This window comes from Butyrivibrio sp. AE2032 (genome assembly GCF_000702965.1).
In genome coordinates, this window is sequence record NZ_JNLF01000003.1 from 2,082,843 (window position 1) to 2,313,528 (window position 230,686).

Annotated in this window: 183 protein-coding genes and 1 tRNA gene (2 of these 184 only partly in view); 154 read left to right on the forward strand and 30 right to left on the reverse strand. The window is 44.5% G+C overall.

What is annotated here, in order from left to right; all coding sequences use genetic code 11:
• The 8 genes from BO18_RS11205 to BO18_RS11240 form a co-directional block, all read left to right on the forward strand.
• On the forward strand, positions 1–725 hold the 3' portion of the coding sequence (locus tag BO18_RS11205; RefSeq protein ID WP_034446276.1) for an MFS transporter. It extends 436 nt beyond the left edge of the window; only the last 725 of its 1,161 coding nucleotides appear in the window; its start codon lies off the left edge, out of view; its stop codon occupies positions 723–725.
• 179 nt (positions 726–904) lie between these two features.
• The gene (locus BO18_RS11210) at positions 905–1,312 is read left to right on the forward strand and encodes a LysM peptidoglycan-binding domain-containing protein (RefSeq protein ID WP_185752404.1); all 408 of its coding nucleotides are present in this window, start codon (positions 905–907) and stop codon (positions 1,310–1,312) included.
• Positions 1,313–1,433: 121 nt separating this feature from the next.
• Positions 1,434–2,405 carry a leucine-rich repeat protein gene (locus BO18_RS11215; RefSeq protein WP_185752405.1) on the forward strand — a complete coding sequence of 324 codons (972 nt, stop codon included), beginning with the start codon at positions 1,434–1,436 and terminating at the stop codon, positions 2,403–2,405.
• A 114-nt stretch (positions 2,406–2,519) separates the two neighbouring features.
• Positions 2,520–3,884, forward strand: coding sequence for a sodium-dependent transporter (locus BO18_RS11220; protein WP_034446281.1), 1,365 nt, complete (start codon positions 2,520–2,522; stop codon positions 3,882–3,884).
• Positions 3,881–5,311 carry a vWA domain-containing protein gene (locus tag BO18_RS11225; protein WP_034447286.1) on the forward strand — a complete coding sequence of 477 codons (1,431 nt, stop codon included), beginning with the start codon at positions 3,881–3,883 and terminating at the stop codon, positions 5,309–5,311. Before BO18_RS11220 ends, BO18_RS11225 begins: the two co-directional genes overlap by 4 nt.
• Positions 5,312–5,379: 68 nt before the next feature.
• Positions 5,380–6,921 (forward strand): ATP-binding protein, encoded by a 1,542-nt coding sequence (locus BO18_RS11230; RefSeq protein ID WP_034446283.1) that lies wholly within the window; start codon positions 5,380–5,382, stop codon positions 6,919–6,921.
• Between the two features lie 182 nt (positions 6,922–7,103).
• Positions 7,104–10,478 carry a hypothetical protein gene (locus tag BO18_RS32700; protein WP_051688663.1) on the forward strand — a complete coding sequence of 1,125 codons (3,375 nt, stop codon included), beginning with the start codon at positions 7,104–7,106 and terminating at the stop codon, positions 10,476–10,478.
• A 143-nt stretch (positions 10,479–10,621) separates the two neighbouring features.
• Positions 10,622–11,254: a L,D-transpeptidase gene (locus tag BO18_RS11240; RefSeq protein ID WP_051688664.1), complete on the forward strand. Its 633-nt coding sequence runs from the start codon at positions 10,622–10,624 to the stop codon at positions 11,252–11,254.
• Positions 11,255–11,451: 197 nt separating this feature from the next.
• Here the strand turns inward: BO18_RS11240 and BO18_RS11245 are convergent, their stop codons facing one another.
• A complete protein-coding gene (locus BO18_RS11245) occupies positions 11,452–13,446 on the reverse strand; it encodes a 2-isopropylmalate synthase (protein WP_034446284.1) in 1,995 nt (664 codons plus the stop codon).
• A 281-nt stretch (positions 13,447–13,727) separates the two neighbouring features.
• Between BO18_RS11245 and BO18_RS11250 the strand changes: the two genes are divergently transcribed.
• The 10 genes from BO18_RS11250 to BO18_RS11295 all read left to right on the forward strand — a co-directional run bounded on the left by BO18_RS11250 (position 13,728) and on the right by BO18_RS11295 (position 23,371).
• Positions 13,728–15,131 (forward strand): NAD(P)/FAD-dependent oxidoreductase, encoded by a 1,404-nt coding sequence (locus BO18_RS11250; RefSeq protein ID WP_034446286.1) that lies wholly within the window; start codon positions 13,728–13,730, stop codon positions 15,129–15,131.
• Complete coding sequence (locus tag BO18_RS11255; protein ID WP_034447289.1) at positions 15,131–16,123, forward strand: peptidylprolyl isomerase; 993 nt, start codon at positions 15,131–15,133, stop codon at positions 16,121–16,123. Before BO18_RS11250 ends, BO18_RS11255 begins: the two co-directional genes overlap by 1 nt.
• Before the next feature lie 188 nt (positions 16,124–16,311).
• Complete coding sequence (locus BO18_RS11260) at positions 16,312–16,851, forward strand: hypothetical protein (protein ID WP_034446287.1); 540 nt, start codon at positions 16,312–16,314, stop codon at positions 16,849–16,851.
• 175 nt (positions 16,852–17,026) lie between these two features.
• Positions 17,027–18,391, forward strand: coding sequence for an ABC transporter substrate-binding protein (locus BO18_RS11265; RefSeq protein ID WP_185752406.1), 1,365 nt, complete (start codon positions 17,027–17,029; stop codon positions 18,389–18,391).
• 64 nt (positions 18,392–18,455) lie between these two features.
• Positions 18,456–19,343, forward strand: a complete 888-nt coding sequence (locus BO18_RS11270) for a carbohydrate ABC transporter permease (protein WP_034446290.1) — start codon at positions 18,456–18,458, stop codon at positions 19,341–19,343.
• 1 nt (position 19,344) lies between these two features.
• Complete coding sequence (locus tag BO18_RS11275; RefSeq protein WP_330379515.1) at positions 19,345–20,202, forward strand: carbohydrate ABC transporter permease; 858 nt, start codon at positions 19,345–19,347, stop codon at positions 20,200–20,202.
• Between the two features lie 101 nt (positions 20,203–20,303).
• The gene (locus tag BO18_RS11280; RefSeq protein WP_081860991.1) at positions 20,304–22,118 is read left to right on the forward strand and encodes a sensor histidine kinase; all 1,815 of its coding nucleotides are present in this window, start codon (positions 20,304–20,306) and stop codon (positions 22,116–22,118) included.
• Positions 22,119–22,154: 36 nt separating this feature from the next.
• Entirely contained in the window at positions 22,155–22,922 is a 768-nt protein-coding gene (locus BO18_RS11285) for a response regulator transcription factor (RefSeq protein ID WP_034446293.1), read from the forward strand.
• Positions 22,909–23,106: a type II toxin-antitoxin system RelE/ParE family toxin gene (locus BO18_RS11290; RefSeq protein WP_051688665.1), complete on the forward strand. Its 198-nt coding sequence runs from the start codon at positions 22,909–22,911 to the stop codon at positions 23,104–23,106. Before BO18_RS11285 ends, BO18_RS11290 begins: the two co-directional genes overlap by 14 nt.
• Positions 23,099–23,371, forward strand: coding sequence for a helix-turn-helix domain-containing protein (locus tag BO18_RS11295; protein ID WP_034446294.1), 273 nt, complete (start codon positions 23,099–23,101; stop codon positions 23,369–23,371). The genes BO18_RS11290 and BO18_RS11295 overlap by 8 nt, the downstream gene beginning before the upstream one ends.
• A 72-nt stretch (positions 23,372–23,443) precedes the next feature.
• On the opposite strand, the gene BO18_RS11300 is transcribed toward BO18_RS11295, so the two are convergent.
• Positions 23,444–24,229, reverse strand: coding sequence for a histidine phosphatase family protein (locus tag BO18_RS11300; protein ID WP_034446295.1), 786 nt, complete (start codon positions 24,227–24,229; stop codon positions 23,444–23,446).
• A gap of 253 nt (positions 24,230–24,482) precedes the next feature.
• Here BO18_RS11300 and BO18_RS11305 point away from each other — a divergent pair, with 253 nt between their 5' ends.
• The 10 genes from BO18_RS11305 (at position 24,483) to BO18_RS32715 (ending at position 37,935) form a co-directional block, all read left to right on the forward strand.
• Positions 24,483–26,309 carry a hypothetical protein gene (locus tag BO18_RS11305; RefSeq protein ID WP_034446296.1) on the forward strand — a complete coding sequence of 609 codons (1,827 nt, stop codon included), beginning with the start codon at positions 24,483–24,485 and terminating at the stop codon, positions 26,307–26,309.
• A gap of 158 nt (positions 26,310–26,467) precedes the next feature.
• Complete coding sequence (htpG, locus tag BO18_RS11310) at positions 26,468–28,558, forward strand: molecular chaperone HtpG (protein ID WP_034446298.1); 2,091 nt, start codon at positions 26,468–26,470, stop codon at positions 28,556–28,558.
• A 9-nt stretch (positions 28,559–28,567) separates the two neighbouring features.
• A complete protein-coding gene (locus BO18_RS11315) occupies positions 28,568–29,221 on the forward strand; it encodes a flavin reductase family protein (RefSeq protein WP_034446299.1) in 654 nt (217 codons plus the stop codon).
• Between the two features lie 146 nt (positions 29,222–29,367).
• Entirely contained in the window at positions 29,368–29,886 is a 519-nt protein-coding gene (locus BO18_RS32705) for a LytTR family DNA-binding domain-containing protein (protein WP_051688666.1), read from the forward strand.
• Entirely contained in the window at positions 29,877–30,287 is a 411-nt protein-coding gene (locus BO18_RS11325) for a DUF3021 domain-containing protein (RefSeq protein ID WP_034446300.1), read from the forward strand. The genes BO18_RS32705 and BO18_RS11325 overlap by 10 nt, the downstream gene beginning before the upstream one ends.
• Positions 30,288–30,290: 3 nt before the next feature.
• Positions 30,291–31,100, forward strand: coding sequence for a response regulator (locus BO18_RS33970; RefSeq protein ID WP_066738236.1), 810 nt, complete (start codon positions 30,291–30,293; stop codon positions 31,098–31,100).
• 5 nt (positions 31,101–31,105) lie between these two features.
• Positions 31,106–31,708 carry an Hpt domain-containing protein gene (locus tag BO18_RS11335; RefSeq protein WP_034446301.1) on the forward strand — a complete coding sequence of 201 codons (603 nt, stop codon included), beginning with the start codon at positions 31,106–31,108 and terminating at the stop codon, positions 31,706–31,708.
• A gap of 17 nt (positions 31,709–31,725) precedes the next feature.
• Positions 31,726–34,218, forward strand: a complete 2,493-nt coding sequence (locus BO18_RS32710) for an ATP-binding protein (RefSeq protein ID WP_185752407.1) — start codon at positions 31,726–31,728, stop codon at positions 34,216–34,218.
• A 15-nt stretch (positions 34,219–34,233) separates the two neighbouring features.
• Positions 34,234–35,520: a DUF3798 domain-containing protein gene (locus BO18_RS11345; protein WP_034446303.1), complete on the forward strand. Its 1,287-nt coding sequence runs from the start codon at positions 34,234–34,236 to the stop codon at positions 35,518–35,520.
• 9 nt (positions 35,521–35,529) lie between these two features.
• Complete coding sequence (locus BO18_RS32715) at positions 35,530–37,935, forward strand: hybrid sensor histidine kinase/response regulator (protein WP_051688668.1); 2,406 nt, start codon at positions 35,530–35,532, stop codon at positions 37,933–37,935.
• 1 nt (position 37,936) lies between these two features.
• Here the strand turns inward: BO18_RS32715 and BO18_RS11355 are convergent, their stop codons facing one another.
• Complete coding sequence (locus BO18_RS11355; protein ID WP_034446305.1) at positions 37,937–38,119, reverse strand: DUF4250 domain-containing protein; 183 nt, start codon at positions 38,117–38,119, stop codon at positions 37,937–37,939.
• 155 nt (positions 38,120–38,274) lie between these two features.
• Between BO18_RS11355 and BO18_RS11360 the strand changes: the two genes are divergently transcribed.
• The 7 genes from BO18_RS11360 to BO18_RS11390 all read left to right on the forward strand — a co-directional run bounded on the left by BO18_RS11360 (position 38,275) and on the right by BO18_RS11390 (position 43,727).
• Positions 38,275–39,000 (forward strand): CpsB/CapC family capsule biosynthesis tyrosine phosphatase, encoded by a 726-nt coding sequence (locus BO18_RS11360; RefSeq protein ID WP_185752408.1) that lies wholly within the window; start codon positions 38,275–38,277, stop codon positions 38,998–39,000.
• Positions 39,001–39,054: 54 nt separating this feature from the next.
• Positions 39,055–39,786, forward strand: coding sequence for a YveK family protein (locus BO18_RS11365; protein WP_034446307.1), 732 nt, complete (start codon positions 39,055–39,057; stop codon positions 39,784–39,786).
• A 14-nt stretch (positions 39,787–39,800) separates the two neighbouring features.
• Positions 39,801–40,634, forward strand: a complete 834-nt coding sequence (locus BO18_RS11370) for a polysaccharide biosynthesis tyrosine autokinase (protein ID WP_034446308.1) — start codon at positions 39,801–39,803, stop codon at positions 40,632–40,634.
• Positions 40,635–40,652: 18 nt separating this feature from the next.
• Entirely contained in the window at positions 40,653–41,126 is a 474-nt protein-coding gene (locus BO18_RS11375) for a hypothetical protein (RefSeq protein WP_034446309.1), read from the forward strand.
• Between the two features lie 10 nt (positions 41,127–41,136).
• A complete protein-coding gene (locus BO18_RS11380) occupies positions 41,137–42,198 on the forward strand; it encodes an LCP family protein (protein ID WP_034446310.1) in 1,062 nt (353 codons plus the stop codon).
• A 46-nt stretch (positions 42,199–42,244) separates the two neighbouring features.
• On the forward strand, positions 42,245–42,988 hold the full coding sequence (locus BO18_RS11385; RefSeq protein ID WP_185752409.1) for a class B sortase: 744 nt from the start codon (positions 42,245–42,247) through the stop codon (positions 42,986–42,988).
• An 82-nt stretch (positions 42,989–43,070) separates the two neighbouring features.
• Positions 43,071–43,727 (forward strand): hypothetical protein, encoded by a 657-nt coding sequence (locus BO18_RS11390; protein ID WP_034446312.1) that lies wholly within the window; start codon positions 43,071–43,073, stop codon positions 43,725–43,727.
• 152 nt (positions 43,728–43,879) lie between these two features.
• Here the strand turns inward: BO18_RS11390 and BO18_RS11395 are convergent, their stop codons facing one another.
• The 4 genes from BO18_RS11395 to BO18_RS11410 all read right to left on the reverse strand — a co-directional run bounded on the left by BO18_RS11395 (position 43,880) and on the right by BO18_RS11410 (position 48,664).
• The gene (locus BO18_RS11395; protein ID WP_034446314.1) at positions 43,880–44,749 is read right to left on the reverse strand and encodes a carbohydrate ABC transporter permease; all 870 of its coding nucleotides are present in this window, start codon (positions 44,747–44,749) and stop codon (positions 43,880–43,882) included.
• On the reverse strand, positions 44,749–45,846 hold the full coding sequence (locus BO18_RS11400; protein WP_034446315.1) for a carbohydrate ABC transporter permease: 1,098 nt from the start codon (positions 45,844–45,846) through the stop codon (positions 44,749–44,751). The genes BO18_RS11395 and BO18_RS11400 overlap by 1 nt, the downstream gene beginning before the upstream one ends.
• A gap of 98 nt (positions 45,847–45,944) precedes the next feature.
• Positions 45,945–47,300: an ABC transporter substrate-binding protein gene (locus tag BO18_RS11405; protein ID WP_034446316.1), complete on the reverse strand. Its 1,356-nt coding sequence runs from the start codon at positions 47,298–47,300 to the stop codon at positions 45,945–45,947.
• A gap of 344 nt (positions 47,301–47,644) precedes the next feature.
• Complete coding sequence (locus BO18_RS11410) at positions 47,645–48,664, reverse strand: LacI family DNA-binding transcriptional regulator (RefSeq protein ID WP_034446318.1); 1,020 nt, start codon at positions 48,662–48,664, stop codon at positions 47,645–47,647.
• 129 nt (positions 48,665–48,793) lie between these two features.
• Between BO18_RS11410 and BO18_RS11415 the strand changes: the two genes are divergently transcribed.
• Both BO18_RS11415 and BO18_RS11420 read left to right on the forward strand, forming a co-directional pair.
• Positions 48,794–49,771 (forward strand): adenylylsulfate kinase, encoded by a 978-nt coding sequence (locus BO18_RS11415; RefSeq protein WP_081860993.1) that lies wholly within the window; start codon positions 48,794–48,796, stop codon positions 49,769–49,771.
• Between the two features lie 44 nt (positions 49,772–49,815).
• A complete protein-coding gene (locus tag BO18_RS11420; protein ID WP_034446319.1) occupies positions 49,816–51,474 on the forward strand; it encodes a glycosidase in 1,659 nt (552 codons plus the stop codon).
• Between the two features lie 87 nt (positions 51,475–51,561).
• On the opposite strand, the gene BO18_RS11425 is transcribed toward BO18_RS11420, so the two are convergent.
• Complete coding sequence (locus tag BO18_RS11425; protein ID WP_034446320.1) at positions 51,562–52,344, reverse strand: formate/nitrite transporter family protein; 783 nt, start codon at positions 52,342–52,344, stop codon at positions 51,562–51,564.
• A gap of 155 nt (positions 52,345–52,499) precedes the next feature.
• Between BO18_RS11425 and BO18_RS11430 the strand changes: the two genes are divergently transcribed.
• The 15 genes from BO18_RS11430 to ltrA all read left to right on the forward strand — a co-directional run bounded on the left by BO18_RS11430 (position 52,500) and on the right by ltrA (position 76,016).
• Positions 52,500–54,662: an NHLP family bacteriocin export ABC transporter peptidase/permease/ATPase subunit gene (locus tag BO18_RS11430; protein ID WP_255350926.1), complete on the forward strand. Its 2,163-nt coding sequence runs from the start codon at positions 52,500–52,502 to the stop codon at positions 54,660–54,662.
• Positions 54,663–54,676: 14 nt separating this feature from the next.
• Positions 54,677–56,848, forward strand: coding sequence for an ATP-binding cassette domain-containing protein (locus tag BO18_RS11435; RefSeq protein WP_034446321.1), 2,172 nt, complete (start codon positions 54,677–54,679; stop codon positions 56,846–56,848).
• A 185-nt stretch (positions 56,849–57,033) separates the two neighbouring features.
• Positions 57,034–57,798, forward strand: coding sequence for a DUF975 family protein (locus BO18_RS11440; protein WP_051688670.1), 765 nt, complete (start codon positions 57,034–57,036; stop codon positions 57,796–57,798).
• Positions 57,799–57,867: 69 nt separating this feature from the next.
• Positions 57,868–58,572: an ABC transporter ATP-binding protein gene (locus BO18_RS11445; protein ID WP_034446322.1), complete on the forward strand. Its 705-nt coding sequence runs from the start codon at positions 57,868–57,870 to the stop codon at positions 58,570–58,572.
• Between the two features lie 14 nt (positions 58,573–58,586).
• Complete coding sequence (locus BO18_RS11450) at positions 58,587–60,200, forward strand: efflux RND transporter periplasmic adaptor subunit (protein ID WP_034446324.1); 1,614 nt, start codon at positions 58,587–58,589, stop codon at positions 60,198–60,200.
• A gap of 4 nt (positions 60,201–60,204) precedes the next feature.
• Positions 60,205–61,413, forward strand: a complete 1,209-nt coding sequence (locus BO18_RS11455; RefSeq protein WP_034446325.1) for an ABC transporter permease — start codon at positions 60,205–60,207, stop codon at positions 61,411–61,413.
• Between the two features lie 11 nt (positions 61,414–61,424).
• On the forward strand, positions 61,425–62,639 hold the full coding sequence (locus BO18_RS11460) for an ABC transporter permease (protein WP_034446326.1): 1,215 nt from the start codon (positions 61,425–61,427) through the stop codon (positions 62,637–62,639).
• 78 nt (positions 62,640–62,717) lie between these two features.
• The gene (locus tag BO18_RS11465) at positions 62,718–66,308 is read left to right on the forward strand and encodes a DUF5717 family protein (RefSeq protein WP_034446327.1); all 3,591 of its coding nucleotides are present in this window, start codon (positions 62,718–62,720) and stop codon (positions 66,306–66,308) included.
• Positions 66,308–67,609: a DUF5716 family protein gene (locus tag BO18_RS11470; RefSeq protein ID WP_034446329.1), complete on the forward strand. Its 1,302-nt coding sequence runs from the start codon at positions 66,308–66,310 to the stop codon at positions 67,607–67,609. Before BO18_RS11465 ends, BO18_RS11470 begins: the two co-directional genes overlap by 1 nt.
• 6 nt (positions 67,610–67,615) lie before the next feature.
• Complete coding sequence (locus BO18_RS11475) at positions 67,616–68,458, forward strand: hypothetical protein (protein WP_034446331.1); 843 nt, start codon at positions 67,616–67,618, stop codon at positions 68,456–68,458.
• The gene (locus BO18_RS11480) at positions 68,458–69,636 is read left to right on the forward strand and encodes a hypothetical protein (protein WP_034446333.1); all 1,179 of its coding nucleotides are present in this window, start codon (positions 68,458–68,460) and stop codon (positions 69,634–69,636) included. Before BO18_RS11475 ends, BO18_RS11480 begins: the two co-directional genes overlap by 1 nt.
• A gap of 905 nt (positions 69,637–70,541) precedes the next feature.
• Positions 70,542–73,232, forward strand: a complete 2,691-nt coding sequence (locus BO18_RS11485; protein ID WP_034446334.1) for a hypothetical protein — start codon at positions 70,542–70,544, stop codon at positions 73,230–73,232.
• Positions 73,233–73,317: 85 nt separating this feature from the next.
• Entirely contained in the window at positions 73,318–74,097 is a 780-nt protein-coding gene (locus tag BO18_RS11490) for an alpha/beta hydrolase family protein (RefSeq protein WP_051688671.1), read from the forward strand.
• A 166-nt stretch (positions 74,098–74,263) separates the two neighbouring features.
• A complete protein-coding gene (locus BO18_RS35610; protein WP_242856514.1) occupies positions 74,264–74,638 on the forward strand; it encodes a hypothetical protein in 375 nt (124 codons plus the stop codon).
• A complete protein-coding gene (gene ltrA, locus BO18_RS11500) occupies positions 74,622–76,016 on the forward strand; it encodes a group II intron reverse transcriptase/maturase (RefSeq protein WP_034443583.1) in 1,395 nt (464 codons plus the stop codon). The genes BO18_RS35610 and ltrA overlap by 17 nt, the downstream gene beginning before the upstream one ends.
• Before the next feature lie 78 nt (positions 76,017–76,094).
• Here ltrA and BO18_RS11505 read toward each other — a convergent pair whose 3' ends face one another.
• Positions 76,095–77,603: a FecR domain-containing protein gene (locus BO18_RS11505; RefSeq protein WP_034446335.1), complete on the reverse strand. Its 1,509-nt coding sequence runs from the start codon at positions 77,601–77,603 to the stop codon at positions 76,095–76,097.
• A gap of 194 nt (positions 77,604–77,797) precedes the next feature.
• Positions 77,798–79,243: an amidophosphoribosyltransferase gene (gene purF, locus BO18_RS11510; protein ID WP_034446337.1), complete on the reverse strand. Its 1,446-nt coding sequence runs from the start codon at positions 79,241–79,243 to the stop codon at positions 77,798–77,800.
• Positions 79,244–79,454: 211 nt separating this feature from the next.
• Here purF and purB point away from each other — a divergent pair, with 211 nt between their 5' ends.
• The 25 genes from purB to BO18_RS11635 all read left to right on the forward strand — a co-directional run bounded on the left by purB (position 79,455) and on the right by BO18_RS11635 (position 115,375).
• Positions 79,455–80,888, forward strand: coding sequence for an adenylosuccinate lyase (gene purB, locus BO18_RS11515; RefSeq protein WP_034446338.1), 1,434 nt, complete (start codon positions 79,455–79,457; stop codon positions 80,886–80,888).
• Between the two features lie 182 nt (positions 80,889–81,070).
• Positions 81,071–81,937, forward strand: a complete 867-nt coding sequence (metF, locus tag BO18_RS11520; protein WP_034446340.1) for a methylenetetrahydrofolate reductase [NAD(P)H] — start codon at positions 81,071–81,073, stop codon at positions 81,935–81,937.
• Between the two features lie 21 nt (positions 81,938–81,958).
• Entirely contained in the window at positions 81,959–82,972 is a 1,014-nt protein-coding gene (locus BO18_RS11525; RefSeq protein WP_051688672.1) for an AAA family ATPase, read from the forward strand.
• Complete coding sequence (locus BO18_RS11530) at positions 82,972–83,853, forward strand: DUF58 domain-containing protein (RefSeq protein ID WP_034446341.1); 882 nt, start codon at positions 82,972–82,974, stop codon at positions 83,851–83,853. Before BO18_RS11525 ends, BO18_RS11530 begins: the two co-directional genes overlap by 1 nt.
• Entirely contained in the window at positions 83,837–84,334 is a 498-nt protein-coding gene (locus BO18_RS11535) for a hypothetical protein (protein WP_034446342.1), read from the forward strand. The genes BO18_RS11530 and BO18_RS11535 overlap by 17 nt, the downstream gene beginning before the upstream one ends.
• Positions 84,325–85,434, forward strand: coding sequence for a hypothetical protein (locus BO18_RS11540; RefSeq protein WP_034446344.1), 1,110 nt, complete (start codon positions 84,325–84,327; stop codon positions 85,432–85,434). The genes BO18_RS11535 and BO18_RS11540 overlap by 10 nt, the downstream gene beginning before the upstream one ends.
• Positions 85,431–86,402, forward strand: a complete 972-nt coding sequence (locus BO18_RS11545; protein ID WP_034446345.1) for a vWA domain-containing protein — start codon at positions 85,431–85,433, stop codon at positions 86,400–86,402. Before BO18_RS11540 ends, BO18_RS11545 begins: the two co-directional genes overlap by 4 nt.
• A gap of 1 nt (position 86,403) precedes the next feature.
• On the forward strand, positions 86,404–87,177 hold the full coding sequence (locus tag BO18_RS11550; RefSeq protein ID WP_034446347.1) for a tetratricopeptide repeat protein: 774 nt from the start codon (positions 86,404–86,406) through the stop codon (positions 87,175–87,177).
• Positions 87,178–87,281: 104 nt separating this feature from the next.
• Positions 87,282–88,325 (forward strand): hypothetical protein, encoded by a 1,044-nt coding sequence (locus tag BO18_RS11555; protein ID WP_051688673.1) that lies wholly within the window; start codon positions 87,282–87,284, stop codon positions 88,323–88,325.
• An 18-nt stretch (positions 88,326–88,343) separates the two neighbouring features.
• On the forward strand, positions 88,344–88,865 hold the full coding sequence (locus BO18_RS11560; protein WP_034446349.1) for a peptidylprolyl isomerase: 522 nt from the start codon (positions 88,344–88,346) through the stop codon (positions 88,863–88,865).
• Between the two features lie 145 nt (positions 88,866–89,010).
• Entirely contained in the window at positions 89,011–91,641 is a 2,631-nt protein-coding gene (locus BO18_RS11565) for an amino acid permease (RefSeq protein ID WP_034446350.1), read from the forward strand.
• 111 nt (positions 91,642–91,752) lie between these two features.
• Entirely contained in the window at positions 91,753–94,020 is a 2,268-nt protein-coding gene (locus BO18_RS11570; RefSeq protein ID WP_034446351.1) for a hypothetical protein, read from the forward strand.
• A 203-nt stretch (positions 94,021–94,223) separates the two neighbouring features.
• Positions 94,224–95,516 carry an NAD(P)-dependent oxidoreductase gene (locus BO18_RS11575; protein WP_034446353.1) on the forward strand — a complete coding sequence of 431 codons (1,293 nt, stop codon included), beginning with the start codon at positions 94,224–94,226 and terminating at the stop codon, positions 95,514–95,516.
• A gap of 175 nt (positions 95,517–95,691) precedes the next feature.
• Positions 95,692–96,258 (forward strand): TetR/AcrR family transcriptional regulator, encoded by a 567-nt coding sequence (locus BO18_RS11580; protein WP_034446355.1) that lies wholly within the window; start codon positions 95,692–95,694, stop codon positions 96,256–96,258.
• Positions 96,259–96,374: 116 nt separating this feature from the next.
• Entirely contained in the window at positions 96,375–97,523 is a 1,149-nt protein-coding gene (fucO, locus tag BO18_RS11585; protein ID WP_034446356.1) for a lactaldehyde reductase, read from the forward strand.
• Positions 97,524–97,697: 174 nt separating this feature from the next.
• Entirely contained in the window at positions 97,698–98,687 is a 990-nt protein-coding gene (locus tag BO18_RS11590; protein ID WP_034446357.1) for a LacI family DNA-binding transcriptional regulator, read from the forward strand.
• Between the two features lie 123 nt (positions 98,688–98,810).
• Entirely contained in the window at positions 98,811–101,123 is a 2,313-nt protein-coding gene (locus tag BO18_RS11595; RefSeq protein WP_081860997.1) for a glycogen/starch/alpha-glucan phosphorylase, read from the forward strand.
• 120 nt (positions 101,124–101,243) lie between these two features.
• Positions 101,244–102,977, forward strand: coding sequence for a sensor domain-containing phosphodiesterase (locus tag BO18_RS11600; RefSeq protein WP_051688674.1), 1,734 nt, complete (start codon positions 101,244–101,246; stop codon positions 102,975–102,977).
• 128 nt (positions 102,978–103,105) lie between these two features.
• Complete coding sequence (locus tag BO18_RS11605; RefSeq protein ID WP_034446358.1) at positions 103,106–103,447, forward strand: hypothetical protein; 342 nt, start codon at positions 103,106–103,108, stop codon at positions 103,445–103,447.
• 38 nt (positions 103,448–103,485) lie between these two features.
• The gene (locus tag BO18_RS32720; RefSeq protein WP_051688675.1) at positions 103,486–107,610 is read left to right on the forward strand and encodes a hypothetical protein; all 4,125 of its coding nucleotides are present in this window, start codon (positions 103,486–103,488) and stop codon (positions 107,608–107,610) included.
• 133 nt (positions 107,611–107,743) lie between these two features.
• Positions 107,744–109,114, forward strand: coding sequence for a TrpB-like pyridoxal phosphate-dependent enzyme (locus BO18_RS11615; RefSeq protein WP_034446360.1), 1,371 nt, complete (start codon positions 107,744–107,746; stop codon positions 109,112–109,114).
• A gap of 405 nt (positions 109,115–109,519) precedes the next feature.
• A complete protein-coding gene (locus BO18_RS11620) occupies positions 109,520–112,084 on the forward strand; it encodes a hypothetical protein (RefSeq protein WP_034446361.1) in 2,565 nt (854 codons plus the stop codon).
• A gap of 88 nt (positions 112,085–112,172) precedes the next feature.
• Complete coding sequence (locus BO18_RS11625) at positions 112,173–113,351, forward strand: GTP-binding protein (protein WP_034446362.1); 1,179 nt, start codon at positions 112,173–112,175, stop codon at positions 113,349–113,351.
• A gap of 23 nt (positions 113,352–113,374) precedes the next feature.
• Positions 113,375–114,316: a TIGR03943 family putative permease subunit gene (locus BO18_RS11630; protein WP_034446363.1), complete on the forward strand. Its 942-nt coding sequence runs from the start codon at positions 113,375–113,377 to the stop codon at positions 114,314–114,316.
• A gap of 24 nt (positions 114,317–114,340) precedes the next feature.
• Entirely contained in the window at positions 114,341–115,375 is a 1,035-nt protein-coding gene (locus BO18_RS11635) for a putative ABC transporter permease (protein ID WP_034446364.1), read from the forward strand.
• A gap of 127 nt (positions 115,376–115,502) precedes the next feature.
• On the opposite strand, the gene rpsT is transcribed toward BO18_RS11635, so the two are convergent.
• The gene (rpsT, locus tag BO18_RS11640) at positions 115,503–115,763 is read right to left on the reverse strand and encodes a 30S ribosomal protein S20 (protein ID WP_034446366.1); all 261 of its coding nucleotides are present in this window, start codon (positions 115,761–115,763) and stop codon (positions 115,503–115,505) included.
• Positions 115,764–115,948: 185 nt separating this feature from the next.
• Between rpsT and lepA the strand changes: the two genes are divergently transcribed.
• From lepA to BO18_RS11700, 12 genes are all read left to right on the forward strand, one after another.
• Positions 115,949–117,757 carry a translation elongation factor 4 gene (gene lepA, locus BO18_RS11645; RefSeq protein WP_034446367.1) on the forward strand — a complete coding sequence of 603 codons (1,809 nt, stop codon included), beginning with the start codon at positions 115,949–115,951 and terminating at the stop codon, positions 117,755–117,757.
• 17 nt (positions 117,758–117,774) lie between these two features.
• Entirely contained in the window at positions 117,775–118,932 is a 1,158-nt protein-coding gene (gene hemW / locus BO18_RS11650) for a radical SAM family heme chaperone HemW (RefSeq protein WP_034446369.1), read from the forward strand.
• A 102-nt stretch (positions 118,933–119,034) separates the two neighbouring features.
• The gene (gene larB, locus BO18_RS11655) at positions 119,035–119,880 is read left to right on the forward strand and encodes a nickel pincer cofactor biosynthesis protein LarB (protein ID WP_034446371.1); all 846 of its coding nucleotides are present in this window, start codon (positions 119,035–119,037) and stop codon (positions 119,878–119,880) included.
• A gap of 24 nt (positions 119,881–119,904) precedes the next feature.
• The gene (locus tag BO18_RS11660; RefSeq protein WP_034446373.1) at positions 119,905–120,915 is read left to right on the forward strand and encodes an ABC transporter substrate-binding protein; all 1,011 of its coding nucleotides are present in this window, start codon (positions 119,905–119,907) and stop codon (positions 120,913–120,915) included.
• A gap of 5 nt (positions 120,916–120,920) precedes the next feature.
• The gene (locus tag BO18_RS11665) at positions 120,921–121,649 is read left to right on the forward strand and encodes an ABC transporter permease (protein ID WP_185752410.1); all 729 of its coding nucleotides are present in this window, start codon (positions 120,921–120,923) and stop codon (positions 121,647–121,649) included.
• The gene (locus tag BO18_RS11670) at positions 121,646–122,245 is read left to right on the forward strand and encodes an ABC transporter ATP-binding protein (protein ID WP_034446376.1); all 600 of its coding nucleotides are present in this window, start codon (positions 121,646–121,648) and stop codon (positions 122,243–122,245) included. Before BO18_RS11665 ends, BO18_RS11670 begins: the two co-directional genes overlap by 4 nt.
• 1 nt (position 122,246) lies before the next feature.
• Entirely contained in the window at positions 122,247–123,719 is a 1,473-nt protein-coding gene (locus BO18_RS11675; RefSeq protein WP_034446377.1) for a 4Fe-4S dicluster domain-containing protein, read from the forward strand.
• 33 nt (positions 123,720–123,752) lie between these two features.
• Positions 123,753–126,797 carry a response regulator gene (locus tag BO18_RS11680; protein WP_051688677.1) on the forward strand — a complete coding sequence of 1,015 codons (3,045 nt, stop codon included), beginning with the start codon at positions 123,753–123,755 and terminating at the stop codon, positions 126,795–126,797.
• Between the two features lie 27 nt (positions 126,798–126,824).
• Complete coding sequence (locus tag BO18_RS11685) at positions 126,825–127,583, forward strand: response regulator (protein WP_034446378.1); 759 nt, start codon at positions 126,825–126,827, stop codon at positions 127,581–127,583.
• Between the two features lie 24 nt (positions 127,584–127,607).
• Positions 127,608–128,531: an orotidine-5'-phosphate decarboxylase gene (pyrF, locus tag BO18_RS11690; protein WP_034446379.1), complete on the forward strand. Its 924-nt coding sequence runs from the start codon at positions 127,608–127,610 to the stop codon at positions 128,529–128,531.
• A gap of 78 nt (positions 128,532–128,609) precedes the next feature.
• The gene (locus BO18_RS11695; protein ID WP_034446380.1) at positions 128,610–129,818 is read left to right on the forward strand and encodes a hypothetical protein; all 1,209 of its coding nucleotides are present in this window, start codon (positions 128,610–128,612) and stop codon (positions 129,816–129,818) included.
• A gap of 20 nt (positions 129,819–129,838) precedes the next feature.
• Positions 129,839–130,135 carry an STAS domain-containing protein gene (locus BO18_RS11700; RefSeq protein WP_034446381.1) on the forward strand — a complete coding sequence of 99 codons (297 nt, stop codon included), beginning with the start codon at positions 129,839–129,841 and terminating at the stop codon, positions 130,133–130,135.
• 46 nt (positions 130,136–130,181) lie between these two features.
• On the opposite strand, the gene BO18_RS11705 is transcribed toward BO18_RS11700, so the two are convergent.
• The gene (locus BO18_RS11705; protein WP_034446382.1) at positions 130,182–130,946 is read right to left on the reverse strand and encodes a hypothetical protein; all 765 of its coding nucleotides are present in this window, start codon (positions 130,944–130,946) and stop codon (positions 130,182–130,184) included.
• 179 nt (positions 130,947–131,125) lie between these two features.
• Here BO18_RS11705 and BO18_RS11710 point away from each other — a divergent pair, with 179 nt between their 5' ends.
• The 39 genes from BO18_RS11710 to BO18_RS11900 all read left to right on the forward strand — a co-directional run bounded on the left by BO18_RS11710 (position 131,126) and on the right by BO18_RS11900 (position 174,636).
• Positions 131,126–133,840 (forward strand): InlB B-repeat-containing protein, encoded by a 2,715-nt coding sequence (locus BO18_RS11710; protein ID WP_034446383.1) that lies wholly within the window; start codon positions 131,126–131,128, stop codon positions 133,838–133,840.
• A 61-nt stretch (positions 133,841–133,901) separates the two neighbouring features.
• Positions 133,902–134,867, forward strand: coding sequence for a cyclic nucleotide-binding domain-containing protein (locus tag BO18_RS11715; protein WP_034446384.1), 966 nt, complete (start codon positions 133,902–133,904; stop codon positions 134,865–134,867).
• Between the two features lie 74 nt (positions 134,868–134,941).
• Positions 134,942–136,339, forward strand: a complete 1,398-nt coding sequence (locus tag BO18_RS11720; RefSeq protein WP_051688678.1) for an adenylate/guanylate cyclase domain-containing protein — start codon at positions 134,942–134,944, stop codon at positions 136,337–136,339.
• Positions 136,336–136,809 carry a hypothetical protein gene (locus BO18_RS11725; protein WP_034446386.1) on the forward strand — a complete coding sequence of 158 codons (474 nt, stop codon included), beginning with the start codon at positions 136,336–136,338 and terminating at the stop codon, positions 136,807–136,809. The genes BO18_RS11720 and BO18_RS11725 overlap by 4 nt, the downstream gene beginning before the upstream one ends.
• Before the next feature lie 2 nt (positions 136,810–136,811).
• The gene (locus BO18_RS11730) at positions 136,812–137,207 is read left to right on the forward strand and encodes a ParB N-terminal domain-containing protein (protein ID WP_051688679.1); all 396 of its coding nucleotides are present in this window, start codon (positions 136,812–136,814) and stop codon (positions 137,205–137,207) included.
• A 30-nt stretch (positions 137,208–137,237) separates the two neighbouring features.
• The gene (locus BO18_RS11735) at positions 137,238–137,597 is read left to right on the forward strand and encodes a hypothetical protein (protein ID WP_034446388.1); all 360 of its coding nucleotides are present in this window, start codon (positions 137,238–137,240) and stop codon (positions 137,595–137,597) included.
• Between the two features lie 47 nt (positions 137,598–137,644).
• The gene (gene pyrE / locus BO18_RS11740; protein ID WP_034446389.1) at positions 137,645–138,322 is read left to right on the forward strand and encodes an orotate phosphoribosyltransferase; all 678 of its coding nucleotides are present in this window, start codon (positions 137,645–137,647) and stop codon (positions 138,320–138,322) included.
• A gap of 21 nt (positions 138,323–138,343) precedes the next feature.
• Positions 138,344–138,496 carry a hypothetical protein gene (locus BO18_RS34845; RefSeq protein WP_034446391.1) on the forward strand — a complete coding sequence of 51 codons (153 nt, stop codon included), beginning with the start codon at positions 138,344–138,346 and terminating at the stop codon, positions 138,494–138,496.
• Entirely contained in the window at positions 138,496–138,852 is a 357-nt protein-coding gene (locus BO18_RS11750; protein ID WP_034446393.1) for a DUF6142 family protein, read from the forward strand. The genes BO18_RS34845 and BO18_RS11750 overlap by 1 nt, the downstream gene beginning before the upstream one ends.
• A 230-nt stretch (positions 138,853–139,082) precedes the next feature.
• The gene (purE, locus tag BO18_RS11755) at positions 139,083–139,583 is read left to right on the forward strand and encodes a 5-(carboxyamino)imidazole ribonucleotide mutase (RefSeq protein ID WP_034446394.1); all 501 of its coding nucleotides are present in this window, start codon (positions 139,083–139,085) and stop codon (positions 139,581–139,583) included.
• An 18-nt stretch (positions 139,584–139,601) separates the two neighbouring features.
• On the forward strand, positions 139,602–140,627 hold the full coding sequence (purM, locus tag BO18_RS11760; protein ID WP_034447308.1) for a phosphoribosylformylglycinamidine cyclo-ligase: 1,026 nt from the start codon (positions 139,602–139,604) through the stop codon (positions 140,625–140,627).
• Positions 140,624–141,274 (forward strand): phosphoribosylglycinamide formyltransferase, encoded by a 651-nt coding sequence (gene purN, locus BO18_RS11765; RefSeq protein WP_034446395.1) that lies wholly within the window; start codon positions 140,624–140,626, stop codon positions 141,272–141,274. Before purM ends, purN begins: the two co-directional genes overlap by 4 nt.
• Positions 141,275–141,292: 18 nt before the next feature.
• On the forward strand, positions 141,293–142,570 hold the full coding sequence (gene purD / locus BO18_RS11770; protein ID WP_034446396.1) for a phosphoribosylamine--glycine ligase: 1,278 nt from the start codon (positions 141,293–141,295) through the stop codon (positions 142,568–142,570).
• Between the two features lie 3 nt (positions 142,571–142,573).
• Positions 142,574–144,031 carry an SH3 domain-containing protein gene (locus tag BO18_RS11775; RefSeq protein WP_034446398.1) on the forward strand — a complete coding sequence of 486 codons (1,458 nt, stop codon included), beginning with the start codon at positions 142,574–142,576 and terminating at the stop codon, positions 144,029–144,031.
• 55 nt (positions 144,032–144,086) lie between these two features.
• Positions 144,087–145,820: an ABC transporter ATP-binding protein gene (locus BO18_RS11780; protein ID WP_034446399.1), complete on the forward strand. Its 1,734-nt coding sequence runs from the start codon at positions 144,087–144,089 to the stop codon at positions 145,818–145,820.
• Positions 145,783–147,714 carry an alpha-amylase family glycosyl hydrolase gene (locus BO18_RS11785; protein ID WP_051688680.1) on the forward strand — a complete coding sequence of 644 codons (1,932 nt, stop codon included), beginning with the start codon at positions 145,783–145,785 and terminating at the stop codon, positions 147,712–147,714. Before BO18_RS11780 ends, BO18_RS11785 begins: the two co-directional genes overlap by 38 nt.
• A 708-nt stretch (positions 147,715–148,422) precedes the next feature.
• Entirely contained in the window at positions 148,423–149,298 is an 876-nt protein-coding gene (locus tag BO18_RS11790; RefSeq protein ID WP_185752412.1) for an HAD family hydrolase, read from the forward strand.
• On the forward strand, positions 149,295–149,834 hold the full coding sequence (locus tag BO18_RS11795) for a VanZ family protein (protein ID WP_051688681.1): 540 nt from the start codon (positions 149,295–149,297) through the stop codon (positions 149,832–149,834). The genes BO18_RS11790 and BO18_RS11795 overlap by 4 nt, the downstream gene beginning before the upstream one ends.
• Before the next feature lie 16 nt (positions 149,835–149,850).
• A complete protein-coding gene (locus BO18_RS11800) occupies positions 149,851–151,056 on the forward strand; it encodes a response regulator (RefSeq protein WP_034446401.1) in 1,206 nt (401 codons plus the stop codon).
• The gene (locus BO18_RS11805) at positions 151,053–152,387 is read left to right on the forward strand and encodes a sensor histidine kinase (protein ID WP_034446403.1); all 1,335 of its coding nucleotides are present in this window, start codon (positions 151,053–151,055) and stop codon (positions 152,385–152,387) included. Before BO18_RS11800 ends, BO18_RS11805 begins: the two co-directional genes overlap by 4 nt.
• Before the next feature lie 138 nt (positions 152,388–152,525).
• Positions 152,526–153,518, forward strand: coding sequence for an ABC transporter substrate-binding protein (locus tag BO18_RS11810; RefSeq protein WP_034446405.1), 993 nt, complete (start codon positions 152,526–152,528; stop codon positions 153,516–153,518).
• Between the two features lie 244 nt (positions 153,519–153,762).
• Positions 153,763–155,271 carry a sugar ABC transporter ATP-binding protein gene (locus BO18_RS11815; protein WP_034446406.1) on the forward strand — a complete coding sequence of 503 codons (1,509 nt, stop codon included), beginning with the start codon at positions 153,763–153,765 and terminating at the stop codon, positions 155,269–155,271.
• A 3-nt stretch (positions 155,272–155,274) separates the two neighbouring features.
• Positions 155,275–156,372 (forward strand): ABC transporter permease, encoded by a 1,098-nt coding sequence (locus tag BO18_RS11820; RefSeq protein ID WP_034446407.1) that lies wholly within the window; start codon positions 155,275–155,277, stop codon positions 156,370–156,372.
• Positions 156,373–157,422: an ABC transporter permease subunit gene (locus BO18_RS11825; RefSeq protein WP_034446408.1), complete on the forward strand. Its 1,050-nt coding sequence runs from the start codon at positions 156,373–156,375 to the stop codon at positions 157,420–157,422.
• On the forward strand, positions 157,422–158,474 hold the full coding sequence (locus tag BO18_RS11830; protein ID WP_034446409.1) for an ABC transporter substrate-binding protein: 1,053 nt from the start codon (positions 157,422–157,424) through the stop codon (positions 158,472–158,474). Before BO18_RS11825 ends, BO18_RS11830 begins: the two co-directional genes overlap by 1 nt.
• Before the next feature lie 57 nt (positions 158,475–158,531).
• A complete protein-coding gene (locus tag BO18_RS11835; protein ID WP_242856556.1) occupies positions 158,532–159,875 on the forward strand; it encodes an ATP-binding cassette domain-containing protein in 1,344 nt (447 codons plus the stop codon).
• Positions 159,876–159,881: 6 nt separating this feature from the next.
• Positions 159,882–160,826 carry an ABC transporter permease gene (locus tag BO18_RS11840; RefSeq protein ID WP_034446411.1) on the forward strand — a complete coding sequence of 315 codons (945 nt, stop codon included), beginning with the start codon at positions 159,882–159,884 and terminating at the stop codon, positions 160,824–160,826.
• 209 nt (positions 160,827–161,035) lie between these two features.
• Positions 161,036–161,560, forward strand: coding sequence for a translation initiation factor IF-3 (infC, locus tag BO18_RS11845; protein ID WP_334291225.1), 525 nt, complete (start codon positions 161,036–161,038; stop codon positions 161,558–161,560).
• A 106-nt stretch (positions 161,561–161,666) separates the two neighbouring features.
• On the forward strand, positions 161,667–161,867 hold the full coding sequence (rpmI, locus tag BO18_RS11850; RefSeq protein ID WP_022777867.1) for a 50S ribosomal protein L35: 201 nt from the start codon (positions 161,667–161,669) through the stop codon (positions 161,865–161,867).
• A gap of 54 nt (positions 161,868–161,921) precedes the next feature.
• Positions 161,922–162,278 (forward strand): 50S ribosomal protein L20, encoded by a 357-nt coding sequence (rplT, locus tag BO18_RS11855; protein ID WP_034446414.1) that lies wholly within the window; start codon positions 161,922–161,924, stop codon positions 162,276–162,278.
• Between the two features lie 118 nt (positions 162,279–162,396).
• Positions 162,397–163,842: an aminoacyl-histidine dipeptidase gene (locus tag BO18_RS11860; protein ID WP_034446416.1), complete on the forward strand. Its 1,446-nt coding sequence runs from the start codon at positions 162,397–162,399 to the stop codon at positions 163,840–163,842.
• A gap of 21 nt (positions 163,843–163,863) precedes the next feature.
• A complete protein-coding gene (locus BO18_RS11865) occupies positions 163,864–164,427 on the forward strand; it encodes a TetR/AcrR family transcriptional regulator (protein WP_034446417.1) in 564 nt (187 codons plus the stop codon).
• A 24-nt stretch (positions 164,428–164,451) separates the two neighbouring features.
• Positions 164,452–166,845: an alpha-galactosidase gene (locus BO18_RS11870; RefSeq protein WP_034446418.1), complete on the forward strand. Its 2,394-nt coding sequence runs from the start codon at positions 164,452–164,454 to the stop codon at positions 166,843–166,845.
• Between the two features lie 3 nt (positions 166,846–166,848).
• Positions 166,849–167,970 (forward strand): cation diffusion facilitator family transporter, encoded by a 1,122-nt coding sequence (locus tag BO18_RS11875; protein ID WP_034446420.1) that lies wholly within the window; start codon positions 166,849–166,851, stop codon positions 167,968–167,970.
• Positions 167,971–168,032: 62 nt separating this feature from the next.
• Positions 168,033–169,403, forward strand: coding sequence for a sensor domain-containing diguanylate cyclase (locus tag BO18_RS11880; protein ID WP_034446422.1), 1,371 nt, complete (start codon positions 168,033–168,035; stop codon positions 169,401–169,403).
• A 17-nt stretch (positions 169,404–169,420) separates the two neighbouring features.
• Entirely contained in the window at positions 169,421–171,073 is a 1,653-nt protein-coding gene (locus BO18_RS11885) for a sensor domain-containing phosphodiesterase (protein ID WP_034446424.1), read from the forward strand.
• Between the two features lie 22 nt (positions 171,074–171,095).
• Entirely contained in the window at positions 171,096–171,836 is a 741-nt protein-coding gene (locus tag BO18_RS11890; RefSeq protein ID WP_034446425.1) for a hypothetical protein, read from the forward strand.
• 206 nt (positions 171,837–172,042) lie between these two features.
• Positions 172,043–172,291 carry a hypothetical protein gene (locus BO18_RS11895; RefSeq protein ID WP_034446426.1) on the forward strand — a complete coding sequence of 83 codons (249 nt, stop codon included), beginning with the start codon at positions 172,043–172,045 and terminating at the stop codon, positions 172,289–172,291.
• 89 nt (positions 172,292–172,380) lie between these two features.
• Entirely contained in the window at positions 172,381–174,636 is a 2,256-nt protein-coding gene (locus tag BO18_RS11900; RefSeq protein ID WP_034446427.1) for a glycoside hydrolase family 3 C-terminal domain-containing protein, read from the forward strand.
• Between the two features lie 60 nt (positions 174,637–174,696).
• Here BO18_RS11900 and BO18_RS11905 read toward each other — a convergent pair whose 3' ends face one another.
• On the reverse strand, positions 174,697–175,992 hold the full coding sequence (locus BO18_RS11905; RefSeq protein ID WP_034446428.1) for an adenylosuccinate synthase: 1,296 nt from the start codon (positions 175,990–175,992) through the stop codon (positions 174,697–174,699).
• Between the two features lie 248 nt (positions 175,993–176,240).
• Between BO18_RS11905 and BO18_RS11910 the strand changes: the two genes are divergently transcribed.
• Positions 176,241–177,956 carry a methyl-accepting chemotaxis protein gene (locus BO18_RS11910; protein ID WP_034446430.1) on the forward strand — a complete coding sequence of 572 codons (1,716 nt, stop codon included), beginning with the start codon at positions 176,241–176,243 and terminating at the stop codon, positions 177,954–177,956.
• Positions 177,957–178,056: 100 nt separating this feature from the next.
• Here the strand turns inward: BO18_RS11910 and BO18_RS11915 are convergent, their stop codons facing one another.
• The 3 genes from BO18_RS11915 to BO18_RS34850 form a co-directional block, all read right to left on the reverse strand.
• Positions 178,057–179,553 carry an alanine/glycine:cation symporter family protein gene (locus BO18_RS11915; RefSeq protein ID WP_034446431.1) on the reverse strand — a complete coding sequence of 499 codons (1,497 nt, stop codon included), beginning with the start codon at positions 179,551–179,553 and terminating at the stop codon, positions 178,057–178,059.
• A gap of 134 nt (positions 179,554–179,687) precedes the next feature.
• Positions 179,688–180,581, reverse strand: a complete 894-nt coding sequence (locus tag BO18_RS35615) for an HAD family hydrolase (protein ID WP_242856557.1) — start codon at positions 180,579–180,581, stop codon at positions 179,688–179,690.
• A gap of 268 nt (positions 180,582–180,849) precedes the next feature.
• Complete coding sequence (locus tag BO18_RS34850) at positions 180,850–180,993, reverse strand: hypothetical protein (RefSeq protein ID WP_185752413.1); 144 nt, start codon at positions 180,991–180,993, stop codon at positions 180,850–180,852.
• Between the two features lie 269 nt (positions 180,994–181,262).
• Between BO18_RS34850 and BO18_RS11925 the strand changes: the two genes are divergently transcribed.
• From BO18_RS11925 to BO18_RS12015, 19 genes are all read left to right on the forward strand, one after another.
• Positions 181,263–182,159 (forward strand): LysR family transcriptional regulator, encoded by an 897-nt coding sequence (locus BO18_RS11925; protein WP_034446432.1) that lies wholly within the window; start codon positions 181,263–181,265, stop codon positions 182,157–182,159.
• Positions 182,160–183,012: 853 nt separating this feature from the next.
• A complete protein-coding gene (locus BO18_RS11930) occupies positions 183,013–185,067 on the forward strand; it encodes a hybrid sensor histidine kinase/response regulator (RefSeq protein WP_034446434.1) in 2,055 nt (684 codons plus the stop codon).
• Positions 185,064–188,261 (forward strand): DegV family protein, encoded by a 3,198-nt coding sequence (locus BO18_RS11935; protein WP_051688682.1) that lies wholly within the window; start codon positions 185,064–185,066, stop codon positions 188,259–188,261. The genes BO18_RS11930 and BO18_RS11935 overlap by 4 nt, the downstream gene beginning before the upstream one ends.
• 92 nt (positions 188,262–188,353) lie before the next feature.
• The gene (locus BO18_RS11940; protein WP_051688683.1) at positions 188,354–188,839 is read left to right on the forward strand and encodes a hypothetical protein; all 486 of its coding nucleotides are present in this window, start codon (positions 188,354–188,356) and stop codon (positions 188,837–188,839) included.
• Positions 188,840–188,898: 59 nt separating this feature from the next.
• Positions 188,899–189,495: a TetR/AcrR family transcriptional regulator gene (locus BO18_RS11945; RefSeq protein ID WP_034446436.1), complete on the forward strand. Its 597-nt coding sequence runs from the start codon at positions 188,899–188,901 to the stop codon at positions 189,493–189,495.
• 77 nt (positions 189,496–189,572) lie between these two features.
• Complete coding sequence (locus tag BO18_RS11950; protein ID WP_034446437.1) at positions 189,573–193,379, forward strand: phosphoribosylformylglycinamidine synthase; 3,807 nt, start codon at positions 189,573–189,575, stop codon at positions 193,377–193,379.
• Positions 193,380–193,625: 246 nt separating this feature from the next.
• Positions 193,626–194,831: a carbamoyl phosphate synthase small subunit gene (locus BO18_RS11955; RefSeq protein WP_034446438.1), complete on the forward strand. Its 1,206-nt coding sequence runs from the start codon at positions 193,626–193,628 to the stop codon at positions 194,829–194,831.
• A 146-nt stretch (positions 194,832–194,977) separates the two neighbouring features.
• Positions 194,978–198,253 (forward strand): carbamoyl-phosphate synthase large subunit, encoded by a 3,276-nt coding sequence (gene carB, locus BO18_RS11960; protein ID WP_034446440.1) that lies wholly within the window; start codon positions 194,978–194,980, stop codon positions 198,251–198,253.
• Between the two features lie 7 nt (positions 198,254–198,260).
• Positions 198,261–198,743, forward strand: coding sequence for a DUF1961 family protein (locus BO18_RS11965; protein ID WP_051688684.1), 483 nt, complete (start codon positions 198,261–198,263; stop codon positions 198,741–198,743).
• Positions 198,744–198,764: 21 nt separating this feature from the next.
• Positions 198,765–199,196, forward strand: a complete 432-nt coding sequence (locus BO18_RS11970; RefSeq protein WP_034446442.1) for a type II 3-dehydroquinate dehydratase — start codon at positions 198,765–198,767, stop codon at positions 199,194–199,196.
• Between the two features lie 111 nt (positions 199,197–199,307).
• Positions 199,308–199,865, forward strand: a complete 558-nt coding sequence (gene efp, locus BO18_RS11975) for an elongation factor P (protein WP_034446445.1) — start codon at positions 199,308–199,310, stop codon at positions 199,863–199,865.
• Positions 199,866–200,010: 145 nt separating this feature from the next.
• Complete coding sequence (locus BO18_RS11980) at positions 200,011–200,901, forward strand: DUF5688 family protein (protein WP_034446446.1); 891 nt, start codon at positions 200,011–200,013, stop codon at positions 200,899–200,901.
• A gap of 81 nt (positions 200,902–200,982) precedes the next feature.
• The gene (locus BO18_RS34855; protein WP_185752414.1) at positions 200,983–201,159 is read left to right on the forward strand and encodes a hypothetical protein; all 177 of its coding nucleotides are present in this window, start codon (positions 200,983–200,985) and stop codon (positions 201,157–201,159) included.
• 861 nt (positions 201,160–202,020) lie between these two features.
• Positions 202,021–202,092, forward strand: a tRNA-Arg gene (locus tag BO18_RS11990).
• A 34-nt stretch (positions 202,093–202,126) separates the two neighbouring features.
• Entirely contained in the window at positions 202,127–203,503 is a 1,377-nt protein-coding gene (locus BO18_RS11995) for an SH3 domain-containing protein (protein WP_034446450.1), read from the forward strand.
• Between the two features lie 27 nt (positions 203,504–203,530).
• A complete protein-coding gene (locus BO18_RS12000; RefSeq protein WP_051688685.1) occupies positions 203,531–204,664 on the forward strand; it encodes a Gfo/Idh/MocA family protein in 1,134 nt (377 codons plus the stop codon).
• Between the two features lie 19 nt (positions 204,665–204,683).
• Positions 204,684–206,096 carry a cell wall hydrolase gene (locus tag BO18_RS12005; protein ID WP_081861002.1) on the forward strand — a complete coding sequence of 471 codons (1,413 nt, stop codon included), beginning with the start codon at positions 204,684–204,686 and terminating at the stop codon, positions 206,094–206,096.
• 452 nt (positions 206,097–206,548) lie between these two features.
• On the forward strand, positions 206,549–207,883 hold the full coding sequence (gene gdhA, locus BO18_RS12010; RefSeq protein ID WP_034446452.1) for an NADP-specific glutamate dehydrogenase: 1,335 nt from the start codon (positions 206,549–206,551) through the stop codon (positions 207,881–207,883).
• Between the two features lie 200 nt (positions 207,884–208,083).
• A complete protein-coding gene (locus BO18_RS12015) occupies positions 208,084–209,727 on the forward strand; it encodes a methyl-accepting chemotaxis protein (protein WP_051688686.1) in 1,644 nt (547 codons plus the stop codon).
• 69 nt (positions 209,728–209,796) lie between these two features.
• On the opposite strand, the gene ptsP is transcribed toward BO18_RS12015, so the two are convergent.
• The 5 genes from ptsP to BO18_RS12040 are packed head-to-tail and all read right to left on the reverse strand — an operon-like array spanning position 209,797 to position 215,467.
• Positions 209,797–211,503 (reverse strand): phosphoenolpyruvate--protein phosphotransferase, encoded by a 1,707-nt coding sequence (gene ptsP, locus BO18_RS12020; protein WP_034446453.1) that lies wholly within the window; start codon positions 211,501–211,503, stop codon positions 209,797–209,799.
• 20 nt (positions 211,504–211,523) lie between these two features.
• Complete coding sequence (locus tag BO18_RS12025; RefSeq protein WP_034446455.1) at positions 211,524–211,787, reverse strand: HPr family phosphocarrier protein; 264 nt, start codon at positions 211,785–211,787, stop codon at positions 211,524–211,526.
• Positions 211,788–211,817: 30 nt separating this feature from the next.
• Positions 211,818–213,743 carry a PTS fructose transporter subunit IIABC gene (locus BO18_RS12030; RefSeq protein WP_034446457.1) on the reverse strand — a complete coding sequence of 642 codons (1,926 nt, stop codon included), beginning with the start codon at positions 213,741–213,743 and terminating at the stop codon, positions 211,818–211,820.
• A gap of 56 nt (positions 213,744–213,799) precedes the next feature.
• Positions 213,800–214,705: a 1-phosphofructokinase gene (gene pfkB / locus BO18_RS12035; protein WP_034446458.1), complete on the reverse strand. Its 906-nt coding sequence runs from the start codon at positions 214,703–214,705 to the stop codon at positions 213,800–213,802.
• 12 nt (positions 214,706–214,717) lie between these two features.
• Complete coding sequence (locus tag BO18_RS12040) at positions 214,718–215,467, reverse strand: DeoR/GlpR family DNA-binding transcription regulator (RefSeq protein WP_034446460.1); 750 nt, start codon at positions 215,465–215,467, stop codon at positions 214,718–214,720.
• Between the two features lie 260 nt (positions 215,468–215,727).
• Here BO18_RS12040 and fliY point away from each other — a divergent pair, with 260 nt between their 5' ends.
• The 6 genes from fliY to BO18_RS12070 all read left to right on the forward strand — a co-directional run bounded on the left by fliY (position 215,728) and on the right by BO18_RS12070 (position 224,422).
• Positions 215,728–216,342 (forward strand): flagellar motor switch phosphatase FliY, encoded by a 615-nt coding sequence (gene fliY / locus BO18_RS12045; protein ID WP_242856576.1) that lies wholly within the window; start codon positions 215,728–215,730, stop codon positions 216,340–216,342.
• 8 nt (positions 216,343–216,350) lie between these two features.
• Positions 216,351–217,487 carry a DUF4317 domain-containing protein gene (locus tag BO18_RS12050; protein ID WP_034446463.1) on the forward strand — a complete coding sequence of 379 codons (1,137 nt, stop codon included), beginning with the start codon at positions 216,351–216,353 and terminating at the stop codon, positions 217,485–217,487.
• Between the two features lie 25 nt (positions 217,488–217,512).
• Positions 217,513–218,979: a GGDEF domain-containing protein gene (locus BO18_RS12055; protein ID WP_185752415.1), complete on the forward strand. Its 1,467-nt coding sequence runs from the start codon at positions 217,513–217,515 to the stop codon at positions 218,977–218,979.
• 67 nt (positions 218,980–219,046) lie between these two features.
• Positions 219,047–220,795 carry an ABC transporter ATP-binding protein gene (locus BO18_RS12060; protein WP_034446466.1) on the forward strand — a complete coding sequence of 583 codons (1,749 nt, stop codon included), beginning with the start codon at positions 219,047–219,049 and terminating at the stop codon, positions 220,793–220,795.
• 36 nt (positions 220,796–220,831) lie between these two features.
• Complete coding sequence (locus tag BO18_RS12065) at positions 220,832–222,769, forward strand: ABC transporter ATP-binding protein (protein ID WP_034446467.1); 1,938 nt, start codon at positions 220,832–220,834, stop codon at positions 222,767–222,769.
• Between the two features lie 51 nt (positions 222,770–222,820).
• Positions 222,821–224,422 carry an Mbeg1-like protein gene (locus tag BO18_RS12070; protein ID WP_034446468.1) on the forward strand — a complete coding sequence of 534 codons (1,602 nt, stop codon included), beginning with the start codon at positions 222,821–222,823 and terminating at the stop codon, positions 224,420–224,422.
• Between the two features lie 723 nt (positions 224,423–225,145).
• Here BO18_RS12070 and BO18_RS12075 read toward each other — a convergent pair.
• The 9 genes from BO18_RS12075 to BO18_RS12115 all read right to left on the reverse strand — a co-directional run.
• The gene (locus BO18_RS12075) at positions 225,146–225,508 is read right to left on the reverse strand and encodes a response regulator (RefSeq protein WP_022764589.1); all 363 of its coding nucleotides are present in this window, start codon (positions 225,506–225,508) and stop codon (positions 225,146–225,148) included.
• Positions 225,509–225,648: 140 nt separating this feature from the next.
• The gene (locus tag BO18_RS12080) at positions 225,649–226,056 is read right to left on the reverse strand and encodes a hypothetical protein (RefSeq protein ID WP_034446469.1); all 408 of its coding nucleotides are present in this window, start codon (positions 226,054–226,056) and stop codon (positions 225,649–225,651) included.
• 1 nt (position 226,057) lies between these two features.
• A complete protein-coding gene (locus tag BO18_RS12085; protein ID WP_034446471.1) occupies positions 226,058–226,615 on the reverse strand; it encodes a hypothetical protein in 558 nt (185 codons plus the stop codon).
• 1 nt (position 226,616) lies between these two features.
• A complete protein-coding gene (locus BO18_RS12090; RefSeq protein ID WP_051688687.1) occupies positions 226,617–227,111 on the reverse strand; it encodes a DUF4860 domain-containing protein in 495 nt (164 codons plus the stop codon).
• A gap of 3 nt (positions 227,112–227,114) precedes the next feature.
• A complete protein-coding gene (locus tag BO18_RS12095) occupies positions 227,115–227,450 on the reverse strand; it encodes a hypothetical protein (protein WP_034446472.1) in 336 nt (111 codons plus the stop codon).
• Between the two features lie 15 nt (positions 227,451–227,465).
• Complete coding sequence (locus BO18_RS12100) at positions 227,466–228,515, reverse strand: type II secretion system F family protein (protein ID WP_034446473.1); 1,050 nt, start codon at positions 228,513–228,515, stop codon at positions 227,466–227,468.
• 24 nt (positions 228,516–228,539) lie between these two features.
• Positions 228,540–229,559 carry a transglutaminase-like domain-containing protein gene (locus tag BO18_RS12105; RefSeq protein WP_242856558.1) on the reverse strand — a complete coding sequence of 340 codons (1,020 nt, stop codon included), beginning with the start codon at positions 229,557–229,559 and terminating at the stop codon, positions 228,540–228,542.
• Positions 229,560–229,582: 23 nt separating this feature from the next.
• Entirely contained in the window at positions 229,583–230,323 is a 741-nt protein-coding gene (locus tag BO18_RS12110; protein ID WP_034446475.1) for a GGDEF domain-containing protein, read from the reverse strand.
• A gap of 122 nt (positions 230,324–230,445) precedes the next feature.
• A protein-coding gene (locus tag BO18_RS12115) for a histidinol-phosphatase HisJ family protein (protein ID WP_034446476.1) crosses the window boundary here: on the reverse strand, positions 230,446–230,686 show its final stretch. 581 nt of this gene lie beyond the right edge of the window; the window shows 241 of its 822 coding nt (coding positions 582–822); its start codon lies beyond the right edge, outside the window — the gene reads right to left on this strand; its stop codon occupies positions 230,446–230,448.

A 230,686-nucleotide genomic window follows, 5' to 3' on the forward strand; every position in this document is an offset into this window, starting at 1 on the left:
TGGCTCTAAAGTATGCCAGATGGAACGAAGGCTATAGATGGACTGCATTTGTTCAGATTGGAATTCTGCTTATTTGCATTTTGTCGCTGCCGCTTTGGAAAAAGAACGAATCTGAAACTTCTGACGAAGAGATCAAGAACAGTGCCGGAATAAGGGAGACATTGAAAGCACCGGGCGTGATCCTTACACTTATAGCTTTCTTTGCGTATTGTTCAGGTGAAGCTACATGCTTTCTGTGGACGCCCAGCTATTTTGCCGGGACGAGAACAGGAATGAGCGATGAACTAATAGCATCTTTTGGTTCCCTGATATTTGGAGGCCTTATGCTGGGAAGGCTGATTTCAGGCTTTATATCCAATAAGCTGGGAGACAGGACCCTCATTAGAATTGGTATAGTTGTTGAGCTTATAGGAATAGTGTTTGTGTTCATCCCGTCACACGGATATCTTGTCGCAGCCATTGGTTTCGTTATAATCGGTACCGGAATGGGCCCTGTTTATCCGGCTATCCAGCACATGGCACCAACTAATTTTGGGAAAAGATATAGTGCAGCAGTTATAGGGCTGCAAATGGCATCAGCCTATGTTGGAAGCACATTTATGCCGATGGTCTTCGGGCATTTACAGCAGGCAATTGGGATAGGGATAATGCCGCTGTACTTACTTGTTTTTGCAGTGATGAATATTGGCTTTTTGGAGATGACTTATAAAATTATTAAGAGATAACTGATCAAAATATTTGCCACAGGTACTTTTCCATTCGTATATACATTTGTGACTACCCGTGATGCTGGGAGGAATATTGGACTTCTAATCTGTCATGATAGGTGTGTAAGATGACAGAAAGGCTTCAAGAAAGCCTTGGGACAGCGAAATGGGGGCTAATGTATATGAAGGAGAAGAAAATGGCAAACACTGTATACGCAGGAAGATATGCAAACGCATCTATTAACAGCGAAGTTAGAATATACAACAACAGATTAAGGAGAGAGAAGATTGTAAAGAGACAGAGACGGATACTGGCCCTCATTGTTGGTGTGATATTTGGAATTATCATTATGCTTGCAAGCACACTGGTACTTCATGCCCAATCTGATGATGCAGCTATAGATTATAAGTACTACACTCAGGTTGAGGTTAAGTCCGGGGACAGCCTCTGGGCCTATGCTGGTGAGTATGCAGCCGAGGATCATTACAAGGACTATAACAGCTATATTTCTGAGGTGAGATCGATCAATCATATGGCTGAAGATGAGGACGTTCAGGCAGGAACAACCATTATACTTCCTTATTACTCACCTGAATTCAAGTAAAAAGTTTATCCCTGATATTTGATTCTAATGTGTTAGAATTATTTTTATAGCATGCGCCAGATATAGCTTCTGGTGGATGTACAAAAGAAATATCTGAGGAATGTAAAAGAAAATGCCTTTTTTGTACGAAATAACTGAGCATAAAAGAGATGCTCATAAATATGTGACGATTACAGGGTTCGAGGGTAATACCTCGAACCTTGTTGTGCCTGGAGAAATAGACGGAATTGCTGTTGAAGCAATTGGTAATCATGCATTTTCCGGAAGGGAAGATCTTTTGACAGTTCAGCTGCCGAGGACCATCAAGACTCTTTTCGGCTTTGCCTTTCATGATTGCAGGAAATTAAAAAAGATATCTCTTTATGACAGCATCGATGATTATTATGACGGTGTCTGCAGACAGTGTGACAGCTTGAAAGAGATTGAGATTGTCATGGAGCGCGGCTGGTACGAGGTTGTAAGGAACTTTCTGGCAGACAACGACAGGACACTTCGATTTGTTCTGAAGATATGTCAAAAGGGAAGCGATGATGGAATCAAGGTCAGTGATATTGGGGCCGGAGCGATGGGAAATGGCCTTGCGACGGCTGTTCTCACCTTTCCTGAGTACGTCTACGACTTTAACGAGAACACCATGGCCAGGACTATCCAGTTTTCCATCGCAGGTTCGGGAATGTTCTACCGTGAATGTGTAGACAGACGCAGCATAGATTACAGGCAGTACGATAAGCTCTTTGAAAAGGCCGTTATTGACGGGGGCGAGATCTCTGAAAACATAGCTGTGGATAGGCTCTTATATCCCATAGAGCTGGCAGACAATTATCGAAAGATGTACGAAGACTTCGTAAGATCTTCAGCGGATAGCATCCTATCCCGGCTTGTGGCAGCTTCTGAAGAGGAACCATTAAACCTTGATACGGTCAAAGCTCTTTTAACCTACAACCAGAGCTGCGCTGGAGAAAAGCTTCTGCCCTCATCAAGCATAGATGCAGCTATTAAGCTCTCAGCACAGAAGAAACTCCTCAAGATGAGCGCCATCCTCATGGACGGTACATCTGATTCCGGTTCTGACATGGTAAGCTTCGAGTTTTGATATTTTTCGCATATATACTAGGCAGAAAATGGTTTTTTCTGTATAATTGCTAGGGTGGCAGATTCTTTTGCAGAGTCTGCACCCTATTATTTTGTTAGAAAGATCGGTTAATTTATGGACGAACAACAGCGTGGAAGCTTCGGCTCCAGACTAGGATTTATTCTGGTGAGTGCAGGATGTGCCATCGGAATCGGAAATGTGTGGAAATTTCCTTATGTGGCAGGACAGAATGGCGGAGCTATTTTTGTATTATTCTATTTGCTGTTCCTATTGATCATGGGAATCCCCGTAATGACAATGGAACTGGCAGTAGGAAGAGCCAGCGGAATGACTCTCACAAAGGCCTACAGAAAGCTTGAAGGGAAAGGCCAGAAGTGGCATGCCCATGGCTGGATGAGTATGGCAGGATGTTACCTTCTGATGATGTATTACACCACCGTTTCAGGCTGGATGCTGAACTACTGCTATAAATTTGCTACAGGTAAGTTTGATAATGTATCTTCAGGTGAAGTTGGCGCAGTATTTGAGCAGCTCCTGGCAAGCCCTGTGGAAATGGGAATCTTTACCATCATAACCGTGTGGTTTGGATTTATGGTTCTTTCCTTTGGAGTACAGAAGGGCCTTGAGAGAGTAAACAAATTCATGATGCTGGGACTTCTTTTCCTTATCATGATCCTGGCAGGTCACAGCCTTACACTTTCAGGAGCTACAGAAGGCATCAAATTCTTCCTTCTTCCTGATCTTCAGCAGGCTACGGAAGTTGGAATCTTCCGTGTAATGACCAGTGCCATGAATCAGGCCTTCTTTACCTTGAGCGTAGGTATGGGATCCATCGAGATCTTCGGTAGTTACATGTCTGATGACAGGGCTCTTGTAGGAGAGGCTTCAAGGATTGCAGCTTTAGACACCCTGGTAGCCATCATCTCCGGAATCATCATATTCCCTGCCTGCTTCAGCTTTGGTGTAGCACCATCCCAGGGACCATCACTTATCTTCGTGACACTTCCTGAGATATTCATCAACATGCACATGGGAAGACTCTGGGGAACACTGTTCTTCGTATTTATGACCTTTGCAAGCTTCTCCACTGTAACTGCTGTGTTTGAGAACCTTGTAGCTGGCGCAGTTGATAACTTCCATTGGGACAGAAAGAACTCTGTAGTTGTAAACTGCATCTTCATGCTTTTTGCAAGTCTCCCCTGCGTTTTAGGTTATAATAAATGGAGTGGCGTCCTTTTCTTCGGAGGCAGAAATGTGCTTGACTTCGAGGATTTCATTGTAAGCAACATCATCCTTCCTGTGGGCTCGCTTATCTTTGTACTGTTCTGTACCCACAAATTTGGATGGGGCTTTGATAACTATTTCGATGAGGTCAACAAGGGCAAAGGCTTTAAGTTGCACAGATGGACAAAAACTTATCTGGCATTTGTACTTCCAATCCTTATCCTCATCATTGCGATTAATGGATTCTTAGGATGAAAGATCTGAAGGCAGTAAGTAAAAGTTTACAGCTCAGTGAAACAGGAATGCGGGTCCTTGGACAGTCCAGGACCGAGCTCTATATTGACATGCGATTTATGGGAGGGGCTCTTTCGAGCCTCTCTTATGAAATGGATCTTTCTACTACTTCTGTGGGAACGGACGCAGTCAGCATCCGCTTTAACCCTTCTTATGTTCTTCAGCTTTTCGTGGAGGAACCGGGAAAGCTGAACAGAACCTACATTCACATGCTTCTTCATTGTATTTTCAGGCATATGTACACCTCGAGAAATTTTGAGGATGTGCGGCTTTTTGATCTGTGCGCTGATATTGTTGTGGAATCCATTCTGGATGGAATGGACTATCAGTGCATCTACAGAGTTTCTTCTGACTTCCGGGACAGATGGTATACTAAATTGGAAAAAGAGCTAAAGGTGCTCACGGTGGAAAAACTCTACCGTTTCTTTTCTGACCCTGGAAACCAGCTGGAAGAGCTGGAATATGAAAAACTGGAGCGGGAGTTTAAGCTGGATGACCATGGTTTCTGGCTTCGGCTTCAGGACGAGTCGCCAGATGATCAGGAGGAAAAAGAAAAGCCCCCGATAGATGAGGATATGGACAGTCCGGAAGGAAAAGAAAATGAACCGGACGAAAATGGGCCTAAGAAGGAAAAGTTCATTAACCCCAGGCACCTTAAGCAGATAGAGCGAAAAGAAAAAGACTGGGATAAGGAGGCCAAGCGCCTTCAGACAGAGATAGAGACCATAGGTAAAAATGCCAGTGATAAGCTGGGAAAGCTGGACTGGATACTAAAGTTCCAAAATACCTCCCGTACAGACTACCGCGAATTCCTTCAGCGCTTTAAGGTACTACGTGAGGAAGGCGGAATAGATATGGACAGCTTTGATTACGGAATGTATTCCTTTGGCCTTTCCCACTATGGTGACATGCCCCTAATAGAGGAGAACGAATTCAGGGAAGTGAAAAAGATCCAGGAGCTTGTCATCGCAATTGACACCTCTGCTTCATGTAAGGATGAGCTGGTTCAGCGCTTCCTTGATGAGACGGCAGCAATCCTTCTAGGAAAGGACAGCTTCTTCCAGCGGATAAAGATCCTGGTTATTGAGTGTGACGATCAGGTTCAGCGCATAGAGACCATCACCTCTGTAGATGACATGAAGAAGTACTCCGGAGGCATCCACGTAGAGGGTGGCTACGGCACAGACTTCCGCCCGGTTTTCGAAAAAGTAGAGGAGCTGAAAGCCTCCGGCGAATTCGAGAACCTGAAAGGCCTCATCTATTTCACAGACGGCTACGGAACCTACCCCGATAAACCCACGGACTACGACACAGCCTTCGTCTTCGCAGCCGACCTTGATTACGAAGACGAGAACGTGCCTTCCTGGGCACTTAAACTGTATATTTGATGGTTCTGTCGGCCCAAGGCAGACCAGCAGAACCGCAACCATGGAACTACAAAGAAAGGAACATTTTCATGAATATAAATGAAGCGAAAGAAGAAGTGAAGAATGCTGTCAGGGCTTATCTGGAAAAGGATGAGGCCGGGCAGTATGAGATCCCTATAGAGCGTCAGCGCCCCATCCTTTTGATGGGACCTCCCGGAATCGGAAAGACCGCCATCATGGAGCAGATTGCCCATGAACTGTCCATAAATCTGGTGTCCTATACAATCACTCACCATACCAGGCAGAGCGCCATCGGACTTCCCAAGATCTCTGAAAAGAAATATGGTGGGAAGACCTATTCTGTCACCGAGTACACTATGAGTGAGATCATCGGAGCAGTGTATGACCAGATTGAAAAATCCGGCATACAGGAGGGCATTCTTTTCTTGGATGAGATAAACTGCGTATCGGAGACACTGGCACCTACCATGCTTCAGTTCCTGCAGTATAAGACCTTCGGAAGTCATAGGATCCCTGATGGTTTCATTATCGTGACTGCGGGAAATCCGCCCCAGTACAATAAGTCCGTAAGGGACTTTGATATAGTTACTCTGGACCGTGTAAGGCAGATCAATATTGAAGAGGACTTTGATGCCTGGAAGGATTATGCCTATAAAGCTGGAGTTCATGGCTCCATCATGGCATACCTTGAGATCAAGAAAGACAACTTCTACAGCATCAAAACTGATGTGGATGGAAGGACCTTTGTAACAGCCAGAGGCTGGGAGGATCTTTCAAGAGTCATAAAGGTCCATGAAAAGCTAGGGATGCCAATAAATGAAAACCTTACAGCCCAGTACCTTCAGAATAAGGAGATTGCAAGGGATTTTGCTACCTACTATGAGCTGTATCAGCGCTACAACGAACTCTACAAGATCCCGGATATTTTGGAAGGCAGATTCCCTGAGGATAAGCGTGCCATCAGAGAAGGCTCTTTTGACGAAAAGCTTAGTATCATAGGGCTTCTCACTGATAAACTCATGGATGAGTTCAGGAGCTATTCAAGGCAGCAGGCTGTTCAGAAGATATTGTTTGATACCATCAAGGAGTTTGGAAGATTCTCTGAGACAGAGGAGACGGAAAGGGTAGATAGCATCCAGTGGTTTAAGGACAGGATGGGAATCATGGAGTACAGGCTGCAGGAGGAAAAGGAAGCAGGTCTTCTTGACAGGGAAGAGGAGAGAGCAAGGGCCACAGCAGTAAATTCCTTGAAGGATTGCATAAACTATATGGCCACGGCAGCAGGCGCTGAGCCTGACCTTAAGGGCGCCTTTATCCTTGCAAAGAACTGGTTTACCAAGAAGGAGAACATCCGCCAGGAAAACATCAAGACTACAGGAAGGCACCTCACTAACAGCTTTGAATTTTTAGAGCAGACCTTTGGAGATTCAGAGAGCCTTTCAGGAAGCCAGGAGATGGTCATCTTTATCACGGAGCTTTCTAATGCATATCATAGCCTTAAGTTTGTCAGAGACACAGGAAATGATGCCTATTACAAATACAACAAGCTGCTTCTTTTGAACGACAGGAAGCAGGAGCTTATGGAACTTGCCAAGGAGCTGGTTTTTTAAATGAAAAAAGATTCCTTTATTATCATTATACGAGTGAGAAAACTAAATGGCACTGAATGACAGAGTGGGAATATGTACTACGTATTAAATGATAATTAAAGTTTTATAATATTCCCCACAAGACCATACGATTTGCAGTAAAATTATATAACCAAAACTGGCTTTTTTTATGAGGTGATGCCATGAAGAAGGGATATAAATTTACTGCATTCTTTTTGTCTTTGGTTCTGGTATTTACCAGCATCAATCTTTTAACTAAGGCGGCAGATGATGAACCTGTTCCGCCTAGGATCGTTTCGTTTGCCGTCCTTCCGGAAAATGTACTGGAGCAAACTGTATATGTGGGTGATGATATCAGCAAGGTAGTTCTGCCTACTACGCTGACTGCCACGGTGCAGACAATTAAGAAGGAGGAAGAGGCTGAAAAAGAGCCTGAAACGTCTCCTGCAGTTATTCCTGCGCCTGTGGAAAATGAACCTTCACAGCCGGAAGTTCCTGTGGTGCCGGAGTCTACTCCAGTGCCCCAGCAGCCTGATCCAGCCCTTGAGCCAGCATCGGAACCTGCGGCAGAACCTGAACAGCCAGCAGCTCCTGCTGAACCTGCGGTTGAACCGGCTTCTGACCCTGCACCGGAACCGGATCCTGAGCCCGCGCCAGAGGTTACACCTGCGCCTGAAAGTGACGAATCCTCAGAAGGGGACGTAAATGGCGAGGCTGGAGATTCATCTGCATCTCTTATGAAATCTCTTTTCCCTGCTACAACTGTATATGCTGCTGAGGATGCTGAAGATCCGCTAATGAATACTGAGCAGCTTTCTGTAAGTGTAATCTGGAAGATCGATCCACTTAAGAGCAGTGGAATTAAGTTCTCCTCGGAGATTGCAGGAAACAAATATATTTATGTTCCTGAAGTAAAAGGTGACTATGAAGTAAAGGCTATTCTCCCCAGCATTCTTGTGAAGGTGGAAGAAAAGCCTGAAAAGGAAAATGAGGTAAAGCCGAAAGAAGAGGCTGAAGTAAAGCCTGAGGTCAAGCCTGAAGATAAAGCTAAAGAGAAAACTGAGGAAAAAGCCGAAGAAAAGAAAGACGAAAAACAGGCTGATAAAGATAAAGAGAAAGACAAAGATAAGGACAAAGATAAGGAAGCTGCATCTCCTGCTTTTGAAAAGGTTGAAACTGTAGCAGGATACAGCATTTCCATAGATGCTCCCGAGGGAGTTTTCCCTGAAGGAACCACAGCCAAGATCCAGGCGATATCTGAGTCAGAATCCCTTATTGAGGGACAGGTGGATGGCGACAGGACCATTGAAAATGTTATGGCCTTTGATATCTCCTTCTGGCATGACGGAAAAGAGATTGAACCTGAAAACGGAAAGGTTAACGTTTCCATCGAGCTGGCTTCAGACATGAAGGAAACTCTTAAGGAAGAGGATGCTCAGATTCAGGTCTTCCACGTAGATGATAACAGTAACGTAGAAGAAGTGGCTTGTACCACGGATGGTGAGGAGGTGGTATTTAGCGCGGAATCATTTTCGCGCTATGTACTGGTGACATCCTCCGGCGCAACAAAGAGAAAACTTGCTACGCCGGCTCCATCATGGGATACAAGTCAGGCCCTGACTCTTACATGGACTGCCATTGAAAATGCAGGTAATTACCTTCTTCAGATAAGTGTGGGTGGTTATTCAGATACTCTGACCACTTCAGCAACAACAGTAAACCTTGTTCAGGTTGTAAACAATCTGGAGAACGTTCACCAGACTTCATTTAATGGACAGGACGTTTCTGTTACGGTTACAGCTAAGGTCGATCCTTCAGCATCGGGAAAGAGCTATCTGTATTATGACAGTGATCCCAGTGGTGCAGTATCAAAGACCTATACATCATCCGGGACAAAGACCAAGCTTGCGACACCGGCAAATGTTGCATGGGCAGATGGACAGACCCTGACTCTTTGCTGGGATCCGGTAGCAAATGCAGCCCAGTATGAGGTGTCTATCATCGTTGGCAGTCATACCTGGACAGGTACAGCTACCAGCACCACGACACAGCTTGATCTTGTACAGACCATAAATACATATGAAAACCAGTATCAGGAAGACTATAACGGACAGACAATTAAAGCCAAAGTAAAGGCTCAGGTTGATTCTTCCGGTACGGGAACAAGTCTTTTATATTACGACAGTGACTATAGCGCTCAGGTCGCAAAGACTTATGTCCGCGCTAATCCTAAGACCAAGCTGCCTGCACCTGCAAACGTAAGGTGGATCCAGGGACAGACCCTGACAGTAGCCTGGGATCCGGTTGCTTATGCAGCTCAGTACGTAGTTCAGGTTCAGGTTGGTTCCAATACCTGGGCAGAAAAGGTTAATACTACAGCAACTACAATGGATCTTGTAGCTGTTATCAACCGGTGCGAAAATACCTATCAGGCTGATTATTCAGGACAAGTTATTAAGGCAAGTATTCAGGCTCAGGTTGACAGAAATCTGACTCCCGCAAGCCTTTCCTACTTTGACAGCGATTTCAGTCAGGTGGTAACCAAGGAGTACTCAAAACCTGCAGCAGTAGTTACCGACTCAAGGCTTGGCATAGCAACGACGGATGACCTTCTGAGAGTTCTGGAGGCAAGTCTAACAGCTGCACAGAAGACAGCAGCCACAGGAAAAGAGCTTGAATTTGATTTCTCATATACTTCTGGATCAGTGCCAAGTGATGCGGCAGCAGCTTTCTCCAATTTTGCCAAGGCGAACGGCTATCTGGTAGGAGAAACCTTTGATCTCAGCCTTACAGTTAAGGCAGATGATGCTTCTATTGGTAATATCACAACTACTAATTCGGAGATACCGATAGGAGTAAGTATTCCTTCCTCTATCCAGAAAGATAACAGGGTGTTCCTGATCCTGCTGTACCATGGCGGAGTTTTAGCAGCTCCTGGAAGCGGAACGGGAAGCGCTGTACTTATAAGGACCAAGCAGTTCTCGCCTTATGCGATACTGTATTATGATCCGCCGGAAAAGAAAAAGCATAGCGATGACAATAATAACAACAATGACTCTTCAGATTCATCAAGCACCTTCTACTATGATGCTATATGGAGACCAAGCACTCCTGATGAATTAAAGAGGGCAGCAGTGGTAGGAAGAGAACAGCACCTTCCTTACTACGATGGAACATCAGGTTATGGTGTCACCATAAAGAATGTGATGCAGGGACCAAAATGCTGGGTATCCTTCGAGGCAGCACAAAACGGCTATACTATTGCAAGGACCTATGATTTCTGGCCTAATGGTCAAAAGGTGAGATCAGCGCCAAAAGAGATCACGATAACCCTGAAGATCCCTGATTCCCTTGTAAGGGCAGACAGAGACTTCCGCATGATCTGTGTAACTACCGGAGGTCAGCCAATAGTCCTTAAGGACCTTGATACCAACCCGAATACCATAACTATAAAGACTGATAAATTCTACGCCTTTGCTCTGGTCTTCAGAGATCCTGTAAAGCCGGATCCTGCAACTACCCAGACCACAAAGACAACCAAGAAAAAGAAGAAATAATCAAAACAGATGAAGCTCCCGGGAAACCGGGAGCTTTTAACTTTTATACATTTTTTATAATCTGATGTGTATAATATTAATACGACAAATCGATAAGGTGTGATTGATTGACCGAAACGTTATTTGAAGGAAAGGCGTTAGTTATGAAGCTTTTCGGCATTAAAAAGAAGATTACGTTATTGATAGGACTCCCTATGATATGCATGGTAATGGCGATGCTTGTGGCACCTGTAACAGCCAGAGCATCCGGTTTTGACCCGGTTTATTATGCTGCAAAATACCCTGATGTGGTTGCTGTTGTGGGGAATAGCCAGCCGGCTCTTATAAATCATTATCTCTCTTATGGCATTGCGGAAGGAAGATATCAGAACGCTGAGGAAGAGGCTGCTATGGCGCCTCTTAACACCTATATTGACGTGGACCTGACAAATCAGTACGTAAAATACATCCTAAACGGAGCATCTGTTTGGGAGAGCCCCTGTGTAAGCGGAGATGTAAGTAAGGGACGTAGTACTCCGACGGGAATTTACGCCGTTTACGGTCATGTTAAGGGAACATATCTCACGGGTCCTACCTGGAAGAACTGGGTAGATTACTGGATGCCCTTTACAAGAGGAGGCTGTGGCCTTCATGATGCCACCTGGAGAAGAAAATTCGGTGGCGAGATCTATAAGACCAACGGCTCCCACGGCTGCGTAAACCTCCCACCTGACAAAGCCAAAGAGCTCTTTGACATGGTTGGCATAGGTACCGTAGTCGTTGTGCACTCAGATTGATTGAAATGGGCGCCTAAAGCCATACATTTGGAAATGCGCAGTTCTCGCACGAGGAGATGGATTACAAATTGAAAAAACAGCCAAACACCGATTGTCCTGAATGACATGAAATGAGGTGCTTGGCTGTTTTTGAAGTTTAGTAATCCACGACGCAGGAGCAAACAAGTATTTGCGAATGTATGGCTTTGGTTGCCTTATCAGCGGCTGCTGCTCCTGTACTGTACCGGAGTCATACCATATTTCTTTTTGAAGAGTCTGTTAAAGTGCTCCACATTCTGATATCCTGCGGCTTCAGCAACCTTCTCAACCTTCATGTTTCCGTTTCGAAGAAGAGTGCTGGCCTTGTTCAGGCGTATCCTCTTTACGTTCTCGCCAAAGGTCATACCGGACTTTTCCTTGATGTACTTTGAAAGGTATGGCTTTGAGAGGTAGAACTGGCTTGAAAGATCATCCAAAGTAACTGTCAGGTAATTCTCCTGAATGTAGTTGATGATGGAGTTTATTCTCTCATCCTTGCTGTTCTTGATATTCTTAACTGCGTCAATCTGATTCACGGCAATAACCAGTGCACCAATTGAGGACTTGATGATATCCTCGTCTATTCCAACACCCCAGTACTTTTGACCATTGAAGGTGATTCCTACATAAGTGCAGGCCTTTGAAGATGAACCTCTTGAAAGGGCATGCTCCTCGTAAACTGAAAGCTCGTAGCTGATGTTGAAGTACTGCTTAATGGCATTGCTGACAGCATCAAGGCGACCGTTTCCGTTGGCTTCAACCACGTGATCCTTGTCGGCATGGGTAATTGTAACCTCTGCAAGTATGCCATCAACCTGCTTGAAGTGAACGGTAGGAATTCTGAATACATTGTCATTGTGGACGTATTTGTCTTCGAAGATCTGATATATTCTTGCAGGTGAAAGCTCAGCATGCTCTCTGTCTGAGATATCCTTGATGGTATAGCTGATATCTGCCTGCATCTCTTTTGGAACCATCATGCCATAGTTGGTCTTAAGGATGTAGCTTACGCCGCCCTTACCGGACTGGCTGTTGATCCTGATAACATCACCGTCGTATTCTCTTCCAAGATCCTTGGGATCCACAGGAAGATAAGGAACTGACCAGATACCCTTGTCTTTTTTCTGCTCATGCCATGCAAAGCCCTTTGAGATAGCATCCTGATGAGACCCGGAGAAAGCAGTAAACACAAGCTGTCCGGCATAGGGCTGTCTCTCATAGATCCTCATTCTGGTAAGGCGCTCATAGGTCTCGCCAACCTCCATGATGTGGCTGAAGTCAAGCTTAGGATCCACGCCGTGGGAGAACATGTTGATGGCAAGGGTAACAATGTCCACATTGCCGGTTCTCTCGCCGTTTCCGAAAAGAGTTCCCTCGATTCTGTCAGCACCTGCAAGGCAGCCAAGTTCTGCGTCAGAAACACCGGAACCTCTGTCATTGTGAGGGTGGAGTGAAAGTGTAACAGCATCGCGGTACTTAAGGTTCTTGCTGATATATTCAACCTGAGTTGCAAAAACATGAGGCATAGCAATCTCTACTGTTGTAGGGATATTGATGATAACTTTATTTTTCTTGGTGGGCTTCCAAACATCGAGAACAGCATTGCAGACTTCAACCGCATAATCAACCTCTGTTCCGGGGAAGCTCTCAGGAGAGTATTCAAAAGAAAAGTTACCGTTGGTTTCCTTTGCCAGCTTATCAAGGAGCTTTGCGCCTTCAACAGCTATCTTTTTAACCTCTTCCTTATCCTTCTTGAACACCTGCTCGCGCTGCGCTACAGAAGTAGAATTGTAGAGATGGATGATGGCTTTTGGAGCACCTTTAACGGCTTCGAAAGTTCTTTTGATGATATGCTCTCTGGCCTGGGTGAGAACCTGAACAGTAACATCGTCAGGGATCATGTTCTTCTCGATAAGGGTTCTTGCAAACTCAAACTCTGTCTCAGAAGCAGCAGGGAATCCAATCTCGATCTCCTTGAAGCCAAGGTTAACAAGCATGGTGAAAAACTCCAGTTTTTCATCAAGGCTCATGGGCTCTATCAGGGCCTGGTTTCCGTCACGAAGGTCAACGCTGCACCAGATTGGCGGATGATCAACGTAGTCTTTTTTAACCCAGTCATAGGTGGGCTTAGGTGGCATAAAATACTGTCTCTGATACTTCTGAACGTTTTCCATGATGTTCCTCCCGTTGTATAGATTGATGATATTTATCATGACACATTAATATCGGTCGTATTTGTTGACGAATTTATATGCCCTGATGATAAATTTGCACGTTTTTGTTGATAAATATTATCTTAGCACAATATTGAACAATTACATCATGGTGAATTTAATCACTTTTATTGATGTTTTTTATTGTCAGCATAGATTTGACTTTTATGGTATACTGTTTACCTGCTAATAATTAATGTTATAATCCCGCGGAAGTTATGCGGTGGAATGGAGTACTATTTATGGCAAAAGAATATGACGTAATTATAATTGGAGCCGGCCCGGGAGGAATCTTCTGTGCCTATGAGCTTATGGAGAAAAGGCCTGACCTTAAGGTTCTCATGATCGAGAAGGGCCGTTCTATAGAAAAGAGAAACTGCCCTAAGAGAATTACCAAGACCTGCGCTGGATGCAAGCCCTGCTCTATCACTACTGGCTTTGCAGGTGCCGGTGCTTTCTCTGATGGAAAGCTTTCGCTGTCACCTGATGTTGGTGGAAACCTTCCTGAGATTCTTGGATATGACTCAGCTACAAGCCTCATCCATGAGTCTGATGAGATATACCTTAAATTTGGTGCTGACAAGAGCGTATACGGCATTGATAAAGAGGTTGAGATCCGTGAGATCAGAAGAAAGGCTATCAACGCTAACCTTAAGCTGGTTGAGTGCCCAATAAGACACCTTGGAACCGAAGAGGGATACAAGATCTACAGTAAGCTCCAGGAGCACGTTCTTTCAAAGGGCGTTGAGATCGAATTCAACACCATGGTAACTGAAATTATTGTGGAAAATGGTGTAGCTACCGGTGTTAAGACTGATAAGGGCGAGACCTATACAGCAAAAGAAATCGTAAGCGCAGTTGGACGTGAGGGTGCTGACTGGTTCAAGGACAAGTGCGAGGAGATCGGCATAGAGACTAAGCCTGGAACAGTAGATGTAGGCGTAAGAGTTGAGGTTCGTGACGAGGTAATGCAGTTCCTTAACGAGAATCTCTATGAGGCTAAGCTTATCTACCACACACCAACCTTCGATGATAAGGTACGTACCTTCTGTACAAATCCTTCGGGAGAGGTTGCAACTGAGTACTATGAGAACGGTCTTGCAGTGGTTAACGGTCATGCTTACAAGGGAAAAGAGCTAAAGACCAACAATACAAACTTTGCTCTTCTTGTATCCAAGAACTTTACTAAGCCTTTCAAGACTCCTATTGAGTATGGTAAGAAGATAGCTGAGCTTTCAAATATGCTCTGCGGTGGAAAGATTCTTGTTCAGACCTACGGCGATTTCAAGCGTGGCAGAAGAACAACTGAGGAGAGACTTTGCAGGAATAACCTGATCCCAACTCTTAAGGATGCGGTGCCTGGCGATCTTTCATTGGTATTCCCTCACAGAATCATGGTGGATCTTGATGAGATGATCCAGGCCCTCGATAAGGTTACTCCGGGACTTGCTTCTGAGGAGACCCTTCTCTACGGCGTTGAGGTTAAATTCTACTCCAACAAGGTTATCGTAAATAAAGACTTTGAGACCAGCATCAAGGGACTTCGTGCTATCGGCGACGGTGCAGGTATCACAAGAGGTCTTCAGCAGGCAAGTGCCAACGGACTTTCTGTAGCACGTAGCATTATCAAGACACTGGAGGCCTGATGAGGCGCGTTTGTCTGGCCTGGCTTCTGATATGTCTTTTCCTGACCGGATGCAGTATGGAGAGCCTTGACCGTAAGGTGGTGTTCACCACGGGCTTTTCTGATGATGAGGTCTTTAGGATCGAGGACTCCAGCTGCTCTTTGTCTGAGGCTATGTTCTACCTGGTGAATACTCAGAAGGGGTACGAGAAGACCTTCGGAAAAGAGATCTGGGCAGCAACCACAGATGATGGAACCGTTGAAGACAGGCTGAAGGATTCAGTTCTTGCCAAGGTGGCCCAGATAAAGGCCATGAACCTTCTTGCCACCGAGAATGGCATAGAGCTTGATGAAAAAGAGGCTTCCAAGGCTAGTCAGGATGCTCAGGACTATTACGCAGCTCTTTCCGAAGAAGATATAAAAGAGATGAGTGGCATTACCCTGGAGGAAGTTGAAAATATCTACAGGGAACAGGCCGTAGCAGATAAGCTCTATGACTACATCATAAGGGATATAAATCCTGAGATAAGTGATGACGAAGCAAGGACTATTACTGTTGAGCAGATACTCATAAAGACCTATACCCTGGATGAGAGCGGAGCAAAGGTTCCGTATTCCTCAAGGGAAAAGGACAATGCGTATATGCGCAGTCGTGAGATCCTGAAAAAGATCCTCAATGAGGAAAGCAGTTTTGAGGAACTTATGGCCCAGTACAATGAGGCTGATGAAGGAACAATCTCTTTTGGCAAGGGAGATATGGAAAGCGAGTACGACACAGCAGCCTTTAATCTGGGAACAGAGCAGGTCAGTGGAATTGTAGAGACCAGTGAAGGCTATGTAATCATCAAATGCATCTCTACCTTTAACAGGGAAGAGACGGAGGCTAACAAGGTCAAGATTGTTGAGGAGCGAAAACGAGAGGTTTTTGGAGCTCAGTATGATGCCTTTGTGGCAACTTTGACAAAAGAATTAAACGAAAAGCTTTGGGATAGTATAACATTGCTGGATAATTAGCACTTGTGTAAAAACAAGTGCTTTTATTTTTGTGCAAAACGTACAATAAAAAGAAACAGAATGTAAATATTCTGTTAAAGAAGTAAAAAATATGCTACTCAATGTCAAATATATCCATTCTAAATGAAATACCGATTAGATATATTTAAAGTGTGGTCGGTTCTACATCACATCAAAGGGGCGAGGGTATGAAAAACTTATTTAATAAATGGGTTTTGGGAATCTGCATAGTATTAACTGTGTCAATCCTTACAGGATGTGGAAGTAAAACTGAACATTGGGCTTATATTCATGAGCCTACAGAGGAGGTCATAGCTCTTTCCGATAATGGTAAGGCAACTTATAAGGGGAATAAGTACACTTACACCAAGGATGATTCCTATATCACCCTTAAGGATAAGAGCGGTGGTGAGGAAAGTCTCCGTTATGAGATGAACGGAGATCAGATGATCCTGTATGAAAAATCAACTTACACCCGCCTGGGGAAGGCGGAAGGGGATGGTATCGTCGGCGTGTGGACTCAGGACAATGGATGGTCCTATCAGTTCACCGAAGACGGCCGCTTTTCTGAAGAAGATATCTTTTTTGGTCGTTACACAGTAGATGAGGCAAATTCATGCATCAGGCTTATGTACGATGACCCTATCGAGGATGCATTTCTGTATTACACCTTAGCTGGTGATAGTCTTACGGTTGCTTACCCATGGCCTATGGTCAGGGTACAATAAATATGTTACTCTCCAGAACCAAGCAGAAATATATAAAATACAGATATCGAGCTCGCTCGATTAGATGTATTTTAATATATTTCTATTTGGAGAGAAGCCACAACGAGGAAATGCTTGCATTTCCGAGTCTTGGTTATGGAGAGTAACAAACTTCACAAAAAAGGAGAGGTGTGTTATGAAAATGAAACGAATTGCGTCAACATTGTTGGCGGGTGTCATGACTTTGTCACTCGTCGCTTGTGGCAGCACAGCGCCAGAGCCTGCGGCTCCTGCAGCTGATACTACTGCTACAGAGACTGCTGCACCAGCAGCTGAGCCGGCTAAGACCGAAGAGGCTACAGCCGTAGAAGCTACTGATTCTGCAGAGCCTATTTCACTTAATATGTGGTGTATTGCTACTGAGAGTGATTCAAACCGTCATTCTTATGAAGCAGCTATCGCTGATATGCAGGCTGCACATCCTGAAGTTACTTTCACATGGGAAGCTTTTGAGAACCAGTCTTACAAGACAAAGATCAAAGCTGCTGTTTCTGCTAACGAGATGCCTGACATCTTCTTTACATGGTCATGTGCATTCCTTGGTGACTTCGTAGAAGCCGGCAAGGTTTACTGCCTTGATGATGCTTATCAGAACTTTAAGGATGAGCTTCCTGAGTCTATGCTTGGTAACTCAACCTACAACGGAAAGCACTATGGTGTGCCGCTTACAATGAACATCGTTGGTCTTTTCGCTAACATGGAACTTCTTAAGCAGGTTGGCTATGATGAGATTCCTGGAACATATGAGGACTTCATCGCTTGCTGCGACAAGCTTAAAGAAGCAGGAATCATTCCTTTCGGATGTGCTGGAAAAGAGACATGGTGCGTAACAGAGTATCTTGAGTCAGTTATCGAGAAGTCTGTTGGTGCAGATGCTCTTAACGACATCTTCCTTGGAAGAGCTACATGGGCTAATCAGGACGTTGCTGATGCCGTTGATACATTCCAGGGCCTTGTAAACAATGGTTACTTCGATCCTTCAGGAATCGGCCTTACAAACGACGAAGTTAAGAACAACTTCATGGCTGGCAAGTATGCATTCTACATGAACGGAACATGGAACTGTGCAGATTTCGCAGCTAACGAAGAGTTCCTTGCAAAGGTTAAGGTTGGTGAGTTCCCTGTTATCAACGCTGACAAGGCTAAGCTTGGTCAGGTTATCGGTGGACCTTCAGACACACTTGCAGTTGCAGCTTCTTCACCTAACGCTGAGAGAGCAGCAGAGTACACATTTGAGCTTGGAAGACTTATCTGTCACTATGGTTACCTTGATGGCTGCGGACTTCCTGCATGGACACCTTATGGTGACACAAGCTCAATCAATCCTCTTACACAGACTGTATCTGAGATCGTAAGCAAAGCTGATAAGTTCGTTCTCTTCGGAGATACAGCTATGAGCGCTGATTCTGCAAACACATATCTTTCATATGTAGATCAGGTTTATGGATGCCTTCTTGATGGACAGCAGTTCATTGATGGCCTTGCTAAGGATATTCAGTAATTAAGTAATTAAGAATCTCCGGCTTCCCATGGGGAGCCGGAGGCTTCTTTGGAAGGACCTGTGTATGAAATCTAAAATCGATGTCAAAAAGGGGATCACTGTTTTTCTTTTTCTTCTTCCGGGATTAGCTCTTTTCGTCAGCATACTTATAGCACCTATCGCAGTATCTGTGTATAGAAGTATGTATGACTGGAATGGCTTTTCGGAGGGCACTTTCATCGGCTTTGCCAATTACATAGAGCTATTTACAAATGGATCCATCAAGTTTATGACGGGTCTTAAGAATTCCATGATCCTGGCATTTTTCTCAGTATTTGTTCAGTTGCCATTTGCTCTTTTCCTGGCTCTGTTACTGGGAAGAAAACCTAAGAAGGAAAGAGCTTTTCTTTCAATTTTCTTTATGCCGGTGCTTATTTCAACGGTGGTTATAGGTCAGCTCTGGCTGAAGATCTATAATCCGGATTACGGTCTTTTAAACAGATTCCTTGATGCTGTTAATCTTGGGGACTGGAAGCACGTATGGGTCGGTGATGTTAAGACTGCTCTTGGAAGTATCATAGTTCCTACAGTCTGGCAGTATATCGGCTATCATATGCTTCTTATGTACGCAGGAGTAAAGGGCGTTTCAACTGACCTTAGGGAAGCTGCCATGCTTGACGGCGCAACACCCTGGCAGGTGGACAGATACATTGTTATTCCTGTGATCAAACCAATTATAAGAGTAAGCGTTATCTTCGCAGTTACCGGATCTTTGAAGACCTACGACCTTGTTCGTATCCTGACTGAAGGCGGACCTTTCCAGTCTACAGAGGTACCAAGTACACTTCTTGAGAATATGCTGTTCCTAAGGAACAGGTACGGAATGGGAAGTACCATATCGGTAATGCTGATAATACTTTGCTTTGCCTTTGCGCTTCTTATAACTGCAGCTTTCAGGGAAAAGGATGAATAATATGGAAAACAATCAGATTGAGGCGGTGAGAAAAACTAATCCGGCCGCCAAAGTGTTAATGTATATATTCCTTGTATTCTGGGCTTTAGTGAATTTGTTTCCAATCTACTTTATGTTCACTTTTTCACTTAAGTCCAATGAGGAGATATTTGGTGCAAATATCATAGGCCTTCCTAAAGAGTGGCTCTGGTCCAATTACGTCACAGCCCTTAATACAGGAAACATGGCCCTTTACTTTGTGAACAGCTTGCTGGTTACAACACTGGCTATTGCAATATCTCTTATTGCAGCCATGATGGCAACCTATGCAATCACAAGGATCAAGTGGGGACTTAATAAGCTTACCAATGCATTCTTTATGCTGGGACTTACAATTCCGATTCAGGCATCCATCGTACCGGTTTACGTAGTCCTTTCCAAGATGCACTGGCTCAACAAGTATTCTACTCTGATCGTTCCGTACTCAGCTTTTGCGCTTTCAATGTCCATTCTCATCTGTACCGGCTTTATGGTGGAGATACCCTATGCATTGGACGAAGCAGCAAGAATAGATGGATGCGGACTTGCGGAAACCTTCTTCAGGATAATCCTCCCCCTGATGAAGCCCGCAGTATCCACTGTTGGCGTATACTCATATCTCCAGTGCTGGAACGAGTTCATGTTTGCCAACGTATTTATTTCAGACTCCAAACACAGGACACTTCCTGTAGGTATCAAGGCCCTTTCCGGTCAGCATACCACAGACTGGGGACCTATTGGAGCAGCTTTGGTTATCGCAACCTTCCCGACACTTGGCTTCTACCTGTTTCTTAGCGGAAAGATCCAGGAAAGTTTTATAGCCGGTGCGGTTAAAGGTTGAGTTATAACAAACATATTTATCACTACCCCTCGCGGCAAGCCCTGGAGAATAAGCTCCCAGGGCTTGTCAATTTTTACAGACAGGACAAAACGTGTTATCTTATGCATATGAGTTTATTTAACAGGTTTTCTTCAGAACAGAATAAGAGAGCAAAGTCTCTTTCCTTCAGGCTCCAGCGCCTTGTGCTGGGGATTGTTTTTCTTGTGATTATTTCCTTCCTTATATCAGTTTTGCTGATCTCTGAAAGAGAGAGAAGGGACTACGGAAAACGTGAGTCTGAGAATATTCTTAAGACTCTTTCAAGTACTATTTCTTCTGATATTCAGGGATACTCGGAGATTTCTCGATTGGTCATGACTGAAAGTCGGCTTGTGAATTTTCTCAGGGCAGATTCCTCTGTGGTAGACATAAGCATGATCAATGATGCCAGATACGGTGTCATGGATATCCTCAATGTTACTGAGGGTGTTGATACAGTCATAGTCATCAGGGATGATCTGATAATGCTGTCCACAAACCGTTTTACTTACAGGTATGACTACGACCTGATGCAGACAGAGGATTGGAAAAAAGATATCATCGATGCCAAGGGTGCTACTGTGATCTCACTTAATTCCAACGGGGTAGCCCACAAAGCCGGCAACCGTCAGATGGTTACCATCGGCAGAGCAATCTACGATATCGACAGCCAGGACAGAACCGGTATAATGCTGATGAATATTTCCACCAGAGTATTTGACAAGATGCTGGGACAGCTGCGATACAACGACATCTGCATAACCAGTGATGATGGCATATACCTGGCGGGGAATAAGGATTACGCAGATTACTTCGACAGCTCTTTTGCCGGAAAAGGAATAAGTCACAAGATAGTATCCCTGGGACAGGGGAAGGGGCAGGGCCTGGTGTCTGGCTGCAGAGTCAGCAATTTCCCCATTGTGATCCTGAAGGTTTCCTCCTTTGGTTCAGAGGGTATTCCTTTCAGAATTATTTACGTGCTGCTGATCCTTTTGATCATCTTCGTTGCAGCTACGGTTTATACAGGCTCTTTTGTCAAAAAGAATATCACAGACCCCATATATGAACTGTCTGACGCCATCGTCAAGAACAGGGTATCAGGGGAGCTGAAGATTATAGATAAGCCAATGCCCAACACTGAGCTTGCCATGCTGGAGGGTGATTATAACAACATGATCGACCATGTGAACCAGCTGATCGACACCCTCATGGAGAAGGAAAAGACACTTCAGAAGGCGGAGATGCGTGTGCTGCAGGAGCAGATAAAACCGCACTTTTTGTACAATTCTCTGGAGACCATTGGCTTTATGGCGCTGGATGCCGGGGCGGACAAGGTTCACGATGCATTGGAGACCCTTGGAAGCTTTTACCGGAACTTCTTAAGCAAGGGAGGAAGGGAGATACCTCTTTCCCGTGAGGTCAAGATCGTTAAGGACTACCTGTCGCTGCAGAAGCTGCGCTACGGTGATATAATAGAGGACGAATATGAGGTAGAAGAGGCTGCGGAATCCTTCATTGTTCCAAAGCTGATCTTACAGCCTCTTGTTGAGAACAGTATCTACCACGGAATCCGCTTAAAGGGTGAAAAGGGACTTATCAGTATCAGGGCCTACCTGGAAGAGAAGGCTGCAGATGATGATCTGGTAAAAGAGCTGCACATCATTGTTACGGATACCGGTGTTGGAATGGAAGAAGAGCAGATCAAAAAGATCCTTTCCATGGATAAGAAGGACAGGCCTGCTGAAGCGGATGAGAGCTTCGGCCTTTGGGGCACCATTGAGAGGATTCGCATGTATACCGGCAATGCAGATTGTGTAAAGATCGAAAGTGAGACCGGGGAGTTCACCAGAATAGAGATCAAGATACCGGACATGTCAAAGGCGGGAGCGAAGGTCTGAGAGAACCGGGATGATATATTTGTTGTGGGAGAGAGTATGGACAGAGCTATCAGGGTAATGATAATAGATGACGAGGAGTCAGCAAGAAAGCTGATGAGAGCAGCCATCAAGTGGGATGAGCTGGGGATGGAGGTTGTTGGCGAGGCAGCCAGCGGAATTGAGGCAATCAACATCATAGATGACCTTAAGCCGGACATCGCCTTTGTGGACATCTCAATGCCTTTCATGAATGGTATTGAGTTCACTGAGACCGCCACTTCAAGATATCCAAACCTTGTGATCATCATAATGACTGCCATCGATCAGTTTGAATATGCCAGGAAATGTGTAAGCCTTCCTGTATTTGAGTACATGTTAAAGCCCATGGTCAGGGAAGAGATAACAAAGGTTCTCGAAAGGGCCAGGGACAAGATCTCAAAGGAGAAAGACTACTGGGCAGAGCTTGAAGCTAAGGCCGATGATGGCGGAGACCAGGCCGAGGCCGGTTCCACCGATCAGATAAAGAAATATCTTGAGGACAACTTTACAGACTCCAAGTTAAACCTTGCTTTTGTAGCTCAGCACTTTGGCTTTTCTGCCAGCTACCTTTCAAGGAAATTCAAGCAGGATACAGGAAAAAAATTCGTGGAATATCTCAACGAACTTCGCATGGAAAAAGCGAAAGAGTTTGCCGAGAAGGGCACCAAGATGTACGTTGCAGCCTCTGACGTAGGCATCCCCGATCCCAACTACTTCTCCAGATGTTTCAAGAAGTTCACCGGGAAGAGCTACTCCGACTACATGGCAGAGAATGGGAAAAACTGATAATTTTGAGTTAAGAACCATCCAAGGAAACGATATTGCTCGTTGCTTATATTTTTTCACTATAGGAGACAAAGCAATAGTCACTAATGGGATAATAAAGAAAACCAAGAAGACTCCCAAAGAGGTAATTTTGTTAGCAAAAAAATACCGTGAAGACTATGAGAGGAGGATGCTAGATGAGTGATATTGATGAATTATTACAGGAAGAACTCAAAGATGAAGAATTTGCCAAGGCCTGGGAAGAGACAGAGCTTGAATATCAGATAAAAGCTATGCTTATAGCTGCCAGGCTTGAAAAGAAAATGACCCAAAAAGAGCTTTCAGTGAAGTCTGGGGTTAGGCAGTCAAATATTAGCAGGATAGAAAAAGGTGTATGTGTCCCTACCCTTACAACATTGAATGAATTAGCAAAAGGCCTAGGAAAGAAACTTAGGATTGAACTGGTGTAGTAACAGGAAAGACAAACGAATAATTCCAACACGAAGGCTGTCGTGATGGCAGCCTTTTGTATTACTAACTATTCAATGTCTTTCATCTTTATTTTCAAAGCGTTCGCAGAACCTTGCAGAAAAAGAAGGCTTCTCGTCGCCAATAGTCAGGTGGGTAATATCACCAATACGCAGAGTCCTGAAAATTGCAATGCCCTTTTGTCTTTCTTCAGAGACTACCTCTGTGAGGGAGGTTGGGGCCATGGCCAGAAACTGCAGTGGAACGAAAGGTGAAGTGTTCCATAACCTTGACAGAAGTACACAGGTTATTCCAAAGTGGCAGAAAAATGCCAGTGTCTTGTCGTTTCCTTCACGTACTGAATAGATATTTCCATTTCTTTCATATCCATAGTCTTTCAGAAACCGGTCAAAAGAGCTGATGACCTGATCATATATTTCACAGGCATTTGAAGCCTTTATTAAAGAAGACTCTCTCCATCCATTTACATCAAACATCTCTGAGTGATCACCATAATATGAAGGCATCATATCCCAGACAATGCGTTTTTTGAAAAGACCTGTCTCCGGATCTTTGGCAAGTTCGTTGCAATAGGCGTTTCTTGTTTCTTCATCTGCTTTGTTCGGATCGAAAAGAGCAGGAAATTCCTGTAGCCATTCCAAAGTAGTTGCGTTCATCCCTAGCTCTTTTAAGCTGTATTCCGCTGTGGCAGCGGCTCTTCCAAGAGGTGAAACAAAAGCCTCATCGATTCCAAGATCCTTTACCTGTCTGGCCAAAAGCTCAGCTTCAACTCGTCCTTTTTCAGTCAGGCTGTCTGCCTGATAGTCTGGATCTCCATGTCTTATAAATAATAGCCTCATATAGCTCTTTTCCCTTCTGCATTCTCTTTGCACATTATTGTTGCATTACAGTGCCTTTCGGTCAACCAAAACCGCCCATTCCAAAAACAAAATTTCTAGCGTAATATCAAATGATTGAAATTTGGTTGCAAAAGTGACAAATTTTCGTATCAAAAGGGGTGGAATTTGTTCTCCTTAAGCGTTACTATGCTCTCGTTGGACACAAAAAATTCACAAAATAAAAAGTGTGTTAAATAACGGAGGTACGTGTGGCATGTACAAGAAGACTCTTGTAGGCATTACATCAGCAGTAACAGCAGTTTCAATGGTAATTGCACCTTGCATGACAGCATATGCAGAGGATGTGACAGAGAAGTTGGACATTACCAGTGATAGAAATATTGAAGGAAATGTAGTTTCTGATGGAACTGATAACAGTCTGATAAATGACGCTCTCGTAGAAGTATCAGGATCTGAGACAGACGTTACAATAAGTGGAAATGTTGATGGATCTGCGGTTGTTACAGGTGAAGAACAGAGCTATGGTCCAAACTATACATATTTTCATAAATATAACGATACTGAGGTTTATGAAATACGTGAATATGACACTCAGACCAAGTCTGGTGGAGCCGAGGCAGGTGTCAGTGTTAGTGGAGGTGCTTCTGTTACTGTTGGTGGCAATGTTATTGGAGGCGCGAACGGAGCAAGTGTTAGTGATGACAGTGACCTGACTGTTAACGGAGATGTTGTGGCAACTGGTCAGCAGTCAGTTATATCAGGCCATAAATATACCGGATCAGATATTGTACAGACCACAGGAACTGAAGAAATAAAGCCAGGATCAGATAGAAGCAACTTGGGATATGCAGTAAAGGCAGATGCTACAGCCAATGAACAGAATGCAATTGGTTACACCAACTACATAGACGGTGCAGGAATCTTTACAGATGGTGACGGAGATATTCTTGTCAAAGGTGATGTAACATCTGTAGGTTCCGGTATAACAATAGATACCAATACTAACGGAGAAAAAGGCTCTATCACAGTTTTGGGAACCATTAAAGGTGACGAGTACGGTATTGTTATCAAAGACGGTTATTCCATGCTCGATTACTATGATTCACAGTCCCAGTATTATAACCCTCCGATGACAGGTGGCAGTTATCAGGATTATCATGAAAGATGCATTGCAGCAGGCGAGAGCGAGGAAAGCTTCCAGGCAAGAAGCAAAGCAGCCGGTGACAGACTTGTAGCTGAAATGCCTGAGATTACCGTATATGCAATAGAGAGTAAAAGACTTATCAATAACAGTAAAGATAATGATTATTTTGAAGCTTACCAGGTAGCATACAACCAGGTAGTAAATGCTATCAATTACATCATCAAGCACGATGATAATGTAACAGTTACAGCAAGCACAAAGACAATTGATGCTCAGGATTATTTTGTAACCAAGATTAACCAGGCTTTTGAAGTTGCTGCTGATGTTCCAAGCGGATATTACCTCAGTGGCGGTGAGAATGTTAAGGTTACAGACAAGGGAAATGGTCGTTACGAGCTTGTTCTTATTGGTGTAGGCGGAAAGATCAACGTTAGAGCAGAACTCATCCCTGTAACAAAGGCAGCAGAGACTTCCTACGAGGTTGTTGTAGAAGAGGTTTCACAGCCTGAGGTTGTTCAACAGATTGCTCCAACATCTACTCAGACTCTTGCTGCAGTATCAAACCTTACAAGCCAGGCTGACACCCAGGCATTCATCGCAAAGGTCAGTGGTGAAAAGCCAGCACAGACAGTTGCTTTTGAAGTTAGAAAGGTTTCTCCCGCTCAGTACAAGGAAGCAGTTATCAGTAATGTTGCATCAGTTCCAGCAGGCGGTGCATTAAACCTTGTAACTGACCAGCCATCCCTTTTCGATTCCAAGATGGTTGATGCCATGATGGCAAGAAGCGATATCGACGTTAACGTAGTATTTGGTTACGGCGGAAAGACCTACAAGGTAGTTATCCCTGCAGGTTACAATATCAGAGGCCTTCTTGATTCCAACGGTTATTGCGGATTCTTAAGACTCCTTGCAATCCTTGGAGGAACGGTAATCTAATTACAAACCAGATATATAAAAAAACTTTGTTAGCACTCACATTAAGTGAGTGCTAAATTTTTGTTGACTTTTACCCTTGGGGGTCATAAAATTTTATTTGGGCCCGGAGTATACCATTTGCCTGGGCCAATATTTCTTTTAACAAAGGAGTGAGAATTATGGCTTCAAAAAAGGGTAATCTTTCAATCAACAGCGAGAACATGTTTCCGATCATTAAGAAATGGCTTTATTCGGATCATGATATCTTTTACAGAGAAGTAATCTCAAATGCATGCGACGCTATCACCAAGATCCGCAAGATGGATATGATGGGTGAGTACCAGCTTCCTGATGGATTCAAGCCTCGCGTGGACATCATTCTTAACGATAAAGACAAGACTATCAAGGTTGTAGATAACGGTATTGGTATGACAGCTGAGGAGGTTGAGGAGTACATCAATCAGGTGGCTTTCTCAGGCGCTACAGACTTCCTTAACAAGTACAAGGATAAGGCAAACGCAGACCAGATCATCGGACATTTCGGCCTTGGTTTCTATTCAACCTTTATGGTATCTGACAACGTAGATATCGATACACTTTCCTGCAAGGGAGGCCCTGCTGTTCACTGGACCTGTGACGGCGGCTCTGACTTTGAGATGGAGGATGGCGACAAGACAGAGGTTGGTACAACAGTAACACTTCACCTTTCAGAGGACTGCCTTGAGTTCTGCAACGAGTACAAGGCAAGAGAAGTAATCGAAAAGTACTGCTCATTCATGCCTTATGAAATTTATCTTTCAAAGGAGAACGAGGAAGGAACAGAGACTATCAAGGCTTCTGAGAAGCTCGACTCTGATACCGTAATCGAGGAAGTTCATCCTGAGAAGAAGGAAGGCGAGACTGAGGAACCTGAGCTTCAGTACAAGATAAGAAGACGCCCTCAGCTTCTTAACGATACACATCCTCTCTGGGCTAAGACACCTAAGGATTGCACAGAGGAGGAGTACAAGGAGTTCTATAGAAAGGTGTTCAGAGATTTCAAGGAGCCTCTTTTCTGGATCCACCTGAACATGGATTATCCTTTCAACTTAAAGGGTATCCTGTACTTCCCTAAGATCAACATGGAGTTCGAATCTATAGAGGGAACAATCAAGCTTTACAACAACCAGGTATTCATCGCTGACAACATCAAGGAGGTTATCCCTGAGTATCTGATGCTCCTTAAGGGTGTCATCGACTGTCCTGATCTTCCTCTTAACGTATCAAGATCAGCTCTTCAGAACGACGGCTTCGTTAAGAAGATCTCTGAGTACATCTCCAAGAAGGTTGCAGAGAAACTAGCAGGCCTTTGCAAGACAGATAAAGAGAACTACGACAAGTACTGGGATGACATCAGCCCATTCATCAAATATGGTTGCCTGCGCGATGACAAGTTCTGCGAGAAGATGACAGACTATATTCTCTTCAAGAACCTGGATGGCAAGTACCTTACAACTCCTGAAGCTCTTCAGATCAACAAGGAAGCTGAAGAGGAAGCAGATAAGGAAGAGAATGCTGTTGACGAAAACGGCAATAAGGTAGAGGCTGAGGTGGTAGACGAAGGCGCTAAGACTGAAGATGCAGCTAAGGCTGAGGATGAGAAGGAAAAAGAGCCACGTACCATCTACTACGTAACTGACGAGCAGCAGCAGAGCCAGTACATCAACATGTTCAAGGCTCAGAAGATGGAAGCTTTCATCATGAAGCACAACATCGATGTGCCTTTCATGGAGCAGCTTGAGAGAAAGAACGAGGGCATCAGATTCCAGAGAATCGATGCAGATCTCACAGATACATTTAAGTCCAGAACTTCCAAGAAGGCAGCAGCTGAGCTTGAAGAGAAGGAAAAAGAACTTTCAGAGAAGATCAAGAAGGCCCTCAAGAATGACAAGCTCAACATCAAACTTGAGAAGCTCAAGGATAAAAAGGTTTCTTCAATGCTTACTGTTTCTGAGGAATCAAGACGTATGGCAGACATGATGAAGATGTATGCTGCCAACGGAATGGGCATGGGATTTGGTGATTTCGGTAAGGAAGGCCAGACACTTATCCTCAATGCAAACCATCCTCTTGTACAGTATGTAATGGAGCACGAGGACGGCGATAACACAAAGATGATCTGCGAACAGCTCTATGATCTTGCATGCATCCAGAACGCACCATTAGAGGGTGAGGCAATGACCAAGTTCGTTCAGAGGAGCAATGAGATCATGCTCATGCTTGCTAAATAAGGCAGATATATGGCAAAAGAGATATGGCGCCCCGGAAACATGCTGTACCCGATACCTGCGGTAATGGTCAGCTGTGGAAGGCAGGGCGAAAACCCTAACATCATAACTGTGGCATGGGCTGGGAACGTGTGCTCATCTCCTGCTATGCTCTCTATCTCCGTCAGGAAGGAGAGATACTCCTACGACATCATCAAGGAGACCGGAGAGTTCGTGGTAAATCTTACCAGCAGACAGCTTACAAGGGCTGCAGACTGGTGCGGAGTCCGTTCCGGAAAAGACTTTGATAAGTTCAAGGAAATGAATCTGACTCCTCAGAAATCCGTGGAAGTATCCTGTCCCGGAATTTTAGAGAGTCCTGTGAACATAGAGTGCAAGGTTCATTCAATCCACGAGCTTGGAAGTCATGATATGTTCATTGGAGAAGTCCTCTGCGTAACCGTAGATGACAGATTCATGGATGATAAGGGCAGGTTCGACCTTGGAGCAGCAGACCTTGTGGCCTACTCTCACGGCGAGTACTTTGCTCTTGGAGAAAAACTTGGAAAGTTCGGCTACAGCGTTGCAAAGAAGCCTGTCACCAAAAAGCCGGCGGCCAAGAAGCCAGCTAAGAAATCTTCCGGCAAAAAGCCCGGAAGTGCAAAGAAAAAATCTGATAAGAAATGATTTACAGCCGAGAAGGTTCATTAAGAACTTTCCCGGCTGTTTTTTTACCGAATAAACAAAAAAAACGACAGAATAAACATAACGATAACTAGCGTGGAATATTATGATAAAATGTCAATAACTATCCCTTTGAGCCGGAGAAGAAAATGAAGAACATGGTAGATATCGAGGTTGTCCTCGATGAGAAGTACATAGACCCTAAAGTTACCATCAAGACCAGGGAAAATACGAGACAGGTAGAGAATATCATCTATGCCATTGAAAATGCCTCTGATTCTGATTTTCCGCAAATTGCAGCCTATCAGGATTCAAAGCTGATCTTTGTGTCCCAGAAGGATATAGTAAGGGCCTACGTTGAGGGAAGAAAGGTAATGCTTCAGACGGAGGATGACCTTTATACCGTGAAAAAGAGCCTTGCAGGTCTTGAAAGTGACTTGAATGAACTGAGATTTCTCCGTATTTCTCAGTCTGAAATAATTAATCTTTACAAAGTAAAATGCTTTGATTTTAACGCAGTAGGGACCGTGGGAGTTGAGTTCGACTGCGGTGTAAAGACCTGGGCATCCAGGAGCAGAGTAAAAGATATCAAGGCCAAAATAAAAGCCAATGAAGAAGCCCGGGAAGAAAAGGATTCCGGGCGAAAGGAGAGAAGACTATGGAACTGAGAAATAAGATCATAATCAAATCTCTGATTGGCTTTATTATAGGAATATTTGTGGGACTGTTTTTCTGGTTCATGAATTCCGGAGACTATTCAGGAACGGCCTTTGTTATTCACCTTATCATGTCGGGAATCCTGGGACTTATCGCTATGGGGGGCTCTGTTGTATATGACATTGAGAGTTGGGGACTTTTAAAGGCGACAGCCACTCATTATATTCTGGTAATGATGGATTATGTAATTGTTGCCACTGCTCTTGGCTGGGTTTCTTCTATTATTGAAATGATGATTTTTCTCGCAGGAATGACGATCATATACGCTATGATATGGCTTTTTGAAAGCTATCTGTGGAAGAGGACAATAAGGAAAATGAATGAGCAGCTAAAAGAAATGCAGGAGAGATGACCTATGAAGTTTAAGATCCTTGTTTCTGGTAAAAACAAAAAAGTTATAGCAGATATATGTGAACATTTGGCTACGGACAGAGGGTACCATACTGTGAAGTGTCCGGCTAATAAAGCTGCGCTGTTTGATGCTGCTTTGTCTGAACTTCCAAGAGTAATAATCTTGTGCCTTGGAGATGAAACCAAAGATTCCATCAAGGTTTATGATGTTATGACTGATCTATCCAAGCGAGGAGGTTGCCCGATTATAGTTATCACCAATGAAGAGGATGAAAAGACCTTTATCAATCATTCGGCTCTTTCAAAAGTTCTTTTCCTAAGGAGACCTGTATCTCTTCTGGCACTTTATGAAAAACTGTCTGAGATGGAGGAGGCACTTAAGAACGGAGATGATCTGATACAGACTGCCTTTAAGGAATATCATAACGAAAATCCGGATGCAGGCAGGAAGAGAAAGCATATCCTGGTGGTGGATGATGACTCGGAGCAGCTCATTACAATTAAGGAACAGCTGGAGGAGTTCTACGATGTGACTCCGGTTAAATCCGGTGATGCGGCGTTTAGATTTCTTTTAAAAAAGATACCAGACATTATTCTTCTGGATTACATGATGCCGGGAATGGATGGAACAGAGGTTTTGCGAAGGATAAGGACTGTGGATGAATATGCTTCAATACCGGTCATTTTCCTTACGGGAACCACTGAAAGAACCGCTGTACTAAGGATATTGACTGAGCTTAAGCCGCAGGGTTATATTGTGAAGCCTGCAAAAAAATCTAAGCTTGTGGCAAAGATCATAGACATTTTGGGGTGACTAATATGGAACTTGATACAAAGTGGATTGAGGACATTGGACTTGATGTTAAGCAGGGGTGCGAGTTTACGGGAGGTGCAGAAAAGTATTTTTCTGCACTTTTGCGTTTTTATAACAATTATGAAAAGAATCGTGGGAAGATCCATGAGTTCCTGGCTGCTGGAGACTATGAGAACTACACCATAACGGTCCATGCACTTAAGAGCAATTCCAAAATGATAGGTGCTATGGAACTGGGCAAGTCCTTTGAAGAATTGGAAAATGCCGGCAGGGAAAAAGATATACCGGCTATTCAAGGCAGTACCGGAAAAGTCCTTGATGATTATGCAGCTCTTATTGAGAAGCTGACACCAATTTCCCAGATGGGAGAGGTTAAGGCAGCTGACGAGATATCTGGTGAGGTGGCAAAAGAAACAGCTGATAAGCTCTTAACTGCTCTTGACGACTTTGAGGCGGATGAGGCCATGGAGCTTGTAAAAAAGCTATCGGGATATCCTTTCAGGCTAACCCAGAAGGAAAAGCTTGAGCAGGCAAAGAACTACATTTCAGACTTTATGTACGATGAAGCCGCGGACCTTGTAAGGGAGATAATCCCTGCCATAGAGTAAATGAACGGGTAAGTAATTTGAATAAGATTAGAACAATCCTTACGGTAATTCTGATAATTGTTTTTGGCTATATTCTCATTGGTGAAATAGTTATGCCACGAAATGCGCTGATATCCGGGATAGTGTGTGATGAGCTTCCTGCTGATAAGTGGATGCTTGTCAGGGAAGACGGCAGCAAAGTGCCCTTTGAGGTCCCGGGAAAAGCTGATGGGGATGTTTTGCTGCAGACTACACTTCCTGAAACCTTTGATGAGGATTACGATGCGCTGTGCTTTAGAGGCATGGACATGAAGATCTACATCGATGGGCAGCTGCGGGAAGAAGTGGTTTCTGAATACTACGGCTATCTTGGCGACAGATCTGCAGAAAAGTATGTGTTTGTTTCTCTACGGCCGGAAGACGCAGGGAAAGAGCTTTTGGTTAACTATGAGTATAACTATGGAGTAGTCTACGAGGTTTATATAGGCACAAGAATAGGCGTTATGGGGCATCTGTTCAGACTATATGGCCTTGAGCTATTTGTGGGACTGATACTTATCATCATTGGTCTTATTTGCCTTGTTGCTGCTGTTGCTTATAAGTATCTCTATGGCAAATATCTTGAACTTGAGCACCTTTCCATCGGCGCCATTCTTGGAGCCTGCTGGGTGCTGTCTAATTCTGTCTTTCGTCAGTTTTATACCAGCAATATTTCTGTGATGTCAGACATACCATTTCTCATGGTAATGATCATGCCACTTCCATATCTGGTATTTATTAATTCCCTTCAAAACGGCAGATACCATAAAGCTATTATAATCGTGAGTGTTTTGGAGATAGCTAATTTTGTCTTTTGCATCACTTTGTTTGTCACGGGGAAGGTGCCTCTGGCAGACAGTTTTATTTTCTCAGCAATATGCGCTCTTATCGGCATAAGTGTAATCTTTGTCACGGTTCTTTTGGACCTGAAAAAACATCTGATAGGATCCTATATATTTGTGGCTGCAGGATTCGGCGTTCTGGCCATCGCAGCTATAGTGCAGATCCTGGCCTATCAGTTTGCTCACGACGGAGTCTTCTCTGGCTTGTTTATGGCCCTGGGACTTTTTGGCTTCATGATCTGCTCCATTATCCACACCATCAAACAGATAATCGGAATAAGGCTTGAGTCCAACGAGCTTCTTCATATCAATAAGGCAAAGGACGATTTCCTTGCCAACATGTCCCATGAGATCAGGACGCCCCTTAACGGAATCCTTGGAATGGATGAGATGATCATCAGGGAAGCGGCTCAGAGCAACATAAAGAAATATGCTTTGGAGATCAAGAGCGCAGGAAATACTCTTTTATCAATAATAAATGACATCCTTGATCTGTCCAAGATTGAGTCCGGAAACTTCGAGATCATCCCGGTGGAATATGACGTGGCTTCAGTCCTTAATGATGTGCTGATCATGACAAGACCCAGAGCTCAGAAAAAGAACCTTGAATTCAACTACAATGTGTCAGGGGAAATCCCATCTATGCTCTACGGAGATGAGATCAGGATCAGGCAGGTGATGCTGAACATAATCAACAATGCCATTAAATATACCCAGGAAGGTCATGTTGATGTGTCCGTCGAAGCAAAATGCGAGAACACGGGGCATTTCGTGGATCTGTTGGTTAGAGTTTCCGATACTGGAATGGGCATCCGGGACGAGGACAAGGAGAAGCTCTTTAAGAGCTTCCAGAGGCTTGAGGAAAAGAAAAATCGCAGCATTGAAGGCACCGGACTGGGACTTCATATTACTTACAGATTGCTGGAAATGATGGATGGAGACATACAGCTCGAAAGCGAATATGGCATCGGAAGTACCTTCGAAATAACTATTCCTCAGAAGGTTGTAAATGCACAGCCAATAGGAGATTTTTCCCAGGCGGTAAAGAACTATCTGGATAATATTGAAACAGATGAAGTGGAGCTTTATGCACCGGCAGCGAAAATACTTGTGGTGGATGACAATGCCATGAACCTTGAGGTTATGGAGGGACTGCTGCTGGATACCAAGATAAAAGTTACGTTGGTAGATTCAGGACAAAAGTGCATTGATGCCGTAAAGGAAAGCAGATTCGACTGCATTTTGCTGGATCAGATGATGCCGGGAATGAACGGAGAAGAAACTCTTTCTGAAATGCTCAGGCTGGGAATCCTTGATGGAACACCGGTTGTGGCCCTTACAGCTGATGCTATCATAGGAGCCCGGGAGAGCTACATTCAGAAGGGATTCACGGATTATGTATCAAAGCCTGTGAAGTATGATGCTCTTGAGAAAGTTCTGAAGCAGTACATTCCAAAAGAAAAGCAGCTTGTTCATACTGCCGCTGATGAACTTCCCACGATGCTGATCTGGGGTAATGATTCAGATAAGCTTAAGGCAGAAAAAGAGAGGCTGGATGGAATATACAAATGCGTATGTGTTGTTGGAGAAAAAGCCAGAGATAAGTATCTTGAAAAACACAAGCCTGTAGGCGTAATGCATATCACCTGAAAAGGAGGCGAAGAAATGAAAAAATTTATGAGTGTTGCGCTAACATCGTTATTGGCGGGGGTGCTTATTTCCTGTGGCACTCCAGACAATACTGATGTTGTACCGGAAGCCAGCGGCAGCATAGCTAATGAAGCTTCTTTGGCCGATGCAGGTGAGACCGAGAACTCCGCCGAAGAAGCTGAGGGTGAGGCTGCGTTCCATATAGGCATTGTTACAGGCTCCTATTCCCAGTCTGAGGATGACAGGCGAGGTGCAGAAGCTTTCCAGAACAAATATGGTGAGGATATGGTCACCCTGGCAATTTATCCGGACAACTTCACTGAAGAACTGGATACAACAGTGCAGATCATAGTGGGGCTTGCTGATGATCCGGATATGAAGGCAATCATCGTCAATCAGGCAGTTGATGGGACCACAGAGGCCTTCCGCCAGATCAAGGAAAAACGTCCTGACATCCTTTGTATAGCGGGAGAGGCTTATGAGGATTTTTCCGATATAGGGGAAGTGGCGGATCTGGTGGTTAATTATGACTTTATCAGCAGGGGCTATCTTATGGTCCGTACGGCCCACGAGCTTGGATGTGATACCTTTGTCCATGTGTCTTTTCCCAGGCATCTGTCTTATGAATCCGTATCAAGGCAGGTTGCTATTATGAAAGCCGCCTGTGAAGAATTTGGTATGAACTTTGCCATGGAAGAAGCTCCTGATCCAACCACGGAAGTGGGAGTGCCCGGAGCCCAGTCTTATATATTGGAAAATGCTCCAAAGTGGGTTTCCAAGTACGGACAAAAATCGGCGTACTTTTGCACTAATGATGCGCACACAGAGCCACTTATAAAGAGTCTTATGGAAAATGGAGGCTACTTTATAGAGGCTGACCTTCCGTCACCATTAATGGGATATCCGGGGGCTCTTGACCTGGATCTTACAGGTGCAAGCGGAGACTTTGAGCAGATCACCAAGACAGTTGAAGATGCTGTGGTTGCTGCAGGAGGAAGTGGTCGCTTTGGTACATGGACCTATTCCTATGGGTATGCTGTTTCTGCTGGTCTGGCAGAGCATGCCAGAAATGTGATCCTGGGAGATAGCAAGCTGGGAAGTATCAGTGATCTTTCAAAAGCTTATGGAGTCTTTTCTCCTGGAGTTGAATGGAATGGATCCGGATACTCTGATTCGGAAACCGGTGAGAAGTGGGATAACATTTTCCTTATTTATCAGGATACATACATATTTGGCAATCCAGGACGATACATGGGAACTACAGGAATAGAGGTGCCACAGGAGTACTTTACTATTAAGTAGGAGCTGGCTATGGAAGATAAGGCTAAAAGAGATATAGAAAGAAAACACAAAAAGAATAGCATGCTTATTCCGCTTATACTGCTGTTTATATTTATGACAGTCATGGTGGTCTATGTTTCTGCGCTGATGTACAGGGTTGCTGTATCCAATTCCTATGCCGTAATGGAAGACAGAGTGCTGACTGTTTCTGCCATGGTAAACAACCACTTAAATACTGCTGAGAACGTGCTTCATGTAGCGGGCGATTCCGTAAATCATATGCTGGTAAGTGGAACTACTTCTGCCAGGATACATGAGTTCCTGGTTGATGAAACCACAAATATTGCAGAGCAGTTTGATGAAAATTATACCGGTATTTATGGCTATATTATGGGAAAGTACATCGATGGTCTCAACTGGGAACCACCGGAAGGGTACGATCCAAAGAGTCGTGAATGGTTTATCATTGCAAAGGAAGCTAGGGGAAAGGTTGTCTTTTCACCGCCTTATATTGATGCTCAGACAGGGAATCTTATTATCTCATCCTGTAGAATGCTTCCTGATAAGCAGAGTGTTATTGCCCTGGACGTTCAGCTCCAAGGTATCCAGTCAATGATGAGCGAATTGAAGATCTCCGGAAAGGGCTACGGATTCGTTTGCGATGAGAGCGGCCTTATCATTGCACATGCTCAGGAGGACAGAAAGGGAACCAATATTAGTGATATGGAAGGCGGGAAGGAGCTTCTTTCTGCCATGAAGGAAGTGGGTTCCGGCAGCTTTTCCTATATGCTTGATGATGAAAAATGCACTCTATATGTAAACAGCATTGCAAATGAATGGATCGTTGCCATGGTGGTCAGTGACCGTGAGCTATACTCCGAAGTGTTTACCCAGCGCATAGTGATCGTTATAATCTGCCTCCTGATCTTTGCTATGATAGCTGCAATCTACTATGCCGGATACAGGAATGAGCAGAAGTACACAAAGCAGATGGAGGAAATGAAGCTGGAGGAGCAAAAGGCGGAGTACGACAGGAAGGTCCTTGAAGTTGAGAAAGACGCAGCCAATGCATCCAATAAAGCCAAGAGCGATTTCCTTGCCAACATGTCCCATGAAATACGAACTCCCATGAATGCTATTTTGGGTATGGATGAAATGATCCTTCGAAATTCTCCCGGGGATCCAATAAGGAAATATGCCCTGGATATCCAAAGCGCAGGAAAAACTCTTTTGTCCATAATCAATGATATCCTGGATTTCTCCAAGATAGAATCCGGTAAGATGGAGCTGATTCCTGTGGAATACAGCTTTGCTTCTGTGATGAATGATGTGGTAAACATGACCATGAAAAAGGCCACAGACAAAGGCCTGGTCTACGATCTTAAAGTGTCAGAGGCTGTGCCTTCAGGCCTCCTTGGAGATGAGATCAGGATCAGGCAGATTATGCTTAACCTTATCAACAATGCCATTAAGTACACCCATGAGGGCAAGGTGTCCATTGATGTTTCCTTTGATGAGGAACCATCAATGCTGGTGATCTGCGTGGCTGATACGGGAATTGGCATAAAGAACGAGGATCTTGGCAAACTCTTTAGCTCTTTCCAGCGCCTTGAGGAGGACAAGAACAGGAACATAGAAGGAACCGGACTGGGCCTAAATATCACCCAGCGCCTTGTAAAGATGATGGAGGGCTCCATTTCTGTAAGCAGCAGATACGGCGAAGGGACGACCTTCACTGCTTCCATGAAGCAGAAAGTTGTGGATCCTACACCAGTAGGGGACTTTGCCCAGAACCTCTTAAGGCTTCAGCAGCAAAAGGAGGAATATAAGCCTTTGCTTATTGCACCTTCAGCTAAAGTTCTTATTGTGGATGACAATGATATGAATCTGGAGGTTATAGAGGGACTTTTGGAAGATACTAAGATCAGGATAGCCACGGCTCAATCCGGCAGCGAATGTCTTGATATCCTTCGGGAAAAGAAATATGATGTGATCTTCCTGGATCAGATGATGCCTGGAATGTCCGGCGCCCAGACCCTTACAGAGATAAGAAAGGAGCATCTTGCAGACGAAACTCCGGTCATCGCTCTTACAGCCGATGCCATAGTTGGTGCCAGAGAAAACTACATTAAGGAAGGTTTCACGGATTACCTGAGTAAGCCTGTTATGTACGAAGCTCTAGAAGCCCTCCTTCATAAGTATCTGAATAAGGATCTCGTCATGAGTGAAGAGGAACTTTCAAAAGAGAAAGCTTCCAAAGCAGACGCTACTGAAAACAAGCCTGTTGTTCTGGTGATCAACGACTCCAAGGAAGAACTTTCAGCCCTAAAAGGAATCATGGACGACAAGTTCAAGGGAGTCTATGTAAGAGACGAGGTCAGTGCCCAAAAGTATCTGGATAAACACAACGCAGACTATGTTTTGCGAAAACAATAAACTACACGAATTTATTTTGTCCCTGGTGGTATTCGTACCCCAGGGATTTTAATTTGCTTATAATATTATCAAGCTCTTCCCGGGAGAGGTCCAGGCCTTCTGCCAAAGCCTCCAAACTTCCGTAGTTGTCTCGAAGCTGGGTGTTTATAAAACTGAGTAATATCACAGGATCCTGTGGAATCATAGTTTTTCCTCCTGAAAAAATGGTCTGAGAGTTCTTCTTAGATTTTACCACACCACATATTGATAAAAAATCCATAAAAAACCCCATTATGTTGGAACTTAACATTATATGGTGTATAATTAATACGAGATTTTGTGAGTATTTTTAGGAGCAGCATGGAACCTATTATTGATATTCATTGCCACATTATGCCAGGGGTTGATGATGGTTCGGGGGACATGGCCACAAGCCTTGAAATGCTGAGAATTGCTGAAAAGAACGGCATAACTCACATGATACTGACTCCACATCATAAGCCAATGCACCACAATGTTAGTCCTGAGCATAACGTTATTTACAGAAAAAAACTCCAGGAAGCAGCCAGTGCAGAAGGTATCAAGATAAAGCTCTTTTCTGGAAACGAGATATATTATAGCGACGAGACCATGGACGAGTTGGAGCAGGGGAAGATATGCTCCCTGGCAGGATCTGACTACGTTCTGGTGGAATTTCATCCAACCAATCCATTCAGTGCAATACAAAATGCCGCCGGCAGAGTCCAGGCCTATGGGTATAAGCCCATAATAGCCCACGTGGAGAGATACAGCGATATAGTTTCTCATCCATCGAGAGTTCAGGATCTTATAGATATGGGCTGTCTTATTCAGGTCAATGCCTCCAGCGTTATGGGAAAGTATGGATTCGGCATCGGACATTTTACAAAGAAGCTGTTAAAGGAAAGGCTGGTTCACTTTGTGGCTACGGATGCCCATGATGCAAAAAAGCGAGCTCCGGAGATAGCAGATTGTCGCAGTTACGTGGAGAGAAAACTCGGGCAGGACTATGCAAAAGAGATATTCCTTATTAATGCTGCAAATGTGATCCGGAATCAGGAAGTATAAGACTTTAAGTATTATCACAAAAAGAGTGTATGAATAGAAGCAGGGGAGTAACCCATGGGGAAAAGGGACGACATTATTGAGATCAATCTGGGAGAGCTGTTTGCAGTTCTTTTAGGCAGGGCATTTCTGATAATCAGCGCCGGAGTATTCTTTGCTCTTGCAGGTCTTTTTATCAGCAAGTTCGTGCTTCACCCGGTATATGATTCAACCACCAAGATCTACATCCTTAATAAAGAGGAAAATCAGACCGTGACCTATTCTGATGTGCAGATATCCACTCAGCTCACACAGGATTATGCGGAGCTCATAAAGAGCAGATATGTTCTCGAGGAGGTTATCCAGAGGCTTAACCTTGTGGATATGGACTACGACGACCTGTCCGATGTGCTAAAAGTGGATACTCCTTCAGATACACGTATTGTTGCAATAACTGCCAGGGACGAAGATCCGCTCATGGCAATGCAGATAGCCAACTGTATAAGGGAAGTGGCTAGCGAACATATTGAGAGCGTTATGGATATTGACGCCATCAATGTAGCGGAGACGGCCAATGTTCCCATGGAAAAGTCAGGACCCTCCGTTATAAGATGGACTGTTATTTCCGGATTTTTAGGTGCTGTTGTGGTGGCCTTTTTCGTAGTCCTTGGGTATCTATTGGACGACACCATAAAGAGTAACGACGATGTGGAAAGGTACCTGGGCCTCAGCACACTGGCTCTTGTACCACTTACTCTGGATGAGACAGATAAAAAGAAATCCAGGAAAGCTGCAAAGAAAAAGAAGTAGGAGGGGGACAAAATATGCAGACCGCGAAGCTTCATTTTAGTCAGTCTGAAAACAACTACCAGATAAAAGAAGCATACAAGACCCTTCGAAGCAATGTGGAATTCAGTGGTCAGAATGTGAGGGTCATCTCTATCACCAGCTGTACTCCCGGTGAAGGAAAGACCACAGTAGCCATGGCTCTTGCAAGGGCTTTTGCTGAAGCAGGAAAAAAGACGGTTCTTGTGGATGCAGATATGAGAAAGTCCGTACTGGTAGGCAGATATAAAACCGGTTCAGTAAGACTGGGACTTACCCACTGCCTTGTAGGAAGAGAGAGACTTTCCAGCGTAATATGTGAGACTGATACACCTAATCTTTATGTGGTTTTTGCCGGACCTGTGCCTCCGAACCCTAGTGAGCTTCTGGGAGGAAAGATATTTGGCAAGGTCCTGGAGAATATGAAGCAGGTTTTTGACTATGTCATTATTGATACGCCTCCTCTGGGAAGCGTAATTGATGCAGCTGTTGTTGCCAAGCAGTGTGATGGCACGATTCTTGTGGTGGAAAGCAATTCCATCAGCTACAGATTTGCCCAAAGGGTAAAGGACCAGCTGGATAAGGCCGGTGCCAAGATGCTTGGGGCTGTACTAAATAAGGTAGATATCTCCGGAAAGGGCTATTATGGCCACTACGGAGCTTACTATGGCAAGTACTACGGTAAGTATTACGGCAAGTACTATGGCAAGTATGGGGAAGATAATGTTGATATTCCTGCTGCAAGACCCACTGTGACCAAGCAGGAAACTGAGCCGGATGAAGATGATCTTGATGAGCTTAATTACCTGGCCGGTGTTACCAGGAAAGACTAAAAAGCTCTGGAGGAGTTCGTGAGAGGAAATATTTTTGGAATTCTTTTTTCCATATTGAGTGGTGTTCTGATCTTTTTGATCGTTGTGGCTTATGGCAGGAGTGACAGGATTGAGCCTGAATTCAGGTTTTCTGCCACAGATACGATCTATGATTCGGCCACCACAGACAATGACCTGAAGGTTGGGATCAATGCCTACGATGCGAAGGATGGAGACCTTACCAGCAGGATTGTTGTAGAGAAGGTGGTCCTCAACAGGGAAAAAGAGACAGCGGTAGTATATTATGCAGTTGCAGATTATAGCGGCAATGTCACGAAGCAATCCAGAGTTTTTCCTGCTGACATTGCTGATATAGATAAAAATGCTGACCCCTCTGAGATCATAGAGGAGGAAGAAGAACTTTTCCCTGTGCTGAATCTGTCTCAGGAAGAAGGGGAAGGTTCTGAAGAAAGCGAAACTGAGTCTTCTGCAAGCCAGGAGGCAAGTAACTAGGAGCTAAATTATGCGGGGAAAAGGCAGTGTATTTCTCATTATCTGGGCAAGCCTTATGACACTTATCGTAGTGGCACTTGCAGGCTTCGAGGCAATGAGGATATTTGGAAAAACGAATCTCACAAATAAATCAGCTACCTCTACGCCTATGATGGCCCAAACCCAGGAGATGCTTCCCGAGGAAAAGGCTTCCACCACCTGGCAGTCTGACTGGGTAAGGTACAATGGCGATGTTTATGATTATAACGAAGATATAACCACATTCCTTATTATGGGAATCGACAAGGATGACGAGGTGGTGACAAAGGTCAATGAGGGAATGGATGGAGGACAGGCAGATTCTCTTTTCCTGCTGGTGCTTAATCCCCATGATCAGTCAATAAAGGTAATAGGTATCAACAGAAACTCCATGGCCAACGTGGATATTTATGATGAGTATGGCAGATATCAGAACACAGTTGTGGCACAGATTGCTATCCAGCATGGCTTTGGTGATGGTATGGAAAAGAGCTGTGAATATCAGGTGAAGGCTGTTTCAAATATGTTCTATCAGCTGCCTATTCACGGCTATGCAGCCATAAACATGAGCGCAATTCCTACTATTAATGATCAGGTAGGGGGAGTTGACGTGGTAGTTTTAGATGACCTGACTAAGTGGGATAAGACCCTCAAGAAAGGGGCAACCGTTCATCTGGAAGGAAAGAGTGCTTTCCACTACGTTAAGACAAGAGATATTGCTATTCCTGGGTCAAACGATGACAGGCTTGAAAGACAGCGTCAGTACCTGAACGGATTTATCGAAGCAGCGAGAAAAGTCAGCGAAGAGAATCCTAATGCTGCTGTAGAGCTGTTTACAGCCATCAGTGATCAGATGGTCACAGATATCACTCCGGATGAGATAAGCTATCTTGCGCCTGACCTTACCAGGTATAACTTCGATCCTGATGATCTTAAGATGATAAAGGGCACCACGCAGAAAAAAGGTGACTATGAGGAATTCATAGTTGATGAGGATGACCTTTACAATACGATAATTGAAATTTTTTATGAAAAACTTGATAATATGGACTAAATAAATGCACAAATCATGCCGAAATAACTACATAGATAGGAATGGGGTGAAACTATGCATTTCTGTTTGCCTTGTTCTCCTGATGCTGGTGGGATGCGGAAAGAATGGTCCCAAAAGCAATGTATCAGAGGAAAATGCAGGCAGTGAGGACTCCGGTGGCGTTTACGTTAATATGGCGCAGCTGCGGGAGCAAAATGAGGACATCTTCGCCTGGGTAAATGTTCCGGATACAGCGATTGATTATCCGGTGTGCCAAAGCAGCGAAGGGGATGACAGCTTTTATATTAACCATAACTATTTAAAACAGGCAGACCCCAAGGGGGCTATATATACAGAATGCGCAAATCTTAAGGATATGTGCGATTTTAACGAAGTGCTTCATGGTTCTTCCCCTGAAGATGGCACCATGTTTGCAGATCTTCAGAAGTTTCTGGATAGGACATATTTTGAAGACCATGAATATATATATGTATATACTGAAGATAATGCTCTGATCTACATGATCTTTGCAGCATATACAAGAGAAGATTTAAGGCTGATCGAAGAATATGATTTCACCTATGTTTCCGGATGCAGGGCTTTTTTGGATGAAATCTACCAAAACAGGAGCATGAACAAGCAGATTCGCTCCGGATGGGAAAACATGGTTCAGCCTGAGAACTTCATTATAACCTTAACAACAAAAAATGCGGATGATCCATCAAAGCAGACTGTTGTTATAGGATGCCTTGTGGGGGACCTGAAGGGGAAGATAGACAGGTATCTGGATTATTCTGACGAACAGGAATAAGAACATCAAACACCGGAAACACCCGGTGTGGGAATAGACTGAAACGATCAATTATAATAATAAGAAGGATGGAGGCGTAAAAATGAAAAGGATTCTTGCTTTGGCACTTGCATCTGTAATGATGGTATCGTCCACAATCTGCGTTTGCGCTGCAGAAACAACTACTGAAGATCAGTCAGTTACTATGAGTCCTGAGACCAAGAAGGTTATTGAGGATCTTCAAAAAGAGATCCAGGGACTTGAAACCCAGATAAATGATCTTATTAAGGCTGTTCAGGCTTCTCAGAGCAAGGGAGGCGGCGGTTCTTCATCTTCCAGCTCTACACCTCCTGCTCCTCCCACAAGTTCAGGTAATTCTGTATCCTATGGCGGAACAGTAGCATATCAGGGCGGAAAGGTTGAGATCAACGGCGGAAGGAGTAATGTAACCTTTACTATTAAGGCTCCTTCAGGCGGAGTTATGACATCAGCCAATTCACTGGCAACAAGACTTGGTGGATCACTCCTTACCTGCATCAACACAAGTTCACCCGGAGTTGCATTCTCAAATGCGAAAGTTAACTTCTTTGTAAGTGGTGTAACAAATGCAGATAACATCGCTGTATATCAGAACCAGAACGGAACATGGGTACAGCTGGTGGTTTCAGAGGTTCGTCAGGACCACGTTGTTGTAAATCTTTCAAAGCACGGTGATATCGCATTTATAAGGGTTCCCGTACTTGCAACAGTAACACATTAAGACCTATAACAAAAGAGGCCGTCACTAAAGTGACGACCTCTTTTTTGTATATATGAAAGGTATAAATTGTATAAACAAGGAGGTTCCGCTCTCGCACGCGTGCTCGCCGGAACACGTTCGAACTAGCTTCGAAAGGACCTCAGCAAGTTCTCTCAGCCCTTTACCGCTCCCTCAATCATTCCTTCCATGATCTGCTTCTGTGCGATCAGGAAGATTACGATCATAGGAATGATTGCCAGTAAAGCTGCTGGAAGAATTCTATCCCAGCTCTTTACGTAGGATCCTACGAACTTCTGGATGGCGATCGGAATAGTCATAACCTTACCGTTCTGTCCAAGCATCATTGAAGGAAGAAGGTAGTCGTTCCAGATCCACATTCCGTTAAGGATTGTAACGGTTGTGATAACCGGTGTGAGCAGAGGGAAGATGATCTGGAAGAAGGTCTGCTCTGGTCTGCATCCATCGATAGCTGCTGCTTCCTCCAAGGTATAAGGAACACCTTTGATAAAGCCGTTTAAGATGAACACTGTCATTGCTCCGCCGAATCCCAGGTAAGCAAATACCAGGCCCGGTACTGACTGAAGCATCTGGATTCCAATGAACTTTCCTACATCACGGAAGGTAGAAATAAGTGGAAGCATAACTACCTGGAAAGGAATGATCATTGATGCGATGAATGTAAAGTAAATAACTGTTGACCATACAGTCTTGTTACGGCAGATAACCCATGCAGCCATAGCTCCGAATAAAGAGAGCATAACAAGTGAAAGGACTGTGATAAGTGCTGAAGATCCAAAGGATTTCCAGAAGAGGAAGTTTGGATCATTAATTACTGCCTTAATGTTTGTAGACAGCTGTCCGAAGCTTGCGCCTTCAAAGCTTACAGGATTAGCGGTAATGTCCGAAGTCTCTTTTCCTGAGTTTATAAGAAGAAGGATGAAGGGGAACAATACATAAGCTGCTACAATAACTGCGATTATCATTCTTATAACGATGGTAGAAGATTTCTCTTTTGTATGCATTATAATTCCACCTCCTTCTTATTTGATATACGAACCTGAATGATTGAAACTACAGCAAGGACGATGAAGAAGAATACTGCCTTAGCCTGGCCCAGAGCGTAGTCGTTATTGATTACGGCTGTGGTGTAAATGTTCAGTGCCAGCATCTCAGTTCCGTTGGCGATGTAGTTACCAAGGAATTCGATTGATCCTTTACCGTTTGTCAAAGCAAGGTTTACATCAAACTGCTTAAATGCAGATGTAAGTGTAAGGAATGTACATATTGTAATAGTAGGAGCAATCATTGGAAGCTTGATGTTGAAAAGAGTCTGTGTAGGATTTGCTCCATCGATCGCTGATGCTTCAAGCACGTCGCCGGGAATAGTATTAAGACCGGTGATGTAGATCAGCATGATATAACCTGCATATTGCCAGATATATACGATGATTACAGCAATAAATGCTGTATGTGTATCCGAAAGCATTGAGTAAGTGCCTGTAAACTTGGTTACAACGTTACTGAAAATGAACTGCCAAATGTAACCCAGAACGATACCTCCGATAAGGTTTGGAAGGAAGTAAGCTGCTCTGAAGAATCCCAGGCCTTTGATCCTTGAGGTGCAAAGGAGAGCTAAAAGAAAAGCTACCAGATTTACCAGGATCATGTTGAAAACAACGAATAAGAAAGTAAGAAGTGTTGACCAAAGGAATGATGGCTGTTTGAACATTCTTGCGTAGTTTGCAAGACCAACAAAACCTTTGAGCTTAATGCCGTCCCAGTCTGTGAAGGAATAACCGATACCAAGGAAAAGAGGTATTATTACGGTTACTGCAAATGCAAACAGTAGTGGGAACAGGAAAATTACATTAATAATAGTGCGATGATACTTAAGAGTTGGGAAAAGATAAAGCCCAACAAAAAACAGGATGATACCGCATACGAACATGGCACCTCTACCTAAAATAACTGGTGTGGCTGTTCCGTTCATGGGTATAGTGAATAAGATCAGGTCGCCTGCCTTCGATATTGATAAAGCCAGACCGGCGATTGTAAGCACAAGTCCCAGGATAAGGCAGCCAAATGAAGCAACCCTTCGACCGGTAGAAAATGTACCCATTCGTAGTCCTCCTTTCAAATAAGAAAACAATAAGTGACGTGGTTTAACAGTTAAAAACAGGCAGGGCACTATACATGCCCCGCCTGCATGTTTACATATTACTGAGCGTAGTATCCAGAGATAACCTTAGCCATTGTTGAAACGAATCCGTCAGCATCGAGCTTGCCCTTTGCATAATCTGCAAATACGTTACATGTCTCGTTCTGAAGTCCGTCCTTCTTAAGCATTGTGTGCCATCCTGAGTAATTACCAGCTGTGATGTAGCTATTCATGCTCTTGTAGAATGGGTTAACTGCCTCGTACTGGCAATCATCGAAAGGAGATACAAGACCAGCATCGTTAACAAGGATGTTCTGAGCTGAGTCGCCTGCACACCAGTTGAAGAAAGCCTTAGCACCATCAACGTTACCGTTTGCGTATGCTACCCAGTATGAAGGTGGTCCAGCGATGATTGTGTTGATACCATCCTCAAATGCATAAGGAGCAAATCCGCACTCGAAGTTTACGTCGTCAGGAGAAGTTACACACCAGTTACCCTGTGTGATGAATACATACTTGCCTTCCTTGAAGCCTGCTACCTGGTTGTCATATGTTCCGTCGATGAGAAGAGCAGGATCTGAGTACTGATTCATCATGCCGATGAACTCAGCGAAGTTCTTCATTCTGGACTCGTCAATCTTTCCACCGTCGTTAAGAAGATCGATGTATGTTGTGTCGTCAGCCTTAAGACCTGCGTCAAGATACTGACCAAATACGTGTGTTCCTGAAGACCAGCCAAGGTTTGTAGGCTCTGCACACCAGCCAAATACAGCGGTGATACCAAGCTCGTCCTTCTTGGAATCAAGAGTCTCACAAGCAGCCTTCCATGCATCAGGAGATGTAAGAGAAGCAGGATCTACACCAGCTGCCTTAAGGAGGTCAGCGTTGTAACCAAGAGCTGTAGCCTCTACTGTGTAAGGGAATCCGATTGTTCCCATTGAAGAATCAATGAGTTCGAATCCTGTCTTGTTTGTCCACTCTTCGCCAGCAAGATCAGCAAGCATGCCGTCCCAGTTAGCTGCCTGGTTAGCCTCAATTACGAAGATGTCAGGCATGTTGTCAGCCTGGTACATTTTCTTAAGCTCGTCAGAAGCATTTGTGTCACCACCGATTGTCTCAACGATGAGCTCGTTGCCAGTCTCCTCTTTGTACTTAGCAGCGAGAGCCTGCATCTGATCGTTGATCTCAGGCTTACCATTGAGAAGTCTTACTGATCCAACAGAAGCTGTCTCTGTAGCGTCTGCTGCAGGAGCTGCATCTGTAGTTGTCTCTGCTGCCTGTGTATCAGCAGGAGCTGCTTCAGTAGCAGTGTTGTCAGATGTTGTTGTTGTGTCAGTTGTACCTGTTGTTCCGCAAGCTGCAAGGCTAAGAACCATAGTGCTTGCAAGAAGAACTGACATGAGTTTCTTTTTCATTTCTTTTCCTCCTTTTGTGTAGCTTTTGTGCAAGTTGCCATAACTTACTTCGTTTCTGGCGGTTACTTTTGCGCATAAGTTGTACGCTGAAATCAAGATATCACATACAAACTCAAAATTCAATAGATTTAGCTAAAAAAAATTCACGGTTTGTTCATAAATGAAACCGTACTCCGCTTGTAGAGCGGACTTAATCGTTTACATCGAAAAATTAAAAAACACTTAAACGTTTATAAAAATTGTGAAAAATCAAAAAAAAGACCGACTTATGCGTATAAGCTTAAGTTGGTCAAGTTTTATATGATGCGCCGAATTAGTGCTCTGTTTTTTCGGCAAGTAGTATATCAGTTTTTGTTTATGTTTCTTACTGTGTCACGGATTACCAGATGTGTTGGCAGTTTGATCTGGTTGGGGGTCTTTTTGCCGGATAGCTGCTTTAGCAAAGTGTCAGCAGAAGTGATACCCTTGGATTTTACATCCTGATGTACGGTGGTAAGAGCTGGCCTGTGGAGCTGCCCCAGCATATTGTCGTCGAAACCAACGATGGAAATATCCTCGGGAACAGAGATTCCTCTGTCTTCAAGAGCTGCCATGAGAGTTACTGCATAGAGATCTGATACGCACATTATGGCTGTAAACTCTTTTGCGCGGGAGCAGATCTCCTCAAGGCTGGCTTCGATATCCTCGGTTCGTGGCCTTATCTGTAAAAAGTCTGAGCTCTTGAATTTAATCTTGTTATCCTGAAGGGCTTTCTTGTATCCGTTGAGCCTTGCCAGGTCGACGCCCTTGGTGTTATCTGACAGGAAAGCAATTTTCCTGTGACCCTGGGAGATGAGATAGCTGGCCATATCATAGGCACCCTGTTCATCATCAAGACCTACGTTGGTGAAGTGCTTAAGACCCTCGATACTGTAGGTGTCTATACAAACGATTGGCTTTTTGTATTTTTCGCTGACCCTGATACCGTCGTCATCCAGCATACCGAAGAGGATAAGACCGTCCACGTTCCAGGTTGAAACATGTCGCATAATCTCGCCTATATCACTGGAGATGTACAGCATCATGAAATATCCGGCGTTTCGTATAGTCTCTTCTACACCGCCTATAAGAACGGAGACGAATGGATCCATGATAAGGTTTTCATACTTGTCGGCTCTTGCCTTGAGGGCCAGGCCGATGATCTTGGATTCGTTCTGGGCAAGGTTTCTTGCGTTTATGTTTGGAACATAATCAACCTTTTTGAGAAATTCCTCCACCTTCCTTCTGGTGTCGGGGGAAACCTCGCCGGCCTTTCCATGGATAACATTTGAAACCGTTGTAGTGCTCATATTTAGTTGCTTTGCGATTTCTTTAATGGTTATCATTTTTTACACTTGGACTTTACAAAGAAAAAAAGTTGTTGTATGTTGTTTGCAGATTCGGGACAAGTCCCTTTTGTCTCAAAATAACATGGCGGAACATAAGTTGTCAAAATCATTTTTTAGAGGAGAATTATGAACACAAATTATAACAAAATAACTGTTTCAAAAGATGCCCTGGAAAAACTTTCCAAAGCTTCTGACATTGTTTCTTCTATAGTAATACCTGAGGATATACCACATGGTGATATGCCTGGGGATAAGATAGAGATCGGCGAAAGCCACATCGCTAAGGCGAAGACAATTTTTCCTATATTAGTAAAAGAACTTCAGGCAAAAATGTCTGCTAATCCTTATTCAAGAGCAGTAGTTGCAGTTTGCGGAGGATCAGGAGTTGGTAAATCAGAGATTGCGTCACTTCTGTCATATATGCTTGAAACTGCAGGAATAGGCAGCTATACCATGTCTGGTGACAATTACCCACATCGTATTCCTATGTATAATGATGCTGAAAGACTCCATACTTTCAGGAAGTGCGGAATCAGAGGAATGGTTGACGCAGGTGTCATGAACCCTGAAAATGCCGAGAAGATCCGTGAGCTTCAGAGGGCTGAAGATGACGCAAACAAGGCACATCTGGACACTGACACATGGTTCAGAAGCTATTTTGAGGCTGGTTCAAAGGGACTTAATGATTACCTTGGTACTCCAAATGAAACTGACTTCGAAGAAGTTGATCAGATAATGAAGGCCTTTAAGGATGGAGCTGATAAGCTTTACCTTAAGAGAATGGGAAGAGACGAAGCATCACTTTGGTACGATGAAGTAGACCTTTCTAATAAGAATGTTCTTATAGTAGAGTGGACTCATGGAAATAGTGACTACATGAGTCAAGTGGATGTTCCGGTTCTTTTAAACAGCACTCCTGAGGAGACTTTAGAGCACAGAAGATCCAGAAACAGAGATGGTAAGCTGGATAGCCCATTCACAATGCTGGTTCTTGAGCTTGAGCAGAAGAAGCTGGTCGATCAGGCTCACAAGGCAAAGATCATCATCTCAAAAGCTGGTGATATCATCAGCTATGATGAGTTTAAAAAACTTATGGGAATCTAACATTTTAACTTATTGTGTTGTTGCGAAAAAGCGGAGTAAAAAATATGAAAAACAATTACGTAGATAATGGACCAATGCTGAATGCTTACCCTGATAGCATGGGTGGAACTCTTTCTGATATTGTTTCAGTTCTTTCAAAAAAAGAATTTGAAGATGTTTTCCAGTCCTTCTATATTCTTCCAAGTATTTTTAATACGGATCTGGACAGAGGCTTTTCAGTTATTGATTACAGTATCAACGAAGAGATGGCTGCTCCTGGGGATATTGATAAGCTTGGCGAGCTTGGAATTGATCTTAAGCTTGATTTCATCTTAAATCATGCATCAGTTCTTTCACCACAGTTCCAGGATCTTCTTAAGAATGGTGAGAACTCCAAGTACAAGGATTTCTTCATCAACTGGAATAAGTTCTGGGATGGATATGGTGATATGACCCCTGAAGGTTATATTCAGCCAAAGGAAGAGTACATCAAGGATATGTTCTTCAGAAAGCCAGGGCTTCCTATCCTTATGGTAAGAATGCCCGATGGAAAGGATGTTCCTTATTGGAATACTTTCTATCAGGAGGTTCAGTATAAACGCCCTGATGCTCAGGATCTCATGGATAAGATGGATATCCAGTATCTTGCTGCTTCAAGGCTTTCTGAGAGAGTCTGCAAGGAGCTTGATGAGGGGAAAAAGCCTGCGGAAATAAATTATGAGGGATATGAGAAATATAAAGACGCTGTTATAGAACTCCTTGAGTCAGGAAGACGTTATCTTGGTCAGATGGACCTTAATATAAAGTCCGACCTGGTTTGGGAGCACTACAGAAATACGCTTAAGAGTCTTTCTGGGTATGGTGCAAGGATTGTTCGTCTGGATGCCTTTGCTTATGCTCCTAAGGAGCCTGGCAAGAAGAACTTCCTCAATGAGCCTGACACCTGGGATGTCCTTGAAAAGGTCAAAAAGCTTGCTGACGAGTTTGGAGTTTCACTTCTTCCTGAGATTCATGCAAGCTACAGTGAGAAGATATATGAGACAGTGGCCAATAAGGGCTACATGACTTACGACTTCTTCCTTCCCGGACTTCTTATTTATGCTATTGAGAGCAAGAACGGAGAGGTTCTTAAGAACTGGGCCCAGGAGATCCAGGAAAAGAAAATTCGCGTAGTCAACATGCTTGGCTGCCATGACGGAATCCCGCTCCTTGATCTTAAGGGAATCCTTCCTGAGGAAGATATCCAGAAGATGATCGATACGATCGTAGGAAGAGGCGGATTTGTAAAGGATCTTCATGGTGCCAAGAATATGTATTATCAGGTAAATGCTACCTACTACAGTGCTCTTGGAGATGATGATAAGAAGATGCTCTTTGCAAGAGCAATTCAGATGTTCATGCCCGGTAAGCCACAGGTATGGTATCTTGATCTCTTTGCAGGAAAGAACGATCACGAAGCTGTAAAGCGTGCCGGAGCCGGCGGACATAAGGAGATCAACAGAACAAATCTTACTATGGACCAGATTCAGGAGGCCCTTCAGAAGGATGTTGTAAAAGAACAGCTTAAACTCCTTCAGATCAGAAACACCAATCCTGCCTTTGGATTTGATTCTAAGCTTGATATACAGACAGAAGGTTCAGTAATGACCTTCACATGGACAAACGGTGAGCACAAGATATCTCTTAGAGCTGATTTTGCAGATTATAGCTACACCATCCAGTAAGCATAATAACAGGTAAAGAAAATGCCTCTCACGTCAGTGCGTGAGGGGCATTGTTAGTATTCTTTTAAATAATTTCACATAAAAAACTTAATCCTTAAGATATATCAGATAATACATTGCGCCTACGCACAAACTGCCCCCTATTATATTACCCAGGGTGACGGGAATCAAGTTTGTTACAAGATATCCAAGAAGGGACAGGGATGGGGCTGAAATGCCATAAATGGAGGTCGCGATCATTCCTGCAGGAATGAAGTACATGTTGGCTACGCAATGCTCAAAGCCGCCGATGATAAAGAGCATAACAGGGAACCAAAGTGCCAGGACCTTGCCTGCCAGTTCGTCTGCGCCAAAGGAACACCAAACAGCCATGCACACCAGGATGTTACACAGGATTCCCTTTAAGAGACCATCGGAAAAAGAAATCCCGCTCTTTGCTACGGCTGTATTTACAACGGCCTGGGCAAGAGCACCGTCAGCAAATGCATAGGTGTGAGAGAAGTTGGCTAAAAGAGCTATAGCAAGACCTCCAACCATATTTCCAAGATATACAATTAGCCAGTTCCTGAGCATTCCTGCCACAGTGGCTTTTTTTGAAAGGACCGGTATAAGAATAAGGCAGTTGCCTGTAAAGAGCTCTGCGCCTCCTATAAGGACCATAAAAAGACCTATTGGAAAAACAACTGAACTGATAAGACGGCCGGTTGATGGATCGGGGGCACAAACAGAAGCAATCTGGCTTCCCAGTCCGCCCAGGGCGATAAAAGCGCCGGCCATTATACCAAGTAAAAAAGTCTTTCTAAAGGAAAGCTTGGTCTTGGCGACTCCGGCAGTTTCATAGGTACTTGCAATAGCAGCAGGTGACTTCATGGCAAACTCCTTTCAAATACAAACAAGTTATTACACATCATATAGTATATTACTTAAGATAAAAACACAATATATAGTTTTACTGTAAATGATGACAATTGCACGAAATGCAGGTAAAATAAATATTATAAAGCGTTTTGCGGGAGGTTTACCCATTGGCAAAAGTTGTAACAAAAGGAGTTGCTAAAGTTCCTGTGGTTATGCAGATGGAGGCACTTGAATGCGGAGCCGCCTGTCTGGACATGATCCTGGCCTACTATGGCAGGTGGATTGCCCTTGAACAGGTAAGGCTTGATTGTGGTGTTTCCAGAGATGGATCAAACGCGAGAAATATCCTGAAGGCAGCAAGAAACTATGGACTTTCTGCAAATGGATATAAGATCCCGGCGGAGGCCGTAAGAACCAGTGCAACATTCCCCTGCATTATTCACTGGGAGTATAACCATTTTGTTGTCCTTTGCGGTTTTAAGGGCAACAAGGTCTGCATAAATGATCCCTCCAGAGGAACCATTTACATTTCTTTTCAGGAGTTTCAAAAGAGCTACACAGGAATAGCTCTTTTGTTTGAACCTGAGGAAAGCTTTGAAAAGGGTGGAAAGCGTAAGAGTATCCTTGGCTTTGCCATGAAAAGACTTCAGGACGCCAAGGCAGCAGTTATCTTTACTGTGGCTATAACTCTGTTCTCCTACGGCTTTACAGTAATCAATCCCTTTATTTCCGAATTCTTCATGGATGATATTCTGACCACCAGAGCAAAGTCGGATTATCCCGTTTTTCTTGGAGTAGTATTTGCTCTTGCAGTTGTCCAGATAGCTGTATCCTGGGTTGCTGCTATTTATTCCCTAAAGATCGATGGAAAACTGGCTATTAATGGTAGTACCTCCTTTATGTGGAAGGTGCTTCGTCTTCCCATGGAGTTTTTCTCTCAGAGAATGTCCGGTGATATCCTCATGAGACAATCCACAAATGAAGAAATAGCCAGCACTATTGTAAATACTCTGGCGCCTCTTGCCCTGAACACTATCATGATGATCTTTTACCTGGTCATTATGATAAATTTCTCTGTTCCCCTTACTATTCTTGGTATCATTACCGTTATGATAAATCTCTATATATCCAAGATCGTATCTGATCACAGGATAAATGTTACCCGTGGGATCATGGTGGACAGGGGAAAACTTTCCACTGCCACTCTTTCCGGTATCAGCATGATAGAGACCATAAAGGCCAGCGGAGCGGAGAACGGCTTTTATGAAAACTGGCTGGAGCTAAAGGCAAGCGTAGATGAGAAGGAAGTCCAGCTCATGCGTAAGGATATCTATCTTGGCGGAATTCCCCTGATGGTAACTACCCTTGCTAATAGTGCTATCCTGATCGGCGGTGTTTTACTGGCGTTTAACGGGCATTTCACCATCGGTATGATCACTGCATTCCAGGCTGTTCTTGGTTCTTTCATGGGACCTGCCCAAACTCTTACAAATGCCGGACAGACTATGCTTGAGATGAGAACTGAGATGGAGCGTGTTGAGGATGTAATGAACTACAGATCTGATGAATACGCTGACAGAGAGGATGATATGTCCCACGTCTTTGAGAAGCTCTCCGGCGATATCGTCATGAAAGACGTATGTTTCGGCTATTCAAGGCTTGACGAGCCTTTTATCAAAAACTTTAACCTGAACCTGTCCCAGGGTAAAAGAGTTGCCATCGTTGGCGGAAGTGGATGCGGAAAATCCACGGTTTCAAAGCTTTTATCAGGACTCTATAAACCCTGGAGCGGTCAGATCCTTTTTGATGGCAAGACCATTGATCAGATAGACAGAAGCTCTTTTACCGGATCCGTAGCTGTGGTGGACCAGGACATTATCCTGTTTGAGGACACCATTGAAAACAACATCAAGATGTGGGACGAATCCATAGAGAACTTCGAGATGATACTGGCAGCCAGAGATGCCCAGATTCACGACGACATAGTAAAGAAACCCGGAGGCTATCAGCATATGATCGCTGAGGGAGGAAAAGACCTATCCGGCGGACAAAGACAGCGACTGGAGATCGCCAGGGTTCTTGCCATGGATCCTTCAATAGTCATACTGGATGAAGCTACCAGCGCTCTGGATGCAAGGACCGAGTACGAAGTAGTAAATGCCATAAAGGACAGGGGAATAACCCTTGTGATAATTGCCCATAGACTTTCTACAATCAGGGACTGCGACGAGATCATAGTTCTTGATAAGGGAAACATCGTGGAGCGTGGAACACACGAGGAACTGTTGGGCCTTGGCGGCTATTACAGCGCGCTGGTATCAAATGACTAAAGGGGAGCTTATAAGTGGGCTGGTTTGACGAACAGATAAGACTAAGAAAAAGAATAGATGATGAGCTCTACAAGAGATCCTATGAAAACATAGCTAACAGGGTCCTGGGGCAGATGATCGGAATGACCGATGACCGGACACTCATGAAGAATGCCATTGAGCAGGTGCTCCGCTACTATGACTACCCTAAGGTTGAGATTCCCATGGGGATAAAAGAGCCATTGGAGCAGATTGAGTATGCTGCCAATTCCGTAGGAATGATGAAGGCCAGTATTACCCTGAAAGAGGGCTGGTTTACAGACTGCTTTGGACCTATCATCTGCTTCAAGAAAGAGGGGAATCTTCCGGTAGCTCTTTTCCCGTTTGGGTTTGCCAGATATTATTACAAAGATCCTGAGACAGGTAAAAAGGTTTACCTGAATAAAAAGACGGCTGCACTTTTTAAAGATGAGGCAGTGGCTTTTTATGAGCCCCTGGCCCTTAAAAAGCTCGGCGTTTCCGACCTTTTGAGCTATATGAAAAAACGTCTGGGTCACATGGATATTTTCTATTATGCCGCTGTGGCTGTTCTTGCAGTATGCATAGGCATGGTCCAGCCTATACTGTCTGAATACATGACAGGTACGGTGCTTCAAACGAAGAATTACCAGCTGTTTGCTGCAATATCTCTTTCTATTGTTGTTTTCATATTTACTAACTGGCTGTTCACGTCATTGTCCAGTGCTGTGGCCAAAAGAGTGGAGTGGAAGATCACGATCCCTGTAGAGCAGGCGGTAATGCAAAGGATACTTACCCTGCCGGTGCCATTTTTCAGGGAGTACAGCGCAGGTGAACTGTCATCCAGAGCTGAAAGTATCAATTCTGTATGCCAGATCCTGATAAATGACGTATTGGTGCTTGGAATCACATCCCTTGCATCCCTTGGATATATCTTCCATATCAATTCCTATGCACCGGAGCTGGCGATTTCCGCTGTTGTAGTAATTGCTACCACGGTTTTGTTGTCCACCATCGCAGCTTTTATGCAGATGGGCATAACAAAAAAGAGAATGGAGCTTCTTGCCCAGGAGACAGGACTTAGCTACTCCATAATCAACGGAATACAGAAGATCAAGCTTGCCGGAGCAGAGAAAAGAGTATTTGCCAAGTGGGCAGACCATTTTGCTGAAGGAGCAGCTCTTGCCTATAATCCACCCTTCTTTCTTAAAATAAACGGTGTCATTAGTTCAGCGGTATCTTTGATCGGAACCTTCGCTTTCTACGCTTTGGCAATCCATTCAGATATTACGGCGTCGGAATACTATGCTTTCAATGTGGCATACGCTGCGCTTTTTGCAGCTTTTTCACAGCTCTCAACTGCATCGCTGTCAGTTTCCAGGATAAAACCGGTGCTGGATCTGGCAGAGCCTATCCTTAATGCGGAGCCGGAAAAGACCCTTAAGAAGGATCTGGTAACAAAGCTCAACGGTAGCGTTGAACTGGATGGGGTGTATTTCAGATATTCAGAGCAAACTCCATATATTCTGGAGGACTTTAGCCTTAAGATAAAGGCCGGTGAGTATGTGGGAATCGTAGGAAAGACCGGCTGCGGAAAGTCCACACTTGTCCGTCTTATTCTTGGATTTGAAAAGCCTGAAAAGGGCGTTGTATTTTTCGATGGAAAAGACATAGCAAGGCTGGATCTTAAGTCCCTTCGCCGAAAGATCGGATCTGTTATCCAGGACGCAAGGCTCTTTTACGGGGATATCTTCCATAACATAGCTATTGCATCGGAAAAGCTGACCATGGAGGAAGCCTGGGAGGCAGCAGAGGTGGCAGGTATAGCTGATGATATTCGTGCAATGCCCATGGAGATGCACACCATTATCTCTGAAGGTCAGGGAGGAATTTCCGGAGGACAAAGGCAGCGTATCCTGATAGCCAGAGCCATTGCATCAAAGCCGAAGGTCCTCATATTCGACGAGGCCACAAGTGCGTTGGACAACATAACCCAGAAACAGATATCCTCAGCTTTGGATGACCTTAAGTGTACCAGGATCGTCATAGCTCACAGACTCTCCACTATAAAGAACTGTGACAGGATCATAGTTCTGGACGGAGGAAAGGTCATCGAGTCAGGAAAATACGATGAACTAATGGCGAATAAAGGATTCTTCTACGATCTGGTAGAGAGGCAGCAGTTATAACATTTAAAGGGAGTCAGGCAAATGATTTGGCCGGCTCCTTTTTTGTGCCCAGATTCTCACAGTTTTCGAATTAAATAGTTATAACTCGCCAATATTTGCATTTTTACCTAAAATTCGGTTATCATATAATGAATGTATCAGAGAACATTAAACGTTTTCGTCAACATTATGAGGAGGAAAAAAATATGTGGAACAGACAAGCGGTTAAAGAAACCGGTCTCATCAGTATGAAGAGAAACTACTGGAACTCAGTGCTGGTAGCCTTTATCGCTACTCTTTTTGCTGGGGCTTCAGCAGGACTTGGAAGATCAGTAGGAAATTCATCATCATGGAAAGAGGAATTTGAAAATTCAAATTTCACCGGATTTTCAGATATTTCCCTTGATGATCCCCAGACAATTGCAATATTTATGGTGGTGCTTGGCGCTATTGGTGTGATAGCTCTTATTGCAGCACTTCTCAGGATCCTGGTATTCAATCCCCTTACTGTAGGTTGCGACAAGTTCTTTATCAGGAACCAGTACGAGAATGCTTCTGCCAGTGAGATCGGATATGCCTTCAAGAACAACTATGGAAACACAGTGCTGGCAATGTTCCTTATGAGACTTATCATCGGACTTGGCTTCATTTGCTTCTTCGTGCCGGGTGTTATTCTTTCATTTTCTTACAAATTAGTACCATATATCCTAAGTGAAGAGCCTGAGCTTGGAGCAGTGGATGTGCTTAAGAAGTCAAGAGCAATGATGCAGGGCAATAAGTGGAACTGGTTCGTATTTGAGCTTTCATACATTGGATGGCACATTCTTGCAGCATTTACCTGCGAAATACTGAATCTCTTCTATGTCAGCCCTTATCTTCAGAATGCGCTCGCAGCTCTTTACATTGCTGTAAGAGATAATTTCAATGGCTACACACAGACTCAGGTAGTTGATACACCACCTGTAAACTAAGGTTAGATATTTAAATGACTTTTGGGCAGCCGTTCTATCAAAGGAGCAGCTGCCATTTGAGGTTTTGTTATGAGAAAACTTGTTGAGATAAAGGATGTCAGTAAGATATATAATCCCGGTGAAAACGAGGTAAGGGCGTTAAACCACGTCACCTTGTCCATTGGTCAGGGAGAATTTGTGGCTATCATTGGCCAGTCAGGTTCCGGTAAGTCAACTTTGATGAACATGCTAGGCTGCCTGGACACTCCAACCAGTGGAAAATACTACCTTCACGGACAGGATGTATCTCACATGACAGACGATGAGCAGTCAGATGTAAGGAACAGGGAGATAGGCTTTATCTTCCAGGGCTTCAACCTTATTCCATCACTTACAGCCCTTGAAAATGTGGAGCTTCCGCTGATATACAGAGGCGTAGGTAAGAAGGAGAGGGAGAGGCTTGCCAATGCTGCCCTCAACAGTGTGGGTCTGGAAAAGAGAAAGTCCCACAAGCCCAACGAGATGTCCGGTGGACAGCAGCAGAGAGTTGCCATTGCAAGGGCTATAGCTCAGGCACCTCCAATACTTCTTGCGGATGAGCCTACAGGTAACCTTGACACAGGCTCTACAAAAGAGATAATCAGAATAATAAAAAGGCTCTACCACGAGGGAAGAACTGTTATAATAATCACTCATGATCCCGGCATTGCTAAGCAGGCAAAGAGGATCATAACCATATCCGATGGAATGATACAAAGTGACATTATGAATCCTGATTACAAGGATGAGATTTAAAGGGAGGAAGTCTGATGGCAGAAAACAATAACCTTGATAACAAGGAAAAAGAGATACAGGATACAAAAGCTTCGGTTTCAGAAGCGGCTGTTCCATCTGATCAGAACGTGATAAAAGAGACTACCGGCTCTTCAGTGGAGATCTACGATGAGGATGACAACGTGGATCTTTCAGATTCAAAGAAGAAAAAGAAATTTAAGAAGAGATATGTGGTTATTCCTGTTCTGGCACTTGTTGCAGCAGGAGCCATATTTGGCTATGTCAATTCAAAAAAGAATGCAGTAGTGATTGTTGAGACCCAGGAGGTTGCAAAGGGAACTATTGAAAACATTCTTTCAATCTCAGGTACTGTGGAGAGTGGCGAGACAAAGAGCTATTTTGCTGAGGTTTCATCTGTTATTGACCAGCTTGATGTAAAGGTTGGAGATAAGGTTTCTACAGGAGACACCCTGTGTACCTTTGATACCGATGCCCTTGACCTTGCTGAGAAGAATGCAGAGCTTGCAATTAAGCAGGCGAAGGGAAGTTATAGTGCGCTTTACAGCCCTACAGGAGCTGCAGACAGGAAATATGCTGAAGGCATGACAGCCCAGCAGATCAATGACAGGATCGATGCCATCATAGCTGAGATCGATGCTTTAAATAAGAAGATCACGGAAAAGACAAACCGTATGAATCGTACACTTACTGATCTTCAGAAGACAGCGCAGGACATCAACCAAAACGGAGTTATGGATGGTGCCAGCGGTGGTCTTGGAGACTACGATTATGTTAATAGAAGAGAAAACGACAACAATGATTCTGACATTACTTCCAGCAACAGACAGATGGCTCTGGCTGTTCAGCAGTCCATTCAGGATGTTCAGTACGCTCTTAATAATGACCCAGAGATCCAGGGGTGGAAGAACCAGATAACAGCGCTTCAGGAGGAACAGACCCACCTTAATTCTGCGAAGGCTGCTCAGGTTAATCCCGGAACCGCATCTTCCACCAAGGCATCTATGGAATCCACGCAGCTTACCCAGGAGGATACAATCTCCAAGATCCAGGCTGCAAAGGAAGGCGTAAAGGCTGACTTCAACGGTGTTATTACAGCTATCACTCAGACGGTTGTTGAGGGAGCAACAGTAGGTGCCGGAACGAACCTCATGACTTTGGCTAATCTGGATGATGTACAGGTTTCAATACAGGTTTCAAAGAGTGATCTTCCTAAGATTGCTGTTGGTGAGCAGGTTGATATTACAATTAACGGAAAGCCCTACAGCGGAACAATTGATAAGATCTCCGGAAATGCTACAAAGAACAACAACGGAGTTGCAGTAGTTGATACCATAATCAAGGTAACAAATCCTGATAAGGACATCATACTTGGAGTAGAAGCAAGCAACAAGATACATGCTCAGAAGGCGGAGGATACCATCGTACTTCCTTATGAGTATGTTCAGACTGATTCCACAGGCGATTATGTATATGTGGTTGAAAATGGTCTGGTTACAAGAAAAGACGTTGTGATAGGTATTTCTAACAGTACAGATGCTGAGATCACTGAGGGGCTTTCAGTAGGTGATAAAGTCATCTCATCAGATGTTTCAATTTTGACAGAAGGCATGCCTGTAACTGTACAGTAAAATAATGGGTAAATTTGGCGAATATTTTAAGAGTGCAATTAAACAGATAATAGGTAATGGCTATCGAACCCTGATGACCATGCTGGGAATTGTGATCGGTATTGCTGCTGTTATAGCGGTAGTAGCCCTGGGAAACGGCATGAGCTCTTTTGTTAAAGGTCAGCTCAATGATATTGCCGGAAACTATGGCGTTTTCTCCATAAACTCCAAGAAGTCTTCTGAGAGGCTGACCTACGATGATATGATGGCTTTGGAGGATATGCTCCCGGATATCAAGGGAGTGTCACCTAATTTTTCTTTGTATGGCAAGGTGACCGGAAGAAAGGGTGCATTTAACTGCAGCGTATCCGGAGGCAGTGAAAGTCTTCAGCATGCCCTTAGCAATAAAGTGGTTAAGGGTCAGTATTTTACCAGGCAGCAGGTTGATTCTTCACAAAGAGTATGCGTTATGCTCCTTGATGATGCCCAGAAGATCTTTGGTACAGAAGATGCTGTTGGCAGGGAGATAGACATAACCATCTGGGGTAAGACTGCAACCTACACCGTAGTGGGACTTCGTGACCATATGAACGAGATGTACCAGTTCCTTATGGAGGGGCAGGAGTATTACGCTCAGATCGAGGTGCCATATACCGCTCTGGGAGCCGACTTTGACTTCTCTGTTGATGAATTTGATCAGCTGGTGCTTTTTGACGATCAGTCCACCCTTTCAGAGTCTGTGGATAAGGCAAAAGAGATACTGACAAACAGGCACAATCTTCGTGGAACCAGTGCACTTTCAGCTTACAGCATGGCAGACTTTTCTGAACAGCTTAACCAGATCCTGGGATATGCCCAGAGTTTCCTTCTTCTGGTATCAGTAATATCTCTGGTGGTAGGCGGTATTGGCGTTATGAATATCATGCTGGTTTCGGTTACGGAAAGAACCAGGGAGATTGGTATCAGAAAGAGTATCGGAGCCAGCACGGGAGCTATCATGACTCAGTTCCTGGCTGAGGCAGCCATACTTACACTTCTTGGTGGTATTGTTGGTATCATTCTGGGAATCATTGCAGCTACCATAATATGCTCAACCATTGGATTTGATGTGATCATTACTCCTACATCTGTTATAGGCGCAGCCATCTTCTCAGTGCTGATAGGTCTTTTCTTCGGAATATATCCTGCAAGGAAGGCTGCAAAGATGAAACCTATTGATGCCTTGAGATTGTAAAAAGGAATAATATGGGAACATTTGGCGAATACATAAAAAGCGCATTCGCAAGCATACGAAATAACAAGGGCAGGTCATTTCTGACCATGCTTGGTATCATAATTGGTATTTCTGCTGTGCTTACGGTGCTTATAATAGGCGATGGAATGAAGGCCACTGTAAACAGTGAGATGGATTCCATTGGTGCCACCACAATCTCTGTTTCTTTGGACAATACCAAGACTGACAAGTGCTTTACAAAGGCACAGCTTGATTCTATTGCTTCCAGCATCAGTGATATTTATGGCATATCACCATCTATCGATGACTTTGGAACAGTAGATGGCAAAAAGCAAAACTACGATGTCAGCATTACAGGTGGAAGTGAAGCTGCAGAGAATTCTGCAAGCATTAAGATGGTTCATGGAAGGTTCTACACAAAGAGTGATGTTGATGATGAGAAAAAGGTGATAGTTGTCAGTCAGACTATGGCAAAAGAAGTGTTTGGCTATGAGGAGGCTGTAGGCAGGACTCTTGAACTGACTGTCTTTGATCAGACTCAGGAATTCACTATTTTGGGGGTCAGGGAAGACACCACCATAGATAAAGCCTATGCCAGCTTTGGAGAAGATGCCATTCTAACGGCGGAAATGCCCTACACAACCCTGGCTGTATCCTTTGGCCATGATATGGACAACACCATTACAAGCTTCACTATATATCTGGACAGCGATAACAAGAACAAGGTTCTATCCCAGACCAGGTCTGTGGTAGAGAACGTAATGGGACTTCGCGGCGAAAACGCTGTTAAGATCAGCTCCGGAGCAGGATTTGATCAGACCACCGAGAGCATCATGACCATCATTACAACGGTAGTAGCCCTTATCGCAGCAATATCTCTTTTGGTAGGCGGAATCGGCGTTATGAATATCATGACTGTTTCCGTTACGGAAAGAACCAGGGAGATCGGAATCAGAAAGAGTCTTGGAGCAAGGACCTCATCTATCCTTACCCAGTTCCTGGCAGAGGCGTCCATTCTTACCTTTACGGGAGGAATAATCGGGATCATCCTGGGGCTGACCCTTTCCTTTATTATCTGCAAGGTCATCGATTTTGCCTTTATAGTTAATCCAATGCTGGTAGCGGGAGTTGTATTTATATCCACGGCGATAGGTCTTTTCTTCGGAATCTATCCTGCCAAGAGAGCAGCAAATCTTGACCCTATTGAGGCCCTTAGAACTGAATAAAAAAGTCTTGCCCCGGCATAATTTGCCGGGGCTTTTTGTGGTATACTAGGATAGATAAATTGTTTTTTGGGGTGTATCGTGAGAGAAATAATAGATCAGCTTCTTAAGGGGAATTTTATATATACACAAAGAAGCCTTGACTTTTCAACTGCCAGGGTTGAGCTGACCATGAGTCCCGGGGAGATCGTGGAAGGCTCTTTTACCATATTTGGGCCTGAGAATGTTCCGGTTTATGGCAAGGTTTCATCTACTGACCTTCGTATGGAGGTAGTCACTCCTGAGTTTTCAGGTTCACCCTATGAAGTATCCTATAAATTTGACGCCAGTGGGCTCTCCAGGGGAGATGTCCTTAAAGGCGATTTCAGAATAGTATCTAATCAGGGAGAGTATCTGCTCCCCTTCGTTGTGAGCCTTCGGGTGGATCATATTGCATCCAGCCTTGGCGACATCAAGAATCTGTTTCATTTTGCCAACCTTGCAAAGACTGACTGGGATGAGGCCAAGAGGCTCTTTTATTCCCGTGACTTCATTTCTGTGTTCAAGGGAAATGATGCCCAATACGAGAGCCTTTACAGGGGACTTTCAGGCAATCCCGACAATGAACAGAATGTAGAAGAATTCCTTATTGCCATCAACAAAAAGCAGCCCATGGCTTTTATGCTGGATCAGGAGTCTATGCAGATTGATTACACAGGCATGGCTCATGAGTATGGGATCATCATCACCAGAAGCGGATGGGGCTATACCAGCCTCAAAGCTAAAGTGGATGGGGATTTTATTGCTCTGGACAGAGATGAACTGTCAGAGGATGATTTTAACGGCAGCTCAGCAAGGATAAAGCTAAGGCTTAAGGTTGATCACCTTCACGAGGGCAATAACTATGGCAGGATCTCCTTCTACAACAACTTTGTTAAAGTTGATTTCCCTGTAACGGTGTCTGTACTTTTGCAGGAGAGACATATTACTGCCGATTACCAGGAGATGAAAAAGCTCACTGTGGACCTGGTGAAGGTATACGAGAATTTCAGCTGCAAGAAGATCACCTCCAGGGCATGGCTTTCTGAAACCGGAAAGATCATAGCCAAGATGAATGCTATAGATGATAAGGACCTGGAGACCAGACTTTATACGGCACATTATTACATCACTGCCGGAAGGACCAACGAGGGAAAGTGGATCCTGGATCAGGCTGCCCGTGAGGTGGAGGAGGCTCCCGGAGATACTCTGTACAGCTATTACCTCTATCTTTCAACTCTCTGCAGCAGAGAGGATGCCTACATCAACGACATCTCAGAAAGGCTCGAGGGAATATTCAGGCGCAATCCGGACAACTGGCGCATAGCCTGGCTTTTACAGTATGTATCTGAGGAATTTACTTCCTCAAGCCCAAGAAAGTGGATGATGCTGGAGGAGCAGTTCTCCTTTGGCTGCAGAAGCCCGATACTGTATCTTGAGGCAATGAATCTTTTGAATGATTCACCCTCCATCCTCACAAGACTTGATGAGTATGAACTCTATGTGCTTGAGTACGGCGCAAAGAGGCAGATCATAAATCTTAACCTGATTGACCAGATTGTATATCTTTCCATCAGGGTCAGAAATTTTGACAAAAGACTCTTCAGGATATTAAAGGCCTGCTATGAGATAAAGGGAACGGATGACGTGCTGGAGGCAATTGTTTCCCTTCTCATAAAGGGCGGTATTACTGCACCTTTTGCCTTCGAGTGGTATGAAAAGGGCGTGGAAAAAGAGCTTCGTATCACGAGACTTTATGAGTATTACATGATGTCCATCTACACCGATGCAGACGGACTTCTGCCCTGTGATATAAGCAAGATGGTTCTGATGTATTTCTCATATCAGAGCGATCTTGAGTACGACAAGAATGCAATACTCTACAGATATGTTCATGAGCATAAGGAGGAATATCCTGAGCTTTACGAGTCCTACGTGCCTCAGATGGAGAAGTTCCTCATGGCTCAGCTTGACAAGGGCAGGGTCAATAAGGATCTGGGCTATCTTTACAAGAACCTGATCACAAGACAGATGGTAGATGCTGCCAATGCTTCCAAGGTTCTGTCAGTTCTTTATACTTCAGAGATAAGGACTGAGGATAAGAGGATCAATAACGTCTGCGTTGTATATGACAAGTGCCAGCAGGAGATGCGCTATCCGGTTGTGGATGGAGTGGCTTACGTTCCTCTTTACGGAAGTGATTACGCAGTTCTTTTGACGGATCACGAAGACAACAGATATGCAGCGAGCGTGCCCTATACCAACACCAAGCTTATGCTTCCAGGGAAACTGGCAAGCTTTGCAATTCCTTATATCCAGAAGGGAAAAGAGAATCTGGATCTGTTTTTGTGCGATCTTGGTAAGAACGCTTACACCATCGATATGGACAATGTGGGGAGATACAGGGATCTGGCAAGTTCAGACCTGGTAAGGACCCAGTACAGGAACGAGATCAGGAACAATCTGGTCAGATTCTATTATGACAACGATTTTACAAGGCAGCTCACTGAGTACCTTATGAATATTGATCCTAAGGACCTTAGCGGAACCGAGCGAAGCGAAATGCTGGAGCTCATGGTCATGGCAGGTCTTTATGACAAGGCCCTTGAATGGATAAAGTGCTATGGTACCTATGGAATAGATGCCAAGGTTATCCTACGCCTGTGTGTAAGGCTTCTCGACAGGGGAGGCCTGGAGCCTTTGGAAAAAGAGCTTGAGATTGCTCACTACGCCTTTAGAAACGGCAAGTACGACGAGCAGCTTTTAGTATTTCTTGTAAATGGCTACAACGGTACCCTCAAGGAGATGAGGGATATCTGGAAGTCTGCGGAGTCCTTTGGTCTTGACACCTATGTCCTTTGCGAGAGGATGCTTGTTCAGATGCTCTACAGCGGAGCCTACATAGGAGAGAAGATCGAGATCTTTAAGAGCTATGTCCGCAGCGGAGCCAATTCAGATATTGAGCTGGCTTTCCTTGGCCAGAGTGCCTATGACAGTTTTGTACACGGCTCTGTTACTGACAGATATGTCTTTGAGAGGATAGAAAGGCTAACCCTTGAGAATATGCCCATGCAGGAAGTCTGCAAGCTGGCATATCTTCGCTACTATGCGACTGATAAGGGAAAGGATGAGGAAGCCAATGAGGATGTGGCTGTGTATTTCTTAAAAGAGCTCATGTCCAGGGATGTATTCTTCCCATTCTACACAGAGTACGAGAGACTGATTCCCGACATGGTGAAATTTATCGACAAGACCATGCTGGAATACAGGACGACGCCCGGAACTCACTGTCAGGTTCATTATCGTCTTGATAACGACACCAGCAACGAGTACAAGACCATGGATATGAAAGAGATGTACGACGGAATCTTCGTTTCGGAGTTTGTTCTTTTCTTTGGTGAGCAGATGCAGTATTACATCACGGAAGGGGGACAGGAGGAGTCTCTTACGGAGTCCGGAACCATCCAGAAGAGCGACATCGTCAAGGAACATCTCGCAGGAAGATACAGCCTGATCAATGATATCATGATCGGCGAGACACTTCAGGACTATGACACAGTAGACTCTCTCTTTGCTGAGTACTACAAAAAGAACTTTATCTGTGAGAAGCTGTTCACACCGATGGAAGTGGATCAGACTGGGGGACAAGAATAATGCTTTTTGGTAATTCTGACGCAAAGCGCTTTGTGCTGGGGTACGATCTGGGGGAGAAGGTTTCCCAGATAAGCTATCTGACCTTGGATGCAGATATGCCTGAGACCCTTTCAGTACTGGCAGGATCAGAACTTTATAATATTCCCACGGTGCTCTGTAAGCGTCGTGACGTGAACCAGTGGTTCTATGGAAAAGAGGCTGTCCGTCACATTCAGGATGGAGACGGGATTCCGGTGGAGAATCTGATCTCTTCCGCCAAGGAAGGAAAGCCTGTTATGGTGGGGAATACCGAGTATGACCCAATAGCTCTTTTGACCCTGTTTGTTAAAAGAAGCTTATCCCTCCTCTCCATGGAATTGTCTTTGGACAACGTGGAATCCATCATGTTCACTACAAAGAGTCTGGATCACAGGATGGTTCAGGTGCTGAATGCAGTGACTACAGCGCTGGAGCTTAAGACTTCAAATATCTTTTACCAGAGCCATGAGGAGAGCTTTTACAATTACATGCTCTATCAGCCGGATGATATTACTCATCACTCGGTCATTGCCTGTGACTACGATCTGGAAAAGCTCTATGTCTATGAGATGAGTCTTAACTACAACACCAAGCCTGTTGTGGCTACCATAGAGTCTGACAGCTTCGATGACCTGTATATCGGGGAAGAAGGGTTTCCTAAGGATGCAGCTCTTTTCCATAAGACCTGCGATAAGCTGGACGACGAGTTTTTGACTATTATGCAGAAGGTCTGTGGGGAGAAGGTGATCTCCACCATATTCCTTTTGGGAGATGGCTTCCATGAGAAGTGGACCAAGAGGTCTTTGGAGTTCCTATGCAGGACAAGGCGTGTGTTCCAGGGAAACAACCTCTTTAGCAAGGGTGCGAGCATTGCAGCCAGAGAGAGGATAAAGGAGAGTGGAAACACCGGAAGGTTTGTGTTCCTTGGAGAAGATAAATTAAAGTCCAATCTGGGCATGAAGCTTCTTAAGTGCGGAACTGAGGTGTATGTGGCGCTTCTTGATGCGGGAGTTAACTGGTACGAGGCAGAGGCAAGCCTTGATGTCATTATGGATCCCAGTGGCATCCTTAACATTGAGGTAACTCCGCTTACAGGCAAGATGCCAAGGATGGTGCAGCTGTATCTGGACGGCCTTGAAAAGAGACCAAACGGTACCACAAGGCTTCGCATCCATATGGACATGGGAAGTGTAAATGAAGTTAATGTCAAGGTCACAGACCTTGGCTTTGGTGAGCTGTTCCCTGCTACAGGCAAGGTTTGGGAGCAGACCATAGAGGTATAAAGGATAATGAGCAGACCAATTCTGTGCATAGGAAGCTATGCAAAAGAGCCATACCATATAGAGAAAATAGGCAGAAATGTATACTGCATTGAAGAGCTGTGCTACTGCATTGTTAAGAATGCTTTTCTGATCGACGAGGAGACCTTCGAGGAGAGCCTTTTTGACTGGATAGAGAAGGAGTGCTCCCTTACCAGGCTTGCTGATGAGCTCAGAAACATGGCAGCCAAAAGATGCTCCATGGCATCTCTAGCCGGAACCATCCTGGACTATGTTGGTTACAACACCAGGAAAGAGGTGGACAGGACAGAGGAGATACTAAGGGCCAATGCAGGCATGGATGTTTACAGGAAAAAGCTGGCAAGAGCTGATTTCCTGATGAAGAATGGCAGGTTTTCAATGGCCTTCAGGGAGTATGAATTTCTTTTGAATAACACTCCTGAAATTGACAAGAAGCTTAGGGGCCGTATCGAGCACAACGAGGGAGTGATGTACGCTAAGCTCTTTCTTTTCGACAAGGCTGCCATGATGTTCCAGAAAGCCTATGAGGACGGGGGAGAGAGGGAGTCTTACCTTCAGTATCTTTCTGCTGTCAGGATGAATCTTTCAAATAAGGAGTATGTTTCTTTTATCGCAGATTCTGACGAGGCCTACGAGGCATCCATGGATGTGGAGAGCAGGATGAAAGAGGCGGAAGAGCTCTATGCCTCCAGTGAGGACAATCTGATGCTCAGGACTGTTGCCGTGTACAAGGCTGAGGGGAAAATGCACGAGTACTACGACAAGGTTGGCGAGATCGCGGATGGTATGAAAAGAGACTATAGAGATATAGTCAAGGATAAGGTGAAATAATGGGGTTATTTGACTTACTGAAAAATGTCACAAGGGATGAGGACTGGGAGAAACAGACCAAACTCCAGAACTGGAACGACATTGTATACACCAGGAAGGATGTGGACATGGACGATCCGGTCCAGAGAAGGGAGTATATAAACAGCTGCCTGGCCCAGATGCAGGAGGCTTCTGATGCTCTCAATGCCCTGGAGGATGAGTACAACGATGTTACAAGTCACCTTCGGGATATGGAGGAAATTGATGCACTTCCACCTGAGCAAAGGGAAGAGATAAACGAGTGTGCCCAGAAGATAATTGATTCCCAGGAGCAGCAGGAGAAGTTCAACAGGCGCAAGAGCAGAATGACTGATGCGGAGTTTGAACACATGGAAAGGCTTCAGTCTGATGCCAAGAATGGTGCGAAGAAGCTGGCGGAAGCTGAGGAGTATCAAAGGAAGATCCGGAATGACTTAAAGCGTCTGGACAGTGAACATGAGGCTTACCTGTTTCAGGAGGACGATATACTTACTGCTATTGAGAATTCCAGAAAGCTGATCATTGCTATTGGTGTGGCTTTAGTGCTGATAATCATATTCTTGCTGTTCCTTCAGTGGGGACTGGGGCTGAATGTTGTCTATGGCTTTATGGTGACCATACTTCTGGCGGCAGTTGCAATCACCTTCCTGTACATACATATGACAAATGCAGCAGCAGACTTAAAGGTGATCAATAAATCCATCTCAAGGCTTATAATGCTGCAGAACCAGGTCAAGATAAGATATGTCAACAACACGAACCTGATCGATTATCTTTGCCTTAAGTATGGGATCAATACGTCAAAAGAGCTGACGGACATGTATGACAGATATCTTAAGGAGCGCAAGGAAAGAGCCAAGGTTGAGGAATCAAGGAAGTACCTTGAGGAGAATCAAAAGGACCTTGTATACATGCTCAGGCACTACCGGGTAAAGGATCCGGATATCTGGGTGCATCAGGTAGAAGCACTTCTCAATCACAACGAAGAGGTCGAGATAAGGCACGCGCTCAATGTTAGAAGACAGTCCCTCAGAAAGCGTATGGAGTACAACAGGGATATTGTGGCAGGAAATGCAAAGCTTGAAATAGAGGAAATGGCCAGACAGTACCCGGCCTACACTCAGGAAATCCTGGATATGGTCTCCAGGTATGAAGACTGAATAAAGAAAACATTAAATGGTCTCCGGATGGGGGCCATTTTACAATTCACGGTTAGCGCAGGGCGGGATCAGGGCTTTGGGGCTGCCAGCACAGAGGGGCTTGGCCCTTCGGGCGGCTCAGGCACCATCTGCGGCCGCGAGCAACAACTAAAGATTTCAAATCCGCGTTCTTGCTTTGAGCACTAAAATTCATGAGCCTTAAGAAATGGGCCTTTCTGTTCTTGCCACGGACCACAGGACGGCTCCATACCTTCCTCCGCTGTTATTTCCCTTTTCTCACCGTACGCAAACGAAACGTTTCTTTAGCGTTCCTGCAGTTTTTTTCATATTACGCATGCTCGACTTGCAGGGCACATCAGTTTTTTACAAAAATGGTCATACGGTGCGTAAGCACCTGCAATAGACAAGAAGCCAATCCTCAAAAGCAAGCTTTTGGAGAGTTGGCTTCTTGTCTATTGATACGCCCGCTTCGGCGGGCTATGACCATTTTGATTTAGGCGTTCTAATTGCCCTGCTTCAGACATCTCTCGCATGCGAGTTAAAAACTGCGTAGGAACGCTAAGAAACTGGCGTTTGCTATTTGGAGGACTCGAAAAGGAAAACAAGCAGCTACGAAAGCCCAGTAGCCGTCGGTCCGTAGAATAGAAGGGCACATTTCTTAAGACCATGAATTAGTGCAAAAAGGACGACATGGATTTGGAACTTTTTGTTGCGGAAGGTCGGCAGATGGTGCCTGAGCCGCCCGAAGGGCCAAGCCCCTCTGTGCCGGCAGCCCCAAAGCCCTGATCCCGCCCTGCGCTGACCGCGAATTGTTTTCTTTTTTTGGTACACGTTCTAGTGTATAATATCTTTACGGAATTACCGATAAAAACGATAGGATATTTATGTGTGTCGGGAGGCTTTCTATGAGATCATTTATCGCTAAGAAACTAAGTGTTGCTGTGGCTTTGGCACTTGTTGTATCGAATCTGTTTGCGGTTTCGGTAAGTGCTGCTGCGCCTGTGATCACTGTTAAGAACCGTGAGACCGGGACCAGCGTGGCTTCAACAGACAGCACAGCTACTACTGCCGGGAAAAAATCTGTTTCAGGCCTTAGGATAGTAAATCTGGAGCAGCCAAGATACGGTGATGTTCTTGACCGTGTCGCTACAGTAATGACTAATGAGGGATTTTTCTGGGAGATCCCTGTTATTTGGGTTGATGAAAACGGACAGATATCCATGGTCTTCATGCCGGGGAAAAAGTATACTCCGGTATTCACATTCTTTATTCCTACAGGCGTTACTGTAGAGAACGATGAAGGTCTTGATGGCTATCAGATAAAGCTTCCTGAGTTCCTGGATGGCCTTATGAGCTCTGATGAGCTTGTGATGGTGGCAGATCCATCAAGGAATATTACTTTCATTACTTCAACACAGATAGTTGATTCTATTGCACCTGCGACTCAGGAAACAGGGACTTTTTCGCTTTTTGTAAATGCAGGGACTGTAATACAGTTTTTAAGCGACGTTAGAAATACCCAGGCCTATGATTATGCTTCTTTTGAGGAAAAAGAGGAAGCACAGGGACAGGCATGGAATGCTCCGGAAACAGCTCAGGAAAACGCTGATGCTCAAAGTCAGGGGCAGGAGAGCTCTACTTCTGAAGCTAGTCAGGGCGGCGAAATACCAGGCGGCGGAGTGGTTATTGACGAGCTGGTCAAAATACACTGCTCTGATAAGGTCATTGATAAGCTTGGAAACGATAACCTCAAGTACCTGCTGGACCTTATCATAAATGTAATTGAGCCCCAGGCTGTCTTTTCACTGGTAAGTGCTTTCCCTTCCTACAGCGCTGCTGCAGCTGACACTGCTGATGAGGACAAGGCCGATCCAATTGGAAAGAATATTGGACTTTATGTTTACTCTCATACAAGTACTGACAATCCGAAAGAGGATATAGATGCGCTTGCATTTGTGGATGGAAATTATGAGAGCACCACAAGTGATGTATACAAATACTATATTGGAGTAGATACTGACAGGGTCTTTACGTACAATACCGAGACTAATGCTTATGAAATTCAGGAAGAAGATATGATCACTCTGAACAACACTTTAGTTCATGAGATGATGCATGCCTTTATGGATGACTATAACAGAACCGGAATGACAGGGGATGTTCCTTCCGGGTCTGCTATTACTTATGAACAGAACAAATTCCCTAACTGGTTCGTTGAAGGCTCAGCCACCTGTGTAGATGATGTGTATGAGTATAGAAGTGGTAGATTCGATGAGATGCGTTATGGAAGCACTGAAGAGGAATATACTGTCGAGGGTGTAATTGAATACTACAGATCCAAGCATAGCGATGAGTATGGAGAGGAGTCCCCATGGCTTGATTTTGTACCTGTAAGTGAAGAGGACGGAAACAATAATGAGAGAAGAGACTATGTAAACGGTTATCTTGCTTGTATATATCTGTCCTCTCTTGCACTTCAATATTTGGCCCGGAGAGACGATTTGGGTGAACATGAGTCTCTTATTGTTTTTGATGAAGCAACAAATAAAGATATCTATAACAACAAGGGGCTTCTAGAAGGATTTGATTATATACTGAACTCGCTTCACTCCGGAACACCTATGGATGAGGTGGTTAGTACTATTTCCAGTGGAAGATATACAGACGTTTCTGACTTTGAAAAGAAATTTATCCAGTCTGAGGATGGAACCAGAGACGATTCCTCTTTAGATTTCGTAGTTTCATATCTGAACTGCCTTGACAGCATATCCAAGGATCTGGCAGCTGCAGGCGGCACCAGGAGGGCAAACGGAAATATTTTGCTTCCTCTGAATTCAAGTGAGTCCTCTACCATAAAAGGTAAGGATGATATGCCTTATATGGGAGATCAGAGCCTGTTTGTCATATCTCCCACAAAAAGCGCCGTTGCTTCAACTGCCGATGTTGACATTGTAGATGCAACAGCAGGTGTTAAGACAGCAGCTTACATCCCCGGAACAGATTTGCCGGATAACCATGTTGTGGATGACATTTCGATCGCTGCAAAGGCAGGTGCTTCAGGTGAAGAAGCAGAAGCTGATGCGCCTAAGGGCGATGAACTGGCAGATGGCCAGGTGGCAGCAGATGCCGTAAACCCAGAGGACGCGCAGGTGGCATCAGATACTGTAAGTCCAGAGGATGCGCAGGTGGAAGATACAGCGAAGACTGGTGAAGGTGTTGCAGATGAGCAGGCAGTGGATGCTGTTCAAGGCGGAACAGAAGGCGCCCAGGGCGACGACCAGACGGATGGTGAGCCCAGGGTTGATGGTGAGAATGCAGATCAGGAAACAGATGCGGCGGTAGCTGATGCAACTGAGACGGCAGGAACAGTGCAGGATCCTGCAGCTGTAGAAACTGCCACTGCTTCAGTTCCTGCAGAAGATGCTCTTGTTCCAGAACCTATAGTAGACCCAGAACCTGCAGCTGAGCCACAGGGCTCTGATGATGATTCATCTCAAGGGTCAGATGATGAGGGAAGTCATGAAGATGCTGATGTACCCGATCAGGATGACAGCGCAGGTGTAAACTCGGATTCCGGTGCTGATGGAAACGAGTGATGATAGTGCAGAATGCTGATTCAGAATAAATGTGTTGGGGATTGCCAAGCGCTGTGAAATAAGGGAAGAAACAAGGAGGAGAGGCGTGGAAAAGAAGTACGGTGCGACCCAGGAAACTTTGGAGGTCGTTAAAGATAACGGGAAGATGATCAGGGGCGTGATCGTAAGGCCTGACGGAGATGGTGAAAAATATCCCGCTGCAATCTTCTCCCATGGATTTGGATCTAATTACAGCGAGCTTATTCACCACGGAACAGGCTATGCAGAAAACGGAATCGTATGTGTGTTCTTTGATTTTTGTGGAGGCGGAGAAGAGTCCACCAGTGATGGTACCATGTTGGAGATGACAGTCCTTACTGAGGCTGATGATCTGGAAGCGGTAATGGATACAGTTCTGGAACTACCCTACGTAGACAGAGATGCTCTCTATCTTCAGGGGGAGAGCCAGGGAGGATTCGTCTCTGCGATTGTAGGTGACAGGCGCAAGGAAGATGTCAAAGGACTTCTCCTTTGGTATCCTGCGTTTGTAATCCCGGATGACTCAAAGGAACGTTTCAAGGCAGGTATAACCAATGTCTTTGGTCATGAACTCTCCGATGCTTACGATAAGGTGGCTAAGGATATAGACGTCAATATCCTTCAGCGGAACTTCGGAAAGCCGGTACTCCTTATACATGGTGACAAGGACGATGTAGTTCCGATTGAATATTCCAGAACCGCAGCAGCCAACTATGGCTATGCGACGCTTCGGGAAATCCAGGGAGCCGGTCACGGCTTCAACGGCCAGGACAGCGATGATGCCCGGGAAATGTCAATCGCCTTTATCAAGATCTACGAAAGCGTAACAGACCTGAAACTCGAATAAAGGAAAGAGATTAAACGCCAAATCAACTCAAAAACAGCGGAAAACCTTTGATATACAGGTTTTCCGCTGTTTATATGTGCGCCTAGCGGCGCACGTTTCTAACGGGTTAAAGTCCCGAATCCGCCCGGTAGTGGGAAGGATATAGCCGAAGGCAAGGGTGTCCATCGTGAGGTGGAATCTGAAGGAAGCCGGATGTGAGGAACATACTAACTCACGGGCAAATCTCTGGTCTGACGAACAGAAATCTCATAAGAGGTCATGCATGAGGGTAAGACTGCATATCAAGCCGAAGCCCGATAACTACACGGAATCATGCATGATAGATGAGGCAGACGGATGGAGAGGAAGAAACGTGTGGTACCTAGGGAGGTCTGTGCGAAATGCTCTGAAAGGAGTAACCACTGTACAAGGAAACGAGGCGGTGCTGAACGCACAGAAGTCAGCAGAGGTCATAGTAGCCAAGAGGCGAAGGACCGAATCAATAGGAGTCTTGAGTATGACCGAGAAAGGAGGAATGACCATTTATGGCAGAAAACATTGAAAACAATGGCTGTTCGCAAAGAGATAATGCGGAACATGAAGGGTATGCGAAAGCGCGTAGGTCATTCAATCGGATATGGAAAGAAAGAGACAGTGCACAGCCGAAACTTTTAGAAGCGATACTGTATAAAGACAACTTTAACAGAGCGTACAAGAGAGTAAAGGCAAACAAGGGAGCGGCAGGAATTGATGGCATGACTATCGAAGAGGCACTTCCTTATCTCAAGGAACATCAACAGGAGCTAACCGACCGTATATTTCGTGGAAAGTACACTCCGTCGCCGGTCAGGCGAGTTGAGATCCCAAAACCAGATGGTGGTGTGCGTAAGCTTGGCATACCTACCGTGATAGACCGTACACTCCAGCAGGCAATAACCCAACAGTTAGTGCCTATCTATGAACCACTGTTTGCGGATGGAAGCTATGGTTACCGTCCAAACAGAGATGCAAAAGGAGCCATACTAAAGGTCAAAGAGTACGCAGAGCAAGGATACACATTTGCGGTGGTGCTTGATTTATCCAAGTATTTCGATACTCTGAACCACGAAATCCTTATAAATCTTCTCCGAAAGAATGTGAAGGACGAACGTGTGGTACAGCTCATAAAGCGCTATCTGAAAAGTGGAGTTATGGAAGACGGAGTGGTCATTGATACAGAGGAAGGTTCGCCCCAAGGTGGTAACCTATCGCCACTACTTGCGAACATCTACCTCAATGAGTTCGACCAAGAGTTTCTAAAGAGAGGTGTTCCCTGCATCAGATATGCGGATGACATAGTTCTCCTTGCCAAAAGCAAGCGGGCGTCGGAAAGACTCTTGGAAAGTAGTACGAGATATCTTGAAGAGAAACTAAAACTTACAGTTAACCGAGAGAAAAGCCGTACTGTAAGTGTGTTTGCAATCCGAAATTTTAAATTCCTTGGCTTTGCATTGGGAAGGAACGGAAGTGGCATATATGTCCGAGTTCATCCAAAGTCATGGAAGAAGTTTAAGTCCAAGCTGAAAGACTTATCTTCCCGTAAGTCTGTACAGTCCATCAAGCCAAGCCTAGAGAAAATCAAGGCATATGCTAGAGGGTGGCTTAACTATTATGGGATTGCCAGCATGAAGAACAACTTAGATGACATCAATGGATGGCTCTATCACAGAATACGCATGTGCATATGGATACAATGGAAATTGCCTAAGACTAAGAAGAGAAATCTGATTCGGATGGGTATACCAGAGTACTATGCACACATGGCGGCGAATTGCCGTAAAGGACATTGGTTCTGCTCCAACCTTTCTGCGGTGAAGCGAGCTATGTCAAAAGAAAGACTGATAAGCAGTGGCTTCTATGATTTAGCCACAGCCTATCAGTCTGTGCACGTCAACTATTGAAAGCGCCGTATACCGAACGGTACGTACGGTGTTGTGAGAGGACGGCGGTTAGCCACCGCCTCCTACTCTATTTTCAACTTATTCTACATCCTGGTAAGATATACTATCCTCGACCACTTCTATTGGAACATCACTCTCAAAAGTTTCCTTATAAGCATCAGGCAAATCAATATGTATCCATAATGTATCACCTGTATTTATATCATCTAACAAGATACTTTCATCTTCCCAGTTTAACGCTATGGTATCAATTATCTCCCGGTGGCCCTGGTCATCGTAAGGTGGTGAAGCAACGTAGCATTGTCCCAAGGCGTCATTAACGGGAAAAATCTCCAGTGTGGAACCCTCAGTGAAACCGCTAAAGCTTCCTACAGAGATCTCATCTATGGTATTATTTTGCGAATCAATGATCACCGGCTGAACCAGTATTGTTTCCTGACTGGTAACATCCCCACAATGTGAGCATTCAGTGGTATCTGAACCAACATGCCATTGTTCAAAATTATTATCAGCATCAAATATCGGGTAAGGATCAACTATGTTTTCATGATAATCATGATTTAAAGCAGGTATTTCCTCGGTTCTTGTATCGCCGCACATTGTGCATGTGTATGTTTTGATACCGCTTTGAGTACAGGTTGGATTTGCTGTTATCGTACCTCCATCCCATGTATGTTCATGGGAATTACTTTCGTTATTATCTCCTTCTTTTTTAGCAGTTTCAGCTACATCATTAGTAGATGCTGTTCCTGCTGTACTTTCATTATCTGAAGACTGCGATGTCGTCTGAGTAGACTGCTGAGTATTTCCATTTACGTTTAATACAGCCTTGATATCGCCATTCATAATATCAGAAGAATGTATGGAAGATATATTTAGATCTGATGTATTTCCTGAACTTTGATTGCCGTGGTTTTTCGGATCATCAAAAAAGGAAGAAACATCATCTTTATCTATAAGATCTTTTACATCAGTCACTACAGTCTGGCCCAGGCCTGAATTAAGGTCCAAACTTAAAGTTACTGTATTACCATTTTTGTCCTTTTGTACTACACTAAACTCAACCTGTCCTTCTACAACAGCAGCATTGGTTTTTATTTCATTTAATACATCTTCGTAAACCTCTGTTAAAGTCTTTGTTCCGCGAATCGACATAGCTGTGTTTGGAGTATATATATAGAAATATGAAGCCTCCGAAAGTTTATTTTTTACATCGGTTGCCATTATCCCTCTTTTTACAAACACACTTGTCTGGCTGTTATCAGCTGTGCCCTTTGCCTGAATTTCTATTTCAGTTGGGCCAACCAGGTAAAGAAACTTATCTGAATCCAGCTTTATAGTTGCAAGACTGTTTTCACTTGATCTAATAGTATCACCGGAATTAATACTCATATTATTTTGTGCATCCAGTATTTTACCAGATCTTTCTATCTGGCAGGTTCCTTTAGTAATGCTAATGCTGATATCGCGGTTATTCTTAGCACTGACCGGAATTGAATAGCTCAATGCCATCAGTACCAGAACAATGAAATAACATGAAAGTTTCAAAAAGAACTGTTTATTAGGAATTACAAATCTGCTACCCATTTTTATCCTCCTCCGTTCAATTGCCATTAGAATTTGCACTTTTAGAATAATATATGGGAAAATCTGCGTCAATAATTCTGATGAAGTAGACATGAACAGGATCAAGGATGCACTGATAAGATTCGCAGACAGACTGGTCATGGCTGACAAGGAAAGGCCCAGGGAATGAACGAGTCCCTGGGCCTTAAACTTTTTTATTTGTCAAATTCTCCGCGGATGTCGCCTGTGGGTGGATCTACGGGATATTTGCCGGTAAAGCATCCTTTACAGATGCCTAGCTTTCCACCAACCATTTCTTCAAGTCTTTCGATTCCAAGGTATGCCAGAGAATCGGCGCCGATTATCTTGCAGATGTCATCTACATTTCTGTTGTAGGCTATGAGCTGGTCTCTTGCAGGTACATCGGTTCCAAAGTAGCATGGCCACAGGAAAGGAGGTGAGCTTACTCGCATGTGTACTTCTTTTGCTCCGGCATCGCGAAGCATTCTCACGATCCTGTCTGAGGTGGTTCCACGAACGATGGAATCGTCTATCATTATAATTCTCTTGCCTTCAACTGCGCTTCTTAAGGCATTGAGCTTTACCTGAACGCTGGATTCGCGATTCTTTTGCTTGGGCTTAATGAATGTTCTTCCGATGTAGGAGTTCTTTACAAAGGCCTGACCATATGGAATGCCGGATTCAAGGGCATAACCAAGGGCTGCAACGTTTCCGGATTCAGGAACGCCTACTACCATATCGGCATCTACCGGAGAATCCATTGCAAGGAATCTTCCTGCAGCAATTCTTGCATCGTATACGCTAATGCCGTCAATATTGCTGTCTGGTCTTGCAAAATAGATATATTCAAAGATGCATCTTGCATGCTGTTCCTTGGGGATGCACATGGATTTGTCCGACTGGATTCCAAAGTCAGGAGAAATGGTAACTATCTCGCCGGGCTCTACATCCCTTATAAAGGTTGCTCCGATGGTATCGAGAGCGCAGGTCTCTGAAGCCAGTACATAGCAGTTCTCACGCCTTCCAATGACAAGTGGCTTAAATCCATAAGGGTCTCTTGCTCCGATAAGCTTTCTTGGAGACATGATAACAAGGCTGTAAGCGCCTTTAATCTTAAGCATTGCTTTTCCAACGGCTTCTTCAACAGTCTTGGAAACGAGTCGTTCTCTGGCGATATGATATGCGATTACTTCTGAATCGATAGTTGTCTGGAAAATGGCGCCGGTATAAGAAAGCTCGTGACGAAGCTCTGGCGCATTGACAAGGTTACCGTTGTGGGCAAGAGCCAGGGTACCTTTAACATAATTAAGAACAAGTGGCTGAGCATTTTCTCTGGTGCTGCTTCCGGCTGTAGAATAGCGCACGTGACCAACACCGATATCTCCCTTAAGCTTATCTAGCTCATCTGGGGTAAAGGCTTCATTTACAAGGCCCATATCTTTGTAACTAAGGACCTTTCCCTTAGGCCCCTTGGTATCACTGACGGCAATACCACAGCTTTCCTGTCCTCTGTGCTGGAGGGAGACAAGTCCGTAATAGATGGAGTTTGCTACGTCTCCACCATCAAAATCATACATTCCAAAAACACCACACTCTTCGCCGAGGCGTTTTACGGGTTCCAATCTGGTATTATTCTGCATACTGTTTCTCCATGTATAAATACACAAAACTGCCATAAACAGGTAAATCATAGCACCAACTACTTTCGGTGACAATAAAAAAGAAATATCTTTTCGGGTAAAAAAGGAATGAAGCTGAAATATACAGATAAAATGTATAATCTATCAAATTCATGCAGTTTTGTGGTATTATGATTGGTAACGTTAATAAAGGTTTTTCAGGAGGATAAAAATGAGTACAGATCGCTACAGCAGCCCACTTTCAGAGCGTTATGCAAGTAAAGAGATGCAGTATATCTTTTCCCAGGACATGAAGTTCAGGACCTGGAGAAGACTTTGGATAGCTCTTGCAGAGATTGAGAAGGACCTGGGACTTAACATCACTCAGGAACAGATCGATGAGCTTAAGGAGCACAAGGACGACATCAACTACGAAGTGGCAAGGGCAAGAGAGAAGGAAGTCCGCCACGACGTAATGAGCCATGTTTACGCATACGGTCAGCAGTGCCCCAAGGCTAAGGGAATCATCCATCTTGGAGCCACAAGCTGCTATGTTGGCGATAATACAGATATCATCATAATGACAGAGGGCCTTAAGCTGGTCCGCAAGAAGCTGATCAACGTAATCGCCGAGCTTTCCAAGTTTGCTGACAAGTACAAGGATCAGCCAACCCTTGGATTTACACATTTCCAGCCTGCACAGCCTACAACAGTAGGTAAAAGAGCTACTCTCTGGCTTCAGGATTTCACAATTGACCTTGAGGACCTGGACTATGTTCTTGATAATATGAAGCTCCTTGGTTCAAAGGGAACTACAGGAACTCAGGCATCCTTCCTTGAACTGTTTGACGGTGACCTTACAAAGGTAGATAAGCTTGATCCAATGCTTGCTGAGAAGATGGGCTTTAAGGGATGCATGGCAGTTTCCGGCCAGACCTACTCAAGAAAGATCGATATGAAGGTCATCAACGTCCTTGCAGGAATCTGCTCATCAGCCACAAAGATGGCCCAGGACATCAGACTTCTTCAGCATCTTAAGGAGGTTGAGGAACCCTTTGAGAAGAGCCAGATCGGATCATCAGCTATGGCTTACAAGAGAAATCCTATGAGAAGTGAGAGAATCTGTTCTCTTTCAAGATATGTGATCACAGATATGCTTAACCCTGCAATCACCGAGGTTTCACAGTGGTTTGAGAGAACCCTTGATGACTCAGCAAATAAGAGACTTTCAATCCCTGAAGGCTTCCTTGCTACAGACGGCGTTCTGGATCTTTGCATCAACGTAGTAGATGGCCTTGTGGTATATCCTAAGGTTATCGAGAAGCACATGCTTGCAGAGCTTCCATTCATGGCAACTGAGAACATCATGATGGATGCAGTAAAGGCAGGCGGCGACAGACAGGAGCTTCATGAGAGGATCAGAGAGCTTTCCATGGAAGCCGGCAAGACAGTTAAGGTAGAGGGAAAAGACAATAACCTCCTTGAACTTATTGCTGCTGATCCTGCATTCCATTTAAGCCTTGATGAGCTTAAGGCTTCAATGGATCCTAAGAAGTACGTTGGATGCAGCGCACACCAGGTTGAGAAGTTCCTGGCAGAGGTGGTAAAGCCTATACTTGATGAAAACAAAGACCTTCTTGGCGTTACAGCAGAGATAAATGTGTGAGATATAGGGATTCAAAGTCATGGAAATTTCATGCTGGCATGAATATTTACATGACCTTGAAGACCGAACGGACATGAGGAAAAAAGATACGCGAGGAATGAGCGGATCGATTTCCGAATGCCAGTAGGATTGCGAGAGCGTAAGCGGAGCAATCCGTATATCTCACAAGAGGAGGAATATATATGCGTATTGACGAGCTTTTTAAGAATAAAGAGGTAACTCTCTCCTTTGAGGTGTTCCCTCCTAAGACAGATGCGGGCTACGAAGCAGTAGAGAAGGCAGCCAGCGAGATTGCTGCCCTTAAGCCTGACTTTATGAGCGTTACCTACGGAGCAGGTGGCGGAACCAGCAAAAATACCGGCAATATTGCAGCAGGCCTCCAGGACAAATACGGTGTTCCTGTTCTTGCCCATCTTACCTGTGTGTCTTCCACAAAGGATCTGGTTAAGAGTGTTGTTTCAGAGTACAAGGCAAAGGGAATTGAGAATATCATGGCCCTCAGGGGAGATATCCCTAAGGAAGGCAGAATAGCCTTTGACTATAACCATGCAACAGAGCTTATCTATGACATCAAGTCCATGGATGACTCTTTTTGCATAGGCGGAGCCTGCTACCCTGAAGGACATGTTGAGTGTGAAAGACAGTCAGAGGATATTGTACATCTGAAGGAGAAGGTGGATGCAGGATGCGACTTCCTTACAACCCAGATGTTTTTTGACAATTCAACTCTGTATCAGTTCCTCTACAGAATAAGAGAGAAGGGCATTGAAGTTCCTGTAGTTCCCGGGATCATGCCCATAACCAATGCAAGACAGGTGGGAAGGAGCGTTGCCCTTTCCGGCTCCACTATTCCACAGAAGATGAAGATAATGGTGGATCGTTTTGCAGATGACCCTGAGAAGATGAAGGAAGCAGGCATTATCTATGCCAGCGACCAGATCATAGACCTGATCGCCAACGGAGTGAGCCATATTCACGTTTACTCTATGAATAAGCCTGAGATCGCAGAAGGTATTATGAGGAATTTAAGGACTATTATCGGGGCATAAGAAGCCCAGGGGGGAACACTAATGGATATTATCACAAATGAGGATCCAAGACTGAATATCACTGAAGAGGAATTCCTCTACGCTCAGGACGTGATAAAGAAGCTTTCCGATTACTTTGATGCCAAGGTGGTGGGACAGCATCAGCTGAAGTTTTCGCTGGTAGGAGCAATTATCGCAGACGGACATATCCTCATCGAGTCAGTGCCGGGGCTTGCAAAGACTACTGCAGCCAAGGCTATTTCTGATGCGGTAGATGGAAAGTTTGCCAGGATCCAGTGCACGCCTGACCTTTTGCCTGGAGATATAATCGGAACCCAGATATACAATCAGGCCACAGGAAAGTTTGAGAATATCTTAGGCCCTGTTTTTGCCAACTTTGTTCTTCTGGACGAGGTTAACAGATCCAGTGCCAAGACCCAGTCTGCCATGCTGGAAGCCATGCAGGAGAAGCAGGTGACCATCGGTGGGACCAGCTACCACATGCCTGAGGATATCTTCATAGTAATCGCGACCCAGAACCCTATTGAGCAGGAGGGAACTTACCCTCTTTCTGAGGCCCAGACTGACAGATTTTTGATAAAAGAGGTTATAACCTACCCCTCAGCTGCTGAGGAGGTTGAGATCCTTGGCAGAATAGAAAGTGGTGCTATCTCCCGAGTTGATCCACCGGTCCTTACCATAAAGGATGTAGACAGGCTCCAGGAAATTGCAGAGAAGGTCTATGTGGATGAAGCCATAAAGTGGTATATCTCCAGCATCGTTGTTGCCAGCAGAAGAGCAGGACAGATCCAGAACCTTGAGCTTGGCAAATACATAAGGATCGGAGCCAGCCCCCGTGCTTCCATCGCCTTCCTTAAGATGGCAAAGGCAGCAGCATTGATGGTTGGAAGAACTTACGTGACTCCCGAGGATGTTAAGCAGGTGAGCCATCAGGTGCTCCGCCACAGGATTGGCCTCAACTACTCTGCAGTAGCAGACAATGTGCCGGTAGAAGCTGTTATTGATGCAATCGTTAATTCAGTAAAGGCGCCCTGATGAAGATAGATTATGAGTATCTGTCCAGGATAAGGCGGGCAGTAGCTCTTTATACCAAAAGAAAAACTTCAAATATCCTGGATGGTGACTTTCATTCGGTTCACAGAGGAAGGAGCATGGAGTTCGACGACCTTAAGGAGTATACCTATGGCGACGACGTACATGACATTGACTGGAAATCCTCCTCCCGAATGAGCTCTATTCTGGTCCGCAGATACATGACAGACAGGAGGCACAACGTGATGTTTGTCTGCGACAGAGGACAGAAGCTGCTGGGAGATACCAGCAGGAAGGAACCTAAAAAGGAGCTTATGCTCATGACCTTTGGGATGCTTTCTTTTATTGCCTCCAGGAATGGGGCGGACTTTGCTCTTTCCTACGCCGGCGATCACAGTGCTGTAAAGAGCTATTTCAAGTCCGGAACGGATCACCTTGAAAAGCTCCTCTATGATTATGAAAAGAGCTGCACCACAGATTCCGGTTACAGCCTGACTCAGACTCTGGAAGAAGTCCTTAACACAGTCCGTAAAAAGATGATCATATTTCTTTTGACGGATATGGATGGACTGGACCAGTTGAATGAGGGACTAATAAAGAGTATTACTACAGGTCACGATCTTCTGATCATTAATATCGACGATGCGTATCTGACGGGAGATGTGGTTTTTGACAACGAACAGGGATTTTATGAAAGGTTCTTTTTATCTCACAGCAGGGCTCTTCGTAAGGAAGAGGAGAGCATAAGGAATGAGATCTTAGAGAGAACCTCTGCTATGTGCAAGCGCAACAAGGCCTGCCTCACCACCATTTCCGGTGAGGACGAGATCATTGATAGCACCATAACCCTGCTTGAAAGGTACAGAAATGGTTACTTCGGTTAAATTACAGGATCCATTTGAATACAGCTGGTGGGTGGCAGCCATAGCAGCAGTGCTGATCGTAGCGGCTACCGGAGTATTGGTTTATACCATCATGAAAATGCTGGAATACAGGGCAAATAAGCAGCAGTACAGGCAGGCCTATCGCAAGGTGATTATGACGCCTGAGGTCCTGCTTAGGGTAAAAAACCAGTATTCCCAGAGGGTAGAGACTATCATCAGCAGATATAACAGCGGAGATATCACTAAGCGAGACGGTTATCAGGAGCTTAGCTTTGTCATCAGGGAGTTTGTCCACCAGGTGACCGGAATAAACGTAGAGAGCTTCACGGTAAAGGAAGTAAAGGCCATGGGCATCAGGAAGCTTGATGTGCTCATGGAGGAATACTATGTGCCGGAGTTCGCAGAGGATGAGAAGGCCAGGGAAAAAGACCTTTTGACATCCTGTAACACTGCAATAGGAGTGATCAGATCATGGAGTTGATGTATACAAACATAGTTATCATAGGGATAGCTGTTTTGGTGGCTGCGCTTCTTGGTCTTTTTTTTATCCACAAAAGGAAAAAAGGCAGGTTTGTGGATGGTACAAAAGCAGCAAACACCGGAAGGATCAGGCAGTCAAAGCTGTACAAAAATCTTAAGATCAGGTACGTGGTCCTGACAGCTGTGATGATAACGGGACTGACCGGAAGTATAGTCTCAGCTCTTTTCCTGGCTGCAAGGCCCTACAGAACTGAGGATGTTGTAAGTGGAGTCAAGAAAAGAGATATCATTCTTTGTCTTGATGTTTCCTACTCCCTTTATGATCTGAATTCGGAACTGACGGATTATCTTAAGGGAGTTGTGGCAGGCCTTGAAGGTGACAGGTTTGGCATAAGTATCTTTAACACCTCGTCGGTGACTTATGTGCCTCTGACGGATGACTATGACTACATAATCGACAGGCTGGATGAGCTTCAGGGGTATTTTCTTTTGCAGAAGGAATACTTCGAGGACTACTATCTGACTTATGGAGAAGGGGGATATATCCCCGACGATAAGCTTGAAAGGTACAAAGAGCTGTCTGATAAACTGGATTATTTTGAGGCAGGAACCCTTTACAACAACTGGTACAGAGGCTCCTCACTTATTGGAGAAGGCCTTGGTACAGCCCTTTACTCTTTTCCCTATCTGGGAGATTCGGAGAGAACAAGGGTAATCATCATGTGCACGGACAATGAGCTCAACGCCTTCGGAAAAGAGGTTTTGAACCTCAAGGAAGCTTCAGAGTACTGCAAGAAAAACAAAGTTACCCTCTTTGGAATATTTCCTTCAGAGGAGAAGTTTTATATGCCTGAAGAGTTTGACTACTCTTCATGCCTGAATGGGTTTAAGAATGCCGTGGAAAAGACCGGCGGAAAGTTCTACATAAGGACCAGGACCCAGTCAGTTTCAGAGATTGTTCAGGATATCCAGAAGCAGGAAGCTATGCTTGTTAAGGTTGTCATGACCAGACAGACTGTGGACCTTCCGGAGATTCCTTTCTTTATCATGTGCATATGCCTGGCAATTGGATGCCTGGCAGGATTGGTATTACAAAAATGAACATCAGACCAATGTTACCTCTTGGGATCCTGGTGGCGGTCTTTGCTCTTATGTTTGGAGCAACCTCCTACTTTGTGATCGGAAATAAAGTGAATACAAAAGAAAAGCTCTTTACCCTTGTAAGGCTTACGCTCATTTATGTACTGGCATTTATTATCGGGGTAAGGCCTATTCTTAAAGAGACCAGATATGAGTTTGCCACAAAGAACCTGGATGTTCTTTTTGTGGTAGATACCACCATCAGCATGTGGGCTCAGGATTACAATGGCACCAGAAAGCCCAGGATGGATGGTGCCATCAAGGATGTGAACTATGTTATTGATGAGCTGGCAGGCAGTAATTTCGGTCTTGTTACCTTTGATGATTCTGCCCATGTACTGGCACCCTTTACTCAGGATATGCAGTACATAAGGGATCTTCTGGACACCCTTGAAACTCCGGACAGCTACTACGCAAGTGGAAGTGACCTTTCCATTCCCTATAAGGATGTGGAAGCCCTGCTCCTGTCCTCAGCCAGAAAGGAAAATCGAAAGACCATTGTGTTTTACATAAGTGATGGAGAGATCACTAATGGAAATGAACTGAAGGATTACTCGGATCTTGCCCAGTACATCGACGGCGGAGCGGTAATGGGTTATGGCACGGAAAGCGGCGGAAGGATGAAGGACGGAGGCAGTGTGACCAGATTTGTGTATGACTACACTCTTCATCAGGATGCGATCTCTAAGATCGATGAGAGTAATCTTCAAAAGATCGCTGATGAACTGGGGCTTACCTACATATACATGAATGATGGAAACGCCGGTCTTCAAGGGGCTGTTGAGATAATAAAAGAAGGCTCCAAGACTGTTATAGAAAGTGGTGACGGTGCTGAGATAGAAAAGGATATCTACTTCTATTTCGCTATTCCACTGGCTCTTTTGGTACTTATGGAAATATTGATGGTAGTAAGAAAAGGAAGGCTCTAAGATGAGAAAGATACCACTTAGACTGTGGTTTTTGGGAATAATGACACTTCTGTTGCTTATCTTCGGAGTATTGCTTGCCGGGAGAGTGTTTATCAACCACAGCTTTGTATCAGCCTATGACAATGAAGAATATAGATCACAGGAAGAGGAAAAGCTTTTAAAATTCAACTTCCCGGAAAGCTATGTGCCCTATTATAACCTTGGCAATGCAGCTTATAAGAATGGGGATTACAACTCGGCAATTTCCTATTTTACCGAGGCTTTGAAGCACTATCCTTCCGAGAAGAAGGACTGTCTTATCAGGATCAACCTGGCTCTTTCCATGTGCAACACCATTGATTTTTACAACCTGGATTCTCAGGAAAAGATAGACACAGCTCTTTTCGTGTTATACAAGGCTAGGGATGTGCTTCTTGAAAATGGCTGCGCCACCGATGAAGGGGATGGGCATAATGCCGATGCCCAGCAGTTGAAGGAAGATATCGATAAGATGATCGAAATGCTGAAGAACCCGGATCAGAATCAAAATAATAATCAGCAGGATGACAGTGGAAATAGTGATTCTGACGATGACTCCGATGGCGGCTCCAATCCATCAGATCGTGAGAAGAGGGCTCAGAAGGAGCTTGAGGAAAATAAGAAGGATGCCCTGGAGGATCGAAAGAACCAGCAGGGAGATCTCAAGAAATGGTCTGATTACGTGGGAGATGAAGACGGCAGCGGCTCTGACGGCGACGAGGTCGGCGGAGGAAAAGAGATAACTAACCCCTGGTAAGGTGCTGAACATAATATTCGTAGGCTCTTCCAACACACCACAATATGATGTATAATAAAAATAACTATGAGGAATATTTAGTGTTGTTGCGAAGGGGGTATTTTATGAAAAAACCATTATCTGTAGTCCTTGGCACTGTGGCTTCAGCAGCATTAGTTCTTTTTAATGTGGCTGCTTTCCCGGCATGTACTACAGCTGCTGAGTATACTTACTCTGGAACCGTAACTGATCAGACCACATCCGATATGCTTTATCTTAAGACAAGCGGTGGTACGATACAGATTAAGCTTGATTCATCTACTGAGACAGAGAACGCAAAGTTCCTGCTTCCCGGTAATTCCTTAACAGCTAAATGCTATACAGGAAGTGATGAGTACTGGCATGCAAGCAAGCTTACAGGCAGTAGTTCAGCAGGAAAGGTGAATGTTGATTCATCCAACAAGTCTACTGTTAAGGGAACAATTGCCAAGGGTACCAGCGAGGAACTTTTATATCTGGTGACAAATGCCGGAACAATGCAGATAAAGCTTGACACTGACACTGACGTAAGTGGTGTTAAGTACATGATAATCGGCAAGTCAGTTCAGGTGGTTTGTGCAAGAGGCTCTGATGCATATATGCACGCACTCTCCATAAGTGATGTGGGCGGATCTTCAGGATCTTCTACTTCAGGATTAACTGTTTCAGGCTCTTCAGTATCAGGAGTTTCCGGAACTGTTGAAAAGGGGACCACATCATCACTGCTTTGCCTGTCTACATCAGGCGGAACAATGCAGATCGTTTTGGATCTTGGAACCGACGCCAGCGGATGTCGTGTTCTTATTCCTGGACAGAGTGTAACAGTGAACTTCTACAGAGGAAGCGATGCATGGAATCACTCTTCCAAGATAGTAAATAATTCATCAAGCGCAGCTTCAACAGTATCATTGGATGGCAATTCCAGGGTTACAGTATCCGGAAAGGTATCAGGAGATACTACAGAGAATACTCTTTTCCTGAGCACCAGCGGCGGAGATATGCAGATAAGACTTGATTCCAACACCAACTTCTCAAGATGTCCTGTTCTTCTCTTGGACAAGAGTGTTCAGGTGGTGGCAGAGAGAGGCTCAGACGAGTATTATCACGCAGTAGAAGTTATAGCTAACTAACAAGGAGAAATAATAAAAATGGCACAGAACCCGGTTGTTACAATTACCATGGAAAACGGAGATGTTATGAAGGCAGAGCTCTATCCAGAGATTGCTCCTAACACCGTTAACAACTTCATCTCACTTATCAAAAAGAATTTCTATGATGGACTTATCTTCCACAGAGTTATTCGTGGATTCATGCTTCAGGGGGGAGATCCTGAAGGCTCAGGAATGGGCGGCCCGGGATACGGGATCAAGGGAGAGTTTTCTTCAAACGGTTTTAAGAATGATCTTAAGCATACTGAGGGCGTACTCTCAATGGCAAGATCAATGATGCCCAATTCAGCAGGCTCACAGTTCTTTATCATGCACAAGACATCACCTCATCTTGATGGCGATTATGCTGCTTTTGGAAAGATCACAGAGGGTATGGATGTTGTCAACAAGATTGCTGAGACAGAGACTGACTGGACCGACAGACCAACCACTCCACAGGTTATGAAGACAGTTACTGTAGAAACCTTTGGAGTTGACTATCCTGAACCTGAGAAGGCATGATCTGACTTCAAAAAACGAGTTATATTCACCAAATTTTATATTATTTTAATTGAGTACATATACTTTTTGTCACATAATATAAGTGCACGAATTATAAAAATTCCGAACAAAAATATATGTAAAAATATAAATCTGGTGAATTGTAATGGATAGTAATAATACTAATTACAATGGATTAAAGTCCAGATTTTCGCCTTTGGGAATCTGGGCTTTTTCTATTGGTGCCAGCCTTGGCTGGGGATCCATCGTAATCACCTGTAGCAGTTTCCTTGAAAAAGCCGGAGTGCATGGAACGGGATTCGGATTACTTGCCGGATTGTTTGTTATTCTGATCATTACCTGGAATCTTCAGTATATGATCCGGAACAACCCTGATGCAGGTGGGATTTATACCTTCGAAAAACGTGTCGGAGGGAAGGAAATGGGGTTTGTTACCCTGTGGTTCGTCCTTCTGGCTTATTTTGCTGTGTTATGGGCTAATTTAACTGCAGTACCTCTTTTTGTTCGGTTCTTCTTTAAGGATGCTTTCAAATTTGGATTCCACTATCGCGTATTTGGATATAATGTCTGGTTTGGAGAGTGCATTCTTTCCATAGCTGTTCTGGCTGTGGTGTTGTTGCTGTGCTCCTATTCCAGGAAGCTTCCTGAATACGTAATGATACTGGCAGCCCTTGCTTTTGTCTTTGGGTTTATGATCTGTGCCGGAGTAGCCTTTTGTAGCCACGACAGCTCTTTTTCCTATTCGCCATTTTTCATGGAGGGTTCCTCATCAATCTTGCAGGTTGTCAGGATTGCATCCATTTCTTCTTGGGCTTTCATAGGTTTTGAGAGTATATCACATTTTTCTGAGGAGTATTCTTTTGCTGCGAAAAAAGTTCGCGGAATTCTTTTAGCTTCTGTAATTGTTTCCACTGTTGTTTACATTCTTGTATGCATCCTGACAATTTCGGCCTATCCACAAGAGTATTCAGGCTGGCTTGAATATATCCGTGATGCCGGTAATCTTCAGGGGATCAAGGCTCTTCCTATGTTCTATGCAGTAGATTACTACATGGGACGCAGGGGAGTCACTATACTGATGCTTGCACTTTTGAGCATAATCCTGACAAGTATTATTGGAAATATGATGGCTCTTAGCCGTCTGCTATATGCAGCAGGACGGGAGGGAGAACTGCCTAAGGGCCTTTCTTTACTTAATTCAAAAGGAATCCCTTATAAGGCTTTGGGATTCGTGGCTGCGATTACTATCATCATTCCGTTCCTTGGAAGAACCACCATTGGCTGGATCGTGGATGTTACCACTCTTGGGGCAACGCTTATCTATGGCCTTATTGCTCACGGAGCTTATTTGTGTGCAAAGAAAAATGGTAATAGGGCAGTTACTGCAGCTGGTATGGTGGGAATGGTACTGATGGGAGTTTATGCAGTTCTTTTACTTGTTCCGGGACTACTTCCGTTTAACGCCATGGAAACCCAGGCGTATGCTTTGTTTATTGGCTGGTCTCTTATGGGGATGCTCTATTTTTGGTATCTTATCAAAAAGGATAAGAATAGGCAGTATAAAGATAGGATGGTTGCGTGGATTATCTTTCTTATTTTGCTACTTTTCTGTTCTTTGATGTGGGTTTCCAGAGTGACAGAAAATGCAGCTGACAAGGTGATCCGGAATGCATATGAGTATCACCATGAACACCATGATGCCACTGAAGATCCTTTAGAGAGAGATAAGTTTTTAGAAGATCAGGCGGACAGCATTGCAAATACAACCACTCTGTATACGATGGCTACATTGTTTGTCTTTGTAATATCTCTTGCAATTATGCTGAGTAACTACAGGGAAAATCAGAAGCTGCTGGCAGAAAAGGCTATGGAGGATCAAAAGATCTATTATCGCCTCGCTGCTCTTAACGGAAATCTTATAGCTCTTTACCTTGTGGATCCGGAAACGGAGCACTATAGAGAATATAGTTCCTCGAAGGACTTTCAGCAGTTGGATATAGCCAAGGAGGGTGAGAACTTCTTTAAAGAAACCCATGATAATGGCCTTAAGGTTGTATATTCTGACGATCAGGAATTGTTTACTTCTTTGGTGAACAGGGAAAGTGTTTTTGCAGGCATAAAGAAGAATGGGCTGTTCGAACTTGATTACAGGCTTGTACTGCGTGGGAAGCCTAACTACATAAGGCTGAAGGCCGCCATCGTTGAAGAAGATGGGAAGGAACTTCTGATAGTAGGACTTCTTGATGTGAATTCCCAGGTAATGCATGAGATTGAATATGCCAAGGATATGGCTATGGCTAAACAGATGGCATCAAAGGATGAACTCACGGGTGTGGGAAATAAGCGTGCATATTCTGATCTGGAGAATCAGCTGAATGAGGACATCAAGGCAGGAAAGGTATCTGAGTTTGCACTGGTAGTCTGTGATGTTAATGGACTTAAGATTGTAAATGATCTGTTTGGACACAAGGCGGGGGATGTTTATCTCCAGAAGGCCTGTGAAATGATCTGTAATGTTTTTGTTCACAGTCCAGTATTCAGGATTGGCGGAGATGAGTTTGTGGCTGTATGTCAGGGAAGAGATTACGACAACATTGGCGAACTGATGGATCAGATGGCTTTTGCTAATAATGATAACAGGGACAGAGGTGAAGTCCAGGTCGCATACGGCATGTCAAAATACGATAAGGATGAAAGCGTTGTGGCAGTATTCGAGCGGGCTGACAAGCTTATGTATGAGCGGAAGGCTGAGATGAAAGCGGAGATGAATTTATAGAAAATTCACTATGTTTTCAGACGATTTTGAGAGATAATATATTTGTGTAATTCCGACTAATTATATGCTTTTTTATAAAAATAGACAGGCTTGTATGAAAGGAGACTTGGCATGGAAGGCATGAGCACTCAGGATATTCTTAATGGACAGGATCTTTCTACTGCAAATGTAGATGATCTTCTGGCTGCTATGACAGCAAATGAGGCAGCGACAGCACCAGCACCTGCCGAAGAGGCGCCTAAGCCAAAGAGGGGGAGAAAGAAGGCAGCAGAGGATGCGCCTGCGCCTATTGAGGACATTCCTAATCTTGATGATATCCTTGCTGCTTCAGGTTCTGAAAATGCAAGTCCTGCAGAAACTGCAGAAGCAGATGCTATGGCAGCTGCAATGGCAGCAATGGCTGATGCTGCGCCTGCGGCAGAGGCGGTTCCTGAACCTGCACCTGAGATGCCTGCGGCGGATGCAGCTCCAGCAGAAGAAACGCCTGTAGATGTGGATGCAATGATGGCTGCAATGGCAGCAGCTGAGTCCGCAACTGATGTGGATGTTATGATGGCAGCGATGGCAGCTGGAGAGGCTGCGCCTGAAGCAGCCCCTGAAGCTCCTGCGGCGGAAGCGCCTGTAGATATGGATGCAATGATGGCAGCAATGGCGGCAGCAGAGACAGCTCCTGAGGCAGCCCCTGAGATGCCAGCAATGGACGCAGCCCCAGCAGATGCGCCAGTGGATATGGATGCGATGATGGCAGCAATGGCGGCAGCAGAAGCAGCTCCTGAGGCGGCACCTGAGATGCCGGCAATGGACGCAGCTCCCGCAGCGGATGCCCCTGTAGATATGGATGCAATGATGGCAGCAATGGCGGCAGCAGAAGCAACTCCTGAGGCGGTACCTGAGATGCCGGCAATGGACGCAGCTCCGGCGGCGGATGCGCCTGTAGATATGGATGCAATGATGGCAGCAATGGCGGCAGCAGAGGCAGCACCTGAGATGCCGGCAATGGATGCAGCCCCTGCAGAAGAAGCTCCTGTAGATATGGATGCAATGATGACGGCCATGGCAGCTGCAGAGGCAGCACCCGAGGCAGCCCCTGAGATGCCAGCAATGGACGCAGCTCCCACAGAGGAAGCGCCAGTGGATATGGATGCAATGATGGCAGCAATGGCGGCAGCAGAGACAGCACCCGAAGCAGCCCCTGAGATGCCAGCAATGGACGCAGCGCCGGCAGCAGATGCGCCTGTGGATATGGATGCGATGATGGCAGCAATGGCAGCAGCAGAGGCAGCACCCGAGGCAGCACCCGAGGCAGCCCCTGAGATGCCAGCAATGGACGCAGCTCCCGCAGCGGATGCAGCCCCTGAAGACATAGATCCCGTAATGGCAGCTATGATGGCTAACGCAGCTGCAGCAGAAGCAGCTGCAACAGAGGCACCAGCAGCAGAAATCCCTGTTCCGGAAAATCCGGATGACATAGATCCTGTGATGGCAGCCATGATGGCAGATGCAGCAGCGCAGGCAGCAGCTGAGACTCCTGCAGAGAACCTTGATGCGATCCTTAATGCGGAGGTAGATGCCCTGATTGAGCCACCTGCAGATGCAGAACCCGAGATACTGGTTGTTATGCCATCCGGAGACGACGTGACTGCAGAAGCAGCAGAAATTCCAGCACTTGAAGAGCCTGCTCCTGAAACAACTGATATTCCAGCAGATATTCCTGCAATGGAGGAAACACCAGCTCTTTCAGCCTTAGTAGAACCAGCAGCTGAGGAACCGGCACCCGAAGAAGCACCAGACCTTTCAGCCCTTGTAGAGCCAGCGGCTGAGGAAACTGCACCTGAAGAGGCGCCAGACCTTTCAGCCTTAGTAGAACCGGCAGCTGAGGAACCGGCACCAGAAGAGGCACCAGACCTTTCAGCTCTTGTAGAGCCTGTACCTGAAGAGCCTTCTGCAGAGATGCCAGCTATGGATGCAGCGCCGGAAGCTCCAGCAGATCTGGATCCTGTGGCAGCAGCCATGATGGCAGCTGAACAGTTTGCTGAGGATGATATAGCTCAGACTCCTGCTCCTATGGATATGGATGCAGCTGCAGATGCTATGGAAGGTGCAGTTGAAGATATTGAGGAATTCCTTAATTCTGAGGATTATGAATATACAACTATTAAGAGCGGATCCAAGACCATGATGATCATGAAGACATCAGATGGCAGCGCTATGGCTATCACCTATGATGGCAATGAGTTTGATTCCCTCGAGTCAGACTTTAACAAGGATGGCAAGGCCAGCTATAAGGACATCATGAATGCCTTTATCAAGGAAACCATCAAGTCCGGCGGATCAAGTGGAATCACAAGACACAGAGGCAGCAAAGTTGTAGCTAAGTAATAAAGATATAATAGATGATTAAAAGAAAGGGGGATGTCGCATTTAATCTAAAGCGACATCCCTTTGTTCCAAACCATCCCCTTGTTTCAAAACGTCTCCCTATCCCACACTTCAAGAAAATCAATAAATGCTCCATGAAAAGGGGTATTTATTGATTTTTTTTACATATAGAATAATCAAAAAAGAAAACGGGGGATTATTCTATGTCAGTACATGTTATCGATGAAGCAAATCGTTGCCTTCAGTGCCCTAATCCAAGGTGCAGAGAGAATGGCTGCCCGATTCACACAAATATTCCGGAGATGATACGTCTTTTTAAGGAAAATCGCATGCTTGAAGCGGCTCAGATGCTCTTTGAGAATAACCCGCTTTCTATGGTATGTTCGCTTGTGTGCAATCACGAGAACCAGTGTGAGGGCAATTGTGTCAGAGGAATCAAGGGTGAGCCCATTCACATATCATCAATTGAGAATTATATTTCCGACTCATGTTTTGAGAGGCTTGAACTTAAGCCTGCTCCGGCAAACGGCATGAAAGCGGCAGTTATTGGCGCTGGGCCGGCAGGGATCACTATCGCAATAATCCTGGCACTCAAGGGATACTCGATCACAGTATTTGAGACTCATGACAAGATTGGCGGAATACTTCGCTATGGCATTCCTGAGTTCAGGCTTCCCAAGTCTATCCTGGATAGATATTACAAAAAGATGCGTGAGCTTGGCATCAAGTTCAGACCTAACTTTGCGATTGGCGGTTCTACGGGAATACAGGATCTTCTGAATGATGGCTACAAGAGTGTGTTTATCGGAACCGGTGCCTGGAAGCCGAGAAAGCTGGGCGTTCCGGGAGAGACTTTTGGAAATGTTTTCTATGCTATCAACTATCTCAACAATCCTGATGTCTACGAGCTTGGCGACAAGGTTGCTATAATCGGTGCAGGCAACGCAGCTATGGACGTAGCCAGAACTGCCATTAGGCATGGAACAAAAGAGGTTGTGGTATATGTAAGAGGTGATGAGGTCAGCGCATCCAAAGCAGAGTTCGAATATGCCAAGGTAGACGGCGTTAAGTTTGAATACAGAAAGGCCATTGTCAGGATTGAGGACGAGGGTCCGGTGTTCTGCGATATGGTACCTGATGAGGAAAAGCTTGCACAGCTTGAGGCAGAAGGAGCAGATACTCAAAAGACTCCGCTAAAGGTCCTTGCAGATACTGAGCATCTGATTCCTGCAGACAGCATCATGATTGCTATTTCACAGGTCCCGCAGGACAGGATTGTTACTCATGAAAAAGAACTGAAGCTCAACGAAAAAGGAAATCTTGCCACAGATTCCAAGGGTGAGACATCCCTTCCCGGAGTATTTGCATCAGGTGACGTCGTTACCGGTGCTAAAACCGTTGTGGCAGCTGTCGCTGTATCCAAGCAGATCGCCGAGGACATGGACCGATACATGATGGGACAGAGGGGCGGTTCTTTTGTCCCATCCGGCAGATAAAGTGTGGTTAGGAACAAGGGGACGGTTCTCTCGTTCCAGTATTGGAACGAAAGAACCGTCCCCTTTGATTTGCGCAGATTCAAATCAGTCTGTGGCCGCCAAGCCGTCCTTGATACCCATAAATCTGGATGATAAACTTAGAAAGGACGACAAATTCTACCGAGGCTTAATTACTATGAATACAGAAATCAAAGGTTCAGAGATCAAATATAAGCTGGCTGAGGCAATGAAAACCTGCATGAAGACCACTTCTGTGGAGAATATCACAGTAAAGCAGATAGTTGCTGAATGCGGAGTTTCCAGGCAGAGCTTTTATCGGAACTTTATAGATAAATACGACCTTATCAACTGGTACTTCGACCGTCTTTTGGAGCAGTCTTTTAAGGAGATGGGCAAGGGTGAGACCATTAGGGAAGGCCTGATCAAGAAGTTTACTTACATCAGGCAGGAGAGACTCTTTTTTACTGCCGGATTTAAAGGGGATGAGCAGAACAACTTAAAAGAGCATGATTTCTTCATGATCTTTGAGTTTTACTGTGCTCTTATCAGGGAAAAGACAGGTCAGCTTCCGGAATACAAGATCAGAAAACTTTTGGAGATGTATTGTCAGTCCTCGGTTTATATGACTGTTCAGTGGCTGATGAAGGGCATGAAGGAGTCAGAGGCGGAACTGGCGGACCTTATGATTGATGCAATGCCCCAGCCAATAATGGAACTCTATAAAGAGATTGGACTCTTGTAGAGTTACAAATTGACATAACTGTAACTTATTTCCTCAATTTCCGGATGCTATAATTATTCCAGTGCTGTTAATTATTTAACACACAATACAGTTGGGAAAAGAAAGAAGGAGGAAATATGGCAAACAGAATTTCACTTAATCAGACATCTTATCATGGTGCAGGTGCTATCAGTGAGGTAGTTACCGAGATCAATTCAAGAGGATTCAAGAAGGCATTTGTTGCTTCTGATCCTGACCTTATAAAGTTTGGTGTAACCGGCAAGGTTACTGATCTTTTGGATAAGGCTTCAATCCCTTACGAGATCTATTCAGATATCAAACCCAATCCAACAATCGAAAACGTTAAGAATGGTGTAGAAGCATTCAAGAAGTCAGGTGCTGACTGCATCGTTGCTATTGGTGGCGGTTCTTCAATGGACACATCAAAGGCTATCGGTATCATCATCACAAACCCTGAGTTTGCTGATGTTCGTTCACTTGAGGGTGTTGCTCCTACAAAGAACCCTTGCGTTCCAATCATCGCAGTACCTACAACAGCAGGAACAGCTGCAGAGGTTACTATCAACTACGTTATCACTGACGTTGAGAAGGAAAGAAAGTTTGTATGTGTAGATACACATGACATGCCTATCGTAGCTGTAGTTGATCCTGAGATGATGGCTTCAATGCCTAAGGGTCTTACTGCTGCAACTGGTATGGACGCTCTTACACATGCTATCGAAGGTTATACAACAAGAGCAGCTTGGGAGATGACAGATATGTTCCACTTAGAGGCTATCAGACTTATCTCTCAGAACCTTCGCGATGCAGTAGAGAACAAGCAGTCAGGACGTGAAGGAATGGCTCTTGGACAGTACATTGCAGGAATGGGATTCTCAAACGTTGGTCTTGGTATTGACCATGCTATGGCTCACACACTTTCTGCTCACTATGACACACCACACGGTGTTGCATGTGCAATGTTCCTTCCAATCTCAATGGAGTTCAACCGTGAGTACACAGGCGAGAGACTTCGTGAAGTTGCAAGAGCAATGGGCGTAAAGGGCGTTGACGATATGTCCCAGGAAGAGTACAGAGATGCTGCTATCGAAGCTGTTAAGAAGCTTTCAGCAGATGTTGGAATTCCTACAACTCTCGATAAGATCAAGGAAGAGGATCTTGATACTCTTGCTACTGATGCTCTCAACGATGCTTGCTATCCAGGAAACCCAAGAGAGGCAACAAAGGAACAGGTTATCGAGATGTTCAGAATGCTTATGGCATAATAGAAAATCACACAAATTACGGGCTCCGGCAGAAAATGCCGGGGCCTTTTTTCCCTGATTTCATTTTATTTTAATTGGACAAAAATGTCAGGAATGATTAAGATAGATTGTGTGCGGAAAACGATTTCCGAAATTACCATTATTACCAATCATAACTCACGAACGGAGTAACATATGGTTTCAATTAAGGATGTGGCTAAGGAAGCGGGGGTCGCAATCTCCACGGTTTCCAAGGTCCTTAACAATTATCCAAATGTAAGCGAAGCAACCAAAAAGAAGGTCAATGACGTGGTTGACAGGCTTGGCTTTGTGCCCAATGCAGTAGCTGCGAGCCTTTCCTCCAAGAGGACCGGAAGAGTTGCACTTCTTATCAAACTGAATCTCAACACTCAGGCCAGTGACGAGATCAGCATGCAATATATCTCGGGTGCAGTACACAGGGCAAAAGAGCTGCAGATGGATGTTATCACAGTCTTCACATCCATGATCGAGGACATGACCGTAGATGAAGTCACCAGCTACTTTGAATCCCAGGGCATCAAAGGCATCATCGTCTATGGCATGACAACTAAGGATAAAGTGGTCCACAAGCTGATAAACAGCGGACGCTTCAAGATGGTTGTCATAGATGCGCCAATGGTCAACGCCACCACCTCATCAGTCAGCGTAGACAATGCAAAGGCCCAGTACGATGTGGCAAAGAAGACCATAACAGAGAATAAGTGCAAGAAGGTCCTTTACATCTCCGGCGAAGAGATCGGATATATCACCGCTGAGCGCCTTGCAGGCATCAAGAAGCTTTGCGAGGAAAAGAAACTTAAGCTGACGGTACGCTGTGGGCAGTTCTCCGAGCTAAAAGCAAGACAGCTTGCTATGAAATATGCAAAGAACACCGACTGCGTAGTCTGCGCCTCAGATATGATGGCTATCGGTGCCATGAAGGCCCTGATAGATATGGATATTTTCCGTCCGGTCTGCGGTTTTGACGGAATCATTCTTATGGGCTATGTGGGAAAGCAGATGAACACAGTCAAACAGGACTTTGTGAAGATCTCCGAGGCGGCCCTGGACGAACTAAACCGACTGCTCCAGGGAGAGGAAGGCCGAAAGGTCACCATTCCCCACACCTTAGTCAGACTTAAATATGAAGATATCATCTGCTGAAAAAAGAACTTGCGGAAAACGTTTTCCTGTGCTACACTAAACTCACATGATTCAGAAAACGTTTTCCTAGAAATATAAAGCTACGAAATAATCGTTACACAAAAGTACGAGAGGAGAAACAAAATGGCTAAACACACTAATATGCAGAGAGACGTTCTTGTAACTAATCTTGAAGGTCAGCTTGAGGAGCTTGCTCAGGAGAAGTTCGGGAAGAGCCTTAAGGACTGCACAGATCAGGAGACCTACTACATACTTCTTGAGATGACAACACGTCTTATGGATGTTGCAGAAGTATATAACGGGGAGAAGAAGGTTTACTACATTTCAATGGAGTTCCTTATTGGAAAGCTTCTTTCCAACAATCTCATAAACCTTCGCGTCTACGACAGGGTAAAAGAGATCCTGGAGAAGAACGGAAAGAGCCTTGCTGCCATCGAGGAGTGCGAGCCTGAGCCTTCACTTGGAAATGGTGGACTTGGAAGACTTGCAGCATGCTTCCTTGATTCAATTGCAACCCTGGGAATGGCAGGAGAGGGAATTGGTCTTAACTACCACTTTGGTCTTTTCAAGCAGGTATTCAAGGATCATCTTCAGTGCGCTGAGAAGAATGACTGGATTGAAGAGCAGTCATGGCTTGAGAAAACTGACACTACTTTCGAAGTTTCTTTTGGCAAAAAGAAGGTTGTATCCCGTCTCTACAACATGAACGTTGTGGGCTATGATACAGGAGTAAATAAGCTGCGTCTGTTTGATATCGAGTCAGTTGATGAGAGCCTTGTAAAGAAGGGCATAGATTTCGACAAGACCAAGATCGACAAGAACCTTACACTGTTCCTGTACCCTGATGATTCAGATGAGGCTGGAAATCTCCTTCGTATCTACCAGGAGTACTTCCTTGTTTCAAATGCTGCACAGCTGATTCTTAGAGAGCAGAAGGAGCGTCAGTACGATCTTCACGAGCTCTATAAGCATGCTGTAATCCAGATCAACGACACTCATCCAACCATGATCATCCCTGAGCTTGTAAGGATCCTGGTTGAGGATAAGGCGTTCAGCATGGACGATGCCATTGAAGTTGTTAGCAAGACCTGCGCATATACAAACCATACTATCCTCGCTGAGGCCCTTGAGACATGGCCACTTTCTTACCTTGAGAAGGTTGTTCCTCAGCTTGTTCCTTACATCAAGGAGCTTGATAAGAGAATCCGTGAGAAGTACCCAAGAAAGCCAAAGATCCAGATCATCGACAAGGATAAGAGAGTACACATGGCTTTCATCGACATCCATTATGGTTTCTCAATCAATGGTGTTGCTGCAATCCATACAGATATCCTCAAGGATTCAGAGCTTAACGATTTCTACAAGCTCTATCCTGAGAAGTTCAACAATAAGACAAACGGAATCACCTTCAGAAGATGGCTTCTTTCCTGCAACCATCCTCTTGCTGATTTCCTTTCAGCCACAATTGGCGACGGCTTCAAGAAGGATGCCAACAAGCTTGAGAAGCTCCTTGATCACATCGAGGATGAGAATGTTCTGAATGAGCTTGAGTCCATCAAGATGCAGAAGAAGAAAGAGCTTGTGGCTTACCTTAAGGAACATGAGGGTGTTGAAGTTGATCCTGAATCAATCTTTGATATTCAGGTAAAGAGACTTCACGAGTACAAGCGTCAGCAGATGAATGCCCTTTACATCATTCACAAATATCTGGAGATCAAGGGTGGCAAGAAGCCTGCAAGACCTCTTACATTCATCTTTGGTGCAAAGGCAGCTCCTGCTTATGTTATAGCAAAAGACATTATCCATCTTCTTTTGGTTCTTCAGGAGATCATTAACAACGATCCTGATGTTAACCAGTACATGAAGGTGATCATGGTTGAGAACTACAACGTAAGCTATGCTGAGAAGCTCATTCCTGCCTGCGATGTATCAGAGCAGATCTCTCTTGCATCAAAAGAGGCATCTGGAACAAGTAACATGAAGTTCATGCTTAACGGTGCTGTAACTCTTGGAACAGATGACGGTGCGAACGTTGAGATCCACGACCTTGTAGGTGATGACAATATCTATATCTTCGGTGTAAAGGCAGACGAGGTAATCCAGCACTACAAGAAGGCTGACTACGTTTCAAAGGATTACTACAAGAAGAGCAAGGTGATCAAGGAAGCAGTTGACTTCATCACCAGCAAAGAGTGCCTGAAGGTTGGCCATAAGGAGAACCTTAAGAGACTCCAGGATGAGCTCCTTAACAAGGACTGGTTCATGACTCTTATCGACCTTGAAAGCTACATTGCCAAGAAGGACGAGATCTTTGCTGATTATGAAAAGAGAGATAAGTGGAAGAGAATGATGCTCACCAACATTGCAAAGGCTGGCTACTTCTCCTCCGACAGAACAATTGCGGAATACAACAGAGATATCTGGAAACTTCGCTGATATAGGGATTCAAAGGGTGCTTTATACGGAGCAATCCGTATATCAGCACTCTTTTTTTATGCACACATGTGGAGAATTCCGTTTTTACGCGTTATAATAATACGTACAGGAGGTATGCGTATGGAAAAGAGATTTTTTGACGCGGGGATAAGTGGGATTATTCCGATCGGTCTGCCGGGCGGCTTTTTTATTTATGAGGCCGGTGGCCATGAGAACGTTCTTTATGCTGGCCCTAATGTTCTTGCTATGTATGGCTGCGAAAACATGGGCGAGTTCATAGTACATACAGGCGGTACTTTCCAGGGTATGGTTCATCCTGAAGACTTTAACAGGATACAGAATCAGATACAGTCACAGACTCTTTTCGGTGAAAAGAAACATGACTATATCCGCTACCGTATCATCACAAAAAACGGTGATGTGAGGTATGTGGAGGACTTTGGGCATCTCCTGCACCGGGAGGATGGAAAGAGCTTTTTCTATGTCTATATCGTTGATGTAGACAAGAATGAGTACTTCAACAAAAATCGGAATTCCTTTGCAGAGGCTGAGATTCTCACCAGTACTGCTGAGACCGATGAACTGACAGGCCTTCTTAATATGTCTTTTTTCTACCAGAAGGCATCAATCCTTCTTGGCTCCCATGAGAGCTGGAGAGAGGATATTTCTTTTGTTCACTTTGATATTCCAAATTTTAAACTTTTCAATGAGAGAAACGGCTTCAAGCTTGGAGACGAGCTGTTATGTGACCTTGCCAATGCGATACTTAGCGAGTTCAACGTAGGAAGCATAATCTCAAGGTTTTCTGATGACCACTTTGTTGTGTGCACTGTAGGAAACAAGAATGATGTAGTCAATAAGGTTGTTGATGTCCAGAAAAAGATGCTTCTTGCTGACGATGTAAACAAGAAGGTCAGAGTAAAAGCCGGCATCTACTACATGGATGACAGAAGATCCGAGATAGGCCTTGCCTGTGATCATGCCCGTCTTGCCTGCAACAGCATCAAGAACCGCCATGACATAAACTATTGCATCTACGACGAGATGCTTCGTGACAATCTTCGCAGACAGCAGTATGTCATTGATCACATTGATGAAGCCATCGAGAAGGAGTACATAAAGGTTTACTACCAGCCGGTGGTAAGGGTTAAGACCGGAGAGATATGTGGTTATGAGGCGCTGGTAAGATGGATCGATCCTAACTATGGAATGTTGTCTCCGGGAGATTTCATCGACACGCTGGAGCAGTATCACCTGATCCATCTGGTGGACACTTACGTTATCAGGAAGGTATGTCAGGATTATGCACGGATGTCTGAGGAGGGAAAAGAAATTGTTCCTGTCTCCTTAAATATCTCCAGATTGGACTTTGAACTATGCGATATCTTCGGCATTGTAGAGGCAACCAGAGAAAAATATGGTGTACCTAAAAACATGCTGGACCTTGAGATCACGGAGAGTGCACTTAATTCGAACGCTGGATTTATCAAGTCAGAATGTTCGAGAATGAGAGATCTTGGATATCACATTTGGATCGATGACTTCGGCTCAGGCTATTCATCGCTGAATACCATCGCGGAGTACAGTTTCGATGTACTGAAGCTTGATATGGTATTCCTAAGGAGTCTTGATAATAATCCAAAGACCGGAAAGATCATGACTTACATTGTGGAAGGCGCCAAGGCTATGGGTGTATCTCCGCTGTGCGAAGGATGTGAAACTGAGCAGCATTTCCAGTTCCTAAAGGATATTGGCTGTGAGAGGGCTCAGGGCTACTACTTTGGAAAGCCAATGCCAATGGAGGAATCCAGAAGCATGACTTTGGCAAAAGGTTTTAAGTGGGAAAAAGTATAAACAAGTTATTAAAAAACTAAAATTATTCTGAAATGTATCACAAAGTACACGTAATATTGCAAATATGATGATTTTTATGATTGTGCAAAAATTATAATAATAACGAAGACACCAGGAGGTAAAAAGACATGGAAGAACGCAGAACCATTAACAGAGTTGAGTTTTTAGCAAACAGTGTGATCGTTGATAAGCAGACACTGGCAAGGTATTTTGGCCAGGTGAAAAACATAAGCCCTTTGGGCATAGCGATCACCGTGGACAAGCGGATTCCTAATCTTGTGGGCAGAGATGTGATCATCGTTGCAGAAACAATGATCATGTACGCAGAATCAGTACGTGAGGACAAGGAAATGGGAGAAAAGAAATCTGTTGCGTTTAAGGCAAGGAAATTTACTCCTGATGTTTTGCAGTATCTTTTCGAGCAGATAGGCGCAGATCTTGAGGATGATGGCGAGAGTGAGGAGCAGTAAGAAAATAGTTTGGTGATGTCATTAAGTGAGGTGTTGATATGATGAAGAAACATGTTAAAAACAGAAAACTCGTTTCGGCTATGGTTATTGGAATATCATCGATGATGATGTTACAGACACCTTTTACAGCCTATGCAGCAAATCCTGGAGAGGGTGATCCCGGAGAGAATCCCGGTGATAATTCTTCAACAGAGGATACTGTAACTCAGGAAAATACATATGAATATGAGGTGCAAACAGAGCACATGCAGGAATCTGCTGATAACGCCATAGCAGCGATAAGTGGAGAAACTCCTCAGGATAATTCCGGATCAGGAGAAAGTGCAGGTTCTGGAGAAAGCGCAGGATCAGGTGAAAATGCGGGATCCGGAGAGAATGCAGGTTCCGGAGAAAGTGCAGGATCCGGAGAAAACACAGGCTCAGGGGAAAGTGCGGGATCCGGAGAAAATGCAGGATCAGGTGAAAATACAGGTTCTGGAGAAACTGGCGGAACACAGGAGAATACTTCGACAGAAGGTGAAGGCGGAAGCACACAGACTGCACCACCTACAGTTCAGGAGATAGTTCAGAATTCCACAGAAGATAGCGGTATTGGACTTGCCAGCAAGACAGCTAATGAGGTTATAGAAAACAGTGTAAACCTGGAAGCTGATAAGGCCGGAACCACTAATTCCAATACCAAGAAATTTATGGGCGAAGCAGTAACAGCGGCAAATGCTATTGTTAATGATACTGCTACCAGTGATTCTGCGATCAAGAATTTCAATGACGCATTGGATAATGTCAAAGAAGCAAAAGAGTCACTGGAAAATTATGAAGAAGCAAATAAGGCCGCTGAAGAAAGCTATCACGAAATTGTTTCAAATGTCAGTGCAACAGGAGAAATAACAGATGGCCTGGCAAGGGAAGCACTTGTTGATGCTAAAGATGCATGTGAAAATCTGAAGGATGTAAGTGATACGGTAAGCGCAGCTCAGAGCTGGATAGATGAACATCAGCAGGCTATTAACGAGCAGCTTGCCAAGGCTGAAGATGAGAGCCTTGACAGGGCATCAAGACTTGAAGCTTTCAATAAACTTTTGGATCTTCAGGAAGAACTGGATCAATATGCAGCCAACCTTAATGCAACACTTAAAGTTGATGCACAGGGCAAGATAGAGCTGAATGAAGCCGGAGAAGAGACTGTTATTGTAAAAAACGGCAATCTGTATTCCTTTGAAAAAGCGGTAGAGGGGCTTTCCAATGAGGATGGAACCGGATCATACGACAAGCTTGCAAAAGCAGAGGAGAAGAGAGCTAAGGGTGAAGCAGATGCAATCTCTAACATTGCAGATGCCGATGCCTACGCAGCCAAAGCGCAGGATGAAATACAGGCTGTTAAGAATCAGATCAAGCTTATTGAGAATAAACTGAGTAATACCAAGAAAAATCTTGCTAACGAACTTCAGAGTAGTATTGGGGACCTGGCAACTCTGAAGGCTCCCGGTGATACACAAGCAACGGACTGGAACTTTAATTCCGGCGCTCAGACTGATGATTCAAGGCGAAAGAAAGCAGCTTCAGTTATTAAGAATTATTACCTGCAAACTCTTGAAGGCGATGGAGTTGTCATAACCGATTTCCAGTGGACCAACACCAAGAACCTTGATAAGCAGGAATATAATTATATAACAGTTACCTATAAGGCTGACGGTGTAGAAAAGACCAGATACTTTAACTGGGATAGTATTGAAAGAGCGTCAACTACCACAGATCCTTACGCTAACATCAATTATAATACCGGAGAGGGTATATTCGTCTTTGAAAAAACAGCGGATGAAATAGGTGCTAATACTTTCCTGACCACTGCCTACAGGTACCAGACAACTGAAAAGGTGAATGGGAAGAATCAGACCATCAATCACTACATTTCAGCGGAGGAATATAATTCTCTTAAAAATGCTGACGGAACAAAGATCGTACTAGACGGAAAAGAATACAAAGTTGTTTCATACAGTGAGTGGTCAAAGAATTCAGATGCTCTTAGGAAGGATTACTATAAAGATGGTCAGCCGGGTGCGCTGAGTGTCTATAAGTACGCAGATGGTACAGAAGGATACCTGACAAAAGACCAGGTAGACAGACTGATAAAGAGCGGAGAAAAAACAGTTGCTGATTTCGAAATAGTAGTTCAGAATCAGAACAATCTGATACATGACGCTACAGGAAGCAATGGTATTGTAGTTGCATCAAATGCAATTATCAACAGTAAGTATGGAGGCACAGACCTTGCTGATAAGAGTACTGCTCTCAACACTTATGTGGATAATGCGGCAGCTCTTTTCAACAAGTACAATTCTTACTGGGTAGATTCAAGGGCTACTCTTGATCAGGTTGATGTTGCAGTTCAAAACATCTGCAATGTGAATAATGGTAAGGTTATTCAGGGCAGTCTTGGAACAGAGATAAAGGCTGAAGTAACAGAAGTAAATGATAAGTATGTAAATGCCAAAGATTCACAGGGCAGAGCTGACAGGAATACTTATTCAGATGAAGTTCTTGCCGGAATAAGCGGAGCTGGTACTTCTTCAGCTGTTGATTACGTAAAGAACCTTACTCTGGATGAGGAGAAGGGCGAGACAAAAGCAGGTCTCGACAGCATGACAGTTGTTGAGTTCACCAAGGTGGTAAAAGACAAACTGCAACCTGTCTCACAGGCAATCAATACAGCCAAGACAACTCTTTCAAACTGGTGGAGCAGATTAAAACGCGTGGCTATTCCTGATGAGGAAGAAACAGGCGGAAACAACCAGGGCGGAAACAACCAGGGCGGAAACAACCAGGGCGGAAACAACCAGGGTGGAAACAACCAGGGCGGAAACAACCAGGGCGGAAACGACCAGGGCGGAAACAACCAGGGCGGAAACAACCAGGGTGGAAATAACCAGGGTGGAAACAACCAGGGCGGAAACAACCAGGGTGGAAACAACCAGGGTGGAAACAACCAGGGCGGAAACGACCAGGGCGGAAACAACCAGGGTGGAAACAACCAGGGTGGAAACAACCAGGGTGGAAATAACCAGGGTGGAAACAACCAGGGCGGAAACAACCAGGGCGGAAACGACCAGGGCGGAAACAACCAGGGCGGAAACAACCAGGGTGGAAATAACCAGGGTGGAAACAACCAGGGCGGAAACAACCAGGGCGGAAACAACCAGGGTGGAAACAACCAGGGCGGAAACAACCAGGGTGGAAATAACCAGGGTGGAAACAACCAGGGTGGAACCGGAACTGATGGAGCTGGAACTGGTGGTGGAACTGGAACTGGTGGAGCAACCGGTGGTGGAGCTGGAACTGGCGGTGGAACCGGAACAGGCGGATCATCTACAACTGGTGGCGGAACAACCGGTGGTGGTAGCACAGGCGGAACCGGAGCAGGCGGAACAACTGGTGAAACAGGTGGCGCTGGTGGAACTGGAACTGGTGGAACCGAAGCTGGCGGAGCAACTGGTGGAACTGGAACTGGTGGAGCCGGAACAGGTGGTACTGTAGTTGATGCCGGAACAGGAACCGGTGCTGGTGGCACAACAGGAACAACTGGCGCAGGCACGACAGGCGTTGGCGGTGGAGCAGTTGTAGCACAGATCGTTGATACAACACCTGCACTTGGCGGAACTCCAGGCGGAGCAGCACAGGCAGCAGTTGATGCTATACAGGCAGCAGGACTTTCCGGCGGCGGAGCAGCACAGGCAGATGGCGGAGCAGCTCAGGCTGACGGCACTGCACAGATAGCTGATGCTGGAAATGCCGGAGCAGGCGGAGCTGGACAGGTAACTGGAAACGCAGGCGGAGCTGGACAGGTAACCGGAAACGCCGGCGGCGGAACGGCCCAGGCAGGTGGCGGAGCAGATCAGATAGCTGACGCAGGAAATGCCGGAGGCAACGTAATGGCTGATATCCCTGAGGGAGGCGTAGCCCTTGCAGATTCTGTAGGCGACAATGATGGTGCAGAGACCATCACAGCAACTATCACAGATGATGATACTGCTACAGCTGCAGCAGCAGAGGTACCGGTTAAGCCTAAGAGAATGAACTGGTGGTGGGTTCTTATCATCGCAGTTCTTGGCGAGAGAGGCCGTGAACTCTATGTTAAGTATAAAAAGAAGAATGATCCAAAGAATTGATTTCTCCACTACTTTAAAGCGGTAAAATATTCATTGACTATATGCCGTAAAACACGCTATTATATACAAGTGTCATGTAAATGGCACTTGTATTTTTTTGTATTCTTTTGGGAATTGTAATGGAGGGAGAAAAATGAGCACAATACCTTACAAAATTTATCTTGAAGAATCCGAGATGCCAAAGCAGTGGTACAACGTCAGGGGAGACATGAAAAAGAAACCTGCTCCGATCTTAAATCCCGGAACTCTTCAGCCTGTTACTATAGATGAATTGTCCGGTATCTTCTGCAGAGAGCTCGCTGAGCAGGAGCTGGATGATACCTCAAGATTTATTGATATTCCTGAGGAGATCAGGAACTTCTACAGAATGTATCGCCCATCACCACTTGTCAGGGCATACTGCCTGGAGGAGAAGCTTCAGACTCCTGCACATATCTACTACAAATTTGAAGGTAACAATACATCAGGAAGCCACAAGCTTAACTCCGCTATCGCTCAGGCTTACTACGCTAAGAAGCAGGGCCTTAAGGGTGTAACAACAGAGACAGGAGCCGGTCAGTGGGGAACAGCTCTTTCAATGGCATGTTCTTACTTTGATCTTGATTGCCAGGTATATATGGTTAAGGTTTCATATGAGCAGAAGCCTTTCAGACGCGAGGTTATGCGTACCTACGGAGCTAAGGTAACACCTTCTCCTTCAATGGAAACAGAGATTGGACGTAAGATCAACGCTGAGTTCCCTGGAACAACAGGAAGTCTTGGCTGCGCTATTTCAGAGGCTGTTGAGGCAGCTACAACCCAGGAAGGCTATCGCTATGTTCTTGGTTCAGTTCTTTCTCAGGTACTTCTTCATCAGTCAGTTATCGGTCTTGAGACAAAGACTGCTCTTGATAAGTATGGCATCAAGGCTGATATGATCATTGGCTGCGCAGGCGGCGGATCAAACCTTGGTGGACTTATTTCTCCATTTGCAGGAGAGATCCTTCGCGGAGAGAACAACTACGAGATCATCGCTGTAGAGCCTGCATCCTGCCCAAGTCTTACAAGAGGTAAGTATGCTTATGACTTCTGCGATACAGGAAAGGTATGCCCTCTTGCTAAGATGTACACACTTGGAAGTGGCTTTATTCCTTCAGCCAACCATGCCGGAGGACTTCGCTATCACGGCATGAGCTCTGTTGTTTCTGAGCTTTATGATCAGGGTATCATCAAGGCTAGAAGCGTAGAGCAGACTTCAGTATTTGAGGCAGCAGAGATGTTCGCAAGAGTTGAAGGTATTCTTCCTGCTCCAGAGAGTAGCCATGCAATCCGCGTAGCTATCGACGAGGCACTTAAGTGTAAGGAAACAGGTGAGGAGAAGAACATCGTATTCGGTCTTACAGGAACTGGTTATTTCGATATGGTTGCCTATCAGAAGTATAACGACAGAGAAATGACTGACTATATTCCTACAGATGAAGACCTTCAGAAGTCTTTGGATAAGCTTCCTAAGGTTGACCTTTAATCAGAGCAACAGGCCGTCACACTAAAGTGTGGCGGTTTTTTATGATATAGGATATTTCTCCGAAATTCCTATATCATAAAAAGCGCTCCGCTATGGATGCGCACTCGCGCGATAGGAATATGTTGCCTTCAGCAACCGCGCTCGGCGCGAGAATGTCGCAAGCGACATTCTTTCTTGTGTGCTAAAAAATTAACCGGAATTCCCTCTTGCATTTTTCATCAGACTGTGTATAATAAGTTTTCGCTGGTATTCAACCGGCTGTCATCAAGGGGTGTCTCCCCAACAGATGATAAATTCCCATTTTAAGTAATTAAAAATAAAACAACGTGGTAGGGAGCCATAGGTCTTTTCACAGGTCTTTTTTGCTGTCTCTGCATACGTTGCGACAACAAGAAAGGATGAAAAATGAAGTTAAGAGAAAAGTGGGCAAAACAGAACAATTCAGTGAAGCTTCTTTTAAGGAAGCTGAAAAGACATGACACCGTTGTGGTGGCAATTGCAGTGGTTATGGCCATGATCCTGTGTGGGGGACTGATTTATTTCAGCACTCCGGTGGTTACAGCAAATGCAAAACAGGAGCTGGAAGAAAGTGAAAGACAGAACAACGAAAAGACAATAGAAAAGCTTGATGAGCTTTCAGAGTACCTTGATGGCCTTGATAAGTCCATTACAGACAGCAAGGATTCCATCAGCTCATATTATGAGAAGGCTGGAAAAGACAGCACTTTAGTAAATGAGAAGAACACTGAGAAGATCACCAACAATGTGAATGAGAAGGTTACAGGTCTTGGGAACAACTTAAACACACTCCATGAGACTATTGAAAGCACTCAGACAAATATCGACAGACTTAAGGAAATAATTGAAAAGAATGATCAGGCTGGAACTCAGGATCGTGAGAGGATGCTTGCTGAGATAGGAAGTGAACTTGATAATATCAAGGATCAGCATTCTCAGGCTCAGCAGAATACAAAAGAGCTGATAAAAGAGCTTGAAAAGCTTCTGGGTAAGCAGAATGAAGATCTATCCAAGCAGTCAAAGGACCAGAACGATGCCCTTACTCAGCAGTCTAAGGAGCAGGGAGAAGCCCTCACAAAACAGCTAAAGGACCAGGGCGAAGCTCTTTCAAAGCAGTCCAAGGAAGAGAAAGATGAACTCTCCCAGCAGCTAAAAGACCAGGGCGAAGCTCTTTCAAAGCAGTCCAAGGAAGAGAAAGATGAACTCTCCCAGCAGCTAAAGAACCAGAGCGATGCCCTCTCAAAGCAGTCAAAGGAAGAGAAGGGTGCTCTTTCACAGCAGGGTAAGGATCAGACAGATAAGCTCTCCAAGGAGATCCAGGAGGGTAATGACAAGCTCTTTGAAAAGGTTGAAAGTGATGATAAGGCGCTTTCCGAGCAGCTTACAAGCAGTAAGAATGAGCTTTCAGAGCAGCTCACCAATTCCAGGAATGATCTCTCTACTCAGATGAGTGATGGCAACAGCACTCTTTCCAAAGAAATGAAAGAGCAGTATCAGGCTCTTTTAAAATCCCTTACAGAATCAGATAAAAAGCTTTCAGAGCAGAACAGTGAGATGCTCACAAGCTTCCAGAGCGAGATCAATAAGCTCAGTGCTGAGCTAACAAAGATCCTGGCTCAGATGAATACAAACGTTGACGAGATGGGAAAGAGCATTACCAACAATATCAACGCAGGAAATACTGAGAACAAGAAAAGGTTTGACACCATCGACACAAATATAACCGGTGTGAACAACAAGATTGATGCAAATTTCTCCTCCATCAATACAACAGTACAGGGGGATTTTGATCAGCTCAAATCCTATATGGATAAACAAAATGCCCATGTGAACGAAAGACTTGATGAGGTTTTTGGGCGTGTGAGTAAGGGTAAGAAACTCCTGGCGTCCGCCTTACTCACTAAGAATGTTTCTATCAGAGAGGACGCCTCATTTGCAGAGATAGCTGAAGCAATTACAAAGATTCCCACCCAGATCGTGCTGGATAACGGCGATATGGCTGGGAAGGTAGAGTATGTGATCCACTACCACACAGATGGAACCACCGCTGAATGCGGTGATGATTATGTTCCGGTCGAAAGAAAGGGCGGATGCTTTAATGAGCCCTATTATCATAAGCACAATGGAGACTGCTATACACCTGTTACTGTTTATTCCTATAGCACCAACAAGGGAGTTGAGAAGGGCGGACCAACCGGTGAAACCTGGGGCGGAGAAACTGTGTTTAAGTATAACTGTCCCATGTGTGGAAGATTTACCGGAACCAACCGCTGGCACGGTGAAAGCACAACAGATATAAATGTTGCCAACGACAGGCATAAGGGTGAAATAACAACTACTGTTCAGATGGTGCTGAACTGTGATCTTCCTGAGGGTGAGCTTATAGGTTATAAGCCTGACTGTAAGATGGTCCATGGTCAGATCGTGGCAGCAAAGATTACTTTTGCTGATCAGTACACCAAGTACAATCACGTGACCCAGATGCAGCCTTCTTCCAATTCTTCAACAAACCTGGCCACCTCCCATATGATGGTTACTTCCGGCAGTAATCTTTTTGAGGGGCTGACCTCCAGACTTGTTTCCTTTGGCGGAAATGTGGATTTGTTATCTGGCTTCGATATGGATGATGAGTTTGATGAGGAATCGGAGGCTGAGCCTGAGGACGAGATATCTGAAGATAAGGTAAAAGAGCTTTCGGCTGAAACTGCAGAGCTTTTAGAAGGCGAAGATGCAGTTGATCGAGAAGATTCTTCTGCAAAAGAGAATCTGACTTCGGATGACGGAAATACTATGAGTATTGTTCCTGACTCTGATCTTGCGGATGATAAAAAGACGGAAGTCGATACAGATGATCAAACCGGTAATAACTCTTTACAGGATGAACAAGGTGAAACAGATGATTCGTCGGGGGAAAAGAGTAATGGCTTAGACGCTGAAAATGCTGATAAATAAGCGCTTTCTTGACATTCCTTTGCCATCTGCATAGAATATATGTGTTGTAGTGGTTATAGCACAGAAATCTGTGCAGATTGGAGATAAAATGACAAAAATTGATATTATATCAGGCTTTCTTGGTGCCGGTAAGACTACTCTTATTAAGAAACTTTTGAAAGAGGCTCTTGCCGGAACAAAGGTCGTACTTATTGAAAATGAATTTGGAGAGATTGGAATCGACGGTGGTTTCCTTAAGGAGGCCGGCATTGAGATAACAGAGATGAATTCAGGATGCATCTGCTGCTCGCTGGTTGGTGATTTCGAGACTTCACTGAAGCAAGTTATGGAGCAGTATGCACCTGAGAGAATCCTTATCGAGCCTTCAGGTGTAGGCAAGCTTTCAGATGTTATGAGAGCTATCCAGAATATCGCCGATGCTGACGAGAACATGGAGCTTAACAGCGCCGTTACAGTAGTAGATGTATCAAAGGCTAAGGTATACATCAAGAACTTTGGTGAGTTCTTTATCAATCAGATCGAGAATGCCGGAACAATCATTCTTACAAGAACTGATAAGGCTGATCAGGCTAAGATCGAGACAGCTGTAGAGCTTATCAGACAGCACAACGACAAGGCTACTATTATCACAACTCCACTTGATCAGATCACAGGAAAAGAAATTTTGGATACCTTCGAGGGTAACAATGACCTTGAGGCAGAGCTTCTTAAGATGGTTATGGAACAGGAGCATGAGCATCATCACCATCATCATGATCACGGCGCTCACAAGATCGTTGCTGAGGATGGCTCAGTAATCTATAGCGCTCATCCTGACGGAGAGTGCGATGACGAGGAGTGCGAGTGCCATCACCATGATCATGACCATGAGCATCATCACCATGACGAAGATGATCACGAGCACCATCATCACCACGATCACGATGAGCATGAGCATCATCACCATGATCATGACCATGAACATGAGCATAACCATCATCATGATGCAGATGACATCTTCATGAGCTGGGGTATGGAGACTCCTCTTAAGTACACTAAGGAAGAAATCGAAGGTATGCTTTCTAAGCTTGAGGATGAGGAGACCTTCGGAATCGTTCTTCGTACAAAGGGTGTTGTTCCTTCTGTTGACGGCGCATGGATCGAGTTCGACTATGTTCCCGGCGAATCAGATGTAAGAGATGGAGCAGCAGACGTTACTGGTAAGTTCTGCGTTATCGGCTCAGAGCTTAACGAGGACAATCTGCAGAAACTGTTCAGAAGACTTTAATTTGTTGAGAGGGAACCGAATTGATGAAGCCCGTATATATTATTAATGGATTTCTTGACGCGGGAAAGACAGACTTTTTCCGCTATACAATAGCTCAGCCCTACTTCCGCACAAAGGGTAAGACCCTTCTTATCGTGTGCGAGGAGGGTGAGAATGACTACGAGGAGAAGCTCCTTAAGAACACTAATACAGTTTTAGAGGTTATCGAGGAAGAAGAGGACTTTAATCCCGAGGCCCTCATGAAGCTGGATGCCAAGTACAATCCGGAGCGTATCCTTGTGGAGTACAACGGTATGTGGAACTTCAAGAATATGAAGCTCCCTATCATGTGGAAGCTGGAGCAGCAGATCACAGTTGTTGATGCTTCCAGTTTTGAGCTGTACTTCAGCAATATGAAATCTCTTTTGGCAGAGCAGATCAGAAACTCAGACCTGATCCTGTTTAACAGGTGTGACGGTATCGAGGATCTTGCTTCCTATAAGAGAAACGTTAAGGCCATCAACCAGAAGGCAGACATTATTTTTGAAGATATGAACGGTGAAGTGGATGTAACTCTCGATGAGGATCTTCCCTTCGACCTTAATGACGATCCTATCGATCTCAACAACTACGGCTATGGCATGTTCTATCTGGATGCACTTGACCACGTTGAGAGATATGAGGGAAAGAATGTCCGTTTCAAGGGAATGGTCTTAAAGCCTGAGGAGTTCGGCGATACAAGATTTGTTCCCGGAAGAATGGCTATGACCTGCTGCGCCCAGGATATGCAGTTCCTTGGCTTTGCCTGCGACTACGACAAGGTAAAAGAGCTAAAGGAGAAGGACTGGGTACTTGTAACAGCTAAGGTTGTAAAACAGTTCGTTGAGGAATACAAGGGCGAAGGCCCTGTGCTCCAGGCTATTTCTGTGGAGCCTACAACTGCTCCTGAGAATCCGGTTATCGATTTCTCTAATCCAGAGCAGTAATATTTCGATCAGAGGTTTGCTAGAATGTTTAATTATCAACCACCTCAGTGGTTATTCTTATTCTTTTTCTACAGCTTTGTCGGCTGGTGTTTTGAAACGGCTTATGTAACAATTCATGAAAAGCATTTCGTAAACAGAGGGTTCATGCGTGGACCCTTTTTGCCGTTGTATGGATGTGGCGGAATAATGATGCTTGTGGTGTCGAAGCCCTTTTATGACAATGTGTTTCTGGTCTACCTGGCTGGATGTGTCGGCGCTACGGCTCTTGAGTATATTACCGGTGTTTTGATGGAAACTCTTTTCAAAGTCCGGTACTGGGATTATTCCCATAAGAAATTCCATTACAAGGGGTATATAAGCCTGGAATCTACTCTTTGCTGGGGACTTTGTACCGTTATCTTTACCCATTATCTGCAACTTCCCATAGAGAAGATTCTTTTATCAATCCCCTACAGAGTGATCTCTGTTGTGACCATTGTCACCACAGCCATTATGAGTGCAGACTTCGTGCTGGCATTCAAGACCGCACTGGATCTTAAAGATGTTCTTATATACATGGAGAAGGCCAAGGCTGAGATGTCCAGAATGCAGAAGCGCCTTGATGCCATCATTGCCTTCAAGGGAGAGGATGTTCGCGAAGGTATTGAGGCAAGAGTTGATGGCATAGGAAATGCTGTTGGCGGAATTGGCAGTGCAGTTGGATCCAGAGTTGAAGGATTAGGAAATGCAGTTGGCAGCAAAGTGGGTGCTATTGGTTCCGGAATCGGAAACAGAATGGAAGCCATCAGTGATAACCTTGAGAAAACCTTTAACATTGTAAGAGAGAAGATGAAGCTGGAACCGGCTTCTTACGTGGGAAATGCAAGAGAAGAAGTTGTGGAGCTCTATGCCAAGTACAGAGTTATGATGGCAAGATTTACTCCCGGACCTGTTAAAAATTTCTTTGAGTGGTACAGAGAGCGTACTATCGCAGGAAACCCTACAATGTCATCACCTGAGTACAGTTCAAGTATGGAAGAAGTGAAGGAGAAAGCAAAGCGAGGTCACTCGAATCCTTAAAGGGATGTAATGATATACGGATTGCTCCGATTCGTGATTCTTTTTTCCTCATGTTTGTTCAGGTTGCTAAAAAAAGAGGTCTGACATGCAAGTATGTCGGACCTCTTTATTTGCAACGCTTATATCATTACATCTTGTTAACAGCAAGAGCAAGTCTTGAAACTTTTCTTGAAGCTGTGTTCTTCTTGAATACGCCCTTTGACTCAGCCTTGTCGATTGCTGATGTTGCAGCAAGGAGTGCCTTAGCAGCCTCTTCCTTATTGCCAGCTTCGATAGCAGCTCTAACCTTCTTGATCTCTGTCTTAACTGCAGACTTGATCATCTGGTTCTGTGCAGCCTTCTTCTCGTTAACTAATACTCTCTTCTTGGCGGATTTAATATTTGCCATAATTACCTCCGAAATTATCAATGTGTTATTGTATATTATATGTTCGTGTGCGCATTAAGCCGGACACGGACAGTTAATGCCACATACGTAGAAATATTTTAGTTTAAATTGCTGTGACTGTCAATAGAAATATGATATAATTCAGCGTACACATTTTTATTATATGAAATACAGAGGAATATACAGTGGATCAGAGTAAGATTAGAAATTTTTGCATAGTTGCACATATTGACCATGGTAAGTCAACTCTTGCAGATCGAATGATAGAGAAGACCGGAGTTCTCACTTTAAGGGAGATGCAGAACCAGGTCCTGGATAATATGGATATTGAGCGTGAGAGAGGAATCACCATTAAGTCTCAGGCAGTAAGAATGATCTATAAGGCTAAGGATGGTGAAGAGTATACCTTCAATATGATAGATACTCCCGGTCACGTAGACTTTGGATATGAGGTTTCAAGAAGTCTTGCAGCCTGTGATGGTGCAATCCTTGTAGTTGATGCAACTCAGGGAGTAGAGGCTCAGACCCTTGCTAACGTATATATGGCATTGGATCATGACCTGGATGTTTTCCCGGTTATCAATAAGATCGATCTTCCAAGTGCCATGCCCCAGGAGGTCAAGGACGAGATTGAGGATGTTATAGGTATAGAGGCCCAGGATGCGCCACTTATTTCTGCAAAGAACGGAATCAATATCGAGGACGTTCTTGAGGCTGTAGTCCACAGGATCCCAGCTCCGGAAGGAGACGCTACAGCGCCCCTTAAGGCTCTTATCTTTGACAGTATCTATGATTCCTACAGAGGCGTTATCGTTTTTGTAAGGGTTCGTGACGGTGTCATCAGAAAGGGCATGAAGGTTCAGTTCATGGCCACCTCTGCTGAGGCAGAGGTTGTTGAGGTTGGTTACTTCGCTCCCGGAAGATTTGTTCCCGGTGATGAGCTTACAGCCGGCGATGTGGGATACTTCACTGCTTCCATCAAGAACATTCAGGATACAAGAGTCGGTGATACAGTAACAGATTCCGCAAGGCCCTGCGAGGCAGCCCTTCCCGGATACAAAAAGGTCATGCCTATGGTTTACTGCGGTCTTTATCCTGCAGATTCCGCTCATTATTCAGATCTTCGTGATGCTCTGGAAAAGCTCCAGCTCAACGATGCTTCTTTATTCTATGAGCCGGAGACCTCACAGGCTTTGGGCTTTGGATTCAGGGCAGGCTTCCTTGGACTTCTTCATCTTGAGGTTGTACAGGAGAGACTGGAAAGGGAGTATGACCTTAACCTGGTTACTACAGCTCCTTCCGTTGTATATAAGGTCCATAAGACAGACGGAGAAGTATTTGATCTGACCAATCCTACCAATCTTCCTGATCCTTCAGAGATTGATTACATGGAAGAGCCTATCGTTAACGGCGAGATCATGGTTACCACAGATTACGTTGGTGCCATTATGCAGCTTTGCCAGGAGAGAAGAGGAAAGTACTTAAGTACTGATTATATTGAGCAGACCAGAGCTATCCTTAAGTATGAGCTTCCACTTAATGAGATCATCTACGATTTCTTTGATGCCCTTAAGTCACGTTCAAGGGGATACGCTTCTTTTGACTATGAGCTCAAAGGCTATGAGAAGTCAGACCTTGTTAAGCTGGATATCCTGATCAACAGAGAGGAAGTGGATGCCCTTTCCTTCATCGTACATAAGGACGGAGCTTACGAGCGCGGCAGAAAGATGTGCGAGAAGCTTAAGGAGGAGATCCCAAGGCATCTGTTTGAGATACCTATTCAGGCTTCCGTCGGCGGAAAAGTCATTGCCAGAGAGACTGTAAAGGCTTATAGAAAGGACGTTCTTGCCAAGTGCTACGGTGGTGATATCACCCGTAAGAAGAAGCTTCTTGAGAAGCAGAAGGAAGGCAAAAAGAAGATGCGCCAGATCGGAAACGTAGAGGTGCCACAGTCCGCATTCTTAAGTGTCCTTAAGCTTGACAATGCAGACTGATCTAAGGTGGTACAAAAATGAGTAAAGACCTCTCAATTTATGTACATATACCGTTTTGTGTAAGGAAGTGCAATTATTGCGACTTCCTTTCCTTTTATGCAAAAAAAGATGTGGTGGAGATGTACTTCGAAGCGCTTAAGAAGGAGATAATGCTGTCGGCTAAGGGTGGCGATCTTTTGGTGAAGTCCATATTCTTTGGCGGAGGAACACCTTCCTTTGTGGAGGCGGAAAAGATATGTGACACCCTGAAGACTATTCAAAGCTCTTTTGCTGTTGCAGAAAATGCGGAGATCAGCATAGAAGTAAATCCTGCGTCGGCTATGTCTGATAAGCTTATTGCCTATAGAGAGGCAGGCTTTAACAGGCTCAGCATCGGAGCTCAGTCCCTTGATGATGAGGAACTTAAGGTGCTTGGCAGGGCCCATACCGGCGCTATGTTCTTTGAAACCTTCGAAAATGCCAGAAAGGCCGGCTTTGACAATATCAACGTGGACGTCATGAGCGCCCTTCCAGGGCAGAGCCTTAAGTCTTATGTTCAGACTCTTGAGAAGGTTCTTTCCCTGAAACCTGAGCATATCTCGGCCTATAGTCTGATCCTTGAGGAGGGAACACCTTTTTATGACATGGAGCTGGACCTTCCTGATGAGGACACCGACCGTGCCATGTATCACGAGACAAAAGAGATACTGGACAGATTTGGCTATCACCGCTATGAGATTTCAAATTATGCCCTTGGGGAACAGGATGATCCAAAATATGAGTGCTACCACAATAAGGTTTACTGGAAGCGTGGGAATTACCTTGGACTTGGCATAGGTGCAGCCTCCATGGTAGATAATGTGCGCTGGAGCAATGTAAGAGACATACATCTCTATGTGGATGCACAAATGTCTAAAGTTGACCGTGAGATCCTTTCCCCTGAAGCGCAAATGGAAGAATTCATGTTCCTGGGGCTTCGCCTGGTAGAAGGCGTCAGCATTGAGGAATTTAAACGACAGTTTGGCAGGGATATATGGGAAGTTTACGGCGAGGTAATCGATAAATATGCTGGTCTGGGGCTTCTGGAGTATAGCCGGTCAGAAGCCGGCCGTGAGAGCGTGGAAAACACATACCTTCGCCTCACAGACAAGGGCCTTGATGTGAGCAACACCGTCATGGCTGAATTTATTCTTTAAATATTTATTAAATTGTGAAAATATTAGCACACTTTCCCTATTTATGTTAAAATCTAAATTAGGTTAATATGCTTGTTTGATAATATAGGGTGACTGTGTTCTATGGAAGAAAAAGACATCAAAAAGCTACTTTCCTCTGTTCAGGAGGGAAGCATATCTATAGATGAGGCGGTGCTTAAGCTAAAGGAAGCACCCTTTGAAGACATGGGATTTGCACGGCCTGATCATCACAGAGCCCTTCGTCAGGGAAAGCCTGAAGTTATCTACGGCGAGGGTAAGAACCCGGATCAGATTCTGAGCATAGCTGAGAACTTTTTATCGCATGGACAGGGAAGGGTTTTGATAACCAGAATGTCCAAGGATAAAGTGGATTTCTATGCCCAAAATAAGACAGAGATCTCCCACGGTTTTGTCTATGACGAGATGTCCCGGATTGGAATTGCCCTTGGAAAGGATTTTTCAGGTGAAAAGCTCTTTTCCGGATCTGACACCTACCTTAGCTATGGCGAATACAAAGAGATTTTCAAAGAATCCTTATCTGAGCTTAAGGGCAAGATAGTCATAGCAACAGGCGGAACCAGTGACATTCCTGTGGCGGAAGAGGCTGCAATTACAGCTGAGTTCTATGGGAACAAAGTGGTCAGGCTTTACGACATTGGAGTTGCAGGCATTCACAGGCTCTTTAACAAGGAAGCCATGGATGAGATCATGACTGCTAAGACGATAGTAGCCATTGCAGGTATGGAGGGAGCTCTTGCCAGCGTAATAGGTGGCATTGCAGACTGTCCTGTTATTGCAGTTCCGACCTCTGTGGGCTATGGAGCATCCTTTGGAGGGATATCAGCTCTTTTATCCATGCTGAATTCCTGTGCCAGCGGAGTGAGCGTCGTGAATATTGACAATGGCTTTGGAGCCGGATTTTTGGCGAGCATGATCAACCGGAATTGAGAGAGAATGGAGTAATAGTTAGTGATGCAATTGGTTTCAAAAAAGTTTAAGAAGACACTTTCAGTTGTTGCCCTGGTGCTTATCCTGGCTATGGTACTTGGAACAGTAGCAAGTGCTCTTACAGGATGTGGAGCAGCCGGGAAAACTGATAACACCAAGATAAGAGTTGCAGCTTTAAAGGGAGCAACCACCATAGGAATAGTGAACCTTATAGCTGACACGGAGCTGGGAGACCCAAGCCTTGATCTGGAGTTTACAATGTATACTCAAGGGTCAGACGTCATGGCAGCAATGGTAGCAGGTACCGTAGATATTGGCCTTGTTCCTTCAAACGTGGCAGCTGTCATGAACAATAAAGTTGAAGGCGGAGTTTCAGTAATAGACATCAACACATTGGGAGTTTTGAACTGTCTGTCAGGAGATGAGGCCATCAAGACTGTGGCAGACCTTTCCGGAAAGACAGTCTATATGACAGGCCAGGGAGCTACACCTGAATACACAGTAAGGTATCTGCTTCAGGAAAATGGCGTAACTGACTGTGATATCCAGTTTAAGTCAGAGCCAACAGAGATAGTTTCTATATTTGCCGCTGATCCTAATGCTGTTGCGATTCTTCCTCAGCCCTTTGTCACAGCAGCACTTGCTCAGACTGAAGGTCTGAAGATCGCATTTTCACTGGATGATGAGTGGGCAAAGGTCAATACAGACAGCAAGATAGTAACAGGAGTCACTGTGGTATCCAACAAGTTCCTTAAGGAACACAAGGCTGCAGTTGATGCATTTATAGGGGCACATAAAGAGAGCGCAGATAAGGCAGTAAATGATGTGGAGACCACTGCTAAGCTGGTGGTATCACAGGGAATCATGGCCAAGGAGCCACTTGCAGTAAAGGCTATTCCAAACTGCAACGTTGTTTGCATATCAGGATCTCAGATCAAGGAAAACCTTGCTGGATATTTCAAGGTACTGTTTGAACAGGATCCTAAGTCCGTGGGAGGATCACTTCCCGGAGATGATTTCTACTACGAGGGATGAAACGGATGCAAAAAGTCGTTAAGCGAGTAATCCCTATCGTAGCATGGCTGCTTATATGGCAGCTGGTGGCAATCATTGTACATAATAAGATACTACTGGCGGGACCTTTTGAAACAGTGAAGGCGTTGGCTGCTCTGGCCGGAACCTCTGAGTTTTGGACCAGTGTAGGTGAGACTACAGGAAGGATCCTTCTTGGTTTTCTTGTTGGATCAGTAATTGGAATACTGCTTTCCTACGCAGCATATAAGAATTCTGTGATAGAGGATTTTTTAAAACCCATAGTGATCACCCTTAAGTCGGTTCCTGTGGCCAGCTTTGTGATTCTTTTGCTGATATGGTTTGGAAATAAGGGCATTTCCACAGTTATATGCGCAATGGTGGTTTTCCCTATCCTGTACATGAATACTCTTGAGGGCTTAAAGAGCACTGATGTTAAGCTCCTGGAGATGGCAAAGGTCTTCAGAATGCCGGGGGATCGGGCAGTAAGATTTATTTATCTGCCTCAGCTTAAGCCTTTTTGGAAGAGCGCCTTTAAACTGGCGATTGGCATGAGTTTTAAGAGCGGAATTGCTGCCGAGGTTATCGGACAGCCCCTTCACACAATAGGAAACGGCTTGTACCTTTCAAAGGTCTACCTTGAAACCGGCGAGCTTTTTGCCTGGACCATAGTTGTGGTGCTCATAGCCTTTGTGTGTGAGAAATTACTGAACATAGTATTGGAATTTGTTTTATGACAATAGAGGTTAAGGATGTCTGCAAGTCCTTTGACGGCAGAAATGTCCTGAATAATTTCAATCTGAATATAGAAGAGGAGCACAGCTATGTGATCACAGGGCCTTCGGGCTGTGGAAAGACAACGCTCCTTAGGCTGATCCTGGGGCTTGATGAGCCGGACAGCGGAACAGTAAAGCTCCTTGGGGATTATAAGTATCCCTTCATTAACTCCGGAACAGTTTTCCAGGAGGACAGACTTTGCGAAGACTTTGATGCAGTCACCAACGTGACTATGGTCAGCAAAAAGGTCTTCAGAGCAACAGTCATCGAAGAGCTTAAACAGCTCCTTCCGGAAGAAGCTCTTTTTAAACCGGTAAAAGAGCTGTCGGGAGGACAAAGGCGCCGGGTGGCAATAGTGAGAGCCTGCGCCATACCAAGCGACATCCTGATTATGGATGAGCCCTTTACGGGACTAGATGAAGAGTCAAAAACAAAGGCAATCGCCTATATCCGCGATAAGCAGGGATCAGGTGCTTTGGTGATAACAGCCCATGACACCACAGGCTTGGAATTTGCCAGAACAATAAACTTAGAAACACAATGTAAGGAGATTTAAAATGGTAACAAATGATGCAAGTATGAACAGTTTTAAGCACAAGATCATGGAAGAGGTGTGCAGACTGGAGTGGAATGGAGAAAACGATCAGGATCACATTGAAGAGCTTGTGCTTAAGATGATACCAGGCCCTAAGCCTGAGTACCGCTGCTGTGTATATAAAGAGCGTGAGATTGTAAGACAGAGGATCAAACTGGCACAGGCCAAGGCTCCATCTTATAATCCCGGGTCCACCAACATAGTTCAGGTTATTGACCCTGCCTGTGATGAGTGCCCTATCTCAGCTTATTCTGTAACTGATAACTGCCGTTTCTGCATGGGTAAGGCCTGCCTTAGCTCCTGTAAATTCGGAGCAATCACTCCCGGTGATACCCACATGCATATCGATCCTGCAAAGTGTAAGGAATGCGGAATGTGCGCAAATGCCTGCCCTTACAATGCTATCGTTCATCTGGAGAGACCTTGTAAGAAGGCTTGTCCTGTAGGAGCTATCACCTATGATGAGTACGGCTACTGCAAGATAGATGAGGATAAGTGCATCCAGTGTGGTCACTGCATCCACAGCTGTCCTTTCGCAGCTATCGGAAGTAAGACCTTCCTTGTAGACATCATCAAGGAGATCAAGGCAGGAAAAGAAGTTATCGCAATGTGCGCACCTGCTACAGAGGGCCAGTTTGGTGAGGACATCTCCATGGGCTCCATAAGAGAAGGTCTTAAGAAGATCGGCTTTGCAGACATGGTTGAGGTCGGACTTGGCGGAGACATGACAGCAGCCTATGAGTCAGCTGAGTGGTCAGAGGCCTATAAAGAGGGCAGAAAGATGACAACTTCATGCTGCCCAGCCTTTATCAATATGCTTAAGAAGCACTTCCCTGAGCAGTATGAGAAGAACATGTCTTCAACCGTATCACCAATGTGTGCTATCTCAAGATACTTAAAGGCCACAAGACCCGGATGTGTAACAGTATTTATCGGACCTTGCATCGCTAAAAAGTCTGAGGCACAGGATAAATCAGTTCCAAACAATGCAGATTATGTTGTGACCTACGGAGAGCTCAGAGCTTTAATGAGATCAAAGGATGTTAAGTTTGAGCCCGTTCCTGAAGGCTATCAGGAATCATCTATCTGGGGCAAGAGATTTGCAGCCAGCGGCGGAGTTGCCAATGCTGTTATTGAATGCATGCAGGAGAGAGGTGAAGATACTTCATCCCTTAAGCTCCTCAGGGCAGCAGGCGGACTTGAATGTAAAAAGGCCCTTACACTTCTTAAGATGGACAGACTCCCTGAGGACTTCATCGAGGGTATGGTTTGTCCGGGAGGATGCGTCGGCGGACCTTCAAGACATAAGAATATCAATGATATAAATAAAGCCAGAGAGTCCCTGCTTTCAAAGGCTGATGACAGAAAGGTTCTGGAAAACCTTAAGAACTATCCTATGGATAAGTTCTCAATGCACAGAGATGGACACATGTAAACCGGATTTGGATTCACTTAAAGTGAGGCGAATATGGTACTTCTTGATCTGTTTCGGAATAATCGTGATAAGCGGTATAAGACAATGGTAATCATCAACTTTATTGTAGTGATGTTTACGTCCTGTTACATAATCAGGTATCACAATAAGCTGCTGACTATGGGCAGCAACCTGAGCCTTGGATTGGAAGGGCTGATCTATGCTTTGCGTTATTTACCGCTTATGATAGTTGCTGCTGTTGGCGGAGCGATTCCGGCTATGATGAGCGTGGTCATTGTATTTGTCCATAATTCCATTGTCTATGGCAGCTTTTCATACCTTACCTTTGTTTATCTTCTGGTGGCCTGTGTAATCGACCTTATGGCCAGGAGAAGATGGTTTGCAAAGTGGTATATGGTTCCTGTGGTAACCATATTTATGCAAGGACTGGTTGGAGCCTTTTGGGGCTTCATCCTTCTATTGCTTAGTGATTATGGTATTTATACCATTTCCTATAAGCAGATCATATTATTTTTCTTTAATGAGATGCCCGGTTGTTTTCTGGGATGTCTATTCATCTATCTGATCTATAAGTACGTTCCCGGAGATATCCTGATCTACTCCGGGAATGGAAAATACTATGTGAAGTCTTACCTTCTTACCGAAGACGAGAAGTATGTGGTGGAAGGCAAGTCCCGCATAGGCAATGTTGTTATGAGAATAATTGTCCTTGAGGCACTTATCATCGGAATCTTTGCGGAGATCGCATCCAATACACTTATTCCAACACTTCAAAAATATGATACAGTAAGTGCCCCGGCCCAGAGGTCTGTTTACAGGAAGGTATACAGCACTGACAGGGTTGAAACCCTTGTGAGCCAGAGCCTTTTAACAGAGTCACAGGAGGAAACCAGCCATTTCAGCAACATGCTGACTGGTGATGGAAGAAGCATTGTAAGTATTAAATTCAGCATCCGTCTGGCAATGCTTATCTCGACGATTCTTATTCCGCTTTCTATCTTTACAAACAGATATGCACAAAAACGAATTGCCAAACCCATAAGACTATTGTCCAAGGCTATGTCGGATATCTACAATGCAGCTGATCTGTCTTTAAGCTCCAGTGTTACGGGAGTTCACGACCTGGATATCAGGACAGGAGATGAGATAGAAGAACTCTATCATTCTGTGGATCTTACGGTGTACAGGCTTGTGGAGTACATTGACCTGGTAAGGACCAGACAGAATATTGAGGATCAGCTTGAAATAGCAAAATCCGCCAATGAAGCCAAGTCCAGATTCCTTTCCAATATCTCTCACGAGATCAGAACGCCTATCAACGCGGTCCTTGGTTTTGATGAGATGATCATCAGAGAGAGTAAGGATAAAGAGATTCTTGGCTATGCCAGAGATATCCAGAATTCGGGAAGAACTCTTTTGGCCCTGATAAATGATATCCTTGATTTCTCCAAGATCGAGGCGGGCAAGATGGAGATCGTTCCTGTGGAGTATGAGTTTGGCTCCCTTATGAACGATATCGTCAATATGTCTGAGATAAGGGCTAAGGAAAAGAACCTTAAGCTGAATGTAAATGTTAATGAGAAGATCCCTCATATCCTCTTTGGAGACGAGATCAGAATAAAGCAGTGTATCATCAACATAATCACTAATGCTGTAAAGTACACAGAGACAGGATCAGTGGATCTGGATGTGGACTACGAGGAAGTTGAGCAGGAGTCTTTGGATGAGATTCCACAGGATCAGGTTATCATCCGGATGGCTGTAACGGATACAGGAATCGGAATCAGGGAGGAGGATATGGATAAGCTTACCTCCGCCTTCGAGAGAATTGATCTTCAAAGGAACAGGACCATCGAAGGAACCGGTCTTGGAATTAGCATTGTTACCAGCCTTCTTGGCATGATGGATTCCAAGCTGGAAGTTTCCAGCGAATATGGAAAGGGGAGCAAATTCTCTTTTGCCATAAAACAGAACGTAGTGGATTGGGAGCCAATTGGTGACTTTGCAAGAAAGGTAAAAGAGTCCTTTGAGGAAGTGGGAGGCTACAGAGAATCCTTCCACGCTCCTGAAGCCAAGATACTGGTGGTTGATGATACCAGGACTAACCTTACAGTAATAGAGGGACTTCTTAAGCAGACCCAGATTGATATTGATACCGCCACCAGTGGCATGGAAGCCATTGAGAAGGTTAAACACAGTAAGTACAACATCATATTCCTAGACCACAGAATGCCTGAAATGGATGGTATTCAGACTTTCCATGCCATGGAGGAGCTGGAAGAGAACCTGAATAAGGATGTACCGGTGATTGCCCTTACAGCCAATGCTATCTCAGGTTCAAGAGAAATGTATGTGAAGGAAGGCTTTACAAACTATATGTCAAAGCCCGTTGAACCTGCAAAGCTTGAGGAGATGATCCTTTTCTATCTTCCTAAAGAACTTGTTCAGCGCCCGGGAGATGAAGGCTATGTGGACGGAGATGATAAGGGAGACGATGAGGAGAAGGCTGTTCTTCACGAACTTTTGCAGATAAAGACTATTGATGTTCACGCAGCCATTGAAAGGTGCGGATCCGCTGTGGCTGCTAAGCAGGTAATGAAGGACTTCTGGATGGCAATTGACGAGAGGTCCGGGCTTATTCAGAAGTATGAGCAGGAGAAGAATATAAAGGATTACACTATCTACGTTCATGGCCTTAAGAGCTCTGCAAAGGCAGTTGGTGCTCTTGAACTTTCCGAGATGGCAGAGTATCTGGAGAGCTGCGGAAATAATGGCAAGGCGGATGAGATTGAAAAGCTGACTCCGGATCTTTTAGAGCAGTACAGAAGCTATATAAAGAGACTTCAGCCCCTGTTTGAAGAAGATGAGGCAGATAAACCTATGATAGATCCAGAGGAACTTGAGGGTGCTTTTGCATCAATAAAAGAATTTGTGTCCGCATCATATTTCGACAGTGCAGACGATATCATGGAAATGCTTGATGGTTATGCTATTCCACAGGAATACAGAGAGAAATATCATCAGGTCAAAAAACTTCTGGCGGCAGTTGACAGAGACGGACTTTTGACTGTACTGTAAAATAGACACAGTATGAAAGGCGGAATTATGGATAAAAGAGTTTTATTGATCGGTATACAGAAGAGCTTCATGGTTAATGCCATTGTAGTGGGCTTGCAGAAAGAGGATTACGAAGTGATCAGAGTGGAGCCCTCTCCAAGTGCTATTGAAGCTATTGCCGATAAACCCGATATTTATGTGCTCTATCTTGGGGATCTTACTTCAGAATACTCACCAGTTTTTGAGTACCTCAATGAACAGATCGATTCAGAAAGATTCCTTCTCTATCTCATTGGAAACAATGAAGAACTTACGCTTGCCACATTATATATTGGCAAGGAAAAGATCCAGGAAACTTATTTAAGGCCGTTGGATGTTAAGCTTTTGGCTGGACATCTCAACACGGCTGTGAACTATAGTGCAGTTGATGAGAGCCTTAGAAGGAAGATTCTTATCATTGATGATGATGGTGCTATGCTCAGGATGATGAAGACCTGGCTTTCGGTCAAGTATCATGTCTATATGGCAAGTTCTGGTAAGATAGCCCTTACCTTCCTTGCCCAGAACCCTGTTGATCTGGTGCTTTTAGACTATGAGATGCCGGTCATGAGCGGACCTGACGTGTTAAAAGAAATAAGGAATACCCAGAAGATCAAGGACACACCTGTCATCTTCCTTACAGCAAAGGATGACAAGGAAAGTGTCATGAAGGTAGTTGGCCTTAAACCGGCTAAGTACCTTTTAAAATCTATGCCCAAGGACAAGCTTATCGCGGCTATAGATGACTTCTTTGGAATTGAAGAATAAACATAAACAGGAAGGTGTAAATATATGATTTCCAAGCTGATAGACAAGATTGAAAAGACCGGAGCACCGATAGTTGTGGGCCTTGACCCCAAACTGGACTTTATTCCTGATAAGGTTAAGGAAAAGTGCTTTGAGGAGAAGGGAAGGAATCCGGAAGGGGCAGCAGAGGCTTTTTGGCAGTTCAACAAGGAGATAATTGATAATATCGCAGATATCGTTCCGGCAGTTAAGCCCCAGATAGCTATGTATGAGGAGCTTGGAATACCGGGACTTATAACCTTTAAAAAGACTGTAGATTACGCAAAAGAAAAGGGACTTATAGTAATAGGCGATGTCAAGAGAGGCGATATAGGATCTACTTCAGAATCCTATGCTGTGGGACATCTTGGAAGCGTTCAGATCGGCGATAGCTCTTTTGCCGGATTTGATGAGGACTTTGCTACAGTAAACCCTTACCTTGGTTCTGACGGAGTAAAGCCCTTTATAAATGTATGTAACAAGAATGACAGAGGTATCTTTGTTCTGGTAAAGACTTCAAATCCTTCAAGTGGTGAATTCCAGGACAGACTTATTGATGGAAGACCACTTTACGAGATAGTTGGTGAGCAGGTTGAGAAGTGGGGAATGGATTCCATGGATGGAGCCTACAGTAATGTGGGAGCTGTTGTTGGTGCAACTTATCCGGAGATGGGCAAGATCCTCAGGGACATAATGCCTCATGCATATATTCTCGTTCCCGGCTATGGCGCCCAGGGCGGAAAGGGAAAAGACCTTGTTCACTTCTTTAACAGTGATGGACTTGGAGCGATAGTAAACTCCTCAAGGGGCATAATTGCTGCATGGAAGAGTGATTCCTACAAGCAGTTTGCTGATGGAAAAGTCGGTGAAGCAGCAAGAGCCGCAGCCCTTGATATGAAAGAAGATATAGCAAAAGCACTCTCAAAGTAATATTTTTTGGAATTTTTATAAACAAATTCACGTTAAACGTGATAACATTGATATATACAAAAAGATGAGGAGGAGGCTATGCGATACGTAGAAACCAGTCATATTAAGATTGCTGACGTAGAAGCCAGACTGGACGGCGCAAATCAGCTGATCGATGATTACATCTTCGATTGTGGCCTTAAGGAGAAGGAAGCTCTTCGGCTAAGACTTCTCTCAGAAGAGGTTTTAAGACTTGCTAAGTCTATCATTGGCCATGGAATTATGGATTTCTGGCTGGAGGGTAATTCAAGAGTAACTCGAATTCACCTGTTATCAGATAACCACATGGATAAGGAGAAGCAACAGGAGCTTATTTCTGTATCTTCTACCGGAACCAATTCCAGCGAAGAAGGATTCTTTGGTATATTAAAATCAATGTTCTCCATGCAGGGGCTGGAGGAAAATACCTGGTCACTTAAAGAGTATCAGGCCAAGATAATGGAAAAGAGAGCGAGCGACAAGTACTCTCAGGAAGCCTGGGATGATCTGGAGAGATCACTGGTAGCGAATCTTGCGGACAACATTGAAGTCAGTGTTAATAAGAACGAAGTCAGCATGGTGGTGACTAAGGATTTCTCAGAGGCTCTCAGCACTGTTGGATCAAGAGTTCCTGAGATTACCACTCAGTTCACCTTTGTTGACAGCGACAAGATAAAGGATGATAAGATCTACGCTAAGGCGGATGAGCTTATAGCAGATCTTGGACTTACTCCCAAGGATGCAGTCCATATGAAGCTTCTCTTTGAAGAGACAGTTGGAATGCTCAAGGCTCTTACAGCTGATTACCACGCAGCAATCTGGTTTGAAAAATATAAACATGAGTGCTGTATCAGAGTAACCGGTAAGACGGAGATGAGTCAGGATAAGAAAGAAGGACTCCTTGATATGGCTTCCCAGAAGGGTAATACCCTTGTTAAGGGCTTCATGGATAAGGTGGCAGACGTCATTGAAAACGGCCTTCTGAATTATAACAACGTAATGAAACTTCAGCAGGAGTACGGCGGCGGAACAGTTAATTACGGAACAATGGGTATGTACAATGGTATCGAGGGCATGGCAGATGCCGGAATCATGTGGTCCTTGTACGAGTATAAGGATGCACTTAAAGATGCCAAGGACGATCAGGAGCATGCACAGGCTGCCTGGGATGAACTGGAGAAATCCATCGTTGCAAGCCTGGCAAAGGATGTTCTTGTAGGAGTTAAAGGAAATCGACTTGATATAACTATTGTCTGTGATATAAAATAATACTAAGAGAGGTGGATGAAATGACTATCAACAAAACAGCAAATGGAAAAGAGCTTGTTATCGCACTGGAAGGAAGACTGGACACAACAACAGCACCACAGCTTGATGAAGAGCTTAAGACAGCACTTAACGGAATTGAGGATCTTAAGTTTGATTTCTCAAAGCTTGAGTACATTTCTTCTGCTGGACTTCGTGTTCTGCTTTCAGCTCAGAAGGTTATGAACAAGCAGGGTTCAATGGTGATCAAGAATGTTAACGAAGAGATCCACGAGATCTTTGAGGTAACCGGATTCGTTGATATCCTCACAATTGAATAATTAACAAAAAGAGATCCTCCGTTAGCCAAAAGCTTTCGGAGGATTTTTATAGTCCTTTATAGGCTTTAGTAAGATACAGGGACAAGATTACAAGTCCCAGAGTCTCTGTCACGTGGTAAATAAGTGACGTCCATACAATTCCGATTTCTCTTCCCATCAGATACACCGTCTGCATCTGAAGAACCCCGAAGGATAAAAGAAATAACAGAAGAATAACAAGAGATGAAATCTTTAAGTACTTATCGTTTAGAAAGATTCCTGTCATGACCACTCCAAGCAGGATTGCAGCCAGGATCTCCATGTACTTAAAACCGTGAGTCATGTTGTAGAGCATAACGAAAGTGCCGTCGCTCATTCCTGAATTGGCTGATAGAGCATCCATAAGCATTGCTATGAAGCGCCTGTACATTATGGAGGTAAAGCCATAGATAAGTTCAGCTCCAATAAAGATAACAGCCCAAAGCTGAAGGAGTCTGTTTACAGAGGAAACAGAAAGGGATGCTATCTTGTCCTTAAGGTATTCTTTTTGAAGCTCTCCAAATCCCTGCTGGTCCTCTTTGGGGACCAGCTTCATGTAGTGATTTAGCTTTTGCCAGGAAAAATAGAATATTACTGCCACCAGGATTATCTGGAGCGCAGATATGACAAGCTGTGAACGCCATAAATAAATATCCAGCATGTCAGGAGTGGCGGAACTGGTCTTTTGAAGGATTATCCTTAAGAGACCTTCGCAGAAAGCTGCCACAATTTTAACTACTGCAACCTTTAATATGGAGCTGGACAGAATGTGTTTTTCTACGCTTATATACAAGAGTTAATGCCCCTTTTTCTTAGTGTTCGTATAAATCTTTGTACATTTAGAATATCATAAACTAATTATAAACGAAAAGTTATAAAAGTTTAATGATTAGACCGTACATATCGCGGCGGTTTGATGGTATTGTAGTTATTGACCAATGAAATAAAATTACAGTATTGGAGGGGAATAAGATGAAGAACACATTTTGGCTGCGAATCTGTGCAATACTTCTTTCAATCTGCACCGTTCTGTCAGGTGTGACGGCATTTGATATCATCAGAGCCTATGCAGGGGAAGATGAAACACATGCAACGGGGCTGATTGTCCCGGATGATCCTGATGATTATCACACTGATCCGGTATTTCCGGACAATCCGGATCCTCCAGAGCCGGATCCTTTTGATTACAATCTTGTATGCTATACCCCCAGTATTTCTTTTGGAACAGTTGAGGCAGGCAGTATTGTTCCTGCGAAGCAGTTTTCAATCGTAAATGTGGGTAACACCTCTTTTCCGCTTACATGGGCAGAGGTGGATGAATATACAGCCTTTGATATTGGCTATATAACCCCAAGCCTTGATATGGATCCGGGAGATTCAGTGACCTTTTCTGTTTCACCCAGAGAAAATCTTCAGCCGGGAACATATTTGGGAAGCTATACCTTCTATTCAGCCAACGACATAAGGATGCACCATACTGCTATTGTGAACCTGTCAATAACTGTTCAGGACACAACACCTTACATCACCAGTGTGGATATCATTCCGGGGTCAATCACCCTTCCTGTGGGAAAGGACTATAATTTTGACGTTTCCGTTCAGGGTGGAAATGGCTATGATCCTACAGTTTCCTGGTCGCTTTCAGGTAATCAGAGCGCAAATACTACTATTGATTCAAATGGTACACTGAGTATTTCTCCAAATGAGACTGCTTCATCCTTTGCAGTAATAGCAACCTCTCGTCAGGATCCTTCCATGGCAGATGCGGCGTCGGTTTCTGTTACGTCAGTTGACTACATGATCAGCGTAAAGGGTGATCCTACAGATGGCGGAGCTGTAGCTGGTGGCGGCGCTGTAAGAAGCGGTGGAAGCTGCACTGTATCGGCTTCTCCAAACAATAATTATGCATTCCTTGGCTGGTATGAGGGAGGAAACCTTATTTCCAACAGCGGTCAGCTAAGGCTTGACAATATCTCAAGTGACAGGAATCTGGTGGCAAAATTCCAGAGACAGACCTGCTATGTAAGGACCAGTGTCAACAATGGCGATGCAGGAACCATCACAGACAGCCAGTCGGTAGCTTACGGCGGAAGCATGACAATTACTGCCAAGGCAAGGGATGGCTATGAATTTGCCGGGTTTGTTGAGAATAACAGTACCATCAGCAATTCCTCTTCTATACAGATCAATAATATAACCACAGACAGAAACATCGTCGCAGTGTTTAACAGAGCTAAGTGCAACGTAAATGTTTCGGTATATCCTCAGGATACAGGTAAGTACGAGGGTGCAGGAAATTACAATAAGGGCACACAGGTTGACCTCACAGCTCAGGCCTATGACGGCTATGAATTTGCCGGATGGTCAATAAACGGTCAGATTGTTTCTACCGACACCAAGTACACCATAAAAGAGATCAGAAACGACGTTAATGTGGTTGCTAATTTCAGAAAGAAGAATGCAAACACCTACAAAATACTTTCCGGAATTGCAACAGTAGGAGGAAGCATTACTCCAAGCGGAGACTATGTGATCACGGAGGGCGGAAGCGTTACCTACAACATCGTTCCTCAGGCTGATTACAACATTAGTGCCGTAGTAGTTGATGGAAAGAATATCGGAGCAGTATCAAGCTATACTTTCAACAACGTAAAGGGTGCACATACCATCGCCGCCAGCTTCGAGAGAAAACCTCAGCCGGCACCTGCAAAGGATAATACTTCTACAAAGAATAATACCGGTTCCAACACCAGTGTTCCTGCAGCTCAGAAGAAGGATACCTCAAAGGATCAGAAGAAGACTGAGTACAATACAGATACTGCAGCGCAGGGTGCTATTCCTGAACAGAATATAGTTGAAACCGAAATCCCAACAGAGGTCACAGAGCTTGAGGGAGAGGAATATGAGGATGACAGCTTTATTCCTGCAACTGAGATCACTACAGACAATACACCGGTATACACCGGAGGCGTAATGGCTAAGCACGATCTTGACGAGGATACTTTAAGGATACTTGTCAACGACAACGCAGTTATGCCAATGCTCAAGGAAGCCTTTGAAGATGGAACACTTCAGATCACTGTCAACAATTCTTATGCAGAGGATAAGCAGGAAACAGCCGTGACATTGTACCACAGCCAGCCTACTCTTATTAACTTCGAGGATGTAGTGTTCGAGACTCTTACACCTGATGAGAAGATGGATGTGCTTAAAGGAAAGCCTATATCCTTCAACATTGATATCACGGAGAATACAGCTACTGTTGATGAGAGCACCAAGAAGCTGATGCAGAAGAAGGTTGGGTATAAGCCTGTCAGCTACTTTGATTTTCTGATAATGAAGACCAGTGGAGGTACTACTACAGTTATTGATAATACTGCAGCAGAGCTGGAAGTAGTTGTTCCGATCCCTGATGAATATAAGAAGCCGGGAAGGAAGTTCTTTGTAATCAGAAATCATAACGGAGTAGTGGATGTTCTGGATGATATCGGAAGTGATCCCAATACCGTTACCTTCAAAACAGACAGATTTTCCGAGTATGCAATAGCTTACGAGGCTATCAACATAAATAAGCTTGTTTTGAGGATTTTGATCATATCATTTGTTTCGCTGATACTTGCAATAATTTGTTTCGTAAATCTTGTAAAATACAAGAGAAATGAAAGAAGAGCAAGGCGAAAAATATGATATAATAACTATGTGTTTACTATTTATTGACTGAATAAAGTATGAAAGGAAGGACAACAGGATGAGTTTGCAGTTTGCTAAGGGACAGGTTATTTTCCGTGAGGGAGATAACGGAGAGAGCTTTTTTGTAGTGGACAAAGGGGCTGTTGGTATCTACACAAATTATGAGACAGATAGCCAGCAGAAACTCACAGAAGTTAAGGAAGGCCATATCTTTGGTGAGATGGCACTGGTTGATGCATTCCCAAGAAGTGCCACAGCTGTAGCTTCAGAGGATACAGAGCTGTCTGAGTTTAAGCTTGACGAAGTAAAGGGATTTTTTGAGAACAACCCTGATAAGATCAAGCTGATCCTTACTGAGCTTGCCGGAAATCTTTCCAGACTTACCGGAGAATATAATGAGGTTTGTTCTACTATTAAGGAGCTTTACCCTGCTAATGAGGAGCGTAAGCCTTCACTGGCTGACAAGATCAAGAAGATCGTTGCCAACTATGAGCTTATGAGCAAGTCAAATCAGCCTAGTGCTGAGTTCCTTCGTGAGACCGGGCAGTCAGGACACAAGGATGGCTTTGCTAAGAAGGTTGAGAAGTATAAGAAAGGTACAGTTATCTTCAGAGAAGGTGAGATGGGAAGATGCATGTATGACATCCACTATGGAACCATCGGCATCTATACTGATTATGGAACACCAAAGGAGAAGTGCCTTACAACTCTTTATGCCGACAAGTTCTTCGGAGAAGTTGGTATGCTTGGAAATGAGCCAAGAACTGCCACTGCTGTAGCATTGGAAGACAATACAATGCTCGAAGCAATTTATACAGATGATTTTGAGGAATTGTTCCAGAAGAATCCTGCAAAGATCGAGATGATCCTTAAGCACCTTTCCTTCAGGATCAGAAGACTTACATATGAGTATGTAAATGCCTGCAAGCTGGTTTATGACGCTGCTCAGGCTGAACTTAAGCAGTCTGTAAATGATGAGATCAAGAAGAAGGCACAGGAATACTCATCAAAACTTTACGATTAAAAACTGTTGCCCGCTCTTCGAAAATGGAGAGCGGGCAAATTTGTACAGACAAAAGCCCTTTTGGAGGATTGCCAATGCCTGATTCGTCCGCTCTTATTCAGCAGAATATCATTCTGAACATGTCAGAGGGGGTTATGTCAATTGGTTTTGACGGCGTAATTTCTTTCTGTAATCCATCTGCGCTTTCAATACTAGGATTTGAAAGGGAAGAGGTTGAGGGGAAAAAGTTTGCTGCCTGCTTCTTTGACAGTGAGGACAACGACGAGTTTACCCAGACTATCCTGGATGCGGTCTATGACAGGGAACATACCCATGAAAAGATCGTGCCTTATAAGTGTGGAGATAAGGTTAGGCAGCTTAGAGTTGTAACCTCCTTCCTTCAGGAAGCAGGAAAAAAGGTCGGGATAATAGCAGTATTCAACGACCTTAGCGAGCTCATGGACCTCAGGGATGCTGTGAAGTCCATGGAAAAGATACAGGCCCTGAATAAACAGCTTGAGCTTAGAAATAAGCTTCTTAACGAGACTTTTGGACGATTCCTTTCAGACGATATCGTGAAGCAGCTTCTTGATACACCCGATGGTCTTTCACTTGGTGGCAAAAAGAAGAATCTCACCATTCTTATGAGCGACCTGCGAGGCTTTACAGCTATGAGTGAGAGGATGGATCCGGCAGAGCTTATTACAATGCTGAACCATTATCTTGGCGAGATGACTGAAGCTATCCAGAAACGTGGCGGAACCATAATTGAGTTTATGGGAGATGGTATCTTTGCCATATTTGGTGCGCCTCTTGATTCCAAGACCCATGCATCCGACGCTGTTGCTGCAGCCATCGACATGCAGGCAAGAATGGATTCCATCAACAGGTGGAACCTGGACCATGGATACTCTGTTCTTGAGATGGGCATAGGGATTAATACCGGTGAAGTTATTGTAGGAAATATTGGCTCCGAGAAGAGGACCAAGTACGGCGTTGTTGGAAGCAACGTAAACCTGACAGGAAGAGTTGAGAGTTACACAATAAACGGTCAGATCCTTATTTCCTCCAGTACCAGAGCGGCTGTGAACAGTGATCTTACTGTGGCAAAAGAGATAGTGGTGCGTCCTAAGGGCGTTGAAACAGATATAACCCTCACTCAGGTAACCGGAATAGGTGAACCCTATAACATTTCCGTTGATGTTAAGAGTACCATGCCAAATAAGCTTGAGCAGGTGATCCCTGTTACTTTCCACAAGCTGGACGGAAAGCATGCAGATGCCACAAATCTGTATGCTGGAATTACTTCTATTGCCAGTGATATGGCGGTGATCGACACTCAGGCAAAGCTTGAAATATACGACAATATACAGATAGATGCGGGAGGAAAGCTTTACTGCAAGGTTCTTGAGAAAACCGATGAAGGATATCTTCTTCACTTTACAGCTGTACCATCAGGCTATAAAGAGTGGAGAAAGAAGGTTGGACTATGAAGATTTCTTTTGATCTGGATGAAGTTCTTTTCGTTAATGAAGACACCCATGAGGTTGAGCCGGAACTGAGATTTCCCTTGAACAAGATGTTCCCGGAGCGGCTTCGAAAGGGGACTCCGGAACTTATAAATGAGCTCCAGAGAAGGGGATTTGAGGTTTGGGTCTACACCTCATCCTTCAGATCCGAGGCATACATAAAGGCTTTGTTCAGAAATTATGGAATAAAATTTGACAGCATAGTAAATGGGCACAGGCATAAAAAAGAAGTCCAGGGAAACAGAGAGGCGACTCTTCCTCAGAAAATGCCTTCTCACTACAGGATCTCTCTTCACATTGATGACGAGGAGATTGTAGTGAAAAATGCCAGACAGTATGGTTACAGGGTTTTGCAGGTTTGCGAGCCTGATGAACACTGGGCAGAAAAGATAATCAACGAAGCAGAGCGCATTAGGAAATTAGAAGAGGGCTAAATATGGCAGCAAGGACGGAACTTTTTAAAAGAATACTGGAAGATGTAGAGAGATATAACGGACTTCATGAGACTGTCAAAGCAGGTTTTTTTGAGAGGCTTTTTACGCATCATCTTTCTCCGGACGACATGCATCCCAATCCTGATGATGAATTCTCTATGGCCAATATTGGCCCTAATGAGAAAATCATACAGAAGTACTGTCAGGAGGCGGTGGAATGCCTGAGGGAAGGTAATAATTCCGGAATCTATCCTGAACCTATCATCGTTGAGAAGATGAAGGTTGGTGGATTTATGATAATAAACGGACACCACAGATGGGCCGGCGCTGTTAAAGCACAGGTCAAGAAGGTCAGGGTGGCCATTGTTAATCCCAGACAGAGTGTTATTGATTCCTGATATTTCTTTTTATGAAAAGAGGGTTTGATTATGGGAAAAGAATTTACCCAGGATGAGCTAAATAAGAGAATGGTCTTTGTGGAATCCTTATTTGAGAAATATGGGGCAAAGCCCCAGGAACTGAATGAAAAGCAAAGGGAAAAATTTGGACAAAGAAGGATATTCAAGCATGAGGACAGCTTCTTTCGTGTTGATAACATGCAGTTCCAGGAGGGTGAAAAGCCCTTCATTGTCATTAGCTGTACTGACGATGAAAAATATGCCAGCGTAGGTATGCTGGATGATATAGACGCACTTGAGGCGGATGTTGCAGACGAGGAGCTTGAAAAGGCTGTTCGTTATGCTTTTGGGGTAGAACCTTATCCGGAAGATTATTCTTCAAATAAATAGAATTATTTGTTATACTCTTTTAGAGAATTGAAAGGAGTGTGAGGGGTATGGAAAGGTACAAAGAAGAATTTATCGAGTTCATGGTGGACAGCAATGTTCTTAAATTTGGAGAATTCACACTTAAGAGTGGCAGGAAGTCTCCATTTTTCATGAATGCAGGAGCCTATGTGACAGGTTCACAGCTTCGTAAGCTTGGAAATTATTATGCGAGAGCAATCCATGATACATTTGGACTGGAGTTTGACGTTCTCTTCGGACCTGCTTATAAGGGCATCCCTCTTTCTGTAGTTACCAGCGTAGCTATAAGCGAGCTCTATGGCAGAGAGATCAGGTACTGCTCTAATAGAAAAGAGATCAAGGACCACGGGGACAAGGGAATCCTTCTTGGAAGTAAGCTCCGTGACGGCGACAGAGTCCTTATCATAGAGGATGTTACCACATCAGGTAAGTCCATCGAGGAGACAGTGCCTATCATTCAGGCTCAGGCAGACTGTGATATTGTAGGCCTTATGGTTTCCCTGAACAGACAGGAAAAGGGTCAGGATTCAGACCAGAGCGCTTTGGATGAGATCAAGGACAGATATGGTTTTGGCGCACATGCCATCGTTACCATGGAGGATGTTGTAAATTATCTGTACAACAGACCAATTGATGGTGAAGTTCTTTTGACAAAAGAGATAAAGAAATCAATCGACGAGTACTACGCAGAGTACGGCGCTAAATAATCAGGCTATTTGGAGGATACAATGAACGAAAAGACATATAAGACAATGGGCGGAGCCGGAGCTCTTAATATAGCATTCGGAGTTATTGCTATAGTTGCAGGAATTTCAATGGGAGTACTTCTTATCATTAGCGGAGGAAAGCTCCTTTCCGGCAGGAAGAATATTATCATCTAATGAAAAAATCAGGAATAAGATTCAAAATTAAAAAATTAGAACCGGTCAGAGACCGATATATGTTCACTGACAACAGACATCCCGAGAAGGGCATAATGTCAGCAATTTTGGGAGTGATCTCAGTGAGTGCCCTGATCGCCGCTGTAGTATTTACCTACAGAGACGGGGGGCAGGCACAGATAAAATACGCCGCAGCGGCTTTAGTTGCGGCCATTTTTTCTGTTGTGGGATTTATTCTCGGAATCATGTCAAGATTTGAACGGGATATTTTTAAGCTTTTCCCTAATCTGGGTATAGTGCTGAATCTTCTTTCTATTATATTTGTGGTTTTTATCCTGGTTTTGGGATTGACGTGAAAGAAATGTTAAATCTTTGGTAATTTTATAGCACAATATTTTGTATTGTGTTATGATATCTGCGACAAGATGTGGTTGATACAGAGCCAAGCGAATACATATTTAAATACAGATATCATGCTTGCATGTATAGATGTATTTAAATATGTATTCATTTGGCGGATATCCGACAACGAGGAAATGCTTGCATTTCCGAGTCTTGGCTCTGCGATAGATACAAGGGAGGAAGCATGGCTAAAGTAGGAATAGTAATGGGCAGCGATTCAGATATGCCGGTTATGAGCAAAGCTGCTGAGATACTTGATCAGCTTGGCATCTCTTATGAGATGAGGATCATATCTGCCCACAGGGAACCCGATGAATTCTTTGAGTATGCGAAGACCGCTGAGGAGAAGGGCTTTAAGGTGATCATTGCCGGTGCCGGAATGGCAGCTCATCTTCCTGGAATGTGCGCAGCAATATTCCCTATGCCGGTTATCGGTATTCCTATGCATACCACGTCTCTTGGAGGACGTGATTCTTTATATAGTATAGTACAGATGCCTTCAGGCATACCTGTTGCTACAGTTGCCATTAATGGCGGCGCCAATGCCGGACTATTGGCAGCGAAGATACTTGCTACAAGTGACAACGAGCTTCTTCAAAAGCTTAAGGATTACAGTGCTTCTTTGAAGGATGCTGTAGTGGCTAAGGACAAGAAGCTTCAGGAAGTTGGATACAAGAATTATTAATAAGGAGAGCGTATGGCACTGGATTACAGAACAGCCGGCGTCGATATCGAGGCTGGGTACAAGTCGGTAGAACTGATCAAAGGCTATGTTAAGGAGACCATGAGACCTGAGGTTTTGGGTGGTCTTGGTGGATTCTCGGGAGCCTTTTCAATGAAGGGTATAAAGGACATGGAGGATCCGGTTCTTTTATCCGGAACTGATGGCGTAGGAACCAAGATTAAACTGGCATTCCTTTTGGATAAGCACGACACTATAGGAATCGATGCAGTTGCCATGTGCGTAAATGATGTGGCCTGTGCAGGTGGAGAGCCACTTTTCTTTTTAGACTACATTGCCTGCGGAAGAAATATCCCTGAGAAGATAGCAGCTATCGTAAAGGGTGTTGCCGAGGGGTGTAAGCAGTCTGACTGTGCTCTTATTGGCGGTGAGACAGCTGAGCATCCGGGACTTATGCCTGAAGATGAGTATGATGTTGCCGGATTTACAGTAGGTGTCGTTGATCGCAAGGATATGATAGACGGCAGCAATATAAAGGCCGGAGATGTACTTATCGGTGTAGCTTCAACCGGAGTACACAGCAACGGATTTTCACTGGTCCGCAAGGTTTTCGACATGACTAAGGAGAGCCTTGAGACCTACTATGATGAGCTGGGAATGACTCTTGGAGAGTGTCTTTTAACACCAACCAGGATTTATGTAAAGATGATGAAGTCCATCAAGAATGCGGGAGTTAAGGTAAAGGGCTGCAGCCATATTACAGGCGGCGGATTTTACGAGAATATCCCAAGAATGCTTCCTGATGGAATAAAGGCTGTTGTTAAGAAAGACAGCTATGATATTCCTCCTATCTTCACTCTCATGCAGAAGAAGGGGGGAATTGAGGAGAAGATGATGTACAACACCTATAACATGGGCCTTGGAATGGTCCTTGCTGTTGATAAGGCTGATGTTGACGCTACTCTTAAGGCTATTGAAGCTGCAGGAGACAAGGCGTGGGTAGTAGGAAGCGTCGAGGCAGGCGAAAAGGGTGTTGAACTTGTATGAGAATCGCAGTTCTTGTGTCAGGAGGCGGAACAAACCTTCAGGCAATTATCGATAGTATAAATGAGGGCAGGATCACTAATACTGAGATCTGCCTGGTATACAGTAATAATCCAAAGGCCTATGCCATAGAGAGGGCCAAAAAGGCAGGGATTCCCTATGTGGTGAAGAGCCCAAAGGAATTCGAAAACAGACAGGAGTTTAATGAAGCTCTTTTACAGATCCTTAAGGATGCTGATCCGGATCTGATCGTTCTTGCAGGCTGCCTTGTGGTTATACCAAAGGAAGTTGTAAGGGCCTTCGAGGGCAGGATCATAAACATTCATCCCTCCCTTATTCCTTCTTTTTGCGGAACCGGGTTCTATGGTCTTAAGGTTCATGAGAAGGTTCTTGAGAGGGGCGCGAGAGTGTCCGGAGCCACAGTTCATTTTGTGGATGAGGGGACGGATACGGGACCTATAATACTTCAGAAGCCTGTAATGGTCAGAGATGATGATACTGCAAAGACCCTTCAGAGGCGCATCATGGAGCAGGCTGAGTGGAAGATAATGCCCATGGCTATTGACCTTCTTGCTAACAACAAGGTCAAAGTTGAGGGTAATAAGGTTGTTATTGAAGACTACGATCAGAACATTGTAGATAGCTTATAAAAGTTAAGGGGAATGAAAATGAAAGTATTGATTGTTGGTGGAGGAGGCCGTGAACACGCAATTGCTGAGGCAGTGTCCAGAAGCAGTCGTGTAGACAAGATCTATTGTGCACCTGGAAATGGTGGAATTGCGGAGCTTGCCGAGTGCGTGCCTATAACGCCAATGGAGTTTGATAAGCTTGTTTCTTTTGCAAAAGAAAAAGCTATCGATCTTACAATTATCGGAATGGATGATCCGCTTGTTGGCGGAATCGTTGATGCTTTTGAAGCTGAGGGACTTAGAGTATTTGGCCCAAGGAAGAATGCAGCTATCCTTGAGGGTTCTAAGGCTTTTTCAAAGGATCTTATGAAAAAGTATGATATTCCTACAGCTGCCTATGAGACTTTTGATGATGCAAAAAAGGCACTGGAATATCTTGAAGGTGCGAAGTTCCCTATCGTACTTAAGGCCGATGGACTTGCCCTTGGTAAGGGAGTTCTTATCTGCCAGGATCTTGAGGAGGCGAAAGCCGGAGTAAAGCAGATTATGGAGGATAAGAAATTCGGTGACGCAGGTAACCACATGGTCATCGAGGAGTTCATGACGGGAAGAGAAGTATCTGTCTTGTCATTTGTTGACGGAAAGACCTATAAGCTCATGTCTTCAGCTCAGGACCACAAGAGAGCAGGAGATGGAGACACAGGACTTAACACCGGTGGAATGGGCAACTTTTCACCAAGTCCTTTCTATACAGAGGAAGTTGACAAGTTCTGTCGTGAAAAGATCTTTGGCAGGACTGTGGAAGCTATGGCTAAGGAAGGCAGACAGTTCAAGGGAGTTATCTTCTTTGGGCTGATGCTTACTGAGGATGGACCAAAGGTTCTTGAGTATAATGCAAGATTTGGTGATCCTGAGGCACAGGTTGTTCTTCCAAGACTTAAAACTGATATAATAGATGTTTGTGAGGCGTGTATAGATGGTACACTCTCTGACCTTGATCTTGAGTTTGAGGATAAGGCAGCAGTGTGCGTAGTACTTGCCAGCGACGGCTATCCCCTTGCTTACGAGAAGGGCAAGCTCATAAAGGGACTTGAAAACTTCAAGGGCAAGGACGGTTACTATTGCTTCCATGCAGGAACCAAGGCTACAGCCGAGGGAATTGTTACAAATGGTGGAAGAGTGTTGGGAATCACAGCTAAAGGGGACACTTTGAAGGAAGCTCGTGCTAAAGCATACGAGGCCACAGAGTGGGTTGACTTTGAGAATAAGTACATGCGCCATGATATAGGTAAGGCAATTGATGAAACGGAGGAGTAAAATATGAAAAAGACAGGAAAGAGATTATTATCCATAGGACTGTCCATGGTGGTCAGCGCTGCAATCTTTATTTCTGCAGGAGTACAGGCATTTGCCTATACTGAGACTACAGGAACAGTATCCTCAGATAATGTTAAGGTAAGATCTTCAGCAAGCACAACAGCTTCACAGGTATCAAGCCTTAAGAACGGTGACAAGATTGACATTGTAGATGAGGCAACAGATGCTTCAGGTTATGTATGGTACAAGATCCGCGTAAACAAGAGCGAATACGGTTATGTAAGAAGTGATCTTGTTTCAAAGTCTGGTGGATCTTCATCAACATCATCTACTACAACAACTAACACAACACAGGCTAATGCAGCAGCTGCTTCACTTCCTGCTACAACTGTTACAGCAACAGAGACAAGAACCGGAACAACACTTGACAACGTTAATGTTCGTCAGGGCGCAGGAACAGCTTATGATGCAGTTGGAAAGGTTGCAAAGGGCGATACAGTAACTATTACAGGTGAGGCCACAGGTACAGATAACAAGACATGGTACCAGGTTAGCTTTGGAAATGATAAACAGGGCTTCATCAGAAGCGATCTTCTTCAGGTAAATGAAGCAGCTCCTGCTGAGAACACCGAGGGTGCAGAAGGCGGAGAAGGCGGAGAAGGCGAAGCAGTAGAAGGTGGCGAAGGCGAGGCTATGGAAGGCGGCGAGGAACAGCAGCAGGAGCAGTCTCAGGCCGGAAGCACAGTTACCAGCGAAGCCGGTGATGGCACATATTCACTCGTTTATATCACTGACGAAGAGGGTACAGGAATCTGGTACCTCTACGATAATGTTGAAGGATACAGAGTAAAGGTTAACGAGCTTATCGAGGCAGCAAAGAGCAGCGATGAGGTTAATAAGCTTGTAAAGACAAACAATAACTATAAAACAGTCCTTATTATTCTTGGAGTCGTTATTGCAGCTCTTATCGTAGGAGTTATTCTCCTGGCGCTTAAGCTTCGTGATTCTCTCTACTATGAGGATGAGGAAGAAGAGGAAGAGTATGATCGCTATTCTCAGTCATCCAGAAGAAGAGCTCGTGATGAGGAGGAAGAAGAGGAAGAGGAGCGTCCAAGAAGAAGACCTGCTTCCGAGGAGAGAACCGTAAGACCTGAAAGAGATGCTGAGAGACCTGTAAGATCAAGAAGAGATCAGGAATCTGAGGATAGGCCGGTAAGACAGCGCAGAGCTGAGTATGATGAGGAGAGAGCTCCAAGGAGAAATCCTGAGGAGAGACCTTCAAGACAGAGAGTAAGAGATGATGCAGAGGAAAGAGAAGAGCGTCCTGTAAGAAGATCTTCCTACAGAAATTCAGAGGCTGCTGCTCCTGCTCCTGAAGCACCAAGACGTAAGACAAGAAACTTCGTTGGAGATGAGGACGATTTTGAATTCGAGTTCCTTGATCTTGATGACGATAAATAAGAATTGTTTGCCACCACTAGTTTATAGTGGTGGCAATTTTTAAAAAGGGAGATTTATGAAGCTAATACGAAAGTTTATACCATATTACAAACCCTACATCGGAGTATTTCTTTTGGACCTCCTTTGTGCATCGATCCTTTCGGTTATTGACCTGGCGTTTCCGCAGTTTTTAAGGATACTCAGGGAAACCCTGTTTTTGGAAAGCCCGGAGGTTATTCTTTCAAGGCTCGGGGTGATAGCTCTTTTGCTGATCCTTATGTATGTGGTGAGATTCCTTTGCAGATATTATGTGACCTATCAGGGCCACATGATGGGTGCCAGGATGGAATCCGGTATGAGGAAAGAATTGTTTGACAGGTTCGAGGCCTTTTCTTTTTCCTATTATGACACGCATAATACCGGTGAGATGATGAGCAAGCTGGTGTCAGATCTTTTTGATATTTCTGAGCTGGCTCACCACGGTCCGGAAAATATATTTATTTCTGTGGTGAAGATTGTTGGCTCTTTTATTCTGCTGATGCGGATAAATGTTCCGATGACACTATGCCTGGTTGCTGTTGTGGCTTGTATGGCTGTCTTTTCTATCAGTCAGAACAGGCGCATGAGAGCTACATTCTCGGACAATCGAAAGAAGATTGCCGGGATCAATTCCTCACTTCAGGATACCCTTGGCGGAATCAGAGTTGTGAAGTCTTTTACCGGTGAGGATATAGAGGCAGAAAAGTTCAGCAAATCTAATCTGGCCTTCCTTGATTCCAAGCAGGCCAACTACCGTCAGATGGCACTTTTCTTTTCAGGAAACAATTTCTTTGAAGGGCTGATGTTTGTTACTGTTCTGGTGGCAGGTGGATTCTTTATTGCTAAGGGACAGCTTTCAGCAACTGATCTGGCTATCTATGCTCTTTACATCAACATTTTCATCAATCCGGTCAATGTGCTGGTGGAGTTTACAGAGCAGCTTCAAAAGGGCCTTGCAGGCTTTGAGAGGTTTATGGATGTAATGGAGACCATGCCTGAGATCGTGGATGATCCTGATGCGGGAGAACTTTCCGGTGTGACCGGTGTAATTGATTACAAGAATGTTTCCTTTTCTTATGAAAAGGAGGAGACTGTGCTTAAGGATATAAACCTGCATGTGGAGGCTGGAAAAAGCGTTGCTATTGTGGGACCTTCAGGCGGCGGAAAGACAACACTTTGTTCTCTGCTTCCAAGATTTTACGATGTTACCGGGGGACAGGTGCTCATTGACGGCACGGACATAAGGACTGTTACCCAGAAATCCCTTCGCTCCTTCATCGGTATCGTTCAGCAGGATGTATATCTTTTTAATGGTACGGTAAAAGATAATATTGCCTACGGAAGACCTGATGCAACCATGGAAGAGATTGTGGAAGCTGCTAAAAATGCAGATCTTCTGGGATTTATTGAGGCCCTTCCAAAGGGCTTTGATACAGAGGTTGGAGAGCGCGGAGCAAGGCTTTCCGGCGGACAGAAGCAAAGGATTGCTATAGCGAGAGTGTTCCTTAAGAACCCGCCTATTCTGATACTTGATGAGGCAACAAGTGCTCTGGATAATGAGAGTGAGAGATATATTCAGGAGAGCCTGGATCAGCTTGCTGTAGGAAGAACTACAATTACCATTGCCCACCGTTTGTCTACAATTCTTGGGGCAGACGAGATAATTGTTTTGGATGGTGATGGTATCAAGGAACGTGGAACTCACAAGGAGCTTATTAAGCAGGGAGGTCTTTATGAGAAATATTACAGGATGCAGCTTGGAACTGTGTAATAAGGGAAAACGCTCGGCTGGTAGATTTGGCATGCTGGGGGCTATTAGTCTGGCTGCACTTTTGGGACTTACGGGCTGCGGAAAGGCTGGTGCGCCTATCAATGTGAGTGATGATACAGCGATTGATTTGACAAGTGAGTCTGAGAATAGCACTTCTGCCTGGGGTGCTGCAAGCTCACTGCCCTTGAATGTGCTGGATGACAAGTACCGCACTACCTATGAGATCTTTGTGTACTCCTTTGCTGACAGCAATGGGGATGGAATTGGTGATCTTGACGGGGTAACACAAAAGCTTGATTACATCAATGACGGAGATGATACCACGGATACGGATCTTGGCTGTAATGAGATCTGGCTTATGCCTGTGGCGCCATCAACTACTTATCATAAGTATGATGTTTTGGATTATTGCGATATTGATCCTGAGTATGGAACCCTGGAGGATTTTGATGAGCTTGTAACTGCTTGCCACGACAGGGGCGTCCGGGTCATTGTGGATACGGTGTTTAATCATTCCTCAGATAAGCATCCCTGGTTTTTAGAGGCGGCAGAATATCTTAAGGATCACCCGGGGCTCCAGCCCGAAGATACAGATGCCTGGACAGCGGCTGTGGCTGAGTGCCCATATTTGGATTACTATGTTTATTCGCTAGAAAAGCTAGATGGCTATGAACCGCTTGAAGGAACAGATTATTTCTACGAAGCCAGATTCTGGTCTGGGATGCCTGATCTTAATCTGGATAGCGAAGCGCTTCGTGATGAACTTTCCAAGATAACTCAGTTCTGGATTGATCACGGTGTGGATGGATTCAGGCTTGATGCTACGACATCTTATTACACCGGAGAGGATGCTAAAAATATTGAGTTTATGACCTGGCTTAACGACACTGTTAAGGGTCAGAACCCTGATTCCTATCTTGTAGGAGAAGCCTGGACCAGCTCAGCAACATATTCAAAGTACTATGCAAGCGGAATTGACAGCTTTTTTGATTTCGACTTTGCCGGCAGTGAAGGCATTATTGCTGGCGTTGCCAGAGGAACCACTCCGGCTTCCAGATATGGTGAGGCTTTGGTAAAGAACCAGGAGCTTCTTGCCGGTGTCAGCGCAGATGCTATAGATGCACCCTTCTACACCAATCATGACATGGCAAGAAGTGCAGGTTATTACACCGGGAAAAACGCTGCAGATAAGCTTAAGCTGGCGCAAGCCCTGAATTTTCTTATGCCAGGTAATGCATTCATCTACTACGGTGAGGAGCTTGGAATGAAGGGCTCCGGCAAGGATGAGAACAAAAGGGCACCCATGTACTGGACTGCAGGTGTTGGCAGCTTGGATGCATCAGAAACAGCAGAAGCGGATCCGGGGGTATCTGCAACGTTGACTTGGCTGGAAGATGCTAAGGATGTGATGTGCAAGGGCCCGAAGGATATGGATAGTTTTAAGATGAAATACCCTGCCCTTGATGAACAGGCTAAGGATCCATACTCCATATACAATTACTGCAAGGCTGCAATCAAGCTCAGGAATCTTTATCCTGTCATAGCCCGAGGAAAGACAAAGACCCTTGAAGAGCTGTCAGACAAGGATGTATGCGCCTTCCTTCGCTACACAGATGAAGAGACAGCTAAAGGGTATCTGCAAAGCACCAAGGAAAATGCAGAATCTGCTGTAGCGGATGCGCCAAATGCTGTAAGCAAATTTGGACCTCTGGAACTTTTGATTCTGGTGAATACTTCTGGTGAAGAGAAGACAGTGGATATCAGCGCAGCTACTGATATGCAGAATCTGCACCTCACTTATCAGCTGAACACCTCCGAGGCTTTGAGCCAGCTCGATGGTGGCAGCCTTAACTTAGCGCCATATGGTGTAGTGGTTTTGGATTCAGAGAATTGATTGAATTGTAAAAAGGAAGCAGTTTTGGCGGAATAAACGCCAAGGGGTCACTAAGGCCAGCAAGCGAGCTTGCTGACCGGGACAACAGGCTGTTAATCTGTCACGGCGTCAAGGGCTGCCCGGGCGCTTGAGGAGCAGCGCCCAGCGTACTGTCCCTTGACCCCGCTCTCATTTTCTGAGGAGTCCTGGAAGCGCCCCTGGTGTAAAAACTTAGCGCTATATCGTAAACGCTACGTCCGATATCGAAAAAACTCATATACAGACGTAGTATATTCCTGTTTCTTAACGCAATATCGATATGGCTACGTCTCATACTACAAAAGCTTAGAAAAAGACGTAAGGAATTGCCGGTTTTTATCAACTTACTGATAATCACTACGTCCAATAATCCAAAAACAAAAATCCAGACGTAAGCAAAATTCCAGGTGATCGAAATATGAGAAAACACTCGGGAAACACCTATCCTTATCCTACATAGAGCTTTGGCGCGGGAGTGGAGTCAAGGGACCGTGGAATAAACCGGAGCACCCGGGAGCTATGATGGAAGACATTAGATTCATCGAATAAGGGGGCGAGGATTTATGCCGCGAAAGCCCTTGATGGAGCGACACGGGGAGAGCCTGAAGTGGGATCCAGCAAGAGAAGCTGGCTGGGCTTAGTTACAGATTGGCTTATAAACCTGAAAAACTGAACAAAGGTATTAATACTATGAAATACGATAATTACATCTTCGACCTCTACGGAACCCTGGTGGACATTCATACTGATGAGCACAACATAGTACTGTGGCGGAAGGTGGCAGGGTATATTAAAAGAGAATTTGGGGTGAGATACAAGCCTTCTGATCTTCGAAAGCGTTATAAGGAAATATATAAGGATGAAGTGAGAAAGCTTTCGGTTAAACTTAACTTGGAGCATCCGGAAATCCGCGTTTCCTGGGTTTGGGACAGACTTCTTGCTGAAGGGGCTGGTATTGACTGTGCCAGTGACAGAAACGGCAACAGGATAAACATCAGCAAAAACAGGAGACGAACCCAAAGCGGCCCCGAAGCCCTGACACCAAGGATACCAGCCTCTACCCCCAACGATGGCCCCATGGATGAGCCATCCCCGGAGATAGAAAAGCTCTGTATCTTCTTCAGAGAGACCTCGACAGATAAGATGAAGCTTTATCCCGGAACAGAACAGACTCTTCAAACGCTCAGGGACAGTGGTAAGAAGGTGTATCTCCTTTCCAATGCCCAGAGGTCTTTTACCTGGAAGGAAATACAGGAACTGGGGCTTGAGAAGTACTTTGATGATATCTTTATCTCTTCTGATAAAATGATCATGAAACCCCAGAGACAATTCATGGAAATGCTGATAGATAAACACGCCCTTGTCAGGGAAAAATGTGTTATGATAGGTAACGAAATCGGAAGCGATATGAAAATTGCTGCTGATTGCGAAATTGACGGTATATTTCTTAATACCTGCGGATATAGCGGGGAGAAGATTGAAAAGGATCTGGGAAAGCTCAATATCTCCATTGAAAATGATCATTTGCTGATAATATCGGATGGTGATATACGAAAGATACTATGAAATATTTTTTATTATATATAAAGCAAACACTTAGATTTGTGCTAAAGCCCCTGAGCTTTGTGCCGGCAATTATCATGATGTGCCTGATATTTGCCTTTTCCGGTCAGGATGCAGATGAGAGCTCACAGCTCAGCTATGAGGTGGGAGTCAAGGTTCTGACTATAGCAAATGAAACCTTTGACAGAGGATGGAGCATAAAACATATTGAGAATCTGTCCCTTAAGTCGCAGCACTATATTAGGAAGACTGCACATTTTACAGAGTACTTCCTGCTGGCAGTGACTGTGGCGTTTCCTCTGTATGTATATGGGGTAAGAGGATTGTTGCTGGTTTTTTCCGCAGGGACTTTCTGTATTTGCTATGCCTTTCTGGACGAGTATCATCAGTCCTTTATCGCAGGCAGATCTCCACAGAACAAGGATGTGCTAATAGATAGCTGTGGAGTAATGGTGGGTGTTATAGTTACAAGGATAGTTGGTTGGACCGGGAGGATGACCATTTTCAGGCCATTGTCCAATCGCAAAGTAAAAGAGTAAAAGGTAGTTTTGGGGTATGTTGAAGGTGTTTTTGGCGGAGGACGAGTTTGTCGTTCGCGAGGGTATAAAGAATAATATTGACTGGAATGCGCATGGATACGACTTCTGCGGAGAAGCTGGAGATGGCGAAATGGCGCTTTCCATGATTGAAAAGCTCCGTCCCGACATTTTGATCACTGATATCAAGATGCCATTCATGGATGGACTGTCTTTGAGCCGCATGGTCAAGGCTCAGTTTCCAGCAACGGAAATAATTCTTCTCACAGGCTATGAGGATTTTGAATATGCCAAGGAAGCCATAAAGATCGGTGTGGCTTCTTATCTTTCCAAGCCTATAAGTGGAGAGAATCTGTTAAAAGAGATCTCGGTGGTAGCAGAGCGTATTGAAGAGCGGAACCGGGAAAAAGAGATTGCCAGAAAATACCAGGAGGATATGAAGGAGAGAGCAGAGCTTTTAAAGCAGACCGTGGAAATGCTCTCTGATGTTCCCACCTCCTATGACAGGAATTCTAAGGAGGAAGAGAACTCTCAGGTTAATGAGGAAGTCCTCTCAGAGGTGGATCCTAAGCATATTGATAAAAAGAGGGTGAAGGAATTCCTTAGAATGAGGGATGAGAGCGAGGTTGAAGCATTCCTCGATGAATTCCTTCAGGGAATGGGAAAGAATGCCATCAGGTCCACAATGCTCCGTCAGTACCTCACCATGGATATCTATTTTTGCGTGGTGGATTTTGTTGAGAATGAATTGTGTCTTTCAAGGGCAGAGGCAGAGACTGAGATTCCCCCATCAGGAATGGTTTCTGATGAGAAGGCTGCCTATGAATATCTGGTTAACATCCTGAAAAGAGCTATCGCCCTTCGCAAAGAGAATTCCCAGGGAAAATACAGGGATGTTGTAAACGAAGTTATTGCTTATATTGACGAACATTACAGTGATGAGGAGCTTTCCCTTAACACTGTGGCTTCACATGTAAACTTTTCACCAAACCATTTGAGCGCAATCTTCAGACAGCAGACAGGACAGACCTTCATAAAGTTCCTTACGGATTACAGACTTGAGAAGGCTAAGGAACTCCTTGTCACAACTTCTAAAAAGAGCAATGAGATAGGTCTCATGGTGGGCTATAAGGATCCACATTATTTCTCATATCTTTTCAAAAAGACGGTAGGCTGCACCACTACCCAGTACAGAGGATACAAGCCTGTGGAGGGTGAGGCATGAGCGGCGAAGAGAGGGCGAGAAAAAAGAGAAACAAATCCCGTCTGGCCACTCAGATCCGTATATCTTATCTGGCGCTTCTTTTGCCAAACATCGTGTTCATGGTGTTTGCCTTCTACAATCTGTACCAGATCAGCGCCAGATACAATGAGATGCTGAACTCTGTTGTGGTGGCTTCAGAGTTCTCTCTGGACTTCAAAAACGACTTCGACTATGAGACTTATCTTCTTATAGTGGGCAATGTTACCCCTGAAAATTCCAATATCCCAACACTACTATCCGATGCCCGTGGCGTTGTTGACTCTCTTAAGGATGTCACTGACACTCAGGACAATAAAAAGAGACTTCTAAGTGTCGAAAAGTACCTGAATAACCTTGAAGGATACATCAGTAATATCCAGGAAAACTTAAACTATGACGACCGTTATGAAGCAAACATGCGCATCTGGGAGAATGACGTACAGATAGTGACATCTCTTTTGCAGGAGACCATCAACGAGTATATCTACTACGAAAACCGGCAGATCCAGATCGCACAGGCCCAGAACAGGCAGTTTTACCTTGATACCGTCAAGATTTCTGTGGCTATATTTGCCATTATCCTTGTGGCTATCGGTGTAGTATCCTTTGTCGGACCACTGTGGATCACAAGACCCATCGAGGAGCAGGTTACAAGGGAGCAGAAGGCCCTTAGAAAAGCTGAGTTTGAACTCCTTCAGGCTCAGATAAATCCTCACTTTCTATATAATACTTTGGATGCCATCGTATGGTCTGCGGAAGCAGGAAACCAGAAGCAGGTTGTAAAGATGGTAGGCTCTCTTTCAGAATTTTTCAGATCTTCTTTGAACAAGGGAAAAGAGACTGTTACCGTAAGGGAAGAATTGTCCCACGTAAGGAGCTACCTTGAGATCCAGCAGATCAGATATCAGGACATCTTAAGTTATGGCATTGATGTGCCGGAAAGTCTTTTTACTTATGGAATTCCCAAGATCACTGTACAGCCTGTGGTTGAGAATGCTCTTTATCACGGTATAAAGAACAGGCGAGGAGGGGGCAAGATAACTGTTTCCGGATACGAGGATGAAGACGATTACTACATTATCGTTGAGGATGACGGAATGGGTATGACCCAGGAGCGCCTTAAAGAAGTTACTGACAGCCTCTCCGGCAGTGGGAATGATGATGGAAAAATCTACGGACTCTACAATGTAAATGAGAGGATACGTCTTGAATATGGTGATGATTACGGCCTTAAGGTAGAGTCTGTCTATGGCGAGGGAAGTACAATAACCATCCATCTCCCGAAAAATTCAACCAAAATCGTAGAAAAATAAAACAAAGTTAAAACTAAATAAAAAAACCAACTTCTTTTCATTGTTTATTTTATGGTTTTTTTATAGATTTCTTCTAGAATTATAGACAGTAAGGAATGGTCCTTACAAATAATACATCTATTTTCTAGGAGGAAAGTTATGATGAAGAAAGCATTGGCAGTTCTTATGGCATCTGCAATGACACTTGGTCTCGTTGCATGCGGAAGCAGCGCTCCTGCATCTACAGGTTCAGCACCTGCAGCTTCAGGCGGAAAGATCAAGGTTGGTATCATCAACAATGATCCTAACGAGTCAGGTTATCGTACAGCTAACGATGCAGACCTTAAGGCAAAGTTCACTGAGGCAAACGGCTACGAAGCTTCTTTTGCTTACAGCTTGAAGAACGACGAGCAGATCCAGTACGCTCAGAACTTTATCCAGGATGAGGTTGATTACCTCCTTCTTTCAGCAGCTGACACAGCAGGCTGGGATTCAGTTCTTAAGGATGCACAGGCAGCAGGCGTAAAGGTTATCCTTTTCGACCGTACAATCGATGCAGATCCTTCACTCTATGAGGCTTCTATCGTTTCTGATATGGCTAAAGAAGGACAGACAGCTGTTGATTGGCTCGCTGGACAGAACCTTTCAGAGTACAACGTAATCCACATTCAGGGTGTTATGGGATCAGCTGCTCAGCAGGGAAGATCTGGCGCTCTTGATACAAAGGTTGCAGCAGAGTCTAACTGGAACATCGTTAAGCAGCAGACAGCTGAGTGGAACGCAGAGAAGGCACAGCAGATCGTTCAGTCTGTTATCGACGCTGGCACACCTTTCAACGTAATCTACGCTGAGAACGACGATATGGCTAAGGGTGCTGTAGCAGCACTTGATGCAGCTGGTATCTCTCACGGTGTTGGCAAGGACGTAGTAGTTATGGGATTTGACTGCAACAAGTGGGCACTTGAAGAGCTCCTTGCTCAGAACTGGAACTACGACGGACAGTGCAATCCTTTCCAGTCAAGCTACATCGATGACATCATCAAGAAGCTTGAGGCAGGCGAGACACTTTCACAGAAGACAATCATCATGGATGAGAAGGGCTTCGACGCTACAACAATCACACAGGATGATGTAGACAATTATGGTATCTGAGTGATATAGGGATTCAAAGTCACAAGGAGCTGTGCTTGCACAAAGCGCATTGTGACCTTGAAGACCGAACAGACATGAGGAAAAAAGACACGCGAGGAACGAGCGGGGCGATTTCCGAATGGCTGTGGGATTGCGAGAGCTGTAAAGCAGCGCAGCAATCCGTATATCACGGACTACATAGATCAATCAGGAGGCGCAGCGGCTTAGTCTGCTGCGTCTTTTTTAAAGGAATGGGGAACAGACGATGAACGAAAACGTTGTTTTACAAATGCGTGGCATCGATAAATCATTTCCCGGTGTCAAGGCTCTGCAGCATGTGGACTTCACTCTTAATAAAGGTGAGATCCATGCGCTCATGGGGGAGAACGGCGCGGGAAAGTCAACGCTTATAAAAGTTCTTACTGGTGTTTATGCTAAGGACAATGGAACCATTGAACTGGAGGGCAAGGGTGAAGTACAGATCCATTCACCTCAGGATGCTCAGAGGAATGGCATAAGCACTGTGTATCAGGAAATTACTCTTTGTCCAAATCTCACAGTTGCTGAGAATATGTTCATTGGAAGAGGAGAAGGAGCCTTTACAAACTGGAAGACCATGAATGCAGAGGCAGAAAAGCTTCTTCAGCGTCTGGATATTCCTGCGAAGGCTACCCAGCAGCTTTCAAACTGCTCCATCGCTGTTCAGCAGATGGTTGCCATAGCAAGAGCTGTGGATATGGACTGTAAGGTACTTATTCTGGATGAGCCTACATCCTCTCTGGACGAGCAGGAGGTTGAAAAGCTCTTTGGCCTTATGAGAGACCTTAAGGCTATGGGAGTAGGTATCATCTTTGTAACACACTTCCTTGATCAGGTTTATGAGGTGTGTGATAAGATCACTGTTCTTAGAGACGGACAGCTGGTCGGTGAATATGAGATCAAGGATCTTCCAAGAGTACAGCTTGTAGCCAAGATGCTTGGTAAGGAAATGGACGATCTTTCAGACATAAAGGGTGAGCAGGACGGCTACAAGGGAGCTGACGCTCAGGAAGTGGTATTTGAGGCAAAAGAGCTTGTTTCTGATGCAGGCATAAAGCCCTTTGATTTCCACATCAAAAAGGGTGAGGTTAACGGCTTCACAGGTCTTCTTGGTTCAGGACGAAGCGAGTGCGTAAGAGCTATCTTCGGAGCTGACCGTGTCCTTGGCGGTAAGGTAAAGGTTCATGGAAAAGAGGTTAAGATCAATAAACCTATAGATGCCATGAAGAATGGTATTGCTTACCTTCCGGAGGACAGAAAGGTTGATGGTATCATCGGAGATCTTTCAGTAAGAGATAACATCATTCTTGCTCTTCAGGTAATGACAGGATTCTTCAAACCATTCTCAAAGGCTAAAGCAAATGCCTTTGCAGATGAATACATCAAGAAGCTCAGCATCAAGACAGCTTCTGCAGACACACCAATCAAGTCACTTTCCGGTGGTAATCAGCAGAAGGTTATCCTTGCAAGATGGCTTCTGATGCATCCTGAGTATCTTATCCTTGATGAGCCTACAAGAGGTATCGACGTAGGAACCAAGGTAGATATCCAGAAGCTTGTTTTAGAGCTGGCTTCCGAGGGAATGAGCGTGACCTTCATCTCATCTGAGACAGACGAGATGCTTCGTACATGTTCAAGATTAGTAGTAATGCGCGATAGAAAAGTTGTCGGGGAACTTACAGGGGAAGATCTTACACAGAATAAGATCATGGCAACTATCGCAGGAGGAGAGTAAGGTATGTCTAATTCAAATAATAAATCGGCTGGGAGCTTCTTTAAGAAACTCACTTCCAATCAGCTCTTTATACCGCTTCTTGCTCTTGTGCTGTTGGCGGTAATAAACCTGGTAAATGATCCAAGCTTTTTCACAGTTTCAGTAGTAACTAACAATATGGGCAACAAGGTTTTTTCCGGAGCCCTTATAACAATCCTGGATTACGGCTCAGAGCTGGCTATTCTTGCAATTGGTATGACTCTTGTAACAGCAGCTTCAGGTGGACAGGATATTTCAGTAGGAGCAACAATCGCTATCGCAGGATCTGCTATGCTTAGAGTTCTTTGCGGTGGTAACTCAAGACCTGAGACAATTCAGGCACCTATCATAGTTGCTTTCCTGGTTGCATGTGTTGTTGGAATGCTTTGCGGAGCCTTCAACGGTATGCTGGTTTCAATCTTTAAGATCCAGCCTATGATCGCAACACTTATCCTGTTTACAGCAGGAAGATCCATAGCAGCATGGATCAACAACAATGAGCTTCCTATTGTTCCGGATCCTAAGTTCTCTTACTTTGGAGGATTTATCCCCGGGATACCGATTCCCACTACAGTATTCATAGTGGTTATCTGCATCATCATAATCGCTCTTGTTCTTAAGTTTACAAACCTTGGACTTTATACTCAGGCAGTTGGTATCAATGAGAGTTCTTCAAGACTTAATGGTATCAACCCAACCTTCATCAAGTTCCTGAGCTTTGTAATCCTTGGTCTTTGCGTAGCAGTTGCAGCACTTATCAAGGTAAGCCGTCTTTCAACTATCAACTACTCAGTTATCGCTAAAGATATTGAGATGGATGCCATCCTTGCTGTAGCGCTTGGCGGAAATGCTCTTTCAGGTGGTAAGTTCAATATGTGGGCTTCTATCATCGGAGCATATGTTATCCAGTTCCTTACAACAACACTTTATAAGTTCAATGTGCCTTCAGATGCACTTGCAGCCTATAAGGCTATTGTAGTTATCATCCTGGTTGTATTCTCAGCTCCTAAGGCAAGAGAATATATGGAGATGTTCGCAAAGAACTTAAAAAAGCTGACTCCGGCAGGAAAGGAGGCAGCATAAATGAAAGAGAAGAAAACAGGTATCTTCAGTAAGATGAATGATACAAGCCTTCTGCTTACCATCACTATTGTGATCTTTTTCCTGATGTACATTGGAGCTATCATTTTCCAGGGCGGTGGTTTTGCTAAGCCTCAGACCTTTTTCAATATCCTCAATGCCAATGCGGCTCTTATCATCACAGCCTGTGGCATGAGTATTGTAATGATCTCCGGTGGAATTGATATCTCTGTAGGTGGTGTTGTTGCTCTGGTTTCCATGAGCTGCGCTGTATACCTTGATAACCCTGCAAATCCGGATAAACCGGGTTCAATCCTTGGCTCAATCCTTATAGCTTTAGGCATTGGTATTGCCTTCGGTCTTGTTCAGGGATTCCTGGTTGCCTACCTTGATATCCAGCCTTTCATCGTATCCCTTGCAGGAATGTTCTTTGCAAGAGGTATGACTACCATTGTAAACACAGCACCTTTCAACGTTGCCAATCCAGAGTTTGTAACTCTTAAGGATACTCGTGTTAATGTTCCTTTCCTTGGTTCCTACAACAAGAAGGGTGTTTATGTACCGGCACATATTGAAATTGGTGTTATCGTAGCTCTTCTTCTTGTGGTATTATTGTTTGTGGTGCTCAGATGGACCAAGCTTGGAAGAAGCTTCTACGCAGTAGGTGGAAATAAGCAGAGTGCCCTTATGATGGGTATCAACGTTCAGAGGACCAAGTTCCTTTCACACCTTATCTGCTCGACTCTTGCAGGCATCGGAGGATATGTATATTTCCTTCATGTTGGTTCAGGCTCAGCAAGCCATGCTATGGGTATGGAAATGAATGCCATTGCTTCCTCCATCATCGGTGGAACAATGCTGACAGGTGGTGTTGGTAACCTTATCGGAACACTCTTCGGAGTTCTTTCCCTTAGTACCATCCAGAACATCGTTGCTTCTGCAGGACTTGATGAAGCATGGTGGACAGGTATCACAATTGCAGCAATGCTGTGCATCTTCCTTATCATTCAGAGCGTAGTAATGGCTCAGAAGAAGAAAGAGATAAAGGCTTAATGAAGAAATTAGTAAACATGATCTTTTCGCTGCTCCTTATCCTTGTTATTCTGGCAGGGTGTGGGAGCAGCGCTCCTTCTACGGAAGGTAAAGATAATACAGAAGAAACAACCAAAGCCGACGATATTATTTCCGTCGGCTTCTCTCAGTTGGGGGCAGAATCAGACTGGAGAAGTGCGAACACTGATTCAATGCTTGAGGCTTTTAGCGAGAGTGAGGGTTACTCCCTGATCTATAAGAACGGACAGCAAAAACAGGCAAATCAGATTACTGCCATTAGGACCTTTATCCAGCAGGAGGTCGACTACATAGTTCTTGCTCCTTCCACAGAGGACGGATGGGAAACAGTCCTTGGAGAAGCCAGAGAAGCTGGTATTCCGGTGATCCTTGTGGACAGACGTGTAAATGCAGCTGATAAAAACCTCTATTCATGCTGGGTCGGATCTGATTTTGAGCTTGAAGGAAAAAAGATGGCTTCCTGGATCAAGGCATATACAGAAGGCATAGGTGTTGAACCATCAGACCTTCATATGGTCAATATTCAGGGGAGCATGGGTTCAACTGCCCAGATCGGGAGAACAAGAGGTCTTGCCAATGCTGCCAGGGATAATGGATGGGACCTGATGGCGGAGATAAGCGGAGACTTTACAGAGACCAAGGGCAGAGAGGTCATGGCGGCTCTTCTTAAGCGCTTTGATAACATCAACGTGGTCTACTGCGAGAACGATAACATGGCCATCGGTGCCATTGATGCAATAGAAAGTGCAGGAAAGAAAGTGGGCTCCAACATTAAAAGGGGAGAGATCATGGTTGTTTCCTTTGATGGCGTCAATAAGACTGCTCTTGAGTACGCAAAGGAAGGCAAGATATCCTGCATCGCAGAATGCAATCCTCTTCACGGACCAAGAGTTAAAGCCCTTATTGAAAAGCTAAGGAATGGAGAAACTCCGGAGAAGTTCAACTATGTAGACGAAAACTTGTTCAGTTCCGTAAGCGGAGTTGATGAAGTGGTGGTTGACGGACAAACCTACAAGATAGAAAGGAATTATTAGGGATTCCTTTGGTTGACTAAATTGCGTTATAATATTGTTGTATAAGGAGAAGAGCCTATGACAACAGAAATGACGCAAAAAATCATAACATTAAGTGGACAGCAAATATATTCTTTGTTTACTTATCTATTTTCATCAATTGGTTTTGTGTTTCTTTTTAAGAAATGCGGTGTAAAAAAACGCTGGGCTTTTATCCCCATGGCCAGAGAGTATCACCTGGGGCTTTGTGCTGACAAGGAGAAGGATGGTCGTGGATATTGCATTATGGTGGGACTTCTCTTTGTGCTGGAGATATTGGCTGAGCTGTTTGAAAACCATACCAGGATCTATCTGTTTTTGAGCATTCCTATTATCGGACTTTTTGTGACGATAATGGTTTATCTGATGCGCATTTATCTGGGGCTGATCAAGGTCTTTGAGAGAAAAAAGCTCTGGATCATAGCGTTTCTTCTTTTGGAACCCTACACAGTTCTGTTGTGGGGACTTAATCCCAAATTTGTTCCAAGTAAGAAAATTGAAGATCTTTCCAAAGTCACCGTGGCTAAAGAAATCGGGAAGAAGCTGGTTACCGAAGAGGAAGGTCTTACTGTAAATATCCAGAAGAGATCTGTCATTGATTTCTTTAAAAGAAAGACTCTCCTTAAGGATATCCATCTGCATATTCCAAAGGGACACATGGTGCTCCTTCTTGGTGGTTCCGGAGCCGGAAAGACCACCTTTATCAATGCTGTTACCGGCTATGAGAAGGCAGATGCGACGATTACTCTTGATGATAAAGACATCTATGCGGATTACGATAAGATGAAGCATGACATAGGCTTTGTTCCTCAGCAGGATCTTGTAAGAGGAAACGATACGGTTATGATGACCATTTCAGATGCTGCACTTATGCGTCTTTCCAAGTATGCTTCTTCTATGGAGAAGGAGAACAGGATAGCCAGGATGCTTGATCAGTTCGGACTGGAGTCAGTAAAGTACAACCTGGTTGATAAACTCTCGGGAGGCCAGAGAAAGAGGCTTTCTATCGCTTTGGAGTTCATTTCTGACCCTACACTTTTTATTTTGGATGAACCTGATTCAGGACTGGACGGGGTTATGGCAAGAAGGCTCTTTGAGAGTCTCAGGGAGATTGCTGATGGAGGAAAGATCGTAGTAGTTATAACCCATACACCGGACAGAGTAATAGATCTTTTTGACGACGTCATTGTTCTTGCAAAGGATGCTTCCAGAACAGGAAGACTTGCCTGGTATGGCCCTGTAGATGAAGCTTATGAGTTCTTTGGAAAGTCCTCTATGGAGGAGATACTTCTTTCTGTCAATCAGAAGGATGAGGGCGGTGAAGGAAGAGCAGATGAGTTCGTGGAAAAATATGCTGACCGCGTGAAGGAAAAGGTGGGGTAACGGGATATGAATCAGGATAGTACCAGATATATAGGAAGAGTAGGACAGACCTTTGTTTACCTTGGAAAGCTCTTCAGGATGTTTCTTTTCCAAAGTGACTGGAAGGTTCTTCCAATGTCAGCCATAATTGCAGCCCTTGTGTCTTTTGCTGTGGGTGGAAATATTTTTAAGACTATGGAAGGAACCCTTATGGGGGCCTTCGCTCTTTCCTGTGTATGTGTATGGAATGGATTTTTTAATTCTATTCAGGTTATCGTCCGAGAGAGGGCTATCATTAAAAGAGAGCACAGAGCTGGAATGCATATCAGTTCCTATGTAGCTTCTCACATGGTCTATCAGGCTGTACTGTGTATACTTCAATCTGTGATCACCATCTGTGTATGCATGTTTATGGGAATGAAAATGCCCCAGGGAAGCCTTGTGACTCCATTTCCTCTGGTGGATTTTGGGCTGACACTGTTTTTTATCACATACTGCGCTGATATGCTGGCTCTTTTGATATCCTGTATAGCAAAGACCACAACAGCAGCAATGACAATCATGCCGTTCCTTCTCATTGTTGAGCTTTTGTTTTCCGGTTCTTTCTTCTCACTTCCGGAGGATGTGATGCCACTTACAAACTTAACTGCCACCAAGTGGGGACTTACGGCCATCTGCTCCCAGGGAGAGTACAATTCACTACCGATGGTTTCTGTTTGGAACAGTGCTTTAAAGATAAAGGACATGGAGGTTGAGGGTGAAAAGCCTCTGCTGGACACCTTTGTCTATCTGGAGGAGAATAATTACAGGGATGAGCTGTTGGAAAAATCAGGAGAACTGAACCAGAATCCGGAATTTGATTTTGACACCGGAATAGTGGTAAAATGCTGGTTGTGGCTTATAGGCTGGACGGCAGTCTATTTGATCATTTCAGTGATCATCCTGGAATTTATAGACCGGGATAAACGTTAAATCGGGCAAAAATAATAAAAAGCCCTTGACATCCGATTTGGGGTGTGATAAATTACATTAGTGTTTGAAAACAAAGCAGAGTATCCACTCTCACCCTGCGGCGAAGCCAGTAGCGGTTAATAACTTTTCAAATCCAAGCTTTTAAAGCGAGGATTCTGTGATTGAGTTTAGTGGATACATTTGCGGATGTATCCATTTTTTTATTCATTTTGGAGGGTAAAGCCATTAGCGAGTTATTTATTAACGAACAGATCAGAGCTAAAGAGGTACGTGTAATCGGTATTGAAGGGGATCAGCTTGGCGTTATGTCAATTCAGGATGCCAGGAAGATCGCAGATGACGAGGGTGTTGACCTCGTTATGATAGCTCCAACTGCTAAGCCACCTGTTTGCAGAGTAGTTGACTACGGTAAGTTCAAGTATGAGCAGCTTCGTAAAGAGAAGGAAGCTCGTAAGAAACAGAAGACTGTTGAGATCAAGGAGATCAGACTTTCTCCAAACATTGATACCAACGATCTTAACACAAAGGTAAATGCAGCAAAGAAGTTCCTTGAGAAAGGAAACAGAGTAAAGATCACACTTCGCTTCCGCGGACGTGAGATGGCTCACATGGGTGCCAGCGTACACATTCTTACAGACTTTGCTGAGGCACTTTCAGATGTTGCTGTTATTGAGAAGCAGCCAAAGGTTGAGGGACGTAGCATGACCATGTTCCTTACCGAAAAGAAAAACTGATTTTTAACCACATTGCTGGTTGAAGATAGATATTATCAGGATTGATGAAAAATACACCGGTCCGTATATCATTAGTAAATATTTAGAGTCATAGGAGGATTTAGTTATGCAGCAAAAGATGAAGACAAAGAGAGCTGCTGCCAAGAGATTTAAGGTTACTGGCACAGGCAAGCTCATGAGAAACAAAGCGTATAAGCGCCACATCTTAACAAAGAAGTCCACAAAGAGAAAGAGAAATCTTAGACATGCCGGACTTGTTGACGCTACAAATGTAAAGACAATGAAGAGCATCCTTCCTTACGCTTAATTCTTTAGGTTGGATAGTAGTTCGGTTATTTGATTATTTAGGAGGAATATTAAGATGGCAAGAGTAAAAGGCGCATTAAATGCCAAGAAGAAGCACAATAGAGTATTAAAGCTTGCAAAGGGCTACAGAGGAGCAAGATCTAAGCAGTACAGAGTTGCTAAGCAGTCTGTTATGAGAGCTCTTACTTCTGCATTTGCAGGTCGTAAGCAGAAGAAGAGAGATATGAGATCTCTTTGGATCACACGTATCAACGCAGCAGCTAGAATCAATGGTCTTTCATACAGCAACATGATGCATGGTCTTAAGCTTGCAGGCGTAGATATCAACAGAAAGATGCTTGCTGAGCTTGCAGTAAATGATCCTGAGGGATTCAAGACACTTGCAGAGCTTGCAAAGGAAAAGATTGCATAAGAATTAGCAATAATTTTTAGTGGAAACTATTGTTGTAATGATAGTTTTTGAAGAGTAAAATTAAGGAGTCTGATATTATATCAGATTCCTTATTTTTTTATTACACGGAGGATAGTTTATGGCATTTGAGAATTTGGAACCCAGAGAGGTCTTCCACTTTTTTGAGGAGATATGTAATATTCCCCATGGTTCAGGGAATCTTCAACAGATAAGTGACTATCTTGTAAACTTTGCCAAAGAAAGAGGGCTTGAGTTTATACAGGATGAGAAACTGAACGTAATCATTAAGGCTCCCGGTACAGCAGGCTATGAGGATAAAGAGCCTGTGATCCTTCAGGGCCACATGGACATGGTAGCTGTTAAGGAAGCTGACAGCGATATAGATATGAAAAAGGATGGTCTTCGTATTACCACAGACGGAGAGTATGTTTGGGCTAAGGGCACCAGCCTTGGAGGCGACGACGGAATAGCAGTTGCTTATTGTTTAGCCCTTCTTGATTCAAAGGATATTCCTCATCCTCCGATGGAGGTTGTTATCACAACCGATGAAGAGACCGGAATGTTCGGAGCTTCCTTTATTGATCTGTCTAGCCTTAAGGGTAAGAAGATGATCAATATCGACAATGAGGAAGAGGGCGTGTTCATCACCAGCTGCGCCGGAGGTGCCAGAGTTTATTCAGAGCTTCTGGTTGGGAAAGCTGAAGTTGATGGCGTAAGAGCCAGTGTTAAGGTATCAGGACTTCTTGGTGGACACTCCGGTGAGATGATCATAAAGGGAAGAGGTAATGCAAACCATATTCTGGCGAGAGCTCTTTTGGAAGCAATGGAGTGCTCAGACCTGCATATCGTTGATATCAAGGGCGGAGTTGCCGATAATGCCATTCCTTTTGAAGCAGAAGCTGAGGTAATGGTAGATAGTAAGGATTTTGAGGCCTTTGCTCACAGTATCGAAGCTACTGCTAAAGACGTGCTGGGAGAGCTTGAGGTAAAAGATCCCGGCGTCAAAATAACAGTAAATGATAATGGACGAAAGAACGAAGAAGGCGTTCTTTCCGTTATCACAGAGGATACAAGAAAAGTATTGTCTTTGATATGTGCAATGCCTGATGGGGTACAGACTATGAGCGCATCAGTTGAAGGGCTTGTGGAGACATCTTTGAACCTTGGAATCCTTAAGTTTGAAGGTGACAGAGTTACTTTAGAGCATTCTGTAAGAAGCAGCGTAGAGTCTTCCAAGGAGCACCTTATTAGAAAGCTGTGTATCATCGCCAGAAGCTTTGGGGCAGTTGTCACAGTAAGTGGTGCTTATCCGGGATGGAAGTACAGAGAGCATTCAGTTCTTCGTGACCACATGGTAGAGGTATACGAAAAGCTCTACGGTAAAAAGCCGCAGTTGCAGGCTATTCATGCGGGGCTTGAGTGCGGACTCTTAAGTGACAAGATAGATGATCTGGACTGCATTTCAATCGGACCGGATATGCAGGACATCCATTCAACAAAGGAGAAGCTGTCAGTTAAGTCAACCGCCAATGTGTGGGAGTACTTAAAGGCTGTACTTAAATAAAAAAGCCAGGAGGGGCGTTACATGGAAAACATTAAGCAGACCATAATGGATTCTGTGATCAACCAGTTCAATCAGAAGGGCATGAAGTTCACCATGGATGATATATCCAAGGAGCTTCACATCAGCAAGAAGACCATATATAAAGAGTTTAACGATAAGGACGAGCTCTTTTACGCAACAGTAGATTATGGTTTTTCCAATATCAAAAAGAAAGAGGCTGAGATCCTTCAGGACAAGTCTTTGGATCTTATGGATAAGATTGCAAGGGTTATTGTCTGTCTTCCTGATAACTACAGAAATATCGATTTCAGAAGAGTATATCAGCTTAGAGAAAAGCACCCTATGGTCTACAGAAGGATTGCAACCAGGATTGAGAGTGACTGGGAAGAGACAGAAAAGCTCCTTCATACGGCTATAGATCAGGGGCTTATAAGAGACGACATAGATATTGCCATTTTGAAGCTCACGATTGAAGGTGCAATAGAGAAGTTCCTTACATCTGAGGAACTGTCAAAGACTAACGTAAGCTATGAAGAGTCCCTGAACAACATGATCGATATCATCATTAACGGTATCAGGAAATAACCACTTTTTGGAGGATAAACATTAATGATCTACGCTGATGGAAATATATTTCTTTTGCAGACTAAAAACACATCCTATTTGTTCAGAAAGCTTGAAACCGGGCATCTGGAGCACCTTCATTTTGGAGGATCTCTTTTCTCTGAAAAGAAATATGAAAGTATGAAGGACGAGGTTGACCTGGAGGCTAAGGACAAGGAACTGATTGAGAAGACCGTCCTTGCTGTGGCACCAAAGCATTACTATGGCGGCGGAAATATGAATTACTACGATGATGCCCACAGTGCCCTCTGTCTTGAGATGATGGGACTTGAGATGAGTTCCTTTGGAAAGGGTGATATCAGAGAGCCTATGGTTGAGCTGGTTTACCCTGATGGCTCTGCTACAGTGGATTTCCTTTTCTACGACTATGAGGTGAGAAAGGGAAAAAGAGCTTTAGAGACCCTTCCATCTTCTTACGATGATAAGGATGAAGCCCAGCAGCTTATTGTTAAGCTTACAGATAAAGAGTATGAGACAAGGCTTGACCTTATTTATACCGTATTCCCTGACTGCGACGTGATCACAAGAAGCGCAGTTATTTATAATGACTCAGATAAGCCGGTAAAGGTTGAAAGGCTTCTTAGCACCTCTATTGATATCTATGAGACAGGACTTAAGCTCACATCCTTCCACGGAAGATGGGCTTATGAGATGGGAAAGACTGAGTCTGTCTGCAAGGCAGGTAAGGTGGTTTCAGAAGAACTTGCTGCCGGTGAGTCGGGCTCAAGATCCAATCCTTTTGTTATTGTGAGTGAAGAAGGTACAGATGAGGATCACGGTAACTGTATCGGCTTTAACCTTGTTTACAGTGGCAACCACTATGAGGCTCTTTCCTCAAATGGCTGCAGCATAAGCAGATTTGTTTCCGGAATCCAGCCTGTTGGCTTTGAGTGGATCCTTGAAAAGGGCGAAAGCTTTGAAGCCCCTGAGGCTGTCATGGCATATTCCTCAAAAGGCTTTAACGGAATGAGCCACAACATGCATGAATTTGTCAGAAAGCACATTGTAAGAGGAACCTGGAGGGATAAGGTTCGTCCTATCCTCATTAACAGCTGGGAGGCCAATTACTTTAACTTTACCCAGGGGTCACTTCTAAACCTTGCTAAAGAGGCAAAGAAGTGTGGAATAGAGATGTTCGTCATGGATGACGGATGGTTTGGTGAGCGCAATGATGACCACAGATCCCTTGGAGACTGGTATGAGAATAAGAAAAAACTCCCCGGAGGCATAAAAGAGCTTGCTGATAAGATCACAGATCTTGGTCTTTTATTTGGAATCTGGGTTGAGCCTGAGATGGTAAATGAGAACTCTGATCTTTACAGAGCTCATCCTGAATGGGCGGTTCATGTTCCCGGACATGCACATACCAAGGGAAGAAATCAGATGAACCTGGATCTTTCAAGGAGGGATGTTCAGGACTATATCATTGAAGCCATGAAAAAGGTCTTTTCCGCAGGGAAGGTATCCTACGTTAAGTGGGATATGAACAGGATATTCTCTGACAGATTTTCTGTAGAGCTTACGGCAGAAAGGCAGGGAGAGTTCCAGCATAGATATTATCTTGGTCTTTACAGGGTAATGGATGAGCTCACAAAGAGCTTCCCGGATATTCTCTTTGAGGGATGTTCAGCAGGTGGAAACAGGTTTGACCTTGGTATCCTTTCCTACTTCCCTCAGATCTGGGCAAGTGATGATACGGATGCCTTCTGCAGACTGGATATCCAGAGAGGCTATAGCTACGGATATCCTACAAGTACTACAGGAGCTCATGTGTCTGCATGCCCGAACCATCAGACCCTCAATAATATCTCTCTGGAGTCAAGGTTTGAGATTGCAGCTTCAGGATGCTTTGGATATGAGCTTAATCTCTGCGAGATGAGTGATGCTGATAAGAAGGTTATTTCCGGGCAGGTAGAGTACTACAAGAACTGGAGAGAGGTATTCCAGTTTGGCGATTATTACAGACTGCCTGATGACGGATACATGCTGGTTTCCCGTGATAAGAAGAGGGCTGTTGCCTTTATTGTTGAGAGAAAAGCTACACCAAACAATGACTACAAATGTATAAGAGCAACAGGACTGTCAGAGGACGGAGTTTATGAGGTGTCAAACAGAATGGTGCCACTTAGGGCCAAGGACTTTGGAACTCTTATAAATGCTGTGGCTCCGGTTCATGTTAAGCAGGATGGAGTCATTCATAATCTTATAGACAAGTTTGCAAATGTCAGCAGCGAAGCACAGAAGGATACTGCTATCGGAGCAGCTCTTATGACAAGAGGACTTTCTTTAAATGCTTCCTTTGCAGGAACCGGACACAATGAAAATGTCAGGATCATGAGAACAGGCGACACAAGACTATATATGTTTGAAGAGGTATAAGATATGTCCAGATCTGAAGTTGTTGAACGTGGCAAAGTCATAATCCGTACCAGCATCATAGGTATCGTGGTGAACATCCTGTTGGCAGGATTTAAGTTTATGGTGGGAACATTGTCAGGATCCATTGCTATTGTTTTGGATGCTGTTAATAACCTGAGTGATGCTCTTTCCTCTGTTATTACGATTATAGGAACAGCTCTTGCCGGGAAGGCTCCGGATAAAAAGCATCCTTATGGTTATGGAAGGATAGAGTATCTCAGTGCCATGATAATCTCTCTTATCGTGCTCTATGCCGGCGTCACAGCTTTAATTGAATCTGTAAAGACTATATTTAATCCAACTAAGCCTGATTACAGCACTGTCACACTTATTATTGTGGCAGTAGCTGTAGTTGCCAAGATTCTTCTTGGCCAGTTCTTTATTGTGACTGGAAAGAAGGTTCGCTCAGAATCTCTTGTGGCTTCCGGAAAGGACGCCAGCTTTGATTCTATTATTTCCGCTGCTACTTTAGTGGCAGCATTTATCTATATTTTCTTTGGCCTTTCTGTTGAAGCATATCTTGCTGCTGTGATCGCGCTTGTGATGATAAAGTCAGCCCTTGAAATGCTAAGGGATACCATAAGCGAGATTTTGGGGGAGCGGATAGATGGTGCAGTATCAAAGGCTGTAAAGAAGACCATTACTGAGATTGATGGAGTACAGGGCGCCTATGATCTGATCTTTTCAGACTACGGCCCTGACAGGGTAATGGCCTCTGTTCATATTGAGATTCCGGATACCTTTACTGCTGACAAGATTGATGAGATTACAAGACAGATACAGGACAGGGTATATCAGGAACACAATGTCGCTATCATTTCCATAGGAATCTATTCAGTTAATACAAAGGATGAGAATATTGCAGCGGTAAGAAACAGCATTGCCAAAGTGGTGGCTGGTCACAAGGAAATTCTTCAGATGCATGGATTCTTTATAGATTTTGATAATAAGGATATCCGTTTTGATCTTGTGCTGGATTTTGTTCCTGATATGCATGAGATTTTTAAGACTACTATTCAAGAGGTGCAGGAATTATATCCGGAATACCGTATTGCTGCCAATATGGATGTCAGTTACAGTGATTAAAGTTTTTGTAGTTTAAAAATGATATAATAACTATATATAGGCAATTTTCTGGAGAGGTGGGAATGAAGAAAAAGAGCATCACAGCAGGCCTGGTGACTTTTGTAGGCTTTCTCATAATTACGACTATAATTGCACTCCTATATATTACAAGTGCTGCAAATGCCCGGAGAGAAAGAGCTGATTTTATTGCAAAGTCAGTGGCTGACAGGATCCATGCTGAAATTCAGCGAAGGGAATATATTACCAGAATGTTGGAGATTGAGGTTTCCAGCAGCAAGGGAGTCATTACCTCTGACAGCTTCCAGGTAACTGCGGAGGAAGTCTTTAATGACTACCTTGATATTGTTGACATTTCTCTGGCTCCCGAAGGAGTGGTGAGCTACATTTATCCCTTGAGTAATGGAATAGGGGACAGGATGAATCTGTTTGAAGACGGAGTACAGGGAGTGTATTCCGACTACAGCAAGATGTCCGGGGTTCCTATCATTATGGCGCCCATAACTCTTGATTCCGGAGATTATGGCATCATCATCAGAAGACCGATCTATACCAGCGATCAGGTTTCCGACGATACCTTCTGGGGCTTTGCATCAGTTACCTTAAAGCTCTCTGATTTCCTTGCATCAGTAGGAATGAAAGACCTTGCTGAAGGAGGTTACGAGTACAAGCTCATCGGTAACAATCCTATTACCGGAGACAGCCGTATCATTATGGAGTATTCCGAGAAGGCCCTGGCAGCACCTGTTGAGGCTATGATTAGCACAGTAGGCGGCGGTTTCTGGACTCTTGAAATATCACCAATGAACAACTGGATGAACCTTTATGAGATCCTGGGTTCACTTTTTATTGCTATTGTTATCAGTTCACTAGCTGCATTTGGCATGTCAGCGTACATGTCCATGAAGGCCAATGCCAAGGAACTTGAGATCCTTTCCTACAGGGATGCCCTTACAAATCTTAATAACCCAAGAAGCTACCAGGAGCATATGGATGAGCTTAGCAAAAAGAAGCTTCCTTATGGTCTTATCTTCATGGACCTTAATGATTTTAAGCAGGTTAATGACACCTATGGTCACGATGCAGGAGATGCTCTTTTAAATATTGTTGCCAAGAGGCTTCAGAACAGTATAAGAGAAAAGGATAAGGCTTTCCGTATCGGCGGAGACGAATTTGTAGTAGTTATCCACGGTACTCATGATAAGAAATTCTATGAGGGAGTCATTGCCAGAATGAGACAGAACGTTGCCAGAGACGTGGTTCTTAGTAACGTTACTCTTCAGGTTTCCATCAGTGCAGGATACGCAAGATGTCCTGAGGATGGTACTAAGTTTGAAGACGTAGTCAAGAAGGCTGACGATGCTATGTATCACAATAAGAGACTCTACAAGAGCCAGAAAAAACAAGCAGGCGGGGACAGGGGAACCCGAACCTGAGACGGAGTGAGTGAAAAATGGCGGGAGGAAATTTTGACACCATAAACAGGATCTTTGATACCTTTGCCGTAACATCAAGGAGCCGTTATGTCTATGTCTATGACATGGAGAAAAATATATCCAGGTGGTCAGCCAATGCGGTGGATTATTTTGGACTTGCCGGGGAGTATATCTACAATGCTTCATCGGTGTGGGAGACCAGGATTCATCCCGATGACAGGGAAAAGTATGTTGAGTATCTGGGAGTTGTCTTTTCCGGAAAAAAGACAGATCCAACTTTCGAATACAGAGCAAAGAATAAAAACGGGGAATATGTGATCTGCTCCTGTAGGGGAGTTGTGATAAAGGATTATGCAGGAAAGCCTGTTTTCTATGCCTGCTCGATCATCAACAAGGGTATTGTAGATAACAATGATCCGATAACTCTTTTGCCTAATCAGTATGAGATGCTCAATTATATGAGACAGCTCAAAGCTCAGATGAGGCAGTATTCAATTCTTCTTATAAACTTTATTGACTTTGGTGATGTAAACAGACGATTTGGTTACATGACCGGTAATAACATTCTCAGGGCCACAGCTACAAGGCTGGTACAGGAAGGTCAGAACTACGGAAGAGCCTTCAGAGGTGATGGAACAACACTCGCCTTTATCTCTGACAGCATGACTATTGATGATATCAAAAGGTTCTATGGCAGGATGCGGACCTATACCAGGGAATCCATCCTTGTGAACGACAATAAGATCGGTGCAGAGATAGCAGGTGGTGTTATTGTTGCCTCAGATTACAACGTGGATGAGCATTCGATCTATACCAGCGCTAAATATGCCCTGAGTTATTCAAAGACCCAGAAGCACGGAAATCTTATCATCTTCCACAACGATGAGCTTGAAAATAATAAGAGCAGCATTGAACTGGTTGATGAGGTTAGAAATAGTGTAATAAATGGTTTTGATGGTTTTTATCTTGAATACCAGCCAATAGTTTCTGCAGTCGACGGAAGGCTTGTGGGAATGGAGGTATTTGTCAGATGGCGCAAGGAACCCTACGGAGAGGTGTCTCCCGCAGAGTTTGTGCCATGGCTTGAGCAGGACCCGGTTTTCTATAACCTGGGCAACTGGATTTTGGAAAATGCTCTTAAGGATGCACTTGAGATCAGAAAAAACAACAGGGATTTTTACCTGAGCGTAAACCTTGCATTTATGCAGCTGGAGAGATCTGAGTTCAGAACTACACTCATAGAGATGCTCAGAAAGACCGGATATCCGGCAACAGGACTGTATCTTGAGATGACCTCAAGCAGCAGACAGCTTAGTATTGAACATTTAAAGAGCCAGATCGAGTTCATCAAGTCATGTGGAATCAAGATTGGTATCGATTGCATGGACTTTGCTTCTCTTGACTACGTAAGGCATCTGCCGATAGATCTTTTGAATCTGGTGCCTTCACTTACAGGCTCCATCACAGATAATGTTTCTGTAAAATATATGATCGAAGCAGTTACCTCTTTTACCCACAGGCTTGGAATAAGAACCTGCTATTCAGGAATAGAGGATGAAGAGACTGCAAGGATCGCAAAGCAGTACCCAATCTCGGACCTGATGGGATATTATTACGGAAGACCCTGCAGGATTGAGGAATTTAAGAGGCTTCCTTTTTTCAGACAGTAAATAGCTTTAACCGGAGGAACAAATGAGTCGGACTTTTCGCTATATTCAAAATGATGATGTATTAAAGTCCTTTGTGGAGTTCAAGGATACTGTGCTCCGCGACAGGGCTGTTGTCATCGCACGTCATGGCGACTATTCTCTGTTCCTTAAGTATATTTCAGACGATGAGCTGGGGCTCGTTATCGAGAATACTGAGAAGCACAAAGTAATCCAGGAGAGAAGCTATACGGTATCCAAGACCACGGATGCACTGGTTTCAAGAGGTGTAAGACACGCCTGTCAGAAGATGTCGGAGCTTTCTGATGAGGAGGTCAACAGGAAAAGACTTCAGATCTGGAAGTGGTACGTGATCGACTGGCAGAAGGAGCATGCAGAGAGCGCCAGGGAATTCATGGAAAAGGAACTGGCCTGGTCTGATGAAGACAGTTCCGTACGGTCAGAGGTTATGGACATGGAGACCTTTCTTCATGGGGATTACCTGAATCTTGGAAATACCCTGTCCATTATCGAAAGATATCTTGCTGATGATACCAAGCATTTGGAGGAGTTTCGTAAGTTCGTCATAAACGACATCATGGAGATGACCAGCGAGGATGCCAAGGACAGGTCACTGGCTGAAGCGGAGAGGCAAAGGCTCGAGGACGGTATGAAGAAGCATACCTACCAGTTCACCGTAAGCGTGGAAGCTACAGACAAAGAACATGCCAGACAGGCGCTACTTGCCTACCTTGCAGGTGATGAAAGAATAAAAGTTCAGAAATAATAAAAAAAGTGTAAATTAATTTCATAAACTTTTAATGATTTAGCGCGAAAAAGTATGCCTATTTCTCTATCTTTTTAACTACCAGTGGTATATAATGTACCCATTAAATGAAATTTTGTTGTGAAACTACAAGAGGTTGAGGGGCCCAAAGTTTCACAAGCCACTTCATTTAAAATCATTTTTCTTATGAGATGGAGGAATTTAATATGAGACGTTCCGCGAAGAGCAGACAGGGATTAAGCCAGGGAACCATTGCAATAATGGCAGACGTGGTAAAGGCAAAGGAGCAGAACCTTTCATACGGAAAGTTTAAAGCGTTGGATTTATTAGGCGCAGGCAGTATGTTGGATGAAGAGACTGAGTCAGAGTACACAGTTCACACTACAGCCCTCGTTCGAAAGACACAGCAGTCAGAAGCCAAGAAAGCAGTAGCTTTCGTTAAGATAAGAGCATAACAGCTTAGTATTTACAATTGAATATGTATAGTCAAGGGGTCATTTGCGATGAGCAATGACCCTTTTTTAAGAAAAAAGGAGAATTCAGAATGAACGTTAAAGACATCGTGTCCAGGTTAACTTTACAGGAGAAGGCAGCTCTTTTGTCAGGAAGTGATTTCTGGCATACCGAGGCTGTAGAAAGGCTTGGGCTTAAGTCTTTCATGATGTGTGACGGCCCTAATGGCCTGAGGAAACAGGTGGGAGAGCCTGATAGCCTTGGTGTTATTGATAGTATCAGTACAGTTTGCTATCCAACAGCCAGTGCTCTGGCATCCTCTTTTGATGAGGAGATGATGGAGGAACTGGGACAGACCCTGGGAGACGAGTGTGTCAGGGAGGATGTTTCCATGCTTCTGGGTCCCGGCCTTAACATGAAGCGTAGTCCTGTCTGTGGCAGGAATTTTGAGTATTATTCTGAAGATCCTTATCTTGCTGGTAAGCTGGCAGCAGCCTTTGTAAGGGGCGTACAGTCCAAGGGTGTACTGGCTTGCCCCAAGCACTTTGCTGCAAATAACCAGGAATACAGGAGAATGTCCGGAAGTTCCATGGTAGATGAGCGGACGCTTCATGAGATATATCTCACAGCTTTTGAGATGATGGTAAAAGAGTCTCATCCAAAGTCCATCATGTGCTCCTACAATCAGCTTAATGGCACTTTCCTTTCAGAGAACAAGTACATGCTGACAGAGGTGCTTAAGAATAAGTGGGGCTTTGACGGCTTTGTGGTAACTGACTGGGGTGCAGGAAAAGACCCTGTAAAGGGTGTGGAAGCAGGACTTGACCTGGTTATGCCGGGACCAAGGAAAGATCATGAGGAAGCAATCGTTGCTGCAGTGGAAGCAGGCAACCTTGACGAGGCCAAGGTTGACAAGGCAGTTACCAATATCCTGGATGCCTTTAACTGGTCACTGGAAAATGCAGCTAAAGATGCCAAGCCATCAGATGACGATTCGAGGAAAAGAGATTACGAAGTGGCGCTGCGTGCTGCAGAAAACAGCGCAGTTCTTTTAAAGAATAACAGGGTACTTCCCATTAAGAAGGACAAGAAGGTGCTTTTTGTGGGTGAGTTTGCGAAGAATCCAAGAAATCAGGGATCAGGCTCATCACATATTAACAGTGCCTATGTGTCAAATGCTCTGGAATGCGCAAAGGACAGAGATGTTTCTTTTGTCAGAGGGTATGACCTTAAGGATGAGAAAAAGAACTATATCCTCAGGCAGGAGGCTGTAGAAGCGGCTGAAGATGCTGATGTGATCGTGGTGTTTGCAGGTCTTCCGGGCTCCTATGAATCTGAGGGCTTCGACAGGAAGGACATTAATATTCCTGCGGATCAGAATAAACTTATCAATGATCTTTCCATGCTGGACAAGAAGGTTGTGGTTGTACTTCACAATGGAGCACCTGTGGCTATGCCATGGATCGACAAAGTTGATGCGGTCCTTGATATGTTCCTTTCAGGAGATGCAGTGGGTGAGGCTACTGTAAAGATACTTTGGGGTGAGGTGAATCCTTCAGGAAAGCTTTCAGAGACTTATCCGGTCAAGCTTTCAGACAATCCAAGCTACCTGAACTTCCCAGGAGAGTCAGGAAATCCAATTTATGCGGAGGGAATCTATATCGGCTACAGGTATTATGAGAAGAAGAGAATGCCGGTGCTGTTCCCCTTTGGACATGGACTTAGTTACACAGAGTTCGAGTATATGGACCTGAAGATAGACAAGGACGACATTTCAGAGGATGAGACAGTTACAGCAAGTGTCGATGTATGGAATGTCGGAAGATATCCGGGAAAAGAGGTTGTCCAGCTCTATGTCAGTGATGATGCAAGCAAAGCAAGCAGGCCTTTGAAGGAGCTTAAGGGCTTTAAGAAGATATTGCTGAATCCGGGAGAGAAGAAGACAGTAACCTTTACTTTGGATAAAAGGTCTTTTGCATATTATAATGACGTACTCCATGACTTCCATGTGGAGAGCGGCGATTTTACCATAATGGTTGGATCTTCCTCAAAAGATATCAGGTTGACCACAAAGATCCACGTGGAAAGCAAGGTGGAGGTTCCTCTGGATATCAGTCTTTTCACTCCTGTTGAGGATATCCTTGGCACCAAGAGGGGAAAAGAGGTTTTGGGACCTGTAATCGATGAAGCCCTGAAAGGACAGGGAGAAGGAGCCGGAGATGTAATGGGTGAAGGCGCCGATGTGATGATGAGAAACATGGTAATGGAGATGCCACTTGGAGGTATGGCAAGCTTTGGAGTTGCTACTCCGGAGCAGCTTGAGAGTATAATCCAGGCATTGAAATAAGGATTCTTAAGACAAAACAAGGGACGGTTTCAAACCGTCCCTTTTGCATTGCTATGTATTTTATTTGCTGAATTTACTCTTTCTGTAGATGATATCTGTTCTGGCAGGTCCGTTACTTACCATTGTGATAGGATAGCCGATCTGCTCTTCGATGAACTCGATATAGTTTCTGCAGTTCTCAGGAAGATCCTCGTAATTCTTGATTCCCCTGATGTCACATTTCCAGCCTGGAAGAGATTTAAGTACAGGCTTAGCCTTATCAAGAAGGTGAGTTACAGGGAATTCTGTTGTAACCTCGCCGTCAATGTCATAGCCTACGCATACAGGGATCTCATCAAGGTATCCGAGAACATCAAGTACTGTGAAGGCAACATCAGTTGTGCCCTGAAGTCTGCAGCCGTACTTACTTGCTACGCAGTCATACCAGCCAACTCTTCTTGGACGACCTGTGGTTGCGCCGTACTCACCGCCGTCACCACCGCGTCTTCTAAGCTCTTCAGCCTCGTCTCCAAAGAGTTCTGAAACAAATGCACCAGCACCTACTGCTGATGAATAAGCCTTTGAAACAGTTACGATCTGCTTGATCTCATATGGAGGGATTCCAGCTCCGATTGCACCGTAAGCTGCAAGAGGAGATGAACTTGTAACCATAGGGTAGATACCGTGGTCAGGATCCTTCATGGTTCCAAGCTGACCCTCAAGAAGGATGGTCTTTCCTGCCTTGATAGCCTCATCAAGATACAGTGAAACATTTCCTACATAAGGCTTTACCTGATCTCTCCAATCTACGATCTGATTGAAAAGAGCTTCCTGATCAATAGGATCTGCATGGTAGAGATTTACAAGAATAACGTCCTTGATCTCTGCAATTCTTGCAATCTTTTCCTTTATAACTTCATCGTCCTGGAAGAACTCATTGATCTGCCAGCCGATCTTTGCAAATTTATCGGAATAGAATGGAGCGATACCTGACTTGGTGGAGCCAAAGCTCTTTCCTGCAAGTCTTGCTTCCTCTAATGTGTCGAAGAGAACATGATAGGGCATCATTACCTGAACTCTGTCAGAGATCATGATCTGTGGCATTGGAACGCCCTTAGAGGTTACTTCATTCAGTTCCTTCATGAATTTTGTAATATCAAAAGCAACACCGTTACCGATGATATTCATTATGTTCTGGTGAAAAACTCCTGATGGCATAGTGTGAAGTGCAAACTTGCCATAATCATTTACAATTGTGTGTCCTGCATTGGCACCACCCTGGAAACGGATGACAACGTCAGCCTGATCTGCAAGAGTGTCAGTGATCTTTCCTTTTCCTTCGTCGCCCCAGTTAGCGCCTACAACAGCCTTTACCATAAAAGCCTCCTCATATAGATATGTATATATTTTTTCTTTGGAAAAGAGAAATTGCCTTTTCCTAAAACAATATATCCTAAATCAATACATAAGTAAAATCAATATTTTTTATCTGAGTCATAACCCTAGCTTATTTTTCGAAATTTTATATAAATTTATACAATATTAAGACACTTCATTAGCGAAATAGCCTAAAATATAAGGTACAGGTTGTCGGAATTTTGTTTCGTACATGTCAGGAGGTAACTATGGCAAAGGGCGGCGAAGTTAAGAACGAGTTTACACAGGATAGCTTTAAGAAATTACCTGTGGATGAAAAGTTTAAGAAGGTTTTTGGGCGATTCAGGACAAACCTGATTGTTGTTTTTGTGGTTATCATCCTTATGGATATATTATCTCTTTTCAATCTGGGTAATATCTATAACAAGTACTATGAGCAGAACTCCCAGCAGGGTGAGATAAGGATCACAATCCAGGCTCTTGCAAAGTATTATCTGTGGGCGATTGCAGCAACTGACCAGGCCGACAGAGAGGAACAGCTGGCAGGCGTTCAGGAAAAGATTGAGGAACTCAATTCAGGACTGGATATTATTAGCAAGGTATACTCAGGAGACCTGACAGCAGTGTATCAGCACATTAAAGACATAGATGCCTCGGATGATGAACTTACTAATCTGTACAACAGTGGAGCTCCTACAGAAGAGATTTACAGTTACTATGTAAACAATATTAATGTGGCCATTAAAGTAGTAGTTCAAGACTTTAAGGAGATTGGATTATCCGCTAAGGCTCAGGCCAAGAAGGCATACATCACAGCTATTATTGCTGTTATTGTCATGACGGTGATATCTCTTATAGTTGTAATATATGCAATTCTTTATTCCGGAAAGGCAAGAAAGGCCCTTACAGACAGCATCCTTGGACCTATTAAGCTTATATCTGAAGCTGCTGAAGATATGGCCAAGGGTAAGATCGAGATCAAGATCCACACCGATTCTCAGGATGAGCTGGGAAAGCTTGCTGATGACCTTACTTATTCAACAGACGTTATTGAGGATATTGTAAAAGATATTGATGAAACTCTTCGTCGTATGTCCGGAGGAGATTTCTCCAGTGGATCCAAGAACGAAGCACTTTACATCGGCGATTATGTAGCTATTAAAAATGCCCTTTCAGATATTTCAGAGAACCTGTCAAGCACACTGTTAGAGGTTAAGAATTCCTCAACTCAGGTATCCCAGGGTGCAACAAATATGTCCCAGGGCGCAACCGATCTGGCAGAGGGTGCTACTGACCAGGCAGCAGCAGTAGAGGAGCTGACAGCTTCTGTGAACTCCATTACAGAGCAGACCAAGCAGCTGGCTGAAGTTGCTGAGAGAAGTAAAGGCATGGCTACATCGGTTCGTGACAACGCTGAGACCTCAGCTCGTAAGATGCATCTTGTAACAGATGCCATGACCAGGATCACAGAGGCTTCCGCAGAGATTGAGCAGGTTACCAACTCCATCGAAGCAATTGCCAAGCAGACTTCACTTCTTGCTCTCAATGCTTCCATCGAGGCTGCAAGAGCCGGCGAGACAGGAAAAGGTTTTGCGGTTGTTGCTGATCAGATCGGTAAGCTGGCAGATCAGAGTAGCGAAGCTGCCAAGAATACACATCAGCTCATTGCAGATACCATGGATGAGATCAACAACGGAAATAACGTTGTTGCCGAGACCACAGAAGCTCTTGATGCTATGCAGCACAGCGTAGAAGAGATCACAGAGATGATCATTGAGACAGGAGATCTTGCAGAACAGCAGGCTCAGAGCATGGAAGAGATCGACAAGGGTATTGAGATGATCTCCAACGTAGTTCAGAGCAATTCTGCAACAGCTGAAGAATCCAGTGCTGTATCTATCGAGCTTTCAGAGCAGTCTGAGAGTCTCAATAACCTGATCGGACAGTTCACCATCAGCGGATGATATAGTTAAATAAAAGCTCTTTGCGTAGGCTTGATCCTGCGTGGGGGGCTTTTTTCTTTTGCAAACAAAGAAGGCTGCGCATTAGCGCAGCCCCATATATTTATGCCGATATTTCTTTTTCATGAAGTTCCTGGATCTCTTCTACTGCAGAGAGCATTGGCTTTATATTCTTTCCTTTGATCTTACGATCGACGTAGTTCTGAGTTATTTTCATTACTGTTCCGCTAAGAGCAAGGACACCAATAAGGTTCGGGATAGCCATCATTCCATTGAAGGTGTCTGAAAGATCCCAGGCAAGAGTCAGATCCATTGTTGCTCCAACCAGGATGAATACCACGAAAATGAAGCGATAGAGCTTGCCTGAATCTGTTCCGAAGAGGTACTCAAAGCCCTTGCTTCCGTACTGGCTCCAGCCAAGGACTGTCGAGAAGGCGAAGAACAGGATAGCAATAGCGATAAATGCTGCGCCTGCCTTTCCATAAACAGTTGAAAAAGCTTCAGCCACAAGAGCTGTTGAAACTGATGAAGAGATGACTTCTCCGGTATTCAGGTCAACAAGTCCGCTGGAAAGAACTGCAAAAGCAGTTAATGTACAAACGATTATGGTATCAGCAAATACCTCAAAGATTCCCCACATTCCCTGAACTACAGGCTCTCTTACGTTGGAGCTGGAGTGAACCATAACTGATGAACCAAGACCTGCTTCGTTGGAGAAAACACCACGCTTCATTCCCCACTGCATAGCGTAAGCAACTCCGCTTCCTACGATTCCGCCGCCTACTGCTTTCATTCCAAAAGCACCTTTGAAAATAGAAGCAAATACTGCGCCGATCTGATCCACGTTCAGGACCACGATTATGATCGCACTTATAAGATAGATGATAGCCATAAAAGGAACAAGTCGTTCAGTTACGGATGCAATTCTTTTAAGGCCGCCTACAATTACAAGGCCTGCAAGTACCATGAGCACTACGCCTGTAACAAAGTATGGAACACCAAAGGCAGAATTCATGTTGACTGCTATGGAATTGATCTGGCTCATGTTGCCGATTCCAAAGGATGCAAGGACACAAAAGAGACTGAACATAACTGCCAGGATTGTTCCTATCTGCTTACAGCCTTTCTTGGAACCTAGACCGTACTTAAGGTAGTACATGGCCCCTCCGCACCACTCATTCTTTTCATTCCTTCTTCTATAGTAGATACCAAGGACATTCTCTGAAAAGTTGGTCATCATTCCAAAGAATGCAACAATCCACATCCAGAAGATAGCTCCGGGACCACCGGACAAAATAGCTGCTGCAACACCTGCAATATTACCTGTTCCGATAGTAGCAGCAAGTGCTGTACAAAGACTCTGGAACTGGGATATCTGCATATCATCCTTGCCTGTGTGAGCTGTGACATGCTTGTCCTTAAAGATTCCACCAATTGTGCTCTTTACCCAATGTTTAAAGTGAGAAACCTGGAAGACCTTCGTTAGAATAGTCATCAGAATACCGGTTCCAACCAGAAGAACCAGCATGGGAAGCCCCCATACAAATCCGTTCACTGCACCATTGACCTTCTCAACAGTGCTGACAAAATCACCTGCCATAACTCTCTCCTCCTTAGTGCGAAAATATCAGAAAAGGCAAAGGTTCCTATATTTTTATATAAGCCCCTTTGCCTATTTGACTGTGATTATATCACACTTTAACGCTTTAAATCAATAGCATGCATTCTATTCAATTAGTATCTCACTCCAAGGTCGTGAAGGTCACGTATTACCTGGTCGTAATCCTTATATACAATTCCCTTCCAGCCAAGAGCTATGGCAGCTTCAATGTTAACCGGTGTGTCATCGATGAACACTGTCTTTTCAGGTGTCAGGTTAAAGCGCTCCTCAAGGAGCTTGTAGATTTCTTTTCCCGGCTTAACAACGTGATCTTTATAGCTTAAGATCCCACCGTCAGTCTCCTTAAGGAAAGACATGGCTTCAAGATTTCCGTTAAGGGCCTTGTCACTGAAATTGGACAGGTACAAAACCTGATATCCGGCTGCCTTTAAGGCCTTAATCCAGGGAATAGCGTGGTCTCTTTTAGTGACAATGCCTTCAACATCTGCAAATGATTTTTTTATCTCGTCTCCGATTTCCGGATCATTGGCTACAAAGCGCTCCAGAAGCTCTTCGTGGGAAATGATTCCTCTGTCAATCTCTACCCAGTCCTTACTAAAGACAGTAGCCTTACTCATGCGCTCAACCATCTTAGGATCGTAGCCCTTATCAAGAAGGAACTGCTCCCAGGAAAAGTCCACAAGGACATTACCAATATCAAAAACAACTGTATCGATCTCGCCCTCAGGCACCACATTTCCGTACTTGTCGTGCTTCTTATTGCTGGTGAGTGGATCCAGGGATGCTACTGTATGTCTTCCTGTGAGAGCGCCTATTGACCAGATGAGAAGCCAAAGCACTATTGGTACCGCTATTGTAGCTGCTACGCAGGTGATAAACACATTGTAAGTATCAGGTGATCCAGTCAGCGCCTCAAACAAAAGCACCACATACATTCCAACCAAAACTATGATTCCAATCCAGGCAAGCACTCGCTTGTACACCGGAGTTTTCTCTTTGTTTTCCATAACTTTAATACCTCTTAATTCTTTGTACACCGTTAACATCAAGTCACCATAATACCCTATATTAAAGTAATGTACAAGCTTGAAAAACAAACAGTCTACGTAATTCGGATGATAATCGAGTAGGCTCGATTTCGCACACGAACATTCCGCATTTCATGCTCCATGTTCTTACGACCGGCAAATGAATTTGTATGCAAGCATCCATTCGCTTGCCGGTCTTGTGCTACAAAAAGGGGCTGCCTCACTTGAGACAGCCCCTGTATAATGATCAGGAATTTAACATATCATCAGCAAACTTTAAAAGCGCAGCTTCCATTGTCTTCAGTTCCGCATCGCTGATCCTTACTATATTTTCGGTTACCTCAATATATCTCATCTGTGTTTCATCAAACACCAAATATCTACTATCCATAAGTTTTTACTTTTCCTCCTATCTATCGGTTTCATCATCTGTGTAAATTGCAGATGATATATCTTTTCCTGTAAATCCCGAACATTCTTAAAATAGTATCAATCATTTTCATCATTTGTTTTTCCCTCCATATATCGTCTCATCTCTTGTTTATGTTTATAGCTTAGCAAAAGAAATATCACAAAAATGTCACACCCCAGATTCGGCCTATTGCACTTGGATTTCAGGGCACGTAAAATAAAGAAAAGATTCAGTTTACGGGGGATTTCATGGTAGAAAATCTGGAATATTACAAAGTCTTTTATCATGTGGGAAGGCTCCACAGCATTACTCTGGCAGCAAAAGAGCTGTCGATCTCACAACCTGCTGTCAGCCAGTCCATACACCAGCTGGAAAGCAGTCTTGGTTGCAAGCTGTTTCAGCGCACAGCTAAGGGTATGAAGTTTACCAGCGAGGGAGATCTTCTTTTCAGATATATTGAGCGCGGCTATGAACAGATTGAGATGGGGGAGCAAAGACTTTCGCAGATGCTCCATCTGGATGCAGGAGTAGTCAGGATTGGCGCCAGTGACATGACGTTGAGATTCTTTCTTTTGCCATATCTGGAGAAGTTCCATGAGCTCTACCCCGGAATAAAGGTAACGGTCACCAATGGTCCCACCCCTGAGACCCTGTTATATCTTGATCAGGATGTGATCGACTTTGGCGTTATCTCATCTCCCTTTCAGGAAAAAGACAACTACTCCTTCTTCCCTGTTTCCGAGATCAGGGATACCTTTGTTGCCGGAAGAAAATTCATTCAATACAAGAACAAAACACTGGACTTTACTGATCTTGAAAAGGTTCCGCTGATCATGCTTGAAGGCAAGTCCAGTACCAGAGCCTATGTGGATTCATTCCTGGAAAGTGCAGGAATCCAGCCTCATCCCGAGTTCGAGCTTGCCACCAGCGACATGATCGTTCAGTTTGCACTTCGAAATCTCGGCGTGGGCTGTGTTATGAAAAGCTTCGCAGAAGAATTCCTGGACAGCGGCGTTCTCTTTGAACTACGTTTCAACAAGATCCTGCCCCCAAGACAGATCTGCGTAGTTACAGATGAATCAAGGCCGTTGTCTTTAGCAGCTTCCAAGCTTCTGGAGCTTATCAGGCAGGATACAAAGAATTGACGTTACCATTCACGGTTTGGGGAAGCGATGCCCACAGGGAAGGGGAGAGTCTGGGAAAGCCGCGAGCAACAACTAAAAACACAAAATCTGAGCGTAGCAGCAAGCTGAAGAATTCATGTGCCATAAGCATTAGCACCTTCCAGCCTGCCCACGGACCCCAGGACGGCTCCTGAGTTTTCTCAGCTGTTATTTCCATTTCCTCACCGTACGCAAACGAAACGTTTCTTTAGCATTCCTGCAGTTTTTATAATATTACGCATGCTCGCTTGCAGGGCTTTATAATGTTGCATGCCTCAAATGGTCATGGGGGTGCATTGCACCCAAGAGGGTCATGGAGCTACTCTCTCAAGGCGCGCTGGAAAACTATAATCTCTTACAGGTGACGAGCGCGCTTTGAAGAGATGGCTCCATAACCCTCTTTGTGCTCGCCTTGCGAGCCATGACCATTTTAATATACGTATATGAACAGCCCTGCTTCGGACATCTCTCGCATGCGAGTTAAAAACTGCATTGGAATGCTAAGAAACTGGCGTTTGCTATTTGGAGGACTCGGAAATGAAAACAAGCAGCTTCAAAAGCCAATGAGCCGTCGGTCCGTAGGATGGAAGGTGCTAAGACTTACGACCATGAATTCCAGCGAGCCGGTCCGGGAAGATTTTGGTTTTTTTGTTGCGGGAAGCTTTCCCAGACTCTCCCCTTCCCTGTGGGCATCGCTTCCCCAAACCGTGAATGGTAACAATTGACAAAAAGTGGCGTGGAAAACGGTAATTTGATAATATTATGATAGGGGAAAAGGTCATATCATCATATTGGCCATTGCATCGTAATGTTATACGTTTCTTCGGAGGGTAAAATGGACGGTATCAAAAGCGAACGCTTGATGTTTTCCATTGCAACACTGGCAGCTGTAGCCTGCTTGTTACATAACATCCTGGAGGGCTGGGAATTTTGGGTGCCCTGGATGATATTTGCCGGCGCTGTAGTGCTCTGGTGGCTTCATATATTTCAGAAACTTGATCGTGACCTCAGGATCACGCTTTGTTTTGTGTATTCTGCTTTTGTGCTTTTTTATCATGATATCCATGAGATCGGTCATGTAGAACTGACGCTATCTTTTGCCCTTTTCTTATCAACTGTCGCGCTGGCGGATCGTTTGATCCTGCTGGATCTTGGGTTGCTTGAATATCCACTTGTGATGCTGGCCCAGACCTACATTACAGTCAAAAACGGGACCGCTGTTTTCAACCCTTTTTCTATAATATATGCAGCTTTTCAGCTTCTTATAATCCTGATCTTTTACTTCATTGCTCGCATCGGAGTTCATAACAGAATTAATGAAAGAATAGGAAAAGAGAAATGGATGGAGGCAGTAAATGCCAACGATCGTGACATGGAGGACTTCCTTTCTAATATTTCTCACGAACTTCGTACTCCAATAAATGTCATTAGCGGAATGACCGCTATTATGCAAAAGAACCATAACAGCAAGGAATTTGCATCAATTCAGGAGGCAGGTTTAAGGCTTGCCCATCAGATCGAAGATATCCAGGACTATACTGAGATCATGCGCGGAGAGATAGTTCTTGATGAGGAGAACTACATGACTTCCTCACTTATTAATGATGTAGTTACCAGCTACAATGCTATCTATTTGAACAGTGATCTGGAACTGGTAGTGGATATTGATCCTCAGATCCCGTCAATTCTGTATGGTGATTTCAAAAAGCTCCACAAGGTTTTCAGACATATCATAGATAATGCTTTTAAATTTACAAATGAAGGCGGAGTGTACGTCAAAGTGTTCACTACGCCTCAGGACTATGGTGTAAACCTTATTATCGAAGTGACTGATACCGGAATTGGCATGTCAAGAGAGGATATGTCCAGGATATCTAAGGGCCTTTACCAGGCCAACAAGAAGCGCAACAGAAGCACCGGAGGTATCGGTATAGGCCTTCCCATTGTTTATGGAATTGTCCATAAGATGGGCGGTTTTGTGATGATTAACAGTGACAGCGGTAGTGGTACAAAGGTAAGGATAGCTATTCCCCAGACTGTGATCGATCCAACACCATGCCTGTCCATCAGTGATGACGCAAATGATTCATATGTACTTTATTTCAGGCTTGAGAACTACAAAGTTCCTGAAGTCAGAGATTTCATGCGCTCCATGGCAGTAAACCTTGCTACAGGACTTAAGAGAAAGCTTTATAACGCCAGTGATAAAATTGAACTGGAACAGGTTCTGGACGATACTTCAATATCCGTTATCTTCACCGGACAGGAGGAATATGAAGCTGACAAGGACGCGCTGGATGCGCTGTCATTAAACGACTATAAGGTAGTGGTAGCTGTGACTCCGGGCTTTGAGGCTACACCGGGCAGTAAAGTAATATCAGTACCAATACCTCTTTATGCTCTGCCTATTGTAAAGATTATCAATGGAACTGCCCTTAAGGAAGATCTGGCAGAAAGCGACAAGAGGCTTAGCTTTGCGGGAGTCAGAGCCCTTGTTGTTGACGATGAACCTATGAACATCATGGTTGCTGAAGGCCTGTTCAAGAAATATGGAATGATAGTTGACAGCGCTGAGAGCGGAAAGGAAGCTATCACTAAATTCGAAAACGATGGCGCAAATATTGATGTTATCTTCATGGATCATATGATGCCTGAAATGGACGGTGTTGATGCTATGAGAATCATCAGGAGAATAGCAGCTAGATCCCAGCACAACCCTATTATAATTGCACTGACTGCCAATGCCCTTAGCAGCTCAAGGGAAATGTTCATCAAGGAGGGCTTTGATGGATTTATTGCCAAGCCCATAGACCTTGCTGATTTTGAGCATGTTATGAAGCGTGTTATGCCAAAGGCCATGATACGCTACGAAGGGAGGGATGAAGCATGAATTTCCTGGTACGATACCAAAAGCAGTTATTTACCTTCCTTAATGATTCAAGCATAAACATTGCCGACAGATCCTTTATGGTCTTTTCCATTTCCATGATCCTGGCCCTTTATGCGGCAGTTCCCTGTGGACTTATTATGCATGAACCCCTGATCTCCACCCTTTCCACGCTTTTTGGAGCGGTGTTCTTTAGTTTTTATGTATTGTATGTTTACAAAAGAAAAAAGATCAAGCAGGCCAGGATAATTCTGGCTGTGATAATAGCGCTGGTATTCCTTCCTGTCATGTTTTTTACTAACGGCGGAGTGTTTGGTGGAACTCCCATCTGGCTTCTACTGGGTGGTTACTATATGGTACTGATACTTGATGGGTGGATAAGGAGAGTGCTATGTATCCTTGGTGCCATTATCCTTCTGGGGTGCTGGATTTTTTCCTACTATTATCCGGATTATGTGCTGAAATTTGACAGGTGGGGAAGCTACTTTGACAGTTATGTGGCTCTGATAATAGTGTCCTTCGTTCTGGCAGTGGTAACAGTCTTCCAGGCAAGGCTATACCAGAGAGAGGTTAGATTATCAAATGAAAAGACAAAGGAGCTGGAAGCCATGAATAAGGCCCAGAGCCGCTTCTTTTCAAGCATGAGCCATGAGATCAGAACTCCTATCACTACAGTTCTTGGCTTTAATGAGATCATTCTTCGCCAGCAGGATGCTTCGGATGAAATCCGAAAGGATGCCATGAACATCCAGGGGGCAGGAAAGCTTCTTTTATCCCTTATAAATGACATCCTTGATGTGGGTAAGATCGAGGCGGGGAAGATGGAGATCGTTCCCGGGGACTACAGTGTTGCTGCGCTTCTTTCCGAAATCGTCAATATTATCTGGCTCAAGGCCGAGAAAAAGGGTCTGCAGTTCAATGTTGATATAGACCCCAATGTTCCGGCAACTTTATATGGTGATGAGGTCAGGATCAAGCAGGTACTGATAAACCTGCTTAATAATGCTGTCAAGTATACAAATGAGGGATCTGTTTCTCTTCATATGGAATGTGAGTATCTTGAGAGCGGAGATGCTCTTTTGAACATAAGCATTGCCGACACTGGAATGGGCATAAAGGCTGAGGCCCTGCCACATCTTTTTGAGACCTTCAGGCGTGAGGAGGAGGAAAAGAACCGTTACATAGAAGGAACAGGACTTGGCCTTTCCATAGTAAAACAGCTTGTTGAACTCATGGATGGCCAGATCAAAGTTAACAGCGTTTATTCTAAGGGAACAGCTTTTGAGGTTTCTTTGAGGCAGGGAATATCTTCTCAAAATCCAATAGGAAACTTCAACGTTTCAAGCCTTGGCCAGATTTCAGCGGCTGAGAGATTTGAGCACGACTTTACAGCTCCCAGTGCCCGAATACTTATCGTAGATGATAACGAGATGAACCGTGAGGTGGAAAGGAAGCTTCTTGAGGGGACTGATATGACGGTGGATCAGGCAGCTTCAGGAAGGGAGGCTCTGCTTCTTACTCTTCGTAATCGCTATGATGTTATCCTTATGGATCATCTGATGCCTGAAATGGACGGCGTGGAATGTTATGAAAAGATCCGGAATCAAAAGGGCGGAATGAACCTGGATGTACCCATCATTGCCTTTACTGCTAATGCCGGCAGTGAAGTAGTTGAGCTATATAACAGAACCGGTTTTGACGGCTATCTTACTAAGCCTGTTTCGGGACGTGAATTGGAGGATATGCTTCTTTTGCATCTTCCAAAGGAAAAGGTGATTGGCAGCGCAGAACTGGAAATGACAGATTCGCCCAGAAATACCGGAAGCAGATATTTCAAGAAAAGACCTGTGGCCATTGCGGCTAACAGTACAAGTGACCTGCCTTCAAAGCTGACTGAAAAGCTTGGCATCAGCATCATTCCCAGTAGGGTATTTACTGATAAAGGTGTCTTTGAGGACAACGTTGATATCGGTTCGGAGGAACTGGTCAGGTATATGAAGGATAAGAGTAAGAGCGTCAGGACAGAGGCTCCTACTGAGGATGCCTTTGTGCAGTTCTTTGCAAAGGAACTTGAGAAGGCGCATCACCTTATCTACATTACTTTATCCAGCGAAAACAGCGAAGAGTATGACAGGGCTCTCAAGGCGTCAAAGAGCTTTGGAAATGTTTCGGTCGTAGATTCAGAGACACTTTCCAGCGCTTATGGAATGTTGGTGCTCATGGCAGTGAACCTTGCAGGACAGAGCCTGTCTCCTGATAAGATAGTAGCTGAACTTGAAGACGCTAAAAAGAGGCTGAACTGCAGCTTTGTGACTAAGAGCACAGAAACCATAACAAGACAGGGAAAACTGAATCCTGCCATCAACAGCATTCTTTCAACACTCTGGCTCCATCCGGTGCTTAGAATGAAGGATAACAAGCTTGTAGTAGGCGGGCTTATCTTCGGTAACACAAAAAAGTGTTACGAGAAATATATCAACCATGCTTTCAAAGGAACTTTGACACCTGACAGATCCCTTCTTATCGTGCCTTATGTGGGAATGGATGAAGAAGACCTCTTGTGCATAGAGGAGTGGATCAAAAAGAAAGTTCCTTTTGAACACATCGTTTTCCAGCGCACCTCTGCCGGCGTAGCAGCCAATTGCGGAGAAGGCTCTTTTGGCCTTCAGTATCTTATTAAGGGTGAAAAGAACTATGGTCTGGGATCTTTCTTTGACGAAAAGGAGGAAAGTGATGTGGAGCCTCTAAGAGTAGCAGAGGAGCCCAATGAATCAGATTTAAATGCTTCTTCCAGAAAGAAGAAAGGGACTTCAACAGCCCCAGATGTGGGGGCTGCAAAAGCGCAGGCTTCCAAGGGACTATATGATATAGAAGGTATCAATGTTGAAGACGGTCTTAAGTATTGCGGAGATGAAGCTGCCCTTAAGAAGTTCCTGAATGCCTTCTATGAAAAGATAGATGCAAAGGCAGATGAGATTCAGGATGCATATAATAGAGGAGATATTTCTTTTTATGTCATCAAGGTGCATGCCCTTAAGAGTACATCCAAGATGATTGGGGCAAAAGAGCTTTCGGAGCTGGCAGAAAGCCTTGAGATGGCAGGGAAAGAAGAGAATCTTGACTACATAAAAGACAATACAGAAAGGCTCCTTGAACTGTATAGAAGCTACAAGGAAAAACTCTGTACTTTTTCTTAAGTACTTGCTATAATGTTTTGGAGTTATGACCGGATTTTTTTCTTGAAAACAATTTGTTGAATGGCGCAAAGCCAGGAAAGGTGCGGGTTCTAATGGGTATTGAAAATGACGGAAGTGTCAATGAGAACAGTGTTGAGGACATCGTTTCCAGATATCGTCCGGAGCTTTCTAAGATAACACCTTACCTGAATTGGCTGAAGGACAATGCCAGCAATGAGGTGGCTCAGCGCTATAGCAGCAATGATCTTAAATCAATTCCATTTCCGGTTTATGATTCAAATCTGCTGTCCTTTGTTAAGGCTGCGCAGACCACTAATCTTTTAGATCGTAACTATGTCTATGTTTATTCCAGAAACCATTTGAATTCACCTAAGGATGAGCTTTTGTTCATTCAGGATGCCCAGATCACCGATATGGATGACCTGGCAGGGATCCTTTCAAACTACATCCTTTCAGGTATGACCAAGGGCAGCGTTTGGGCAGAGGGAGTCCGCAACGGAGTGCTCTACAACGTGGTCAAGAAAATGGATGATCTTGTTAGATTTTGGGGTCAGGAAAGTTCAAGACCGCTGGCATAAGCTTGCTGAGAGCGTAACTTCCTTATAATTTTGGAATAAAAGGTGGAGGAGTTTTTAGTTTGGGAGAGAAATCAGTCCAGAAGAAAAAGTACATTCTTGAGAAGGCAAGAGCTGTATTTGCAGAAAAAGGCTTCAAGAATGTGACCATGAAGGATGTGGTAGATGCCTGCGAGATAAGTCGTGGGGGTCTTTATCTCTATTTTTCCAGTACTGAAGAATTGTTTTTAGCGGTCCTTGCTGATGATACATCAGAGGACGATGAAGAGGCAGTAGTAGCTGCTCTTTCCGGTGACGCAACTGCCGGTGATATGTTAGCTCTTTTCCTGAAGGAACAGAAGAAGGAAATCCTTCGGAAGAAGAACAATCTTACAGTTGCCACCTATGAGTATTTTTCGCTCCACAAGGCAGCTTCAAAGAATAATCCCCTTAAGAATCAGTTTGATACAGCAGTTCGTATTGTTGAAAAGCTTATAGAAAATGGCGTCGAGAACGATGAGTTTTATTGTGAGAACCCTTTAGGCTGTGCTCGCAATCTTATGTACGTGGTGGAAGGTCTCAAGATCACTTCCAAAACTATTGGCGTTACCGAAGAAGCTATCGATAAAGAGCTTATGTATGTATTAGAGGGATTAGTCCCGGATGAATTAAATAATTAATCGTTAAATAAAAAGTGCTTAAGAATAAATCCTAAGCACTTTTTTCAAAATATAAATCATTAGAAGAGGAGAGAGTTATGAGCGCAGTAAGAAGAATCTTCGTTGAAAAGAAGGCACCCTTTGCTGGAAAGGCAAAAGAGCTAAAGGCTGAGATATCAGGTTATCTTGGAATTAAGAGCGTTGAGAAGGTAAGGATCTTCATCAGATATGATGTTGAAAATGTATCTGACGAAGTTTTTGAAAAGGCTGTTGGGACTGTATTTTCAGAGCCCCCTGTTGATATCCTTTACAGGGAGCAGATCGAAGTTCCTGAAAATGCAAAGGTGTTCAGTATAGAAGCTTTACCCGGACAGTTCGACCAGAGAGCTGATTCTGCAGAGCAGTGCGTGCGCTTTATAAAGGGCGATGAGCAGCCTATCATCAGGACTGCCGTTACCTATATGCTTATTGGAAATGTCACAGAGGATGAGCTTTTAAAAATCCAGAACTACACCATGAACCCTGTGGATTCAAGGATCGCTGCTGAAGAGAAGCCCGAGACACTTTCCATGAATTATGATGAGCCGGAAGATGTAAAGGTCTTTAATGGTTTCAAGGACATGGATGAAAAGAGCCTTAAGACACTCTATGACTCTCTTGGCCTTGCCATGACTTTTAATGATTTTAAGTGGATCCAGGAGTACTTTGCTGGGGATGAGCACCGTGATCCTACAATGACTGAGATCAGGGTTCTTGATACCTACTGGTCTGATCACTGTCGTCATACCACCTTTGGTACAGAGCTTAAGAGCGTTGAGTTCGAGGACGGTGATTACAGAAAGCCCATCGAGGATGCCTACAAGGATTACCTTGCATCAAGGGATGCCCTTTACAAGACTGAAGATAAGAAGAAAGAGAAGTTCATTTCTCTTATGGATATTGCCCTTATGGGTATGAAGAAGCTCAAGGCAGACGGTAAGCTCACAGATATGGAAGAGTCTGAGGAGAACAACGCCTGCACAGTTGTGGTTCCTGTTGAGGTGGATTATGGCAAAGGCAAGACAACAGAGAACTGGCTTGTGTTCTTCAAGAACGAGACCCACAACCATCCTACAGAGATCGAGCCTTTCGGTGGCGCTGCTACCTGCCTTGGAGGAGCAATAAGAGATCCTCTTTCAGGAAGAGGCTATGTATATCAGGCTATGCGTGTAACAGGAGCTGCAGATCCTACAGTTCCTGTAGCTGACACCATGAAGGGTAAGCTTTCCCAGAAGAAGCTGGTTCGCGGAGCTGCAGCCGGCTACTCATCTTATGGAAATCAGATCGGTCTTGCAACCGGTTATGTAAAAGAGGTTTATCATCCGGGATACGTTGCTAAGCGTATGGAGATCGGTGCAGTTATGGGCGCTGCTCCACAGGAGCACGTAATAAGAGAAAGCGCTGATCCGGGAGACATCATCATTCTCCTTGGCGGAAGAACAGGACGTGACGGCTGTGGCGGAGCAACAGGTTCCTCAAAGGCTCATGATTCCAAGTCTCTTACAAGCTGCGGAGCAGAGGTTCAGAAGGGTAATGCTCCTACAGAGCGTAAGCTCCAGAGGCTCTTCAGACGCCCTGAGGTAAGCGAACTTATTAAGAAGTGTAACGACTTTGGTGCCGGCGGAGTTTCAGTAGCAATCGGCGAGCTGGCTCCCGGTCTTGATATCAACCTTGATCTTGTACCCAAGAAATACGCAGGTCTTGACGGAACAGAGCTTGCAATCTCTGAGTCCCAGGAGAGAATGGCAGTTGTTGTAGCTCCTAAGGACGTTGACAAGTTCCTTTCCTTTGCAGATGAGGAGAACCTTGAAGCTGTTAAGGTTGCAGTAGTTACCGAGGATCCAAGACTTGTACTTAACTGGAGAGGCAAGAAGATCGTCAATATTAAAAGAGCTTTCCTTGATACAAACGGAGCTCACCAGGAGACATCAGTTAAGGTTGAGATCCCTTCAAAGAAGGATAATTATTTAGAGCAGACAGCCTGCGAAGGCGCTGCAAAGGCTCTTGAAGCAGGAGATGTAAAGGCAGCATGGATCGAGGAGATGAAGGACCTTAATGTGTGCTCACAGAAGGGTCTTGTGGAGATGTTCGATTCCTCCATCGGTGCCGGCTCAGTTCTTATGCCTTACGGCGGTAAGTACCAGCTTACAGAGACCCAGACAATGATCGCTAAGCTTCCTGTTCTTGCAGGAAAGACAGATACAGTAACAATGATGAGCTACGGCTTTGATCCATTCCTTTCAAGTTGGAGCCCATACCACGGCGCAGCTTTTGCTGTAACAGAGTCCGTGGCAAGGATCGTGGCAAGTGGCGGTGATTACAGAAAGCTCCACTTCACCTTCCAGGAGTACTTCAAGAGAATGACAGAGGATCCACAGCGCTGGAGCCAGCCTTTCACAGCACTTCTTGGTGCCTACGAGGCTCAGATGAAGTTCGGCATCGCATCAATCGGCGGTAAGGACTCCATGTCCGGATCCTTCAATGAGATAAACGTTCCACCTACACTGGTTTCCTTCGCAGTAGATGTGGCTAAGCTTTCAGATGTTATCACACCTGAGCTTAAGAAGGCAGGAAACAAGCTGGTTCAGTTCAAGATCGCTAAGGACGCCTTCGACCTTCCTGATTACGAGAAGGTTATGGAGCTCTACGGCAAGATAAAAGAGCTTATGGCAGCAGGAAAGATCGTTTCCGCATACGCAGAGGATTCTTACGGAATCGCAGCTGCAGTAAGTAAGATGGCATTTGGTAACGGCCTTGGTGTTAAGATTGATGCTTCTCTTGATGCAAAAGAGCTGTTCAGGAATGACATTGCTGACATCGTAGCAGAGGTTCCTGCTGATGCGCTTTCAGATGTACTTAATGTGTCTGGTTCAAGACTCATAGGTGAAGTTACAGACAAGGCTGCCTTCGAGGTGGCTGGAGAGACCATCACACTGGATGAGGCTCTTTCCTCTTGGAAGGGCAAGCTTGAAAAGGTATTCCCTTCAACAGTTTCAGAGGAGAAGACAGCGGTTAAGTCTGAGCTCTTCAAGGCTGACAGTATCTACGTATGCAAGAATAAAGTTGCAAAGCCTACAGTATTCATTCCTGTATTCCCTGGCAGCAACTGCGAGTATGACTCTGCAGAGGCCTTCAGAAGAGCAGGTGCTGATGTTAATATAAGGATCTTTAGAAACAGGGATGCAAAGGACATCGTAGAGTCAGTTGCAGAGTTTAAGAAGGCAATTTCAGATGCCCAGATAATCATGTTCCCTGGCGGATTCTCAGCAGGTGATGAGCCTGACGGAAGTGCTAAGTTCTTCGCAACAGCCTTCCAGAATGAGGAGATAAAAGAGGCTGTTGAAGCCCTTCTCAATAATAGAGACGGACTGTGTCTTGGAATCTGTAACGGTTTCCAGGCTATGATAAAGCTTGGACTTGTACCTAACGGAAAGGTAACAGGTCAGACTGAAAAGTCACCTACACTGACCTTTAATACTATTGGACGCCACATTTCAAAGATGGCTTACATCAAGGTGGTTTCAAACAATTCACCTTGGCTTTCAGGAGCAACTCTGGGTGGCGTCTACACAAATCCAGCTTCTCATGGTGAAGGAAGATTTGTTGCTCCATCTGAGGTCCTTGATGACCTCTTCGCTAAAGGTCAAATTGCAACTCAGTACTGCGACCTCGATGGAAACGTAACCATGGACGACGAGTGGAACATCAACGGCTCCTACCGCGCCGTAGAAGGTATCCTTTCACCTGATGGTCGATGCCTCGGCAAGATGGCTCACTCAGAGCGCCGTGGCGACGGTGTTGCTGTCAACATCTTCGGAGAACAGGATCTGCAGATCTTCGAATCCGGAGTACAGTATTTCAAGTAATACGTGCAACTCAAGCGTGAATTGCTTCAGTGCAGTAAGCTCGGGTGGGCGCCTCGGAAATTTTGCATAAGGGGCGATTGTGGTGCGCTATGGAGCTGAGACCTACCAATCAGGAGTGTCCCACACGAGTGATTGATGCTCAGGGCTCAGTGGAGTGCTCAGCGCGCCGAGACACGCGTGCAAATTTCCGAGGCACCCGACCGAGCGTATACACAGGATACATTTAGATTTAGTTGGAGGTTTTAGATGAAAGCATTCTTGATACTAGAGGATGGAACAAGGTTCGAAGGGAAACACATCGGCTTTGACAAGGAAGTAGTCAGCGAAATAGTGTTCAACACATCTATGGCTGGTTACACGGAAGTCTTTACCGACCCTTCCTATGCTGGACAGGCGGTGTGCATGACTTATCCGCTTATAGGTAACTATGGCGTGTGCCTGGAGGATATGGAGTCGGAGAGAATTTGGCCGGATGCGGTGATCGTGAGAGAACTGGCGAAGGTTCCGTCAAATTTCAGATGTGATATGTCGCTGCAGGAGTTTTTGGAGAAGTATGAGACTCCGGGCATTGAGGGGATTGATACAAGAAAGCTTGTAAGGATCCTTCGTGAAAAAGGAACCATGAACGGCATTATCACTACCAATGAAAACCTCCGATATGAGGATGTGAAGGGAAGGCTATCAGCTTATACAACGGGAGATGTAGTGAGCAAGGTTTCCTGTACAGAGAAGTATGAGATAAAGGGAGCAGCTGACCTTGCTGAGAACGGCCCTATTTCAGGCAGCAGCTCTTTTAACAAAGAGAACTATGAGGCCAGCCTCAAGGGCGACCTTTCCAAGAGGGAAAAGAGACCTTCTATTGTAAGAAACTTAAATGGCAAAGGACTTAAGGTTGCCCTCCTTGATGTGGGAGCCAAGAAGAACATTGCTGATTCCCTGGCAGCAAGAGGGTGTGATGTTACAGTTTACCCATACAACACAACTGCTGAGGAGATACTTAATAGCAACCCTGATGGCATCATGTTATCCAATGGCCCTGGAGATCCAAAGGAATGCACCGGGGTAATTGAGGAGATCAAAAAGCTCTACGCTTCAGATGTGCCGATTTTTGCCATCTGCCTTGGACACCAGCTTATGGCACTGGCAACAGGAGCTGATACCTACAAGCTTAAATATGGACACAGAGGAGGAAACCACCCGGTTAAGGATCTTTCAAACGGACGAGTTTACATCTCCTCCCAGAACCACGGCTATGTAGTGGATACAGAAAAGCTTGATAGCAAAGTTGCTGAGCCTGCATTTATTAATGTAAATGATGGCACCAACGAAGGGCTTAAGTACGTGGGCAAGAACATCTTCACAGTTCAGTTCCATCCGGAAGCCTGCCCAGGTCCCCAGGATTCAAGCTACCTGTTTGATAGATTTATTGAGATGATGTGCGCGTCAAAGTGAGACATGCGTGAAGAAGTGAACCAAGAAATATGTGCTTGCACGATATTTCTTGGTTTGCGATGAACATACGGCGAACGCCGCGACAACGAGGGATTGCGGAGCAATTCCGAGTCGGCGGCATGTCGGAGTAAAGGAAGGATATACATATGCCAAAGAATCAAGACGTTAAAAAAGTACTGGTCATCGGTTCCGGACCTATTGTAATTGGACAGGCGGCAGAGTTTGACTACGCCGGAACCCAGGCTTGCAGATCCCTTAAAGAAGAGGACATAGAGGTAGTACTGGTCAACTCCAACCCTGCTACCATCATGACAGATAAGGATATCGCAGATGAGGTCTACATTGAACCCCTCACTGTAAAGGTCCTTGAGCAGATCATTGAAAAAGAAAAGCCCGACTCAATCCTGCCAACCCTTGGAGGTCAGGCGGGACTGAATCTTGGAATGGAGCTGGATGAATCCGGCTTCCTTAAAGCACATGGAGTAAAGCTTCTTGGAACCACAGCTGAGACCATCAGAAAGGCTGAGGACCGCCAGGAATTCAAGGATACCATGGAGAAGATCGGAGAGCCCTGTGCAGCTTCCCTGGTTGTTCACAACGTAGAGGATGGCGTGGCTTTCGCAAGACAGATCGGATACCCGGTTGTTCTTCGCCCTGCCTTCACTTTGGGTGGATCCGGCGGCGGAATTGCCCACAACCAGACTGAGTGCGAGGAGATCTTAAAGAACGGTCTCAGACTTTCAAGAGCCAACGAAGTTCTTGTAGAGCGTTGCATCTCCGGCTGGAAAGAGATCGAGTACGAGGTAATGCGTGACAGCGCAGGAAACTGCATCACAGTCTGCAACATGGAGAACATCGATCCTGTAGGTGTTCATACCGGAGACTCCATCGTTGTGGCACCTTCCCAGACCCTTGGAGATAAGGAATATCAGATGCTTAGAAGTGCAGCTCTGAATATCATCGATGAGCTTAAGATCACCGGTGGCTGTAACGTTCAGTTTGCCCTTCATCCCACAAGCTTTGAATACTGCGTAATCGAGGTTAATCCAAGAGTAAGCCGTTCCTCAGCCCTTGCAAGTAAGGCAACAGGATACCCTATCGCAAAGGTTGCTGCCAAGATCGCCCTGGGCTACACCCTTGATGAGATCAAGAACGCCATTACAGGAAAGACCTATGCAAGCTTTGAGCCTGCCCTTGACTACTGTGTAGTTAAGTTCCCAAGGCTTCCGTTCGACAAGTTCATAACCGCCAAGAGAACCCTTACAACCCAGATGAAGGCAACTGGTGAGGTTATGAGTATCTGCACCAATTTTGAGGGTGCAATGATGAAGGCAATCCGCTCACTGGAGCAGCATGTGGACTGCCTCACAAGCTACGACTTCTCAGAGCTTGATGACGATGAGTTAAAAGAGCGTCTTAAGATTGTAGATGACCAGAGAATCTGGGTCATTGCTGAGGCACTTCGCCGCGGTATGAGCCATGATGAGATCCACGACATCACCATGATCGACCTTTGGTTTATAGATAAGCTCCATACCCTGGTAAAGATGGAGCTTAAACTCCTTCGCGCCGGAGAAAAGAACCGTGAAGGAAAGTATGGAACCTTGGAGGATGCCAAGAAGTGCATCAGCTTCGAGACTATGCTTGAAGCTAAGCGCCTTGAGTTCCCTGACTCCGTGATCAGCCGCTTCACCAGGTTTACAACCAAGGTGTTAAAAGAGCTAAGGGCCTTCTATAATATCCAGGCCAGCTACAAGATCGTTGACACCTGTGCAGCTGAGTTTGCGGCTCAGACGCCTTACTACTACTCAGTTTATAACGGCCCCGATTCAGAGGACGAAGCAGCTACAGCCGACAGCTCTTTTGCCGGAGAGAAAAAGAAGATCCTGGTTCTTGGTTCAGGTCCTATCAGAATCGGTCAGGGAATTGAGTTTGACTACTGCTCAGTTCATGCTACCTGGGCCTTCAAGAAGGCTGGTTTTGAGACCATTATTGTAAACAACAACCCGGAGACTGTCAGCACGGACTTCGACATTGCAGATAAGCTCTACTTTGAGCCGCTGACTCCCGAGGATGTGGAGAACATTGTGCGCCTGGAAAAGCCTGACGGAGCAGTTGTTCAGTTCGGTGGACAGACAGCCATCAAGCTCACTCAGGACCTTATGGAAATGGGAGTTAAGATCTACGGAACCAAGGCAGAGGACGTTGATGCTGCTGAAGACAGAGAGATCTTTGACAGGATTCTGGAAGAGACCCAGATCAAGCGTGCCCAGGGTGCTACAGTTTACACTGCCGAAGAGGCAAAGGAAGTTGCTAACCGCCTTGGATACCCTGTACTTGTGCGTCCTTCCTACGTTCTTGGTGGTCAGGGAATGCAGATAGCTCTTTCCGATGATGAGATCGAGGAGTTCATGAACATCATCAACAGATATGCTCAGGATCATCCTATCCTTGTAGATAAGTACCTTCAGGGAATTGAGACAGAGGTTGATGCTGTATGCGACGGCGAGGACATTGTTATCCCCGGAATCATGGAACATATCGAGAGGTCTGGAATCCACTCTGGAGACTCCATCTCAGTTTATCCTGCCCAGTCTCTTTCACAGAAGGTAAAAGACACTATCGCAGAATATACAAAGCGCCTGGCAAAGGCCCTGCACGTAATCGGCCTTATCAACATCCAGTTCATCGCAGTTGGAGATGAGGTATACATTATTGAGGCTAACCCAAGATCCTCAAGAACCGTGCCTTATATCAGTAAGGTTACAGGTATTCCGATCGTTGACCTTGCAGCCCAGGTAATGCTTGGCAAGAAGCTTAAAGACCTCGGTTATACTCCGGGACTTCAGCCTGAGGCAGACTATGTTGCCATCAAGATGCCTGTATTCTCCTTTGAGAAGATCAGGGGAGCTGAGATCAGCCTTGGACCTGAGATGAAGAGTACCGGTGAGTGTCTTGGAATCAGCAAGAGCTTTAACGAGGCCCTCTATAAAGCCTTCCTTGGAGCCGGCGTGAACCTTCCTAAGCACAAACAGATGATCATCACCGTTAAGGATTCCGACAAGGGTGAAGTCATTGAGATAGCAAGACGCTACGAGAAGCTTGGCTACATCATTTACGCCACAAGATCAACTGCCGATACCCTCAACGACAATGGTGTGAAGGCAAGAAAGATAAATCGTATCAGCCAGGAGTCACCTACAGTCATCGACCTTATCCTTGGTCACAGGATCGATCTTGTAATCGATACACCTACCCAGGGTCGTGACAAGAGCCGTGATGGATTTTTAATCAGAAGAACAGCCATCGAGACCGGTGTTAACGTTATCACAGCCCTTGATACAGCAAGAGCTCTTGTAACCAGTCTTGAGACTGCCAGCTCAGAGGAAAGCCTTGAGCTTATTGATATCGCAAAGGTGTGAGTAACTAATGTCAAAAGTGATATTTGAGAGCCCTGAGATTGCACTAAAGGACAATGAATACTGGTGCCCCAAGGCTCTCCCTTCAGATGTGAAGATAGAGTGGGATTTTATGCCGGTGAATGGAACAGGAAGCGCAGCTCTGACTTTTTCACAAAAGGATGAGAATGCCTTCCATGTTCTGTACTTCAGGAGAGAAGATGATGAGCAGAAAAGGTTTCATCTGTGCCATCTCATTAAGGATCCTGGTGGTAACATAGTTGCCACCGGGGCTGATCCCCTACCTGATATTTCGGATAACCCTTCCTGGTATCACATGACTATTTTGAAAAAAGCTAAGGATGTGGTGTTCTTTATCGATGACCTGGAGGTGCTGTATTTTAGCGATGACGGGCTGAAATACGGTGACTACCTTACAGGAGGGACACTGGGGATCCGCCAATCATCTACTTTAAAGGCACAGTACAGAAATCTTCGTATTACCTGGATTTAACGGACATAAAAGGAGACAAAAATGCAGATTTTAGTTATAAACGGTCCAAACTTAAACTTCCTTGGGATCAGAGAGAAAGCTATATACGGTAATCAGGATTATGAGAGTCTGTGCGAGATGATAAAAGAGAATGCTGCCTTTCATGGGGATAAGGTTGAGGTTTTTCAGTCCAACCATGAGGGAGATATTATAGACAGGCTTCAGGAGGCATATAGCGATGGGACGGAAGGGATTGTTATCAATCCCGGTGCTTATACTCACTACAGTTATGCCATCCATGATGCATTAAAGAGCCTTGAGAACATCGTGAAGATCGAGGTTCATATTTCAGATATCCAGTCCAGAGAGGACTTCAGAAAAGTTTCTGTTACAGCCCCTGCATGTGACAAGCAGATTTATGGTCACGGTTTTGAGGGCTATCTTGAGGCCATGGATTTCATCCGTGGTAAATGATCTCCAAAAGCTCTGGAAGACTCCTATTTATAAAAAACAGTTGAAAAAGATTTAAGTATCGTTTATACTATCTTAGGTTGTTTGATGTAATGTAATTTAGGAGGATTATTTATGATTTCTGCAAGTGATTTCAGAAATGGTGTAACCATCGAGATCGATGGCAACGTATGTCAGATTATTGAATTTCAGCATGTTAAGCCTGGTAAGGGCGCAGCTTTCGTAAGAACTAAGCTCAAGGATATCATCAATGGCGGTGTTAAGGAGACTACTTTCCGTCCTACTGAGAAGTTCCCTGCAGCAAGAATTGACAAGAAGGATATGCAGTATCTCTATCAGGATGGAGATATCTTCAACTTCATGGATTCAGAGACTTATGAGCAGATCGGTCTTACATCAGATCAGATCGGCGATTCTCTTAAGTTTGTAAAGGAGAACGAGGTTTGTAAGGTAATGTCTTACAACGGCAACGTATTCGCAGTTGAGCCACCTATGTTCGTTGAGCTTACAATCACAGAGACAGAGCCTGGTTTCAAGGGCGACACAGCTACTGGTGCTACAAAGCCTGCTACAGTTGAGACAGGTGCTAACGTAGCAGTTCCTCTCTTCGTTAACGAGGGAGACGTTATCAAGATTGATACAAGAACAGGTGAGTACCTCTCAAGAGTTTGATCTTATACGTAACCATATCTGACACGGTATAACACAATCATAAAATTATAGTAAGACAATAGGAAATCCCTTTACGGGAAGTTCTATTGTCTTTTTTTGCGCATTTTTACAAAACTTATTTAAAAGAAAAGAGGAGAAAACAAATATGGAAATTAAAGAATTTGGACAGATTATTGCAAGAGAAGTAAAGGATAAGCTGGGGGAAGACTACAGCATAGATTATTCAGATGTATTAAAGAACAACGGTGTTGTATATCACGCCCTGACCATAAGGGAAAAGGAGAAGAGTGTAGCGCCAACCATATACATTGATGGCATGTTTGAGGAGTATAACAGGGGAAAACTCCTTATGGGCCTGGTTGATGATGTGGTGAATATTTTTAAGCACAGTATTCCGGGGACGGGAATGGATATCGACTTTTTCTTCGATTTTTCCAAGGTATCGGAAAAGCTCTTTTACAAGGTGGTGAACTATAAGAGAAATAAGGAAAAACTAAAGGAGGTGCCAATAAAGCGTGTTATGGATCTGGCTCTTGTGCCTCTTTGTTTTTACAAGAACCCACAGATAGGCAATGGTTCAATTATGATAACAAAAAGCCATCTGAAGGAATGGGAGATCAGTGAGGAGGAGCTTTGGGAGAATGTGGCAGAGAATGCTGTAAAACTCATGCCCTTAAAGGTGAAGGGACTCCCTGAATTCCTTGAGAGAATGACCGGAGGAAATGTAGATGTAGAGGAGCTTTGCGGGATCTATGTTATGAGTAACTCCTGCGGAGATCTTGGTGCAGCGACCATCTTTTACCCCGGAGCCCTGAAGGAAATTGCGGATGACCATGAATGCGATCTTTACGTTATCCCTTCATCTATCCATGAGTGTATCATCATCCCGGAGGCTGGACTTCCTATGGACACATCCTTCATAAAGATGATGATCAGGGAGGTAAACCGTTCAACAGTTTCAAAGACGGATTTCCTTAGTGACAATCTCTACAGATACGACAGGGACAGCGACAGACTCATTATCGTGAAAGAATAAATTGAGCACAGAATTGTGGTATAATATGGAATGTAGTTAATTTTATTTATTAAATCACAATAATTAAGCGAGGTGGTCTATATGAGTAGAGTATCAGAAGTAACAAGCCTTCAGCAGCAGAGAATCAAAGAGATGCAGGAGCGCATGAAAGATGGAAACATGACTGATGATAAGAAAATGCAGCTGATGATCCAGAATGTAACTCAGACACTTAATGATATTTCACAGACATTGGCTATAATCGCAGACAAAAAATAAAGAGTAAAGTAGTAGTGGCCCCTATCTTAATTGATGGGGGCTTTTCCTATGGTAGATCAGATAGTTACCATTCACGGTTTGGGGAAGCGATGCCCACAGGGAAGGGGAGAGTCTGGGAAAGCTTCCCGCAACAAAAAAACCAAAATCTTCCCGGACCGGCTCGCTGGAATTCATGGTCGTAAGTCTTAGCACCTTCCATCCTACGGACCGACGGCTCATTGGCTTTTGAAGCTGCTTGTTTTCATTTCCGAGTCCTCCAAATAGCAAACGCCAGTTTCTTAGCATTCCAATGCAGTTTTTAACTCGCATGCGAGAGATGTCCGAAGCAGGGCTGTTCATATACGTATATTAAAATGGTCATGGCTCGCAAGGCGAGCACAAAGAGGGTTATGGAGCCATCTCTTCAAAGCGCGCTCGTCACCTGTAAGAGATTATAGTTTTCCAGCGCGCCTTGAGAGAGTAGCTCCATGACCCTCTTGGGTGCAATGCACCCCCATGACCATTTGAGGCATGCAACATTATAAAGCCCTGCAAGCGAGCATGCGTAATATTATAAAAACTGCAGGAATGCTAAAGAAACGTTTCGTTTGCGTACGGTGAGGAAATGGAAATAACAGCTGAGAAAACTCAGGAGCCGTCCTGGGGTCCGTGGGCAGGCTGGAAGGTGCTAATGCTTATGGCACATGAATTCTTCAGCTTGCTGCTACGCTCAGATTTTGTGTTTTTAGTTGTTGCTCGCGGCTTTCCCAGACTCTCCCCTTCCCTGTGGGCATCGCTTCCCCAAACCGTGAATGGTAACGATCAGATAGGTCATTTTTATTGATATTCCTTCGGGAATTATGGTATTATAGCTGTGTATTTGCACCCGTAGTCTAATGGATAAAACGTAGGCCTCCGACGCCTTTGTTGCTGGTTCGAGTCCAGTCGGGTGCAGTTACTTTGTAATAAAGATTTTAGAGGTTTTACAATGGCTAAGAAAAAGAAAAATAATGTAACTAATTGGAGAAATGATAAGAAGGATATTTTTGCAATCCTTGGAGATAATAAGAAGTATCTGATGCCTGCAATACTGGCAGTGGCAGTTATCATCACTGTGGTGATCGCAGTAAGCGCCAATAAAAGAGCTACTCAGGAAGCCCAGACTACTGTAGCAACTGTGGAGGCTTCAACTTTTGAGATACCGGATGCAACCATGGAGGAGAATGCTTATCCTGAGGTGAATGCGCTGGTTGAGAAGTATTATACAGCTTCAGCAAATGGTGATGCGGATACTTTGGCGCAGATCTACAAGGGGCTGGATGAGACCGAGATACTTAAGGCTGTTGCAGCTTCAGAGTATATTGATAAGTTTGACAATATTACTGTATATACAAAGCCCGGTCCTGTTGAGGGCAGCTACGTTGCCTATGTGTACAACGAGGTTAAGCTCTACGAGTATGACGGAAATGTTCCCGGACTTGAGACTTTATATATCTGTACTGATGATAACGGAAATCTCTTTATTAATGGTGATATTGCAGATGCCAACGAGCTTGATTACCTTAAGCAGATCAATGTTCAGTCAGATGTCATCGACCTGAACAATAAGGTGGCTTCAAGCTACAACGAAATGGTAAGTGGCGATGAGGCTCTTGCAGAGCTCCTTACAAGGATGCGTTCAGGACTTCAGGTTTCTGTCGGAGAGGCCCTTGCTACTTCAGAGGCTTCAGCAGCTGAGGCTAGCTCAGAAGAAGAGGCCAAAGAGGAGACAGAGCCTGAGCAGACAACTATAACCACAAGAGTTATCAAGGCTACAGATGTTGTTAATATCAGAAGTTCTGATTCTGAGACAGCGGATATTCTTGATAAGACCACATCAGGTCAGGAGTTTAAAGAGCTTGAGGCCCTGGCAAATGGCTGGAGTAAGGTTGAGTACAAGAACTCCGTTGCCTATGTAAAGACAGAATTCTTTGAGGTGGTTTCTGAGGAGACTACAGTAGTAGATAACGCTACCGAGGATGCAGGCAACGAGGATGCAAGCGCATCAGCATCAGCTTCTTCATCAACAAGCGATGCATCAGCATCAGCTTCAACAGGTGCATCGTCAGCTTCCTCAAGTTCATCAACAGCATCTTCTTCAGCATCCAGCAGTGCATCAAATACCAAGGTAGCTTCTGCAAAGACCGGAAAGATGACTGTACAGGAGACTGTAAAACTTCGTAAGGAAGCAAACACTGACTGCGAGGTTATTGAAACACTTTATCCCGGCGCAACTGTAAATGTTGTTGAGCAGTATGCAAGCGGATGGGCAAAAGTAGAGTATAATAAGAAGACAGGGTATATTAAATCTGAGTTCCTTGAATAATAGTTTTGATCAGAAGAGGTGAAGGCTATGTTTGGACGAATTAAGGTTGGTATCATGGGAGCCGGAGTTATTGGCGGCGTAATGGCAGAGACCCTTAAGAGTACAAAGGGTGCAACCTGTTATGCCATTGGTTCCAGATCTCTGGATAAGGCCCAGAAGTTTGCGGATAAGTATGGCATCAAGAAGGCCTATGGTTCCTATGAGGAACTGGTCACAGATCCAAAGATTGACCTTATATATGTTGCGACACCTCATTCTGAGCATTATGCAAATGTTGAGCTGGCGCTTTCTGCCGGAAAGCATGTTATCTGCGAAAAGGCTTTTATGTTAAATGAAGCTCAAGCCACGAAGGCATTTGAGTATGCCAAGGAGTGCAACCTTCTTTTGACAGAGGCTATGTGGACCAGATATATGCCTATTATGATCAAGCTAAAAGAGGTTATTTCCAGCCAGGTAATTGGCGAGCCAACAATGCTGACGGCGAATCTTGGTTACAATATTTCCAATAAGGAGAGGATTAATGAGCCATCTCTGGGAGGCGGAGCACTTCTAGATCTTGGAGTATATGTTCTTACTTTTGCATCCATGGCCTTTGGAAATGATGTCGCTGATATAGCATCAATCTGTACCTTTAATAACCTTGGAGTTGATATGCAGGATTCCATCACTCTTAGATATGCCGATGGAAAGATGGCTGTGCTTAATGCAACTGCCCTTGCCAATAGCGACAGGACCGGTGTGATATACGGAACCAAGGGATATATCGTAGTTAATAACATCAATAATCCTGAAAGCATTACCGTATATGACAGTGATTATAAGAAGATTGCATATCATAAGAGACCAAAGCAAAAGACTGGTTATGAATATGAAATAGAAGCCTGTGTTAAGGCTATAGAAGAGAAGTGGCTTGAATGCCCGGAAATGCCACATTCTGAAAGCCTCAAGATCATGAATATGATGGACTTCATAAGAAAGTCCAATAACATTACATTCCCGGGAGAAAATGATTTTGAAAGGAATGAGCCGGTTCAGCTCATAACTTCAGCCCACGCTATGATCGAAAAGGCTAACAACAGCCTCGCTAAGACCGAGGATAGTAATTCTGAGACGACTCAGGAGAATAATTCTGTAAGTGCGGACAGCGAGAATCAGCAATAAGTGTTTTTGTGAGGAGAGTATGCGAAGGAAGATATTGTTGGGGATAATGCTCCTTTCGCTGATAACATGTGAGTTTTCTTTTGTGAGCTATGCAGATGAGATTCAGGATACTATCTCAATCATGCAACAGCAGGAAGCAGAAACCCAGGCTACCATCTCAAACCTGGAGAAGCAGACAAAAGAGACTCAGGATGCCATCAACCAGCTGCAGGGGCAAAAACAGCAGACTCAGAGTAATGTAAGTAATCTGGAAGGCCAAAGTAGTGCGCTTCAGAGCACTATCAAAGGCTACTCCAGTAAATTAGAGACCCTTAATGAGGAGATTTCAGAGGCAGAAGATGCCATGGCAGAGGTCTCCTCTGAAATTGTCCAGCTTAATAATGAGCTTTCCGAGGCGCAGCAAAATGAGAAGGAGCGCTACGAAGCTCTTAAAATGCGTCTTAAGTCCACCTATGAAAACGGTGGTACTTCAGGTCTTCTCAGGGTTCTTCTCGAATCCGGTTCCCTAGGTGAGTTTTTGACTAAATTTGAATATCTGAATGCCATTGTCCGCTATGACCGTCAGAAGATAGCGGAGTACCAGGAATTGCAGGCTCAGATCCAGGCAAAAAAGGAAGTTGTGGAGGAGAAAGAGGCAGAGCTCGATGCCTACCAGACACAGCTTGACGAGAAACACGACGAACTATCTGATTTGACAGCAGAGGTTAAGGGACAGCTAAGTGCTACCAACAACACCCTTACAAGTGAGAGAAATAAGCTTGTAGATTATGATACCAAGATAAAAGAGCTTGATAAAAAGATGAAGGAATTGGAACCACAGGTTGCAGCTGCTCAGGCTAAACTGGCCCAGCAGATAGCAGAACGTCTTGCTCTTACAAAAGAGGATACAGGCGGTTCCTACTCAGCCAGTGACACAGAGCTTATGTGGCTGGCAGCAACCATTCAGGCTGAGTCAGACGGTGAGTCCTACACGGGTAAGCTGGGTGTTGGTTCAGTTATTATGAACAGAGTAAAGAGCTCAGCTTTCCCTAATTCCATCATCGGAGTAATAACACAGAACATGCAGTTTGCACCCTACAGGTCAGGAAAGATCGACTACATCATGTCTGTGGGCCCGAATTCCACCTGCATAAGAGCAGCTCAGGAGGTTTTAAACGGTGCTCGAATCGGCGATTACCTCTTTTTCATGACCCAGTACTGGGCTGACTACTACAGGATAAAGAACTACACCATGATCGGCAATCACGCCTTCTTCTACCGCTGGGAAACCTACGATCCACCGGCTCAGGAGACTCCATCCGAGGACGCAGCTCCTGCCCAGGAGGAAACCTCCGGCGATGGTGGCGATTCCGGTGATGGCGGCGAAAGCAGCGAAGAGCAGTCTGAGAATTCTGAGGAAAATTCTGAAGAAAACTCTGAAGGCGGCGACTAACTAGCAGCAAGTAGTTTGCGTATGTTTATATTGTTGCAAAGAGTAAGCAGGCGGATGAACTAAAAGATTTTGCGCAAGGTACGATTGTAGCTCTACGGAGGCAAGACACTCCCAGTGGCTTACCGAAGTGCTCAGAGCTATGAGGACCGGTGCAAAACTTTTAGCTCATCCGCCTGTGTATCAATTCACCAAATTAACGTAATAAAAACTCTTGCACTTTAAATGGGCATAGTGTATATTTGTATACATGACAGTGATGTCTGCGCAATGGGGCGTGGAGACCTTTGGTTTCTTACGCCCTCTTTGCGTAGAGCACCTAGTGAGGTTTTTCGAACTTGGTGCGAACCACTTCTGTGCACTTAATGAGGTTTTGTCGAATTTAGTGCAGCAGAAGATACCCCTAATACCAGTAAAAAAGAAGCGCATAGCGCACAGGAAGGAGAAACAGAAAAATGTCATATGTTGATGAGGTCTACAATTACGTTGTAGAGAAGAATCCCGCACAGCCAGAGTTCCATCAGGCAGTAAAAGAGGTTTTGGAGTCACTTCGTGTTGTTATCGAAGCAAATGAAGATGAGTACCGTAAGGATGCTCTTTTAGAGAGACTTGTAACACCAGAGAGACAGATCCTCTTCAGAGTACCTTGGGTTGACGATAAGGGACAGGTTCAGGTTAACAATGGTTTCCGTATTCAGTTCAATTCAGCAATCGGACCTTACAAGGGAGGACTTCGTTTCCATCCTTCAGTAAACCTTGGTATCATTAAGTTCCTTGGTTTTGAGCAGATCTTTAAGAATTCACTTACAAGCCTTCCTATCGGTGGTGGTAAGGGTGGTTCTGACTTTGATCCTAAGGGCAAGTCAGACAGAGAAGTAATGGCATTCTGCCAGAGCTTCATGACAGAGCTTTACAGACATATCGGAGCAGACACAGACGTTCCTGCAGGTGATATCGGTGTAGGCGGACGTGAGATCGGATTCCTTTATGGTCAGTACAAGAGAATCAGAGATAAGTACGAAGGCGTACTTACAGGTAAGGGCCTTACATACGGCGGATCTCTTGCTCGTACACAGGCTACAGGATATGGTCTTCTTTACCTTACAGAGGAGCTTTTAAAGTGCAATGGCTCTGACATTAAGGGTAAGACAGTAGCTGTTTCAGGTGCTGGTAACGTTGCTATCTACGCTATCGAGAAGGCACAGCAGCTTGGTGCTAAGCCTGTTACATGTTCAGATTCTACAGGCTGGATCTATGATCCTGAAGGAATCGATGTTGAGCTTCTTAAGGAAGTTAAGGAAGTTAAGAGAGCACGTCTTACTGAGTATGCAGCTGCTAGAAAGTCAGCTGAGTACCACGAGGGTAAGGGCGTATGGTCAGTTAAGTGTGATGTAGCTCTTCCTTGCGCTACACAGAACGAGCTCCTTCTTGAGGATGCTAAGCAGCTTGTAGCTAACGGTGTTCAGGCTGTCTGCGAGGGTGCTAACATGCCTACATCTATCGAGGCTACTGAGTATCTCCAGCAGAACAAGGTTCTCTTTGTTTGTGGTAAGGCTTCTAACGCAGGTGGTGTTGCAACATCAGCTCTTGAGATGAGCCAGAACTCAGAGAGACTTTCATGGAGCTTCGAAGAGGTTGACGCTAAGCTTAAGCAGATCATGGTTAACATCTACCACAACATTGACGATGCAGCAAGAAAGTATGGCATGGAAGGCAACTATGTTGCTGGTGCTAACATTGCTGGTTTCCTCAAGGTTGCAGAGGCTATGAAGGCTCAGGGAATCGTTTAATAATTCCAATAAGTTTTTTAGGTGGCTATCCCTACGGGGTAGCCACTTTTTTATGCACCAAATAATCGATAAATCATAGATAAATAGGCAAATAAATGGTATAATGTAGTCGCATAAACGTTAAATTTAATGCGAATTATGACGATATAGTGTTTGAGGGTTTCTTATTTTCTGGATTTCTATTCTTCTAAGGAGGCGTTATGAACAAAAAGGGTCTTTCTGTACGAACCAGGATTTTGGCATTTACTGTCATTCCATCCATTACTCTGACAATTGCACTGCTCATTACCGGCGTGAGGTTTATGAAGACAGGAATGGAGGAAGAGGTCCTGCAAGGCCTCCTGTCATCAGCCTATACCTACAAGGACATTGCCTGCCATGAGGTACAAAGAGAAGCTGGTGATAATGATATTGAAACAACACTTAAGAATGAAACCGGGTATGATTTCACCTGGTTTGATGGTGATTCAAGAAAGAATTCTTCCCTTGGAAGTTCTGTAATCGGAACCAAGGCTGCAGATAAGGTTATAAGTGAAGTAATTGGAAAGGGAAATTCATTTACTTCCACTAATACCCAGGTTGCAGGAAAAGCGTACTTTGTAGCTTATGTTCCCTATAAGGATGATTCCGGAAAAGTAACAGGGATGGCGTTCACCGGAGTGTCCAGAGAAAATGTAGATGCGCAGACCAGTAAATCTATTATCTTTATGCTGGTTATCAGCTTGATCCTTCTGGCTATCTGCGTAGCTGTTGGTGTAAAAGCATCCTATGGAATGGCCGGCGCAATCATTGAGATAAATAAGAGCGTTCAGCATCTTGCTAACGGTGAATTTATAAAGTCAGAAAAATATCTGGAAAGAACAGATGAGATCGGACTTACCTTACAAAATACCAATGCACTGGTTGATAAGCTGGGAGAGATTGTTGAATCAATCAGGAATTCAGCTAATACAGTAACAACTTCTTCAGAAGAACTTGCAGATATGGCAGACCAGATTTCCCATACAGCTGAGGATGTATCAAATGCAGTTCAGGAAATCGCGTCAGGAGCAACCCAGCAGGCAGATGAGATCCAGGTTGCATCAGAAAATGTTGGAAAGATCGGTGATGCTGTTGGAAGCGTACAGACATCAACAGATGATCTGGATACCCTTGCAGGAAAGATGAAGGAAGCCTCTCAGGTATCAAGTAGTTCTCTTGCAAGCCTGCAGGATTCTTCATCAGAGATGACAGCGAAGATTGAAGAGATCACATCTACAATCCAGAGAACTCAGGAAGCAGTTAACAACATTTCCTCCAAGGTTGAGGGAATTACATCTATAGCAACCCAGACAAACCTTCTTTCTCTTAATGCTTCTATCGAGGCTGCCAGAGCAGGTGAGGCAGGAAAGGGCTTTGCAGTTGTTGCTGGTGAGATTGGACAGCTGGCTGATAATTCAAGGACAATGGCTGATGAGATCAAGAAGGAAATGGAAGTACTTCTTGAGGAAGCTAACGCAGCAGTACATGCAGCCGAGGAAGTTAGACAGGGCAACATCGATCAGCAGACAGCCCTTGGTGAGACCATTCAGTCCATCAACGGAATGCTTGCTGATATTGATTCCACAGTAGGTGGTGTTCAGACTATCAGTGAAGGCGCGGAGCAGTGTGCATCATCTAAGAATGCAGTAGTAGATACAATGAGTGCTCTTTCAGCTATTTCAGAGGAAAATGCAGCTTCTTCACAGGAGACAGGAGCATCCATGCAGGAACTTTCAGCTACAGTTACAACCCTCGCAGGATCTGCAAACAGCCTGAAGGACGTAGCAGAAGAGCTGAACAGGGATCTGGAATTCTTCAAATAAAGGAAAACTTAAAGGGCGAAGCACTAACGAGGTGCTTCGCCCTATTTTTATGTCAGGATCTAAGATTTTTTATTCCTTAGCGGATTCCTTCAGAAGACTCTGAATCTCACTTTCTGTGGAAAGAGCCATAACCTTTTCGGCCAGTGCATCAGCCTCAGCCTTACTCCACTTGGAGATAATGCATCTTGCTGTAAGTACCAGTACAGGGTTAACTGAGAATTCTGTAAGTCCGTAGGATATGAGAAGTGGTATCATAAGCGGATCTGCTGCAGCTTCGCCACACATTCCCACAGGAATACCTGCGTTTCTTCCGCACTCGATAATGTGCTTGATGGAGCGAAGCACTGCAGGCTGGAAAGTGGAGTAGAGATAAGCTACATCAGCATTTCCTCTGTCTACACTCATGGTGTACTGTGTAAGATCATTGGTTCCGATTGAGAAGAAGTCTGCCTCTTTTGCAAGGAGATCGGCTATAAGTGAAGCAGCAGGAGTTTCGATCATGCAGCCTACTTCGATATCCTTGTCATAGGCAATGCCCTTTTCATCAAAATCCTTCTTGATCTGAGCCACAAGCTCTTTTACCTGACGGATCTCCTCCACACAGGTTACAAGAGGAACCATTATCTTAACCTTTCCAAAGGCGCTGGCACGAACGATGGCACGGAGCTGGATCAGGTAACTGTCTTTATTGCCAAGGCAGTATCTGACTGCTCTGTAGCCAAGGAAGGGATTTTCTTCCTTTTTCATGTTCAGATAAGGAATATCCTTGTCACCGCCAATGTCCAGAGTTCTGATGATAACAGGTTTTCCACCAAGGATCTCAGCTGCCTCCTTGTAGGCTGCAAACTGCTCGTCCTCAGTAGGCATGTGGTTGTTGTCCATGAACAGGAACTCTGATCTGAAAAGACCTATTCCCTCACCGTCACACTCAACAGCCTTTTTGGCATCCTTAGGAGTTCCGATATTGCAGAACAGCTCCAGGTTAATGCCATCAGCTGTCACAGTTTCTTTTCCCTGGAAAGCAGCAAGTTCGGACTGCTTCTTTATGAAATCCTCACGCTTGATTATGTATTTGGACAGGACATCACCGTCGGGATTGATATATACCACGCCTTCAGTTCCGTCTACAATAGCTGTATCCTTGTCCTTCACTAAAGTAGTGGCATCAGGGACAGAGAGGACAGCAGGAATCTCAAGGGCCCTTGCAAGGATGGCTGAGTGAGAAGTCTTTCCGCCTACCTCAGTTATTATTCCTGCAACGTTATCCTTGACGATCTGGGAGGTCATGGAAGGTGTAAGATCCTTTGCAACCAGGACAGTTCCCTGAGGAACTTTGCTGATATCCACATCCTCGATTCCAAGAAGATTTTTAAGAAGACTTATTTTGATATCTGAGATATCAGAAGCCCTCTGCTGCATAAGCTCGTCATCCATCTTGGAAAACATACCGATGAACATGTCGCATACTGCTTCAACAGCAGCTTCGGCGCACTGACCTGCTGCGATCATCTTGCCCATTTCTCCAGCCATTGTGGGGTCGCTGATCATAACCAGATGCCCCTCAAGGATTTCTGCTTCCTTGGGGCCGATTCTCTTTCTTATGTCCTCGGCCATCTCGGAAGTTTCTTTTTTAAACTTTTCAACTGCGTCATTAAAGCGTTTCTGCTCGCCTTCCACATCCTCGATTTTACGGGATTCGTAAGACAGGTCATGCTCTTTGATGACACAGATGCTGCCAATACCTATTCCGCGTGATGCGGCGATTCCGTTATACATAGGTTGCTCCTTTTTGGATGTTAGTCACCAAGTCCGCTTTCTACAAGTTCGATTGCTTTCTTGAGTGCGTCTGCTTCGTCAGCTCCATCGCACTGGATCTCAATCTCTGCTCCGCATTTGATGCATGCACTCATGAGCATCATAACGCTCTTTGCGTCATAGGTATTGCCGTTGAAGACGATCTTTACATCTGCTGCAAATGGAGTCATTGCCTGAGAGAAAACTGATGCCGGCCGCATGTGCATTCCCTGTTCGTTAGTTATTGTGATTTTCTGAGATACCATAAATTCTCCATCCTTTCTATGTTCAAAAATTTATACTTCCTGTGCGTCCTTCTTGAGGATACCAAGCATGATGCATCCAACTACGGATCCGGCAACAAGAGCAACAAGATACATTGCTACGTTACCTACAACAGGGAATACGAAGATTCCGCCGTGAGGAGCCATAAGTGTGCACTTGAAGGCCATTGAGAGAGCACCTGCAACTCCTGAACCGATAAGGAGTGAAGGGATAACTCTTGCAGGATCTGCTGCTGCAAATGGGATAGCACCCTCGGTGATGAAGGAAAGACCCATGATGAAGTTAACAGGACCTGACTTTCTTTCTGCTTCTGTGAATTTCTTCTTGAATACGATGGTTGCAAGAGCGATGGCAATAGGAGGAACCATTCCGCCTACCATGATAGCTGCCATGATCATATAACCTGTCTCGTTCTGGTTTGCAAGGCTGGCGAGACCAAATGCATAAGCTGCCTTGTTGAGAGGACCACCCATATCAGTTGCCATCATAGCTCCAAGAAGAGCACCAAGAATGATGATTGATCCGCTGGACATTCCTGTAAGTACGCCTGCAATCCAAGCGTTAAGTGCACCAACAATAGGATTGAGGAGGCACATTACAACGCCGATGATAAGTGTTCCAACAAGTGGATAGATAAGTACAGGCTTGATTCCCTCAAGGGCATCAGGAAGCTTGTCACAGATCTTTCTAAGACCAAGAACAATATATCCGCCAAGGAAACCTGCTACAAGAGCACCAAGGAAGGCTGAAGGAACATCGCCGCCTGGAGAAGCAAAAGTAGCTCCGGTTGATGCAAGATATCCGCCTACGAAACCAACTGCAAGACCTGGACGATCAGCAATACTCTGAGCGATGAAGCCTGCAAGAATTGGAAGCATGAATCCAAATGCTGCGCCGCCGATAGACTTAAACCAAGCAGCCACAGGTGTGTTGGAACCAAAGTTGCTTGGATCGATTGAATAGTCATCCAGAAGGAATGCAATAGCAATAAGGATACCACCACCGATAACGAATGGAAGCATGTGAGAAACACCGTTCATAAGGTGCTTGTAAGCTTTTCTTCCTGCACTCTCATTTGAAGCAGCAGCTTCCTTCTTTACAGCGCCTGTGTGATGATAAACAGTGGTCTCTCCGGTAGTAGCTTTTTGGATAAGTGCCTCAGGAGAGTGGATAGCTTCCTTGGTGGAAGTGATGATCACATCCTTGCCATCGAATCTGCCCATATCAATATTCTTATCGCAGGCAATGATAACTGCATCAGCTGCTGCAATCTCTGCGTCTGTAAGGACATCTTTTGCTCCGCCTGAGCCGTCCTTTTCAACTTTGATATCTATGCCAAGCTCTTTTGCTTTGAGCTCAAGAGCCTCAGCTGCCATGAAGGTGTGAGCGATACCTGTAGGGCATGCTGTAACACCAACAAGCTTCTTGATCTGCTTAGTCTTAACAGGAGCAGCATCCTTTGTAGCAGTCGCATTATCTTTTTCTGCTTCCTTGTCATCGATGATCTGAAGGAATTCCTCAGGAGTTTTTGCATCGAGAAGCTTCTTGGTAAAGCTCTGATCCATTAAAAGAGTCATGAGCTTGGAAAGAACTTCAAGATGAGTATCAGCAGCAGTATCAGGAGCTGCGATCATGAAGAACAGTTTGCTTGGGCTTCCATCAAGTGACTTATAGTCGATTCCTGATGGAATTGTGAGAGCAGTAAGTCCTGCCTTAGCTACTGCAGCGGACTTGCCATGTGGTACAGCAATCCCCATTCCGATTGCAGTTGAGCCTTTTTCTTCTCTTGCAAGAATAGCTTCCTTGAATTTTGCTGCATCTGTCAGGTTGCCAACCTTTGTGTGAAGCTCGATCATCCTGTCGATGGCAGCGAGCTGGTCAGCTGCGGGACAGTTCAGTTCAATCCCGTCTTTTTTCAGTAAATCTGTGATTTTCATAGACCCTCCTTTTGGCCGTTTGCCTAAATTATATCCCCTTTATACAACCTTCTCTCTTAAAGGCCGTTATAAAGCTTAGTTATTGCTTCCCCTGTGGCGAGATCGTCAGAGAAAGCTGTGGCTGAACCTGCAGCAGTACCCATCTTAAGAGCTTCCTCATAGCTCTTATTCTTGAAGTATCCTGCAATAAAACCTGCCACCATGGAATCTCCGGCGCCAACTGAGTTTCTTACCTTGCCTGTAGGAACTCCTACGCGGTACTTCTTTCCCTCTTCGGAAATGAGCATTGCTCCGTCTCCTGCCATGGAAATCAGTACATTTCTTGCGCCAAGTTCCTGAAGCTTTCTGGCATGTTCCTCAATCTCGTCATCAGTTTTGAGAACGGTACCAAACATCTCACCAAGTTCGTGATTGTTTGGTTTTATTAAAAATGGATGATATTTAAGGACGTTCTTTAAGAGATCCTTTGTCGCATCCACAACGACTTCAATTTTTCTGTCAGCCACAAGAGCAATGATCTTTTCGTAAACATCGCTGGGTAATGAATTAGGTATGCTTCCTGCCAGGATAAGTACATCCCCGTCCTTTAGCTCTTTTATCTGGGAAAAGAGCTTTTCCTGGGCATCCTCGGGAATCGCAGGACCCTGGGCGTTTATCTCAGTCTCTGCCTGACCCTTTATCTTGACGTTTATTCTTGAGATACCTTCCGGCAGTTCAATGAACTTTTCGTGAATGCCGCGCTGTCTTACGCTCTCTGCAATGGCCTTTCCTGTAAAGCCTGCTACAAAACCAAGGGCAGTGTTTTCGTAGCCCAGGTTCTTAAGAATGGTTGAAACGTTGATTCCCTTTCCTCCGAAGTAGCATTCCTCTGAATCGGAGCGGTTTGTCATTCCCGGAAGGAGCTCATCGCTCATCCTTACTACGTAATCAATAGCGGGATTAAAAGTTACAGTGTAGATCATCTTGACCTCCCTTTAGTTGACCACTTTAATGATGGTCTTTGAGTGATAATTTCTGCCTACCTCTTTATCTGTGATAATGCAGCAGTTTCCTATGTCTGCAAAAGTCACTGAACTAACCTGACCAAATTTGGTGTGGTCTGCAAGGATGTAGGAGATATAGGCGTGTTTTACGGCTTCTCCCTTTACAAGAGCCTCATCCACATCCGGAGTGGTGTAGCCTGCTGACAAAGATATACCATTGGTTCCCATGAAGGCTTTTGTAAAGTGGTACTTTCTGATGCCCTCGATACAGTCTGGACCGATGATGGCTTCAGTTGAGCGTTTGCACCTTCCGCCGATTATCATGGTGTCCAGGTTCTTTTCCAAAAGCTTCTTGGCATGGACAATACCGTTGGTGATATATTTTGCCTTTTGATTGTCTATGTATTTGATCATCTCCAGAGTGGTGGTTCCGGAGTCGATGTAGACAAAGTCTTCGTCATTTATAAGAGAGGCAGCATACTTGCTGATAAGGTCTTTTTCCTCCACATTCAGCGTTGCTTTTGCAGAAACTGTGGGCTCCAGGGTATTCACGTCCATGGCACTAAGCGATGTAGCTCCGCCAAATACCTTCAGGATCTTGTGCTCATCGTGAAGCACTGAAAGATCACGCCTGATGGTGGCAGCAGAGGCATCAAACTCCTCCATGAGCTCTGTTACTGTAACTGCGTTCTTTTCATTTATGTAAGCTACTATCAGATCGCGACGTTCCTTCGTTAGCATATCCGGATGTCCCTCCAAAACATAGTTGTTTAGCCTATGGCAAAAGAATATCATCAAAAGAAATCAAAATCAATCAAAAATAATCACAAATAATCAACAGTTTTTTTATAAGATAATCACAAATTAAATATAATCGCTCACGCAATTAATTAAACATAATCTAAAAAAAGAATAAAGCTTTGCTTAGAACCGTAAATCAGCCTTTACAAGGGTTTGCGATTAAACTAAAATATTAGTAGGTTTCGTATTCAGACATGGAGGTGACTGACTTGGAAGAATTCACTCTTAACAATGAACAGATGGACATTCTTGGAGAGATTGCCAATATCAGCATGGGAAACTCAGCTACGACTCTGAGTATGATGGTCAACAAAAAGGTTGATATTACCACACCTAATGTTAAGGTCATTAAGCGAAGTGAAGCTTTGGATGACTATGAAAAGACCTGCATTTTTGTACAGATCCATTATGTAAAAGGGCTTGAAGGAAACAACGTCCTTGTGCTTAAGGAACATGACGTAAAGGTTATGACTGACCTTATGATGGGCGGAGATGGCTCCAATACAGCAGGAGAGATCACAGAACTTCATCTTTCTGCGGCTTCTGAGGCTATGAACCAGATGATGGGAACCAGTGCGACATCTCTTTCTTCTATGCTGGGCGTTGCTACAGATATAAGTACTCCTGTAGTTAATCAGATTGATGTAGAGAGTATTAAAGTTTTTGAAAAAATGTTTGATACTACTTACGATAAATTTGTTAAAATAGCATTTAGGATGACGATAGGTGATCTTATCGATTCCGTTATGGTGCAGTTATATCCTGTGCAGTTTGCGCTGGATATGTGCGACAAATTTATGAGTAAAGGGAAGTAGTACAGTAGATGAACAAGGCAGAAACATTAGAGATCAAAAAGCAGTTTACACCTGACAGGTGTACAATTGACCACATCTGTGGTTGTCTCGTGGATCACGAGAAGAACAAAAGGCTAATCTTCAAAAAAGCCTTCGATTCTCTTCCTGAGGAGGAGATGTTTAAATATCTGGATATTTTCCAGCACACGCTTGCCGGAACCTTTGGTAAGAACCTTATCAGTCTTGAGTTTCCAATTGACCAGGAACAGCCAGGTGGTACTCAAGACTTTCTTTTGACTCTTAGGAACTCCAAGCTTGAAGATGATGAGCTGGTGGATGAGTTCTATGAGAAGGTTATAGCCAACTATGTAAATGGCGAGAATTACTTTATTATCCTGATACATGCAGTTTATGACATCCCCGGAATAACAAACGATGGAATAATGATGGAGGATGCTTCAGACAACGTTTACGACTATATGCTCTGCAGTATCTGTCCTGTGAAGCTCTCAAAGGCAGGTCTTGGATATAATGAGTCCAAAAATGTGATTGAGGAAAGATTCAGGGACTGGATAGTAGAAGGGCCTGTGAAGGGATTTCTTTTCCCTGCATTTATAGAAAGAAATACCGACATCCATAACATGCTTTACTTCACAAAGAAGCCTGAGGATCTTCAGCCTGAATTTGTTGAGGCTATGTTTGGAGGACGTGCACCTATTTCAGCTCCCGAGCAAAAGGACATTTTTGATGCGGTGGTACAGAACACCATCGGTGAGGAAGCTGACTACGATATCATGAAGAACATCCATGATAACTTAAATGACATGATCGAGGATCACGCTGAGGATCCGGAGCCATTGGAGCTTAAGAAGAACGATGTTAAGCAGCTCCTTCACGACAGCGGAGTCCCCGAGGACAGAATGAATTATTTTGAAGAGAATTATGTTAAGTGCGCAGGAGATGAGGATTTTCCTCTTCTTGCAAGCAATATAGCTAACACCAAGAAGTTTGATATTGAGACACCTGATGTGGTCATCAAGGTAAAGCCTGACAGGACAGACCTTGTGGAATCCAGAATAGTAGATGGCAGACAGTGTCTTGTTATCGCTGTTGATGATCATATCGAAGTAAATGGCATAAACGTAAGGACTTTCATGAATAAGTGATATGCTAACAGCCATAAGCCTATTTTTGAAAAGAAATAAGATGGAGCTTGACGAGATCAAGTTTTACTTCAACAAGTGTGCTGACGACATCGATAGAACTAACATGTACATGCTTCGCAGAACATGCATGTGGACAGCTATCGTGTATGTAGGCATGCTTGTTTTTGCTATGACCATTGTGCCCAGATTCAGGATGGGAGTTGGGCATTTCCTTTTCATACCGCTTATCATTGCGTATTTCTTTGTGAATCTCTACACCAGGACCCACGAACTTCTTCCTACCAGCGTATGTAATTTTGCCTGCCTTTTCTATTACTTTAACATAGGCATTTCGCTGATCCTTATGGAGCTGAGTGCAGAGGCTTTTCAGCCCTCCAGATGGTTTCCGCTTTTTCTTATAACATTTCCAATTCTGTTTATTGACAGGCAGTATAGGTATGTGGCGGAAGAGACAGTAATGCTTTTCATCTATTATGTTGTCACGTTCTACTTTAAGGAGCCGTCCTATTTCTACAGGGATGTGTATACTGTTTTGGCAGCTTACGTTATTTCACTGATAGTATCCAGAGTTGTGCTTGGAACCAGGGCAAAACAGGGTCTTTCAATGGTGGAGCTTCGAAGATTCAGTAAGATGGATAAGCTCACCCAGGTTTACAACAAGGGTGCGCTCCTTTCAGAAATGCAGGAGTATCTCACCAGGAGAAGGGAAGGTGCGCCATGCACCATGTGCATAATCGATGTGGACAATTTTAAGCTGGTAAACGACAGCCTTGGTCACGAGGGTGGAGATCTGCTTTTGGAGCAGATCGGTCAGCTCCTGATTGCGAATTTCAGGCCTTCCGATATCGTTGGAAGGTTCGGTGGAGACGAGTTTGTGGTGTTCATGCCCAATATGAGGGATCCCAATCTGGTGGATCTTCGCTGCAGAACATTGCAGATGCTTCTTTCTGACTATTACATAGGTAACACTGAACCATTTACCTTAAGTATTGGAACCATTGTAGATGAAGGAAATCATTCCCAGGAAGAGCTCTTTGGAATAGCGGATGATGCACTTTATGAGTCCAAGATGAAGGGGAAGAACTGCTGTACTTCATGGGTTGCTCATGATCAGATGAACTTTGATAAGCCTGTCCTTGTCTTTGTTACAACCCTTGGAGAGGAAAAAGCAAGACTTCTTCCTCAGGAAGAAAAAGACAGATTCCAGATATATGCCACTCAGTCAGAGGACGAGGCTCTTTTGTATGTCAGTCAGTATCGCGACCATATAGGGCTTTTGGTTGTTGAACTGAATGACGAGACAAAGAGCGGTGAACTGGTGATCAAATATACCAAGACCAGAGAAAGGTTCAAGAACATCCCGATTCTCGCTGTTGTTCGGAACGAAGAGGGCGAAAGAATCGCCAGATCCCTTGGTGCAGATGATATACTGGTTACTTCCGCGCCGGGAGAAGCTTTTAAGGACAGCATCACGAATCTTTCAGAGAAGTGAAGAGTTGACTTTTAAATTGCATGCAATATAATAATAAGAATAATCATTTGAATGGGAGACAGAAACAATGCTAAAAACTCTTTTATCACAAGTCAAGGAATATAAACTCCCGTCTGTATTAACTCCGATAAGCATGATCGGAGAGGTAATATGCGAGATGATCATTCCTATCCTCATGGCAAGGATAGTTGATGAAGGTATCTATGGCGGCAACATGAGTCTTATTTTCAAGATAGGCGCCATGATGATCGTCATTGCTCTTTTGGGACTGATTGCAGGCCTTTTGGGAGCATACTGGGGAGCTGAGGCTTCAGCAGGACTTGCCAAGAATCTTAGAAAGGCCATGTTTGAAAACATTCAGACCTTTTCTTTTTCCAACATCGACAAATTTTCTACATCAGGACTTGTAACAAGACTTACAACTGATGTCACCAACATTCAGAACGCCTATATGGTTACCTTAAGAATGGCCATGAGAGCTCCGGCTTCCATGATCGTGGCTCTTGTTATGTCCTTTATCATCAGCCCACGTCTTGCCAGCATTTATCTCGGGGCAGTAATCTTTTTGGGCTGCATTATCATATTTGTTATGGGAAGAGCTACCAAGTATTTCAAGGCTGTGTTTGAGAAATATGATGAGCTCAACGAAAGCGTACAGGAAAACGTATCAGCCATCAGAGTTGTAAAGGCATATGTTAGAGAAGATTACGAGAATGACAAGTTTAAAAAGGCTGCTTTCAATATTTACAACATGTTTGTAAAGGCTGAGATGAACGTGGTGTTCATGGCGCCTATAATGACTGCAACTGTTTACGCCTGCATCCTTCTTATCAGCTGGTTTGGCGCACACATGATCGTTGGAAGTGAGCTTTCAACCGGTAGTCTCATGAGTCTTCTTACCTACTGCATGAACATTCTCATGAGCCTTATGATGCTGGCTATCATCTTTGTAATGATGACCATGGCTCAGGCAAGCGGAAAGCGTATCGCAGAGGTCATTGACGAGAAAGCTGATCTCACAAATCCTGAAAATCCAGTAATGGAGGTTAAGGACGGCAGTATTTCTTTTGACCATGTAGACTTCGCTTACAACAAGGAGTCAGATGAGCCGGTGTTAAAAGACATATCTCTCGATATCAGTTCCGGCGAGACAATAGGTATCATCGGTGGAACAGGTTCAGCGAAATCCTCTCTGGTTAACCTTATAAGCAGACTATATGACGTCACAGGCGGCTCTGTGAAGGTGGGTGGTGTTGATGTAAGGCAGTACGACATGGAAGTCCTTAGAGATCAGGTTTCTGTTGTGCTCCAGAAGAACGTGCTGTTTTCCGGAACCATCATTGATAACCTCAGATGGGGCGATAAGAATGCCACTGAAGAGGACTGCATCAGAGCCTGCAAGATGGCCTGTGCTGATGAGTTTATTGAGAGAATGCCTGACAGGTACAACACTGTAATAGAACAGGGTGGAACCAATGTCTCCGGAGGTCAGAGACAGAGGCTTTGTATTGCAAGAGCTCTTTTGAAAAAACCTAAGATCCTGATTCTGGATGACTCCACAAGTGCCGTAGATACAGCTACCGACGCAAAGATCAGGAAGGCCTTTGCTGAGGAGATTCCGGGAACCACCAAGCTTATCATTGCCCAGAGGATCAGTTCCGTTCAGAACTGTGACAGGATCATCGTTATGGATGATGGTAAGGTAAACGGTTTTGGAACTCACGAAGAGCTCCTTAAGAATAATGAAATCTACAGGGAAGTTTACGAGTCTCAGACAGGTGTATCCGGCGATGCAGACTTTGACTCGGCAGGCTGAGCTGAAAGGACTTGCTGAGATTTGGAGGATAATAAAATGGCAGAAGCAAAAGAAATAAAGAACGGACCGGGCCACGGAAGTAAACGTGGAATGCCCAAACCCAAGGTAGAAAACCCGGGACTTCTTTTTAAGAGAATAATGGGCTATGTTTTTAAGTTTTATCCTGTACATATGATCACAGTGGTACTGTGTATCCTTGCTACAGTTTTTTCCAGTGTTCAGGGAACTCTTTTCACAAAGACACTTATTGACTCATATATACAGCCTATGCTGGATTCGGGAAGCACTGACTATGGTCCGCTTCTTGGAGCTATGGGAAGGGTAGCAATCTTCTATGCTATTGGTGTTGTTGCAGCTTTTCTTCAGCAGAGGGTCATGGTTGAGATCAACCAGGGTACCTTGAAGAGGCTTCGTGAGGATCTGTTTACCCACATGGAGAGCCTTCCTATCAAGTACTTTGATACCCACGCCCACGGCGATATCATGTCAATCTATACCAATGATATCGATACTCTCAGGCAGATGATCAGCCAGAGTATCCCACAGGTGTTAAATAGTGCCATCACTATTGTGTCTGTGCTTATTTCGATGATCGTACTGAGCCTTCCGCTTACGGGTGTTACCCTTGTTATGGTGGCCGTAATGCTGTTTTGTTCGGCAAAGGCAACCAAGGCTTCAGGTAAGAACTTCGTAGCACAGCAAAAGAACCTTGGTGAGATCAATGGTTTCATCGAGGAGATGATGACCGGACAGAAGGTTGTTAAGGTATTCAACCACGAGGCTGACAATATTACGAAGTTCAATGAGCTGAACGAGGAGCTTTTCCAGAGCGCCTTCAAGGCAAATGCTTTCTCAGGAGCTCTTGGCCCTATAAATGCACAGCTGGGTAACACAAGCTATGTTCTTTGCGCTATCATCGGTGGTGCAATAGCTCTTTCAGATAGCGTATTTGTTGGATTTACCGTAGGTGCACTGGCTAGCTTCCTGACATTTAATAAGAGCTTTTCAATGCCTATCAACCAGGTCAGCATGCAGTTTAACTCAATCATCATGGCACTGGCCGGAGCTGAGAGAATATTTAAGCTCCTGGATGAGCAGCCTGAGACTGATGAGGGCTATGTAATGCTGGTCAACTCTGAAAAGAGAGACGGCGAGATAGTTGAAGCTGACCACCACACAGGACACTGGGCTTGGAAGCATTATCACAAGGCTACAGATACAACCACCTATCAGCCTATGGAGGGTGATGTTACCTTTAATGATGTGGACTTTGGTTATACGGATGATAAGATGGTCCTTCACAATATTGTTCTTCATGCTGAGCCCGGACAGAAGATTGCTTTTGTTGGTTCAACAGGAGCAGGAAAGACAACTATCACCAACCTGATCAACCGTTTCTATGATATCCAGGATGGTAAGATCAGATATGATAACATCAACATCAACAAGATCAAGAAGGCAGATCTTCGCCGTTCTCTTGGAATTGTTCTTCAGGATACACATCTTTTTACAGGAACTGTTAAGGACAATATCAGGTACGGAAAGCTTGACGCCACAGATGATGAGGTAATTGCAGCTGCAAAGCTTGCCAATGCCCACAGCTTTATAAAGAGGCTGCCGGAAGGGTATGACACAATGCTCACAGGAGACGGAGCTAATCTTTCCCAGGGACAGAGGCAGCTCCTTGCCATAGCCAGAGCAGCTATCGCAGATCCTCCGGTGCTTATCCTTGATGAGGCTACATCCTCAATTGATACAAGAACTGAAAAGATCGTTCAGGACGGCATGGATAAGCTCATGAAGGGCAGAACCACCTTCGTTATCGCTCACAGACTTTCAACAGTCAGAAACTCAGACTGTATCATAGTTCTTGAACACGGAAGAATAATCGAGCAGGGAACTCATGACGAGCTCATTGCTAAGAAACAGAAATATTATCAGCTTTATACAGGAATGAAATCAGAAACTGCTTAAAGATTGGGGCAACAGCAGCGTAAGACTTCAGTACTGCAATGGGGAGAGCAGATGGCACATATTTCTGAATATGTCAGCTGGAGGGGAGATCTTAGCTTCGCTGACAGAGACTTTAGAATTGAAGATAATCTTGTGTTCTCTGAGCTGGTTTACTATGATTTTAAGCCGGTTTTCAGGGGCAGGAGTTCCATTGCGCTAAAAGAGGCAGTGACAGAGCTGGACAGATGTGGTCTTCTAAAGAGCACCAGAGCAGGTTCAACTGCGGAAGACCTGAAGCTTGCCAGGATCTGTGCGTCTTCCAGGCGCTTTGGAGACATTGTGCTCACGGATTTCAATGATATTTATGACAGCTCAGACAGACAGTTTGCAGCTGTCACTTTTTTGATTGAAGGTGGAACAAGAGTCATAGCATTCAGGGGAACGGATTCCACTATCATAGGCTGGAAGGAAGATTTCATGATAAGCTATACCAACGTTCCTTCCCAGTATCTGGCCCTGGATTATGCTAAAAAGCATGTGGATGAATCAAATGATGACGTATATATCCTGGGACACTCTAAAGGTGCGCATCTGGCTCTTTTTGCTGCAGCGCATTTAAGTAAAGAGCAGCAGGAAAAGGTAAAGCGCATCTACATAAATGACGGTCCGGGATTTTGCAATGGTGTTCTTGATAAGTCCCTCATTGATGAGATAAAGGACAAGATAACAAAGATAACTCCCGAATACTCCATTATCGGAAGGCTGTTTGAGCCGGAAGTGGGAGAGAATATCATAGTTCGAAGCTCCAGCAAGGCTATTATGCAGCACAGTATCCAGAGCTGGCTGTTAAACGATGGAAACGGTCTTGCGGAGTGCACAGATCATGCGCCGGAAAGTAACATCTTAAATGACGCCATAGAGAGGTTTGTAGAGGGCATGGATCTGGGGGCAAGAGAAAGATTTGTCGACTCTCTCTTTGATTCTATGTCTGATACAGGTGCAACCACCATAAAGGAATTTGCGGCCCTTGGTCCTTCTGCTTTTGAAGATCTGATAATGAAGATGGCAGGAAACGATGCCCTTAACATAAAGGGCAAGGCCAGAAAGGTTCGCAGAAAAGACGATGAAAATCTGAATATATTCCTAAGGGCCTGGGGCTACATAAGCAGGCAGAAAGTCATCAGGATCGGACTTTCACTTTTCCTTGCAGCTTTGTGCTTTGCATTCCCTGATTTCGCCATGGAGTCTGTAGTCTATGCAGCCCTCCTTATCCTTTGTATCTACGAGCTGGTGCTTACTGTAAGGCATCTAAAGGAGTCAGAGTGGAACTTCCGAAAGGAACGCCCCAGGGTTATACTGTGCATCTCTCTTTTGGTTATAACTTCCATGGTGTTGGTGAAGGAAGGAGCTCTTTTTGTAATATCAAGTGTGATATTGGGGATTCTGTTTCTGACCCTTGCTTACCAGAATCTTATCAACTATAAGATCTATAAAAGAAAGCTCTTCGAACGATTCAGATACGCCTTTGAAGGCATTGTAACCCTGTTTCTCGGGAATTACATCCTATTAGTCCCGGACATCGAAAACAGCTGGTATATGATCTCTTGTGGCTCTCTGCTTATGATTGATGCCATCTTCGAAGTGCTTAAACTAATTCGTGACAGGAAACGTTGATAAAAACTAATATATCCCCAGCCCCAAGTGACTAGATTGTAATGCAAGATGACCGCGACTTCAAGGGCTGCCCGGGCGCTTGAGAAGCAGCGCCCAGCGTACTGCCCCTTGACGCCGTGGCCATCTTGCATAATTTTGTCACTAAGGGGCCTTGGGGAATAATTTGATCTCGGCTCACGGAGTGGCTTTTCCAAATATAAGGGGGATTTTTAAGAAAACTTATGAAAAAATCAGGCGATATCCCTGCTCATAGAGCGTTTTTCCAAATATATGGGGCATTTTGGAAAAAACTCATGAAAAAATCAGGCCAAATCCCTGCTCATAGAGTGTTTTTTCCAAATATATGGGGCTTTTTGGAAAAAACTCATGAAAAAATCAGGCCAAATCCCTGCTCATAGAGCGCTTTTTTCCAAATATATGGGGCATTTTGAAAAAAAACTCATGAAAAAACCAGGTTATATTCTGGCTCACAGATTCTGCCTGCCCCGCTTAGTGACCTGAATGCATGAGGACGAGGAAAGTCAAGGACGCCCCTGCTCCTCAAGGGGCGCTCGCGTAAGTCCTTGACGGAATGAGGCCTTATGCTACAATTCCTTGATCTCGGGGCAGGCAGGATATCATATTTGAATAGCTTAGTATATATGCAAATTTTTAAGCATGAAAAGAGGAGCTGCGCGATAGAAGTGCAGCTCCTTTAATGTGCATGAAATGTGAAGCTATGGGCTAACCGATAGCTTTTTTAACTGCTTCAAGAACACGATCAGCCTGGAAAGGTTTTACGATGAAGTCCTTAGCGCCAGCCTGGATGGATTCAATTACCATTGCCTGCTGACCCATAGCAGAACACATGATGCAAACTGCATTAGGATCTGCAGCCTTGATTCCCTTCAAGGCTCCGATACCATCAAGCTCGGGCATTGTGATATCAAGAGTTACAAGGTCGGGTTTCAACTCATTATATTTCTCGATTGCGACTTTTCCGTTCTCAGCTTCTCCGGCAATCTCGTATCCGTTCTTAGAAAGGATATCCTTAAGCATCATGCGCATGAAAGCGGCATCATCAGTAATGAGTATTCTTTTTCCCATATTGAACCTCCAATAAGTCAATTTTTTATTGGTACATATACTATTGTACCACGTTATTTGATTTGTGTGCGCAAAATCGTCATGTCAAAAATTAAAATTTGATAAAGTCTTAAGGAAAATTGTTTGAATTTTTTACGCAGTTACTTGGCAACCGGGAGAGTGGTATCATAGCTAAAATCGCTGTGATTCACTATTTGCCACTGTATAATGCCGGTGCTATTGTCTGAATTGGCTGCACTTTTTGTGTTATTTAAGCTTATCGCAATATCAAGAGATTGATTATCGGTTAATGGTATACTTTCCTTCATTATACCATCCTGTGCACCGTTTTCATACCCTGAATTAACTGCTGCAACAAAGGCATTTCCCTTGTGGCAGGCCTCGTAATAGGTCTTTTGTCTCTGGGCCAGATTGTCGCTTAAGTTATAGTCTGCCTTTGAGTTTACCAGTGTCAGCGTGGCAAAAGAAATAATGGAGAGCACTGCAAATATCAGAAGAATTGAGGCTGATCCCACGTGGGAGCCATGAGATGAATTTCCTGAGCTCATGTTAGTTGGCCTCCTTTCCTGTGTAAACATCAACCGTATTATTGAGGATGAGTCTGTTTTCGTCGTTAATAACCTGGGAATAGTCCCCGGATACACCATCTACGTTAAGGATCAGGATGTTGCCAACAATGGCCTTTCCGTCAGGCGTTACACCATAGTCAGTCACATCGCTGTAGACTTTAGCTGCATCCTCCTCAGAGATGTGGATGTAGGCTTCATAGACTGCTCCCTGGGGAGTGCTTTCCAGAAGCTCCCAATCCTTGTTGAAGAACAGGATAAGAGCGCCTTCCTTCCCTTGCAGCTCGTTAGCTTCAGTAACTACGTAGGCATTAGGGTAAAGAGCTGATATTGCTTCGAAGTTCCCTCTGCTTCCTGTAAAAGCCTCAGAGAGATTCTGGGACCAGATGACAGCATTAGAAAGACTCTCGGTCTTTTCAGCCAGCAGATGGGCAGAGGTAAAAAGCCTTACGCAGACTGCTGCAGAAAGGGAGAAGAACATGATAGCCACTATTAGTTCCATAAGGAACAGACTTAATTTTGAATTATGCTGCCTATCCATATCAGCCTTCAGGTGTGCTCCTTTTTGCTATGTAAAGGTTATCTGTACTGCCGTCCTCCAGGACTATGGTGATTCCAAGTAGAGTATCTGATACTTCCTGGACATCGAAGGATGTGACCTCAAGTATCTTCTGGCCTGACTGGGGATAGAAGGTTCCCAGATCTTCTCTTGCATAGAGCTCACAAAGATGTCCTTCGTAATCGTAAATGTAGGTGTTGTAGATTTTTCCGCCAATTTCCTCTGACATTACAAGGGCATTTTCGCCAAATATCTCTTTTGCATAAATGGCACCCTTTTTATCCGCCTGTCTTACCTTCTCGGTCACGTAGGCACAGGCAATCCTTTGGGAATTGTTGTCTGCCATAAGTGCTACGTTTTTCTTGTAGATGCTGGCCCCCAGGGCTATAACCGATAGGGCGGAGAGCACAAACAAAAGCATAAGGCATATGACAAAGACGGAATCTATCATATGATGTTTGTTTTTGTTAAGTTCCATAGGTTACCTCAGTATTACTGTGTAATCGGGATAAAGATTTGCTGCAATGGGTTGGTAGTCCACGAAAAAAGTATCCTTATCATAGGTAAGGCCGTAGTGGTTCTCCATATATTCCAGGTCCGGCGGATACTGTCCTTCTATGGCATAGCATTGGACAATGTCCCGGGCAATGGCTCTTTCCAGGGATTCCTGCTGCTTTTCGATGGTGCTCTTTCCGGAGTATTCAACTGCATAGAAGAAGCACACGAATATCAGCACGAAAATGGCAACGGAAATAAAACGGTAAAAGCCGCTTGGAAGAGAGAAGCTATTCTGTTCTTTGTCGAGTCTGTTTGCCATTAGCAGCTACCTTTTTTATCCAATGGTTGTCATTATGCCCATGAGAGGCAGGATTACTGATAACAGGATCATTCCAACAATTACGGAAAGAATGATAACTAGTGTTGGCTCAAGGACTGAAATGAGGGAGTAGATCTTTTTCTCTGTGTCCTTTTCTATTCTCTCGGAAACCTGCTGCATGGCCTGGTCCATGGAGCCTGACTTGAAACCTACAGAGATCATCTGTGAATAGAAGGAGGTGAAGATATCCGTTTTCTCTAAGGCCTCTGGGAAGCTGTCTCCATCAAGGAGCATGTTTCGGCAGGTCTCGATCTTTTCTTTCATCTCGTCGCTGTCAGCAAGCTTTTTTACAAGGGCCAGACCCTCGTAGGTGTCCATTCCACTGGTGAGTGTCAGGACCATTCCGCTGGCAAAACGCTCAATCTCTATATCACGAAGGAGCTTTTTGGTAGGACCAAACTTTCGCATGAGCTTTTTGAAGTTGGCTTTTCCGCTTGGAGTAGAGGAAAAGTAGATAAAAGCTGCAGCGATAAGTACAAGGATCACAATAAGCACGATGGAGTACTTATTGAGGGTGTTTCCAAGATTTAAAAGAGACTGTGCAAATCCGCTAAGGCTGGTGCCAAGCTGTGCAAATACCTGGTTGAAGATTGGAAGCACCTTTGTGATAAGTACCATTACTACGATCAGCATCATGAATACCATGATGAGAGGGTAGCTGACAGCGCTCTTGATGCTGGATTCGATATTTTCCTCTCTGTCGTAATAGTCCGCCAAAGATTCCATGACTGTATCGATATTTCCGGATTCCTCTCCGATGGATACCATGTGGATGAGGTAATCAGGGAAAGCCTCGCTCATCTCTAAAGCCACATGGAATTTTTCGCCGCTCCTTAGAACCTGGTTTATTGATTCAAAGAGCTTTTGGGCGGAAGCATCCTTTGTGTCCTGGGACAGAAGCTCTATTCCGTCGGCAGGAGCTATGCCGGCCTTAAGGAGCAGGGACATCTGTCTGCAGAAAGTGGATATCTCATTACTTGTCAGTTTTCCAATTTTAGCGCTCATCTTGCCTCCAAATAAACAAAAGGGTTAGTAGATGTATTTTACGGAGTAGTTTGAACCATCACCGATAAATTCTTTTAATGAACTGTCTTTCATGTTTGATGCAAAGGTTGGATCCATAAGGGACCAATCTGTACCGTCGAATTCGATCATACCGTTGACCCAGCCAACATCCTGGATGTAGGTGGAGAGCCAGGCGTGATAGGCAGTTCCTGCATATCCGATCTCCATTCTTGTGGGGATTCTCTGGCTTCTCAGCATTGTGGTCATGAGAGCTGCGTAGTCAAGACAGATACCTGTTTTTGTGGAGAGGACCTCGTCCACATCCGGGATATATCCGCTCTGTACCGTCTCTGCCTCTTCGTGGTCGTAAACAATGTTGGTTATCATGAAGTTGTAAACTTCTGAAACCACCTCAAGGTCTGTGTTACATACGTAGGCCAGTTCTTCACCTTTTTTAACAGCCGCGTTTGAACTCTTGAAGTTCACATACTGGTTAGGGTAGAGGAAAGGTGAAAATTCATCAGTGATCTCTGCTGTTACCAGCTGGGAGAAGGCCTGTGAATACTGGGTTCCCTCTATGTTCTCAAAGACGTTGATCATATAGTCGCCGTTTCCTGACTGGAGAGGGAAGACCTCGTCGGTGGGATTTCCGGTGGTTAGATTGTAGGTGTAAGTAATGGTGTTAGGACCCGTGATCTGAAGCTTGACTTTTTGAGACTCGCCGGTATATCTGACAACTACGTAGCCATCCGAGATATTGGATGCATCCAGATGTGCGTATTCGTTTTCGTAGACGGTTTCGCCGCTGGCTTCGGGCACAAGACAAACAGGAGTATTGTCACGGCTTCCTTTGACTCTTTCAGCTGGAGCTGCCTCCTCTGAGGCCTGTGATGCCTTGGGAGTGTCAGACCCTTTGGAGCTTGAAGTGCTCTGCTCATTCTGTACAGGGGTAGAGCTGGTTTCTTCTCCGCAGCCGGAAAGTGAAGCTATGGCAAAACTCGATATAAGAACTACAGATAATCCGTATGAGATTTTTCTTTTCACACTATTGTATATGTCCATATTGTTTAAGAGAGAATCTGTGGTGCTTCCTTGATCTTTTTGTATCCAAGCGAGATCAGATCGGAAATCTTTTCCTTGTGTTCATCACAGTTCAGAGCTTTTGCATAGGCAACCTCCAGTGGGGCGCCAACATTCATACCGTTGTAACCATGGATCCTCTTTGTGAGGTCCAAAAGGAACATATCAGACATGGTAGGGTCGCAGTTCTCCATAAGAAGAATGAACTCATTTCCGCTGTTACGGCCAACATAGCCATATTTTTCACTGACATCCTCAAGCATTGTGCTGAACTCGGAGATCAGCCAGTTGCCGTTGGTGTGACCATCACTGGTGTTTATGGAGTGCAGGTTATGAATCTGCAGAAGCACGAAGCCTGCATTTTGAAGCCGCTCCGGGGTGTTGAAGCTGTCAATAAGAAGATCACAGCTGTATCTGTTGGGGAGCCCCGTGAGATGATCGATGAAGGCCAGTTTATTGAGTCTTTTGCCGATGGAAGCAGTTCTTCCCAATATGTAGAAATCTAAAATAATGGAAATCGTGAAAATGATCAGGCTCAGACCAACCACCACAAAGAATGCAGGGGTTGATGCATCTGAGATCTGATGGAACAGTTCTTTATCTTTATGGAAAAGAACTGCAAGTGTGATTGTAAGGATCACCAACACCACAAGAGATATTATCTTGTAAATATAGATGGTGTTATAGATGTTAGCTCTTTTGCTTTTGTCGTAGAACTCGGGTTTCATCCAGTCCCTCCAAATAACAAACGCGTGACAGAAATAATCGAAATATATGTAATTATTTTACTATATTTAATTAATCTATTAAAGAGATGATTTTAATAATTTAATTAAGAATCCGTTAAGAATCATAGTTTGTGGGCTACAGGCTTCCTGTTTTCGAAGGTGTAGTACTCAGTAAAACCGGAATCAAGGGCAATCTGCCTGATAGTATCAAAACAGCAGCCTATCTTATCGGGAGTGTGGGCGTCTGAACCAAAGGTTATCAGCGCTCCGCCAAGCTCTTTATAGCGCTTTAGTGCCTCCGGGCAGGGATTTGGAGGCAGGATATCACTGTAGGCAAGAACCTTGGAGTTGACGTCAAGGCCC

Excerpts from the sequence above, each read along its gene's own strand:
- BO18_RS11210 (WP_185752404.1), top strand. The coding sequence starts at position 905 with ATGGCAAACACTGTATACGCAGGAAGATATGCAAACGCATCTATTAAC.
- BO18_RS11220 (WP_034446281.1), top strand. The coding sequence starts at position 2,520 with ATGGACGAACAACAGCGTGGAAGCTTCGGCTCCAGACTAGGATTTATT.
- BO18_RS11225 (WP_034447286.1), top strand. The coding sequence starts at position 3,881 with ATGAAAGATCTGAAGGCAGTAAGTAAAAGTTTACAGCTCAGTGAAACA.
- BO18_RS11230 (WP_034446283.1), top strand. The coding sequence starts at position 5,380 with ATGAATATAAATGAAGCGAAAGAAGAAGTGAAGAATGCTGTCAGGGCT.
- BO18_RS32700 (WP_051688663.1), top strand. The coding sequence starts at position 7,104 with ATGAAGAAGGGATATAAATTTACTGCATTCTTTTTGTCTTTGGTTCTG.
- BO18_RS11240 (WP_051688664.1), top strand. The coding sequence starts at position 10,622 with ATGAAGCTTTTCGGCATTAAAAAGAAGATTACGTTATTGATAGGACTC.
- BO18_RS11245 (WP_034446284.1), bottom strand. The coding sequence starts at position 13,446 with ATGGAAAACGTTCAGAAGTATCAGAGACAGTATTTTATGCCACCTAAG.
- BO18_RS11250 (WP_034446286.1), top strand. The coding sequence starts at position 13,728 with ATGGCAAAAGAATATGACGTAATTATAATTGGAGCCGGCCCGGGAGGA.
- BO18_RS11255 (WP_034447289.1), top strand. The coding sequence starts at position 15,131 with ATGAGGCGCGTTTGTCTGGCCTGGCTTCTGATATGTCTTTTCCTGACC.
- BO18_RS11260 (WP_034446287.1), top strand. The coding sequence starts at position 16,312 with ATGAAAAACTTATTTAATAAATGGGTTTTGGGAATCTGCATAGTATTA.
- BO18_RS11265 (WP_185752406.1), top strand. The coding sequence starts at position 17,027 with ATGAAAATGAAACGAATTGCGTCAACATTGTTGGCGGGTGTCATGACT.
- BO18_RS11270 (WP_034446290.1), top strand. The coding sequence starts at position 18,456 with ATGAAATCTAAAATCGATGTCAAAAAGGGGATCACTGTTTTTCTTTTT.
- BO18_RS11275 (WP_330379515.1), top strand. The coding sequence starts at position 19,345 with ATGGAAAACAATCAGATTGAGGCGGTGAGAAAAACTAATCCGGCCGCC.
- BO18_RS11280 (WP_081860991.1), top strand. The coding sequence starts at position 20,304 with ATGCATATGAGTTTATTTAACAGGTTTTCTTCAGAACAGAATAAGAGA.
- BO18_RS11285 (WP_034446293.1), top strand. The coding sequence starts at position 22,155 with ATGGACAGAGCTATCAGGGTAATGATAATAGATGACGAGGAGTCAGCA.
- BO18_RS11290 (WP_051688665.1), top strand. The coding sequence starts at position 22,909 with ATGGGAAAAACTGATAATTTTGAGTTAAGAACCATCCAAGGAAACGAT.
- BO18_RS11295 (WP_034446294.1), top strand. The coding sequence starts at position 23,099 with ATGAGTGATATTGATGAATTATTACAGGAAGAACTCAAAGATGAAGAA.
- BO18_RS11300 (WP_034446295.1), bottom strand. The coding sequence starts at position 24,229 with ATGAGGCTATTATTTATAAGACATGGAGATCCAGACTATCAGGCAGAC.
- BO18_RS11305 (WP_034446296.1), top strand. The coding sequence starts at position 24,483 with ATGTACAAGAAGACTCTTGTAGGCATTACATCAGCAGTAACAGCAGTT.
- htpG (WP_034446298.1), top strand. The coding sequence starts at position 26,468 with ATGGCTTCAAAAAAGGGTAATCTTTCAATCAACAGCGAGAACATGTTT.
- BO18_RS11315 (WP_034446299.1), top strand. The coding sequence starts at position 28,568 with ATGGCAAAAGAGATATGGCGCCCCGGAAACATGCTGTACCCGATACCT.
- BO18_RS32705 (WP_051688666.1), top strand. The coding sequence starts at position 29,368 with ATGAAGAACATGGTAGATATCGAGGTTGTCCTCGATGAGAAGTACATA.
- BO18_RS11325 (WP_034446300.1), top strand. The coding sequence starts at position 29,877 with ATGGAACTGAGAAATAAGATCATAATCAAATCTCTGATTGGCTTTATT.
- BO18_RS33970 (WP_066738236.1), top strand. The coding sequence starts at position 30,291 with ATGAAGTTTAAGATCCTTGTTTCTGGTAAAAACAAAAAAGTTATAGCA.
- BO18_RS11335 (WP_034446301.1), top strand. The coding sequence starts at position 31,106 with ATGGAACTTGATACAAAGTGGATTGAGGACATTGGACTTGATGTTAAG.
- BO18_RS11345 (WP_034446303.1), top strand. The coding sequence starts at position 34,234 with ATGAAAAAATTTATGAGTGTTGCGCTAACATCGTTATTGGCGGGGGTG.
- BO18_RS32715 (WP_051688668.1), top strand. The coding sequence starts at position 35,530 with ATGGAAGATAAGGCTAAAAGAGATATAGAAAGAAAACACAAAAAGAAT.
- BO18_RS11355 (WP_034446305.1), bottom strand. The coding sequence starts at position 38,119 with ATGATTCCACAGGATCCTGTGATATTACTCAGTTTTATAAACACCCAG.
- BO18_RS11360 (WP_185752408.1), top strand. The coding sequence starts at position 38,275 with ATGGAACCTATTATTGATATTCATTGCCACATTATGCCAGGGGTTGAT.
- BO18_RS11365 (WP_034446307.1), top strand. The coding sequence starts at position 39,055 with ATGGGGAAAAGGGACGACATTATTGAGATCAATCTGGGAGAGCTGTTT.
- BO18_RS11370 (WP_034446308.1), top strand. The coding sequence starts at position 39,801 with ATGCAGACCGCGAAGCTTCATTTTAGTCAGTCTGAAAACAACTACCAG.
- BO18_RS11380 (WP_034446310.1), top strand. The coding sequence starts at position 41,137 with ATGCGGGGAAAAGGCAGTGTATTTCTCATTATCTGGGCAAGCCTTATG.
- BO18_RS11390 (WP_034446312.1), top strand. The coding sequence starts at position 43,071 with ATGAAAAGGATTCTTGCTTTGGCACTTGCATCTGTAATGATGGTATCG.
- BO18_RS11395 (WP_034446314.1), bottom strand. The coding sequence starts at position 44,749 with ATGCATACAAAAGAGAAATCTTCTACCATCGTTATAAGAATGATAATC.
- BO18_RS11400 (WP_034446315.1), bottom strand. The coding sequence starts at position 45,846 with ATGGGTACATTTTCTACCGGTCGAAGGGTTGCTTCATTTGGCTGCCTT.
- BO18_RS11405 (WP_034446316.1), bottom strand. The coding sequence starts at position 47,300 with ATGAAAAAGAAACTCATGTCAGTTCTTCTTGCAAGCACTATGGTTCTT.
- BO18_RS11410 (WP_034446318.1), bottom strand. The coding sequence starts at position 48,664 with ATGATAACCATTAAAGAAATCGCAAAGCAACTAAATATGAGCACTACA.
- BO18_RS11415 (WP_081860993.1), top strand. The coding sequence starts at position 48,794 with ATGAACACAAATTATAACAAAATAACTGTTTCAAAAGATGCCCTGGAA.
- BO18_RS11420 (WP_034446319.1), top strand. The coding sequence starts at position 49,816 with ATGAAAAACAATTACGTAGATAATGGACCAATGCTGAATGCTTACCCT.
- BO18_RS11425 (WP_034446320.1), bottom strand. The coding sequence starts at position 52,344 with ATGAAGTCACCTGCTGCTATTGCAAGTACCTATGAAACTGCCGGAGTC.
- BO18_RS11440 (WP_051688670.1), top strand. The coding sequence starts at position 57,034 with ATGTGGAACAGACAAGCGGTTAAAGAAACCGGTCTCATCAGTATGAAG.
- BO18_RS11445 (WP_034446322.1), top strand. The coding sequence starts at position 57,868 with ATGAGAAAACTTGTTGAGATAAAGGATGTCAGTAAGATATATAATCCC.
- BO18_RS11450 (WP_034446324.1), top strand. The coding sequence starts at position 58,587 with ATGGCAGAAAACAATAACCTTGATAACAAGGAAAAAGAGATACAGGAT.
- BO18_RS11455 (WP_034446325.1), top strand. The coding sequence starts at position 60,205 with ATGGGTAAATTTGGCGAATATTTTAAGAGTGCAATTAAACAGATAATA.
- BO18_RS11460 (WP_034446326.1), top strand. The coding sequence starts at position 61,425 with ATGGGAACATTTGGCGAATACATAAAAAGCGCATTCGCAAGCATACGA.
- BO18_RS11470 (WP_034446329.1), top strand. The coding sequence starts at position 66,308 with ATGCTTTTTGGTAATTCTGACGCAAAGCGCTTTGTGCTGGGGTACGAT.
- BO18_RS11475 (WP_034446331.1), top strand. The coding sequence starts at position 67,616 with ATGAGCAGACCAATTCTGTGCATAGGAAGCTATGCAAAAGAGCCATAC.
- BO18_RS11480 (WP_034446333.1), top strand. The coding sequence starts at position 68,458 with ATGGGGTTATTTGACTTACTGAAAAATGTCACAAGGGATGAGGACTGG.
- BO18_RS11485 (WP_034446334.1), top strand. The coding sequence starts at position 70,542 with ATGAGATCATTTATCGCTAAGAAACTAAGTGTTGCTGTGGCTTTGGCA.
- ltrA (WP_034443583.1), top strand. The coding sequence starts at position 74,622 with ATGGCAGAAAACATTGAAAACAATGGCTGTTCGCAAAGAGATAATGCG.
- BO18_RS11505 (WP_034446335.1), bottom strand. The coding sequence starts at position 77,603 with ATGGGTAGCAGATTTGTAATTCCTAATAAACAGTTCTTTTTGAAACTT.
- purF (WP_034446337.1), bottom strand. The coding sequence starts at position 79,243 with ATGCAGAATAATACCAGATTGGAACCCGTAAAACGCCTCGGCGAAGAG.
- purB (WP_034446338.1), top strand. The coding sequence starts at position 79,455 with ATGAGTACAGATCGCTACAGCAGCCCACTTTCAGAGCGTTATGCAAGT.
- metF (WP_034446340.1), top strand. The coding sequence starts at position 81,071 with ATGCGTATTGACGAGCTTTTTAAGAATAAAGAGGTAACTCTCTCCTTT.
- BO18_RS11525 (WP_051688672.1), top strand. The coding sequence starts at position 81,959 with ATGGATATTATCACAAATGAGGATCCAAGACTGAATATCACTGAAGAG.
- BO18_RS11530 (WP_034446341.1), top strand. The coding sequence starts at position 82,972 with ATGAAGATAGATTATGAGTATCTGTCCAGGATAAGGCGGGCAGTAGCT.
- BO18_RS11535 (WP_034446342.1), top strand. The coding sequence starts at position 83,837 with ATGGTTACTTCGGTTAAATTACAGGATCCATTTGAATACAGCTGGTGG.
- BO18_RS11540 (WP_034446344.1), top strand. The coding sequence starts at position 84,325 with ATGGAGTTGATGTATACAAACATAGTTATCATAGGGATAGCTGTTTTG.
- BO18_RS11545 (WP_034446345.1), top strand. The coding sequence starts at position 85,431 with ATGAACATCAGACCAATGTTACCTCTTGGGATCCTGGTGGCGGTCTTT.
- BO18_RS11550 (WP_034446347.1), top strand. The coding sequence starts at position 86,404 with ATGAGAAAGATACCACTTAGACTGTGGTTTTTGGGAATAATGACACTT.
- BO18_RS11555 (WP_051688673.1), top strand. The coding sequence starts at position 87,282 with ATGAAAAAACCATTATCTGTAGTCCTTGGCACTGTGGCTTCAGCAGCA.
- BO18_RS11560 (WP_034446349.1), top strand. The coding sequence starts at position 88,344 with ATGGCACAGAACCCGGTTGTTACAATTACCATGGAAAACGGAGATGTT.
- BO18_RS11565 (WP_034446350.1), top strand. The coding sequence starts at position 89,011 with ATGGATAGTAATAATACTAATTACAATGGATTAAAGTCCAGATTTTCG.
- BO18_RS11570 (WP_034446351.1), top strand. The coding sequence starts at position 91,753 with ATGGAAGGCATGAGCACTCAGGATATTCTTAATGGACAGGATCTTTCT.
- BO18_RS11575 (WP_034446353.1), top strand. The coding sequence starts at position 94,224 with ATGTCAGTACATGTTATCGATGAAGCAAATCGTTGCCTTCAGTGCCCT.
- BO18_RS11580 (WP_034446355.1), top strand. The coding sequence starts at position 95,692 with ATGAATACAGAAATCAAAGGTTCAGAGATCAAATATAAGCTGGCTGAG.
- fucO (WP_034446356.1), top strand. The coding sequence starts at position 96,375 with ATGGCAAACAGAATTTCACTTAATCAGACATCTTATCATGGTGCAGGT.
- BO18_RS11590 (WP_034446357.1), top strand. The coding sequence starts at position 97,698 with ATGGTTTCAATTAAGGATGTGGCTAAGGAAGCGGGGGTCGCAATCTCC.
- BO18_RS11595 (WP_081860997.1), top strand. The coding sequence starts at position 98,811 with ATGGCTAAACACACTAATATGCAGAGAGACGTTCTTGTAACTAATCTT.
- BO18_RS11600 (WP_051688674.1), top strand. The coding sequence starts at position 101,244 with ATGGAAAAGAGATTTTTTGACGCGGGGATAAGTGGGATTATTCCGATC.
- BO18_RS11605 (WP_034446358.1), top strand. The coding sequence starts at position 103,106 with ATGGAAGAACGCAGAACCATTAACAGAGTTGAGTTTTTAGCAAACAGT.
- BO18_RS32720 (WP_051688675.1), top strand. The coding sequence starts at position 103,486 with ATGATGAAGAAACATGTTAAAAACAGAAAACTCGTTTCGGCTATGGTT.
- BO18_RS11615 (WP_034446360.1), top strand. The coding sequence starts at position 107,744 with ATGAGCACAATACCTTACAAAATTTATCTTGAAGAATCCGAGATGCCA.
- BO18_RS11620 (WP_034446361.1), top strand. The coding sequence starts at position 109,520 with ATGAAGTTAAGAGAAAAGTGGGCAAAACAGAACAATTCAGTGAAGCTT.
- BO18_RS11625 (WP_034446362.1), top strand. The coding sequence starts at position 112,173 with ATGACAAAAATTGATATTATATCAGGCTTTCTTGGTGCCGGTAAGACT.
- BO18_RS11630 (WP_034446363.1), top strand. The coding sequence starts at position 113,375 with ATGAAGCCCGTATATATTATTAATGGATTTCTTGACGCGGGAAAGACA.
- BO18_RS11635 (WP_034446364.1), top strand. The coding sequence starts at position 114,341 with ATGTTTAATTATCAACCACCTCAGTGGTTATTCTTATTCTTTTTCTAC.
- rpsT (WP_034446366.1), bottom strand. The coding sequence starts at position 115,763 with ATGGCAAATATTAAATCCGCCAAGAAGAGAGTATTAGTTAACGAGAAG.
- hemW (WP_034446369.1), top strand. The coding sequence starts at position 117,775 with ATGAGTAAAGACCTCTCAATTTATGTACATATACCGTTTTGTGTAAGG.
- larB (WP_034446371.1), top strand. The coding sequence starts at position 119,035 with ATGGAAGAAAAAGACATCAAAAAGCTACTTTCCTCTGTTCAGGAGGGA.
- BO18_RS11660 (WP_034446373.1), top strand. The coding sequence starts at position 119,905 with ATGCAATTGGTTTCAAAAAAGTTTAAGAAGACACTTTCAGTTGTTGCC.
- BO18_RS11665 (WP_185752410.1), top strand. The coding sequence starts at position 120,921 with ATGCAAAAAGTCGTTAAGCGAGTAATCCCTATCGTAGCATGGCTGCTT.
- BO18_RS11670 (WP_034446376.1), top strand. The coding sequence starts at position 121,646 with ATGACAATAGAGGTTAAGGATGTCTGCAAGTCCTTTGACGGCAGAAAT.
- BO18_RS11675 (WP_034446377.1), top strand. The coding sequence starts at position 122,247 with ATGGTAACAAATGATGCAAGTATGAACAGTTTTAAGCACAAGATCATG.
- BO18_RS11680 (WP_051688677.1), top strand. The coding sequence starts at position 123,753 with ATGGTACTTCTTGATCTGTTTCGGAATAATCGTGATAAGCGGTATAAG.
- BO18_RS11685 (WP_034446378.1), top strand. The coding sequence starts at position 126,825 with ATGGATAAAAGAGTTTTATTGATCGGTATACAGAAGAGCTTCATGGTT.
- pyrF (WP_034446379.1), top strand. The coding sequence starts at position 127,608 with ATGATTTCCAAGCTGATAGACAAGATTGAAAAGACCGGAGCACCGATA.
- BO18_RS11695 (WP_034446380.1), top strand. The coding sequence starts at position 128,610 with ATGCGATACGTAGAAACCAGTCATATTAAGATTGCTGACGTAGAAGCC.
- BO18_RS11700 (WP_034446381.1), top strand. The coding sequence starts at position 129,839 with ATGACTATCAACAAAACAGCAAATGGAAAAGAGCTTGTTATCGCACTG.
- BO18_RS11710 (WP_034446383.1), top strand. The coding sequence starts at position 131,126 with ATGAAGAACACATTTTGGCTGCGAATCTGTGCAATACTTCTTTCAATC.
- BO18_RS11715 (WP_034446384.1), top strand. The coding sequence starts at position 133,902 with ATGAGTTTGCAGTTTGCTAAGGGACAGGTTATTTTCCGTGAGGGAGAT.
- BO18_RS11720 (WP_051688678.1), top strand. The coding sequence starts at position 134,942 with ATGCCTGATTCGTCCGCTCTTATTCAGCAGAATATCATTCTGAACATG.
- BO18_RS11725 (WP_034446386.1), top strand. The coding sequence starts at position 136,336 with ATGAAGATTTCTTTTGATCTGGATGAAGTTCTTTTCGTTAATGAAGAC.
- BO18_RS11730 (WP_051688679.1), top strand. The coding sequence starts at position 136,812 with ATGGCAGCAAGGACGGAACTTTTTAAAAGAATACTGGAAGATGTAGAG.
- BO18_RS11735 (WP_034446388.1), top strand. The coding sequence starts at position 137,238 with ATGGGAAAAGAATTTACCCAGGATGAGCTAAATAAGAGAATGGTCTTT.
- pyrE (WP_034446389.1), top strand. The coding sequence starts at position 137,645 with ATGGAAAGGTACAAAGAAGAATTTATCGAGTTCATGGTGGACAGCAAT.
- BO18_RS34845 (WP_034446391.1), top strand. The coding sequence starts at position 138,344 with ATGAACGAAAAGACATATAAGACAATGGGCGGAGCCGGAGCTCTTAAT.
- BO18_RS11750 (WP_034446393.1), top strand. The coding sequence starts at position 138,496 with ATGAAAAAATCAGGAATAAGATTCAAAATTAAAAAATTAGAACCGGTC.
- purE (WP_034446394.1), top strand. The coding sequence starts at position 139,083 with ATGGCTAAAGTAGGAATAGTAATGGGCAGCGATTCAGATATGCCGGTT.
- purN (WP_034446395.1), top strand. The coding sequence starts at position 140,624 with ATGAGAATCGCAGTTCTTGTGTCAGGAGGCGGAACAAACCTTCAGGCA.
- purD (WP_034446396.1), top strand. The coding sequence starts at position 141,293 with ATGAAAGTATTGATTGTTGGTGGAGGAGGCCGTGAACACGCAATTGCT.
- BO18_RS11775 (WP_034446398.1), top strand. The coding sequence starts at position 142,574 with ATGAAAAAGACAGGAAAGAGATTATTATCCATAGGACTGTCCATGGTG.
- BO18_RS11780 (WP_034446399.1), top strand. The coding sequence starts at position 144,087 with ATGAAGCTAATACGAAAGTTTATACCATATTACAAACCCTACATCGGA.
- BO18_RS11785 (WP_051688680.1), top strand. The coding sequence starts at position 145,783 with ATGAGAAATATTACAGGATGCAGCTTGGAACTGTGTAATAAGGGAAAA.
- BO18_RS11790 (WP_185752412.1), top strand. The coding sequence starts at position 148,423 with ATGAAATACGATAATTACATCTTCGACCTCTACGGAACCCTGGTGGAC.
- BO18_RS11795 (WP_051688681.1), top strand. The coding sequence starts at position 149,295 with ATGAAATATTTTTTATTATATATAAAGCAAACACTTAGATTTGTGCTA.
- BO18_RS11800 (WP_034446401.1), top strand. The coding sequence starts at position 149,851 with ATGTTGAAGGTGTTTTTGGCGGAGGACGAGTTTGTCGTTCGCGAGGGT.
- BO18_RS11805 (WP_034446403.1), top strand. The coding sequence starts at position 151,053 with ATGAGCGGCGAAGAGAGGGCGAGAAAAAAGAGAAACAAATCCCGTCTG.
- BO18_RS11810 (WP_034446405.1), top strand. The coding sequence starts at position 152,526 with ATGATGAAGAAAGCATTGGCAGTTCTTATGGCATCTGCAATGACACTT.
- BO18_RS11815 (WP_034446406.1), top strand. The coding sequence starts at position 153,763 with ATGAACGAAAACGTTGTTTTACAAATGCGTGGCATCGATAAATCATTT.
- BO18_RS11820 (WP_034446407.1), top strand. The coding sequence starts at position 155,275 with ATGTCTAATTCAAATAATAAATCGGCTGGGAGCTTCTTTAAGAAACTC.
- BO18_RS11825 (WP_034446408.1), top strand. The coding sequence starts at position 156,373 with ATGAAAGAGAAGAAAACAGGTATCTTCAGTAAGATGAATGATACAAGC.
- BO18_RS11830 (WP_034446409.1), top strand. The coding sequence starts at position 157,422 with ATGAAGAAATTAGTAAACATGATCTTTTCGCTGCTCCTTATCCTTGTT.
- BO18_RS11835 (WP_242856556.1), top strand. The coding sequence starts at position 158,532 with ATGACAACAGAAATGACGCAAAAAATCATAACATTAAGTGGACAGCAA.
- BO18_RS11840 (WP_034446411.1), top strand. The coding sequence starts at position 159,882 with ATGAATCAGGATAGTACCAGATATATAGGAAGAGTAGGACAGACCTTT.
- rpmI (WP_022777867.1), top strand. The coding sequence starts at position 161,667 with ATGCAGCAAAAGATGAAGACAAAGAGAGCTGCTGCCAAGAGATTTAAG.
- rplT (WP_034446414.1), top strand. The coding sequence starts at position 161,922 with ATGGCAAGAGTAAAAGGCGCATTAAATGCCAAGAAGAAGCACAATAGA.
- BO18_RS11860 (WP_034446416.1), top strand. The coding sequence starts at position 162,397 with ATGGCATTTGAGAATTTGGAACCCAGAGAGGTCTTCCACTTTTTTGAG.
- BO18_RS11865 (WP_034446417.1), top strand. The coding sequence starts at position 163,864 with ATGGAAAACATTAAGCAGACCATAATGGATTCTGTGATCAACCAGTTC.
- BO18_RS11870 (WP_034446418.1), top strand. The coding sequence starts at position 164,452 with ATGATCTACGCTGATGGAAATATATTTCTTTTGCAGACTAAAAACACA.
- BO18_RS11875 (WP_034446420.1), top strand. The coding sequence starts at position 166,849 with ATGTCCAGATCTGAAGTTGTTGAACGTGGCAAAGTCATAATCCGTACC.
- BO18_RS11880 (WP_034446422.1), top strand. The coding sequence starts at position 168,033 with ATGAAGAAAAAGAGCATCACAGCAGGCCTGGTGACTTTTGTAGGCTTT.
- BO18_RS11885 (WP_034446424.1), top strand. The coding sequence starts at position 169,421 with ATGGCGGGAGGAAATTTTGACACCATAAACAGGATCTTTGATACCTTT.
- BO18_RS11890 (WP_034446425.1), top strand. The coding sequence starts at position 171,096 with ATGAGTCGGACTTTTCGCTATATTCAAAATGATGATGTATTAAAGTCC.
- BO18_RS11895 (WP_034446426.1), top strand. The coding sequence starts at position 172,043 with ATGAGACGTTCCGCGAAGAGCAGACAGGGATTAAGCCAGGGAACCATT.
- BO18_RS11900 (WP_034446427.1), top strand. The coding sequence starts at position 172,381 with ATGAACGTTAAAGACATCGTGTCCAGGTTAACTTTACAGGAGAAGGCA.
- BO18_RS11905 (WP_034446428.1), bottom strand. The coding sequence starts at position 175,992 with ATGGTAAAGGCTGTTGTAGGCGCTAACTGGGGCGACGAAGGAAAAGGA.
- BO18_RS11910 (WP_034446430.1), top strand. The coding sequence starts at position 176,241 with ATGGCAAAGGGCGGCGAAGTTAAGAACGAGTTTACACAGGATAGCTTT.
- BO18_RS11915 (WP_034446431.1), bottom strand. The coding sequence starts at position 179,553 with ATGGCAGGTGATTTTGTCAGCACTGTTGAGAAGGTCAATGGTGCAGTG.
- BO18_RS35615 (WP_242856557.1), bottom strand. The coding sequence starts at position 180,581 with ATGGAAAACAAAGAGAAAACTCCGGTGTACAAGCGAGTGCTTGCCTGG.
- BO18_RS34850 (WP_185752413.1), bottom strand. The coding sequence starts at position 180,993 with ATGGATAGTAGATATTTGGTGTTTGATGAAACACAGATGAGATATATT.
- BO18_RS11925 (WP_034446432.1), top strand. The coding sequence starts at position 181,263 with ATGGTAGAAAATCTGGAATATTACAAAGTCTTTTATCATGTGGGAAGG.
- BO18_RS11930 (WP_034446434.1), top strand. The coding sequence starts at position 183,013 with ATGGACGGTATCAAAAGCGAACGCTTGATGTTTTCCATTGCAACACTG.
- BO18_RS11935 (WP_051688682.1), top strand. The coding sequence starts at position 185,064 with ATGAATTTCCTGGTACGATACCAAAAGCAGTTATTTACCTTCCTTAAT.
- BO18_RS11940 (WP_051688683.1), top strand. The coding sequence starts at position 188,354 with ATGGGTATTGAAAATGACGGAAGTGTCAATGAGAACAGTGTTGAGGAC.
- BO18_RS11950 (WP_034446437.1), top strand. The coding sequence starts at position 189,573 with ATGAGCGCAGTAAGAAGAATCTTCGTTGAAAAGAAGGCACCCTTTGCT.
- BO18_RS11955 (WP_034446438.1), top strand. The coding sequence starts at position 193,626 with ATGAAAGCATTCTTGATACTAGAGGATGGAACAAGGTTCGAAGGGAAA.
- carB (WP_034446440.1), top strand. The coding sequence starts at position 194,978 with ATGCCAAAGAATCAAGACGTTAAAAAAGTACTGGTCATCGGTTCCGGA.
- BO18_RS11965 (WP_051688684.1), top strand. The coding sequence starts at position 198,261 with ATGTCAAAAGTGATATTTGAGAGCCCTGAGATTGCACTAAAGGACAAT.
- BO18_RS11970 (WP_034446442.1), top strand. The coding sequence starts at position 198,765 with ATGCAGATTTTAGTTATAAACGGTCCAAACTTAAACTTCCTTGGGATC.
- efp (WP_034446445.1), top strand. The coding sequence starts at position 199,308 with ATGATTTCTGCAAGTGATTTCAGAAATGGTGTAACCATCGAGATCGAT.
- BO18_RS11980 (WP_034446446.1), top strand. The coding sequence starts at position 200,011 with ATGGAAATTAAAGAATTTGGACAGATTATTGCAAGAGAAGTAAAGGAT.
- BO18_RS34855 (WP_185752414.1), top strand. The coding sequence starts at position 200,983 with ATGAGTAGAGTATCAGAAGTAACAAGCCTTCAGCAGCAGAGAATCAAA.
- BO18_RS11995 (WP_034446450.1), top strand. The coding sequence starts at position 202,127 with ATGGCTAAGAAAAAGAAAAATAATGTAACTAATTGGAGAAATGATAAG.
- BO18_RS12000 (WP_051688685.1), top strand. The coding sequence starts at position 203,531 with ATGTTTGGACGAATTAAGGTTGGTATCATGGGAGCCGGAGTTATTGGC.
- BO18_RS12005 (WP_081861002.1), top strand. The coding sequence starts at position 204,684 with ATGCGAAGGAAGATATTGTTGGGGATAATGCTCCTTTCGCTGATAACA.
- gdhA (WP_034446452.1), top strand. The coding sequence starts at position 206,549 with ATGTCATATGTTGATGAGGTCTACAATTACGTTGTAGAGAAGAATCCC.
- BO18_RS12015 (WP_051688686.1), top strand. The coding sequence starts at position 208,084 with ATGAACAAAAAGGGTCTTTCTGTACGAACCAGGATTTTGGCATTTACT.
- ptsP (WP_034446453.1), bottom strand. The coding sequence starts at position 211,503 with ATGTATAACGGAATCGCCGCATCACGCGGAATAGGTATTGGCAGCATC.
- BO18_RS12025 (WP_034446455.1), bottom strand. The coding sequence starts at position 211,787 with ATGGTATCTCAGAAAATCACAATAACTAACGAACAGGGAATGCACATG.
- BO18_RS12030 (WP_034446457.1), bottom strand. The coding sequence starts at position 213,743 with ATGAAAATCACAGATTTACTGAAAAAAGACGGGATTGAACTGAACTGT.
- pfkB (WP_034446458.1), bottom strand. The coding sequence starts at position 214,705 with ATGATCTACACTGTAACTTTTAATCCCGCTATTGATTACGTAGTAAGG.
- BO18_RS12040 (WP_034446460.1), bottom strand. The coding sequence starts at position 215,467 with ATGCTAACGAAGGAACGTCGCGATCTGATAGTAGCTTACATAAATGAA.
- BO18_RS12050 (WP_034446463.1), top strand. The coding sequence starts at position 216,351 with ATGAACAAGGCAGAAACATTAGAGATCAAAAAGCAGTTTACACCTGAC.
- BO18_RS12060 (WP_034446466.1), top strand. The coding sequence starts at position 219,047 with ATGCTAAAAACTCTTTTATCACAAGTCAAGGAATATAAACTCCCGTCT.
- BO18_RS12065 (WP_034446467.1), top strand. The coding sequence starts at position 220,832 with ATGGCAGAAGCAAAAGAAATAAAGAACGGACCGGGCCACGGAAGTAAA.
- BO18_RS12070 (WP_034446468.1), top strand. The coding sequence starts at position 222,821 with ATGGCACATATTTCTGAATATGTCAGCTGGAGGGGAGATCTTAGCTTC.
- BO18_RS12075 (WP_022764589.1), bottom strand. The coding sequence starts at position 225,508 with ATGGGAAAAAGAATACTCATTACTGATGATGCCGCTTTCATGCGCATG.
- BO18_RS12080 (WP_034446469.1), bottom strand. The coding sequence starts at position 226,056 with ATGAGCTCAGGAAATTCATCTCATGGCTCCCACGTGGGATCAGCCTCA.
- BO18_RS12085 (WP_034446471.1), bottom strand. The coding sequence starts at position 226,615 with ATGGATAGGCAGCATAATTCAAAATTAAGTCTGTTCCTTATGGAACTA.
- BO18_RS12090 (WP_051688687.1), bottom strand. The coding sequence starts at position 227,111 with ATGGAACTTAACAAAAACAAACATCATATGATAGATTCCGTCTTTGTC.
- BO18_RS12095 (WP_034446472.1), bottom strand. The coding sequence starts at position 227,450 with ATGGCAAACAGACTCGACAAAGAACAGAATAGCTTCTCTCTTCCAAGC.
- BO18_RS12100 (WP_034446473.1), bottom strand. The coding sequence starts at position 228,515 with ATGAGCGCTAAAATTGGAAAACTGACAAGTAATGAGATATCCACTTTC.
- BO18_RS12110 (WP_034446475.1), bottom strand. The coding sequence starts at position 230,323 with ATGAAACCCGAGTTCTACGACAAAAGCAAAAGAGCTAACATCTATAAC.